This window comes from Haemophilus haemolyticus (assembly GCF_003493605.1).
Classification (GTDB): Bacteria; Pseudomonadota; Gammaproteobacteria; order Enterobacterales; family Pasteurellaceae; genus Haemophilus; species Haemophilus haemolyticus_J.
The window spans coordinates 1-230,686 of record NZ_QQKA01000002.1; the positions used below are offsets into that span (position 1 = coordinate 1).

The 230,686-nt window shown below is 39.0% G+C and carries 229 protein-coding genes, 7 tRNA genes, 1 rRNA gene, 1 other RNA gene, 7 pseudogenes and 2 riboswitches (1 of these 247 cut by a window edge); of the genes and pseudogenes, 85 read left to right on the forward strand and 160 right to left on the reverse strand.

What is annotated here, in order from left to right; translation table 11 throughout:
• Window positions 1–109: ribosomal RNA gene (locus tag DV424_RS01585) — 16S ribosomal RNA — on the reverse strand; the annotation flags it as partial.
• Window positions 110–463: 354 nt separating this feature from the next.
• On the reverse strand, window positions 464–1,372 hold the full coding sequence (gene birA / locus DV424_RS01590) for a bifunctional biotin--[acetyl-CoA-carboxylase] ligase/biotin operon repressor BirA (protein WP_192880621.1): 909 nt from the start codon (window positions 1,370–1,372) through the stop codon (window positions 464–466).
• Between the two features lie 131 nt (window positions 1,373–1,503).
• On the opposite strand from birA, the gene guaB reads away from it, so the two are divergent.
• The 4 genes from guaB (at window position 1,504) to DV424_RS01610 (ending at window position 7,968) form a co-directional block, all read left to right on the forward strand.
• Complete coding sequence (gene guaB / locus DV424_RS01595) at window positions 1,504–2,970, forward strand: IMP dehydrogenase (RefSeq protein WP_118858837.1); 1,467 nt, start codon at window positions 1,504–1,506, stop codon at window positions 2,968–2,970.
• Between the two features lie 68 nt (window positions 2,971–3,038).
• Window positions 3,039–3,368: a hypothetical protein gene (locus DV424_RS01600; protein WP_005635564.1), complete on the forward strand. Its 330-nt coding sequence runs from the start codon at window positions 3,039–3,041 to the stop codon at window positions 3,366–3,368.
• Between the two features lie 13 nt (window positions 3,369–3,381).
• Window positions 3,382–4,953, forward strand: a complete 1,572-nt coding sequence (gene guaA / locus DV424_RS01605; RefSeq protein WP_118858838.1) for a glutamine-hydrolyzing GMP synthase — start codon at window positions 3,382–3,384, stop codon at window positions 4,951–4,953.
• A gap of 219 nt (window positions 4,954–5,172) precedes the next feature.
• Window positions 5,173–7,968 (forward strand): YadA-like family protein, encoded by a 2,796-nt coding sequence (locus tag DV424_RS01610; RefSeq protein ID WP_118858839.1) that lies wholly within the window; start codon window positions 5,173–5,175, stop codon window positions 7,966–7,968.
• 126 nt (window positions 7,969–8,094) lie between these two features.
• Here the strand turns inward: DV424_RS01610 and nhaA are convergent, their stop codons facing one another.
• Window positions 8,095–9,261, reverse strand: coding sequence for a Na+/H+ antiporter NhaA (nhaA, locus tag DV424_RS01615; RefSeq protein WP_192880622.1), 1,167 nt, complete (start codon window positions 9,259–9,261; stop codon window positions 8,095–8,097).
• 225 nt (window positions 9,262–9,486) lie between these two features.
• Here nhaA and brnQ point away from each other — a divergent pair, with 225 nt between their 5' ends.
• Window positions 9,487–10,797 carry a branched-chain amino acid transport system II carrier protein gene (gene brnQ / locus DV424_RS01620; RefSeq protein ID WP_118859042.1) on the forward strand — a complete coding sequence of 437 codons (1,311 nt, stop codon included), beginning with the start codon at window positions 9,487–9,489 and terminating at the stop codon, window positions 10,795–10,797.
• 14 nt (window positions 10,798–10,811) lie between these two features.
• Here brnQ and gss read toward each other — a convergent pair whose 3' ends face one another.
• The gene (gene gss / locus DV424_RS01625; protein WP_118858840.1) at window positions 10,812–12,686 is read right to left on the reverse strand and encodes a bifunctional glutathionylspermidine amidase/synthase; all 1,875 of its coding nucleotides are present in this window, start codon (window positions 12,684–12,686) and stop codon (window positions 10,812–10,814) included.
• A gap of 228 nt (window positions 12,687–12,914) precedes the next feature.
• Here gss and yedE point away from each other — a divergent pair, with 228 nt between their 5' ends.
• Entirely contained in the window at window positions 12,915–13,973 is a 1,059-nt protein-coding gene (yedE, locus tag DV424_RS01630) for a YedE family putative selenium transporter (RefSeq protein WP_118858841.1), read from the forward strand.
• Between the two features lie 147 nt (window positions 13,974–14,120).
• On the opposite strand, the gene DV424_RS08960 is transcribed toward yedE, so the two are convergent.
• Window positions 14,121–15,443: a YadA-like family protein gene (locus DV424_RS08960; protein WP_239993565.1), complete on the reverse strand. Its 1,323-nt coding sequence runs from the start codon at window positions 15,441–15,443 to the stop codon at window positions 14,121–14,123.
• 421 nt (window positions 15,444–15,864) lie between these two features.
• Window positions 15,865–16,146: a virulence factor gene (locus tag DV424_RS01640; RefSeq protein ID WP_118781656.1), complete on the reverse strand. Its 282-nt coding sequence runs from the start codon at window positions 16,144–16,146 to the stop codon at window positions 15,865–15,867.
• A gap of 195 nt (window positions 16,147–16,341) precedes the next feature.
• On the opposite strand from DV424_RS01640, the gene rnr reads away from it, so the two are divergent.
• Window positions 16,342–18,690, forward strand: a complete 2,349-nt coding sequence (gene rnr / locus DV424_RS01645; protein WP_118858842.1) for a ribonuclease R — start codon at window positions 16,342–16,344, stop codon at window positions 18,688–18,690.
• A 55-nt stretch (window positions 18,691–18,745) separates the two neighbouring features.
• The gene (gene rlmB / locus DV424_RS01650) at window positions 18,746–19,486 is read left to right on the forward strand and encodes a 23S rRNA (guanosine(2251)-2'-O)-methyltransferase RlmB (RefSeq protein ID WP_118858843.1); all 741 of its coding nucleotides are present in this window, start codon (window positions 18,746–18,748) and stop codon (window positions 19,484–19,486) included.
• A 160-nt stretch (window positions 19,487–19,646) separates the two neighbouring features.
• Here the strand turns inward: rlmB and DV424_RS01655 are convergent, their stop codons facing one another.
• Window positions 19,647–20,108, reverse strand: a complete 462-nt coding sequence (locus DV424_RS01655) for an Lrp/AsnC family transcriptional regulator (protein WP_005629427.1) — start codon at window positions 20,106–20,108, stop codon at window positions 19,647–19,649.
• A gap of 118 nt (window positions 20,109–20,226) precedes the next feature.
• On the opposite strand from DV424_RS01655, the gene rarD reads away from it, so the two are divergent.
• On the forward strand, window positions 20,227–21,117 hold the full coding sequence (gene rarD / locus DV424_RS01660; protein ID WP_192880623.1) for an EamA family transporter RarD: 891 nt from the start codon (window positions 20,227–20,229) through the stop codon (window positions 21,115–21,117).
• Window positions 21,118–21,147: 30 nt separating this feature from the next.
• Here the strand turns inward: rarD and DV424_RS09050 are convergent.
• The 7 genes and pseudogenes from DV424_RS09050 to DV424_RS01695 form a co-directional block, all read right to left on the reverse strand.
• Window positions 21,148–21,539, reverse strand: a pseudogene (locus DV424_RS09050) (IS3 family transposase); the annotation flags it as partial.
• A gap of 33 nt (window positions 21,540–21,572) precedes the next feature.
• Window positions 21,573–21,857: pseudogene (locus DV424_RS09080) on the reverse strand (IS3 family transposase); the annotation flags it as partial.
• A 110-nt stretch (window positions 21,858–21,967) separates the two neighbouring features.
• Window positions 21,968–22,306 (reverse strand): helix-turn-helix domain-containing protein, encoded by a 339-nt coding sequence (locus DV424_RS01675; protein ID WP_118858847.1) that lies wholly within the window; start codon window positions 22,304–22,306, stop codon window positions 21,968–21,970.
• A gap of 81 nt (window positions 22,307–22,387) precedes the next feature.
• Window positions 22,388–24,958: an ATP-dependent chaperone ClpB gene (gene clpB / locus DV424_RS01680; protein ID WP_118858848.1), complete on the reverse strand. Its 2,571-nt coding sequence runs from the start codon at window positions 24,956–24,958 to the stop codon at window positions 22,388–22,390.
• Between the two features lie 128 nt (window positions 24,959–25,086).
• On the reverse strand, window positions 25,087–25,650 hold the full coding sequence (locus tag DV424_RS01685) for a 5-formyltetrahydrofolate cyclo-ligase (protein ID WP_118858849.1): 564 nt from the start codon (window positions 25,648–25,650) through the stop codon (window positions 25,087–25,089).
• Window positions 25,651–25,667: 17 nt separating this feature from the next.
• A non-coding RNA gene (ssrS, locus tag DV424_RS01690) (6S RNA) lies at window positions 25,668–25,865 on the reverse strand.
• Between the two features lie 246 nt (window positions 25,866–26,111).
• Entirely contained in the window at window positions 26,112–26,414 is a 303-nt protein-coding gene (locus DV424_RS01695) for a cell division protein ZapA (RefSeq protein WP_118858850.1), read from the reverse strand.
• Between the two features lie 148 nt (window positions 26,415–26,562).
• On the opposite strand from DV424_RS01695, the gene polA reads away from it, so the two are divergent.
• The 3 genes from polA to DV424_RS01710 are packed head-to-tail and all read left to right on the forward strand — an operon-like array spanning window position 26,563 to window position 31,019.
• On the forward strand, window positions 26,563–29,370 hold the full coding sequence (gene polA, locus DV424_RS01700; protein ID WP_118858851.1) for a DNA polymerase I: 2,808 nt from the start codon (window positions 26,563–26,565) through the stop codon (window positions 29,368–29,370).
• 11 nt (window positions 29,371–29,381) lie between these two features.
• A complete protein-coding gene (locus DV424_RS01705) occupies window positions 29,382–29,696 on the forward strand; it encodes a cupin domain-containing protein (RefSeq protein ID WP_118858852.1) in 315 nt (104 codons plus the stop codon).
• A gap of 18 nt (window positions 29,697–29,714) precedes the next feature.
• Window positions 29,715–31,019 carry an L-cysteine desulfidase family protein gene (locus DV424_RS01710; RefSeq protein ID WP_118858853.1) on the forward strand — a complete coding sequence of 435 codons (1,305 nt, stop codon included), beginning with the start codon at window positions 29,715–29,717 and terminating at the stop codon, window positions 31,017–31,019.
• Window positions 31,020–31,134: 115 nt separating this feature from the next.
• Here DV424_RS01710 and DV424_RS01715 read toward each other — a convergent pair whose 3' ends face one another.
• The 4 genes from DV424_RS01715 to folA all read right to left on the reverse strand — a co-directional run bounded on the left by DV424_RS01715 (window position 31,135) and on the right by folA (window position 35,677).
• Window positions 31,135–31,896 carry a HugZ family heme oxygenase gene (locus DV424_RS01715; protein ID WP_046950549.1) on the reverse strand — a complete coding sequence of 254 codons (762 nt, stop codon included), beginning with the start codon at window positions 31,894–31,896 and terminating at the stop codon, window positions 31,135–31,137.
• Between the two features lie 399 nt (window positions 31,897–32,295).
• Window positions 32,296–33,828: a DHA2 family efflux MFS transporter permease subunit gene (locus DV424_RS01725; protein ID WP_118781778.1), complete on the reverse strand. Its 1,533-nt coding sequence runs from the start codon at window positions 33,826–33,828 to the stop codon at window positions 32,296–32,298.
• Window positions 33,829–33,837: 9 nt separating this feature from the next.
• Window positions 33,838–35,010, reverse strand: a complete 1,173-nt coding sequence (locus tag DV424_RS01730) for an EmrA/EmrK family multidrug efflux transporter periplasmic adaptor subunit (RefSeq protein WP_118858854.1) — start codon at window positions 35,008–35,010, stop codon at window positions 33,838–33,840.
• 184 nt (window positions 35,011–35,194) lie between these two features.
• The gene (folA, locus tag DV424_RS01735) at window positions 35,195–35,677 is read right to left on the reverse strand and encodes a type 3 dihydrofolate reductase (protein WP_118858855.1); all 483 of its coding nucleotides are present in this window, start codon (window positions 35,675–35,677) and stop codon (window positions 35,195–35,197) included.
• A gap of 101 nt (window positions 35,678–35,778) precedes the next feature.
• Between folA and proB the strand changes: the two genes are divergently transcribed.
• Entirely contained in the window at window positions 35,779–36,882 is a 1,104-nt protein-coding gene (gene proB, locus DV424_RS01740) for a glutamate 5-kinase (RefSeq protein ID WP_118815719.1), read from the forward strand.
• Window positions 36,883–36,995: 113 nt separating this feature from the next.
• Here the strand turns inward: proB and ftsN are convergent, their stop codons facing one another.
• The 10 genes from ftsN to trmB all read right to left on the reverse strand — a co-directional run bounded on the left by ftsN (window position 36,996) and on the right by trmB (window position 45,795).
• Window positions 36,996–37,784 carry a cell division protein FtsN gene (gene ftsN, locus DV424_RS01745; RefSeq protein WP_118858856.1) on the reverse strand — a complete coding sequence of 263 codons (789 nt, stop codon included), beginning with the start codon at window positions 37,782–37,784 and terminating at the stop codon, window positions 36,996–36,998.
• Between the two features lie 175 nt (window positions 37,785–37,959).
• Window positions 37,960–38,562 carry a cytochrome c3 family protein gene (locus tag DV424_RS01750; protein ID WP_118858857.1) on the reverse strand — a complete coding sequence of 201 codons (603 nt, stop codon included), beginning with the start codon at window positions 38,560–38,562 and terminating at the stop codon, window positions 37,960–37,962.
• A 14-nt stretch (window positions 38,563–38,576) separates the two neighbouring features.
• Entirely contained in the window at window positions 38,577–39,020 is a 444-nt protein-coding gene (locus DV424_RS01755) for a nitrate reductase cytochrome c-type subunit (protein WP_044345383.1), read from the reverse strand.
• A gap of 5 nt (window positions 39,021–39,025) precedes the next feature.
• Window positions 39,026–39,889, reverse strand: coding sequence for a quinol dehydrogenase ferredoxin subunit NapH (gene napH, locus DV424_RS01760; RefSeq protein WP_105888627.1), 864 nt, complete (start codon window positions 39,887–39,889; stop codon window positions 39,026–39,028).
• Complete coding sequence (gene napG, locus DV424_RS01765; RefSeq protein WP_105888628.1) at window positions 39,889–40,728, reverse strand: ferredoxin-type protein NapG; 840 nt, start codon at window positions 40,726–40,728, stop codon at window positions 39,889–39,891. Before napG ends, napH begins: the two co-directional genes overlap by 1 nt.
• 54 nt (window positions 40,729–40,782) lie before the next feature.
• Window positions 40,783–43,266: a nitrate reductase catalytic subunit NapA gene (gene napA, locus DV424_RS01770; RefSeq protein ID WP_118858858.1), complete on the reverse strand. Its 2,484-nt coding sequence runs from the start codon at window positions 43,264–43,266 to the stop codon at window positions 40,783–40,785.
• Window positions 43,267–43,421: 155 nt separating this feature from the next.
• Complete coding sequence (locus tag DV424_RS01775; RefSeq protein ID WP_005627031.1) at window positions 43,422–43,703, reverse strand: chaperone NapD; 282 nt, start codon at window positions 43,701–43,703, stop codon at window positions 43,422–43,424.
• Window positions 43,696–44,226 carry a ferredoxin-type protein NapF gene (gene napF, locus DV424_RS01780; protein WP_118858859.1) on the reverse strand — a complete coding sequence of 177 codons (531 nt, stop codon included), beginning with the start codon at window positions 44,224–44,226 and terminating at the stop codon, window positions 43,696–43,698. The genes DV424_RS01775 and napF (DV424_RS01780) overlap by 8 nt, the downstream gene beginning before the upstream one ends.
• 215 nt (window positions 44,227–44,441) lie before the next feature.
• On the reverse strand, window positions 44,442–44,786 hold the full coding sequence (locus DV424_RS01785; protein WP_118858860.1) for a YggL family protein: 345 nt from the start codon (window positions 44,784–44,786) through the stop codon (window positions 44,442–44,444).
• A 268-nt stretch (window positions 44,787–45,054) separates the two neighbouring features.
• On the reverse strand, window positions 45,055–45,795 hold the full coding sequence (gene trmB, locus DV424_RS01790) for a tRNA (guanosine(46)-N7)-methyltransferase TrmB (RefSeq protein WP_118858861.1): 741 nt from the start codon (window positions 45,793–45,795) through the stop codon (window positions 45,055–45,057).
• A gap of 83 nt (window positions 45,796–45,878) precedes the next feature.
• On the opposite strand from trmB, the gene priA reads away from it, so the two are divergent.
• Window positions 45,879–48,071, forward strand: coding sequence for a primosomal protein N' (gene priA, locus DV424_RS01795; protein WP_118858862.1), 2,193 nt, complete (start codon window positions 45,879–45,881; stop codon window positions 48,069–48,071).
• Window positions 48,072–48,110: 39 nt separating this feature from the next.
• Here the strand turns inward: priA and DV424_RS01800 are convergent, their stop codons facing one another.
• The 14 genes and pseudogenes from DV424_RS01800 to epmB form a co-directional block, all read right to left on the reverse strand.
• On the reverse strand, window positions 48,111–49,157 hold the full coding sequence (locus DV424_RS01800; protein ID WP_118858863.1) for an AI-2E family transporter: 1,047 nt from the start codon (window positions 49,155–49,157) through the stop codon (window positions 48,111–48,113).
• Entirely contained in the window at window positions 49,157–49,495 is a 339-nt protein-coding gene (glnB, locus tag DV424_RS01805; RefSeq protein WP_005635169.1) for a nitrogen regulatory protein P-II, read from the reverse strand. The genes DV424_RS01800 and glnB overlap by 1 nt, the downstream gene beginning before the upstream one ends.
• Window position 49,496: 1 nt before the next feature.
• Window positions 49,497–50,090 carry a molybdopterin adenylyltransferase gene (gene mog / locus DV424_RS01810; RefSeq protein ID WP_118858864.1) on the reverse strand — a complete coding sequence of 198 codons (594 nt, stop codon included), beginning with the start codon at window positions 50,088–50,090 and terminating at the stop codon, window positions 49,497–49,499.
• Window positions 50,091–50,172: 82 nt separating this feature from the next.
• Entirely contained in the window at window positions 50,173–50,529 is a 357-nt protein-coding gene (locus tag DV424_RS01815) for a diacylglycerol kinase (RefSeq protein WP_005627042.1), read from the reverse strand.
• 14 nt (window positions 50,530–50,543) lie between these two features.
• Window positions 50,544–52,775, reverse strand: coding sequence for a GTP diphosphokinase (gene relA / locus DV424_RS01820; protein ID WP_118858865.1), 2,232 nt, complete (start codon window positions 52,773–52,775; stop codon window positions 50,544–50,546).
• A 220-nt stretch (window positions 52,776–52,995) separates the two neighbouring features.
• Window positions 52,996–53,577 carry an HNH endonuclease gene (locus DV424_RS01825; protein WP_118858866.1) on the reverse strand — a complete coding sequence of 194 codons (582 nt, stop codon included), beginning with the start codon at window positions 53,575–53,577 and terminating at the stop codon, window positions 52,996–52,998.
• A 5-nt stretch (window positions 53,578–53,582) separates the two neighbouring features.
• On the reverse strand, window positions 53,583–54,200 hold the full coding sequence (locus DV424_RS01830; RefSeq protein ID WP_118858867.1) for a chemotaxis protein: 618 nt from the start codon (window positions 54,198–54,200) through the stop codon (window positions 53,583–53,585).
• A 15-nt stretch (window positions 54,201–54,215) separates the two neighbouring features.
• Window positions 54,216–56,501 (reverse strand): sensor histidine kinase, encoded by a 2,286-nt coding sequence (locus DV424_RS01835; RefSeq protein WP_118858868.1) that lies wholly within the window; start codon window positions 56,499–56,501, stop codon window positions 54,216–54,218.
• 14 nt (window positions 56,502–56,515) lie between these two features.
• Entirely contained in the window at window positions 56,516–57,943 is a 1,428-nt protein-coding gene (locus DV424_RS01840) for an Eco57I restriction-modification methylase domain-containing protein (protein ID WP_118858869.1), read from the reverse strand.
• Between the two features lie 338 nt (window positions 57,944–58,281).
• Window positions 58,282–59,589: pseudogene (gene rlmD / locus DV424_RS01845) on the reverse strand (23S rRNA (uracil(1939)-C(5))-methyltransferase RlmD); the annotation flags it as partial.
• A complete protein-coding gene (recO, locus tag DV424_RS01850) occupies window positions 59,589–60,299 on the reverse strand; it encodes a DNA repair protein RecO (protein ID WP_118858871.1) in 711 nt (236 codons plus the stop codon). The gene recO and the pseudogene rlmD, both read right to left, overlap by 1 nt.
• Before the next feature lie 2 nt (window positions 60,300–60,301).
• The gene (locus tag DV424_RS01855; RefSeq protein ID WP_118858872.1) at window positions 60,302–60,706 is read right to left on the reverse strand and encodes an MliC family protein; all 405 of its coding nucleotides are present in this window, start codon (window positions 60,704–60,706) and stop codon (window positions 60,302–60,304) included.
• 58 nt (window positions 60,707–60,764) lie between these two features.
• Window positions 60,765–62,096: an opacity-associated protein OapA gene (gene oapA, locus DV424_RS01860; protein WP_118858873.1), complete on the reverse strand. Its 1,332-nt coding sequence runs from the start codon at window positions 62,094–62,096 to the stop codon at window positions 60,765–60,767.
• Between the two features lie 98 nt (window positions 62,097–62,194).
• Window positions 62,195–63,211: an EF-P beta-lysylation protein EpmB gene (epmB, locus tag DV424_RS01865; RefSeq protein WP_118858874.1), complete on the reverse strand. Its 1,017-nt coding sequence runs from the start codon at window positions 63,209–63,211 to the stop codon at window positions 62,195–62,197.
• A 37-nt stretch (window positions 63,212–63,248) separates the two neighbouring features.
• Here epmB and efp point away from each other — a divergent pair, with 37 nt between their 5' ends.
• The 10 genes from efp (at window position 63,249) to trhP (ending at window position 72,413) form a co-directional block, all read left to right on the forward strand.
• A complete protein-coding gene (efp, locus tag DV424_RS01870; protein WP_005635150.1) occupies window positions 63,249–63,815 on the forward strand; it encodes an elongation factor P in 567 nt (188 codons plus the stop codon).
• A 213-nt stretch (window positions 63,816–64,028) separates the two neighbouring features.
• A riboswitch (TPP riboswitch) is annotated at window positions 64,029–64,120 on the forward strand.
• 74 nt (window positions 64,121–64,194) lie between these two features.
• Complete coding sequence (locus DV424_RS01875) at window positions 64,195–64,917, forward strand: ABC transporter ATP-binding protein (RefSeq protein WP_118858875.1); 723 nt, start codon at window positions 64,195–64,197, stop codon at window positions 64,915–64,917.
• A gap of 56 nt (window positions 64,918–64,973) precedes the next feature.
• The gene (locus tag DV424_RS01880) at window positions 64,974–65,651 is read left to right on the forward strand and encodes an ABC transporter permease (protein ID WP_239993566.1); all 678 of its coding nucleotides are present in this window, start codon (window positions 64,974–64,976) and stop codon (window positions 65,649–65,651) included.
• Window positions 65,652–65,676: 25 nt separating this feature from the next.
• Entirely contained in the window at window positions 65,677–66,621 is a 945-nt protein-coding gene (locus tag DV424_RS01885; RefSeq protein WP_118858876.1) for an ABC transporter substrate-binding protein, read from the forward strand.
• A gap of 9 nt (window positions 66,622–66,630) precedes the next feature.
• The gene (gene tenA / locus DV424_RS01890) at window positions 66,631–67,278 is read left to right on the forward strand and encodes a thiaminase II (protein ID WP_005666624.1); all 648 of its coding nucleotides are present in this window, start codon (window positions 66,631–66,633) and stop codon (window positions 67,276–67,278) included.
• 14 nt (window positions 67,279–67,292) lie between these two features.
• The gene (gene thiM / locus DV424_RS01895; protein WP_118858877.1) at window positions 67,293–68,084 is read left to right on the forward strand and encodes a hydroxyethylthiazole kinase; all 792 of its coding nucleotides are present in this window, start codon (window positions 67,293–67,295) and stop codon (window positions 68,082–68,084) included.
• Entirely contained in the window at window positions 68,077–68,886 is an 810-nt protein-coding gene (gene thiD / locus DV424_RS01900) for a bifunctional hydroxymethylpyrimidine kinase/phosphomethylpyrimidine kinase (RefSeq protein ID WP_105898246.1), read from the forward strand. The genes thiM and thiD overlap by 8 nt, the downstream gene beginning before the upstream one ends.
• Window positions 68,887–68,896: 10 nt before the next feature.
• On the forward strand, window positions 68,897–69,577 hold the full coding sequence (thiE, locus tag DV424_RS01905; protein ID WP_118858878.1) for a thiamine phosphate synthase: 681 nt from the start codon (window positions 68,897–68,899) through the stop codon (window positions 69,575–69,577).
• The gene (locus DV424_RS01910) at window positions 69,561–70,865 is read left to right on the forward strand and encodes an MFS transporter (protein ID WP_118858879.1); all 1,305 of its coding nucleotides are present in this window, start codon (window positions 69,561–69,563) and stop codon (window positions 70,863–70,865) included. Before thiE ends, DV424_RS01910 begins: the two co-directional genes overlap by 17 nt.
• A gap of 168 nt (window positions 70,866–71,033) precedes the next feature.
• Window positions 71,034–72,413, forward strand: a complete 1,380-nt coding sequence (gene trhP, locus DV424_RS01915; RefSeq protein ID WP_118858880.1) for a prephenate-dependent tRNA uridine(34) hydroxylase TrhP — start codon at window positions 71,034–71,036, stop codon at window positions 72,411–72,413.
• Between the two features lie 143 nt (window positions 72,414–72,556).
• Here the strand turns inward: trhP and ruvX are convergent, their stop codons facing one another.
• From ruvX to fadR, 4 genes are all read right to left on the reverse strand, one after another.
• Complete coding sequence (gene ruvX / locus DV424_RS01920) at window positions 72,557–72,982, reverse strand: Holliday junction resolvase RuvX (RefSeq protein WP_118858881.1); 426 nt, start codon at window positions 72,980–72,982, stop codon at window positions 72,557–72,559.
• Complete coding sequence (locus tag DV424_RS01925; RefSeq protein WP_118858882.1) at window positions 72,982–73,542, reverse strand: YqgE/AlgH family protein; 561 nt, start codon at window positions 73,540–73,542, stop codon at window positions 72,982–72,984. Before DV424_RS01925 ends, ruvX begins: the two co-directional genes overlap by 1 nt.
• Window positions 73,539–74,276: a 16S rRNA (uracil(1498)-N(3))-methyltransferase gene (gene rsmE / locus DV424_RS01930; protein WP_118858883.1), complete on the reverse strand. Its 738-nt coding sequence runs from the start codon at window positions 74,274–74,276 to the stop codon at window positions 73,539–73,541. The genes DV424_RS01925 and rsmE overlap by 4 nt, the downstream gene beginning before the upstream one ends.
• Window positions 74,277–74,337: 61 nt before the next feature.
• Entirely contained in the window at window positions 74,338–75,063 is a 726-nt protein-coding gene (gene fadR / locus DV424_RS01935; protein ID WP_118858884.1) for a fatty acid metabolism transcriptional regulator FadR, read from the reverse strand.
• 125 nt (window positions 75,064–75,188) lie between these two features.
• On the opposite strand from fadR, the gene nhaB reads away from it, so the two are divergent.
• The gene (gene nhaB / locus DV424_RS01940; protein WP_118858885.1) at window positions 75,189–76,733 is read left to right on the forward strand and encodes a Na(+)/H(+) antiporter NhaB; all 1,545 of its coding nucleotides are present in this window, start codon (window positions 75,189–75,191) and stop codon (window positions 76,731–76,733) included.
• A 9-nt stretch (window positions 76,734–76,742) separates the two neighbouring features.
• Window positions 76,743–77,276 carry a disulfide bond formation protein DsbB gene (dsbB, locus tag DV424_RS01945; protein ID WP_005632029.1) on the forward strand — a complete coding sequence of 178 codons (534 nt, stop codon included), beginning with the start codon at window positions 76,743–76,745 and terminating at the stop codon, window positions 77,274–77,276.
• 49 nt (window positions 77,277–77,325) lie between these two features.
• Here the strand turns inward: dsbB and DV424_RS01950 are convergent, their stop codons facing one another.
• The 14 genes and pseudogenes from DV424_RS01950 to proC all read right to left on the reverse strand — a co-directional run bounded on the left by DV424_RS01950 (window position 77,326) and on the right by proC (window position 91,701).
• Complete coding sequence (locus DV424_RS01950; RefSeq protein WP_118858886.1) at window positions 77,326–77,808, reverse strand: surface-adhesin E family protein; 483 nt, start codon at window positions 77,806–77,808, stop codon at window positions 77,326–77,328.
• A 31-nt stretch (window positions 77,809–77,839) separates the two neighbouring features.
• Window positions 77,840–78,580: a pyruvate formate lyase 1-activating protein gene (pflA, locus tag DV424_RS01955; protein ID WP_118858887.1), complete on the reverse strand. Its 741-nt coding sequence runs from the start codon at window positions 78,578–78,580 to the stop codon at window positions 77,840–77,842.
• A 115-nt stretch (window positions 78,581–78,695) separates the two neighbouring features.
• Window positions 78,696–78,986, reverse strand: a pseudogene (locus DV424_RS01960) (putative quinol monooxygenase).
• 82 nt (window positions 78,987–79,068) lie between these two features.
• A complete protein-coding gene (gene pflB / locus DV424_RS01965) occupies window positions 79,069–81,381 on the reverse strand; it encodes a formate C-acetyltransferase (protein WP_179224654.1) in 2,313 nt (770 codons plus the stop codon).
• Between the two features lie 37 nt (window positions 81,382–81,418).
• On the reverse strand, window positions 81,419–82,273 hold the full coding sequence (focA, locus tag DV424_RS01970; protein WP_118858889.1) for a formate transporter FocA: 855 nt from the start codon (window positions 82,271–82,273) through the stop codon (window positions 81,419–81,421).
• 283 nt (window positions 82,274–82,556) lie between these two features.
• On the reverse strand, window positions 82,557–83,738 hold the full coding sequence (locus tag DV424_RS01975) for a glutathionylspermidine synthase family protein (RefSeq protein WP_118858890.1): 1,182 nt from the start codon (window positions 83,736–83,738) through the stop codon (window positions 82,557–82,559).
• A complete protein-coding gene (locus DV424_RS01980; protein ID WP_118795517.1) occupies window positions 83,739–84,320 on the reverse strand; it encodes a DUF1190 domain-containing protein in 582 nt (193 codons plus the stop codon).
• A gap of 12 nt (window positions 84,321–84,332) precedes the next feature.
• Window positions 84,333–84,752: a DUF2251 domain-containing protein gene (locus DV424_RS01985; protein WP_005636440.1), complete on the reverse strand. Its 420-nt coding sequence runs from the start codon at window positions 84,750–84,752 to the stop codon at window positions 84,333–84,335.
• 8 nt (window positions 84,753–84,760) lie between these two features.
• Window positions 84,761–85,399 carry an NUDIX hydrolase N-terminal domain-containing protein gene (locus tag DV424_RS01990; protein WP_118858891.1) on the reverse strand — a complete coding sequence of 213 codons (639 nt, stop codon included), beginning with the start codon at window positions 85,397–85,399 and terminating at the stop codon, window positions 84,761–84,763.
• Window positions 85,400–85,470: 71 nt separating this feature from the next.
• Complete coding sequence (gene eno / locus DV424_RS01995) at window positions 85,471–86,781, reverse strand: phosphopyruvate hydratase (protein ID WP_118775397.1); 1,311 nt, start codon at window positions 86,779–86,781, stop codon at window positions 85,471–85,473.
• 190 nt (window positions 86,782–86,971) lie between these two features.
• Window positions 86,972–88,609 carry a glutamine hydrolyzing CTP synthase gene (gene pyrG / locus DV424_RS02000; RefSeq protein WP_118858892.1) on the reverse strand — a complete coding sequence of 546 codons (1,638 nt, stop codon included), beginning with the start codon at window positions 88,607–88,609 and terminating at the stop codon, window positions 86,972–86,974.
• 186 nt (window positions 88,610–88,795) lie between these two features.
• Entirely contained in the window at window positions 88,796–89,689 is an 894-nt protein-coding gene (xerD, locus tag DV424_RS02005; protein WP_005636429.1) for a site-specific tyrosine recombinase XerD, read from the reverse strand.
• 30 nt (window positions 89,690–89,719) lie between these two features.
• Window positions 89,720–90,886, reverse strand: coding sequence for a 3-phenylpropionate MFS transporter (locus DV424_RS02010; RefSeq protein WP_118858893.1), 1,167 nt, complete (start codon window positions 90,884–90,886; stop codon window positions 89,720–89,722).
• Complete coding sequence (gene proC / locus DV424_RS02015) at window positions 90,886–91,701, reverse strand: pyrroline-5-carboxylate reductase (RefSeq protein ID WP_118858894.1); 816 nt, start codon at window positions 91,699–91,701, stop codon at window positions 90,886–90,888. The genes DV424_RS02010 and proC overlap by 1 nt, the downstream gene beginning before the upstream one ends.
• A gap of 65 nt (window positions 91,702–91,766) precedes the next feature.
• Between proC and rdgC the strand changes: the two genes are divergently transcribed.
• Complete coding sequence (gene rdgC / locus DV424_RS02020; RefSeq protein ID WP_118858895.1) at window positions 91,767–92,675, forward strand: recombination-associated protein RdgC; 909 nt, start codon at window positions 91,767–91,769, stop codon at window positions 92,673–92,675.
• Window positions 92,676–92,805: 130 nt separating this feature from the next.
• Here rdgC and DV424_RS08965 read toward each other — a convergent pair whose 3' ends face one another.
• The gene (locus tag DV424_RS08965) at window positions 92,806–93,939 is read right to left on the reverse strand and encodes a YadA C-terminal domain-containing protein (protein ID WP_239993567.1); all 1,134 of its coding nucleotides are present in this window, start codon (window positions 93,937–93,939) and stop codon (window positions 92,806–92,808) included.
• Window positions 93,940–94,141: 202 nt separating this feature from the next.
• Window positions 94,142–95,461 (reverse strand): ATP-dependent RNA helicase SrmB, encoded by a 1,320-nt coding sequence (srmB, locus tag DV424_RS02035; RefSeq protein WP_118858896.1) that lies wholly within the window; start codon window positions 95,459–95,461, stop codon window positions 94,142–94,144.
• Between the two features lie 80 nt (window positions 95,462–95,541).
• On the opposite strand from srmB, the gene DV424_RS02040 reads away from it, so the two are divergent.
• The gene (locus tag DV424_RS02040; RefSeq protein ID WP_192880625.1) at window positions 95,542–96,240 is read left to right on the forward strand and encodes a tRNA1(Val) (adenine(37)-N6)-methyltransferase; all 699 of its coding nucleotides are present in this window, start codon (window positions 95,542–95,544) and stop codon (window positions 96,238–96,240) included.
• Window positions 96,241–96,271: 31 nt separating this feature from the next.
• Here the strand turns inward: DV424_RS02040 and DV424_RS02045 are convergent, their stop codons facing one another.
• Entirely contained in the window at window positions 96,272–97,327 is a 1,056-nt protein-coding gene (locus tag DV424_RS02045) for a tRNA/rRNA methyltransferase (RefSeq protein WP_118858898.1), read from the reverse strand.
• A gap of 146 nt (window positions 97,328–97,473) precedes the next feature.
• Between DV424_RS02045 and pssA the strand changes: the two genes are divergently transcribed.
• On the forward strand, window positions 97,474–98,841 hold the full coding sequence (gene pssA / locus DV424_RS02050) for a CDP-diacylglycerol--serine O-phosphatidyltransferase (RefSeq protein WP_118858899.1): 1,368 nt from the start codon (window positions 97,474–97,476) through the stop codon (window positions 98,839–98,841).
• A gap of 74 nt (window positions 98,842–98,915) precedes the next feature.
• On the opposite strand, the gene udp is transcribed toward pssA, so the two are convergent.
• Complete coding sequence (gene udp / locus DV424_RS02055; protein WP_053466211.1) at window positions 98,916–99,674, reverse strand: uridine phosphorylase; 759 nt, start codon at window positions 99,672–99,674, stop codon at window positions 98,916–98,918.
• A gap of 237 nt (window positions 99,675–99,911) precedes the next feature.
• Here udp and DV424_RS02060 point away from each other — a divergent pair, with 237 nt between their 5' ends.
• The 3 genes from DV424_RS02060 to DV424_RS02070 are packed head-to-tail and all read left to right on the forward strand — an operon-like array spanning window position 99,912 to window position 101,868.
• Window positions 99,912–100,574, forward strand: a complete 663-nt coding sequence (locus DV424_RS02060) for an MOSC domain-containing protein (RefSeq protein WP_118858900.1) — start codon at window positions 99,912–99,914, stop codon at window positions 100,572–100,574.
• A gap of 2 nt (window positions 100,575–100,576) precedes the next feature.
• A complete protein-coding gene (locus tag DV424_RS02065) occupies window positions 100,577–101,062 on the forward strand; it encodes a YchJ family protein (RefSeq protein ID WP_118858901.1) in 486 nt (161 codons plus the stop codon).
• The gene (locus tag DV424_RS02070) at window positions 101,059–101,868 is read left to right on the forward strand and encodes a virulence factor BrkB family protein (protein WP_105881528.1); all 810 of its coding nucleotides are present in this window, start codon (window positions 101,059–101,061) and stop codon (window positions 101,866–101,868) included. The genes DV424_RS02065 and DV424_RS02070 overlap by 4 nt, the downstream gene beginning before the upstream one ends.
• 17 nt (window positions 101,869–101,885) lie before the next feature.
• Here DV424_RS02070 and lpt6 read toward each other — a convergent pair whose 3' ends face one another.
• The 5 genes from lpt6 to DV424_RS02095 form a co-directional block, all read right to left on the reverse strand.
• Window positions 101,886–103,541 carry a phosphoethanolamine transferase Lpt6 gene (lpt6, locus tag DV424_RS02075; RefSeq protein WP_118858902.1) on the reverse strand — a complete coding sequence of 552 codons (1,656 nt, stop codon included), beginning with the start codon at window positions 103,539–103,541 and terminating at the stop codon, window positions 101,886–101,888.
• Window positions 103,542–103,662: 121 nt separating this feature from the next.
• Window positions 103,663–103,738: transfer RNA gene (locus tag DV424_RS02080), tRNA-Val, on the reverse strand.
• Between the two features lie 52 nt (window positions 103,739–103,790).
• Window positions 103,791–103,866, reverse strand: a tRNA-Val gene (locus tag DV424_RS02085).
• Window positions 103,867–103,924: 58 nt separating this feature from the next.
• Window positions 103,925–104,000 (reverse strand) — tRNA-Val (locus DV424_RS02090).
• A 43-nt stretch (window positions 104,001–104,043) separates the two neighbouring features.
• Window positions 104,044–104,119, reverse strand: a tRNA-Val gene (locus DV424_RS02095).
• A 170-nt stretch (window positions 104,120–104,289) separates the two neighbouring features.
• Here DV424_RS02095 and gltX point away from each other — a divergent pair.
• The 3 genes from gltX (at window position 104,290) to DV424_RS02110 (ending at window position 107,623) form a co-directional block, all read left to right on the forward strand.
• Window positions 104,290–105,732 carry a glutamate--tRNA ligase gene (gene gltX, locus DV424_RS02100; RefSeq protein WP_118858903.1) on the forward strand — a complete coding sequence of 481 codons (1,443 nt, stop codon included), beginning with the start codon at window positions 104,290–104,292 and terminating at the stop codon, window positions 105,730–105,732.
• A gap of 80 nt (window positions 105,733–105,812) precedes the next feature.
• Window positions 105,813–105,888: transfer RNA gene (locus tag DV424_RS02105), tRNA-Ala, on the forward strand.
• A 208-nt stretch (window positions 105,889–106,096) separates the two neighbouring features.
• On the forward strand, window positions 106,097–107,623 hold the full coding sequence (locus DV424_RS02110) for a catalase (protein ID WP_118858904.1): 1,527 nt from the start codon (window positions 106,097–106,099) through the stop codon (window positions 107,621–107,623).
• Window positions 107,624–107,687: 64 nt separating this feature from the next.
• Here DV424_RS02110 and pyrH read toward each other — a convergent pair whose 3' ends face one another.
• The gene (gene pyrH / locus DV424_RS02115; protein ID WP_118858905.1) at window positions 107,688–108,401 is read right to left on the reverse strand and encodes a UMP kinase; all 714 of its coding nucleotides are present in this window, start codon (window positions 108,399–108,401) and stop codon (window positions 107,688–107,690) included.
• A 130-nt stretch (window positions 108,402–108,531) separates the two neighbouring features.
• Between pyrH and DV424_RS02120 the strand changes: the two genes are divergently transcribed.
• The 5 genes from DV424_RS02120 to rnhB all read left to right on the forward strand — a co-directional run bounded on the left by DV424_RS02120 (window position 108,532) and on the right by rnhB (window position 113,251).
• Window positions 108,532–110,091 carry a phosphoethanolamine transferase gene (locus DV424_RS02120; protein ID WP_118858906.1) on the forward strand — a complete coding sequence of 520 codons (1,560 nt, stop codon included), beginning with the start codon at window positions 108,532–108,534 and terminating at the stop codon, window positions 110,089–110,091.
• A 127-nt stretch (window positions 110,092–110,218) separates the two neighbouring features.
• A complete protein-coding gene (gene fabZ / locus DV424_RS02125) occupies window positions 110,219–110,623 on the forward strand; it encodes a 3-hydroxyacyl-ACP dehydratase FabZ (RefSeq protein ID WP_044233196.1) in 405 nt (134 codons plus the stop codon).
• Between the two features lie 14 nt (window positions 110,624–110,637).
• Complete coding sequence (gene lpxA, locus DV424_RS02130; RefSeq protein WP_118858907.1) at window positions 110,638–111,426, forward strand: acyl-ACP--UDP-N-acetylglucosamine O-acyltransferase; 789 nt, start codon at window positions 110,638–110,640, stop codon at window positions 111,424–111,426.
• Window positions 111,427–111,492: 66 nt separating this feature from the next.
• Window positions 111,493–112,665, forward strand: a complete 1,173-nt coding sequence (lpxB, locus tag DV424_RS02135) for a lipid-A-disaccharide synthase (protein WP_118858908.1) — start codon at window positions 111,493–111,495, stop codon at window positions 112,663–112,665.
• Window positions 112,658–113,251, forward strand: coding sequence for a ribonuclease HII (gene rnhB / locus DV424_RS02140; protein WP_118858909.1), 594 nt, complete (start codon window positions 112,658–112,660; stop codon window positions 113,249–113,251). The genes lpxB and rnhB overlap by 8 nt, the downstream gene beginning before the upstream one ends.
• A 117-nt stretch (window positions 113,252–113,368) precedes the next feature.
• On the opposite strand, the gene DV424_RS02145 is transcribed toward rnhB, so the two are convergent.
• Window positions 113,369–113,710: a carboxymuconolactone decarboxylase family protein gene (locus DV424_RS02145; protein ID WP_005627672.1), complete on the reverse strand. Its 342-nt coding sequence runs from the start codon at window positions 113,708–113,710 to the stop codon at window positions 113,369–113,371.
• A gap of 111 nt (window positions 113,711–113,821) precedes the next feature.
• Between DV424_RS02145 and DV424_RS02150 the strand changes: the two genes are divergently transcribed.
• The gene (locus tag DV424_RS02150) at window positions 113,822–114,718 is read left to right on the forward strand and encodes a cupin domain-containing protein (RefSeq protein WP_118858910.1); all 897 of its coding nucleotides are present in this window, start codon (window positions 113,822–113,824) and stop codon (window positions 114,716–114,718) included.
• A 78-nt stretch (window positions 114,719–114,796) separates the two neighbouring features.
• Entirely contained in the window at window positions 114,797–116,641 is a 1,845-nt protein-coding gene (locus DV424_RS02155) for an ABC transporter ATP-binding protein (RefSeq protein ID WP_118858911.1), read from the forward strand.
• A 90-nt stretch (window positions 116,642–116,731) separates the two neighbouring features.
• Here DV424_RS02155 and rdgB read toward each other — a convergent pair whose 3' ends face one another.
• Entirely contained in the window at window positions 116,732–117,319 is a 588-nt protein-coding gene (gene rdgB / locus DV424_RS02160; RefSeq protein WP_053465651.1) for an RdgB/HAM1 family non-canonical purine NTP pyrophosphatase, read from the reverse strand.
• An 11-nt stretch (window positions 117,320–117,330) separates the two neighbouring features.
• Window positions 117,331–118,056, reverse strand: coding sequence for a 3-deoxy-D-manno-octulosonic acid kinase (locus tag DV424_RS02165; protein ID WP_118858912.1), 726 nt, complete (start codon window positions 118,054–118,056; stop codon window positions 117,331–117,333).
• Between the two features lie 76 nt (window positions 118,057–118,132).
• On the opposite strand from DV424_RS02165, the gene DV424_RS02170 reads away from it, so the two are divergent.
• Window positions 118,133–119,176: a glycosyltransferase family 9 protein gene (locus DV424_RS02170; protein WP_118858913.1), complete on the forward strand. Its 1,044-nt coding sequence runs from the start codon at window positions 118,133–118,135 to the stop codon at window positions 119,174–119,176.
• A gap of 31 nt (window positions 119,177–119,207) precedes the next feature.
• Here the strand turns inward: DV424_RS02170 and bamC are convergent, their stop codons facing one another.
• Together bamC and dapA are read right to left on the reverse strand one after the other, a co-directional pair.
• The gene (gene bamC, locus DV424_RS02175; RefSeq protein ID WP_118858914.1) at window positions 119,208–120,212 is read right to left on the reverse strand and encodes an outer membrane protein assembly factor BamC; all 1,005 of its coding nucleotides are present in this window, start codon (window positions 120,210–120,212) and stop codon (window positions 119,208–119,210) included.
• Window positions 120,213–120,310: 98 nt separating this feature from the next.
• Complete coding sequence (gene dapA, locus DV424_RS02180) at window positions 120,311–121,207, reverse strand: 4-hydroxy-tetrahydrodipicolinate synthase (protein ID WP_118858915.1); 897 nt, start codon at window positions 121,205–121,207, stop codon at window positions 120,311–120,313.
• 101 nt (window positions 121,208–121,308) lie between these two features.
• On the opposite strand from dapA, the gene bcp reads away from it, so the two are divergent.
• The 4 genes from bcp to DV424_RS02200 all read left to right on the forward strand — a co-directional run bounded on the left by bcp (window position 121,309) and on the right by DV424_RS02200 (window position 123,627).
• Window positions 121,309–121,776: a thioredoxin-dependent thiol peroxidase gene (bcp, locus tag DV424_RS02185; protein ID WP_118858916.1), complete on the forward strand. Its 468-nt coding sequence runs from the start codon at window positions 121,309–121,311 to the stop codon at window positions 121,774–121,776.
• Between the two features lie 168 nt (window positions 121,777–121,944).
• Window positions 121,945–122,397: a TonB-system energizer ExbB gene (gene exbB, locus DV424_RS02190; protein ID WP_118788727.1), complete on the forward strand. Its 453-nt coding sequence runs from the start codon at window positions 121,945–121,947 to the stop codon at window positions 122,395–122,397.
• Window positions 122,398–122,400: 3 nt separating this feature from the next.
• Entirely contained in the window at window positions 122,401–122,844 is a 444-nt protein-coding gene (gene exbD / locus DV424_RS02195) for a TonB system transport protein ExbD (RefSeq protein WP_114909533.1), read from the forward strand.
• A gap of 9 nt (window positions 122,845–122,853) precedes the next feature.
• The gene (locus DV424_RS02200; RefSeq protein ID WP_114909532.1) at window positions 122,854–123,627 is read left to right on the forward strand and encodes an energy transducer TonB; all 774 of its coding nucleotides are present in this window, start codon (window positions 122,854–122,856) and stop codon (window positions 123,625–123,627) included.
• A 56-nt stretch (window positions 123,628–123,683) separates the two neighbouring features.
• Here the strand turns inward: DV424_RS02200 and DV424_RS02205 are convergent, their stop codons facing one another.
• The 10 genes from DV424_RS02205 to glyQ form a co-directional block, all read right to left on the reverse strand.
• The gene (locus tag DV424_RS02205; RefSeq protein WP_118858917.1) at window positions 123,684–124,508 is read right to left on the reverse strand and encodes a class II glutamine amidotransferase; all 825 of its coding nucleotides are present in this window, start codon (window positions 124,506–124,508) and stop codon (window positions 123,684–123,686) included.
• Between the two features lie 268 nt (window positions 124,509–124,776).
• Window positions 124,777–124,853, reverse strand: a tRNA-Ile gene (locus DV424_RS02210).
• 86 nt (window positions 124,854–124,939) lie between these two features.
• On the reverse strand, window positions 124,940–127,006 hold the full coding sequence (gene glyS / locus DV424_RS02215) for a glycine--tRNA ligase subunit beta (RefSeq protein ID WP_118858918.1): 2,067 nt from the start codon (window positions 127,004–127,006) through the stop codon (window positions 124,940–124,942).
• A gap of 46 nt (window positions 127,007–127,052) precedes the next feature.
• A complete protein-coding gene (locus DV424_RS02220) occupies window positions 127,053–127,523 on the reverse strand; it encodes an OsmC family protein (RefSeq protein WP_005628144.1) in 471 nt (156 codons plus the stop codon).
• A 480-nt stretch (window positions 127,524–128,003) separates the two neighbouring features.
• Window positions 128,004–128,369: an endonuclease domain-containing protein gene (locus tag DV424_RS02225; RefSeq protein WP_118858919.1), complete on the reverse strand. Its 366-nt coding sequence runs from the start codon at window positions 128,367–128,369 to the stop codon at window positions 128,004–128,006.
• A 5-nt stretch (window positions 128,370–128,374) separates the two neighbouring features.
• Complete coding sequence (locus DV424_RS02230) at window positions 128,375–129,640, reverse strand: histidine-type phosphatase (RefSeq protein WP_118858920.1); 1,266 nt, start codon at window positions 129,638–129,640, stop codon at window positions 128,375–128,377.
• 9 nt (window positions 129,641–129,649) lie between these two features.
• Window positions 129,650–130,096: a hypothetical protein gene (locus DV424_RS02235; protein WP_118858921.1), complete on the reverse strand. Its 447-nt coding sequence runs from the start codon at window positions 130,094–130,096 to the stop codon at window positions 129,650–129,652.
• Window positions 130,096–130,476 carry a hypothetical protein gene (locus DV424_RS02240; protein WP_118858922.1) on the reverse strand — a complete coding sequence of 127 codons (381 nt, stop codon included), beginning with the start codon at window positions 130,474–130,476 and terminating at the stop codon, window positions 130,096–130,098. Before DV424_RS02240 ends, DV424_RS02235 begins: the two co-directional genes overlap by 1 nt.
• A gap of 1 nt (window position 130,477) precedes the next feature.
• Window positions 130,478–130,738 (reverse strand): hypothetical protein, encoded by a 261-nt coding sequence (locus tag DV424_RS02245; RefSeq protein ID WP_118858923.1) that lies wholly within the window; start codon window positions 130,736–130,738, stop codon window positions 130,478–130,480.
• 58 nt (window positions 130,739–130,796) lie between these two features.
• Window positions 130,797–131,705, reverse strand: a complete 909-nt coding sequence (gene glyQ / locus DV424_RS02250; RefSeq protein WP_005628151.1) for a glycine--tRNA ligase subunit alpha — start codon at window positions 131,703–131,705, stop codon at window positions 130,797–130,799.
• 198 nt (window positions 131,706–131,903) lie between these two features.
• On the opposite strand from glyQ, the gene DV424_RS02255 reads away from it, so the two are divergent.
• The 4 genes from DV424_RS02255 (at window position 131,904) to DV424_RS02270 (ending at window position 136,454) form a co-directional block, all read left to right on the forward strand.
• Window positions 131,904–133,853, forward strand: a complete 1,950-nt coding sequence (locus tag DV424_RS02255; protein WP_118858924.1) for a TonB-dependent receptor plug domain-containing protein — start codon at window positions 131,904–131,906, stop codon at window positions 133,851–133,853.
• A 73-nt stretch (window positions 133,854–133,926) separates the two neighbouring features.
• On the forward strand, window positions 133,927–134,712 hold the full coding sequence (locus DV424_RS02260; protein ID WP_118858925.1) for a substrate-binding domain-containing protein: 786 nt from the start codon (window positions 133,927–133,929) through the stop codon (window positions 134,710–134,712).
• A 27-nt stretch (window positions 134,713–134,739) separates the two neighbouring features.
• Complete coding sequence (locus DV424_RS02265) at window positions 134,740–135,717, forward strand: FecCD family ABC transporter permease (protein WP_118858926.1); 978 nt, start codon at window positions 134,740–134,742, stop codon at window positions 135,715–135,717.
• Window positions 135,717–136,454, forward strand: a complete 738-nt coding sequence (locus DV424_RS02270; RefSeq protein ID WP_118858927.1) for an ABC transporter ATP-binding protein — start codon at window positions 135,717–135,719, stop codon at window positions 136,452–136,454. Before DV424_RS02265 ends, DV424_RS02270 begins: the two co-directional genes overlap by 1 nt.
• A 47-nt stretch (window positions 136,455–136,501) precedes the next feature.
• On the opposite strand, the gene DV424_RS02275 is transcribed toward DV424_RS02270, so the two are convergent.
• On the reverse strand, window positions 136,502–136,969 hold the full coding sequence (locus DV424_RS02275; RefSeq protein WP_118858928.1) for a hypothetical protein: 468 nt from the start codon (window positions 136,967–136,969) through the stop codon (window positions 136,502–136,504).
• Window positions 136,970–137,160: 191 nt separating this feature from the next.
• Here DV424_RS02275 and DV424_RS02280 point away from each other — a divergent pair, with 191 nt between their 5' ends.
• On the forward strand, window positions 137,161–138,363 hold the full coding sequence (locus DV424_RS02280; protein WP_118858929.1) for an ATP-binding protein: 1,203 nt from the start codon (window positions 137,161–137,163) through the stop codon (window positions 138,361–138,363).
• Window positions 138,364–138,525: 162 nt separating this feature from the next.
• Here the strand turns inward: DV424_RS02280 and DV424_RS02285 are convergent, their stop codons facing one another.
• From DV424_RS02285 to DV424_RS02320, 8 genes are all read right to left on the reverse strand, one after another.
• Window positions 138,526–139,389, reverse strand: a complete 864-nt coding sequence (locus DV424_RS02285; RefSeq protein ID WP_118858930.1) for a hypothetical protein — start codon at window positions 139,387–139,389, stop codon at window positions 138,526–138,528.
• Window positions 139,355–139,864, reverse strand: coding sequence for a hypothetical protein (locus DV424_RS02290; RefSeq protein ID WP_118858931.1), 510 nt, complete (start codon window positions 139,862–139,864; stop codon window positions 139,355–139,357). Before DV424_RS02290 ends, DV424_RS02285 begins: the two co-directional genes overlap by 35 nt.
• Before the next feature lie 71 nt (window positions 139,865–139,935).
• Window positions 139,936–143,625, reverse strand: a complete 3,690-nt coding sequence (gene metH / locus DV424_RS02295) for a methionine synthase (protein WP_192880626.1) — start codon at window positions 143,623–143,625, stop codon at window positions 139,936–139,938.
• A 105-nt stretch (window positions 143,626–143,730) separates the two neighbouring features.
• Complete coding sequence (gene napF, locus DV424_RS02300) at window positions 143,731–144,231, reverse strand: ferredoxin-type protein NapF (protein WP_118858933.1); 501 nt, start codon at window positions 144,229–144,231, stop codon at window positions 143,731–143,733.
• Complete coding sequence (dmsD, locus tag DV424_RS02305; RefSeq protein WP_118858934.1) at window positions 144,231–144,842, reverse strand: Tat proofreading chaperone DmsD; 612 nt, start codon at window positions 144,840–144,842, stop codon at window positions 144,231–144,233. The genes napF (DV424_RS02300) and dmsD overlap by 1 nt, the downstream gene beginning before the upstream one ends.
• A gap of 95 nt (window positions 144,843–144,937) precedes the next feature.
• A complete protein-coding gene (locus DV424_RS02310) occupies window positions 144,938–145,777 on the reverse strand; it encodes a dimethyl sulfoxide reductase anchor subunit family protein (protein WP_118858935.1) in 840 nt (279 codons plus the stop codon).
• Between the two features lies 1 nt (window position 145,778).
• Window positions 145,779–146,396, reverse strand: a complete 618-nt coding sequence (locus DV424_RS02315) for a DMSO/selenate family reductase complex B subunit (protein ID WP_118858936.1) — start codon at window positions 146,394–146,396, stop codon at window positions 145,779–145,781.
• A gap of 10 nt (window positions 146,397–146,406) precedes the next feature.
• Window positions 146,407–148,827 carry a DMSO/selenate family reductase complex A subunit gene (locus tag DV424_RS02320; protein ID WP_118858937.1) on the reverse strand — a complete coding sequence of 807 codons (2,421 nt, stop codon included), beginning with the start codon at window positions 148,825–148,827 and terminating at the stop codon, window positions 146,407–146,409.
• 252 nt (window positions 148,828–149,079) lie between these two features.
• Here DV424_RS02320 and DV424_RS02325 point away from each other — a divergent pair, with 252 nt between their 5' ends.
• From DV424_RS02325 to DV424_RS02335, 3 genes are read left to right on the forward strand one after another with little or no spacing between them, the layout of a single operon-like run.
• Complete coding sequence (locus DV424_RS02325; RefSeq protein ID WP_105899076.1) at window positions 149,080–150,189, forward strand: transglutaminase-like domain-containing protein; 1,110 nt, start codon at window positions 149,080–149,082, stop codon at window positions 150,187–150,189.
• A complete protein-coding gene (locus DV424_RS02330) occupies window positions 150,164–150,526 on the forward strand; it encodes a hypothetical protein (protein ID WP_192880627.1) in 363 nt (120 codons plus the stop codon). The genes DV424_RS02325 and DV424_RS02330 overlap by 26 nt, the downstream gene beginning before the upstream one ends.
• 8 nt (window positions 150,527–150,534) lie before the next feature.
• A complete protein-coding gene (locus DV424_RS02335) occupies window positions 150,535–150,813 on the forward strand; it encodes a heavy-metal-associated domain-containing protein (protein WP_118858938.1) in 279 nt (92 codons plus the stop codon).
• Window positions 150,814–150,879: 66 nt separating this feature from the next.
• On the opposite strand, the gene sodC is transcribed toward DV424_RS02335, so the two are convergent.
• Together sodC and folB are read right to left on the reverse strand one after the other, a co-directional pair.
• Entirely contained in the window at window positions 150,880–151,452 is a 573-nt protein-coding gene (gene sodC / locus DV424_RS02340; RefSeq protein WP_118858939.1) for a superoxide dismutase family protein, read from the reverse strand.
• 87 nt (window positions 151,453–151,539) lie between these two features.
• On the reverse strand, window positions 151,540–151,896 hold the full coding sequence (folB, locus tag DV424_RS02345) for a dihydroneopterin aldolase (protein WP_118858940.1): 357 nt from the start codon (window positions 151,894–151,896) through the stop codon (window positions 151,540–151,542).
• An 82-nt stretch (window positions 151,897–151,978) separates the two neighbouring features.
• On the opposite strand from folB, the gene plsY reads away from it, so the two are divergent.
• The 5 genes from plsY to rpoH all read left to right on the forward strand — a co-directional run bounded on the left by plsY (window position 151,979) and on the right by rpoH (window position 156,744).
• A complete protein-coding gene (gene plsY, locus DV424_RS02350) occupies window positions 151,979–152,578 on the forward strand; it encodes a glycerol-3-phosphate 1-O-acyltransferase PlsY (protein WP_118858941.1) in 600 nt (199 codons plus the stop codon).
• A gap of 41 nt (window positions 152,579–152,619) precedes the next feature.
• Window positions 152,620–154,323, forward strand: coding sequence for a nitrate/nitrite two-component system sensor histidine kinase NarQ (gene narQ, locus DV424_RS02355; RefSeq protein WP_118858942.1), 1,704 nt, complete (start codon window positions 152,620–152,622; stop codon window positions 154,321–154,323).
• Window positions 154,324–154,398: 75 nt separating this feature from the next.
• Window positions 154,399–155,424, forward strand: a complete 1,026-nt coding sequence (murB, locus tag DV424_RS02360) for a UDP-N-acetylmuramate dehydrogenase (protein WP_118858943.1) — start codon at window positions 154,399–154,401, stop codon at window positions 155,422–155,424.
• 25 nt (window positions 155,425–155,449) lie between these two features.
• Window positions 155,450–155,761, forward strand: a complete 312-nt coding sequence (locus DV424_RS02365) for a DUF2322 family protein (protein WP_118858944.1) — start codon at window positions 155,450–155,452, stop codon at window positions 155,759–155,761.
• A 137-nt stretch (window positions 155,762–155,898) separates the two neighbouring features.
• On the forward strand, window positions 155,899–156,744 hold the full coding sequence (gene rpoH, locus DV424_RS02370) for an RNA polymerase sigma factor RpoH (RefSeq protein WP_005626842.1): 846 nt from the start codon (window positions 155,899–155,901) through the stop codon (window positions 156,742–156,744).
• A gap of 39 nt (window positions 156,745–156,783) precedes the next feature.
• Here rpoH and dusC read toward each other — a convergent pair whose 3' ends face one another.
• From dusC to dauA, 5 genes are all read right to left on the reverse strand, one after another.
• Window positions 156,784–157,716 carry a tRNA dihydrouridine(16) synthase DusC gene (gene dusC / locus DV424_RS02375; RefSeq protein WP_118858945.1) on the reverse strand — a complete coding sequence of 311 codons (933 nt, stop codon included), beginning with the start codon at window positions 157,714–157,716 and terminating at the stop codon, window positions 156,784–156,786.
• The gene (djlA, locus tag DV424_RS02380) at window positions 157,716–158,582 is read right to left on the reverse strand and encodes a co-chaperone DjlA (protein WP_118790391.1); all 867 of its coding nucleotides are present in this window, start codon (window positions 158,580–158,582) and stop codon (window positions 157,716–157,718) included. Before djlA ends, dusC begins: the two co-directional genes overlap by 1 nt.
• Window positions 158,583–158,660: 78 nt before the next feature.
• Window positions 158,661–159,302: an orotate phosphoribosyltransferase gene (gene pyrE, locus DV424_RS02385; RefSeq protein WP_118858946.1), complete on the reverse strand. Its 642-nt coding sequence runs from the start codon at window positions 159,300–159,302 to the stop codon at window positions 158,661–158,663.
• Window positions 159,303–159,325: 23 nt separating this feature from the next.
• Window positions 159,326–160,042, reverse strand: coding sequence for a ribonuclease PH (gene rph / locus DV424_RS02390; protein ID WP_118858947.1), 717 nt, complete (start codon window positions 160,040–160,042; stop codon window positions 159,326–159,328).
• A gap of 70 nt (window positions 160,043–160,112) precedes the next feature.
• Window positions 160,113–161,855 carry a C4-dicarboxylic acid transporter DauA gene (dauA, locus tag DV424_RS02395; RefSeq protein ID WP_118858948.1) on the reverse strand — a complete coding sequence of 581 codons (1,743 nt, stop codon included), beginning with the start codon at window positions 161,853–161,855 and terminating at the stop codon, window positions 160,113–160,115.
• Between the two features lie 124 nt (window positions 161,856–161,979).
• Here dauA and DV424_RS02400 point away from each other — a divergent pair.
• Together DV424_RS02400 and DV424_RS02405 are read left to right on the forward strand one after the other, a co-directional pair.
• Window positions 161,980–162,069 (forward strand) — tRNA-Ser (locus DV424_RS02400).
• 168 nt (window positions 162,070–162,237) lie between these two features.
• Complete coding sequence (locus DV424_RS02405) at window positions 162,238–163,461, forward strand: MFS transporter (protein ID WP_118796120.1); 1,224 nt, start codon at window positions 162,238–162,240, stop codon at window positions 163,459–163,461.
• 43 nt (window positions 163,462–163,504) lie between these two features.
• On the opposite strand, the gene rfaC is transcribed toward DV424_RS02405, so the two are convergent.
• From rfaC to DV424_RS02435, 6 genes and pseudogenes are all read right to left on the reverse strand, one after another.
• Window positions 163,505–164,461 (reverse strand): lipopolysaccharide heptosyltransferase RfaC, encoded by a 957-nt coding sequence (gene rfaC / locus DV424_RS02410; RefSeq protein WP_118858949.1) that lies wholly within the window; start codon window positions 164,459–164,461, stop codon window positions 163,505–163,507.
• Window positions 164,458–165,364, reverse strand: a pseudogene (locus DV424_RS02415) (DMT family transporter). The gene rfaC and the pseudogene DV424_RS02415 overlap by 4 nt, the downstream one beginning before the upstream one ends.
• Window positions 165,365–165,392: 28 nt before the next feature.
• A complete protein-coding gene (locus DV424_RS02420; RefSeq protein ID WP_053465840.1) occupies window positions 165,393–165,977 on the reverse strand; it encodes a YcxB family protein in 585 nt (194 codons plus the stop codon).
• 17 nt (window positions 165,978–165,994) lie between these two features.
• Complete coding sequence (gene waaF, locus DV424_RS02425; protein ID WP_053465839.1) at window positions 165,995–167,038, reverse strand: lipopolysaccharide heptosyltransferase II; 1,044 nt, start codon at window positions 167,036–167,038, stop codon at window positions 165,995–165,997.
• A gap of 85 nt (window positions 167,039–167,123) precedes the next feature.
• Entirely contained in the window at window positions 167,124–168,050 is a 927-nt protein-coding gene (gene rfaD, locus DV424_RS02430) for an ADP-glyceromanno-heptose 6-epimerase (protein WP_118858950.1), read from the reverse strand.
• Between the two features lie 52 nt (window positions 168,051–168,102).
• On the reverse strand, window positions 168,103–168,606 hold the full coding sequence (locus DV424_RS02435; RefSeq protein WP_118858951.1) for a protein disulfide oxidoreductase: 504 nt from the start codon (window positions 168,604–168,606) through the stop codon (window positions 168,103–168,105).
• 109 nt (window positions 168,607–168,715) lie between these two features.
• Between DV424_RS02435 and deoC the strand changes: the two genes are divergently transcribed.
• Window positions 168,716–169,387, forward strand: coding sequence for a deoxyribose-phosphate aldolase (gene deoC, locus DV424_RS02440; protein ID WP_118858952.1), 672 nt, complete (start codon window positions 168,716–168,718; stop codon window positions 169,385–169,387).
• Between the two features lie 33 nt (window positions 169,388–169,420).
• Here deoC and DV424_RS02445 read toward each other — a convergent pair whose 3' ends face one another.
• Both DV424_RS02445 and yihA read right to left on the reverse strand, forming a co-directional pair.
• Window positions 169,421–170,950 (reverse strand): YifB family Mg chelatase-like AAA ATPase, encoded by a 1,530-nt coding sequence (locus tag DV424_RS02445; RefSeq protein ID WP_118858953.1) that lies wholly within the window; start codon window positions 170,948–170,950, stop codon window positions 169,421–169,423.
• 114 nt (window positions 170,951–171,064) lie between these two features.
• On the reverse strand, window positions 171,065–171,682 hold the full coding sequence (yihA, locus tag DV424_RS02450) for a ribosome biogenesis GTP-binding protein YihA/YsxC (protein ID WP_118858954.1): 618 nt from the start codon (window positions 171,680–171,682) through the stop codon (window positions 171,065–171,067).
• A 103-nt stretch (window positions 171,683–171,785) separates the two neighbouring features.
• Here yihA and DV424_RS02455 point away from each other — a divergent pair, with 103 nt between their 5' ends.
• Window positions 171,786–172,652, forward strand: coding sequence for a VirK/YbjX family protein (locus tag DV424_RS02455; protein ID WP_192880628.1), 867 nt, complete (start codon window positions 171,786–171,788; stop codon window positions 172,650–172,652).
• Window positions 172,653–172,775: 123 nt separating this feature from the next.
• Complete coding sequence (gene tal, locus DV424_RS02460) at window positions 172,776–173,729, forward strand: transaldolase (protein WP_118858955.1); 954 nt, start codon at window positions 172,776–172,778, stop codon at window positions 173,727–173,729.
• Between the two features lie 87 nt (window positions 173,730–173,816).
• On the opposite strand, the gene aspA is transcribed toward tal, so the two are convergent.
• The gene (gene aspA, locus DV424_RS02465; RefSeq protein WP_118858956.1) at window positions 173,817–175,235 is read right to left on the reverse strand and encodes an aspartate ammonia-lyase; all 1,419 of its coding nucleotides are present in this window, start codon (window positions 175,233–175,235) and stop codon (window positions 173,817–173,819) included.
• Between the two features lie 213 nt (window positions 175,236–175,448).
• Window positions 175,449–175,683, reverse strand: a pseudogene (gene ureA, locus DV424_RS02470) (urease subunit gamma).
• Window positions 175,684–175,851: 168 nt separating this feature from the next.
• Here ureA and DV424_RS02475 point away from each other — a divergent pair.
• From DV424_RS02475 to ispC, 13 genes are all read left to right on the forward strand, one after another.
• Complete coding sequence (locus tag DV424_RS02475) at window positions 175,852–176,142, forward strand: co-chaperone GroES (RefSeq protein WP_005629492.1); 291 nt, start codon at window positions 175,852–175,854, stop codon at window positions 176,140–176,142.
• A 19-nt stretch (window positions 176,143–176,161) separates the two neighbouring features.
• Window positions 176,162–177,805 (forward strand): chaperonin GroEL, encoded by a 1,644-nt coding sequence (gene groL / locus DV424_RS02480; protein WP_005632790.1) that lies wholly within the window; start codon window positions 176,162–176,164, stop codon window positions 177,803–177,805.
• A 109-nt stretch (window positions 177,806–177,914) separates the two neighbouring features.
• Window positions 177,915–178,463, forward strand: a complete 549-nt coding sequence (locus tag DV424_RS02485) for a YecA/YgfB family protein (protein WP_118858957.1) — start codon at window positions 177,915–177,917, stop codon at window positions 178,461–178,463.
• Between the two features lie 11 nt (window positions 178,464–178,474).
• The gene (gene pepP, locus DV424_RS02490; RefSeq protein WP_118858958.1) at window positions 178,475–179,767 is read left to right on the forward strand and encodes a Xaa-Pro aminopeptidase; all 1,293 of its coding nucleotides are present in this window, start codon (window positions 178,475–178,477) and stop codon (window positions 179,765–179,767) included.
• 102 nt (window positions 179,768–179,869) lie between these two features.
• Window positions 179,870–180,295: a universal stress protein UspA gene (gene uspA, locus DV424_RS02495; RefSeq protein ID WP_005629483.1), complete on the forward strand. Its 426-nt coding sequence runs from the start codon at window positions 179,870–179,872 to the stop codon at window positions 180,293–180,295.
• A gap of 187 nt (window positions 180,296–180,482) precedes the next feature.
• Entirely contained in the window at window positions 180,483–183,107 is a 2,625-nt protein-coding gene (gene alaS, locus DV424_RS02500; protein ID WP_118858959.1) for an alanine--tRNA ligase, read from the forward strand.
• 78 nt (window positions 183,108–183,185) lie between these two features.
• On the forward strand, window positions 183,186–183,377 hold the full coding sequence (gene csrA / locus DV424_RS02505) for a carbon storage regulator CsrA (protein WP_005625841.1): 192 nt from the start codon (window positions 183,186–183,188) through the stop codon (window positions 183,375–183,377).
• Window positions 183,378–183,400: 23 nt separating this feature from the next.
• On the forward strand, window positions 183,401–184,288 hold the full coding sequence (gene galU, locus DV424_RS02510) for a UTP--glucose-1-phosphate uridylyltransferase GalU (protein WP_118858960.1): 888 nt from the start codon (window positions 183,401–183,403) through the stop codon (window positions 184,286–184,288).
• 134 nt (window positions 184,289–184,422) lie between these two features.
• The gene (argH, locus tag DV424_RS02515; protein ID WP_118858961.1) at window positions 184,423–185,796 is read left to right on the forward strand and encodes an argininosuccinate lyase; all 1,374 of its coding nucleotides are present in this window, start codon (window positions 184,423–184,425) and stop codon (window positions 185,794–185,796) included.
• Window positions 185,797–185,933: 137 nt separating this feature from the next.
• Window positions 185,934–186,815 (forward strand): Hsp33 family molecular chaperone HslO, encoded by an 882-nt coding sequence (gene hslO / locus DV424_RS02520; protein WP_118858962.1) that lies wholly within the window; start codon window positions 185,934–185,936, stop codon window positions 186,813–186,815.
• 173 nt (window positions 186,816–186,988) lie between these two features.
• Window positions 186,989–188,605, forward strand: coding sequence for a phosphoenolpyruvate carboxykinase (ATP) (gene pckA, locus DV424_RS02525; protein WP_118858963.1), 1,617 nt, complete (start codon window positions 186,989–186,991; stop codon window positions 188,603–188,605).
• A 150-nt stretch (window positions 188,606–188,755) separates the two neighbouring features.
• Window positions 188,756–189,313, forward strand: coding sequence for a ribosome recycling factor (gene frr / locus DV424_RS02530; protein ID WP_005632773.1), 558 nt, complete (start codon window positions 188,756–188,758; stop codon window positions 189,311–189,313).
• Between the two features lie 109 nt (window positions 189,314–189,422).
• Window positions 189,423–190,616 carry a 1-deoxy-D-xylulose-5-phosphate reductoisomerase gene (gene ispC, locus DV424_RS02535; RefSeq protein ID WP_118858964.1) on the forward strand — a complete coding sequence of 398 codons (1,194 nt, stop codon included), beginning with the start codon at window positions 189,423–189,425 and terminating at the stop codon, window positions 190,614–190,616.
• Between the two features lie 31 nt (window positions 190,617–190,647).
• Here the strand turns inward: ispC and DV424_RS02540 are convergent, their stop codons facing one another.
• Window positions 190,648–191,457 (reverse strand): sulfite exporter TauE/SafE family protein, encoded by an 810-nt coding sequence (locus DV424_RS02540; RefSeq protein ID WP_118858965.1) that lies wholly within the window; start codon window positions 191,455–191,457, stop codon window positions 190,648–190,650.
• Between the two features lie 136 nt (window positions 191,458–191,593).
• Between DV424_RS02540 and DV424_RS02545 the strand changes: the two genes are divergently transcribed.
• Complete coding sequence (locus DV424_RS02545) at window positions 191,594–192,673, forward strand: anaerobic sulfatase maturase (RefSeq protein ID WP_118858966.1); 1,080 nt, start codon at window positions 191,594–191,596, stop codon at window positions 192,671–192,673.
• A 121-nt stretch (window positions 192,674–192,794) separates the two neighbouring features.
• Window positions 192,795–193,391 carry a Crp/Fnr family transcriptional regulator gene (locus DV424_RS02550; protein ID WP_046942409.1) on the forward strand — a complete coding sequence of 199 codons (597 nt, stop codon included), beginning with the start codon at window positions 192,795–192,797 and terminating at the stop codon, window positions 193,389–193,391.
• A 120-nt stretch (window positions 193,392–193,511) separates the two neighbouring features.
• Here the strand turns inward: DV424_RS02550 and rplQ are convergent, their stop codons facing one another.
• From rplQ to ftsY, 34 genes are all read right to left on the reverse strand, one after another.
• Entirely contained in the window at window positions 193,512–193,898 is a 387-nt protein-coding gene (gene rplQ, locus DV424_RS02555; protein ID WP_005635737.1) for a 50S ribosomal protein L17, read from the reverse strand.
• A 40-nt stretch (window positions 193,899–193,938) separates the two neighbouring features.
• Window positions 193,939–194,928 carry a DNA-directed RNA polymerase subunit alpha gene (locus DV424_RS02560; RefSeq protein WP_118858967.1) on the reverse strand — a complete coding sequence of 330 codons (990 nt, stop codon included), beginning with the start codon at window positions 194,926–194,928 and terminating at the stop codon, window positions 193,939–193,941.
• A 31-nt stretch (window positions 194,929–194,959) separates the two neighbouring features.
• Window positions 194,960–195,580 (reverse strand): 30S ribosomal protein S4, encoded by a 621-nt coding sequence (gene rpsD, locus DV424_RS02565; protein ID WP_005625866.1) that lies wholly within the window; start codon window positions 195,578–195,580, stop codon window positions 194,960–194,962.
• 29 nt (window positions 195,581–195,609) lie between these two features.
• Window positions 195,610–195,999 carry a 30S ribosomal protein S11 gene (rpsK, locus tag DV424_RS02570; protein ID WP_005543603.1) on the reverse strand — a complete coding sequence of 130 codons (390 nt, stop codon included), beginning with the start codon at window positions 195,997–195,999 and terminating at the stop codon, window positions 195,610–195,612.
• Between the two features lie 16 nt (window positions 196,000–196,015).
• Window positions 196,016–196,372, reverse strand: a complete 357-nt coding sequence (gene rpsM / locus DV424_RS02575) for a 30S ribosomal protein S13 (RefSeq protein WP_005625867.1) — start codon at window positions 196,370–196,372, stop codon at window positions 196,016–196,018.
• 141 nt (window positions 196,373–196,513) lie between these two features.
• Window positions 196,514–196,627, reverse strand: a complete 114-nt coding sequence (gene rpmJ / locus DV424_RS02580) for a 50S ribosomal protein L36 (RefSeq protein ID WP_005625868.1) — start codon at window positions 196,625–196,627, stop codon at window positions 196,514–196,516.
• 29 nt (window positions 196,628–196,656) lie between these two features.
• Complete coding sequence (gene secY / locus DV424_RS02585; protein WP_005625869.1) at window positions 196,657–197,982, reverse strand: preprotein translocase subunit SecY; 1,326 nt, start codon at window positions 197,980–197,982, stop codon at window positions 196,657–196,659.
• A gap of 7 nt (window positions 197,983–197,989) precedes the next feature.
• Complete coding sequence (gene rplO, locus DV424_RS02590; RefSeq protein ID WP_118858968.1) at window positions 197,990–198,424, reverse strand: 50S ribosomal protein L15; 435 nt, start codon at window positions 198,422–198,424, stop codon at window positions 197,990–197,992.
• A gap of 3 nt (window positions 198,425–198,427) precedes the next feature.
• The gene (gene rpmD / locus DV424_RS02595; RefSeq protein WP_005543631.1) at window positions 198,428–198,607 is read right to left on the reverse strand and encodes a 50S ribosomal protein L30; all 180 of its coding nucleotides are present in this window, start codon (window positions 198,605–198,607) and stop codon (window positions 198,428–198,430) included.
• 6 nt (window positions 198,608–198,613) lie between these two features.
• Entirely contained in the window at window positions 198,614–199,114 is a 501-nt protein-coding gene (gene rpsE, locus DV424_RS02600; RefSeq protein ID WP_118858969.1) for a 30S ribosomal protein S5, read from the reverse strand.
• A 14-nt stretch (window positions 199,115–199,128) separates the two neighbouring features.
• On the reverse strand, window positions 199,129–199,482 hold the full coding sequence (gene rplR, locus DV424_RS02605) for a 50S ribosomal protein L18 (protein WP_005625873.1): 354 nt from the start codon (window positions 199,480–199,482) through the stop codon (window positions 199,129–199,131).
• 13 nt (window positions 199,483–199,495) lie between these two features.
• Entirely contained in the window at window positions 199,496–200,029 is a 534-nt protein-coding gene (gene rplF / locus DV424_RS02610) for a 50S ribosomal protein L6 (RefSeq protein WP_005625876.1), read from the reverse strand.
• A gap of 15 nt (window positions 200,030–200,044) precedes the next feature.
• The gene (gene rpsH, locus DV424_RS02615; protein ID WP_005632761.1) at window positions 200,045–200,437 is read right to left on the reverse strand and encodes a 30S ribosomal protein S8; all 393 of its coding nucleotides are present in this window, start codon (window positions 200,435–200,437) and stop codon (window positions 200,045–200,047) included.
• A gap of 36 nt (window positions 200,438–200,473) precedes the next feature.
• Window positions 200,474–200,779, reverse strand: coding sequence for a 30S ribosomal protein S14 (gene rpsN / locus DV424_RS02620; protein ID WP_005625879.1), 306 nt, complete (start codon window positions 200,777–200,779; stop codon window positions 200,474–200,476).
• 11 nt (window positions 200,780–200,790) lie between these two features.
• Window positions 200,791–201,330, reverse strand: coding sequence for a 50S ribosomal protein L5 (rplE, locus tag DV424_RS02625; RefSeq protein ID WP_005625881.1), 540 nt, complete (start codon window positions 201,328–201,330; stop codon window positions 200,791–200,793).
• A 17-nt stretch (window positions 201,331–201,347) separates the two neighbouring features.
• Window positions 201,348–201,659, reverse strand: coding sequence for a 50S ribosomal protein L24 (gene rplX / locus DV424_RS02630; protein WP_005635734.1), 312 nt, complete (start codon window positions 201,657–201,659; stop codon window positions 201,348–201,350).
• Window positions 201,660–201,669: 10 nt separating this feature from the next.
• Complete coding sequence (rplN, locus tag DV424_RS02635; protein WP_005548786.1) at window positions 201,670–202,041, reverse strand: 50S ribosomal protein L14; 372 nt, start codon at window positions 202,039–202,041, stop codon at window positions 201,670–201,672.
• A gap of 280 nt (window positions 202,042–202,321) precedes the next feature.
• The gene (locus DV424_RS02640; protein ID WP_118858970.1) at window positions 202,322–202,915 is read right to left on the reverse strand and encodes a hypothetical protein; all 594 of its coding nucleotides are present in this window, start codon (window positions 202,913–202,915) and stop codon (window positions 202,322–202,324) included.
• Window positions 202,916–203,075: 160 nt separating this feature from the next.
• Complete coding sequence (locus DV424_RS02645) at window positions 203,076–204,254, reverse strand: leucine-rich repeat domain-containing protein (RefSeq protein WP_118858971.1); 1,179 nt, start codon at window positions 204,252–204,254, stop codon at window positions 203,076–203,078.
• Between the two features lie 13 nt (window positions 204,255–204,267).
• Window positions 204,268–204,585 carry a hypothetical protein gene (locus DV424_RS02650; protein WP_118858972.1) on the reverse strand — a complete coding sequence of 106 codons (318 nt, stop codon included), beginning with the start codon at window positions 204,583–204,585 and terminating at the stop codon, window positions 204,268–204,270.
• 213 nt (window positions 204,586–204,798) lie between these two features.
• Window positions 204,799–205,056 carry a 30S ribosomal protein S17 gene (rpsQ, locus tag DV424_RS02655; RefSeq protein ID WP_005625886.1) on the reverse strand — a complete coding sequence of 86 codons (258 nt, stop codon included), beginning with the start codon at window positions 205,054–205,056 and terminating at the stop codon, window positions 204,799–204,801.
• The gene (gene rpmC, locus DV424_RS02660; protein ID WP_005625888.1) at window positions 205,056–205,247 is read right to left on the reverse strand and encodes a 50S ribosomal protein L29; all 192 of its coding nucleotides are present in this window, start codon (window positions 205,245–205,247) and stop codon (window positions 205,056–205,058) included. Before rpmC ends, rpsQ begins: the two co-directional genes overlap by 1 nt.
• Window positions 205,247–205,657: a 50S ribosomal protein L16 gene (gene rplP / locus DV424_RS02665; RefSeq protein ID WP_005625890.1), complete on the reverse strand. Its 411-nt coding sequence runs from the start codon at window positions 205,655–205,657 to the stop codon at window positions 205,247–205,249. Before rplP ends, rpmC begins: the two co-directional genes overlap by 1 nt.
• Before the next feature lie 13 nt (window positions 205,658–205,670).
• Window positions 205,671–206,378, reverse strand: coding sequence for a 30S ribosomal protein S3 (gene rpsC / locus DV424_RS02670; protein WP_005625894.1), 708 nt, complete (start codon window positions 206,376–206,378; stop codon window positions 205,671–205,673).
• A 17-nt stretch (window positions 206,379–206,395) separates the two neighbouring features.
• Window positions 206,396–206,728, reverse strand: coding sequence for a 50S ribosomal protein L22 (rplV, locus tag DV424_RS02675; protein WP_005625897.1), 333 nt, complete (start codon window positions 206,726–206,728; stop codon window positions 206,396–206,398).
• An 11-nt stretch (window positions 206,729–206,739) separates the two neighbouring features.
• On the reverse strand, window positions 206,740–207,015 hold the full coding sequence (gene rpsS / locus DV424_RS02680; protein WP_005539416.1) for a 30S ribosomal protein S19: 276 nt from the start codon (window positions 207,013–207,015) through the stop codon (window positions 206,740–206,742).
• 25 nt (window positions 207,016–207,040) lie between these two features.
• Window positions 207,041–207,862 carry a 50S ribosomal protein L2 gene (gene rplB, locus DV424_RS02685; RefSeq protein WP_005625898.1) on the reverse strand — a complete coding sequence of 274 codons (822 nt, stop codon included), beginning with the start codon at window positions 207,860–207,862 and terminating at the stop codon, window positions 207,041–207,043.
• 17 nt (window positions 207,863–207,879) lie between these two features.
• Complete coding sequence (gene rplW, locus DV424_RS02690) at window positions 207,880–208,179, reverse strand: 50S ribosomal protein L23 (RefSeq protein WP_005625900.1); 300 nt, start codon at window positions 208,177–208,179, stop codon at window positions 207,880–207,882.
• On the reverse strand, window positions 208,176–208,778 hold the full coding sequence (gene rplD, locus DV424_RS02695) for a 50S ribosomal protein L4 (RefSeq protein ID WP_005625901.1): 603 nt from the start codon (window positions 208,776–208,778) through the stop codon (window positions 208,176–208,178). The genes rplW and rplD overlap by 4 nt, the downstream gene beginning before the upstream one ends.
• 15 nt (window positions 208,779–208,793) lie before the next feature.
• The gene (gene rplC, locus DV424_RS02700; RefSeq protein WP_005632753.1) at window positions 208,794–209,420 is read right to left on the reverse strand and encodes a 50S ribosomal protein L3; all 627 of its coding nucleotides are present in this window, start codon (window positions 209,418–209,420) and stop codon (window positions 208,794–208,796) included.
• A 16-nt stretch (window positions 209,421–209,436) separates the two neighbouring features.
• On the reverse strand, window positions 209,437–209,748 hold the full coding sequence (rpsJ, locus tag DV424_RS02705) for a 30S ribosomal protein S10 (RefSeq protein WP_001181005.1): 312 nt from the start codon (window positions 209,746–209,748) through the stop codon (window positions 209,437–209,439).
• 319 nt (window positions 209,749–210,067) lie between these two features.
• Window positions 210,068–211,000 (reverse strand): permease-like cell division protein FtsX, encoded by a 933-nt coding sequence (ftsX, locus tag DV424_RS02710; protein WP_118858973.1) that lies wholly within the window; start codon window positions 210,998–211,000, stop codon window positions 210,068–210,070.
• A gap of 9 nt (window positions 211,001–211,009) precedes the next feature.
• Window positions 211,010–211,666 (reverse strand): cell division ATP-binding protein FtsE, encoded by a 657-nt coding sequence (gene ftsE, locus DV424_RS02715; RefSeq protein ID WP_118858974.1) that lies wholly within the window; start codon window positions 211,664–211,666, stop codon window positions 211,010–211,012.
• An 18-nt stretch (window positions 211,667–211,684) separates the two neighbouring features.
• Window positions 211,685–213,031 (reverse strand): signal recognition particle-docking protein FtsY, encoded by a 1,347-nt coding sequence (gene ftsY, locus DV424_RS02720; RefSeq protein WP_192880629.1) that lies wholly within the window; start codon window positions 213,029–213,031, stop codon window positions 211,685–211,687.
• A gap of 96 nt (window positions 213,032–213,127) precedes the next feature.
• Between ftsY and rsmD the strand changes: the two genes are divergently transcribed.
• Window positions 213,128–213,709, forward strand: coding sequence for a 16S rRNA (guanine(966)-N(2))-methyltransferase RsmD (gene rsmD / locus DV424_RS02725; RefSeq protein WP_118858976.1), 582 nt, complete (start codon window positions 213,128–213,130; stop codon window positions 213,707–213,709).
• Window positions 213,710–213,718: 9 nt separating this feature from the next.
• Window positions 213,719–214,201: a tRNA (uridine(34)/cytosine(34)/5-carboxymethylaminomethyluridine(34)-2'-O)-methyltransferase TrmL gene (trmL, locus tag DV424_RS02730; RefSeq protein WP_118858977.1), complete on the forward strand. Its 483-nt coding sequence runs from the start codon at window positions 213,719–213,721 to the stop codon at window positions 214,199–214,201.
• A gap of 48 nt (window positions 214,202–214,249) precedes the next feature.
• Here the strand turns inward: trmL and DV424_RS02735 are convergent, their stop codons facing one another.
• Complete coding sequence (locus DV424_RS02735) at window positions 214,250–215,080, reverse strand: glycosyltransferase family 25 protein (protein WP_239993569.1); 831 nt, start codon at window positions 215,078–215,080, stop codon at window positions 214,250–214,252.
• A 90-nt stretch (window positions 215,081–215,170) separates the two neighbouring features.
• Window positions 215,171–215,818: a 3,4-dihydroxy-2-butanone-4-phosphate synthase gene (ribB, locus tag DV424_RS02740; RefSeq protein WP_118858979.1), complete on the reverse strand. Its 648-nt coding sequence runs from the start codon at window positions 215,816–215,818 to the stop codon at window positions 215,171–215,173.
• Window positions 215,819–215,906: 88 nt separating this feature from the next.
• Window positions 215,907–216,084, reverse strand: a riboswitch (FMN riboswitch).
• On the opposite strand from ribB, the pseudogene nadR reads away from it, so the two are divergent.
• A pseudogene (gene nadR, locus DV424_RS02745) lies at window positions 216,061–217,302 on the forward strand (multifunctional transcriptional regulator/nicotinamide-nucleotide adenylyltransferase/ribosylnicotinamide kinase NadR); the annotation flags it as partial. (Overlaps the previous riboswitch by 24 nt.)
• Window positions 217,299–217,979, forward strand: coding sequence for a metallophosphoesterase family protein (locus DV424_RS02750; RefSeq protein ID WP_053466453.1), 681 nt, complete (start codon window positions 217,299–217,301; stop codon window positions 217,977–217,979). The pseudogene nadR and the gene DV424_RS02750, both read left to right, overlap by 4 nt.
• Before the next feature lie 60 nt (window positions 217,980–218,039).
• On the opposite strand, the gene DV424_RS02755 is transcribed toward DV424_RS02750, so the two are convergent.
• The 10 genes from DV424_RS02755 to DV424_RS02800 form a co-directional block, all read right to left on the reverse strand.
• Entirely contained in the window at window positions 218,040–219,710 is a 1,671-nt protein-coding gene (locus DV424_RS02755; protein ID WP_118858981.1) for a fructose-specific PTS transporter subunit EIIC, read from the reverse strand.
• A gap of 1 nt (window position 219,711) precedes the next feature.
• Window positions 219,712–220,653 (reverse strand): 1-phosphofructokinase, encoded by a 942-nt coding sequence (gene fruK, locus DV424_RS02760; RefSeq protein ID WP_118858982.1) that lies wholly within the window; start codon window positions 220,651–220,653, stop codon window positions 219,712–219,714.
• A 1-nt stretch (window position 220,654) separates the two neighbouring features.
• Window positions 220,655–222,157 carry a fused PTS fructose transporter subunit IIA/HPr protein gene (gene fruB / locus DV424_RS02765; protein ID WP_118858983.1) on the reverse strand — a complete coding sequence of 501 codons (1,503 nt, stop codon included), beginning with the start codon at window positions 222,155–222,157 and terminating at the stop codon, window positions 220,655–220,657.
• 71 nt (window positions 222,158–222,228) lie between these two features.
• The gene (locus DV424_RS02770) at window positions 222,229–222,759 is read right to left on the reverse strand and encodes a hypothetical protein (RefSeq protein WP_192880630.1); all 531 of its coding nucleotides are present in this window, start codon (window positions 222,757–222,759) and stop codon (window positions 222,229–222,231) included.
• A 95-nt stretch (window positions 222,760–222,854) separates the two neighbouring features.
• Entirely contained in the window at window positions 222,855–223,133 is a 279-nt protein-coding gene (vapD, locus tag DV424_RS02775; RefSeq protein ID WP_118785227.1) for a virulence-associated protein VapD, read from the reverse strand.
• An 8-nt stretch (window positions 223,134–223,141) separates the two neighbouring features.
• Window positions 223,142–223,333 carry a DUF5397 family protein gene (locus tag DV424_RS02780; RefSeq protein WP_012055040.1) on the reverse strand — a complete coding sequence of 64 codons (192 nt, stop codon included), beginning with the start codon at window positions 223,331–223,333 and terminating at the stop codon, window positions 223,142–223,144.
• Between the two features lie 70 nt (window positions 223,334–223,403).
• Window positions 223,404–224,702, reverse strand: a complete 1,299-nt coding sequence (gene paeA, locus DV424_RS02785) for a polyamine export protein PaeA (RefSeq protein ID WP_118858985.1) — start codon at window positions 224,700–224,702, stop codon at window positions 223,404–223,406.
• 50 nt (window positions 224,703–224,752) lie between these two features.
• The gene (locus tag DV424_RS02790) at window positions 224,753–225,277 is read right to left on the reverse strand and encodes a DUF1523 family protein (protein ID WP_118858986.1); all 525 of its coding nucleotides are present in this window, start codon (window positions 225,275–225,277) and stop codon (window positions 224,753–224,755) included.
• 26 nt (window positions 225,278–225,303) lie between these two features.
• On the reverse strand, window positions 225,304–226,086 hold the full coding sequence (locus DV424_RS02795; RefSeq protein ID WP_118858987.1) for a TatD family hydrolase: 783 nt from the start codon (window positions 226,084–226,086) through the stop codon (window positions 225,304–225,306).
• Between the two features lie 53 nt (window positions 226,087–226,139).
• Complete coding sequence (locus DV424_RS02800; protein WP_118858988.1) at window positions 226,140–227,123, reverse strand: DNA polymerase III subunit delta'; 984 nt, start codon at window positions 227,121–227,123, stop codon at window positions 226,140–226,142.
• Window positions 227,124–227,321: 198 nt separating this feature from the next.
• On the opposite strand from DV424_RS02800, the gene DV424_RS09020 reads away from it, so the two are divergent.
• A complete protein-coding gene (locus tag DV424_RS09020; protein ID WP_192880631.1) occupies window positions 227,322–229,616 on the forward strand; it encodes an autotransporter outer membrane beta-barrel domain-containing protein in 2,295 nt (764 codons plus the stop codon).
• Between the two features lie 64 nt (window positions 229,617–229,680).
• Here the strand turns inward: DV424_RS09020 and tmk are convergent, their stop codons facing one another.
• A complete protein-coding gene (gene tmk / locus DV424_RS02815; RefSeq protein WP_118858989.1) occupies window positions 229,681–230,313 on the reverse strand; it encodes a dTMP kinase in 633 nt (210 codons plus the stop codon).
• A gap of 17 nt (window positions 230,314–230,330) precedes the next feature.
• Window positions 230,331–230,686: the final stretch of an endolytic transglycosylase MltG gene (gene mltG / locus DV424_RS02820; protein ID WP_118859046.1), read on the reverse strand. The gene runs 691 nt beyond the window's last position; the window shows 356 of its 1,047 coding nt (coding positions 692–1,047); the start codon falls outside the window, past its right edge — the gene reads right to left on this strand; its stop codon occupies window positions 230,331–230,333.

Genomic DNA, 230,686 nt, shown 5'->3' on the forward strand with positions numbered 1-230,686 from the left:
TCCGCCACTCGTCAGCAAGAAAGCAAGCTTTCTCCTGCTACCGTTCGACTTGCATGTGTTAAGCCTGCCGCCAGCGTTCAATCTGAGCCATGATCAAACTCTTCAATTCAAGTTCAATCGCTCAATATACTGCTTAGCTATAAATAAAAACACTACTTAAAAAAGTAATGATGAATTTTCAGTTAAGCACCTATTAAGACTTCAAAATTAAAAAATATTTTTAAAACAAGTCAATCAACAAGTGCCCACACAGATTGTCTGATACATTGTTAAAGAGCAAAAAACAACGACGCACTTGTAAATTTAAATACTTCACAACAGTGCGTCGTTGTGTGCGGTGCATTATAGGGATTTTCAAAACCCTTGCAAGTACTTTTTGTAAAAATATTTAAAAAAATGATCTTTTGATGGAAATATAAACATTTCATCCAAAAGTGCGGTTAGAATGACCAAATTTTTATCGCTATAATTTCTTACGCAATGAAACTTCACCACCATTAAACATCTGGATTTTATTGCCACATAATACTTTTAAATAACCGTGTTCATCTATGCCTTGTTCAATACCTGAAATAACGCCTTGTTCAGTCAGCACATTTACTTCACTATTTGAAAACGCATTATATGATTTCCACGCCTGTTGAAATTCCGCATTAATACCATTTTTCTCAAAGATATTTAAACGTGTATATAAATGTTGTATAAGTTTGGGTAATAAGGTTTGTCGCTCTACATCAGGATCTATTTCACATACTTCCGCATAGGGCTGACTAATTTCCGTTTGTTTTGGCAACGACACATTAATACCTACGCCAATCACTAAATTGAGCATACCATTTTTATGGTTAGCAATTTCAACTAAAATACCACCTAACTTTCTTCCATCAAACAAAATATCATTTGGCCATTTCACTTGCACATTTAGCACCTCGGCAATCGCCAAACCGATGACTAAACTTAAACCCTCAATTGATTTGCTAGGCTCAAACGTCCAATAAAAACTAAACATGATTTGCCCAGCAAAAGGCGATAGCCATTGACGTCCACGTCGCCCGCGTCCTGCAGTTTGATATTCAGCCACACAAAGATCGCCTTTTTTTAAGGAAGGAATATTTTGTAGTATCCATTCATTTGTAGAGGAAATAATCGGCTGATAATGGATACTATAAGGAAAAAGTGCGGTTGAAATTTGCTGAGGATTTAATAAAGGAAGACTAGGCACTAAGCAATAATTTTGGCCATCAACGACAATATCCAAGCCTAGCTCACGTAATTGTTTAATATCCTCTTCAATATCCAAAGAAAACTTTTCCAATTCAAACCGCACTTTCGGCTGACAATCAGCTAAATATGTCAATAAAGCGAAATTCATCATTTTCCCTTATAACAAACAGAGCAAAAATCATAGCACAAATCCCAAAATTTCGTTTTCAAAATTAAGTAAAATCTGTATAATCCCGCCGCAATATTTTTTAACTTCAACTTATTAGCGAGAATATTGCAATGTCACTACGCATTAAACAAGAAGCCCTTACTTTTGACGATGTTCTACTCGTCCCAGCACATTCAACAGTGCTTCCAAATACAGCCAATCTTTCAACCAAACTCACTAAAGAAATTCGCTTAAATATCCCAATGCTTTCAGCAGCAATGGATACCGTAACTGAAACCAAACTTGCGATCTCTTTAGCGCAAGAAGGTGGCATCGGCTTTATTCATAAAAATATGACCATTGAACGCCAAGCGGACCGTGTTCGTAAAGTGAAAAAATTCGAAAGTGGTATCGTTTCCGAACCAGTAACTGTTTCACCAAATTTAACGCTTGCCGAACTTGCTGAAATGGTGAAGAAAAACGGCTTTGCTGGCTACCCTGTTGTCGATAGTGAAAATAACCTAATTGGTATCATTACTGGACGCGACACCCGTTTCGTAAAAGATTTGAGCAAAACTGTTTCACAAGTAATGACGAAAAAAGAAGACTTGGTAACAGTAAAAGAAGGGACGAGTCGCGAAGAAATTTTGGAATTAATGCATCAACACCGTGTTGAAAAAGTATTAGTGGTTAATGATAGTTTCAAACTTAAAGGTATGATTACCGTTAAAGACTTCCAAAAAGCGGAACAAAAACCAAATGCATGTAAAGATGAATTCGGTCGTTTACGCGTGGGTGCCGCTGTAGGTGCAGGTCCTGGTAACGAAGAACGTATTGATGCATTAGTAAAAGCTGGCGTAGATGTATTGTTAATCGACTCTTCACACGGTCATTCTGAAGGCGTATTACAACGCGTTCGTGAAACTCGAGCAAAATATCCAAACTTACCTATCGTTGCGGGTAACGTAGCAACGGCTGAAGGCGCAATCGCATTGGCAGACGCAGGTGCAAGCGCAGTGAAAGTAGGTATTGGTCCTGGTTCTATTTGTACTACTCGTATCGTAACCGGTGTAGGTGTTCCACAAATCACCGCTATCGCAGATGCTGCTGCGGCATTAAAAGATCGTGGTATTCCTGTTATCGCTGACGGTGGTATCCGTTTCTCTGGCGATATTGCAAAAGCCATCGCTGCAGGCGCAAGCTGTGTAATGGTTGGTTCTATGTTTGCTGGTACTGAAGAAGCACCAGGTGAAATCGAACTTTATCAAGGTCGTGCATTTAAATCTTACCGTGGTATGGGCTCATTAGGTGCCATGGCGAAAGGCTCATCAGACCGTTACTTCCAATCTGATAACGCAGCGGACAAGCTCGTACCAGAAGGTATCGAAGGCCGTATTCCATACAAAGGTTACTTAAAAGAAATCATCCACCAACAAATGGGGGGCTTGCGTTCTTGCATGGGCTTAACTGGCTGCGCAACCATCGAAGAATTACGCACAAAAGCAGAATTCGTCCGCATCAGTGGTGCGGGTATTAAAGAAAGCCACGTTCACGATGTAACGATTACTAAAGAAGCACCAAACTATCGGATGGGCTAACAATGAATAAAAGAGCGGTTAAATTTGCCCGCTCTTTTGAACTGTTTCATGCAATAAAAGGAACTATAATGAAGAAATTTATATTACTGATTCCATTTATTCTATCAGCCTGCACATTACTCGGCCCGACTTATACTGGGGAAACAACCGCAGACGATTTACTAAAATATGATACGGCAAGTAACATAAACCTATTTTTCAGAGCAATCCATAATTGTACGCCTAAACAAATTCACACTCAGATCGATGATGTAAAACTAAACAACAAAACTTCCACTGTAGATTTAGTGAATGAAACTTGGACAGTAAAAGGCTGTGATAAAACTGAAATATTTCACATTAAATATATCAGCGATGGACACGGTGGAACTTACATCAATATGACAAAACAAAATTAACATAAGGCAAAAAATGACAAACATCCACAATCACAAAATCCTGATCCTCGACTTCGGTTCACAATATACTCAACTGATTGCGCGTCGTGTGCGTGAAATCGGTGTGTACTGCGAACTTTGGGCTTGGGATGTAACCGAACAACAAATCCGTGAATTTGCTCCAACGGGTATCATTCTTTCTGGTGGCCCTGAAAGCACAACTGAAGAAAATAGCCCGCGTGCGCCTGAATATGTGTTTAACGCAGGCGTTCCAGTGCTCGGCGTTTGCTATGGAATGCAAACGATGGCAATGCAACTTGGCGGCTTAACCGAAACATCTGATCACAGAGAGTTCGGCTATGCTTCCGTTTCTCTTGAAAATTCAACCGCACTTTTTGCAAATCTTAACGATAATTTAACCGCTTCTGAGCCAAAATTAGACGTTTGGATGAGCCACGGCGATAAGGTAACGCGCTTACCAGAAAACTTCAAAGTAACTGGCACAACGCTAACCTGCCCTATCGCAGCAATGTCAGACGAAAGCCGTCGTTTCTACGGTGTGCAGTTCCACCCTGAAGTAACGCATACTAAAAAAGGCTTGGAATTATTAACCAACTTCGTAGTAAACATCTGTGGTTGCGAAACTAAATGGACAGCAGAAAACATTATCGAAGATGCCGTTGCTCGTATTAAAGAGCAAGTAGGCGATGATGAAGTGATTTTAGGCTTATCTGGTGGTGTGGACTCTTCTGTTGTTGCATTACTTTTACACCGTGCTATCGGCAAAAACTTACACTGCGTATTTGTGGATAACGGTTTGCTTCGCTTACACGAAGGCGATCAAGTCATGGAAATGTTTGGCGATAAATTCGGTTTAAACATCACTCGTGTTGATGCTGAAAGCCGTTTCTTAGGTGAACTTGCAGGCGTATCTGATCCTGAAGCGAAACGTAAAATTATCGGTAAAGTATTTGTTGATATATTTGATGATGAATCGAAAAAACTCACTAATGTGAAATGGTTGGCACAAGGTACGATTTACCCTGATGTGATCGAATCTGCAGCAAGCAAGACAGGCAAAGCCCACGTAATTAAATCACACCACAATGTAGGTGGCTTACCAGACTATATGAAACTCGGCTTAGTGGAACCGCTACGCGAATTATTCAAAGATGAAGTACGTAAAATCGGTTTGGCATTAGGCTTACCGGCTGAAATGATCAACCGCCACCCATTCCCTGGCCCAGGTTTAGGCGTCCGTGTATTAGGCGAAGTGAAAAAAGAATACTGCGATTTATTACGCCGTGCGGATGCAATCTTTATCGAAGAATTACGCAATAGCGGTTGGTATGAAAAAACCAGCCAAGCCTTCAGCGTATTCTTACCAGTGAAATCTGTAGGTGTGATGGGCGATGGCCGTAAATACGATTGGGTTATTTCCCTACGCGCGGTAGAAACCATTGATTTTATGACCGCACATTGGGCTCATTTACCTTATGATTTATTAGGCAAAGTGTCTAACCGCATCATCAATGAAGTGAATGGCATTTCCCGCGTCGTATATGACATTAGCGGGAAACCGCCAGCGACTATTGAGTGGGAATAAACTCGCTTTTTAAATCCTGATCTAGACTAAGGCACGTTTTCCTCACGTGCCTTTATTTATTAATTTCACCGAAAATTGTCGTTTTGATTGTAGATTGTTGTTGAAGAAAAGATTAGAAAGGAAAAATGTTCAGAAAAAGATCAAAAAGTGGTCGTATTTTAAATACATTAGGCGTAAACTAAAAAGACATTTCGATTTCCTTATCAGCAGGATAAAACTATGTCATCACAAACAAACAAACAAACAAACAAACAAACAAACAAACAAACAAACAAACAAACAAGATTATCAAAAACACTTGATTTTAAAATAAATAAAGTTGCAGCTTTATTATCTATTTTATTAGTTACACCATTAGGATATGCCACTGATGTGACGAACAGAGACGTTTTCGATCTAATTAAATTTGGTAACGGTTCAGGAAATGGTGATGGAATGGGCGGCGGTACGCCGGGTCCAATACTCACAAACTCTGGTGGAAGTATTGCTATAGGTTCGCACTCTAAGCTTACAGGATCCGAACATTCCTATGTACTGGGAAGTTATGCGACTCTTACAAATTCTAACTATTCATCTGCTATTGGAATTAATACTGTTTTAAATAAATCAGACTATACATTTATTGGTGGAGCAGGAGCTAATGCAACTAACTCGAATAAGAGCGTTGCTTTAGGACTAAGCGCAACCGCAGAAAACTCAGCAAACAGTTTCATTAGTGGTACATTTTCTAAATCTGTTAATTCTAACGATAGTACAACTATAGGTGCTTATTCTAATATCAATAATTCTAACTTTAGCTTAGCCGCAGGTGCACAGTCTAAAGTAGAAAATTCTGAGAACAGTGTCGCATTGGGTGCATTAGCAACAGCTAAAGAATCAGCAAATAGTTTTGTAGGAGGCATACAGGCTAAAGTAGAAAATTCTAAGAGCAGTGTCGCATTGGGTGCATTAGCAACAGCTAAAGAATCAGCAAATAGTTTTGTAGGAGGCATACAGGCTAAAGTAGAGAAGTCTACTAACAGTGTGGCCTTAGGTTCGTCTGCTACAACTAATAATTCAGGTTGGTCTATCGCTGTAGGTGACAAGTCTAACGTAACTAAATCTGAACAAGGTATAGCTATAGGTTATGCCTCTACCGTTAATGATTCTAAATTTAGCTTAGCTGCAGGAAGTCAATCTAAAATAGAAAACTCAATGAACAGTGTTGCATTGGGTACATTAGCAACAGCTAAAGAATCAGCAAATAGTTTTGTAGGAGGCATACAAGCTAAAGTAGAGAAATCTACTAGCAGTGTTGCTATAGGTTCATCTGCAATAACTAAAGATTCAGGTTGGTCTATAGCTGCAGGTTCTAATTCTAATGTAACTAAATCTGAACAAGGCATAGCGACTGGTTATGCCTCTACAGTTAATAATTCTAAATTTAGCTTAGCCTCTGGTGCACAATCTAAAATAGAAAATTCTGAAAACAGTGTTGCTTTAGGGGTTAAAGCAAGTGCTGAAAATTCAAGTGGTAGTTTTGTTAGCGGGGCATTCTCTAAAGTAAATAATTCTAAAAACAGTGTCGCAGTAGGGACAACAGCTAGTACTGAAAATTCAGAAAATAGTTTTGCTGGAGGGGCATTTACAAAAATAACATCTTCTAATAATTCAGTTACTGTTGGTTCTGGCTCTAAGATAATTAATTCGGAGGAAGGTATAGGTATTGGTCACGACTCAAGCGTTAAGTATTCTAATTATGCTTTAGCTGCTGGAGCAAGATCTGAAATAGAAAATTCCGAAAATAGTGTTGCTTTAGGCTCTAAATCTAATGTTACTGATTCCGATGGAAGTATAGGAATCGGTCTTAAATCAACCATTAATAATTCTATTTATGCTTTATCTATTGGCTCTAACTCTAAAATTGAAAATTCAGTGAATGGCGTTGCGCTAGGTGTAAATACAATCTCTAAAAATTCAAATGGTAGTTTTGTCGGAGGGGAATTTGCTAGCGTTGAAAATTCAAGAGCTGCTATTGTAGTAGGTTCTCAAGCTAAAGCTAAAAATGCTATTGGAGGGATTGCATTGGGTGATTTTGCATCTGTTAGTGTTTCAACTGGCGTAGCATTAGGAAGCAACTCAGTGTCGAATGTTGATAAATTACAAATAGGTTATGGCTTAGAAGCAAATTCAGAAATAAAAAATAAAATAGATACATTTAAAAAAGCTGAACAACAATTGTTGGTTACACTAAATGATGCAGAAGAAGAATATAAAACCAAAGACAAGGCTTATGAACAAGCAAGCGATGAACATCGTGCTACCGCTAAAGCAGAACGTGATGTAGCCAAAGCAAACTATGAAACCAAACAAACCGAACTGAAAGAAAAACGTAAAGAGATTAGTACTTGGCTCTCTACTGCTGCGGCAGTTTCCCTTGGTAATGAAAAAGAAGGCATTACTCGCCAGTTAAACAACCTTGCAGCAGGGACAAAAGACACCGATGCAGTAAACGTAGCTCAATTAAAAGCGATAGAAGATAAAGTAGCATCAGGTGGTGTGGAGACTGCTCGTCAATTCAATGACGTGAATACAAAATTAGAGAAACATACCTCTCAATTAGATTCTCAAAAAGAGCAGCTCCAATCACAAAATAATAGATTAAATACGGTAGAAACCAATGTAAATCGTCATCAAGTAGAAATAAATCAAGTAAACACAAAATTAATGGAGCACCAAACTCAATTTGAAAAAGTCGATAATCAGTTCCGTCAATTAGATAAACGCTTGAATAAAATGACAGCCGAATATCGTAGTGGTATTGCAGGCAGTAATGCAATGGCAGGTGTGCCAACCGTACAAGCTGCAGGCGAGTCAATTTTTGGTTTGGGAGTGGGTTCATTTAAAGGGGAAAGTGCAGTGGCTGCAGGCTATTCTACTGCCTTGAAAAAAGGGAAAGTAGTGGTGAAATTCAATGCCTCCATCAATTCTCGAGGCGATATTGGTACATCAGGTGGCGTGGGCTGGAAGTGGTAATCACGAACAAATAACAGCACATATTTTCTTGTGTGTTCGTTAATTGTGAGAGGTTTATTCAATACCTGCACTGCAATAGAAATGATTCTCTTTGCAGTGCAATTTTTTCGCAAATTTTATGAAGAATTAACTTATTTTGGTCGTTTGTTTTAAGAATAAATATCCAAGCGTTGCTGAAACCGTTGAACCAAGTAAAATACCTAAACGAGAAAGCGTATTAACACTTTCTCCAGCATCCGCATCAAAAGCAAGGCTTGCTAAGAACATTGACATCGTAAAACCGATTCCACATAAAACTGCGACCGCAAAAATTTGTTTAAAATTGATCCCATCTGGTAATTTAGCTAATCCCAACTTAACGGAAATATAACTAAATCCGAAAACACCGACTGGTTTACCTATAATTAAACCGCACGCGATAGCCAATAATAATGGCGACGAAATCATACTTACATCAATACCGTCAAAACTAACGCCCGCATTGGCAAAAGCAAAGAGTGGTAAAATAACGAAGGACGACCAAGGCGCTAGAATGTGCTCAAAATCGTGTAATGGTCGTTCACCTTTTTTACCTTTTAATGGAATGCAAAAACCAATAATCACGCCAGCCAACGTCGCATGAACACCAGATTTTAAAACAGAAGCCCATAAAATTGCTCCAACCACCATATAGGCACAAAGCGCGCTAACTCTAAAGCGGTTTAATAAAACCAAAGTTAAAATAGAAATACCTGAGAAAATTAGAGCCTGTACACTTAATTCATGAGAGAAGAACAGCGCAATTACAACAATTGCGCCTAAGTCATCAATAATAGCGAGTGCGAGTAAAAAAATCTTGAGAGGCAATGGTACTTGCTTACTCAATAATGCCATAATGCCAAGCGCAAAAGCGATATCAGTCGCCATAGGAATAGCCCAGCCGTTTGCAAGGCTAGGATCCTGTTTTGCAATAAACCAATAAACCGATGCGGGCACAATCATTCCACCCACCGCAGCAATAGCAGGGAAAATAGCTTGTTGGTAGGAAGAAAGCGCGCCTTCGAATAATTCTTTTTTAACTTCCATTCCCACTAACACAAAAAACACCGCCATAAAACCATCGTTAATCCAATGGATTAAGGTTTTATTAATAGAGAAACTGCCAATTTGCAAACTGACTGGCAAATTCAAAAAATCATTATATTGATTGCTCAATGGCGAATTAGCCAGCAACATCGCTACTGCAGCAGAAAAAAGCAACAAAATACCACCAGCGGATTCTAATTTTAAAAAGCGTTGAATCAGTTGTACCACGCAAACTCCTTCCAAAAATAAATAACAAAAAATTAACAAAGGCTGAATCCTAGCATATTTTTGCCCTCAAAGGGAAAAGAGCGGTGGATTTTGCAGGGATTTTTATCGAATTGTCGATAAGATTCTTCATATTGTGACGAAATTCACATTTTTAGTTTTACAGAATAGGGATTTTCTACACTTTGTAGTAGAATGCAGGCCTTTTTATTTTTAGAGTCAAAAATTATGTTTTCACGTAAAGATATTATCATTTTAGGAATGATGATCTTCGCCTTATTTTTAGGTGCAGGCAACATCATTTTTCCTCCAATGGAAGGATTCTCAGCTGGACAACATTGGATGAGTGCGTCCTTAGGATTTGTCTTAACTGGTGTTTTAATGCCATTTATCACGCTTGTTGTGGTGGCAATTTTAGGTCGTGGCGAAGAACTTACTAAAGATTTACCAAAATGGGCGGGCACAGGTTTTCTCGTTATACTTTATTTAACCATTGGCTCTACCTTTGCTATGCCACGCATCACAAATGTTGCTTATGAAATGGCGTGGTTGCCATTAGGATTAGCGGAAGATAATGCTAGTGTTCGTTTCCTCTTTTCACTCATTTTCAACTTAATCGCGATGGTCTTTATGATTCGCCCAAATACGATCATTTCAAGCGTGGGTAAATTTATGACACCAGCATTGCTTGTGTTATTAGTGGCTGTAGCCGTCACTGTCTTCATTTCACCTTTATCTGAAATTCAAACACCAAGTAAAGCTTATGAAAATGGCCATTCTTTATTAATCGGCTTAACCAGTGGTTATCAAACCATGGACGTACTCGCAGCTATTGCTTTCGGTGGAATCGTCGCTCGCGCACTTGCAGCAAAAAATGTAACTCAACCCAAAGATATCGTGAAATACACTATCTCAGCTGGATTTGTTTCAGTCATCTTACTTGCGGGTTTATATTTTTCGCTTTTCTATCTAGGCGCGACTAGTGCTGCAGTTGCAGAAGGTGCAACTAATGGCGGACAAATTTTCTCTCGTTATGTAAATGTATTATTTGGTTCTGCTGGCACTTGGATTATGGCAGGTATCATTATATTAGCAAGCTTAACAACACTTGTTGGTGTAACGAGTGCCGCAGCTGATTATTTTTCAAAATTCTCTGTGCGTTTTTCTTACCCATTCTGGGCCGCACTTTTTACCGCAATGACAATCACTGTTTCACAATATGGTTTAACGGATCTACTTCGCATAACGATCCCAGCTTTGTTATTAATTTATCCAGTAGCTATTGTGCTTGTATTATTGCAATTCTTACGCAAAAAACTTCCATCAATAAAATTTACATACAACAGCACATTAATCGTAACTGTTTGTTTTAGTTTATGTGACAGCTTAAATAACGTTAAAATGTTACCAGAAAGCATTAATTCATTATTGGAACACTTCCCTCTTTCATCTGAAGGAATGGCTTGGTTGGTTCCGACTTTAGTGATGTTAGTTGTAAGTATTTTAATTGGAAAGGCATTGCGTAAAACCCATTCTTAATATCACAAAGTGTTTTATTTATCTTTCAACACTCTCAAGGGTTGCATATCACTATTGCCTACAATCACTCGACTCGAATCAGAACGTAGGCAAGTGCCGCCATAATGTCCTCCAACAGTAAAAGTACAAACTTGCAAATATTGATCTTCCACTTGTGGTAAACACCAAAGTTGTTGATAAATGTTTTCTTGTTTGCCAAATTTACCCTCTGTAACACCTAAAGTGGCATTATTTTCGCCAATAAGTTTAACATTATCTCCCCGACGACCTGCAATTGGTTTTTGTGCGTAGCCATTTTGGATTAAGTTTGGTGTGAGATGAAAACTTGCCTCTAACAAATAACGATGATTAGGGAATAAAGACCAAAGCACAGGCAAAATCGCCTTATTGCTTGGAATTGCCGTCCAAAGCGGTTCATAAACCAACACTTCTGGGCGAAGTAGTACATCAATTAACCGCACTTTATCTTCAGGATAACCTGTACGAATAGGCGGAGCCACTTCCATTCCTGTTGCATCTTCACGAAGTTGTTCCAGCATGGTTTCCCATGCCCAGGTTTTCCAAACAGTTTGAACTTGGTTATTTTCATCATCAATCAGACGACCACGATTATCCCAATGTAAACCTTCCGTGCCATGAATAATTTTGGCTTGGAACCCTGCTTGTACCAATGCTTGTTGCATAAACATGGCATGATAATCTTCTTCATCATCATGATCTTGCAGAATATGAACTAATTTTGAGGCTTGACTATGTTGCCAACAATCAGCTAACGCATTACGCAAACCATCAGACGGATTTTCCCCCAATACGCCACCAGCTTGTTTTGCCCAACGATTCATAATATCGCCAGCTTCAGCATGGCAAGAGGCTGAGTCTGCATTATATTCATAAACTTTCAAACCTCGTTCACTCATACAAAAATCTAAACGACCAGTAATCGTTTGATAACGGCGATTTTGCCAAGAAAGTCTTAAGCGTGGCCAAAGGAGCTTCGGAATATTAAAATACTGCAACAGATTATCATCTTTAAGTACTTTGTCTGTCGCATGCAGATACATTAAATGCAGTTCATTAGTAGCGTGAATTAATTCCTGTTGAGCACTTTCAGACATAGCAAAATAGCGATATTGATCAGAATGGCTCACTTTATGCCCGCCCATCGCCTTAATATAAGCCATATCAAATGGTTCATTTTCATTTAACCATTTCCCACTAAATTGACCGTGATTGTCAACATGATGAGCTTGTAATCGAAATGCGGTTGATTTTGGGAAAGGTTGGGGTTCTGAAAATTCAGTATCGTTTGTTTGAATCATCCAACCAAGAATTTTAGTATCATCAAAAGTATCTTGTAGAAAATAACCTTGTTCTGAAACAATCATCGGCAATTCACGCGTCCATTGCTGACCACTTGGCAAGCGGGAATGAATCACATTTTGCTCGGCGATTCGGACGCTATCAGGCAACACCTCGGTGATAATTGCTACATGCCCCGTGTGTTTAAATTCACCCCCTTCTTGCCAAATTAATAGGGAACCTGCTTGAGGTTTTCGTTTGCAACCATTAGCAAATGCCTGCAAGGGTAACAAGGTATCGTTCACCACTTGGCGTAAAAAACGTAAAGAAAAAATCTCGTACGCCATACCGACATCGGCAAACACAACGCCATGATTGAGATATAAATAACGACGTGCAAATTCCACACACTGCCATTTATAGCCCATATATTCTCGCCCTAGATAACTCCGAAATGCGGCATCATTCGGGAACTCTTTATCATCTGCAGTATTGTAATCAGAGGAATAAATTGCCACGCCACCAGGCGCATATCCAAGCAAGCTACCAAAAGGATCGTGGGTAATGATATTGGCTGAACGTTCTGTCATAGTATCTTCCGAGTAAAAAATGAATGCGGTTAGTATAGATCTTTTATTTTTATTACGGAAATCAATAAAATTTTTACCGCACTTTTTTCGTAGCAAATTTTTGATTTATCTCATCTTTTCATCAAATCATTCTTTACCATTTAACTTCTTAGATTAAAATGAACGTGCTTTTCGAGTATTCGAGAGTACACAATTTAGTTTAACTTTAGATATCACAAGGGTTTCATTATGAAAGGATCAAAATGGCCTGTGGTTGCAGGTGCTGCACTTGGTATCATCGCTCCACTACTTACTTATAGCGGAAATCCTGGCAACATGGGATTCTGCGCCGCCTGTTTCTTACGCGATACAGCTGGTTCCATTGGCTTACATCAAGCCGCTCCACTTCAATACATCCGCCCCGAACTCATCGGATTAATATTCGGTGCGTTAGTGAGTGCGTTATTTGCAAAAGAATTCCGTGCTCGTGGTGGTTCATCACCATTCATTCGCTTAATTTTAGGGGTATTTGCCATGATTGGTGCCCTAACATTCTTAGGTTGTCCATGGCGGGCATATTTGCGTTTAGGTGGTGGCGATTTATCTGCGATTGCAGGGATTGTCGGTTTATTTGTCGGTGTACTAGGTGGAATTTTCTTTAGCAATCGAGGATTTTCTCTCGGTAAAGCAAAAGAACAAGCCCCCATCAGTGGATGGATTTCTGTCATTATCGCGGGTTTATTACTTATTGGCGTTATTACACAATTTAGTTTTGGCGAAGGTTTACCGCTTTATTTCTCACAAAAAGGCCCTGGCACACAACATGCATTTTGGGCATTATCTTTAGCAGGCGGGCTAATCATAGGCGTATTAATGCAAAAATCACGTTTCTGCTCAATTGGCGCATTCCGTAATTTTATTCTATTCCGTGATTCTTCGTTATTGAACGGTGTCATCGCTTTAGTGGTATTTGCCGCAATTACCAATGCTTTACTTGGTCAATTCCATTTAGGGTTTGAACAACAACCTGGTGCACATAATCAATATCTTTGGAACTTCCTCGGCATGGCACTTTGCGGATTATGCTTCGCCCTTGGCGGTGGTTGTCCTGGCAAACATTTAGTTCATCTTGGTGAAGGCGATAATGACTCCGCTATTTTTGTGCTTGGTATGCTTTTAGGTGCAGCTGCTGCGCATCGTTTAAGCCTTGCAGCTTCTGGCTCTGGCATTGGTGAATTCACGCCTTATGCTTTAGTTCTTGGATTTATATTCTGCGCCTATATTGGCTTTACCAAAAAATCGGCTTAATTCACTTTCTATCTGCACTTATCACGAGTGCAGATTTTATTCTTCCCCAAAAGGTTAACTATAACCCATTTGAATATCTACAATATTTAAATAAATAGATAAATAAAAAAGGGCGTACATCACGCCCTTAATCACTTAGTTTAAAGATTATTTTCTTAATGCTTTTTTCAATTCAGCCAATTCTTTTTGCATTGCTAACATCTCTTGTCGCAATTGTAAAACTTCCGCAGAATTGACCGCACTTTGTGTTGAAACTGCAGGTTTGGATTTGTTACCGAATTTCCAAGAAACACCTGCACCAAAAGTTTTTTCCGAACCAGAAAAACTACCCGCTACATTAAGCAACACATTTTCAGCAGGCTTAAACACTGCACCCATTGCCATCGCTTGTGCATTTTTATAGCTTCCCACGCCTAAAGACAACGCAAATTTATCATCTTCGCCTAATTGTGCAGGTTTTAATGAAGCCAGCGCAGCAGCACTTGCGCCAACTCGGTTAATACGTAAATCTGTTCGATTTAAACGCGTATTTACGTGAGTAAATTGGCTATCAATTTGACCCAGTTTATTGTCTGTATTATCTAAATGGTTATTGACTTGAGTGAATTTATTATCAACTTGAGCAAATTGATTATTCACTTGACCAATTTTAGTTTCTACCGCATTTAACTGACGAACATTCACTGCATCATAATCTTCTGTACCATCGGCGACATTAGTAATTTGACGATAAAGATTATAATTACCATCGCCTACAGAAACGGTGTTAGGACGGTTAGCAAGTGAATTTGCGCCCAAAGCAACGGAGTTATCAGCGGTTGCTTCGCTTCCATAACCTAAAGCCAAACTTTTTTCTGCTTCTGCCTTGCTGTGCATACCAAAAGCAGAACCACGATAACCAGTTACCTGACTGCCTCCGCCAATTGCAGTACCTTCAATTGCAGCAACCGTAGAAAATGCGCCCAAGGCTGTGCCGAACAAGTTATGCGAAGATGCTTTCAAACCAAAAGCTATTGCCCCATAGGTTTCACCCTGCTTTTCGATTAAAGATTGTTCATTTTCACGTTTAATATTAATTTTGGTTGCTTTACCATTTTCATCCACTTCAATGCTTTTGTTGTCTTGTCCTTGAATAGTATTCTTTTTACCTTTTTCCAGTTTTTCTACACGGCTTCCTGTACCGAAAGCGGTTGCACCGTATCCGTCCTTACTTTTTGCGGCAGAACCGATGGCAAGAGAGTTTTCTCCTTCAGCTTCTGCACTGAAGCCAAGTGCAACCCCGCCTTTGGGTGCTTTGGTTTTTGCACCAATAGCGGTACTGAAATTCCCGCCCTTATCGCCCAAACCTGCTTGTGCCTCATAACCCACCGCTAAAGATCCCAAGTTTTTTGCTTGAGAATTTCCACCGATGGCGGCAGCTCCGTGAGATTTGCCATTTTCAGGATTGAACACTTTACTGTCATCCCCCAAAGCTATTCCCCAAATAACATTACTGGGAGCAGTCCCATACTCAGGTGTCCATTTTGGATCAACGGCAAAAGATGGAATAGAATAAAAAGAAGTGGAAATAAGTAGACTGATTAAAGAAAGGCGGGTTAGACTATTTTGCTTGCTTGCTTGCTTGCTTGCTTGCTTGCTTGCTTGCTTGCTTGCTTGCTTGCTTGCTTGCTTGCTTGCTTGCTTGCTTGCTTAATGATTTTCATTGTTTTGCTCCTTTGTCAAGAAAATAATTGAGAGCAGTCATTCTAACAGAAAATAAAAAGAAAGGTATTATTTTAAAATTAATTGATTTTAGTAGTCATTGTGAACGCATAAATAGCCACTTAATAGCAGGTAAAAGCCTCTAATTCTAATCTATATTAGAATTAGAGGCTATAAAAAATCATCACTATTATAGTGCTGGGGAAAGATCGTTAAGTTCTTCAATTCTTAACATTCTAATATCTGAAACAGAAGGTTTAAACCAAGAATAGGTTTGCGATAATTTTTGTGCGGCTAAAACGCATTTAACAGCTGTCATTTCAGAATTGCCAAAATAAACACTTCCTTGTTGGTGATCAAACCCTAAACTTTCAAGTGTTCTTTTTACATCGCCATAAGCATTTTGCCAACTCTCGGTAGCATATAGTGCTTTAAGTGTTGCGGTATCTAGATCAAAAGCAATAGCATACATAGTAAATAACCTCGTAATAAATCAATCATTGCTTCAATTTTATAGCAAACAAGACTTACAAATCAATTTAATTACTAAAAGATTTATTTGTATTTTAAAATATCCTTAGAATATACAGTGATAATTTTATCCCCATCTTGCATTATCCCCCTTACAGTGTCAAACTCTCTGCACTTTTTAAAACTGTAAAAAATAATGACAAAAAAACGTAAAGACTTAATCAACCAAGATCCAAATTACCAACGAGAATTGGAAAAATACGGTAATCCAATTCCGAGCCGTGAATTTATTTTAAGCGTTATTCGAGACAATAATGCGCCGATGAATCGGGATGAAATTTTGACCGCACTTTCCATTCGAAATGAAGATCAAATAGAAGCGATGCGTCGCCGATTACGCGCGATGGAAAATGACGGACAATTAGTGTTCACCAAACGTAAACGCTATGCCTTACCAGAAAAATTAGATTTATTTAAAGGCACGGTAATTGGTCATCGCGAAGGTTTCGGTTTTTTACAGGTCGATGGCAAAAAAGATGATTTATTCATTCCAAACCATCAAATGCAAAGAGTCATGCATGGAGATTTTGTCTTAGCGCAACCTGCTGGATTAGATCGTCGTGGTCGCCGTGAAGTGCGAATTGTGCGCGTATTAGAAAGCCGTAAAAAACAAATTGTGGGTCGGTTTTTCTTAGAAAACGGTTTTAGCTATGTGGTGCCTGATGACAGCAGAATTGGTCGTGATATTCTCGTGCCAAATGAACATCGTAATGGCGCACGAATGGGGCAAGTTGTGGTTGTCGAATTGCAAGAACGCTCTGCTAGTTTTAACCAGCCAATTGGCGTGATTACTGAAATCCTAGGCGATAATATGGCGAAAGGAATGGAAGTGGAAATCGCCTTGCGTAACCACGATATTCCCCATAAGTTTCCAAGTGCGGTGGAAAAATACGTAAAAAAATTCACTGAAGAAGTCCCAGAAGAAGCCAAAAAAGGTCGTGTGGATTTACGTCATTTACCGCTTGTGACCATTGATGGCGAAGATGCGCGGGATTTTGATGATGCTGTTTATTGTGAAAAACATGGCAAAGGCTGGAAACTTTGGGTAGCGATTGCGGATGTCAGTTATTACGTACGTTTACGTTCTGCTTTGGATATAGAAGCGTATAATCGTGGTAACTCAGTCTATTTCCCGAACCGAGTTGTACCAATGCTACCTGAAATTTTATCCAACGGCTTATGCTCTCTTAATCCTCAAGTAGATCGTTTGTGTATGGTGTGTGAGATGCAAATTTCTGCCAAAGGTAAGCTCACAGATTATCGTTTTTATGAAGCAGTGATGAATTCTCACGCCCGCCTCACTTATACCAAAGTAGCAAAAATGCTTGAAGGCGATGAAGAATTACGTGCTCGTTATCAAGGACTTATTCCACATTTAGAAGAATTGCATCATCTCTATAAAGCATTACTCAATGCCCGAAAACAACGTGGTGCCATCGATTTTGAAACCATTGAAACTAAGTTTATTTTCAATGCAATGGGAAGAATTGAGCGTATTGAACCCGTTGTTCGAAATGATGCTCACAAAATCATTGAGGAATGTATGATTCTTGCGAATATCGCAGCTGCTAATTTTATGGAAAAACATAAAGAGCCTGCGTTATATCGTATTCATGCCACCCCGAGCGAAGAAAAATTAACATCTTTCCGCACTTTCTTAAGTGAGTTTGGTTTAACTTTAGAAGGTGGCTTAAAACCAACTACAAAAGACTATGCTGCGCTCTTAGAAAAAGTTAAAGAACGACCAGATCATGAACTTATTCAAACAATGTTGCTCCGTTCTTTAAGCCAAGCTGTCTATCACGCTGATAATATCGGGCACTTTGGTTTGGCTTTGGAAGAGTATGCACACTTTACTTCGCCAATTCGCCGTTATCCAGACTTAACACTTCATCAAGGCATCAAATATTTACTCGCTAAAGAACAAGGCGCAAAACGTAAAACAACTGATACTGGCGGTTATCATTACTCTTTTGATGAAATAGATTTACTTGGCAATCATTGTTCAATGACCGAACGCCGTGCTGACGACGCAACTCGTGAAGTGGCAGATTGGCTGAAATGCGAATATATGCAAGATCATGTTGGTGGTGAATTTAGCGGTGTTATTTCATCTGTGACTGGATTTGGTTTATTTGTACGCTTAGATGACTTATTCATCGATGGTTTAGTCCATATTTCCACCTTAGAAAACGATTATTACCAATTCGATGCAGCAAAACAACGTTTAATTGGCGAAAATAGCGGAATGCAATATCGCTTAGGCGATAAAGTTCGCATCAAAGTTGAAGCGGTACATTTAGAAAATAAAATGGTCGATTTCTCGCTGATGGGGAGTGAACGTAAACCTCATCGCGCTGGAAAAACCGCAAAAGAAAAAGCCAAGAAAGTCTTTAAAGAGTTACCCTCTAAAGCATCTAAAAAACGAAAAAGTGCGGTAAAAAAGAAAGATGTTTCTAAGAAAACATCTAGAAAACGCAAATAATTCATTCCCTATTGTAAGAATGAATTAAAAATTCAAATAAGAAAAAGAGAAATTTATGTCAGAACAAATCTACGGCATTCATGCTGTTAATAGTATTTTAACTCATTCACCAGAACGTTTAATTGAAGTCTTCGTACTTAAAGGCCGTGAAGATAAACGTTTACAGCCACTCTTAAACGAGCTTTATTCACTAGGAATTGGTGTGCAATTCGTTAATCGACAAACACTCGATAAAAAAGCTGATGGTGAGGTTCATCAAGGTATCATCGCTCGAGTGCAAGCAGCAAAAGAACTTAATGAAAATGATCTTGATGAAATTCTTGCGAATAAACAAAATCCGCTTTTATTAGTTTTGGATGGCGTGACGGATCCACACAACTTGGGAGCATGTTTACGAACAGCTGATGCGGCTGGCGCAGTGGCAGTGATCGTACCAAAAGATAAATCAGCACAATTAACATCTATCGCGCGTAAAGTGGCTTGTGGTGCAGCAGAAACCGTGCCGTTAATTCGTGTAACCAATCTTTCTCGCACTCTGCGTGATTTACAGCAAAATCATAATATTTGGGTGGTTGGTACTGCTGGCGAAGCCACTGAAACCATTTATCAAAGCAAACTGACCGGGCCACTAGCACTTGTTATGGGCGCAGAAGGCGAAGGGATGCGTCGTTTAACGCGTGAACATTGCGATCAACTGATTAGTATTCCAATGGCTGGTTCAGTTTCATCATTAAATGTATCTGTCGCAACAGGGGTATGTTTATTTGAAATTGTGCGTCAGCGTTTAGGTTCATAAAAAAGTGCGGTAAATTTTCTTTGAACTTCAAAATTAGACTATTTACTTAAGGACTGACGACGATATTGTATTGAACTCAGTTTTTTTAATTTCACTTGAATTTATCGGTAATTATTGAGTTCTACTTTGTGGGGGAAGATCAAAATTTACCGCACTTGTTCTATAAGATAATTCCACTATCTGCTTTGGTAAAATTCATTACAAATAAACTTTTATAAGTTCTTACATGAAATTCACCCGTCAATACTCGACGTGTGAATGCGTGATAGCTTTCCATATCTTTTGCATGGAGTAGCAACATAAAATCATAGTCCCCTGAGATTTCGTAACAGCTCACCACTTCGTCTTCTTGACGCATTTTCCGTTCAAATTGCTCTTGATAATAAGAGTGTTGATTATCCATCTCAACCATGACAAATACGCTAATCGTACGCCCAACCGCTTTTGGAGAAACGACTGCAACACGTTTTGTAATAACGCCCGAATCAGTTAATGCTTGTACACGTCGTTGACAGGTTGCAACGGAACTATTCACTTTCTCTGACAGTTCTTTTAACGGAATCATGGCATCTTGTTGTAATACATTCAAAATATGACGATCTAATTTATCCAGTGTTTGCATAAGATAATTTCTCAAAAATATGACTATTGAGAAAAATATTATCACAATAAAAATAAAGTTGAGATTTTTTATTGTCTTGAGATTTTATAATAATCATATTGATGAGATGAGGTCTAATATGAAAGTAGTCACTCAAGGCGTATTATTGTGCATTTTTTCACAATGTTTATTTGGCATATTGTATCTATTTAGTATATGGCTCCAACCACTTAGCGGAACGGATGTTTTTGCGTGGCGTATGTTAACCATGATCTTTGGGTTACTTTTAATTTTATTCCCGACTATTGGTTGCTGCTCTCTTTTGTCTCTTATCACGATAACTTTAAGAAAAAGTTGGACGCGTTGGATTTTATTTTTACTGGGGACATTAGATGCGGGAAGTCAATTCTGGCTCTTTATGTGGGCACCGCTAAATGGCGAAGGGATAAATATTGCGATGGGATATTTTCTTTTTCCGCTGATTATGGCTGTTTTAGGATGGGCTTGGTTAAAAGAACGTTTATCATTTATTCAGAAAATCGCGCTTTTACTGGCTGCCTGCGGTGTTGCACATGAATTATGGCACACTCAAAGTTTTTCATGGACAAGTTTGTGGGTTTGTACGGTTTATCCATTTTATTATCTAAGCCGTAAATGGATGAAAATCCCTGCTCTACAAGGAATTACATTGGATATTATTTTAATTTCGATTCCTTGCTTTATTTATATTCTTTCTCAAAGCGATACACTTTCTTTAGTTACGCAAGAATATCGTTATTGGTTATTGCTACCAGCACTTGGTATTGTGAGTGCGATTTCGCTTTCAGCCAACTTAAAATCTAGCCAACAAATTCCAGTCAGTATTTTTGCGGTATTGAGTTATATCGAACCCATATTGCTTTTTTTAATAGCTGTCTTTGTGCTGGATAACCAAATAACCACAAGCGACTATTTTACTTATGTGCCTATTTGGTTAAGTCTCATTGTGATTGGCACAGAAGGTCTTTTAAACAAAAATAAAGTGCGGTGAAAATTGATCTGACCCCAAAAAGTTAGACTGTTATTTAAAGGATTGTTTTCGATATTGTATCGGACTCAGTCCTTTTAATTTTAATTGAATCCGTCGGTGATTATAGTAATCCAAATAATCCCTGACAGCATCAACTATCTCTTCTTTTGTTTTAAATTCCCGACCATAAAAACATTCCGTTTTTAATCGCCCAAAGAAACTTTCCATCGCGGCATTGTCCAAGCAATTCCCTTTTCTCGACATACTTTGAATGATGCCATGTTCAGCTAAAATTCGACGATAAGCTACCATTTGATATTGCCAGCCTTGGTCTGAATGTAAAATAACACCACAAGCTTTGTTTAATCCTTTGACAGCTTGCATTAATATGTCCTCTACTTGCGCCCAGTTTGGAGAATACTGAGGTTATAGGAGACTATCTCATTGTTAAATAAGTCTAAAATTGGGGATAAATAGACTTTACTCCCATCTTTCGCTTTAAACTCCGTGATATCTGTCACCCACTTTTGATTCGGGCCGGTTGCCGTAAAATCACGCTCAAGACGATTTGGGGCAATAGGTCCCAGCGTACCTCGATAGGTCGTAAATTTCTTGCTTTTTCTTGACCGCACTTGAAGTCCGAGTACCTGCATTAAACGTTGGACTTTTTTATGACTCACGCCTGGCAAGTAGGCATGAACACGTCGGTAGCCATAATCAGGATGATTGGCTTTGATGCGTTGAATGGTCTTTTTCAACAACTCATCCTTATCCGGTTTAATCTGAAGTTTCGCAAAAAACGTACTACGCGCTAACTGTGCAAAGCCTAAAAGCCATTTTAACGGATAGCGTATTCTTAACCTTTGGATAATTACCGTTGCTCGGCTTCGTCCTGAAGTCTGAGCCTTCTCAACTCCTTTAGGTAGGCTACTTCCGCTTCAAGCTGTAAAATTCTCAAACGTAAACAGTCTTCTTCAGTTTTGGGTGGCGATGGCATTTTTGCATATTTGGGTTTCATCGGCGGTCGTCCTGATGGTTTACGGGGAATCAGTCCATTTATGCCACTTTTTTCAAACCATTTCAACCATGTCCCGACTAGGGCGTTGGAAGGAATATTGTAAAAACGAGCAGCTTCTCTAATACTCATTTTCCGATTCAAAATAGGTTGGAGAGCCTGTAATTTAAATTCGATTGTGTAGTGTTTACCCATAAAAAAATCTGCACCTCAATTGTTGGTTTGTTGAGTCCAACTTTTGGGGTGCAGATCAATTTTACCGCACTTTTTTAACACCTATTGTCTCGCTTGAACTTCAGCGTTGGCGTAATCAATGGTAACAACCTTACCTGGTAATAACGCACCAGATAGAATTTGTTGTGCCAAGCTGTTTTCGATCTCTTGTTGAATTGCACGTTTCAATGGACGCGCACCATAAATTGGGTCGTAACCCACTTCACCAATGAAATCTAATAAAGCGTCGGTAAACACTAATTCATAGCCACGAGTTTCCATACGTTTTGCTAAGCGTTCTAATTGGATACTTGCAATCGCACGAATATTCTCTTTACCAAGTGGATGGAATACCACGGTCTCGTCAATACGGTTGATAAATTCCGGACGGAAATGTTGGCCTACTACAGACATCACTAAGGCTTTCATTTCGCTATAGCTTTCGTCTTTATTACCTTGGATTAAATCAGAACCCAAGTTAGAGGTCATAATTACCACGGTATTACGGAAGTCCACGGTACGACCTTGCCCGTCAGTTAAACGACCATCATCTAACACTTGCAACAAGATGTTGAACACATCTATATGGGCTTTTTCCACTTCATCGAGCAAAATCACCGAATATGGACGACGACGTACCGCTTCAGTTAAGTAACCACCTTCTTCATAGCCGACATAACCTGGAGGTGCACCAACTAAACGAGAGACACTGTGTTTTTCCATAAACTCTGACATATCGATACGCACCATCGCATCTTCACTATCAAATAAGAATTTAGCCAAAGTTTTGCAAAGCTCTGTTTTACCTACACCTGTTGGCCCTAGGAACAAGAAAGAACCAATTGGGCGATTAGGATCAGAAAGACCAGCGCGGCTACGACGAATCGCGTTTGCTACCGCATCAACCGCTTCTTCTTGGCCAATCACTCGTTTATGTAGTTCATCTTCCATGCGCAAGAGTTTTTCTTTTTCGCCTTCCATCATTTTTGATACTGGGATGCCTGTAGCTTTAGAAAGCACTTCTGCGATTTCTTCATCTGTGACGCGATAGCGTAAAAGCGTCATTTCTTTTCCCTCGCTGGTTTCAGCTTGCTCGAGTTGCTTTTCAAGAGCAGGGATGCGGCCATATTGCAACTCTGACATTTTAGCTAAATCACCCGCACGGCGAGCTTGTTCTAGTTCGGTTTTTGCAGTATCTAATTCTTGTTTAATATGTTGAGAGCCAGAAAGTGCTGCTTTTTCAGATTTCCACACTTCTTCAAGTTCAGCATATTCACGTTCTTTTTCAGCCAATTCTTTCTCTAACATTTCTAAACGTTTGCGACTTGCTTCGTCTTCTTCTTTTTGTAACGCCTGTTGTTCCAATTTTAGTTGGATAATACGACGTTCAAGACGATCAAGCGGTTCAGGTTTAGAATCTATTTCCATACGAATGCTAGACGCAGCTTCATCGATCAAATCAATCGCTTTATCCGGTAACTGACGATCGGAAATATAACGATGTGAAAGCGTTGCTGCTGCTACGATTGCCGGGTCAGTAATATCCACATGGTGATGGATCTCATAACGTTCTTTCAAACCACGTAAGATCGCAATAGTATCTTCTACACTAGGCTCGTCCACAAAGACTTTTTGGAAACGACGCTCAAGTGCGGCATCTTTTTCGATATATTGACGATATTCATCTAACGTGGTTGCCCCCACACAGTGCAATTCACCGCGCGCTAAACTTGGTTTTAATAAGTTACCCGCATCCATCGCACCATCGGTTTTACCCGCGCCGACCATAGTATGAATTTCATCAATAAAGAGGATAACGCGACCTTCTTCTTTCGACAGTTCATTGAGAACCGCTTTTAAACGCTCTTCAAATTCACCACGATATTTCGCACCAGCAATCAACGCCCCCATATCTAATGAAAGTACGCGTTTATTTTTCAAACCTTCTGGCACTTCACCATTTACAATGCGTTGTGCCAAGCCTTCTACAATCGCCGTTTTGCCCACACCTGGCTCACCGATTAATACTGGATTGTTTTTGGTACGACGTTGTAATACTTGAATGGCTCGACGAATTTCTTCATCACGCCCAATGACAGGATCAAGTTTGCCACTTTCTGCACGAGCAGTTAAATCAATCGTATATTTTTCTAATGCTTGTCTGCTTTCTTCTGCATTTTGATCATTCACGTTTTGTCCCCCTCTAATTTGCTGAATGGCTTGCGAAATTTGCTCTTTTTTCGCACCGCACTTTTTCAAAATATCGCTGAGCGATCCTCGTTCTTCTAAAGCTGCAAGCAAAAACAATTCGCTCGAAATAAATTTATCTTGGTTTTGTTGTGCAAATTTATCGCATAGATTGAGTAAATTAATGAGCTGGCGTGAAAGTTGTACATCACCGCCATTGCCAATAACCTGTGGCAATTTATTTAGTTCAGTCTTTAATTCATTACGCAATAAAGCCACATTTACGCCACTTGTAGTTAAAATTGGCGCAATAGAGCCACCTTGTTGATTTAACAGTGCGGTCAATAAATGCACGGGTTCAATAAATTGATTGTCTTTTCCGATAGCAAGTGATTGTGCTTCACTTAAAGCTTCTTGGAATTTTGTCGTAAATTTTTCAATGTTCATACACTTTCCTCAATTTGGTTTTGGCTTTCGCCGTTTGCCCAAATTAAGTAAGATCGTTTGAAAGGATTTCAAGAGAAAAAATGAAATATTTTTTATTTTATCTATCAATAAAAATTTGATGATAGGTTTCAACCCACAAAAATATCGAATAGTGGCACATCCCAATGCTCAGTGGGAAGATTTTCTACTTGCTGACATTGATGCGCTAAACCAACTGGAATAAAAGACTTATTTTGCCAATTCTGCAACGTGCGATCATAAAATCCACCGCCCATACCAAGGCGATTTCCCTGTTTATCAAAGGCCACTAACGGCGTAAATAAAATATCCAGTTCATTTAATGGCAAAACATTTTGAACATTCAGCTTTGGCTCCCAAATAGCAAACTGATTTAGTTTCATTGGTGTATCAGGTAAATAGCGTAAAAACAATAAATGATATTTAGTAAAAGGATGTAAAACAGGTAAATACACATTTTTATTTTGCATCCACAGGGATTGGATTAAGGCTTTTGTTGAAATTTCGCCATCAAAAGAAAAATATAATGCAATATTTTGGGCTTGTCGTTGCTCGATAAGATTTAACGCCTGTTGAGTAACCGATTGTTCAGCTTGGGACTGTTGAAGTGCGGTTAAATTTGCGCGTATTTTTCGGATTTCAGCGCGGATTTGCTGGCGTTTTTGAATATTCATAGATATGAAAGAAGAAGATAGGACCCAGAGTGCCGCTGCGGGCAGTAGTCCTTGAACCCGACGGTTCAAGGAAATCAGTTGATACCGTTTTCAGGTTTCTTAGCCCAATGAACGAGTCAAAGGTTAAGCCTACACACCAACGATAGGAAACCAATTTATAAGATTTAAAGTATCGGCTCAGGGACATAGCCTACTGACGAACACTCTAGGTAATTCTTATGAGTTTATACTAGCCCAAATTCTCAGTATTGACTAGCATTTATTTGTCAAATTTAACGAGTTGCTTATAAAACAACAAAAGAGTGTGATAACACAAATTAGTTTTGGGTATTTATTGATCTTGGAAAGAAGAATCTAAAGAATATGGCGGTGACTTAAGTGATTTTTAACTGATTGCGCTGAATTAACTACATATTTTAATTTTGAAAAAATCTCAACCGAATTTCACCGCACTTTCCAATTTAATATTGTTCTTTATTTACACGGATATTTTCTAATGAATGATCTAATTGTTGGATACCCGTTCTCAATACCTCTTCAATTTTAGCCGCTTTATTTTTTTCTTGGCTTAATTCAAAACTCAAATTAAGCGCCACAATAGAAAGCACACGATCAAGCTGAATAAGACCGGTCTTTTCTTTCATTTCAGAAACCAATATATCTAAATTACGGGCAGCTTGGCGCAATAATTCTTCTTGTTCAACAGGCACGTTTAAACGTAAGACCTGACCCAAAACTAAAATTTCGACCAATTTTAACGGCATTTGATTTCCTTAAATTAAATATTTGAGTGGCTGATATTATGCCATAGCAAAAAACATTCGTCACAAATTTTACATTGAATCCGCCGTTCGCTCATCACCATAAATTACGCTATAATGCCCGCATTTTTCAGTTTAAAACGAGATTTTTATGGCCCAAATTGCAACAAATCCGCTTGTATTAGTGGATGGTTCTTCTTATTTATATCGTGCATTTCATGCCTTTCCTCCTTTAACCAATGCAGCAGGTGAGCCAACGGGTGCGATGTATGGCGTTTTAAATATGTTAAAAAGCCTCATCTCACAAGTACAACCCACTCATATAGCTGTTGTTTTTGATGCAAAAGGGAAAACATTTCGTGATGAAATGTTTGAACAATATAAATCTCACCGCCCACCAATGCCTGATGATTTACGCAAACAAATTCAGCCTTTGCATGATATGATTCGTGCACTGGGGATTCCGCTTTTAGTGGTGGAAGGTGTTGAGGCGGATGATGTGATCGGCACGCTCGCACTACAAGCATCTCGTTTGGGTAAAAAAGTGCTCATTAGTACTGGTGATAAAGATATGGCACAGCTAGTTGATGACAATATTATGCTCATCAACACCATGAATAATAGCTTATTGGATCGCGAGGGCGTGATTGAAAAATACGGTATTCCACCTGAACTCATCATTGATTATCTAGCACTCATGGGCGATAGTGCAGATAACATTCCGGGTGTTGCTGGCGTTGGCGAAAAAACCGCACTTGGTTTACTACAAGGTATCGGAAGTATGGCTGAAATTTATGCCAATCTTGAAAAAGTAGCAGAATTGCCAATTCGTGGTGCCAAAAAACTAGGTGAAAAATTATTAGCGGAAAAAACTAATGCCGATCTTTCTTATACATTAGCAACCATCAAAACGGATGTTGAACTTAACGTGACAACAGATGAATTGTTACTTGGAGAAAGTCAAAAGGATCAACTCATTGAATATTTTGCTCGCTATGAATTTAAACGCTGGCTTAATGAAGTGATGAATGGTGCTGACTCCATAACCCAAACCACTGAACAGCCAGTGAAAATGAACCAGTATCAAGCGACATCACCAGCTCAAAATTCGGTGGGAAATAGTGCGGTGGAAAATACACCTAAAATTCAAATCGATCGTACAAAATATGAAACCTTACTCACTCAAGCGGATTTAACACGCTGGATTGAAAAACTCAATGCAGCAAAACTGATTGCAGTCGATACTGAAACAGACAGCCTTGATTATATGTCAGCTAATTTAGTGGGAATCTCTTTTGCTCTTGAAAATGGCGAAGCTGCTTATTTACCATTGCAATTGGATTATTTAGATGCACCAAAAACACTCGAAAAATCGACCGCACTTGCCGCTATCAAACCCATTTTAGAAAATCCTGACATTCACAAAATTGGACAAAATATTAAATTTGATGAAAGTATTTTTGCCCGTCATGGCATTGAATTACAAGGTGTTGAATTTGATACGATGTTGCTTTCTTATACGCTAAATAGTACGGGTCGTCATAATATGGACGATTTAGCTAAACGTTATTTAGGGCATGAGACTATCGCATTTGAAAGCATTGCAGGAAAAGGGAAAGGCCAGCTTACGTTTAATCAAATTCCATTAGAACAAGCCACAGAATACGCGGCAGAAGATGCTGATGTGACAATGAAATTACAGCAAGTGCTGTGGTTGAAACTGCAAGAAGAACCAACGCTTGTTGAATTATATAAAACAATGGAATTACCATTACTTCATGTGCTTTCTCGTATGGAACGTACGGGGGTTTTGATTGATAGTGATGCCCTCTTTATCCAATCTGACGAAATTGCAACAAGATTAACCGCACTTGAAGAACAAGCTTACGAATTAGCAGGTCAGCCATTTAATTTGGCCTCCACCAAACAATTACAAGAAATTTTGTTCGATAAACTTGGGCTACCTGTTTTACAAAAAACGCCAAAAGGTGCGCCATCAACGAATGAAGAAGTATTGGAAGAATTAGCCTATAGCCACGAATTACCAAAAATTTTAGTCGAACATCGTGGGTTGAGCAAACTCAAATCCACTTACACGGATAAACTGCCTCAAATGGTCAACTCACAAACAGGCCGAGTACATACCTCTTATCATCAAGCGGTGACGGCGACAGGACGTTTATCATCTAGCGATCCAAACCTACAAAATATTCCGATTCGAAATGAAGAAGGTCGTCGTATTCGACAAGCATTTATCGCGCGAGAAGGTTATTCTATTGTCGCCGCTGACTATTCTCAAATTGAGTTACGCATTATGGCTCATCTTTCCGGCGATCAAGGTTTAATTAACGCCTTCTCTCAAGGCAAGGATATTCACCGATCCACGGCAGCTGAAATCTTCGGTGTATCATTAGATGAAGTCACCAATGAGCAGCGTCGTAATGCTAAAGCGATTAATTTCGGCTTAATTTATGGGATGTCCGCCTTTGGACTTTCACGCCAACTTGGTATTTCCCGTCCTGATGCACAAAAATACATGGATTTATATTTCCAACGTTACCCTGGCGTACAGCAATTTATGACCGATATCCGAGAAAAAGCGAAAGCACAAGGCTATGTGGAAACGCTATTTGGTCGCCGTTTATATTTACCTGATATTAATTCTAGCAATGCAATGCGTCGTAAAGGAGCAGAACGCGTAGCGATCAATGCACCGATGCAAGGCACGGCTGCGGATATTATTAAACGAGCAATGATTAAACTTGATGAAGTCATCCGTCACGATCCAGATATTGAAATGATTATGCAAGTACACGATGAATTAGTGTTTGAAGTGCGGTCAGAAAAAGTAGAATTTTTCCGTGAGCAAATTAAACAACACATGGAAGCCGCTGCTGAATTAGTTGTTCCATTGATTGTGGAAGTGGGTGTTGGACAAAATTGGGATGAAGCGCACTAAGGAATTTAGCCATGAATAAAGTTATTCAAAGTCGCCACTTTACGGCAGAACGTGCCTGGGGAGCCCTTGATATTACCAATATGAATGGTATTTCGGTGCGTCTTCACTGGACAAATAAACCTTACAAATGGCATATCAATGACGGTGAAGAAGTCTTTGCTGTCATGGATGGTACGGTGGAAATGCGCTACAAAGAATATGGTCAAGAGAAAGCCGTATTGCTCCATACGGGTGATATTTTTTATGCGGGTATCGGTACCGAACATGTTGCTCATCCACAAGGTGAAGCGCGTATATTAGTCATAGAGAAAGAAGACAGTATTTAACAAATTAAAAAGAATTTTATGAATCAAGAAAGACTTAACGAAATTGAAAAACCATTACTCCACATTGTTAAACATGATGTTGTGCCAGCCCTAGGCTGTACTGAACCCATTTCTCTTGCGCTCGCATCTGCTACAGCGGCTAAATATTTAGGCAAAACACCTGAACGTATTGAAGCTAAAGTATCACCAAACTTAATGAAAAATGGATTGGGTGTTGCAGTGCCAGGAACAGGTATGGTGGGATTACCTATTGCTGCGGCAATTGGCGCATTGGGCGGTAATCCAGATGGTGGTTTAGAAGTATTAAAACATATTACGCCAGAACAAGTTATTGCCGCTAAATCTATGCTTGAACAAAAATTAGTGAGTGTAGATATTCATCAAACCGAACATATTTTATATTCAGAATCAACATTATTTGCCGATAATGATTACGTGAAAGTAGCCATTCAAGATCAGCATACTAATATTATTTTGATCGAAAAAAATGGCGAAATCCTTTTTCAGAAAGTGGAAGATGAATGTACTAATTGCGATCCCTATGAAGTTTTTAAACAAATTAGTGCACGCGAAATTTTTGAATTTTCCAATGTGGTTGAATTAGAAAAAATTCTTTTTATTCGTCAAGCGGAAGAGCTTAATCGAGCGCTTTCAGATGAAGGTTTGCGAGAAAATTATGGCTTGCATATTGGTCGCACGTTGAGAAAACAAGTGGGTAGCGGTTTAATTTCTGATGATTTGCTAAGCAAAATTATGATTGAAACCACAGCCGCATCAGATGCAAGAATGGGCGGAGCAACTTTGCCAGCGATGAGTAATTCTGGTTCAGGTAATCAAGGGATCGCAGCAACAATGCCTGTTGTCGTTGTTGCAGATTATCTCAAGGTGAGTGAGGAAAAACGAATCCGCGCACTTTTCTTATCCCACTTAATGGCCATTTATATTCATAGTAAATTACCAAAACTCTCCGCACTTTGTGCTGTAACTACGGCATCAATGGGAAGTTGTGCTGGTATTGCTTATTTACTCACAGGTAAATTTGAAACAGCTAGCATGGGCATCTGTAGCATGATTGGCGATATTAGTGGCATCATCTGTGATGGCGCCGCCAATAGCTGTGCCATGAAAGTCTCCACTAGCGTTGCTTCAGGCTATAAATCGGTACTTATGGCAATGGATGAAACCCATGTTACTGGCAATGAAGGTATTGTCGAACATGATCTTGATCGAACCATTGATAATCTCTGCGCTATTGCATCAAAAAGTATGCAACATATCGACAGACAGGTTATTGAAATCATGGTGAGTAAACCTTGTCCTTAACGAAAATAAAGTGCGGTGAAAAATAAAGAAATTTCAATTTCATTGGCATTTATCGTAAACAAAAGGGTTGAGTATAAATTTATACTCAACCCTTTATCTTCATTAAGAGACGATATTATTTATCGCTTTCTTTTTCATGTGGATTGCCTTTGACACCAATATGAGAAATTTCCCCATTAGCATCAATCAAATAAGCTTGGCCAAAACCTCTTACAAAACGACCTGTTCCAAATGTAAGTTCAACTAAATCAAAATCAGTAAATTCACGAATCGTTTTAATTCCGCCCACATCATTCATAGTTTCCGCTAATTTATCTAAAACTTTTTCAACAATTGGATCTTCACGAGGAATAAAACGTGCACTAGCCTTGTAACGTAAACGAGTACGTACAATGATAGATTTCGCTTTGCTTTCATCTTCTAAAAACATCACTTCTACTTGATTAGGATTACGTTTTAAATTGTCATAATGCTCTGCGATGGCACTGATATAAATATAATATTTTCCATCAAGCGAAATAATTGGCGCATAAGACGCCATCGGTAGGCCATCTTTATCTAAAGTGGCAAGCACACAGCTTTTAAACTCTTGACGAAATTCATCAATTTTAGCTTTGATACGATCGTAATTTGCAACTGGTTTATTTTCTACACAAAGATTGATTATTGCTTGCTTAATTGAACCTTCGTCAGCTTGTTGTGGAAATTCCACGCGTAATGTTTTGCCGCCATTATATTTAAAATCTAAACCACCAAAATCTACATTAACTAATGTCACATCCGTAATTTCATTTACGCCACCAAATTTTTTACAAAGAGCAGCCATATCATCTTGGTGATGATCATTCATGTGAGTGATAATTCTATTGAAATCCATTTTTGTTCCTTATATTTACGATTAATCTAATTATTCTACGGATTCTCTTCCGTGAGGAATAATGTTGAGCATTATACTCAAGTAAAATATATTTAACAAAAAAATAACATTTAAATAATAAAAAACAGAGCTATTTTAACGTACGCTGGCTGAAACAGCTGCGTTGTAAGGGTTGCCCTTGGCTTAATGCGTGAGAGTTTCAACACACAGCCGCCCGAAGGCGGCTGCTTCCCATCTGACAAGCAATTTCCTGCGCACCGAATACCCGAGTAAACTCCGCCGCTATTTCACCAACATTGACCGAATGGCTTTGTAAGGTTTGCCAATGTTCGTAATGTCAACAACATTTACATTGATACATTTTGAGGTTAAATCATTCAAATTTTGAATAATATGATACTAATGACGCCCGCCAAAAGGTGGTTTTGCAAACCAAATCACAATAAACAATCCTAAGAATCCCATAGCTGATAGCCAAAATATTTCATTTGCGCCAATAATAAATCCTTGCGATGTTATTTGTTGAGCGAGGTAAGCTGAAGTTTGGGTATCACTTAAACCAAATTGATTCATTTGATGGTAAAAACTTTGGGAAATTGGATTATAAGGATTAATGTGTTCTGTTAATTGAGTATGGTGAACAGCCTCACGGTTATACCACATAAATGTGGTTAAAGATGTCCCAACAGAACCAGCTAGAGTTCTCAAGAAGTTAAATAAGCTAGAGGCGGAAGCCATTCTATGCGCAGGCAAGCCAGACAACGTTATTGTGGTAAGTGGCATAAAGAAACAGGCCACAGCCAAACCTTGCACTAATTGTGGTAAAGCCACATCAGCAAAAGTCATTGATGGCTCGAAAGTCACCGCTCGCCAATAAAATGTTATTGCATATACAATAAAACTTATCGTCACTAAAATTCGCATATCGATCTTATAACCGAAACGTCCAATAATCGGTGAAAGTAAAATAGGGAATAATCCAACTGGGGAAGCCGCAAGCCCTGCCCACGTCGCAGTATAATGGAAGACTTGCTGTAGCAAGAGCGGAATTAATACCACAGAACCTAGATAAATCAAAAAGGCTAAACTAGTACATAAACACCCTACGCTAAAATTACGAGAATGGAAAAGAGAAATATCAACCACAGGATTGTCATCTGTCAATTCCCAAATAACCAAGGCAATCAGACAAACGACAGCCACAACGGCTAATATAATGATTTCATTAGAATTAAACCAATCTTGCTCACGCCCCTGATCAAGCATTAATTGCAAACATCCCACGCCTAAGACAAGTAAAACTAAACCGACTTTATCAATAGGTTGATGAACAATTTCACTTTCTCGGCTACCTAAAATCTTCCAGCTGATTAGCACAACTAATAAACCAATCGGAACATTGATGAAGAAAATCCATCCCCAGTGGATATTATCACTAATCCATCCGCCTAAAATTGGGCCAAAAATAGGCGCTACCACAATGGTCATCGACCAAAAGGCTAAAGCCATTCCTCGTTTTTCGGGTGGATAATTATTTAATAATAAACTTTGCGAAAGAGGGATCACTGGGCCTGCTACAGCACCTTGAATGACGCGAAAAATAATTAATGCCTCAAGACTATCTGCAATCCCACAAAGCCAAGAAGATACAACGAATAAAAAAGTTGAGACTAAAAATAACCGCACTTCGCCAAAACGTTTTGCTAACCAACCTGTTATTGGAATAGAAATCGCATTTGCCACACCAAAAGAAGTAATTACCCACGTACCTTGACTAAAAGATGCGCCAAGATCGCCCGCAATAGTGGGAATCGCCACATTTGCAATGGTAGAATCTAATACCTGCATAAAGGTGGCGAGAGATAAAGCCAGCGTCAATAAAATCAGAGCGCCACCTTGAATAGGTGGGAATTTTTTTGCGGAATTGTCCATAACGCCGCCTTAATGGCTGTTTTGCTGAATGATAGATTCGATCAAATCTTCTACCGCACTTTCATCATATTTAAGTGTATCAGTAGCAAATAAAGTTTTCGGTTCTGATTTTTCTCGTAGCATTGGGCCAGATGAATCTGCAATTCTTACTTTGGCCGTTGCAGAAAGACCAATTCTCAATGGTGTTTCTACAAATTGTTGTGGATCTAATTTAATTCGCACAGGTACACGTTGCACCACTTTAATCCAGTTACCCGTAGCATTTTGTGAAGGTAAAAGTGAAAACGCATTGCCAGTCCCCATTTCAATACCATTTATCACGCCATCAAATTCTTTATTTTTACCGTATAAATCAAAATGAATTTTCACTGGCTGGCCAATGCGCATATTCGTTAATTGGGTTTCTTTGAAGTTAGCTTCTAACCACATTTGCTCATTAGATACCACCGCCATTAACGCGCCGCCCACTGAAACAGCTTGCCCAACTTGAGCATTACGACGCGCCACATAGCCATCAATTGGACTTCTAATTTTTGTACGTTGTAAATTTAACCAAGCCTGCTTGAGTGAACTCATTGCGTTCTGTATTTGCGGTTGTTGACGTAATGGAACGTTACTCAATAAAGCCTGATTAGCAGCTAATTGGTTTCTAGAGGAATTTAAATTTGCTTTGGAAAGCTCGACGGCCTCTTTTGCGTGTTGGAAAGATTCTTTATCAATTGCACCCATTTTTTCAAGTTGAACTCGGCGTGCCAAATTGCCTTGTGCTTGAGCTAAAGAAATTTCATTGGCGTGCACAGCTGATTGTAATTGCTGCACAGTAAAACCTAGCTGTTCTACCTGACGCACAGCATTGGCGAGATTACTTTTGGCCTGTTCGAAACTAAGTTTCGCATTCGTATCATCCAATTCAACTAGAATATCACCTGCATGGACTTTATCCATATTGTCAGCATTAATCTTCGCTACATTACCCGCAACTTGTGATGACACCATCACTTGATTTCCACCCACATAAGCATCTTCTGTTTCTTCAAAATCCTTCAAGAAGAAAAACCAATACAAAGCACAAGCAATACCAATAATAAGCAGGAGAAGAATAAAAATGCTTAAGCCTTTTTTACGGTTCGTTTTATTTGATACAGATTTATTTGATGGGTTTTCAGTTGCAGTTTGCGTCATAATGCCTTCCCTAAGCTGGGATAATGTTTAAAAATGAGATATTTGAGATAACCTTTAAAACTATCAAAAATAAAAAAATGAAGGCTCATTATGAAACTTTAAAAAGGGGAACTCAAGGGAAATCATCATCTCTTTATTTTCTAGATTAATGAATGCTCTAAAGATATGGTCTCATTAATTTGATTTATTTTCGTGTAAGAATCAAAAATCGACAATCATAGCGATTTTGTTCATCCGCCTTACGATATTCGTCAAATTCAATTTTCCACTCATCCCAATTCAATTGAGGAAAAAAAGTATCACCATCTAGTTCTGCCTGAATTTGAGTAAGGTATAACTTATCTGCTTTCGGTAAATATTGTTTGAATAACTCTCCCCCACCAATCAACATAATTTCATCAAAATCTCTGACAAAATCTACCGCACTTTCAAGACCATCTTTCCATACCACACCTTCGTGTTTAAAAGGCTGGCGAGAAAGTACGATATTGGTCCGTTTAGGTAGCGGGCGACCAATACTTTCAAACGTTTTACGCCCCATGATGACAGGTTTGCCCGTCGTGTTCTGACGAAACCATGCCAAATCAGCAGGCAAGTGCCAAGGCATTTGGTTATCTTTACCAATCACGCTATTTAATGTTGTTGCCACAATTAAACTAAATGTCATAAATCCCCCTAAAATTTGCCGTTACTATACCTGATATTAGGTGATTTTTCATTGATTTAGTGATAACGTTAATGCCAATTTTAAGAACTTTGGAAACGACTATGAATAAAAAAACAATCGTAGTGAAATTTGGTACAAGTACCCTAACACAGGGTTCGCCAAAACTGAATTCACCGCATATGATGGAAATCGTTCGTCAAATTGCAAAACTGCATAATGATGGATTTCGTATAGTGATCGTTACTTCAGGCGCTATTGCAGCGGGTCGCCATTATCTGAATCATCCTCAATTACCACCCACTATTGCCTCAAAGCAACTACTTGCAGCGGTTGGTCAAAGCCAATTAATTCAGGCTTGGGAAAAATTATTTGCTATTTATGATATTCATATCGGACAACTTTTATTAACTCGTGCCGATATTGAAGATCGCGAACGTTTTTTAAATGCGCGAGATACTTTACATGCACTTTTAGATAACCACATTATTCCTGTAATTAATGAAAATGATGCGGTGGCGACCGCAGAAATTAAAGTGGGCGATAATGACAATTTATCCGCATTAGTCGCTATTCTTGTTCAGGCAGAACAGCTTTATTTATTAACTGATCAACAAGGTTTATTTGATAGTGATCCGCGTAAAAATCCTGAAGCGAAATTAATTCCAGTTGTAGAACAAATCACTGATCACATTCGCTCAATCGCTGGTGGTAGTGGGACTAATCTTGGCACTGGTGGAATGATGACCAAAATCATTGCTGCCGATGTTGCGACTCGCTCTGGAATTGAAACAATTATTGCACCAGGTAATCGTTCAAATGTAATTGCAGATCTTGCTTATGAACAAAATATTGGTACAAAATTTATTGCACACCAATCTGATCGATTAGAAAGTCGCAAACAATGGCTTTTCGCCGCGCCATCTGCTGGCATTATCACCGTTGACGAGGGGGCTAAAAACGCTATTCTTGAACAAAATAAATCCTTATTACCCGCTGGCATTATTAACGTAGAAGGGCTTTTTTCGCGTGGTGAAGTAGTCAAAATACGCACTCAATCGGGTAAAGACATTGCGCTAGGTATGCCACGCTATAACAGCGATGCCCTACAATTAATTAAGGGCCGAAAATCAGCAGACATTGAGAATGTTTTAGGCTATGAATACGGTGCAGTCGCAATGCATCGTGATGATATGATTATTTTGTAATAACCCTTAATGAAAAAATCCCAACTAATTGCACCGCACTTTTAGTAGGGATTTTTTTATTTCAATGATAGAGATCTAATGTATCAAGATAACTCAACAATGTTAGATTAGCATCACATGCCAATCACAACACAATCTGCCACACTTTTGGCTTTACTTTGCGCTTGCACTGCGGCATCTCGACTAGCAAATCCACCAACACGAACACGGTTCCATTCACCATTCACTTGCACTTGTGCATTTAAACCAGTCATTGATAAGCGTCCTTGCAAATTTTCAGCTTGCGCTCTATTTTTGAAAGCGCCACATTGTAAACCGAATTTTTTACCACCGTTCAAATTATCTGTAGTTTTAGGTTGCTCAACTTTTTTAGCAGTATCAATTTTAGGCTGTTCTTGTTTTTGTGTAGATTCAGGTTGCACTGTTTCTGTTTTTACTACTTCAGACTTTTTCGCTTGCTCTACTTTTTGCGCTACTTGCACTTGTTGAGCTTTTGTCATTTCTTCCACACGTTGTTTCTCCGCTAATTTACGCGCCTCTTCTGCTGCTTGTTGTTCTTTTTCCATTTGCACTAAAACTTGGCGTTGTTCTTCGGTTAAGCGCATATTTTGCTCTACGCTTGTAGGTTTATTATCAACAGGAACAGTTCGAGTTTCTAATGCTTTGATATAACTCCAAACTTCCTCCGGGCGATTAGGTAAGACACTTTTAGGTTGCGTTTTTTCTTGTTGTGTCGCAGCCTGTTGCACTACAGCTTCGCTATTTTTATTTTTCAACAAATAAAGCCCTACGCCAAAAGCCAACACAATGACTAAAGCGAGGATGAGCAGAATGTTCTTATTCTTTTTTGTTTTTTTCTTATTATTTGAACCGCGACGTGCGGCAAAATCTCGGTGAGCCACAATAAATTCCTAAATTTGAAATGATATTTTAATAATTCAACAAAACTTGCTAAGTTTACTGAAAAATAGGCTTTAAATAAAGACTAACATCAATAGATTATCTTGTATAAACACAAAATAAAAATACCGCACTTATTAGCTAAGCGCGGTATTTTTTCACAATATTTTGAGAAAATTATTTCTCGTCTTTGAATCCTGACTCAACGCCACTCATATCAGGTAATTGGTGTGCAATACCTTTGTGACAATCAATACAAGTTTTACCTTCAGTCTTCATTTTTTCATGCATACGTGCAGCCACAGAACGTTGATCGTTGAAGTTCATACGATCTACTTTATGACAGTTACGGCATTCTTTAGAATCGTTAGCTTTCATACGAGCCCATTCGTTTTCAGCCATTTCTAAACGATGCGCATTGAATTTTTCTAATGTATCCACTTTTCCAGTATAGTGCGCATATACTTCTTTCGCCGCAATAATTTTACGTTTCATTTTAGGGCCAAATTCATGCGGCACGTGGCAGTCTGGACAACTTGCGCCCACGCCTGTACGAGTTTGATAATGCACGCTATGTAAATATTCTGGATAAGCATCTTGCATATGGCAGCTTGCACAGAACTGTTCAGTGTTGGTTTTTTCTAAACCATAATTAAAACCAACCCAAGAAAGAATACCGCCAATAGCCGATAAGATAATAATCGTACCTATCGCCATACGGCTTGGTTTTCTAAACCATTGCCAGAAACGTTTTAAGATATTTGGTTTTTTCTCAGACATATAGACCTCTTAAACTAGTTTCCGTAACCTTTCATCGGTTTAAAATCATTTGGAACAATTGGATCTACGTTTGATTGAGAAACGTGACATTGTAAACAGAAATAACGACGCGGAGAGGAGCTTGAACCTACTTTTCCATCACGATCCATAAAGTGAGTTGGGCTGATTCGAGTTGCACCGCTCAAACGAGAATTTTCTGGGCTGTGACAATTTAAACATTGATTTACATTTTTTGTCACTTGATAATTTGCAACACTATGTGGAACCATTGGAGGCTGGTTTACATAGTTCAATGCGGGTAATTCGCTTTGACGCGGTGCATTATGAAATGCTGGAGCAATGTTTTCAGCCGCTTGAGTTAAATCTTTTCCCACTGCTGGTGCATCAGATGCCATCAGTGAACCAGCAAAAAGTGCGGTAAATAATCCCGCTAAAATTTTAGATACCTGTTTAGTCATATTAATCACTCCCCTGAATGATCGAATCTGGTCGAAAATTTAAAAACTTTTTCAGCGCAAACGTCAATACAACGTCCGCAGCTGATGCAATCTTTGGAAAGCACGAGTAGGCTTTCGTCTTTTTTTCCGTGTAAAGGCGAACGTAACACTTGGGCTTCGGGACAAACATTGTAGCAATCCATACAATTATCGCATTTAGCACGATCAATCACTTTAATACGGATTAAACTTTTTGCACCAATCACACCATAAGCAGCACCAATTGGGCAAAGATGTCCACACCAGCCATGTTCGGCAATCAATAAATCAAAAAGAAAAATAACAAGTAATAGCCAGCCTGTTGCACCAAAACCAAATACAAAAGCTCGACCAAGAGCAGCCACTGGATTAACCCACTCCCAAAGCAACATTCCGCTGACACTACTGCCTAGCAAAATAAGCACAAGAATGCCATAACGTAAACTACGCGAAATTTTTGCTGTTTGGCGAATGCCTAACTTACGGCGAAGCCACGCAGCACAGTCAGTCACAACATTTAGTGGGCATACCCAACCACAAAACACTTTACTGCCGAGTACTGCGTAAAATAACACAATAATTGCAGCACCAATTAAGGTTAGAGCATCAGGTAAATGTCTTGCAGCCAAGCTTTCAGCGGTAATTAACGGGTCACTTAATGGAATAGTATCGAGCAATAGGCTTCCACTATAATTACCTTTTAAAATCCATACGCCAAAATAAGGCCCACTTAAAAACATGGCAAGAATGCTAAGCTGGCTTAATCGACGCCAAAACAAAAAGCGGTTTGCACACCACCAGCCCCATTTTTCTCGAGCCTCTTTACCTGCAAATTTTGGTGTATTTGCCATTATGTGCCACTCCCTAAAATAGGCGCAAGCACGGGTTCTGCTGGTTCAGGCATTACTGTAGCTCCCTCTGGCGTTCGAGTTGGCAACGAAATCATATCTTTAGGCGCAAGAGAATGACCAGCTTTCGCTTTTTCTTCCCAGCCTAAACGATAATGTTTACCTAACATACCTTTTGCAAGATCCATTGGTAAAATTTTAATCGCTGCTTCTTCTAACACACAAGCTTGCTCACATTTTCCACATCCGGTACAAGCATCAGAATGTACTGTTGGAATAAATAACGCGTGCTTATCAGAACGTGGATTATGTTGTTTTTCCAATGTAATCGCTTTGTCGATTAATGGACAAACCCGATAACAAACATCGCAACGTAATCCTTGATAATTTAAGCAAGTTTCGTGATCTAACAGTACTGACAGCCCCATTCGCGATTCATTAATATCTGTTGCTTGACGATCTAATGCACCACTAGGACAGGCTTTTGCACAAGGAATATCCGGACACATTTCACAAGGTTTATCACGCGCAATAAAATAAGGTGTTCCCGCTTCTACTGGCGATAATAAAGATGCTAAATGCAGCATGTCATAAGGACAGGCTTGAACACATTGTCCACAACGAATACAAGCGGCAGAAAACGCTTTTGCATCTTGCAAAGCAAAGGGCGGACGTAATGGCACGCCTTCGCGCGCAAGACTTTGATTTTGCTGCAATCCCAACAAGATCCCAACGCCAGCTAAACCACCCGCAGTACGGGTTGCTTCTTTAAGAAATTTTCTACGTTCAGGATTGAGTGCCGGTTTCTTCATTTTCTTTTTAGATTTTAACCGCACTTTCATCTTCCTCTTTTATTGATAGGAGAAAATAAAGTGCGGTTGATTTTTACATGGTTTTTACGCAGCCTTTTCCACTTTTACCGCACATTTTTTGAAGTCGGTTTCTTTTGAAATTGGGTCTGTCGCATCTAGCGTTAAGTTATTTGCAAGCTGACCTGCATCAAAGAAAGTGGTAAATACTAAGCCACGAGGTGGTTTATTACGTCCGCGAGTATCTAAGTAAGAAATCATTTCGCCTCGACGAGATGAAATCTTAATTTTATCGCCGTGACGTAAACCACGTGCTTGTGCATCTAATGGGTGCATCCATACTAAATTATTTGGAAATGCGCGATGCAATTCTGGTACACGGCGTGTCATTGTACCCGTATGCCAATGTTCAAGAACACGACCCGTCGATAACCATAAATCGTATTCATTATCGGGTGACTCAGCTGGTGGTTCATAAGGCACCGCAAGAATAATCGCTTTCTTATCAGGATAACCATAGAAAGCCACACCTTCCCCTTCTTTAACATACGGATCATAGCCTTCACGGTAACGCCACAAGGTTTCTTTACCTTCTACAACTGGCCAACGTAAACCACGCGCTTTATGATACATATCAAATGGAGCTAAATCGTGACCGTGACCGCGACCAAATTCAGCGTATTCTTCAAATAAACCTTTGTGAACGTAATAACCAAAGTATTCTGATTCGTCGTTTAATTGACCTTCAGCAAGTTCGCTCAATGGGAATTTATCTACTTGACCATTTTTGAAAAGCACTTCATATAAAGTTTTACCTCTATATTCAGGCATTTGTGCAAGTAATTCTTCTGTCCACATTTCATCTGTCGTGAAGTATTTTGCAAACTCCATTAATTGCCATAAGTCTGATTTTGCTTCGCCCGGTGCTTTGACTTGCTGACGCCAGAATTGAGTACGACGTTCTGCATTACCGTAAGCCCCCTCTTTTTCTACCCACATTGCCGTTGGAAGAATTAAGTCAGCGGAAAGTGCGGATACAGTTGGGTAAGGATCTGAAACAATCACGAAGTTGCCTTCTTTACGCCAGCCTGGCAAACGCTCTTGATTAATGTTTGGCCCTGCTTGCATATTATTGTTACACATTTGCCATAACACATTCATTTTGCCATCATTCATTGCACGGTCTTGTGCAATTGTGTGTAACCCCACTTTTTCAGAAACCGTCCCCTTTGGTAATTTCCAAATACGTTCGGCAATTTCACGGTGTTTTGGATTAGTTACCACTAAGTCGGCAGGTAAACGATGAGGGAATGAACCTACTTCACGTGCCGTACCACAAGCAGAAGGCTGACCAGTTAATGAAAATGGTCCACAACCCGGGATTGAAATTTTTCCAGTAAGTAAATGAATATTGTAGATTAATTGGTTTACCCACACACCACGTGTATGTTGGTTAAAGCCCATTGTCCAGTAGGAAACCACTTTCTTCGTTGGATCAGCATAAAGTTTCGCTAAAGTTTCTAGCTGAACTTTATCTAGACCTGACATTTGAGATACTTTTTCAACCGTATATTCTGATACAAGTTGCTTTAATTCTTCAAAAGAAGAATCGTGCATTTTCCCAGCTGTTTTACGATTCGTGTCTTTTTCTAATGGATGCTCTGGACGCAAACCATAGCCAATATTCGTTTCTCCGCGTTTAAATTTGGTATGTTTATTAACAAAATCCCAATTAATCGCATTATTTTGAATAAGATAATTGATGATATAGTTCATAATCGCCAAATCAGTTTGCGGTGTAAATATCAAACCGTGATCGGCAAGTTCAAAACTACGATGCTCGTAAGTAGAAAGTACAGTAACACTAACATCAGGATTAGAAATACGACGATCAGTAATACGCGACCACAAAATTGGGTGCATTTCCGCCATATTTGATCCCCAAAGAACAAAAGCATCTGCCTGTTCAATATCGTTATAGCAACCCATAGGTTCATCCATACCAAAAGTACGCATAAATGCAACCGCTGCAGATGCCATACAGTGACGCGCATTCGGGTCTACGTTGTTAGAACGGAAACCAGCTTTCCAAAGTTTGTTTTTCGCATAGCCTTCCCAAATGGTTGATTGTCCAGAAGTGAACATACCCACTGCATTTTGCCCGTTCTTTTTAAAAGCTTCTTTAAATTTTTCAGCCATTGTTTTGAACGCAACATCCCAAGAAACAGGCGTAAAATCGCCGTTCTTATCAAATTTTCCGTTTGTCATACGTAAAAGTGGCTGAGTTACACGGTCTTTACCGTACATAATTTTCGGTAAGAAGTAACCTTTAATACAGTTTAAACCACGGTTTACTTCTGCTTCCGGATCACCCTGAGATGCCACAACACGTCCATCTTTAGTACCCACTAATACTGCACAACCGGTACCACAGAAACGACATACTGCTTTGTCCCATTTAATTTCGGATTCAGCCGCAACCACATTTTTGACTGGGATGGTTAGCCCCGCAGCCGTTGCCGCAGCTACAGCTGCGTTGGCTTTCATAAAGTCTCGACGACTTAAACTCATCGCGTTTCCCCCACGTTAAACACTGATTTATTATTAAATGTAAACTTTTTACACACCTATAAGGCAGTAGCCTTACGATAAAAGACAAAAACTTTTCTTTTATCTTTTAAGCATTTCCCTTGCTTACAAGAGAATAAAGGTATTGTTATAGTAATTTATTTCTTCTGCTCGTCTTGCTCGTGATAGACCAATGACACATTAATAACACCATCAATGTCTTTCACACTTTCCATATTATCTAGCAGAATATGTTGATCATGCGATTGCATCACTACGACCATCTTTCCAAACTTTTCATCAAAAGTTGGAATTTCAGTATGCTCAATCGCTAAAAGTGCGGTTCGAATTGCCGCAAATTTTTCCGGATTACCTTGAACAATTAGCCCAACAACATGCCAATCTTTTGCGCTTTCCGGAGATAAGTTTGTATTACTCATTTTGTTTTAAATAACTAATTTTAATCGCATTCACCGGACAGCCCTGTAAACAAGCCCCACAGCCGTTACAAACATCCGTATTCACTAACGGCTGCGCCACTCCCCCCATTTGCAGACAAAAACTAATTGCTCTCATCGGGCAGCTGTCTTGGCAAGAACGGCACTCAATGCGATGTTGGCTTAAACAAGCCATGCCAATTTTGATTTTGTGTAACCAAGGTTTTTCATCGCGAGAATGAAAAATAGGTTGTTTACACACATCTACGCATTTACCACAAAAAGTACATTCGCCATTATCAAAACGAACTTCAGGAAAACCTCCATCGCCTTTCACCAAAATATTGGTTTCACAGACAGAAAGGCAATCGCCACAGCGAGTACATTGCTCCACAAAAATGGAATTTTCCACAGCCCAAGGTGGGCGAATTCCATCAAAGCCTTGTTTTTGCTCATTTTCTGAATGTAAAGACGTTAAGAATTTACCTCGTAAAAACTGTCTGCGGGGTAAGTTTTCAACGGTCATCGAGCTTGCCTTTTGTGAATAAATAAACAAATGCTTTTTTTAAGGCGTAGAATTATGCGACGCAACAGTTACAATATGAACCACCCAAAATAGGTAGATCGTTAAATTATTGAGCTTTATTTGTGATAGATCAAAAAATCTAAAGTGCGGTGAATTTCGCTAATATTTTTAATAAAACAGCACAGCGATTTATGCCATGCTGTTTTTAAATCAAATTACTCTGCTTTTGCTGAATATTCCCACCAAATATCAAATAATTCGCTTACTTCAATTTGTTGCAAACCATTTGTTTCTAACCATTTTTTCACAGTTTCACGGTGGCTTTCATCACATTTACCAATTTTTTCTAGGCAAACTAAACCTTCCCAATGTAAATACCCGCTACCTTCATAAGCTAGACCATTTGGTTGAATCACTTCGTTAATAAAACAATCAACAATTTCATCTACTGTTTCAATCGCAGTACCTTCTGTAAATTGGAAATTTACAAGAAAACCCAGTTCTTGAAATTCCGCAAGATGAAGTTTTTTGCGTTGGCGTTGATTGTAAGATTTAGACATTGTATTTCTCCTATTAAGGTTATATTTAAACGCGTATTCTATATTAAATTCATAAATTAAGTATTGGATTTAGTTAAAATCCGCTTATTTCTTCATAAAGTATAAATGCTAAATATTGAGCCTAAATTTGTGGTCTTTAGCCTCAAAATTAGGCATTTCTTTTGTTATTTCGTGGGCTTACGCCCACCCTACGAGAAATATTATTATAGTTGTTTATAAAAAATTTGTGGTAGGGTGGGCGTAAGCCCACGCGTTATTTAAAACTAGCTTATTTCTTCACAAAATATAAATCCCAAACGCCATGACCAAGTCTGTGGCCTCTGGCTTCAAATTTAGTTAAAGGTCTAAAATCTGGTCTTGGAATATAATCGCCATTTTTCGAGGTATTCACTAAATCGGTATTCGCGCTTAATACTTCTAGCATTTGCTCTGCATAATTTTCCCAGTCTGTCGCCATATGGATAAAACCATTTCCAGCTAATTTTTGCACAACTTGCGCCACAAAGTGCGGTTGAACAATACGGCGTTTATGATGCTTTGCTTTATGCCAAGGATCGGGGAAAAATAATTGCAAACCGCCAAGCACATCATCAGCAATACTGTCACGTAAAATTTCCGTGGCATCATGACAAATCACGCGTAAATTCGTTACGCCTTTTTCCACTGCATAAGCAATACAAGCACCAACGCCTGGAGTATGAACTTCAATGCCAAGGTAATTTTTGTCTGGATTAGCAAAAGCCATATCCACGAGCGATTTTCCCATTCCAAAGCCAATTTCTAATACAACTAGATTATCATTGCCATAAATCTTCGCAAAATCAAAAGGTTCCGTTTGATAGTCTAAACCAAGTGTTCCCCAGTTATCATTCATCATATTTCTTTGAAATTCGCTCAAACGGCCAGTACGTAACACAAAGCTACGGACTTTGCGTTTATAGCGGCCATCTTCGGTAAATTCTGCGGTTTCAACGGTTTTACGTTTTTGATCAGCAAAGGTTTGTGTCATAAAAATCTTGTTCGTGAAAAAATTGGCGGCGATTATACCAATTTTTCTCGTATAATAGGGCAAATTTTTTCCCAAGGTTGATTATGAAAATTGTCCGAGTGGCACTGGCTGTGCCGCTTACTCGTTTATTTGATTATCTCGTCCCCGATGATGTTTCATTACAAATCGGCACGCGTGTTCTTGTGCCTTTTGGCACCCAAAAACGTGTCGCCATTGTGGCTGATTTCCCAACAAAATCCGATGTACCAGAAAATAAACTCAAAGCCATTCTTCAACCATTAGATTTAGCACCGATCTTTACCCCAATTTATTGGGATTGGTTGCATTGGGCAGCAAATTATTATCAAGCGGGATTAGGCGATGTATTATTTCAAGCCTTGCCTGTGAAATTGCGTAACGGCGAAAGTGCGGTGAAAAATGACCGCACTTTTTGGCGAATTACGGATGAGGGGAAAAATGCCCTTGAACAAGGCGAATTAAAACGCTCGAAAAAGCAAGCTGAAGCCCTACAATGCTTATCTGAAACTGATCTTGAAAAAGGCAATAATGATTTTTCTTCTGCGATTTGGTCAGCTTTAAAAGCCAAAGGGTTTATTGAGGAAATTACTCTCCAAACAAAGCCCCTAAGCTGGCAACAAAGCTTAGGCAATAACCCAATTGTCAATGCTGAAAATCGCTTAACCTTAAATAAGCAACAGGCCTTAGCCTTCAGCCAACTACTCTTTCATTCTGGCTTCAATGTATGGCTGCTCGATGGGGTGACAGGTTCTGGAAAAACGGAAATTTATCTGCAGTATATTGAAGAAATTTTAAAATTGGGTAAACAAGTATTAGTGCTTGTACCCGAAATCGGCCTAACACCACAAACGGTGCAACGTTTTAAAGCACGTTTTAATGTGGAAATTGATGTGCTGCATTCTAATTTAACCGATACGCAACGGCTTTATGTATGGGATCGCGCCCGCTCTGGACAAAGTGCCATTGTGATTGGCACGAGATCGGCATTGTTCACGCAATTTTCTAATCTTGGTGCAATTATTTTGGACGAAGAACATGACGCGTCTTACAAACAGCAAGACAGTTGGCGTTACCATGCGCGAGACTTGGCTATTGTTCTAGCTCAAAAACTAAATATTGCGGTATTAATGGGCTCCGCCACGCCAAGTTTAGAAAGTATTAATAATGTACAAAACGGCAAATACCAACATTTAGTTTTATCAAAAAGAGCGGGAAATTCTACCGCACTTCGTCATTTCGTTATTGATTTGAAAAATCAAAACATACAAAACGGGTTATCAAAACCCTTATTAGAACGGATGAAAGCCCACCTCGAAAAAGGCAATCAAGTATTGCTTTTCTTAAATCGTCGTGGCTTTGCGCCCGTATTGCTTTGCCACGAATGTGGTTGGATCGCACAATGCCCTCATTGTGAAAAACCTTATACCTATCATCAGCATCAAAATGTATTGCGTTGTCACCATTGCGGTGCTCAAAAAACTATTCCTCGACAATGTGGTGATTGCGGCTCGACTCATTTAGTCACTACAGGTCTCGGCACGGAACAATTAGAAGAAACCTTGAAAACGCTATTTCCTCATTATTCTGTAGCGCGAATCGACCGCGATAGCACTGCGCGTAAAGGAAAATTGGAAGGTTATTTAGAAGATATTCAACAAGGCAAAAGCCAAATTTTGATTGGCACACAAATGCTCGCGAAAGGACATCATTTCCCGAATGTTACTCTCGTTGCCTTAGTGAATGTAGATAGTGCATTATTTTCACTGGATTTTCGTGCAGAAGAACGCCTCGCTCAACTTTATATTCAAGTTGCTGGACGTGCTGGACGTGCCGATAAACAAGGCGAAGTGGTGCTACAAACACATTATCCTGATCATCCTTTACTCACTACATTATTAGCGAATGGCTACCAAGCTTTTGCAAAAGAAACCTTACAATTACGCCATTCAATGGGATTGCCGCCCTTCACTTTTCAGGCGTTATTCAAAGCACAGGCTCGCCATTCTGAGCTTGCAGAAAATTGCTTAAGCCAGATTGCAGATTTTTTTCAATCGAAGCAAATTGCGGGATTACAAATGCTTGGCCCAATGCCTGCACCGTTCAGCAAAAAAGCAGGGCAATATCGCTGGCAGTTATTATTGCAACATCCGTCAAGAATGACGTTGCAAAAAGCATTGAGAGAATATCAACACGCCGAACTTGAAAAAAACAGCCAAGTGCGGTTAATTTTGGATGTTGATCCGCAAGACTTATCATAAAAAATGCGGTGAAAATTCACCGCACTTTCTCTATGAAATCTATTTGAAATCTTCGACATCACCCAATAGACAGGCATATTTCGCCGTATTGGGGCTCGACTCCAAGGCAATTTTTAATGCCATCGTCAAAGGAACAGACAGTAACATTCCCACGGTTCCAAGTAACCATCCCCAAAACAATAATGAGAGAAACACCACTAAGGTTGAAAGCCCTAATCGCTCACCCATCATTTTAGGCTCAATAATGTTACCGACAACCATATTGATCGCAATAACACCAACTGCCACGCCAAAGCCAATGCCAAAGCCGTTCAGTAATAAGGCTTGCACAATAATCGGAATAGCCGCAATGATAGAACCAATATTGGGAATATAATTCAACAAGAAACTCAAGGTTGCCCACAAAATCGCATATTGAACCCCACAGGCTTCCAACAAAATAAACACCCCGACACCAGTCAGCAAGCTCGTGATACTTTTAATGCCAAGATAACCAATTACGCCTTGCAAAACGCGGTCAATATGGCGTTCTTCTTTGGCAGCATCATGAGGTGTTGAACTAATCACCATTGCAAATTTATGCTTCATCGTTGGCGCTTCAGCAAGCATAAAAATCACAACCAACACTAAAACAAACACATTACTCACTACACCAGAGAAATTCAGCAATACTCGGCTCACAAAATTCATAATGATGCTTGGGTCAAAATTTTCTTGGATGGTTTCACGCGAAAGCGTGAAAGGCAGATTGAAACGTTGCAACAATTCAGTTAAATCACTCACGCGTTGTGAAAGCAAAACTTTATATTGTGGAATTGATTGGGTGAATTCTCTTGCAGTGCTGTTAATCAGCCCGACGAATAAGAAAAACACCAAAGAAATCAAGACGAAAAGCAAAGTAATGGCCAACCAATGAGGAATTCGGCGTTGCGTCATCGCCTTAATCATCGGTGAACAAATTATCGCGATAAATAGCGATAGCAAGAATGGCACCACAATTTCTGCCGCCAATGCAACGCCAGCTAAGATAATAATCACCGAAGCAATGCCACGCAAAGTGCGGTGTAAATTTAAATTATTTTGCACTAAATCGCCTCCTCGTTTTCTTCGCCCGTGCGAATGCGGATCGCTCGTTCAACGTTATAAACAAAAATTTTGCCGTCACCGATTTTACCTGTTTGTGCCGTTTCAATAATCGCTTCAATACATTGATCCACAAGCTCATCAGGAACCACTACTTCCAATTTCACTTTCGGCAGAAAATCCACCATATATTCCGCACCACGATAAAGTTCTGTATGACCTTTTTGGCGACCAAATCCGCGCACTTCCGTGATTGTCATACCTGAAATACCAATATCTGAAAGACTTTCTCGCACATCATCTAATTTAAACGGTTTAATCATTGCTTCAATTTTTTTCATGCTATTTCTCCAGATTTTCGCGTCTTGCGGATTTAGGGCGGAAACTTTCAATGATTTCAGGCTTGGTATCAATATATAAGCCGTTAGTCAGTTGCAAACAATAAGGCACCGCGCTAAAAATGCCTTTTACAAGCACATTTCCTTCTTTATCTTTCACACCTTCTAAGGTTTCTTTAATCGCTTTAGGCTGACCCGGAAGATTTAAAATCAGGCTTTCCTTACGAATCACACCTACTTGGCGGGATAAAATTGCGGTGGGCACAAAATGCAAACTCACTTGACGCATTTGTTCGCCAAAACCAGGCATTTCTCGATCCGCTACCGCAAGGGTTGCATCAGGCGTTACATCGCGTTTTGCTGGCCCTGTTCCACCGGTTGTCAGGACTAAATGGCAACCTTGTTCATCCACTAGCTCTTTTAATGTTTGTTCAATAACTGGCTGCTCATCGGGGATTAATCTTGTTTCCAAATGGAAAGGATCGACAAGTGCTTGTTCTAACCAAGCCTGTAATTCTGGGATACCTTGATCTTGATATACGCCTGCTGATGCGCGGTCAGAAACAGACACCAGACCAATTTTTAAAAGTGCGGTCATATTTTTCCTTATTTTTATAAATGATTTTGACGTGATTGGATAAATCAAAAATGCGGTAAAAACTTACCGCACTTTGGAAGGGCTAGAAGAATAAAATTCCGCCCCAAACGATACCGACAATACAAAGAGCAATAAATACCGATGCAGAGCCTTGATCTTTCGCACGCCCTGAAAGCTCGTGGCGTTCTGTACCAATGCGATCAACTACAGCTTCCACCGCACTGTTTAAAAGTTCTAACGCCATCACAAGCAAAACAGAAGAAATCATCAAGATAATTTCAATTTTTGTTTCGCCTAAAAAGAAAGCAAGAGGAATTAAAATGCAGGCTAAAAAACATTCGTGGCGAAAAGCCGTTTCATTTTTAAACGCACTTTTTAAGCCTTGTAATGAATATTTAGTGGAGTTGATTAAATGGGTTAGCCCCGTCGTTTTATACATAAATTTTCCTATTTTTATAAACGTTTCGCTTCGATAACATCATCTAATTTTGCTAATCGAGCCAATATTTTACTTAAACTTTCAACATTATGGAGTTCAATTTCCATATCAATCGTAGCAAGCTGTTTTTTGGTATCAGCACGGCTTGACACTCCTAATACGCTAATTTTTTCATTTGCCAGAACCGTCGTAATATCACGCAATAAGCCATTGCGATCGCCTGCCACAATACGGATATTAATATGGAAACCACTTGCGTAATTTTCGCCCCAAATTGATTCCACTACGCGTTCTGGATGAGCCGCTTGCAAATCTAAGAATTGTTCACAATCCGCTCGGTGAATAGAAATTCCACGCCCCATTGTGATATAACCAACAATCGCATCGCCAGGAATAGGTTGGCAGCAACGTGCAATATGATGCATAAGATTGCCCACACCTTCCACAATCACATAGCCATTTTTTTTCTCAGATTTCTGCTGAGAATTCACCGCACTTTTGTTAGCAACATGGCGTAAAATTTCTTGATCAGCCTCTTCAGCGGTCACTTTAATCAATTTACTTTGCAAGAAATTGATTAAGTTATTTAAACGAATATCGCCACTGCCAATGCCCGCATAAAGATCGTCCAAATTTTTCAAGTTATAGCGTGGTAACGCATAAGGTTCCACTTGCTTAATACTTAAATTTAAACGCGCTAATTCATTATCGAGTAATTCTTTACCCGCTGGAATATTTTTATCGCGATCTTGTTTTTTAAACCACGCTTGAATTTTGGCTCGAGATTTTGCAGTGTGAGTAAATCCTAAATTTGGGTTTAGCCAGTCACGGCTCGGGTTCGGATTTTTCTGGGTAATAATATCGATTTGATCACCCATTTGTAGCTGGTAGGTAAATGGCACAATACGCCCCGCCACTTTTGCCCCGATACAGCGATGACCAATTTCACTATGAATGGCGTAAGCAAAATCTAATGGTGTAGATCCCGTTGGCAAATCCACCACTTCGCCTTTTGGCGTAAACACATATACACGGTCATCAAACACTTGACTGCGCAACTCAGCCATCACTTCGCCTGAATCCGTAATATCATCTTGCCAAGCTAACAATTTACGCAACCACGAAATTTTTTCTTCATAGGCAGACATACTGCCTGTATTGCCCTCTTTATATTTCCAGTGAGCAGCCACGCCCAACTCTGCATCATCATGCATTTGTTGAGTTCGAATTTGCACTTCAATTGGCTTGCCACCTTTACCTAAAACAACAGTATGAATAGATTGATAACCATTCGGTTTCGGGTTAGCGACATAATCGTCAAATTCTTTGGGTAAGTGTTTAAATTGAGTATGAACAATCCCAAGTGCGGTATAACAATCTTGCAATTTTTGCACAATAATTCTGACCGCTCTTACATCATATAAACCACTAAACTCAAGATGCTTTTTCTGCATTTTGCGCCAAATGCTATAAATATGTTTCGGACGACCGTACACTTCCACTTGTTCAAGATTTTCGCGTAAATAACCGCTCAACTCACTAACGAAATCAGCAATGTAATGTTCTCGATCGAGACGACGTTCCTGCAATAATTTAGCAATAGCGCGATATTGTTCAGGATGGAGATAACGGAAGCAGTAATCCTCTAACTCCCATTTCAACTGACCAATCCCAAGACGATTGGCAAGAGGGGCGTAAATATTAGAACATTCTTTGGCGGCAAGAACTTTGCCTTCCTCTGCACAACGATGCTCTGCATCACGCAAGAAAGTAATACGTTCGGCAAGTTTAATAATCACGCAGCGGAAATCATCCACCATCGCCAACAACATACGGCGAACATTATCCACTTGTAAGGCATTAGCGGAATGGCTGGCATTGAGTTGACGGATGTTATCCATTTCCAACACGCCTTTGAGCAATTTAGTGATTTTCGCACCAAATTTTTCTTTTAGGCTTTCCCAGTCTGTTAATTTATTTGCAACGATAGGAAACAGCATTGCAGTAAGCAGGGTTTCCGCATCCATATTAAGTTCGTGCAAAATTTCTACCATTTCCACGCCAGACTGGAGCATCAAGGTAGCATTCTTCATTTCATTGGGATGAGTGCTCATTAAGTCACGTGCGTAATACCACGCATCGATCAAACTTTTTTCTGTTTGTTCTGCCAGTTTTAAGCCAGCGCACCATTGTTCAATCACAAAATCCTGCGGATTTAACAAATGAGAACCACGAACAGCAACCATAACATCCCCTTATTGATGAAGAGCAAGCAACTTCCTGTTGCTTCTATTTTGGGCGGACATTGTACCGAATAATCGAGTTATTTTGTAGTGAATAAGGTTATCGATTCCACATATCGTATATACACTAATATATCAACATTTGTTTTTATATAAATTTATATCATGATACATCATCAATTTCATAGCTTTAATGGCTAGTCAAAACTGCAATCATATCTGATTACTCTTTTTTTTCGAATAATATTTTCTTCAACTCCTCTATAGCCTTATCTAATTCTAAATATTTTATCAATTCCTCTGATGTGAGCTTATCCTTGATTTTAAGTAAATTTTCCTTTGCATTAATCAATTGACTAATTTTCCATATTTCCTTCATCGGCCGTATATCAAACCTAAACGCATTCTTATACATATATTCTCCAACATTTGTATAGAATTCAATATTACCATCTTTATCTCTGCCTAAATGTAAGTCATACTCTTTTAATGTCGGATCTACAAATCCAACATTTCCATCATTGGGTTTATCTTTATTTTTTGTTGGCCATTTGCCAAGTTTCTTTCTATTGCATGTGAAACAAGAATATACTAAATTTGAATAATCAAGTTTTCTACTTGAATCTATTCTATCTGGAACGAAATGATCTGGTTCAAAACCTTTTGTTGCAACCTCTTCAGGTTTACCACAATAACCGCATATATGTTTAAAGTCTTCTCTCAACTGAGGAACATATTTTTTATAGTCATTTTCTTGATTTACACCAATGCTTCTACTAATTTCATTTTCTCCATGTATTCGCATAACTTTTACCTGTTTTCGACTTTCTCTACCAAAATATTTACTCTTCCAAGTATTTCATCAATTTTCTGATTAACTTCGCTACTTAAAAGCTGAATTGGCAAGTCATCTACTTCACCATATGCGCGTAATAATTTATACAGATCTATAAATTGTTCCTCTTCTATTGCTGATATAGAACCATTTTTCTTTGCTTTGAGCAGTTCCTCATAGTCGATATGATATTTACGTAACCTATTTTCAAAAACATCAACAGCCTGTTTGATTTTTTTTACAAATTCTTCTATATCATCTGCAGATAAAACATTTCTATCTTCAATCAAATTTATAATTACTAAATTCTCACGTATTGATTCTTCAGGGTAATTAGTTAATATTAAGCACGGTAAATCAGGGACTTTCGCATTTATGTAAGCAATTAATTCAGTTCCCAAAAACTTAAATTTATTGTTAAGTTTATAGTCTATAATAAAACATTTAATACCATTAGATAAAAGCCACTCTATCATTTCTGGCATTTCAGTAATGCCATTTGGATATAGTAATTCAATATCTTTTCTTGCTAAACGTACTCGATAATCCTCATATGAATCTTGATCATCATCAATAAATCCTATTCTATACATGTCAGTCCTCCACTTCTATTTCTTTATTAATTTTATAGTGGCATAGAATCCAGAAGTATATTTCGAATTATCGGATAAATCTATACTTCCATTATAGTCAGCAACAGTTCTATTTATAATCCACATCCCCATACCAGTGCCAATAGTTTCTCCCATTTCATTTCTTCTATCACTTTCCATAGGTTCTAATATTTTCCTTGGATTATTTTTATAGGCAAGAGATAACCCTCGTCCAGAATCGCTGTATTTGATAATAATTTCTTTTTCTAAGTCAGATACTACAATTTTTATACTCTTATTGTCTGAAAAATAGGATTCAAAAGAACTAACACTATTAGCAATCAGATTACTAAAAATGCTTTCAATATCATAAGGAAAACATTTTAATTGTATTTCTGATCCTTGAAATTCTAAATCTATTGAAACGTTTTTAAGTGTTTCTTTCCATAACTTTACAGTCTGTGATATCAGAAGATTTAAATCTGTTTTTTTCATAGTTCTTTTATCACGTGTTACAGAACCTATTGTTACCTTGAACCATGAATTTAATGATTCTCTCATTACATTAGCTTCAGTTACATATTTTAACCCAGCTTGCAAGTCACTATCTAATTCCAAAGCTTCTTTAGCCATAACAATCTTTCTGCTTAGCTTATGAGTTATATCTTTAATTTCGTGGACATAAGTGTTAGTGACTATACCCGTTGTAGCTAATGTTCTTAGCAATCTATTCTCATCTTCTAAGTTTCTAATAACTGTATCTTTATGATCTAAAACAATTTTAGCCTCTTCTGGATTTATTGAGATTTTAGATAATTGTAGCTCTTGATTAAAATCCTTGCTATCACTTAAAAATTTCTTCTCTTCTCTTGCTGCTTTTGCTTCTTCTGCCTTCTTATTAATTTCATCTTGTATCCTTGCAGCTTCCATTATTTTATCATAGCGAGCATCTAACTTACGAAAAACATATTGTCTGTCTTTTTCAAATTCCTGAATCACATTAATTAAAAATTCTTTTAACAATATGAATTCCTTTGTTTCTACAATACCTTCTCTGTTGGATTGATCTGGTAATGTAATATTCATACGAGAAATAAAAATTGATCCAATTATTTGATCAGTATTAACACGCCATGCGCCTGTTTGGTGGGAAGGTGCAGCAGGGGATTTGTTTTTTCTACCCGCTATCAGTAGCCAATCATAATCAGATGTTTTAGGTTCTCCATAAGGCCTCACCCTAAAACCATCTCTATATATTTTAATTCCTCCAAAAATATCGCTTTTAATATTACGATTATTAGATGTTTTGTAGAAATATCTTTCTGCATCTGTTTTGGAATAAGTCACCTTTTCAAAATACAAAACTCCAGAAAATTCTCCTATCGTATTTTTCAACTGCTCCCCACGTTTTGGTAACATCTGCGCAAAGTTTGTTTCTATACAAATACATTTTTCTTTAAAATACTGTTCATCTTCTGAGGTGAATTCAGCTTGTGTAATTATTTCATCAAATCTATCTCCAAAGTCAAATTCATTTCTATGTATCTCAATATGAGTGTCTCCATCACTTAGAACATTAAATCTGATTTTATAATCATAAGAAAAAGCATTTGTAATATTTAATACCTCCGCATCTTCGGCAGAACTTTTTTCATCAAAAAAATATACTCGAAATTCATTTTTCATTTCATATGGTATTAATGTTGTTAAATCGTCCTTGATTTTTTTTATAACATTATCATTCCATGAGTCTCTTAAAGAAGTTAACCTAAAAATAGTTCCCGTGTTTTTTAAGTTATTTAATATTATATTTTTTACTTCGTAATTTATAACTTCATCAAGAAACCCATCTATTGATAAAGTTGGTTCATATAAATCTGCTGTTACATCTGTAATATTATCACTCTTTGAAAAATCCTCCCAATCAACCTTCCAAATTAACTTTCCTTCCGCAGAAACAGTAAACATTTCACATGTATCAGATATCCTATCTAAAGCAAACCTTCCAATTCCTTTTGCTCCAGTTTGTACTCGACCTGATTTACTAATAAATTGTTTCTTTTTTGTCGATCTTCCAATAGTCATCCAATGTTTTATAATGACATCCTTTGTCATACCGCAGCCATTGTCTGCGATATATAACGAATTAGTTGTTTTTTCATAATACAAGACACAAATCGTAGCATCTGCATCATATGTGTTTTTAACTAATTCAATTATGGCACCGTTTAATTTTGATACATTTTCTCGTCCTATTAAACGAGCTGTATAAGCATCTACATTGAATGATATCTTCGCCATGGTTATTTCCCTTCCTAATCCAAAGTATATTCAAAATTCATAACATCTCTTGCTGTAATCCTCATTGTTGTTCCACTAGCATTAATCCCTATATCATAAACATAATTTAAAAAATCATCACTTTTCAAAATCTTTTCTGCAATTTCTAATGACAAATCTCCTTTTTGATATATACATATCCCAGAATATGGAACTTGATTTCGAGAAATGTGATGTATTTTAACTTCTTCTGTTATCAAAGTAGATAACAATAACTTTTCTTGATTAAGACGACTTAATGCCTGTGATCTTCCAAACTCAAACCATTTTGCATTTTCATCTTTATCACGCTTATTTAATTTTTCAATAAAAAATTTTAAATAGCTGTATGCTCCTGGAAATTCTTGTATAAACCCTAATTCCTCATAACGCAATATATTATTATCTCTATAAGAATATGGAAAAATCAAAAATTCTTTTCGGCCATACTGTAATGATCGTGGGCTAACAGCCTCTCTTAATATCGTTTTTTCAATTTTATATCCATTAACCAATATATATTCATCACACTCTTCATATTTTTTTAGTATAAATACTTCATTTAATAACGTGGCAATAGGACACATCGCATTAAAATCATCACCAAATTTTCTTTTCTTGTTTTCTTTAGCAACTTCTTTTTTTCTGAAAATCCACTTATGCGTTAAATTATTTTTATGCATTTTTATTTCTCGCTTTTTCACCTTATCTACATATCGGATATCGTTATTGTGCTGTGTACCATTACAAATAATAATAGCAGACGAAGTTAATTTATTTTCAAATAGTTTTTCTGTTGTATAATCAACTATTACTGATAAATAAGGTAACATAAAAACGCGCAATCTATCTGCAAATCTATTCTTAAAAATGTTATTAGGAATCAGATAAGCCAATTTACCATCATCTGCTAATGCTTTAATAGATCTTTCAATAAAAGCATAATAATAGTCTGGTTTCCCTTCTGAACAAACTGTAAAATTTTTTTTAATAAAAGATCTTGTAGTTTTATTCAGATCTGAATATGTTATATACGGCGGATTTCCAATAATAAAGTCAAATTTTTCACTAATAAAGCTTTTCAAAAAATCATTCTGAACAATATTCCATTTAACATAATCAATGTTATATTTTTGTGCTACCTTATTTAAATTATCTATACAATTTGTTTTGTGTTTTTCATCTATTTCATTTCCATATATATCATTTTCCAATCCATAGATTATCTTATTTTTAGTAAAATTTTGTTTTAAGCAATCTACTATATATCTATCAACAATTTCAACGAGAAAAGCTCCATCACCACAAGAATTTTCTAGGACCTTTTTCCCATATAGCTTTTCTATATATCCAGCTTGATTTAATATCTCAATGACAATATTGCGAGGAGTAAATACCTGACATTCAACATTAATACTTTCCATACATTCACTCTCCTTTACCATATAATTTTTAACTTGAATTAGTATCTTTTCTATTAGATCATCTTAAAATGCCTTAAAGCATCCATGATAGCTTCCTCTTTTTCCGGTGTGCATTGTGGAATAACTTGTTTCTCTTTTTTTGATTTATTATAATGCTCCCTTAATTCAATACCACATTTCTTTTTAATCTGTGCAATATAGAGTGTCGAAACCTTTAAATTGAATTTTTCCAATATATATTCTTTGATTTGTGCATAAGTATCCTTGCTTTCAGCACTTGTCAAATCAAGCTCATCCAGCTTAATTTCAACATCTATATGCTTATCGACATCGAGTTTGGACAATAGTACTACCGTCTCCAAATGCCCCGTATGAGGGAACATATCTATCACCGCACTTTTTTCAATCTTGTAGCCAAAATCACGTAAAATCTCCGCATCGCGCACTAATGTTGCGGGATTACAAGACACATATAAAATTTTCTCTGCTTTTAACTCGCACAAAGCATTTAACGCGAAAGCTGCGCCACTGCGTGGAGGATCAAGCAAAATTTTATTAAACGACTGACGCGCCCAAGGTTGTTCAACAAAGGATTGGTCAAGATCCGCTTGGAAAAATGAAATATTCTTGATTTGGTTTCTTACGGCATTTTGCTCCGCTTTTTGTACCATTTCAAAAACACCTTCAATTCCTACCGCACTTTTTACGCGTTTGGCAAGAGGAAGCGTAAAATTTCCCATGCCGCAAAATAAATCCAATACACAATCCTGTTGGCTCAATTCAAGCCAATCCAACGCAGTATTGACCATACGTTCATTTAATACACGATTTATTTGAATAAAATCACGAATATCAAAATGTAATTTTATGCCATCAGAAAATTGATAATAAGGTGCATCGCCATAGATTTGTTCAATGCCTTCATCGCTTTGTAAAAACAGCATTAACTTTTCTTGTTCAGCAAATTTGAGCAATAAAGTGCGGTCAATTTCTGCAAGATTTTTCGTATAACGTAACAACATTGCAACGCCATTATCGGCCGCCACAAGTTCAATATGCCCAAGCTGTTTCGGCGCAGAGAATTGTTCTAAAAGTGCGGTTAATTTAGGTAGTAAATAATTAATTGCAGGTTCTGCCACTTCGCAAGATTGAACGGTAATTAAATCATTGGTATTTTTCTGACGAAAGCCCATTTCGACTTGTTTTGTGTTTGGATTAAACCATAAACTCAAACGCACACGACGACGATATGCCCAAGCGTCGCCACAAATCATAGGTTGAAATGAAATCGGCTCTGACTGTAACTTACTTAATCGCTTAAACAATGCGGATTCTTTCGCTTTCCTCTGCATTTCAATCGGAATATGCTGCCCTTGGCAACCACCACAACGCATAAAGTGAGCACATTTTGGTGCTAAACGTTCAGGGCTTTTTATTAGCCATTTTTTTGCCATAGCATGCCCATATTGGCGTTTATCTTCCAGAATACGACATTCCACTTTTTCGTGCGGAAGTGCATTTTCAATAAACCAAGTTTTACCATTAATTTTCGCCACGCCTAAGCCTTGATAATCTAAATCGAGAATATCAGCCGTAATGGTTTGAACATTTTTTGTTTTTTGCTTTGGGGTATAAAGAAGAATCATTATTTTAAAAGTAAAATATTTTGAGTGAATAACTCTCGGCTTTTTAATGGTTTATCGCCAAGATAAGGTTTCAGTGCAATACGAGTAAAACGTTTTGCTGCTTGACGTACCGCATCATCAGAAAAATCAAGGGCTTCAAAGGCTAACAAATCTCTGCCGTAAAAAGTGAGATTATCTTTCACTAAAGACGCGATGAAACCTTTTTCCTCACGATAACGATATGTCATTGAGAAATCCACTGGCTCGCCAGACCCCGCACAATGCAGAAAATCCACGCCGTAACCGAGGATTTGTAAAAGTTGAAATTCAAAAAGACGCAACGTTGGCTCAACGTTAGTTTCCGTTGCCAAGCCCGTTAAGCATTTTAAATAATGTTGAAATAGCGCAGGATTTGGCGTTTCAGACTCAATAACACGAGTGAGTAATTCATTTACATAAAAGCCACTATAAAGGGCGATTTGTTGTAAAGGCAATGTAATTGCGGCGGATTCAGCTTTGGTAAGGGTTTTTAATGCGTTTTTTCCCGTCCAACGCAACAATAAAGGTGTGAAAGGTTGCAAGACCGACTTCCAAGATGAACGCTTTGCACGAGCCCCTTTTGCAATGACTGTTAAACGTCCACTTTCTTCAGTGAATAAATCCACCAATAAACTCGTTTCACTGTAAGGGCGGCGATGCAAAACAAAACCACGTTGAAGTTCGCTTTGCACGATTATTGTCCAGATAAGCGTTCACTTGTTTGTGACACACATTGCACCGCTAAAATTTCGCCAAGATTTGTTTTTAGCGTACTAAAATCGTCACGCTCTTGCCACATCCAACGAATATTGGCGTAATTTTTACCACGTTCAGAAATCATTAAGGTTAGTTTTTCTGATACGCCTTGAAAAGTGACAGTGACATAATGCAAATTTTTTTTGTATTTTTTATGCGTAGCGTGTACAACACGAACAACTTTATCATCTTGACATAAATATCGGTCAGCTTCGCCTTTTTGTAAGGCTTTATCCACTTTTTCTACTTGCATTTTTTGCGTTTGGGTGGGTGTCACACTCGCATTTTGTGTACAGCCAGACAGCAAAAGTGCGGTAAAAATAAGAGGTATTTTTTTCAACATAAATCCTACCTTGAGAAAAGAACTTAAAAAGAAAAAAGGCGATTACTCGCCCAAAAAATTATTTTTTATATTGATAAGAACCATCAGATTGACGAACAAAACGCGCGCCATTGGATAAACGCATTTCATTTACTCGCCCTTGATTATTCACAGATACCGTTACTTTATCGCCAGATTTAAAGCTACTTAAAACGTTTCCCGCCCCTGCCGCTTTGCTCATTGCGTTTACATCGGAAATATTAAGTTGATTATCACGGAAGACTTGCATCAGTGAAACACCTTTCGGCACAGTTAATGTTTTTGCAGCAAGGCGAGAAGCTGTAGATTTACTCACAGGTTTTGCATCAACGATTTGAACTTTCTTTTCTTTTTTAACTTGAACAGGTTTGGCTTCAACAATCGGTGCTTTTCCTGCGGTTTTAGCGACGCTTTGTTCCGTTGCTTTTGATGGAGCCTGTGCTTTCTCCGCCATTTTCACTTCTTTTTTCGCGGTATCTTTATGCACAACTTGTGGCTCTACCGCTTTTTTCATCGGCTGAACAGGCACAGTTGGTTTTGGCTGTTCTGTTTGCGTTTGTGCAGGTTGCATTTGAGGTTGTTCCGCTTGAGCTGCTTGCATAGGCATAACAGATGCCGCAGCTATTTCATTTGGCATTTGAATTGGAGCTTGAACAACATTTTGTTGCATTGGCGTATTTTCTACTAATGGGTTTTGAGCAGTCGTATTATTCGCCGATTCCTCTGCTTTTGGTGCATTTTCAGGTTGGTTAGCTTGCTCTGCTGCCATCTGATTTTGTGCAAGAGGATTATCTAAAATCGTGGTTTCCACTGGCTGACTTTGATCTAACGATTGGAACTGCACAGGAATTTCATTACTGTTAGATTGAGTGAAAGACTCAACGGTGTCAGAACTTGGTTTTAATGCGAAGAAAATAATCAATAAAATAACCAACACAAAAATAGCCATAAACAAACGACGATGTTTTGCTGGCAATACTTGTAATACTTTCCATTTTTCTGGTTGGGCTAAAGTGGGTTTTTCAGCCTTTTCGACGATTTCATCAGCGTTATTTTCAGCACTGATTTCTTCATCAACAACAGAAATATTTTCTTCTGTGGAAGAAGTTTGAAGAACTGGCTCTTGTTCCGTTCTCAATGTTTCGCTAGAAATAAAAGGTGTGCTTTCTTGAGCAGGAGTATGCCCAAAAGTGGGTTCTTTACGTTGCTGAAAGTTAGTTTGCACGTGATTTTTTTTGGCAAATAACCCTTTTGCTTTACCTAAAATTGACGAACTTGGCTGAATTGTTTTCTTTGGTGTAATTGGCTCTTGATTAAGCCCTAAATCTAATTCATTTTGAGATGATTGTTCATTTTTATCCATAGAATTCACTGGATTGCCCCTGATGCTTGTTCTTATTCATATTAATTAGCCACAAAATTGAGAAGCCCAAAAGTGCGGCGAGAAAATTAGGCGTATTTTATCGGATCTTATTCTGCGTATAAAGTCTTATTTGGCTCGCCCGCAATTTCTCGTGCAAGTTTAGGAACAAGATAGCCAGAAGTCAGAGATTGCAAGGTTTTATAAATTTGCATAGCCTCGATATCGCTAATCAGAAAATGGCTCGCCCCTTGCACTTTATCTAGCAAATGCAAGTAATAAGGCAAAATGCCTGTTTGAAAAAGTTTATCGCTCAATATTTTTAGAATTTGCGCATCATCATTCACGCCTTTTAGCAAAACGGATTGATTCAAAAGCGTGACATTCTCGGCTTTTAATTTTTGCATCGCATGAGCAAAAACTTGGTCAATTTCATTTGGGTGATTAATGTGTGTCACCATAACAGTTTGCAAACGACTTTCTGCTAATAAGGTACAAAATTCATCAGTAATCCGTTGCGGAATCACAACAGGCAAACGAGTGTGAATACGCAAACGTTGTAAGTGCGGTATGTTTTCCAAATGTTTTATTAACCACGCTAACTCATGATCTTTCGCCATTAAAGGATCGCCACCTGAAAAAATCACTTCTTCAATTTCAGGATGCACGGCAATGTAATCTAATGCCAGTTGCCAGCTTTTTTTATTTCCCGGGTTTTCATCGTAAGGAAAATGTCGGCGGAAGCAATAACGACAATTCACCGCACAACCACCCTTCGCCATAAAGAGCAAGCGGTTTTGATATTTATGAAGAATATTCGGCACCGCATTGGCATTTTTTTCTTCTAAGGGATCCGTACTAAATCCTTCGGCTTGCACAAACTCTAGATCAGAACACATCACTTGCAAGAAAAGAGGATCTTGCGGATTGCCTTTTTCTATTTTATCAATGAAAGGTTGTGGTACACGGAGTGAAAAAAGTTTCCGCGCAGCAATGGATTGCTCAAAATCATCTTCTGGTAAATTTAAGGCTTTTAGCAATAATTTAGGATCTGAAATCGCATTTTTTAGAATTATGAGCCAATTTTGTTCTTCTCTAATGATGGGTTCTTGGGTTAAAATACGCACTTTTCAAACCATCTCTAATTTTTAGGATATTAAAAATATGGCTACATATACTACCAGTGATTTCAAACCAGGTCTAAAATTTATGCAAGACGGTGAACCTTGCGTAATCGTTGAAAATGAATTTGTAAAACCAGGTAAAGGTCAAGCTTTCACCCGCACTCGTATTCGTAAATTAATTTCAGGCAAAGTATTAGACGTAAACTTCAAATCTGGTACTTCGGTTGAAGCTGCTGATGTTATGGATCTTAACTTAACTTATTCATACAAAGACGATGCATTCTGGTATTTCATGCACCCAGAAACATTTGAACAATACTCTGCTGATGCAAAAGCTGTAGGTGATGCAGAAAAATGGTTATTAGACCAAGCAGATTGTATCGTGACTTTATGGAATGGTGCGCCAATTACTGTTACTCCACCAAACTTTGTTGAATTAGAAATCGTCGATACAGACCCTGGCCTTAAAGGCGATACAGCAGGTACTGGCGGTAAACCAGCAACATTAAGCACTGGCGCAGTAGTAAAAGTGCCTCTTTTCGTTCAAATCGGTGAGGTAATCAAAGTAGATACTCGTTCTGGCGAATATGTCTCCCGCGTAAAATAATCATTTAAATGAAAAAGTGCGGTTAATTTCTGCGGTATTATTTAGAAATAGTGTAAATATCTAATGGATAAAACCGCATTCAATTTCAATGCCTTTCCGAAGTATAAAATCGGAAAGGCATTTTTTATAAATTTAGTTTTTCTAAAAAATCATAAACCAAAGCCAATAAAATTCAGCCTTGTTTTATTTTTCATTGCAGTATAGAATTTTTCCTACTTTTAGTCGGGGTGCCACAAGGTGGCTGAGATGATACCCGTGAACCTGAAACAGTTAGCACTGACGTAGGAAACTAATATGCCAAAATACTTTCTCATTCTTCATACCTATTTTCATTCCTTTTCTGTCGTTACCTTTAGCCATTAATCCTTAGGTTAATGCGATGGTGCATATTCAGGATCTTAGTCTTGCTTTTGGTAAGCAGGTACTATTTAAACACCTTGACTTAACGCTTTTGCCTAATGAATGGGTGAGTTTACTTGGCTGCTCTGGTGTAGGTAAATCAACGCTTTTAAGATTAATTGCAGGGCTTGATACACAAGGGAAAATCCAAGGTAATATCATCTTTCATCCTAATATTCGAGTGGCATGGCTACCACAAAAAGATACCCTTTATCCCTGGCTTTCAATTGTTGATAACGTCCAATTAGAAAACGTACTATTTGGGAATAAATCTGCAAAAACAACTCTTCAAGCAAAAGCACTACTTGAACAAGTGGGTATGTCAGAGCATCTGCATAAAAACTGTGCTCAATTATCTGGAGGACAAAAACAAAGAGTGGCGCTCGCTCGAGTATTAATGCAAAACGCTGATTTAGTTTTACTTGATGAACCATTCTCTGCTCTTGACGCGATTAGTCGTTACCAATTACAAAACTTGACCCATGAACTACTAAAAAATAAATCTGTATTATTAGTTACCCATGATCCTCAAGAAGCATTGCGCTTAAGCCAACGTATTTTTGTATTACGTTCACCACAGCCTAATCAATCAGCATTATCGGCGGTAATTTTGCCCGAAGGTAACGCCCCGCGTGAGTTGCATCAAGCCAATTTATGGGCGTTGCAGCAACAATTATTGCAGGAATTAGGGGGCGAACAATGAAAATTCGCCTACTTAAACCGCTTTTAATTGTTGGCGTGTTGTTGATGATCTGACAAATGGTTGCAACCTTGGGCAGCTTTCCACACTACATTTTTCCCTCACCGCAAGCTGTAGGGCAGCAGTTGTTCACACACGCTGAACTGCTTTGGCAGCATACGCAAGTTACGTTGTTAGAAATCTGCTTAGGGCTGTTGCTAGGCTTTCTATTTGGGTTGATTTCGGCGTTGTTGCTCTCATTTTCTCGTCAAATTTCCGCTGTGTTATTGCCGATTTTGGTCATTTCGCAAGCGATTCCTGTGTTTGCTATTGCACCGTTGTTGGTGTTGTGGTTTGGCTATGGAATGGCATCCAAAATTGTGATGTCGGTGCTGATTATCTACTTCCCTGTCACGGCAGCTTGTTATGATGGACTACGCAACACCCCACAAGCGTGGCTCGATTTGGCGAGAACCTTTAACATTTCCCCTTTGCGTTTATTACTCAAAGTGCGATTACCTGCTGCATTGCCTGCATTTGTATCGGGCTTTCGTATTGCCGTTTCAGTCGCACCAATTGGTGCTGTAGTTGGAGAATGGGTGGGTTCATCAGAAGGGCTTGGCTATTTGATGATCCACGCCAATGCTCGTATGCAGGTAGATTTAATGTTCGCTGCGTTGCTGATCTTAGTGGCAATTTCGCTTTGTTTATATTTCAGCATCGATTGGCTACTACGCCGTTTTATTTGGCACGTTTAACACTTCATGACAAAAGGAGACAAAAATGAAGAAAATCATCCGTTATTTCAGTCTTTTAATGGGACTCACCGCCAGTTTTACCAGTTTAGCAAGAGAGAAAATTAGCTTAATGCTTGATTGGTATGTAAACCCTGACCACGCAGCAATCATCGTTGCTCAACAAAAAGGCTTTTTTGAAAAAAATAACTTAGACGTCGATATTATCGAACCCGCTGATCCATCGCTACCGCCTAAATTGGTTGCCGCAGGAAAAGTAGACTTAGCTATTAATTATCAACCTCAACTTTATCAACAAGTTGCAGAAGGATTACCTTTAGTGCGTGTCGGCTCTCTGATTTCCAGCCCATTAAATAGCGTAGTGGTGCTCAAAAATAGTAAGATCAAAACGCTTGCCGATCTGAAAGGGAAAAAAGTAGGCTATTCAGTTAGTGGCTTTGAAGATGTGTTGCTCGATACCATGCTCCATTCCATCGGACTCAGCAACCAAGACGTAAAATTGGTGAACGTGAATTGGTCGCTTTCGCCCTCTCTTTTAACTGGACAAGTGGATGCGGTGATTGGTGCATTTCGTAATTTTGAACTCAATCAGCTTGCTTTAGAAAAGCAAGAAGGTATCGCATTCTTCCCTGAACAATATGGCGTGCCTGCTTATGATGAATTGATTCTAGTTGCTAATAAAAACAGCGTAACAGATAAAAAAACATCTGCCTTTTTGACCGCACTTGAACAAGCCACAAGCTATCTGCAAGCTCACCCCAATGAAGCGTGGCAAGCTTTTGTAAGCTATAAACCGAACGAACTCAACACGCCATTAAACCAACTAGCGTGGAAAGACACGCTCCCCTTCTTAGCCAATAAACCTCGCCAATTAGACGTTAAACGTTATCAACAAATGGCAGAATTTATGCAACAAAAAGGCTTAATTCCAAAAGCCTTAGCGTTGAAAGAATATGCGGTAGAAATTAAATAAGGAAAAAAGATGATTGAACAACTCATTCAACAAGCTCAGCCTTATTGGCAACAATATATTGAACACGAATTTGTGCAACAGCTCGCAAAAGGTACGCTGCCAAAAGCTTGTTTTCAGCATTATTTGAAGCAGGATTACCTCTATCTGTTCCACTATAGTCGAGCCTTTGCTTTGGGTGTATATAAAGCAAAAAATTTTGCGGAAATGGAAATTCCTCGCAAAACGTTAGAGATACTCTGCCAAGAAATTCAATTGCATTTAAATTATTGCCGCCAATGGGGCATTAGCGAACAAGAGATTTTTGCTACTCAAGAAAGTGCCGCTTGTATTGCTTATACCCGCTATTTGCTTGATTGCGGCATGACGGGCGGTTTAGCTGAGCTTTATGCAGCCGTGACCCCTTGTGCTTTGGGTTACGCTCAAGTTGCCCGTTACATTACTCAACATTATCCTCGCTTACCGAACAACCCTTATCAAACGTGGATTGACACCTATACGAGCGAGGAATTTCAACAATCCGCCCAAGAAACCGTTGATTTTCTTACCGCACTTTGCAAACCGCTAAACCCAAGCCAACTTGCCGAGATTCAACAGATTTTCACCACCGCAACCAGAATGGAAATTGCGTTTTGGCAAATGGGGTTAGATTTGGCATAACAACAGGAGACAAAATGAAATCCATCTATCTATCCAAAATCCGTGAGCAGAATCCGCTCATTCATAACATCACCAACATTGTGGCAGCGAATTTTAGTGCCAATGGCTTGTTGGCATTGGGAGCTTCGCCATTGATGTCGGCAAATATCGAAGAAATGCAGGAAGTGCCGAAAATCAGTCAAGCGTTAGTCATTAATATCGGTACGCTGATTGGCAAGGAGCGGGAGGCGATGTTGCAGGCAGGAAAAACGGCAAATGAGGTCGGAATTCCTGTAGTGTTAGATCCTGTGGGTGTAGGGGCAACAAGCTATCGCCGTGAGACCGTTCGAGAGCTGTTAGCCGAGGTAAAATTTGCCCTGATTCGTGGCAATGCGGGCGAACTGGCTGCGATTGCAGGTGAGGAATGGCAGGCAAAAGGTGTGGATGCAGGGCAAGGCGAAGTGGATTTAAAAGCCGTTGCCGAGAAAGTGACTCAACGCTATGACTGTACGGTGTTGATTAGTGGGGCGGTGGATATTGTCAGCGATGGCACACAAACCGCGACCATTCACAACGGCACGCCATTGTTCCCGAAAGTCACGGCTTCGGGCTGTTTATTGAGTGCGGTGTGTGCTGCATTTTTAGCGGTAAGTGAAGGAAATTATTTTTCTGCGACATTAGAAGCCTGTGTAGCATACACCATTGCTGGCGAGCGTGCGGCACAAAGCTTAACCACACAAGTGGGACAATTCCAAATCCGTTTGTTGGACGAACTTGCTGCCCTTTCCCCTGAAATCATTAGACAAAGAGGGCGTATTAATGAGTAACGTGAAACAAGTTTTAACTATCGCAGGGTCAGACAGTGGCGGTGGGGCAGGCATTCAGGCGGATCTTAAAACCTTCCAAATGCAAGGCGTATTTGGTACTTCAGTAATCACGGCAGTTACGGCACAAAATACCCTTGGCGTGTTTGATATTCATACTATTCCGCTCAACACCATTACTGCCCAGCTGCAAGCGGTCAAAAATGACTTCCAAATTGCAAGTTGCAAAATCGGCATGTTGGGCAATGCAGAAATTATTGAATGCGTGGCAGATTTCCTTGTTGATAAACCATTCGGCACGCTGGTGCTAGACCCAGTGATGATCGCCAAAGGTGGTGCACCGTTATTGCAACATCAAGCGGTGAGTGCGTTAAGCCAAAAATTGCTGCCATTGGCAGACGTGATTACACCAAATATTCCCGAAGCAGAGGCTTTAACAGGCATTGCAATTGTAGACGATACTAGTATTCAACAAGCCGCAAAAGCGTTGCAAAAACAGGGGGCGAAGAATGTGATTATTAAGGGCGGACATTCGCTCAATTCACAAAACCAACAATGCCAAGATTGGATCCTTTTACAAAACGGCGAATATTTCGCTTTGCAAAGTCCACGTTTTGATACGCCTCATACGCACGGCACAGGCTGTACCTTTTCTGCCTGTTTAACCGCAGAGTTGGCGAAAGGCGAACCGTTGCAAAGTGCGGTAAAAACAGCGAAAGATTTTATTACCGCTGCGATTTCTTACCCGTTGAATATCGGGCATGGACACGGGCCTACAAATCATTGGGCTTACAGTCGCCTTTAAGGATTGAAAGATGCAAAATATTCAAAAAATCTTACCGCTTTACTTTGTGGCAGGCACGCAAGATTGCCGTCATTTGGGCGAGAACTTGTCAGAAAATTTATTATTCGTGCTTAAACAAGCGTTAGAAGGCGGAATTACCTGCTTTCAATTTCGGGATAAAGGCAAATTTTCGTTAGAACATACGCCCTCAGCACAGAAGGCATTGGCGATGAGTTGTCGTGATTTGTGCCGTGAATATGGCGTACCGTTTATTGTGGACGACAACGTTGATTTGGCGTTGGAAATCGAGGCGGATGGTATTCACGTTGGGCAAAGCGATATGCCTGTGCAAGAGATTCGAGCTAAAACAGATAAACCGCTGATTATTGGTTGGTCGGTGAATCGTTTAGATGAGGCGAATATTGGAGAAAATTTAGCGGAAATTGATTATTTTGGAATTGGACCGATTTTCCCAACGCAATCGAAAGAGAATCCGAAGCCAACGCTAGGAATGGCGTTTATTCAAACTCTTCGAAATGCGGGCATAACGAAACCGCTTGTGGCAATTGGTGGAGTGAAGTTAGCTCACGTTAAAACCTTACGAGAATTTGGGGCAGACGGTGTGGCAGTAATTACAGCCATCAGTCACGCAAAAAATGTTAAAGCAGCAACAAAAGCATTACGGGAGGCAAGCGATGAATACGCAAAATAGTCTAAAACAGGTTGCGACGGCAACAATGGTCGGCACCGCAATTGAGTATTTCGATAACTACATTTACGCAATGGCTGCGGTATTGGTATTTAACCATCAATTCTTCCATGCCGTAGATCCACTTTCAGGGCAGATTGCCGCCCTTTCCACTTTAGCACTCACTTTTATTGCTCGTCCTTTGGGAGCAATATTGTTCGGGCATTTCGGTGACCGTTTCGGGCGGAAAAATACTTTTGTGATGAGCTTGCTGTTGATGGGCGTTTCCACTGTGGTTATCGGTTTGTTGCCAACCTATGACAGCATCGGTATTTGGGCAACAATTTTGCTCTGTTTATGCCGTATTGGGCAAGGTATCGGTTTAGGCGGAGAGTGGGGCGGTGCAGCGTTAGTTGCGGTCGAAAATGCTCCCGAAGGTAAACGTGGTTGGTATGGCACTTTCCCACAACTGGGGGCCCCGCTTGGCTTGTTGTTAGCAAATGGCGTGTTCTTGGGCATTACGGCAATTTTCGGGCAAGAAGCTATGGCTGAATGGGCGTGGCGGATACCGTTTTTATCTTCCGTTATCTTAGTGGCAATTGGCTTATATGTTCGCCTAAAACTGACTGAAGCCCCGATTTTCCTCGCGGCACTTAACAAGCCAAAACCTAAACGCTTACCAATGTGGGAAGTTCTCACAACCCATTTCAAGCCGTTTTTCTTGGGGATGTTAATTTGTATTGCAGGCTATGTGCTGTTCTACATTATGATTGCCTTTAGCCAAATTTACGCCAAATCTGCCCCAACGGTTTCAGAGGCAGGATACGCAATGGGATTAGGATTTTCCCCGCAAATTTTTACCGCTTTATTGATGGCAAGCGCGGTTTCTTTGGCAATAATGATTGCCGCTTCGGGCAAATATATCGATAAAGTTGGTCGTCGTATTTGGCTCATTTGGACAACTGTTGGTGTTGCGATTTTTGGTTTATCCTTGCCGTTATTTCTCGAAAACGGTACAACTACCAGTCTGTTTTGGTTTTTATTCATCGGTATGGGGTTAATTGGAATGGGCTATGGGCCATTAGCGAGTTTTTTACCTGAACTCTTCCCTACTCACGCCCGCTATTCAGGTGCTTCTTTAACCTATAATATTGCAGGCTTATTCGGGGCAAGTGTTGCGGCAATCATTGCCTTACCGCTGAATGCTCACTACGGCTTAAAAGGTGTGGGGATTTATTTAACCCTAAACGCTGCGTTGAGCTTGATTGGATTATGGTTTATTTCAGAAACGAAAGATAAATTACTATCCTAAGATTTGAGGAATTAAATACAACCTATTAAGCGGTTAAATTTTACATAAAATTCTACTAAGAATTTAACCGCACTTTCCTTTACAAGCCAAATATTTTCTCTACAATACCCGACCTAACGATTTGCCTAGCGCAAATCCCTGACCTGAAATCAGACAAAAGAGAATATTATGACAACCCAATTCAAACCAGAATTACTTTCCCCTGCTGGCTCCCTTAAAAATATGCGCTATGCGTTTGCTTATGGTGCAGACGCCGTTTATGCAGGACAACCTCGTTATAGCTTACGTGTACGCAATAATGAATTTAATCACACCAATTTGAAAATCGGGATCGATGAAGCCCATGCGCTTGGCAAAAAATTCTATGTAGTGGTGAACATTGCACCGCATAATTCCAAACTCAAAACCTTTATCAAAGATTTACAACCTGTGATCGACATGGGCCCTGATGCCTTAATTATGTCTGACCCAGGCTTAATTATGTTGGTGCGTGACAACTTCCCAGATATTGATATTCACCTTTCTGTACAAGCAAATGCCGTAAACTGGGCAACGGTAAAATTCTGGAAACAAATGGGGTTAACTCGTGTGATTTTATCGCGTGAATTGTCCATTGAAGAGATCGCAGAAATTCGCCAACACGTACCCGATATCGAACTCGAAATCTTCGTACATGGTGCGTTATGTATGGCATATTCTGGCCGTTGCTTACTTTCTGGCTATATCAACAAACGCGACCCAAACCAAGGTACTTGCACCAATGCTTGCCGTTGGGAATACAAAATGGAAGAAGGTACCACGGATGAAGTGGGTAACATCGTGCCTAAAATCGATCCCGCTCAACAAATTGAAGTGAAAAATGTAGCGCCAACCTTGGGCGAAGGTGCAGTAACGGATAAAGTTTTCCTTTACACCGAATCACAAAAACCAGATGAGCAAATGACCGCTTTTGAAGATGAGCATGGTACTTACTTTATGAACTCGAAAGATCTGCGTGCCGTACAACACGTAGAAAAATTGACCGCACTTGGTGTGCATTCTTTAAAAATCGAAGGCCGTACTAAATCCTTCTATTACTGCGCAAGAACCGCTCAAGTTTACCGCAAAGCCATTGATGATTCAGTAGCGGGTAAACCATTTGATGAAAGTTTAATGGATACGTTGGAATCCCTTGCTCATCGTGGTTATACCGAAGGTTTCTTACGTCGTCATACGCACGATGAATACCAAAATTACGAATATGGCTACTCTATTTCTGATCGTCAACAGTTTGTCGGTGAATTTACTGGTAAACGTAACGAACAAGGTATGGCTGAAGTGGCGGTGAAGAACAAATTCCTACTTGGTGATGATGTAGAAATGATGACCCCTCAGGGTAATATCAATTTCAAAATTGAAAAAATGCTAAATCGTAAAAATGAAGCGGTTGATGCAGCACTAGGTGATGGGCATTTTGTGTTCTTAGACGTACCACAAGATATCAACTTAGACTACGCCTTATTAATGCGTAATTTAGTCAATAGCAATACAAGAAATCCACATAATTAAATAACAAAAAATTATTTGTTAAAAAAATGTTGCATTTTTGTATTTTATTATTATAATACGCTGCATACCTGATTTGTTAATTCAACAACTCATAGTATGACTCCAAATATTTTTGCCCTTTCAGCTTTTGAAAGGGCTTTTTTTTATTCAGAATATTCTGTGACCTCAAACCAACTTTCTAGAATCAAACAAGCAGAGATCCCATCTACTTTGCCTTTTTTTAAGGCACGAAAACCGCCTCTATCAAAAATTTCACTGCGTGCCTCTGTTGTTGTTAGACGTTCATCTTGCAACTGAACATTAACGCCAAAACGCCCTTGTAAACGATTTGCAAATTTACGAGCACGCAAAGTGAGATCTTGTTCTGTTCCGTCCATATTTAAAGGCAAACCAACAACGACAATATCTGGTTTCCATTCTTTCAAGCATTTTTCGATCGTATCCCAGTTTGGAATACCATCTTGTGCCTTAAAAGCAGGCAAGGCTTGTGCTGTGCCAGTAATACTTTGTCCTACAGCACAGCCAATACTTTTGGTACCAAAATCAAAAGCAAGTGCAGTAATTCCCATTAGCTATGCCCCACTTGTGCAAACACAAAATTATGTGGGTGAATACCAAGTAATTGATTCGCCGCAACATATCGCTCATCATAAGGCATATCAAATAAAATCTGATCATTCGCAGTCGCGACTAACCAAGCATTATCAGTGATTTCTTTTTCTAATTGCCCAGACTCCCAGCTAGAGCATCCAAGCGCGATAAGATATTTTTCTGGTGCAAGTTCAGAACCTAGCGTCTCTATCACATCAGCAGAGGTTGTCATTGAAAGATCATCCGTAATTTTATAAGTATGCTGAAATTCATTAGGTGTATTCTTATGTAGAATAAAACCTCTTTCGCTATGCATAGGGCCACCTGCAACTACCATTTCATTGCTAAAAGTGCGGTCATTTTTCATCATAAAATTGAGTTTTGAATAAAGTTCCGCAATGCTTAAATCTGTGGGCTGATTAATCACTAACCCCATCGAGCCTTGCTCATTATGCTCGCACATAAACACCACTGTACGATTAAAATAATCATCTAAGTGTGGCATCGCGATCAAAAATTTCCCTTGTAACTCCATCATTCACCTAAATCTCCAAAACAAATTTGTAGTGCACTGATCGCCGCAAGCGATGCAGTTTCAGTACGCAAAACACGCTTTCCTAATAAAATTTCAGTAAATCCTTGCTGTTCAGTTTGTGCAATTTCTTGTGCAGATAATCCACCTTCTGAGCCAATTAATAAGCGAACGCCTTCAACGGGAATATTCGGTAACGTTTTAATAGAATATTGCGCACGTGGATGCAAATTCAATTTTAGCGCGCCGTCATTTTCTGCACACCAATCTTGCAATTTCATCAGTGGACGAATCTCTGGCACAATATTACGGCCACACTGTTCACAAGCAGCAATCGCAATTTTTTGCCATTGTTGGATTTTTTTATCCATGCGTTCGCCATCAAGCTTTACGCCACAGCGTTCTGACCATAATGGCGTAATCACATTCACACCCAATTCTACCGATTTTTGAATGGTAAATTCCATTCGCTCTCCGCGAGAAATCACTTGTCCCAAATGAATTTTTAAATTGGATTCTTTATCCGCAAACTCACACCCCAAAATCGCTACCTTTACCGCTTTTTTATTTGACTCAATAATTTTGGCTGGATAAATATGATTAGAACCATCAAAAAGCTCGATTTGTTCGCCTTTTGTCATTCTTAACACGCGTCCTACATGGTTTGCTGCGTCTTCTGAAAGCTGACATTGAGTTTGATTTTTAAGGGATTCAGGATGATAAATTCTTGGTATGCGCATAATGTTTATCTATATTAATGAAAAAGTGCGGTTAAAATTCACCGCACTTTTGATGTTGAAATTAATCCGAAAAGTTCTGCGGCAATCGGTCTAAAATAGCTTTCCAATAAGTTGAAGAACGTAAATTGTGTTTACGAATACAGTCCACCACCGCATCAGCATTTCCCGCAAGGCAAATTTGTTGCATTTCTAAATAGAATGTTTTTGTAAGTTCTCGATGTTTTTCTTCTTTAAAAAATAAAAAACCAATTCGCTGGTAAACACCTTTCAAACTATTAAAAATTAAACGATAAAAGGGTTTATTAGCCACTACGGTAAATTGACGAAATAATTTGTAATCAAATTCTGTGTAATCTTGCGCCGTATTTTGTAATTGATCTAATTCATCAAAAAGTGCGGCAGATTGTTGAGGAGAATTTTTTACTGCCTCATAAATATAAGATTCAGACATTTTACTTCGCAAAGATAACATATTGTCAATAATCAAAGGTGCTGACTGCATATCTAAGCCGATTAGCGTTTCAATAATATTCGGCCCTGCCGTGTCCCAAATATTATTTACTTTTGTGGGCTTACCGTGCTGAATAGTCAGCCAACCATCACGCGCTAAACGTTGTAAAACTTCACGCAAAGTGGTGCGAGTCACTCCGATCTTATCGGCTAAATCACGTTCTGATGGTAAATTACTGCCCGCGGGAAAAACATCTTGCCAAATGCTTTTGACAATATATTCTTCTGCTAAGGCTGCTGGACTTTGGGCTTTTAAAATATCGTTATCGTTTTGCATTACAATTAAAAATCAGATAAAAATCAAAAAAAAATGCAATTTTATAAAAAAATTACTCAGTTTTTATTATCCTTTAAAGGGGGATATATTACAATGTTCACGTGATAAAAATAATGGAGTTTTCTATGACAAACACACAAGCTTTTATGAAAAACTTTCTTGGGGCAAGTCCAGAATGGTATAAGCTCGCCATTGTGGTTTTTCTTATTATTAATCCTATTATTTTCTTTTTAGTCAGCCCTTTTATTGCGGGTTGGTTACTCGTTGCAGAATTTATTTTTACGCTAGCAATGGCATTAAAATGCTATCCTTTACAACCAGGCGGCTTACTAGCAATTGAAGCCATTATTATAGGGATGACTAACGTAGAACACGTAAAAACAGAAATTATGGCAAACTTTGAAGTAATCCTGTTACTGATGTTTATGGTGGCAGGTATTTTCTTTATGAAACAATTATTACTTTATGTATTCACCAAATTACTTGTAAAAATTCGTTCTAAAATCGCACTTTCTTTAGCTTTCTGTTTTAGCGCAGCCTTCCTATCAGCCTTCCTTGATGCATTAACGGTTGTTGCCGTAATTATCAGCGTAGCAATGGGATTCTATGGTGTTTACCACAAAGTCGCATCAGGTAATAATTTAATTGATGCCGTTGATATTGCCGATGATAGAAAAATCGCGACACAACACCATGAAACCTTAGAAAAATTCCGTTCATTCTTACGTAGCTTGATGATGCATGCTGGCGTCGGAACCGCACTTGGTGGTGTAATGACAATGGTGGGTGAACCACAAAACTTAATCATTGCCGAACAAGCCAAATGGAACTTCATCGAATTTTTCTTCCGCATGGCACCAGTTACGGTTCCAGTATTTATCTGCGGATTGCTCACTTGCTTCTTAGTCGAAAAATTCAAATTATTCGGTTATGGTGAAAAATTACCTGAAGACGTATGGAAAATCTTGTCAGATTTAGACCGCACTAATTCAGAGAAAATGTCTAAACAAGACAAAATTAAATTAGGTGTGCAAGCATTAATCGCAATTTGGTTAATTCTTGGATTAGCCTTCCATCTTGCAGCAGTAGGCTTGATTGGTTTAAGTATCATTATTTTTGCAACTGCATTCACGGGTGTGACTGATGAACATACTATCGGTAAAGCATTCCAAGAATCCTTACCTTTCACTGCATTGCTCGTGGTATTCTTTTCAGTGGTTGCCGTAATTATTGATCAAAAACTTTTTGCGCCAATCATTCACTTCGTTCTTTCTTCAGAAGAAAATACACAGCTTGCCTTATTCTATGTATTTAACGGCTTGCTTTCTTCTATCTCTGATAACGTATTCGTTGCAACGGTTTACATCAATGAAGCCAAAGCAGCGTTAACGAATGGCGTAATTGCTCCGCACCAATTTGAATTGCTCTCTGTTGCAATTAATACAGGGACAAACTTGCCGTCAGTAGCAACACCAAATGGACAAGCCGCATTCTTGTTCTTATTGACTTCATCGCTAGCGCCATTAATTCGTCTTTCTTACGGAAGAATGGTTTATATGGCTTTACCTTACACGATTGTACTTTCGATCATTGGGTTACTGGCTATTGAATTTATCTTACCAGCTGCTACTATTTGGCTAGCAAACTTAGGTTTAATTTTTCCAATTTAAGGAGAAAAAATGCTCGCACTTTTAAAACAATTTTCTGAAAAACGTTCTGCATGGTTTCTGCTGGCATTCTCAAGTTTAGCACTAGAATCTACCGCACTTTACTTCCAATATGGAATGGGATTACAACCTTGTGTACTTTGCGTGTATGAACGTTTAGCAATAATTGGGTTATTTATTGCGGGCATTATAGGTTTACTTCAACCTCGCGCTTTAATCATTCGATTAATCGCTTTGGCATTGGGCTTATTCAGTGGCATTAAGGGATTATTGGTTTCATTCCGTCATCTTGATTTACAAATGAATCCAGCCCCTTGGAAACAATGTGAATTTATTCCAAACTTTCCTGAAACTTTACCGTTTCACCAATGGTTTCCATTTATGTTTAGCCCGACTGGCTCTTGTAATGAAAGTCAATGGTCATTATTTGGTGTGACGATGGTGCAATGGTTGGTATTTATTTTTGCAGTATATGTGATAATTCTTGCTTTATTATTAATAGTGCAAGTAGTCAAAACACGAAAACAAAGAAGAATATTTAATTAAAAGAAAATACGGTGAAATTTCACCGTATTTTTTTATTCGCTATATTTTGTTATTTTTTATCTGAAGGTTGTGCTCTGCCATAATTAGCACAAATAATCTGAGCAGCATTATAAAGCGTTGTATCAGGTGTTAAACTTAACGTATGTTTCTTTTGCTTTTTAGGCGCGGCACGCAAACCCTGTCCCCAAAACTCATCATAGAAATCAGTTCGCACTTGAGTTAAATGATAATTTGCACAATTCAAAATCTTGTACTGACGAACAGAACGAGCATAACGTTTAGGCTCAGGATAAACATACAATCCCTTATCTAAATTCACCACTGCATCAAAATGTACAATTTGTGGCTCTTGATTATCTACCCAGATCGATTCACTATCGATGTAATAATTTACATTCTTCACCAAACGTACATATCCGCTTCGCACATCAGTCGGCGGTGTCAGCTTCACATCGTTTTGTTCAGCCTTTTGGATTTGAGCAGAACAGGCGGTAAGTAACCCAAGTGATAATATTAAAATCAGTTTTTTCATTATTTACTCCTTATGTTAGCTGACATTTATTCTAGAATTTTACAGTGTGCCCATAACCTTCTAGGATTGTTTTAATATGCTCTAACGATTCTTTGGTTGGCGATAATACATCTTCAAGCTCATAATCTAACCCAAGGGTTTTCCATTTATGCGCACCTAATCGATGATAAGGAAGAAGTTCAACTTTTTCAATATTGGTCATACCTTCAATAAACTGACCTAATAAATGCACATCGTGATCGCTATCGGTATAACCAGGAACAACAACATAACGAATCCATGTACGTTGATTGCGTTTTTGCAAATATTTTGCAAATTCAAGGGTACGTTTATTTGGTACCCCAATAAGATTTTGATGAACTTGATCATTAAGCTCTTTTAAATCAAGTAAAACAAGATCGGTTACATCTAATAATTCATCAATAATATGATCATAATGACGTACAAAACCATTTGTATCCAAGCAAGTATTAATCCCTTCCGCTTTACAAGCACGGAACCAATCGCGTACAAACTCTGCTTGTAACACAGCCTCACCGCCAGATGCCGTAACACCACCGCCAGTCGCATTCATAAAATGGCGATAAGTCACGACTTCTTTCATTAAATCTTCGACACTGATTTCTTTGCCCCCTTCAAGATCCCAAGTATCACGATTGTGACAATATTTGCAACGCATCAAGCAACCTTGCATAAATAAAATAAAACGAATACCTGGCCCATCTACAGTGCCACATGATTCAAAAGAGTGAATTCGTCCAAGAACTGACATACATAAATTTCCTAAAACTAGATATAGCTAAATTTTACCAAATATTTAGTCTATAAAAAATGAGCCTGATTTAAATCAGGCTCATAATTAAAATATATTTATCAAAGTGCGGTCATTATTCGCTGACTTTTTGGAAGGTTTGAACCACTGACGCTTGTTCACAACACTCGACCAATACAGGTACAATTGAGGTAAAGTGTGGCGTTGCAAAATGTTGTTCCAAATCGGCTTTGCTTTTCCATTGCTCAATAAAAACATAATGATTAGCCTACTCGCTATTTTGTTGTAATTCATAAGATACGCATCCTGTTTCTTGACGAGTATGCTTAATTAATTCTTGGCATTGAGTTAGAAAATCATTAATTTTGTCCGCTTTTACTGAAAATTGGGCAATAACTGTTAGCATAATTTGCTCTCCTATATATAAAAATAAACCACTCACAAAACTAGTATGTGAGTGGTTTATATTAAAACACAATATTATTTACTTAGAAAGACTCAGTAAATGTACGGGTTACGACGTCTTGTTGTTGCTCTTTAGTTAAAGAGTTGAAACGTACTGCGTAACCAGATACACGGATAGTCAATTGTGGATATTTATCCGGATTTTCCATTGCATCTAACAACATTTCACGGTTTAACACGTTAACATTTAAGTGTTGGCCACCTTCAACAGTTGCTTCGTGGTGGAAATAACCATCCATTAAGCCTGCAAGATTACGGCGTTGTGCTTCTGCATCTTTACCTAACGCATTTGGTACGATTGAGAAGGTATAAGAAATACCATCTTTCGCGTAAGCAAATGGTAGTTTAGCTACAGAAGTTAATGATGCTACCGCACCTTTTTGGTCACGGCCGTGCATTGGGTTCGCACCTGGTCCGAATGGCGCACCAGCACGACGACCATCTGGGGTATTACCAGTTTTCTTACCATAAACTACGTTAGAAGTAATGGTTAATACAGATTGTGTAGGCACAGCGTTGCGGTAAGTTTTAAGTTTTTGAATTTTCTTCATGAAGCGTTCAACTAAGTCACAAGCGATGTCATCAACACGGTTATCGTTGTTACCATATTGTGGATATTCACCTTCGATTTCAAAGTCGATTGCTACGTTGCTTGCTACAACATTGCCATCTTTATCTTTGATATCGCCACGAACTGGTTTAACTTTCGCATATTTAATTGCTGAAAGTGAGTCTGCTGCAACAGAAAGACCTGCGATACCACAAGCCATAGTACGGTATACATCACGATCATGTAATGCCATTAATGCTGCTTCGTATGAATATTTATCGTGCATATAGTGGATTACGTTTAAGGCAGTCACATATTGTTTAGCCAACCAATCCATAAAGCTGTCCATACGAGTCATTACTGTATCGAAATCTAATACTTCATCAGTAATTGGTGCAGTTTTCGGACCTACTTGCATACCTAATTTTTCATCGATACCGCCGTTAATTGCGTATAACAATGTTTTCGCTAAGTTTGCACGTGCACCGAAGAATTGCATTTGTTTACCCACAACCATTGGTGATACACAACATGCGATTGCGTAGTCATCATTATTGAAGTCTGGACGCATTAAATCATCGTTTTCGTATTGAACTGATGAGGTATCAATCGATACTTTCGCACAGAAACGTTTGAAGTTTTCAGGTAATTGTTCAGACCAAAGAATGGTTAAGTTTGGTTCTGGAGAAGTACCCATGTTGTAAAGAGTGTGTAAAATACGGAATGTATTTTTGGTTACTAATGTACGACCGTCTAACCCCATACCTGCGATGGTTTCAGTTGCCCACATTGGGTCACCAGAGAATAATTGATCGTATTCAGGTGTACGTAAGAAACGAACCATACGGAGTTTCATAACTAAGTGGTCAACTAATTCTTGCGCTTCAGTTTCAGTAATTTTTCCTGCTTTTAAATCACGTTCGATATACACATCAATAAAGGTTGCAGTACGACCGAATGACATTGCAGCACCATTTTGTGATTTGATTGCAGCAAGATAAGCAAAGTACATCCATTGAATTGCTTCTTGAGCATTAGTTGCCGGGTTAGAAATATCATAACCATAGCTTGCTGCCATTTGTTTTAATTGACCTAATGCACGGTGTTGTTCTGCGATTTCTTCACGTAAACGAATTGTGGCTTCAAGATTTACGCCATCTTCTAAATCTTTTTGTAAAGAAGAGAATTGTGCGTATTTATCTTTCATTAAGAAGTCAACGCCATACAGCGCTACACGACGGTAGTCACCGATGATACGGCCACGGCCATAAGCATCTGGAAGACCAGTTAATACACCAGATTTACGGCAACGTAAAATATCTGGCGTATAAACATCGAATACACCTTGGTTGTGGGTTTTACGGTATTCAGTGAATATTTTTTTCACTTCAGGATCTAATTCTCGACCATAAATTTTGCATGACCCTTCCACCATTTTGATACCACCGAATGGCATAATGGCACGTTTTAAAGGTTCATCAGTTTGAAGACCAACGATTTTTTCTAAATCTTTGTTAATGTAACCTGGTGCGTGAGAGATAATGGTAGATGGAGTATGTTCATCAAAATCTAATGGCGCGTGAGTACGGTTTTCAATTTTGATTCCTTCCATTACAGATTCCCAAAGCTTAGTTGTTGCTTCAGTTGGACCGGCTAAGAAAGAGTCATCGCCTTCATAAGGGGTATAGTTTTTTTGGATAAAGTCACGTACATTGACATTTTCTTGCCAATCGCCACCAGTAAAACCAGCCCACGCCAATTTTTGCGCATCATTAAGTTCTGACATAGTCATTTCCTTTGTTAATTAATAAATAAGTAAATCTTTAATGTGTCTTGGTTAAATAACGTTGGAATACACCAATACAAATTGCCCCGCCGACAATATTTCCCAACGTTACAGGGATTAAATTCTTCACAATGAAATGATACAAATCTAAATCTGCGTATTTCATCGGATCAACATCGATTTGTTGCCAAAATTCAGGTGTACTAAAATGTGCGGTAATAATTCCCATCGGAATCATAAACATATTAGCCACCGAGTGTTCAAATCCTGACGCAACAAACAAACTAATCGGCATAATCATAATAAATGCTTTGTCTGTAACAGTCTTACCAGAATAAGACATCCAAACCGCCACACACACCATAATGTTACATAAAATACCTAGATTAAAAGCTTCAAACCAAGTGTGATGAATTTTATGTTGGGCAGTTGCAAGAATTGTTAAACCCCATTGGCCGTTTGCTGCCATTGTTTGTCCACCAAACCAAATAACAGCCGCAATAAATAAACCACCAACGAAGTTGCCCAAATATACTACGATCCAGTTTCGAATCATTTGGGTTGTTGTTATTTTTCCGCCTACGCGGGCAACTAAGGTTAAAGTAGAAGAGGTGAATAATTCAGATCCTAAAATCACCACCATAATTACGCCCAAGGAGAAGACTAATCCACCTACTAACTTGGTTAATCCCCAAGGTGCGCCTGCACTAGCAGTTTGTGTTGTCGTGTAAAATACAAAGGCTAAGGCAATACAAGCTCCAGCACTAATGCCAGACATAAACGATAAAAATGGACGTTTATTTGCTTTATAAGTCGCTGTATTTTCTGCATAATCCGTTGCTTCAACAGGTGTGAGCGCAACAGAAGATAGTTTTTGATTTTCTGATGCCATAATCAAACTCCAAATATTGAAAAAGTGAATGAAAATTTAATACTTCTAATAAGTTTACAACTTCAAATACTTCTACAACCGTCACCATTTTACTCTCCTCCCCTAGTATTGCAAAGAAAACTACTATTTATTTCAACAAAATTTGATATTTTGCAAGATTTTTTCAGATAAAATAACCATAACTCTTTAGTAATAGTTTTAGGTAAAAAAATAACCGCACTTTTATCAAAAAAGACAAAAGTGCGGTTAGTTTTCTAGTTATTTTAGCAATACTCAGGACTCATTAAGGTACAAAATAATGCGGCACAAAATGACTGTCATTGCCAGTGACGGCAGTAAAATCTTCGCGTAATCCCATACCGCAAGCCACATCCCCCACAACCCAAGAGCCGATAATTGGATACATTCCATCAAAACTTGGTAATTCAAATTTTTGTTGATAAACATAACCTGAATTACCATAAAACGTAGAATGTTCGCTTCCTTTCGCTGCAAATTCTACACCATTGTTTTTCTCATAATAGAAGACATTGGCACCTTCTCGACCTAACAATGGTTTTTTCACCCACATCGATAAATCTTTTGGTAATTCGAAAGGCGTAAAATAAGCAGGCAATAAATTCGGGTGATTAGGATAACGCGCCCAAAGTTTTGCCAATAGTGCTTTATTACTTAACAACATTTTCCACGCTGGTTCAATAAATCGTGTTTCAGCCGTTGTAATATGGCGAGCAAACTCAGCATGGCTTAGCCATTCCAGCGGATACAATTTAAATAACATTTCAATAGGCTGATCATTTAAATCTACAAATTTTTTTGTTTCGCTGTTATAGCCAATATCTTCCACCGATAATTGATGAATATTCCAACCTGCGTTATAAGCCACATCAGCTAAATAATCCACATTGCCCCAATCTTCACGGCCAGCATCCTGCATGGCACTCAAATGGAAATCTGTTTTACCACTTTGTTGTTTCAAAAATTGGAAATGTTTAATTAATTCTTCATGAATCCAGTTAAATTGATCACGATGTTTCAATCCCTCAATTTGCTCCAACCACTGCCATTGAACAACTGCAGCCTCCAACAAAGATGTTGGCGTATCGGCGTTATATTCAAACATTTTTAGGTTGTCGCCATCATAGCCAAAATCAAAGCGTCCATATAAATAAGGATCTTGATTACGCCAAGAGGTTTCAATAAGCTGTTTTTGCAACTCCGTAAAACGGTAATTTTCATAATCGCCTTTTTTAATTTCATCCTCCGCAAAATCTAAACACATTGAATGTAATTCATTCGTTGTATCCTCAATACGATCAATTTCCGCTAAGGTAAATTCATAGGCGACATTATCAGACCAATAATGAGATCCATCACTGGAAGGCAAATTATAGTAATCAAATCCAACATTAAGTAGCTGTTGCACCATATCTGGTCGAGTAGGAAACCCAGTTACACGTTTCATTTAGCCCCCACTGCTACGATTAGTATTACTTGGGCTACTAAAACCACCACGAGATACAGGTTTGCTATTCATGCTTCCTGCATTTCCTTTCACGAGCATTGGTTTTCCAACGGAACGATTTGTTTGCGGTTGCACCACTTGCCCTGTTGGTGTGGTGACAGCTCGATTTCCTGGATGATAGCTTGGGCCAAGGAAACTACTAATTGCACGAGCCGCCATATACCCCATAACGCCACCGGCAATCGCAGCCCCTAAAGAAGGATCGGAACTTTCAGCTTTTGCAGTTGATTCAGCATTGTTATCGCTTTGATTAGCTTGTACATCATTTTCAGCTGGATTTTTTACCGCACTTTCTTCATTACCATTATCACGAATATTTAAACCAAGCCCCTGCTGTGGTGTGGTTTCAGTTTTCTGAGTACTCTCGGTATTTTTATCTGCCTCACAAAGCTCAATTTTTTTCCAATCCGCTAAACAATCGTCTAAAGACTGATATACATCGCGTTGTACTTGTTCTTCTGAACAGCCTCCTAATAAGGCCACAATAGATAAACTAACTAAAATCTGATTTTTCTTTTTCATTGTTCTCAATTTTTATCGAATGGTTTTCACGCCTAGCCATTGCTCGGCCTGTTTATTAGTAATTTCTTCACGAGTCCACATGCTCATTAAATCTGGTTGTGGATATTTATTGCTGTTATAGCCGACTAAACGGGCAAAATCAAATACGGCATGAGGATAGCCATTAATAAGCAATAATGCTAAATAACCACTCTCATCCCAACAAATTTCAAGTTTGCGTGCTTCATGATGATTAGAGGTTGAATCAACATTATACACGTGCAACATATCCACTATCGGTTGAGCATTTTGACGCATATCAAGTGCATAAAAATAGCCCGTTTCACCGTCATCTTCAAACATTACAGCAAAATGCTCAAATACCGTAGAATGCGTTCCCACTTGCTTTGGCGTTCCTAAAAAGAGTTCATCCTCTAAAGTTAAATGTAACATAATCTTTCCTAATCAAATTGTGTAATCCAATGGCAACTATTATATGCTTGAAAACAAAGCTCTACTTGAGCTTTCGTATTTTTTGCATCATTCATTGGTGGAAGTTTATCCAAGGAAAAATAAGCAGAGTCCAACGTTTCACTGTTTGCCTTAAATTCACCTGACAATCTTTCACACATAATAAAAGCCTTCTGTACACGATGAGCCAAAGGCGGATAGTTATGCTTATGCTGGTCGTGGATTGCAATAATAAAAGTTGGCTTCACATTTAGCCCTGCTTCCTCATACACCTCTTTTACTGTATTACTATGAAGCGTCTCCAATACATCAACCCATCCTCCAGGCAATGACCAAAGTCCATCATTTTCTAGCACTAACAAAATTTTATCATCTTGAAAAATCGCTGCCCGAGTATCTATTTTTGGAGTTTGGTAGCCATCCTCATTACAAAAAAGATTTTTAACCGTTTCTTTTGGTATTGCCATTTTATGGCTAATCATTTCAGCTGCTAAATCTCGAAGACGCTCATAGCGTTCTATATCATAAATATTTTTACAATAAGCCAAGCCACTTTGTGCAATACTTTGAATTTCAATCGCCCAAGATAACCAAGGTTCAGTAAGCAATGAATTAGATTGAGTATTCATAAAAACTCCCTAAAAAAACACCGCACTTTTATACAAAGTGCGGTGAGATTTTACAGTAAATTCAGCGTGAATTACGCTTGACCTTTAACCGCTTTTAAGCCAGGGAATGCCGCTGGAGTACCCGCACGTTCTAATGCTTCTTCGATACGGATTAATTGGTTGTATTTAGCAATACGGTCAGAACGGCTCATAGAACCAGTTTTGATTTGACCTGCTGCTGTACCAACCGCTAAATCAGCGATAGTCGCATCTTCAGTTTCGCCAGAACGGTGAGAGATAACCGCGGTATAACCAGCATCTTTAGCCATTTTGATTGCTGCTAAAGTTTCAGTTAAAGAACCGATTTGGTTGAATTTGATTAAGATAGAGTTTGCGATACCTTTTTCGATACCTTCTTTTAAGATTTTGGTGTTAGTTACGAATAAGTCGTCGCCCACTAATTGAACGCGGTCGCCTAACACTTTAGTTTGGTATGCAAAACCTTCCCAGTCAGATTCATCTTGACCATCTTCGATAGACACGATTGGGTATTGTTTAGTTAATTCTTCAAGATAGTGTGTGAACTCTTGAGAAGTGAATGAACGGCCTTCACCTTTCATTTCATATTTGCCAGTTTCTTTGTTGTAGAACTCAGAAGATGCGCAGTCCATCGCTAAAGTGACGTCTTTACCTAATACATAACCTGCTTTTTCTACTGCTTCTTTGATACATGCTAAAGCGTCAGCGTTAGATGCTAGGTTAGGTGCGAAACCACCTTCGTCACCAACAGCAGTGCTCATGCCTTTAGCTTTTAATACTTTAGCAAGGTTGTGGAATACTTCAGCACCGATACGAAGTGCTTCACGTAATGTTTTCGCACCCACTGGTTGAATCATGAATTCTTGGATATCAACGTTATTATCTGCGTGCTCACCACCGTTGATGATGTTCATCATTGGTAATGGCATAGAGTAAACGCCTGGAGTGCCATTAAGTTCTGCAATGTAAGCGTAAAGTGGTAAACCTTTAGATGCTGCAGCTGCTTTTGCGTTTGCTAAAGATACCGCTAAGATTGCGTTTGCACCAAAGTTAGATTTGTTTTCGGTTCCGTCTAAATCGATCATGATTTGGTCGATTTCAGCTTGGTTAGACGCATCTTTACCAAGAATTGCTTCTGCAATTGGGCCGTTTACTGCTGCTACAGCTTTTAATACGCCTTTACCCAAGAAACGAGATTTGTCACCATCACGCAATTCTAATGCTTCGCGAGAACCAGTTGATGCACCAGATGGAGCCGCAGCTAAACCAACAAAACCACCTTCTAAGTGAACTTCAGCTTCAACAGTTGGATTACCGCGTGAGTCGATGATTTCGCGACCAATCACTTTAACGATTTTTGCCATTTTTATTTTCCTCAATTAAGTTAATTAAAACGGGTTAGGCGAGCCTAAAACAGGCGATATGATAAAGCTATTTTGAGATTTTGTCTTGTAAAAAATGCGTATGCTTTGATCTTTATCTATTTTTACAAAATAAAAGAGCGGTGAAAAAATTCGTCGTTTCTCACTGCTCTTTTTACCCTAATTTAATCCATTACTTCATAGATTGTTTGTGATTTTCATAGGCTGCTTTCACAAAGCCTGCAAACAACGGATGGCCATCACGAGGCGTAGAAGTAAATTCTGGATGGAATTGGCAAGCGACAAACCAAGGATGATTTGGCACTTCGATAATTTCTACCAATTTTTTATCTGCAGATAAGCCCGTTACTTTCAATCCTGCTTTTTCAATTTGAGGAAGCAAGGTATTGTTCACTTCATAGCGATGACGATGACGCTCTTCAATGGTTTCTTTGCCATAAAGCTCGCGTGCACGGCTACCTGATACCAAATGACATTGTTGTGCACCTAAACGCATTGTTCCGCCAAGATCAGATTCATCGGTACGTACTTCTGTATTACCATCCGCATCTTGCCATTCCGTGATTAATGCAACCACGGGTTGCTCACAATCTTTATCAAATTCAGACGAATTGGCTTTAGTTAAACCCGCTACATTACGTGCATATTCAATCAATGCGATCTGCATACCTAAGCAAATGCCCAAGTAAGGAATTTTGTTTTCACGTGCATATTGTGCGGTACGAATTTTACCTTCCACACCACGATAACCAAATCCACCAGGAACAAGAATGCCATCAATGCCTTTTAATACTTCAACACCTTTGGTTTCAACATCTTGGGAATCAATATATTTAATGTTAACGCTTAAACGATTAGTTAAACCTGCATGTTTCAATGCTTCATTTACAGATTTATAGGCATCGGGTAACTCAGTATATTTACCCACCATACCAATGGTCACTTCACCCACTGGATTCGCTTGTTTGTAAAGTACTTGCTCCCATTCAGAAAGATCCGCTTCAGGGCAAGTTAAACGGAAACGTTCACAGACAAAATCATCTAAACCTTGAGATTTTAATAATGCTGGGATTTGATAAATCGAATTTACATCTTTTAATGAAATGACTGCGCGTTCTGAAACGTTACAGAATAAAGCAATTTTCGCACGCTCATTTGGCGGAATCATGCGATCGGAACGACAAATCAACACATCAGGTTGAATACCAATAGAAAGCAATTCTTTTACAGAATGTTGAGTTGGTTTAGTTTTAACTTCACCAGCCGTTGGAATATAAGGCACTAAAGTTAAGTGCATAAATAATGTATGTTCACGACCAACTTGAACGGCTAATTGACGCAATGCTTCTAAGAATGGAAGTGATTCAATATCCCCAACGGTACCGCCTACTTCAACAATCACAACGTCATGACCTTGAGCGCCAGCAATCACGCGATCTTTAATTTCATTGGTGATATGTGGAATCACCTGAATTGTTGCGCCAAGATAATCGCCACGACGCTCTTTACGTAATACTTCAGAATAAATTTTACCTGTGGTGAAGTTATTACGTTTAGTCATTTTCGTGCGAACAAAACGCTCATAGTGACCTAAGTCTAAATCTGTTTCTGCACCATCTTGTGTAACGAAAACTTCCCCATGTTGGGTTGGGCTCATCGTACCTGGATCCACGTTAATATATGGATCTAATTTCATAATAGTTACGTTTAAACCGCGAGCTTCTAAAATTGCCGCCAATGATGCTGCCGCAATGCCTTTACCTAACGATGAAACCACACCGCCAGTGACGAAAATATAATTTGTAGCCATAGGGAACCTAATCTGTATTGGGATATAAATGATTATAGCTAATCATCTTACAGACAAAATCAACCAAAAGTGCGGTCAAAAATCGAAGATAACTAGCTATCAAAGACGGGACGGTAGTTTACCTGATTTGGTCAATGAACTCAATTAGAAAACCACAATTAGCATGTAAAGTATTGTTAGACTTATCTATCCTCTAGGATGAAATCTTTCATGCAATCGTTTCAATCTCTCTTTTGCCACGTGAGTATAAATCTGTGTTGTGGATAAATCTGTGTGCCCTAGCAACATTTGCACCACGCGTAAATCCGCACCGTGATTCACTAAATGGGTGGCAAAAGCATGGCGAAGAACGTGAGGGGAAAGTGCATCAGCATCAATATCCGCGAGAATGGCATAATGTTTTACACGATGCCAGAAAGTTTGACGAGTCATTTGCTGTGCACGTTGACTTGGAAACACAACATCAGAACTCTGCCCATTTAAGAGAACAGGACGACCATAAAGCATAAATTGACGAACCCAATAGGCTGCTTCTTCCCCCATTGGCACAATACGCTCTTTGTTCCCTTTACCAATCACTCGCACCACGCCTTGTTGCACGCTCATGTTTTCAATCGTAAGCGAAACTAACTCCGTTACACGAAGCCCCGTCGCATAAAGCAACTCTAACATTGCTTTATCACGCAATTCCAAAGGAACTTCCACATCTGGCGTATTGAGCAAATCAGACACTTGTTGCTCAGTTAAATATTTTGGCAGGCGACTAGGTAATTTAGGCGAACTTAGCACCGCACTTGGATCATCTACTCGGTATTTTTCCCGATATAAATATTGGAAAAGTTTACGCATTGCACTTAACATTCGCGCGGTGCTCGTGGCTTTGTAACCTTTCTCTAGACGTTCACCCAGAAAACCTTGCAAATCAACAGCATCTAAAGTTTCCAAAGACAAGTCATTTTTATCCAACCAATCACAAAGTGCGGTTAAATCCAAACGATAAGATTGAACGGTATTTTCTGAAAGCCCTTTTTCAATCCAATATTCGTTAAGAAACAAATCGATGAGCGCAAGATTTTTCATATTACTTTTCTACAAGGAAAGCGATGCGTCCTATTTATGCTGAACAATCAGAAAGGCATTTAACTTGCGTGGAATCACAAAAAATGCTGCCGCCGCGATGATACTCATAAATACAAATGTCATCGCTGGCGACGTTGGATAAATCATACCTGCAATCGCAGTGAAAATAGCAATGAGCACACCATTCGATAAACCATTATACAAACCTTGTAACTTCGCAATATGGCTTTGCGGCTGGGTGGTGATATAGCGAACAATCGCATAATGGCACACGGCATAAGTTAAACTGTGCATAAGTTGCAATAAGAATATCAACCAAAAATCTTCAATATATCCCATTACAGCCCAGCGTCCAATGCACGCAAGCGCAGAAATATAAAGCAGCACACTGATAGAAATATTTTGAAATAAGCGACGAGAAAAGAAAAATAATACAATTTCCGCTAATACGCCAATGCCCCAAAGTAAGCTAGTTTGAGAAACGGAGATCCCAATGCTTGTCCAATAAATCGTGCTATAAACATAATAAGCCGCATGAGAGCCTTGAATCAGCCCTACTGCAATCATGACTCGCAATGTAATAGGATTTTTCAGTAACGCAATAAAACCAATATTATTTTGATCGCCACTTTCAGGTATTTCATCTTTTGGAGGAATCGTCGGTTTTAAAAGCTGAATGATGGTATAGAAGGATAAAAGTACGGTTAAAATCCACACGATATTTTGCTCACCTACCCAGCTAATCATGCCACCAAACACCACTACGCCAAGAATAAAGGCAGCAGAGCCAATTAAGCGTACCTTCCCGTAATCCAAGCCGATTTGGCGTTGCCAAGTGGATGCCAACGAATCCCCAATTGGCATTCCCGCTGAATTCACAGAGGCGTATAAACCGATAGCAATAAACAACAACCAAAAATTATGTGCAACTAAACTCATTGCCGCCATAATAATTGCCGATACTAACGCCAATAGACGTAAGGAACTAATAATATGATTGGCTTTTTTAATCAGCGATGAAAAAAATAATCCGCCTGCAAATCGGAAAATATAAGCACTCCCGATCACCAAACCAATCATTTCTTCACCATATTGTTGCGATTTCAACCATGCAGGGAAAAACGGCAAAAATACGCCATAAGCGCAGTAGTAACCAAGAAAGCTCAGTGCGAGCCAATAAAAAGGACGAACTTGCATCAGAATAAAGTTTCCATTTCTTGTGAACGAGACAAACAAGCCTGCATAGCTTGCTCTATTGTTTGATTAAAATGTTGTGCGTCAAATACTGCTAACGCTGCCGCAGTGGTGCCACCTTTCGAGGTAACATTTTCACGCAAAGTTGAAAGTGCAATTTGCGGATTATCTATCACCATTTTTGCTGCACCAAGCATAGATTGCTGCACTAATTCACGCGCAGTTTTCTCATCAATATTCATTTTGATTAAGGCCTGTTGCATTACTTCCAGCATTAAAAAGAAATAAGCGGGGCTACTTCCTGAAGCAGCGGTTACTGCGTGCATTTGAGTTTCATCATCCACCCAAACCGTTCTTCCCACAGCGCCCAATAAATCTTGTGCAAAAGTGCGGTGATTTTCACTCGTATTTTTCGGTGCAAATAAACCCGCCATACCTTCCCCTACCAATGCGGGCGTATTTGGCATGACGCGCACTATCGATTTTATACTTGGAATTAATGCATTCAAGCGTTCAGTTGAAATGCCCGCAGCAATGGAAATTAATAATTTATTGGAAAAATCCACCGCACTTAGTGGCGAACAAACATCAGCCATCATTTGAGGTTTTACCGCAAGCAACACAACCTCAGCTTTGGTTGCACTTTCGACATTATTTTCTGAAGTTGCCACGCCAAGATTGGCAAAGAATGCTCTTTTTTCCTGATTCGGATCGTTCACAATAATTTGCTCTGCAGGATAACCTTGTTTCAACAAGCCAAGAATAATAGCCTGCGCCATATTGCCGCCGCCAATAAAGGCAATCAATTTGTGTTGCATCGTTTTTCCTACTTTTATGGGCTATAATGTCGTACATTCTACCCTATATTGAAGGAAGTGTTACGATGTGGTTCAAAAATTTAATGACTTATAGGCTGACTAAACCGCTAGATTGGGATCTTGCACAGCTACAAACTCAACTAGAAGATTGTCAATTTCATCCTTGCGGTGCTCAAGATCAAAGTAAATTTGGTTGGTCTGCGCCATTAAGAGGTTCTGATCTACTCTATTTTTCTGTAGGAAAACAAATTCTATTAATCGCCAAAAAAGAAGAAAAAATCTTGCCGGCAAACGTGGTCAAACGTGAACTTGATGAACGCATTGAAAGCCTTGAACAAAAAGAAAACCGCAAACTTAAAAAGGTAGAAAAACAAACATTAAAAGATGATGTTGTTATGAATTTATTACCTCGTGCGTTTAGTAAAAATCAGCATACGGCACTGTGGATTGATACGGAAAATAATCTTGTTCATGTTGATGCCGCATCAAGTAAACGCGCGGAAGATACGCTCGCATTACTGCGTAAATCCTTAGGTTCGCTCCCTGTCGTGCCTTTAGCCTTTGCCAATGAACCCTGCACGATTTTAACCAATTGGATCCTTCAAGATACTTTACCGCATTGGTTGATTGCATTGGAAGAAGCCGAGCTTCGTGGCAGTCAGGAAGACAGCGTTATCCGTTGCAAAAAACAACCTTTAGAAAATGAAGAAATTCTCGCCCTTCTGCAAGATGGCAAAAAAGTAGTAAGTAAATTATCCTTAGAATGGGAAGATACCTTAACTTTCGTTTTTAACGAGGATTGCACCCTCAAACGTTTAAAATTTGCAGATAGTGTACGCGAAAAAAATGATGATATTCTGAAAGAAGATTTTGCACAGCGTTTCGATGCAGATTTTGTACTGATGACAGGTATTTTAGCCAAACTCACCGAAAATTTATTAGATGAATTTGGTGGCGAAAAAACTAGACTATAAAATCATATTGCAAATTTACCGCACTCTTTTCAGTTTATATCTAAAAATTCTTTGCACATAAAAAATACCTGTTTCTGATATTACTCAAAAACAGGTATTTATTTTCTGTTATGGAAAATTAGTTATCTAATTACCATTCAAAGTTTACACCAACATTATAAGTTGCGCTGCCACCACGAGTGAAAGCAACACCTGCTTTAGTCGCGATATTTTCGTTATAACGATAACCAGTACCTACAGCAACTGCAGTTTGAGATTTATAACCACCTACAGCAGCGGTAAGATTTAATTTACCTACGTTATACGGTTGGAATAAACCATTTAATGCAGCTTGAGCAGCAAGACCACGTTTAAGATCTTTATTAAGGTTATTTACTCTGTTATCTAAATTATCAAGACGTTGAGTGTGAGTTGCGATTGCCGCTGTGTGAGTTGCGATTGCCGCTGTGTGAGTTGCGATTGCCGCTGTGTGAGTTGCGATTGCCGCTGTGTGAGTTGCGATTGCACCTTCATTCACACCAATTCTGTCACTATGATTACGTAAACGCTCAATTTGAAGAAGTTGTTTATTACGAATATCTGTAATACGTGAGGCGTTTTTCGCTACACCGCGTTCTGCTCCAGTGACTAAGTTTCTTACTTTATCTAAATCACGGTAATCATTACGATTTTGCAGATCAGCAATAGCATCAGTATGTGAATCAACTGTATTAAGTAACCCGTCATTGCCAAAAACAGTTTCGTTTAAATCAGCAACATCTTGATCTACATTTTGAATATATTCTCCCAAATTGCTAACTGCAGTATTTGTACTCTCACCTAATGTGGTTAAATTCGTTTTTAAATCCTCGATATCAACTTCATTATCAGCCACTCTATTTTTCAGACTATTAATATTACTTCCTGTAATCTCGCCTAAGAACTCAAGAGTATCTGCATTTGCTTTAATACCAGCTTGGTTTTCTAAAACAGAGTTCACAACCCCTTTGCCTTTCAATGGATCTGAGTTTACATCATCTTCAGTTGCATTTCTTTCTTCTAAATTACCACTATTATTAACAGCAAGAATTTTTTCGTCTTTTTTAAAGCCATTTAAAATTTGCGAATTTCCTTGAATAGCAGCAACAAGTGAATTTCGAACACCCTTAGTAAAAGCTGCACCACTATTATCTCCTGTATTAATCTCTTGAGCAAAAGCCGAAGCTGATAACGCACCACCTACTAATACAGCGATTACAGACTGTTTTAATGAATTTTTTTTCATAAGGAATCCTTAATTATTTAGGGTTATTAAATTGAACTAGAACAAAGTAAAACTATACTATACAAGCATAAGCATAAGCATAATTGAGTATATACTTCTACTATGTTGAGTCAAAATTCTATTATAAAAAAAACGTTAAAGCAATATCAAAAAATTTCCCACACAAAAAATGTGCCTCAAGCAGAATTTAAATCACACCTAATTAAATATGACTGTTACTTGGCTTACGTCGTTTGCCGATATTTTTCGTATCCTTATGACGCAATTTTACTTTTTTCTTTGCCTCTGTTTTTTTCTTTTCTTCACGTTTTTCTTTAATACGTGCCTTTTGTTTTTTACTTACAGATTTCACTTCACCGTCTTTTGGTGGCTTAGTGCGAGGTTCTAAGCCTTCTAAAACGCGCGCCTTTAAAATTTCCTCGGTATAGCGTTTGATTTTACCTAGCAACTTGTAATCATGCGCTTCGACAAAAGAGACTGCCGTGCCTTTTTTGCCTGCTCGCGCGGTACGTCCAATTCGATGTAAATAAGTATCCGCACTATAGGGCAAATCAAAATTCATCACATGGCTTACATCGTCAATATCAATACCGCGCGCCGCCACATCCGTTGCAACCAATACCGTCACAATACCTGATTTCAATTTATCAATCGCATTGTTACGTTGAGTTTGTGCCATTTCGCCTTCTAAATATGCGGAACGAATGCCTCGTTTACGCAATGTTTCAGAAAGTTCACGCGCATCTTCACGACGACGAACAAACACAATTCCACGCGTCACTTCTTCAGTTTCAATAAAACGCGCAAGCAATTTGATTTTGTGTTCATTGCTGTCTGCGTGATAATACCATTGGTTGATTTTTTTTCTTTCGCGGCGACTTGGTTCCGCATCTACTTTCACAGGATCATTCAATAAACGCTCCGCAAAATCGACCAATAGCTCACCTTCTAAGGTTGCAGAAAACAACAGGGTTTGTTTTCGCCAACGGGTTTCAGCCGCAATTTTTTCCGCATCTTGTCCAAATCCCATTTGTAACATTCTATCGGCTTCGTCAAAAATCAGCATTTCAACGGAACGGCAATCAAAATTTTCTTCTTTAATGTATTGCAATAAACGACCGGGCGTTGCCACCACTAAATCTTGATTGGTATTGAACACATCACCGTGATTTTGATACGCCACGCCACCTGTAATTGTCGCAATATTTAAATGGGTGAACTGAGCTAATTCCTCCGCTTGTTCTGCCACTTGCATTGCCAGTTCACGGGTTGGCGTTAATACCAAAATACGCGGCGGACCTGGTTTACGACGCGGATAATCCAATAAATGTTGTAGCGCAGGTAATAAAAAAGCAGCAGTTTTCCCAGTTCCCGTTGGTGCAGAGCCTAATACATCACGCTCTTCCATTGCGGCTGGAATGGCTTCCATTTGAATAGCTGTTGGGCGGGGATAACCTTTTTTCTCAAGCGCCTTTAAAAGCTCAGGAGAAAGATCAAATTGTTCAAATTGGGATAAATTCATTATTGTGCGGTTCTTTGTTAAAATTGGCGCGAATTATACCCGAAAAGCACCTAAAAGTGCGGTCAATTTACGAAAAATTTATGAGCGGATTTACCTTTAAACAATTCCATATCAATCAAGATTCTTGTGCCATGAAAGTCGGCACTGATGGCATTTTGTTAGGTGCTTGGGCAGATGTAAAACATTGTAAAAATATTTTAGATATGGGCAGTGGCACTGGATTGTTGGCTTTAATGTTGGCGCAACGAACAAAAGAAAACTGCCAAATTCAAGCGGTTGAGTTGGATTCTATTGCCGCAAAACAAGCACAAGACAACATCAACAATTCAGTATGGAAAAATCGCATTCAACTTATTCAAACGGATATACAACATTTTTTACAAACCACTGAACAAACCTTTGATTTAATTGTGGCAAATCCACCTTATTTTGAACAAGGTATTGCTTGTAAAAATGAGGAACGAGAATTGGCTCGTTATACCAAGCAAAGCCACTTAAATTGGTTAGAATGGGCTGCCACGCGTTTATCGGAAAATGGAACAATAAGTTTTGTGTTGCCTTATGAGGCAGGCAAAACGCTCACAAAATCCACCGCACTTTTTTGCATAAAACAGACAAATGTCATTACTAAAGTGGGAAAAACGCCCCAAAGAATGCTACTTACCTTTGCCAAACAGCCAGAAGTTTTAATGCAAGATCAATTGGTGATTTATGATGAGGATAATCAATATACTGAAGCGTTTATTGAATTGACTAAAGACTTTTATTTGAAATTTTAAAGGGAAAATCATTTTCCCCTTTAATCATACACTATCTAAAATACCACTTCGCTAACAACACACCCGCATTCACCGCAATGTTTAGGCCTGATTTAATTGGGCTTGCGAGCGTTAAACGCACTTGCGTGTCTTCTGGTGTCGCTAAACTTTCCGTAGAACTTTCACTTAGCACAAAAACCACTTTATTTTTTAACCGCACTTTATCCAACGGCTCGCCTTGTTTATTGTGCGATACGTGAATAATTTGATAGCCTGACTTACGTAATTGCATTAAAGCTGAATCAATATAATCCGTTTCTAACACACGAATATATTCCGCACCACCCTCTGCTACGCGCATTGAGGCTGCCGAATACAGATTTTCCACATTATCAGCGACAATATTTTTCACGCCAAAATAAGCGCAAGTACGCAATACGCCACCAATATTTTGCGCATTATTCACGTTGTCTAATAGCACTAAACAATCCTCGTTACGAGGAATATCCAAATATCCTTGCAACGTGAAAGCACGCGGTTTCTTCACTAATAAACAAATGCCGCCATGATGTTCTGTTCCGCTCACTCGAGCTAATTCTTCGCTATCTACAATATGATAAGCCTTTTTGTTTTCGGCTAAATAACTCAATACTTCGCCAATTTTGTGTGACATTTGTACGGTTGCCCACAATCGAACAATACTTTCAGGGCGTTCTGCAAATAAAGCTAAACAGGCATTTTCACCGTAAACTTTCATTTCTTCCGCACGGTTTTTCTTAATTTTTTCAGGCGCACGAGGAGAAAGCGCACCCGTTTTCTTTTCTTTTGTTTTATAAACCGTACCCGTACTTTTTATCGTCACTTGAACCTTAGGTTGTTCTGCATTTTTATTTGATGGCGCACGAGATAAAGAAAGTTGCGTAATTTTAGTTTCTTTCACTTCTTGTTTATCACGAGAAAAACGAGATTTTTCGTTTCTATTTCCATTAAATTTATCATTAGAGTGCGGTCGATTTTGAGTTGGTTTTTCTCGATACTTTTCCCCCACAGAGCGTTCTTGAAAGGTTCTGCCGGCGGATTGAAAAGACGGTTTGCGTTTGTCGTTCATAGGATTTTCCTGAATTAAAATGGCTATTATTTAGTCAAAAAATGCTAAAATTTGTGAGCATTATAACGAAAAAAAGCCTTTTTTCTATTAATAAGCACGTGAAATATTGTAAACTAACGCACTAGTCTTTAATCACGAGATGGATTATGTTAATCAATAAAACCAAACGAGCTGAACAAAATTTAAATAATTTGCCATTCCTTGCTTTGCAAGCTGAGCAAATTGAATTTTTGGGTAGCCCGACTGAATTTAAAACTCAAATTATTGAATTAATCAGAAACGCAAAAAAACGCATTTATGTCACCGCACTTTATTGGCAAAAAGATGAAGCGGGGCAGGAAATTCTCGATGAAATTTATCGCGTGAAGCAAGAAAATCCACACTTGGATGTAAAAATTCTCATAGATTGGCATCGCGCACAACGCAATTTATTAGGTGCAGAAAAATCGGCCACCAATGCAGATTGGTATTGCGAGCAACGCCAAACTTATCAGTTACCTGACGATCCAAATATGTTCTTTGGCGTGCCAATTAACACGCGAGAAGTTTTTGGTGTATTGCACGTTAAAGGCTTTGTATTTGATGATACGGTGCTGTATAGCGGTGCAAGCATTAATAATGTCTATCTTCATCAATTTGAAAAATATCGTTACGACCGCTATCAAAAAATTGCTAATGCAGAATTGGCTGATTCGATGGTAAATTTCATCAATGATTACTTGTTAGATTTCAGTGCAGTTTATCCACTTGATGTTACCAACCGCCCTCGCACCAAAGAGATCCGCGGCAATATTCGTGCTTATCGCAAAGACCTTGCTCAAAATGGAGAATATTCATTAAAAAGTGCGGTGAAATTACCGAATGTTTTAAGCATATCGCCACTGTTTGGCTTAGGCGCATCAGGCAATGAATTAAATCAAGTAATTGAAGATTTATTCTTGCAAGTGCAAGAAAAATTGGTGATTTGTACGCCATACTTTAATTTCCCACGCACATTGCAACATAAAATAGCGATGTTGTTGGAAAACGGTAAACAAGTAGAAATTATTGTTGGCGATAAAGTCGCAAACGATTTTTATATTCCACCAGAACAACCATTCAAAATGGCGGGGGCGTTACCTTATCTTTATGAAAGTAATCTTCGTCGTTTCTGTGAAAAATTTGAGACTCAAATTGAAAATGGTCAGCTTGTGGTGCGTTTATGGCGTGATGGCGACAATACTTACCACTTAAAAGGTGTGTGGGTAGATAACTGTTATATTTTACTCACGGGTAATAATCTTAACCCTCGAGCATGGCGTTTGGATGCAGAAAATGGCTTATTAATTTACGATCCGCAACAACAGCTTTTAGCCCAAGTGGAAAAAGAACAAAACCAAATTCGCCAACATACAAAAGTATTAAAACATTACACTGAATTAGAAGAATTGAATCAATACCCAGAACCAGTGCAAAAACTTCTGAAAAAATTTGCACGGATTAAAGCGGATAAATTGGTGAAAATGATTTTGTAATACTAAATAATATGTTTGAAACCTAATAAAAAAGCCTTGTGAAAACAAGGCTTTATTCTTTCAATTAAAAGACATTAACTTAACAACGCCTGAGCGGCTGCGATAACAACAGACACCGCTTTTTCTTCTGTTTGCTTCATTGTTGCTTCATTTGGAATTTCTTGTTGAGTACGGTTTACAATCACGCCTGCAACCATTCCTGCACGTAAACCCAATGCACTACACATAGTGAATAATGTTGAGGATTCCATTTCGTAGTTCATTACATTCAAATCTTGCCATTGTTTAAGTAGCCCTTGGTAATCACGATATACTTTACCGCTATAGGTATCATAACGTTCTTGACCTGGATAGAATGTATCAGATGATGCAGTTACACCTACATAAGGCTCGATACCTTTTGCTTTCGCTGCATTATAAAGTGCGGTTGTACATTCAAAGTTTGCCACAGCGGGATATTCTAACGGTGCGAAATGACGGCTTGCGCCATCTAAGCGAACAGAAGCGGTTGTGATAAGAACATCGCCAACATTAATATGTGGTTGAATTGCACCCGTCGTGCCAATACGTAAGAAAGTGCGAACACCAAGTTGAGCAAGTTCTTCTACACAAATTGATGTTGATGGCCCACCAATACCTGTAGAACATACCACAACAGGTTGTCCATTAAGATAACCTAACCATGAAGTAAATTCACGCGTGCTAGCAAGAAACTCTGGGTTATCAAGTTGTTTCGCAATACGCTCACTGCGCGCAGGATCGCCAGGAACAATAGCGAGTGTTGCGCCTTTAAGTTGTGCTTTAGTGAGGTTTAAGTGAAATACGTCTGACATAATAAATCTCCTTATTATCATTGAACGTGATGATTTCGCCCTTAGGAAAAATCTTATTGTAAAGAAAAGAAATAGAACATTTTTAGAAAATTTTGTTTTCTCTTTCAAACATTTTCATTATTTCCTTTTCATTTTTCTGATAACGAATAATAAGTAAAAAAAGAAGTGCGGTCAAAAAGTTAAACGTTTTCGGTTATAATTCCACGTAAATTTTTTCTAGAACAAGCGAAAAATAAAATGAATGCAAAAATTTTAGTTATAAAAGTGGGACAAGTTGAAACCCTAACCTTTTCCGATGGAAGTCAGTATGAAAGCGCGATTCGTAAAAAAGTTGTGCCATCGGTAAAAATTCATTCTCTTGGTGCGGAAGGAAACGATGTTGGTTTAAAAAAACATCACGGTGGTGTAGATAAAGCTCTCTTTTTTATGTCGGCAGATTCTTTTAATAAATTAAATACTTTATTAAATAAAGATTTTTCTTATATGGATACTGCGACATACGGAGAAAATTTTGTCGTATCAGGCTTGAATGAAGACAATGTCTGCATTGGCGATCGTTATCAAATCGGTTCAACCATTTTAGAAGTGTCCCAGCCACGCAAACCTTGCGAACGTTTATCAAAAAATACAGAAAACGAAAATACACGTGATATTATTTATCAAACGGGGCTTAGTGGATGGTATGTTCGTATTATTGAAACAGGCATAATTAAGCAAAACGATGAACTAAAATTACTCTCCCGTCCTTATCCGCAAATAACAATTCGCCATTTAAATCGCTTGTTATCCGCACCCGAAAATGAAGCTGAATTAGATGTAGCATTAGAGATTGAAGTATTAGCCGAAGCCTTTAAACGCTCAATTCGATCGCAAGTATCGAAATTCAAACAACAGAGATAAATATGTCAGAAATTTCAACCGCACTTTCTTTAGAAAATTGTCCGTGTCAATCTGGTCATCATTATGCAGATTGTTGTGGAAAATTTCATTTAAAACAAGCATTTCCCGAAACGGCAGAGCAACTTATGCGTTCACGTTATACGGCTTACGTTTTAAAAAATATACCTTATATTGTTGCAACAACTGTACCAAGCCAACAAACTTTATTAGAAACTAGTTTATTGCAAGAATGGGCGGATAATACCGTGTGGCTAGGATTAGAAATTCTAAAAACGGAACGCCTTACAAAAACTCAAAGTGCGGTGGAATTTAAAGCGATTTTTCAAGGTGAAGAGCGTGAGCAAGTCCATCAAGAACGGTCAATTTTTGTGAAAATTGAAGAGCGTTGGTATTTTGTGGATCCAACGGTATCATTACCGACAATGAAACAACCTTGTGTCTGTGGTTCGGGTAAAAAATTTAAACATTGTTGTGGGAGATTTCTATGATTTCATTAAAAAATTTTGGATTATTATTTTGGAAACGTTTTTCAGAAAATAAACTTAATCAAGTCGCTGGTGCATTGACTTATAGCACAATGTTAGCAATGGTTCCTTTAGTTATGGTTATTTTTTCTATTTTCTCTGCTTTTCCTGTATTCAATGAAGTGACAGGAGAATTGAAAGAAATGATTTTCACTAATTTTGCACCATCAGCGAGTGATATGGTGGGCGAATATATCGATCAATTTGTATCAAACTCAAAGAAAATGAGTGCGGTGGGAATTGTGAGTTTAATTGCCGTTGCCTTGATGCTAATTAATAACATCGACCGAACACTAAATAGTATTTGGCACAATAGTCAATCTCGCCCTCCGCTTTCTTCTTTTGCCATTTATTGGATGATTTTGACACTTGGCCCACTTATTATTGGCGTGAGTATTGGGATCAGTTCGTATATTAAAATAATGTTTGAACAATCGGAACATTTATCATTAGGTTTAAAATTGCTCAGTTTTGTGCCTTTTTTATTTACTTGGTTTATTTTTACGCTTATTTATACGGTTGTACCGAATAAAAAAGTGAAAATTAAGCATTCAGCTTATGGTGCATTTCTTGCTGCAATTTTTTTCACTCTTGGTAAACAAGCATTTACTTGGTATATCGTCACTTTTCCCTCTTATCAATTAATTTATGGTGCAATGGCAACTTTACCAATTATGTTATTGTGGATTCAAATAAGTTGGCTTGTGGTGCTAGTTGGTGCGCAATTAGCTTCAACCTTGGATGAAATTAGAGAGCAGATCGAGCAATAATGCTCGATCTAAGAAAATTATCGGGCAATTGCCAATGTTTGGTATAAATAATGGCGATAATCATTGAGTAGCTGAATATCAGAAGAATCTTCTAATTTGCCATTACTCAATTTGCACATTGCCATATTCGCTTTCATAAATTCATCATCTGCTGATAATCCAGCTACATTCATCAAGACACCTCCAGCAAAAGCAAGATCTAAAAACTTTTGTTCTTGCTTAAATTGACGACTACAATTACTTCTTACAACAAACTGTGTCACATAATCAGGTTGTGCATAATCCCCTTTCTTTGGAGGGATAACATTATCAAATGCTACTTGATGATCGCCAAAATAGCCTAGCACAAAAGGTTTTTTACGTTCATGTAAATAGTTATTCATTTCTTCAATCGCCTCATTCAAGGCGACAATTCGTTGAGTATAGTCATTCAATGCAGAAATACTTTTAGCCCCTAAATTAGGCATTTGAAGATTAAATGTATTTTCCATGCCCAATTCATATGGACCATGTTCACGCATAGTCAATACATAAACAAACATTGGCTGCTCCACATTTTCTAATGCTGGATGTTGTTTTTCCAAAATCATTCGGGTGTACTTCATCATTTCTTCACTGCTAATATCCCAAAGATTTTTACTGATAGGCGCAGGATAACCAAGATCTTGAGGCTGTAACATCAAATCAAAACCGAAATGATCATAAGCGGATTTCGCATTGTAATTACCTTTTGTAAAAGGCGACAAGGCAACACAAAAATATCCTTGTGCTTTTAGATTTTTCACTAAACCTGATTGCAAGTGCGGTACAACAGAATAAAAAACGCCACTTGCTAACGCGCCAAAATCGGTCGAAGGCACACCGGCTAAAAAAGCAAATTCTGATTTCCACGTTGCGCCAGCAAAAGTATGCACACGCAACGGCGAAGCAAATACTGTATCATTTTGGGGTTCAAACATGGAAAGTGGTGGAATAGATTGCTGACTAAAAGCAAATTGATGAGGGTTCAGCGTGGATTCCATTAATGTTACAACAATATCGGGTTTTGTTTCAGATAGGTTGTTTGTATCAGATGAAAGTGCGGTCATTTTTTCAATAAAATTTTGGCTATTACCATCAAAATTTGGCACCTTGAAAAAAATACCTCGGCAAGACATTGGTAAATTTAAAAACACATCTCGACCATCATCAGGCAAAGAATCTAACCAAACTTGCACCGCACTTGGCTTTTTAGAATAATGCCACATCAAGCTAAAGCTAAGGATAAACAATAACGCTCCAATGCTGTTACCTAATAGCCCTAAAGACTCGACATCATTAAAACCAAAAATCGCATAACCTAATAACGCAAGTAGCCCAATAACGCCAAACAATGCACCTTTATAATGAATTAAGGTTTCCCAATTTCGCCAATCCACCACAAGAAAGAAATCTGAAATTAACAAAGGTTGTTTGTAATAATGAATTTTTAAACGATGAAATAACATCAGTACCACAAAAAGCACAGATGAAAAATTTAAAGCACGTTGCCATTGGCTGGAAACCATAAGCATGCCGCCAAATAAAAAAGTAAAAAGCGTAATAGCAAAGAAATAAGTCCAACGATAATGAGAGTTTATGATAAAAATCACTGCCGCAATTGTGAATAAAGCTAAGAAAATATAAGCAATCATGAATTTTCCCTATGATGCATAACAGACTAAAATGAGACATGACAATGTCTGCGCACTTTATCACGTAAACGTAATAGATTGAACGAGAAAAGAAAATTATTTGGATAATTTGAAAATAAAGTGGTGGGCGATACCGGTCTCGAACCAGTGACCCCCTCCTTGTAAGGGAGATGCTCTCCCAACTGAGCTAATCGCCCGATAATATTAAGGTAAAACCCTAAATTTTCGGTTTATTTAAACACTTTTAAGTGGTGGGCGATACCGGTCTCGAACCAGTGACCCCCTCCTTGTAAGGGAGGTGCTCTCCCAACTGAGCTAATCGCCCACTAGAAAGCGTTTAAATATAAAGGGAAAGTTTGAGCGGAAAGGACACTTTAGAAAAGTGGTGGGCGATACCGGTCTCGAACCAGTGACCCCCTCCTTGTAAGGGAGGTGCTCTCCCAACTGAGCTAATCGCCCGCTAGGTCAAACTTAGCAACATCAAGAACACTTTTTAGAGAAGTGGTGGGCGATACCGGTCTCGAACCAGTGACCCCCTCCTTGTAAGGGAGGTGCTCTCCCAACTGAGCTAATCGCCCTTAATGTTGTGGGTTGGCATTATAGGGAGAATGCATTTTCAGTCAATACCTTTTTATTAAATTTTGTTTAATTGTTGTAAAAATAAGCATAAAATCCGCTTTTTTATTTAGAAGTCAAACAAGTCGTAGTAGAATAACGACTAATATTTTATTGAAGATAGGTTATAAAAATGAAACTAGATGCTCCTTTTAATTTAGATCCAAATGTAAAAGTGCGTACTCGTTTTGCGCCTAGTCCTACAGGTTATTTACATGTAGGTGGCGCACGTACCGCACTTTATTCTTGGTTATACGCAAAACATAATAACGGCGAATTTGTATTACGAATTGAAGACACTGATTTAGAGCGTTCAACACCAGAAGCAACGGCTGCCATTATTGAAGGCATGGAATGGTTAAATCTTCCGTGGGAACATGGCCCTTACTACCAAACTAAACGCTTTGATCGTTACAACCAAGTGATCGATGAAATGATTGAACAAGGCTTAGCATATCGTTGCTATTGTACTAAAGATCGCTTAGAAGAACTTCGTCATACTCAAGAACAAAATAAAGAAAAACCACGTTATGATCGTCACTGCTTACACGATCACAGCCATTCACCTGATGAACCCCACGTTGTACGTTTTAAAAATCCAACTGAAGGCTCGGTAGTATTTGATGATGCCGTACGTGGCCGTATTGAAATCAGCAACAGTGAGCTTGATGATCTTATTATTCGTCGTACAGACGGTTCACCAACTTATAACTTCTGCGTAGTTGTAGATGACTGGGACATGGGCATCACTCATGTGGTACGTGGCGAAGATCATATCAATAACACGCCTCGCCAAATCAATATTTTAAAAGCAATTGGTGCACCAATTCCAACCTATGCGCACGTTTCCATGATTAATGGAGATGATGGTCAAAAATTATCTAAACGACATGGCGCAGTGAGCGTCATGCAATATCGTGATGATGGTTACTTACCAGAAGCTTTAATCAACTATCTCGTACGTTTAGGCTGGGGACATGGCGACCAAGAAATTTTCAGTCGCGAAGAAATGATCAACTATTTCGAATTAGATCACGTTAGCAAATCAGCTAGCGCATTTAATACCGAAAAATTACAATGGTTGAATCAACATTATATCCGTGAATTACCACCAGAATACGTGGCTAAACACCTTGAATGGCATTACAAAGATCAAGGTATTGATACAAGCAATGGTCCTGCATTAACTGAAATAGTCACCATGCTTGCGGAACGTTGCAAAACCTTAAAAGAAATGGCTAGTTCAAGCCGCTACTTCTTTGAAGAGTTTGAAACCTTTGATGAAGCCGCAGCGAAAAAACATTTCAAAGGCAATGCTGCCGAAGCGCTTGCAAAAGTGAAAGAAAAATTAACCGCACTTTCTAGCTGGGATTTGCATTCTACTCACGAAGCGATTGAGCAAACGGCTGCTGAACTAGAAGTGGGCATGGGTAAAGTTGGTATGCCATTACGTGTCGCTGTGACAGGTTCTGGTCAATCGCCATCAATGGATGTTACCCTAGTCGGTATCGGCAGAGATCGCGTACTTGCGCGTATTCAGCGTGCTATTGATTTTATTCATGCACAAAACGCTTAATATTTAATCGGATAACAAACGCATAATAAAATCGTATTGACAGCCACATAGTCAAATTTTATCATGTTGCTGTCTTTTATGGGGATATAGCTCAGTTGGGAGAGCGCTTGAATGGCATTCAAGAGGTCGTCGGTTCGATCCCGATTATCTCCACCAGTTTATGAGAAAGCCTTGGAATTTTAAATTTCAAGGCTTTTTTGTTGCATAATAAAACCAATAAAAATACATCTAATCTCAAAATTCTTGTCACCTTGCATAGTTTTTTTTGATTGATTTGATAGATTTCAATCGTTAAAACCTTTTTGTATGATGTTTACGAAATTTATTTCAACCCTACTTATTTCATACATACAAGGAGTTAATAATGAGTTCTCAATGCCCTTTTTCGCATTTATCGTCTACTAACCTAACTATGGGAAATGGCGCCCCTGTTGCAGACAATCAAAACAGCTTAACAGCTGGTCCACGTGGTCCATTACTTGCACAAGATTTATGGCTTAACGAAAAATTAGCTGATTTCGTACGTGAAGTAATCCCTGAGCGTCGTATGCACGCTAAAGGTTCTGGTGCATTTGGTACTTTTACTGTGACACACGACATTACTAAATATACTCGTGCAAAAATTTTCAGTGAAGTGGGCAAAAAAACAGAAATGTTTGCACGTTTTACTACCGTGGCAGGCGAACGTGGTGCAGCAGATGCTGAGCGTGATATTCGTGGTTTTGCATTAAAATTCTATACTGAAGAAGGTAACTGGGATTTAGTAGGTAACAATACGCCAGTATTCTTCTTACGTGATCCACGTAAATTCCCAGATTTAAACAAAGCGGTAAAACGCGATCCACGTACTAATATGCGTTCAGCAACTAACAACTGGGATTTCTGGACATTATTACCAGAAGCATTACACCAAGTCACTGTTGTAATGAGTGATCGTGGTATTCCTGCAAGCTATCGCCATATGCACGGTTTCGGTTCTCACACTTATAGTTTCTGGAACGAAGCGGGCGAGCGTTTTTGGGTAAAATTCCACTTCCGTACTCAACAAGGTATTAAAAATTTAACAGATGCTGAAGCTGCAGAAATTATTGCAAATGACCGTGAAAGCCATCAACGTGATTTATATGAAGCAATTGAACGTGGTGATTTCCCTAAATGGACATTATTTGTACAAATTATGCCAGAAGCAGATGCGGAAAAAGTGCCTTATCATCCATTCGACTTAACCAAAGTATGGCCGAAAAAAGACTACCCATTAATTGAAGTTGGTGAATTTGAATTAAACCGTAACCCAGAAAACTTCTTCGCTGATGTAGAACAATCTGCATTTGCACCAAGTAACTTGGTTCCGGGTATCGGTGCAAGTCCTGACAGAATGTTACAAGCTCGTTTATTTAACTATGCGGATGCACAACGTTACCGTCTAGGTGTGAACTATCGCCAAATTCCAGTAAACCGTCCACGTTGCCCTGTTCATAGCAACCAACGTGATGGTCAAGGTCGTGTAGATGGTAACTACGGTAGCTTGCCACACTACGAGCCAAACAGCTTCAGCCAATGGCAACAACAACCAGATTTTGCTGAGCCACCACTTCGTATCAATGGCGATGCGGCACACTGGGATTATCGCAACGATGATAACGACTACTTCAGCCAACCGCGTGCATTATTTAACTTAATGAATCCAGAGCAAAAACAAGCATTGTTCAACAATACTGCAGCTGCAATGGGTGATGCACCTGATTTCATCAAATACCGTCATATCCGTAACTGTCACTGGTGTGATCCTGCATATGGTGAAGGCGTTGCAAAAGCATTGGGCTTAACAGTTGAAGATGCATTAAAAGCACGTGAAACTGACCCAGCATTAGGTCAAGGCGGATTGTTATAATCTCTAGGCTAGAGCCAAACAAAAACGGTAGGAATTTTCCTACCGTTTTACTTTTCAACATTCACTAACAAATAGTGGTTCCTTCTTCGGTACCAGTCACTACTTGACGTAATGCACCAGGTTTACCCATATTGAATACTCGGATCGGCATGCCATGATCACGAGCTAAAGTAAACGCAGCTAAGTCCATCACTTGTAATTCTTTATCGATCACTTCTGCATAACTTAAATTTTTATAAAGTTTTGCATCAGAATTTTTCGCAGGATCACAATCATATACGCCATCAACTTTAGTCGCTTTCAACACAACATCAGCTTCAATTTCAATACCACGCAAACAAGCAGCAGAATCAGTGGTAAAGAATGGACTTCCTGTTCCCGCAGAGAAAATGACTACGCGTTTCTCGCGTAACATTTTGATTGCTTCAGACCAGTTATAAGTATCGCAAATACCATTTAATTGGAAAGCGGACATTAATTTAGCATTCACATCAGCACGGAATAAAGAATCACGCATTGCCAAACCATTCATCACCGTAGCAAGCATTCCCATATGGTCGCCCACCACGCGATTCATCCCCGCTTTTGCTAGTTTTGCGCCACGGAATAAGTTGCCACCACCAAGAACAACACCGACTTCCACGCCCATTTCCACTAATTCTTTAATTTCAACAGCCATACGATCGAGAATCGCAGGATCGATACCAAAACCATCTTCTCCTTGTAATGCTTCACCACTTAATTTCAATAAAATACGTTTATAAATTGGTTGGCTCATTGTTTTTTCCTTCTGGCTTAAAAAATTGGCTTATTCTATAAAATAACCGCTCAAGAGTGAAGAAGTTAAATATGGAAATTCTGAGTGAAAGGTGGATAATAGCGACATTTTCTTTTCAGGGAAGACAATTATGAACACGAAAAAAACAAGCCAAATTTTGCCCGCACTTTTTGCGGTGATTTGTGCCGCATTAGCGGGTTATTTTATTTTAATCGGTTCTGGAATGTTTACAGAACCAAGTGTGGCTCTCATTCTGCTTGCGACAATAACTATTCTCTTATTAAGCAGCAGTAAAAAATCCTTCTATTTTATTTTGCTACCGCTTGCATTACTGCATGCTTTTTATACGCCTACGGGGCTAAATTTTGGTCCGCCAAGCTATCAATATATCGCCTCGCTTTTCGCGACAGATATGTTAGAAACGAAGGAATTTCTATTGCAAATCCCAGTGAGTAGTTACTTAATTGCTTTCGCTATTCCTATTTTTATTTTTCTTCAGTACAAAAGTGCGGTGAAATTTGGCATAAAATTTTATCGTAATAAAACATTTATAGCCTTGGCGACATTGCTTTTTGCTTACAACATGCCGCTTGCTGAACCGATCAAAGAAACAGTAAGTTCCACATTAAAAATTGTAGATGAAGTGCAAAAACTCAAACAAATGTCCCAATCTGATAACTGGGGAAAATCAACATTAGAAAATTCACGCTATGATGATTATGTGATTGTTCTTGGTGAGAGTGCGCGGAAAGATTATCACCATGCCTACGGCTATCCGATTGAAAACACGCCCTTTATGTCTAGCGCTAAAGGCACATTGATTGATGGTTTCCGTTCAGCGGGAACAAATACTGTTGCCTCACTTCGACTTATGTTAACCCTTCCTAACAAAGAAAAATGGGAACCCAATTACAGTTTGAGTTTAGTCGATCTCATCAAATCTGCAGGCGTGAAAACTTATTGGCTTTCTAATCAAGGTATGCTCGGTGAATTTGATACGCCAGTTTCATCCCTTGCATCAAAATCTGATGAAACCTTTTTCTTGAAAAAAGGCGGGAGCTTTAATTCTACTAACTTTAGTGATTTTGATTTATTACCAAAATTCGCCCAAGTATTAGAAGATCCTGTTCAAGGAAAACGTTTTGTTGTGTTGCATATTTATGGCTCACACCCAATGGCTTGCGATCGTGTCGAAGATTATCCAAAAATCTTTGATGATAAAGATCTTAATCCGAGATATGGTTACTTAAATTGCTATGTGTCGTCTATTAAGAAAACTGATGAATTTTTAAAACGTGTATATGATCAGCTTGCAGAAAACGCGAAGAAAAATCACCGCACTTTCTCAATGATTTATTTCTCAGATCACGGCTTGTGCCACCAACAAGATGAAAAAAACAATATACTTTTGTTCAATCAAAACTGTTTCAGCCGAGAACATCATAATATTCCGCTATTCAAAATTTCGTCAGATGACACCGAACGCAAAGAATATAAGGTGTTTAAATCAGGTTTAAACTTCTTAGAAGGGATCGCAAATTGGATAGGTATTAAAAATCCTCAATTAATGCAAACAGAAGATTTATTTTCTAACGAATCGGATAAAAATGACTTTGGATTGCAAAAACGAATTGATGAAAAATATCGTAAAGATGACGATCCTGCCATTGATATTCGTCCTAAACACTAGGCTATATTGAGTGCGTTTTATTTTTAGCTATAAATATCGTATAATCCGAGAGATTTTATTTGTTTATTTTTTGTAAGGTATCAACGTGTCAGAACAACAACCAAGAGTGATCGAATCAAAAGAAATTATGACTTTATTACCACATCGCTATCCATTTTTATTAGTGGATCGCGTATTGGATTTTAAAGAAGGCGAATGGTTAAAAGCGATTAAAAATATTAGCGTCAATGAGCCTTGTTTCACAGGTCACTTCCCTGGCGAACCTATTTTACCGGGCGTTTTAATTTTAGAAGCTTTGGCACAAGCAATGGGTATTTTAGCCTTTAAAACTCACGAATTAAAAGGCGGTGAATTATTCTATTTCGCAGGGATTGATGAAGCGCGCTTTAAACGCCCAGTGTTACCTGGAGATCAAATGGAATTAAACGTTCAAGTGATTAAAGAACGCCGTGGCATCACTGCATTTACTGGTGTTGCAACCGTAAACGGCGAAATTGCTTGTGAAGCAAAACTAATGTGCGCTCGTCGTTAATTAAGGGGGTAAATATGATCCACCCAAATGCAAAAATCCATCCAACTGCCCTCGTTGAAGAAGGTGCGGTAATTGGCGAAGATGTTTTTATTGGGCCTTTCTGTATTGTTGAAGGCACTGTTGAAATTAAAGCTCGCACTGTATTGAAATCTCACGTTGTTGTACGTGGTGATACAGTTATTGGCGAAGATAACGAAATCTATCAATTCGCTAGCATTGGTGAAGTGAACCAAGATTTAAAATATAACGGCGAAGCAACCAAAACGATTATTGGTAATGGCAACCGAATCCGTGAACACGTGACAATCCATCGTGGCACGATTCAAGGCGGTGGCGTAACCTCTATTGGCAATAACAATTTATTAATGGTGAATGTTCACGTTGCACATGATTGTCAAATTAAAAACAACTGTATTTTAGCAAACAATGCAACGCTTGCTGGTCACGTAGAATTAGATGATTTCGTGATTGTTGGTGGCATGTCAGCAATTCACCAATTTGTAATCGTTGGTGCACACGTCATGTTAGGCGGTGGCTCTATGGTAAGCCAAGATGTACCACCTTACGTTATGGCACAAGGCAACCACGCCCGTCCATTTGGCGTAAACTTAGAAGGTTTAAAACGTCGTGGTTTTGATAAACCAACTATGCACGCAATCCGTAACGTTTATAAAATGCTCTATCGTAGCGGTAAAACACTTGAAGAAGTGTTACCAGAAATTGAGCAAATTGCAGAAACCGATTCAGCGATCAGTTTCTTTGTTGAATTTTTCAAACGTTCAACTCGCGGTATTATTCGTTAATAAAGTATCTTTGTTTTCAACCGCACTTTGCACGCCAAAGTGCGGTTATTTTTTAGGATAAATTTGATGAACAAAACAAATCCAACCATTGCTCTTGTTGCTGGAGAAGTATCTGGTGATATTCTCGGTGCTAGTTTAATTCGCCAGCTCAAAGCTCATTATCCTAATGCTCGCTTTATTGGCATTGCTGGCCCAAGAATGTTGGCTGAAGGCTGTGAGACGCTTGTCGATATGGAAGAGCTTTCAGTCATGGGTTTGGCTGAAATTTTGAAACATCTTCCTCGTCTGTTGAAAATTCGCAAAAATGTCATTCAAGCCATGTTGCAAGAAAAACCTGATGTCTATATCGGCATTGATGCGCCTGATTTTAATTTGGATGTAGAACTTAAACTAAAAGCCAACGGAATTAAAACTATTCATTACGTTAGCCCCTCTGTATGGGCATGGCGTCAAAATCGCATCCATAAAATTGCCAAAGCAACTCATCAAGTTCTTGCCTTTTTGCCTTTTGAGAAAGCTTTTTACGATAAATTTAACGTACCTTGCCGTTTTATTGGACACACAATGGCAGACGCTATTCCGCTCAAACCAAACCGTGCCGAAGCCTGCCAAATGCTACAGATTGATCCCGCACAGCGCTATTTAGCAATCTTAGTTGGAAGCCGTGGTTCAGAAGTGGAGTTTCTGGCTGAGCCTTTCTTGAAAACGGCTTTATTGTTAAAAGAACAATTCCCTGATTTACAATTCCTCGTTCCTTTAGTGAACGAAAAACGACGAATTCAATTTAAAGCCATTAAAGCTAAAATTGCGCCAAATCTAGACCTGCATTTAATTGATGGTAATGCACGACAAGCAATGATCGCAGCTGATGCAACATTGCTTGCTTCAGGAACAGCTGCGCTTGAAGCAATGCTTTGTAAATCACCCATGGTGGTTGGCTATCGAATGAAACCACTGACCTATTTCTTAGCAAAAAGTTTAGTGAAAACCGATTATATTTCTTTACCAAACTTGCTTGCGAATGAAATGCTCGTGCCTGAAATGATTCAAGAAGAATGCACGCCAGAATTGCTTGCTGAAAAACTATCTGCTTATCTTTCAGATGATGAAAGTGCGGTAAAAAATCGCCATGTTTTAATTCAGCACTTCACGGATTTACACCAAAAAATTCAATGCAATGCCGATAAGCAAGCGGCTCAAGCGGTCATTGATTTATTAGAAGGAAAAGAAAATGTTTGAATATCCACAAGGCTATGAATTGATCGCTGGCGTTGATGAAGTTGGGCGAGGCCCTCTAGTTGGGGCCGTTGTAACGGCTGCCGTCATTTTAGATCCGAATAAGCCAATTGAAGGCCTAGCTGATTCTAAAAAACTTTCAGAGAAAAAACGTTTAGCCCTTGCTGAAGAAATCAAAGAAAAAGCCCTTGCTTGGGCATTAGGACGAGCAGAAGCTAACGAAATTGACGAGATAAATATCCTGCAAGCCTCCTTGCTGGCAATGACTCGGGCAGTAAAATCTTTAAAAATTCAACCGCACTTTGTGTTGGTTGATGGCAATAAGATCCCAAAAGATTTAGATATTCCAGCGCAAGCCGTCGTAAAAGGTGATAGCCTTGTAGCGGAAATCAGTGCAGCCTCTATTTTGGCGAAAGTGGCACGAGACCAAGAAATGGAAGAATTAGACAAGCAATATCCAGAATATGCTTTTGCCCAGCATAAAGGCTACCCGACCAAATTACATTTGGAAAAATTAGCTGAACTAGGCGCGTTACCGCAACATCGTCGTAGCTTTGCCCCAGTGAAAAAAGCACTAGAAAATCGTTAGAATTTTAATCGCAAAATGCTTTTATTTTATTAGGCAGTAAAATGTTGATAAAACAAAGGGAGTATTAAAAATACTCCCTTTCCTTTAATCAACTTAACTCTATGGAATGACGGGTAATTAACCTTTCTGTACGTTATATGCTTCCAATGCACGTAAAGAATAAGTATAAGCAGCGCCTGCATTTAATGCGATAGACATTGCTAATGCTGCAGCCACTTCAGCTTCGCTTGCACCAGCTTTTACAGCTTCTTCTGCGTGTACGCTAATGCAGCTTTCACAACGAGTTGTTACAGCAACGGCTAATGCGATAAGTTCACGAGTTTTAGCGTCAAGCACATTGCCTTCTGCCGCTGCTGCGCCTAATGCTTGGTAAGCTTGTAACATTTTTGGATATTGTTTACCTAACGCACCAAATGATTTTTTAACGTGTGATGTTTCTTCTTTCCAATCTGCAAACATAATGTTCTCCTAAATATATTGAATTAATAACGAACTGGTGTGGCAAATTATAGGCGGATTGGATTATGATACTTGCTTATTTATCTCAATTTTTATCGCTAACATCTCATTATGGATTATTTAGATAAACTCACCCATTTAGCACAAGTGCGTGGGGAAATTAATATTCGCTGTGAATTTCAAGGTGAATGGCAAATCGCCCATCAAGAAAAAGATGCAGGAAAAGGCGTATTCCATCTTATTGAACAAGGCGAATGCTGGCTTACACTCGGACAAAAGCAATTTCATTTAAAGGAAGGTGATATCTTTTTCCTTCCACAAAATCAACCGCACTTTATGCGTCATTCGTCTGATAAAACAAAGGACGCGTCATTGAAAAAAAGCTGGCAAGGTGCATTTGAATTGTATCAAGTAGGGCAAGGCACACCAGATTTAAAAATGTTCTGCGGGGCGTTTTATTATCAGCAAGATGCTCTCCTCACCGCTTCTATGCCTGAATACTTGCATCTCAATTTATGCGATACACCGATTCATCCTTTGGTTCAGCTTTTTCTACAAGAAGCACAAAAAAACGATGCAGGCACGAAATCAGTCGTCGATGCACTCTCGAATGTACTTTTAATTTATATTTTACGCCATGCGATTCAAGAGAACTTAATTACAGGCGGTGTGCTACTCGCGTTGCAAGATAAGCGATTAAATGCGGTGCTAGGTGCGATATTACAACGTCCTCAAGAAGATTGGCGAATTGAACAATTAGCCGATCTTTCTGCAATGTCTCGTGCAAACTTTATTCGTGTTTTTCAACAACAACTTGGTATGTCGCCAGGGCGTTTTATTACTCAAGTGCGGTTACAATCGGCAGCGTTTTTATTAAAGCAATCCCAACAATCCGTTCTTGCTATTGCTTTAGAGGTGGGGTATCAATCGGAGGCGCATTTTAGTAAAGCCTTTAAGAATTACTACCAACTTTCTCCAAGCCAATACAGAAAATCTGCCAGCCTATAAATTGGAGAATTTTTACGCTATAATCGCCAAGTTTTTTGAAAGGCAACATCTGTTGCCTTTTCTTTTTAAGGAAAAGATATGTTTAACAAAATTTTTTCGTGGTTTGAAAACCGTTTAAATCCTTATCCAGAAGGTAATCCAACAACACCTAAAAAAGGCTTATTGCGCTTTATTTGGTCTAGCATTGAAGGAATGAAAGGCTGGATTCTCTTACTGACAGTGCTAACGGTTGGTACTGGTGTAATGGAAGCCGTATTGTTCCAATTTATGGGAACACTTGTAGATTGGTTAGGGACATTCACGCCTGAGACATTATGGCAAGAAAAAGGCCATTTATTAATTGGCATGGCTGCTCTATTACTTATTAGCATCGTGTGGGGATTTTTAGCTTCTACCGTACGTTTACAAACCTTACAAGGCGTATTTCCAATGCGATTACGTTGGAATTTTCATCGTTTAATGCTTGGACAAAGTTTGAGTTTTTATCAAGATGAATTTGCTGGCAGAGTGTCTGCCAAAGTCATGCAAACCGCACTTGCTGTTCGTGATACGGTACTCACACTTGCGGATATGTTTGTATATGTCATCGTATATTTTATTACATCGGGCTTGGTTCTCGCGGCATTAGATTCTTGGTTCTTACTGCCATTTATTGCTTGGATTACGATTTTTGTTTTTATCCTACGAACCCTCATTCCTAAATTATCAAAAACGGCCCAACGACAGGCGGACGCACGTTCATTAATGACAGGACGTATTACAGATGCTTATTCCAATATTGCCACGGTAAAATTATTCTCTCATGGTTCGCGAGAGGCCGCTTATGCCAAGCGTTCTATGGAAGATTTTATGGTGACAGTGCACGCCCAAATGCGCTTAGCCACATCGCTGGACACGCTCACCTATGCAGCTAATATTTTACTTACACTGAGCACAGCCGTACTCGGCATTATTTTATGGAAAAATGGTCAAGTTGGCGTGGGTGCAATAGCAACGGCAACGGCAATGGCATTACGAGTCAATGGGCTATCTCGTTGGATTATGTGGGAATCTGCCCGTTTGTTTGAGAATATCGGCACCGTAAACGACGGAATGAATACCTTAACCAAACCTCACACTATTGTGGATAAACCACAAGCATCACCGTTACAAGTGACACAAGGGGAAATTAAGTTTAACGACATTACCTTTGCTTATGATCCGACAAAACCATTGCTCAATCATTTCAATCTCACCATCAAACCAGGTGAAAAAGTCGGACTGATCGGCCGTTCTGGCGCAGGAAAATCGACAATTGTGAACTTGTTGCTTCGTTTCTATGAAGCACAACAAGGCGCGATTACCATTGACGGGCAAAATGTACTAGATGTGCAACAAGAAAGCCTACGCCGCCAAATCGGTTTAGTGACTCAAGACACTTCGCTACTACATCGATCTGTGCGTGACAATATTGTTTATGGACGCCCGAATGCCACAGATGAAGAAATGATTTTAGCGGCTGAACGGGCGGAAGCCGCTGATTTCATTCCATTTCTTACTGATGCTCAAGGCAGAAAAGGGTATGATGCCCATGTGGGTGAACGAGGTGTAAAACTTTCAGGTGGTCAGCGTCAGCGTATTGCTATTGCTCGTGTCATGTTAAAAGATGCGCCAATTCTATTGTTAGATGAAGCCACAAGTGCGCTGGATTCAGAAGTGGAAGTGGCGATACAAGAAAGTCTCGATAAGATGATGGAAAATAAAACTGTGATTGCCATTGCCCATCGTTTATCCACCATCGCAGCGATGGATCGCCTGATTGTGCTTGATAAAGGACAAATTGTTGAACAAGGTACCCATGCTGAATTACTGGAGCGCAATGGTCTGTACGCTAAACTATGGAATCATCAAAGTGGCGGATTTTTAAGTGAACATGCTGAATAATATTACTTTTCCGCTATAGATAAAATCCATATAAAAAGGCACGCATATAAAAAATATGCGTGCCTTTTATCATCATACGTTCAACTAAGCTTATAACTTACTTTTTAATACCTTAAGCGCTCTTGCTCGATGAGAAATTTTTTTCTTCTCAACTGTTTCTAATTCAGCAAATGTGCAACCTTGTTCTGGGCTAAAGAATAAACTGTCATAACCAAAACCATTTTCGCCTTTTTCTTCAAAACCAATCACACCGTGACACTCACCTTCGGCAATAATTGGCGATGGATCCGTTGGATGCTGTAAAAACACGATACAACTCACAAATTTGGCTTGGCGTTTATCTTGTGTAACATGAGCAAGCTCTGCCAATAATTTCTCACGGTTTTTAGCATCATTGCCCTCTTCTCCAGCATAACGTGCAGAATACAGACCTGGCGCGCCATTAAGTGCGGAAACCACTAAGCCAGAATCATCTGCAATAGCAGGTAAACCTGATTTTTCTGAGGCATAGCGCGCTTTTAATAACGCATTCTCAACGAAAGTTAATCCTGTTTCTTCTGGGCTTTCAATACCTAAATCTGTTTGTGCAATCACTTCAAAACCAAAATCAGATAAAACATCAGCCATTTCTTTCACTTTGCCTTTATTGCCTGTAGCAAGTACGATTTTTTGTTTCATAATCAATCCTTTTATTGATGATAAGCTGCCGTTAAATCAGCCCAGTTTTGCTCGGTAAATTGAATATTCATTCGTCCAACTTCTTTTTCAAAGGAACGTTTTAAACGATTCAGATTTTGCACTTTCCAAAAATCTCCAGATTTTTCACCGCACTTATCAAAGTCAATCAACCAACATTTTTGCCCTTGTTCAGTCTGTTGAAGCAAAATATTATGTGCATTCAAGTCTGTATGGCAAATCTGTAAATCATGTAATTTTCGAATCAAACGACCAATTTGCATCCAAGTTTCTTTTGGCAATGTTTGTGTTTGTAAAAGTGCGGTTAAATCCTGCGAGTTTTCGATTTTCTCGGTCAAAATATCGGCTTGATAGCAAATACCTAACTTGCCTTTTTGAATACGTGCGGCAATCGGTTTAGGCACAGGTAAATCCGCTTCATACAAACGTTGCAACAAATGAAACTCTGCAAAACTACGGGTAGTTTCAAGAGCAGAAAAACGATAACGATCTCTGTTCAGTTTACCCCAAAGCCCACCGCGATAATAATGACGCAACGCACAATTTACGCCAAACCAATCTTCCGTTTGCAAGAAATAAGTGGTGCCTCGACCTTTTGCACTCCCTATTACTCGTTCTTGTTTTTGCCAAAATTCCGCTTGGAAAAACTCAGTTGCTTGCTCAAAAGTGCGGTCAAAATTAAAGATAAAATATTGGTTATCTTGTTGGAATTGATGCATTGGAATGTTGTTATGAATAGAAAATGGACTCATTCTACTTTAAAATAGGCGCAAGTTAAATGAGAAAGGAATGTCAATGCCACTTTTTACCGAAGCTCCAAAATCCCTTTGTATTCTCCGATTGTCAGCTGTAGGCGATGTTTGCCACGCCTTAGCGGTGGTTCAGCACATTCAGGCATATTATCCCCAAACAGAAGTGACTTGGATTGTAGGCAAAACCGAAATGGGTTTGCTTTCAGGTATTCCTAATGTCTCGCTCATTCCTTACGATAAAAAAGCGGGATGGAAAGGTGTATTGTCTTTGTGGAAACAACTGAAAAATAAACAATTTGATGCGCTATTAAATATGCAAACAGCATTTCGTGCATCAATCCTTTCTTTAGGAATTAAAGCAAAATTCAAAATTGGATTTGGAAAAAAACGTTCTCGCGAAGGACAATGGCTATTTGTAAATCGTCGTATCACCGATCCCTCATCGCCCCATGTATTAGATGGATTTATGGCTTTCGCTGAATATATTGGCGTACCGAAATCAGAACCGAAATGGGAATTAGCTATCTCAGAAGATGATTATAAATTTGCCGATCAATTTATTGATTTCTCTCGTAAAAATTTATTAATTTCCCCTTGTTCTAGCAAAGCCGAAAAAGATTGGCTGATCGAACGTTATGCAGAGGTTGCCAATATTGCTCATCAGCATAATATCAATGTAATTTTCTGCAGTTCACCAGCCAAACGTGAATTAGAAATAGTCGAAAAAATTACCGCACTTTGTCATTTCACGCCAACCAATATTGCAGGAAAAACAAACCTAAAACAGCTTACCGCTTTAATTTCTAAGGTTGATTTGGTGCTTTCGCCAGATTCTGGCCCTACCCATATTGCGACAACACAAGGTACACCCGTTATTGGCTTGTATGCCTATCACAATCCTTTGCGTACTGCACCTTATAATAATTTAGATAACGTGGTATCAGTATATGAAGAAAATGCCCAAAAAGAATTTGGCAAACCGTCATCTGAACTACCTTGGGCAACTAAACTAAAAGGGAAAAATTTGATGACAGAGATTCAAGTCGAACCCGTCATTGAACAAATGAAAAAATTAGGATTATTCTAAAGAAAAAGCTCAGCTAATGCTGAGCTTTTATTTATCTTGCAATCAAGTTACTAATTGCTTGGTAAATTCTCGCGGCTGAATCACCAGACAATGCCTTGCCTTTTTCATCCGAAATGACAACGGAGCTTTGTCTACCATGATCAGAAATTTGCATTTGGTAAGTACCGTTTTCGAGTTCTGGAAGTTCAGTTCCCATGCGCAACCAATCTTCTTTGTTTAATGCTGAATATTTTAATTCACGATAACCTTTACCCGCAGTTTCAGATTTGATCGCGAAACCTACTTTAGGTAAAGCTCCACCTAATTTTTCCCATGCTTGACCAAAATTAACATTCATCGCTAATGCAGTTTGACCATTCAAATCCTGAATAATTTGCGAAGCTACCGCTCCCACAGAAGCACTAGATAAATCTTGTTGCTGTTTGTTGTAAGCAGAAGTTAATGCAGACACAATGCGGTTTAAGCGTTCAGACGTATAACGTTGCTTATCGGATACACTTGGAGTGAAAATCACGCCATCACGACGCATTTGTAAAACAGATACTGCTAGTGCACTCGCATCTTGAGCCATAACTTGTTCTACTTGATATTTAATCTCAGTGCCCGATTTATCACCACTTCTTCCTGTTGGCGCCCAGTCCGTCGTTAAAATCGCACCATTCGTCGTTGATGAAATACCGTCTTCTTTTAATAAGCGTTCAACTTGTTGTAGGTTATAGACACTTGCTTGCTGTTCTGGATACACGATTAATGCTCGTTCACCATCGAATTGTGTTAATGAATTTTCAATAATCGCTAACGGTGTTGATGGAGGACGAATATCAATATTTTCTCCCTTTTTCACTGCAACATTAGGTAATGCATAGGTATCGTCTGCTTTTGGTAGCATTACTCCACCTGTTGCTAAAGGTAAAAATCCTGGGATAGATACATCAGATTTCTGGAAAGAATCGTTAGCAGTTTTTAACACTTCAGGATCAGAATAACAACCAGACAATACGATAACCGCCGCTAAACTCAACATTATTTTTTTCATATTTGAACCTTAACTAAATTGAAAACTTTATGAATTTTGACCGCACTTCGACAGCCTATAATGCAAAAAGTTTAGGGGTAATGACTTACCCATGATTTTTATAATAATCCTGCGATTTTCAGTGCTTCTTCTACTTTTGGTTGAACATCTTCGCTTAACACCGTCAATGGCAAACGTAAATGTGCTGACTTAATTAAACCTAAACGATAAGCCGCCCATTTCACAGGAATTGGGTTTGATTCAATAAAGAGATCATGATGTAAACGCATTAAGCGAGTATTAATTTCTTCGGCTTTAGCAAAATCTCCCGCAAGGGCATAGCGACACATATCAGCCATATCTTTTGGTGCCAAATTATTCGTTACAGAAATCACGCCTTCTGCACCAAGTTTCATCGCATCCAAACTCGTTGCATCATCACCACTTAAAACGATGAAATCCTTGCCTGCTAGCTCTTTAATTTTGGTGACACGACTGATATCTCCAGTTGCTTCTTTAATACCAACAATGTTGTTAATTTTCGATAAACGAGCAACCGTTTCTGGTTTCATATCGCTACCGGTACGACCTGGTACGTTATAAAGAATTTGCGGTAAATCTGTACATTCAGCAATGGCTTTAAAATGCTGGAAGATTCCTTCTTGGGTTGGTTTATTGTAGTAAGGTACAACGGATAGACAACCCGCAACGCCGCTATCGCGTAATAATTTTGTCATTGTAATTGCTTCGCTCGTCGCATTTGCGCCTGCGCCAGCAATCACAGGAATACGACCTTTGGCAAATTCAACCGTCTTCTCAATAACCTTTACATTTTCTTCAATACTTAATGTTGCTGATTCACCTGTTGTTCCCACAGAAACAAGCGCATTAGAGCCTGCCTTAATGTGATATTCCACCAATTTTTCTAAACAAGCGAAATCTACTTCGCCGTAATTATTCATTGGTGTAACAAGTGCAACAATACTGCCTGAAAATAAAGGATTTTGTGCTGACATAGAACCTCCGTTGGTTTTTTAATTTTATTATTTGGTATAGCTCGTTATAGTCGCTAAAATGACTTGAATTTGCAAATATTTTTTCATCAAAGGAGTTTTTTATGAATCCATTATCCGTTGGTAGCCAAGCACCCATTTTTACGTTATTAAATCAGCAAGAACAACCCGTTTCTTTAAATGATTTTCGCGGTAAAAAAGTGTTAGTCTATTTTTACCCGAAAGCACTCACGCCTGGCTGTACAACGCAAGCATGCGGATTGCGTGATAGTAAATCAGAATTAGATGAATTAGGTTTAGTTGTACTTGGCATTAGCCCTGACACACCGAAAAAATTAGCTCAATTTATTGAGAAAAAAGCCCTTAATTTCACACTACTTTCCGATCCTGATCACAGAATTGCAGAAAAATTTGGTGTATGGGGTGAGAAAAAATTCATGGGTAAAACTTACGATGGTATTCACCGAATTAGTTTTTTAATTGATGAAAACGGAAAAATTATTCACGTATTTGATAAATTCAAAACAACAGAACATCATCAAGTTATCGTTGATTATCTTCGTTCCCTATAACCCTTCAAAAATTACCGCACTTTTCTATATAAAGTGCGGTAAAAATTCATTATTTTTTTCAGTTCAATATTTACGCGTTATTCCGCCTTTGCTAGAATTTATCCTTGATTGAAATTCATTCTCAATTATATTCCCAAGATATTTCTCAAATAATAAGGACAGAAAAAAATGATGCAGCTTTTTGATTTTTTACAACAGTACAGTGACTACTTTATCATCGGTTTATTATTACTGATGAGCATTATTATGCTAGCCATGGTAATTGAACGTTATCTTTTCTTAAGAAAGGTAAACGTCGCACACTATTCCACCATTCACGCATTAGATATTGATTTAAATCGCAATATGACCATTATTTCTACCATTGGCGCAAATGCACCATATGTTGGTTTGCTTGGTACAGTTATCGGGATTTTATTAACGTTCTATCAAATCGGTCATGGCGGTGGCGAAATTGACACTGGCGTCATTATGATGCACTTATCTTTAGCATTAAAAGCGACAGCATTAGGTATTCTTGTGGCTATTCCATCGATGGTGTTTTATAACGGTTTAGGTCGTAAAGTTGAAGTTAATCGTTTGAAATGGAAAGTGTTAAACGAACAAAAAGATAAGGAATAGTCCGTGAAAAAATTCGATGAAATCAACATTATCCCTTTCATTGATATTATGTTGGTGTTACTTGCTGTAGTACTTATCACTGCGTCTTTTATCTCTCAAGGTAAAATTCAAGTTAACGTACCTAAAGCCAGTACAGCCGTTGCATTTAAAGCTGATGAGCTTGCTAAATTATTGACTGTGACAGCGGATAAACAACTCTATTTCAATGATAGACCTATTACGCAAGAAGCCCTAGAAGCAGAAATTGCCCAATGGAACAAAGATCAAAAAGTCACATTAAAAATTGATGCTGAAGCCTCTTTCCAAGATTTTGTGACCATTACAGATATGCTCTCTAAAAATGAGATCAAAAATGTAGCTATTGTTTCTATGAAAGATAAGGGTAAAAGTGCGGGTAAAAATCCTCAAGAATCTGCACCCACTCAATCTGTGCCAACGACGCCTTAAGGAATAATTATGCAGCAAACAAAACGTTCGCTATTAGGTTTGCTTATTTCTTTGATCGTGCACAGCATTGTTGTAGGGTTAATCTTATGGAGTTGGAATAAGCCAAGTGATAGCGCCAATAGCGCACCAGGCGAAATATCCACAAGTATTTCCATGGAAATGGTGCAAGGCATGGTGATGGAAGAACCTGCTCCTGAGCCAGAAAATGTACAAAAAGAGCCAGAACCAGAAAAACAAGAGGTTGTGGAAGATCCAACAGTGAAACCTGAACCACAAAAAATCAAAGAACCAGAAAAAGAAAAGCCAAAACCAAAAGAAAAACCTAAAGAAAAGCCAAAGGATAAACCGAAAAAAGACGTTAAACCACAAGAAAAACCAATCAATAAAGATCTACCAAAAGGTGATAAAAATATTGATTCAAGTGCAAACGTGAATGCTAAAGCGACTACAACTGGCGCCACCAATAGCAATGCACAAGTAGCAGGTAGTGGAACCGACACGAGCGAAATGGCAGCCTATCGCTCCGCAATTCGTCGTGAAATTGAACGTCATAAACGTTACCCTACTCGCGCAAAAATGATGCGTAAGCAAGGTAAAGTCAGCGTATCCTTCAATGTAGGCCCTGATGGCTCACTAAGTGGTGCTCGCGTTACTCAATCATCAGGTGATGAAAGCCTAGATAATGCAGCATTAGAAGCAGTTAACAGCGCAAGACCGGTCGGTGCAAGACCTTCAGGATTCCCTTCTGGGTTAAATGTGCCAATTAGTTTTACGCTTCAATAAAAAAGTGCGGTTAATTCTCTTTGAGTTTAACCGCACTTTTCTTTGGCTAGATTTAATTAAGCTACTCGATTACCTAAGGTACCATCATCAATCGCTTCTTTCGGAGTACCTACCACTTCAGCAATTTTGTCCCCGTTCTTGAAAAATACAAATCCACCATTTTCCATTTTTGTCCAATTTTCATCTTTGGTTAATGGAAAGGTTGTAATGATATTCACTTTATCGCCTTCCTTTGCATAATCACTAAAATCAATAACACCATCATCATCAATTCTGTGTGCTTTACCAAAAGGCGCTTGTCGCATGACATAATGTAAATTCGTTGAACAATGGGCTATCATCCACTCACCATTAGAAAGAATAAAATTAAATGTGCCGTGTTGAGCAAGCTCTTTTGTTACTTTTTGAATAGCCTCAAAAATTTCTATTTCACTCGGTTTTTTACGAAAAGTATTTTTAAGATATTCTGCCATATAACAAAAAGCAGCTTCAGAATCTGTAGAACCTATTGGCTGCAAAAAATGTTCTGTCATATCTGGTAGGTTTTTCAAATTACCATTATGCGCAAAAACCCAGTTCTGCCCCCAAATTTCACGAATAAATGGGTGAGTATTTTCAATATTCACTTCACCCTGAGTCGCCTTACGAATATGTGCAATGACATTCAGAGACTTGATTTTATATTGCTTCACACAATCAGCGATGGGGGAAAGGCTAGCAGCTTGATTGTCGCGAAAAATACGCACTCCACGCCCTTCAAAAAAAGCGATTCCAAAGCCATCTGAATGACAATCAGTTAAACCAGCACGACGACGAAAACCTTCAAAAGAAAAGACAATATCCGTCGGCGTATTACAATTCATTCCGAGTAATTGACACATAATTTAAATAAGATATAACCTCACAATATATGAGTGATTTAACACCATTATGAAAGGAATATCAATAGAGATTCTATGGATTTTTCATGTCATGTTAGTATTAGGTCCCTTATAAATGATGTTTTTAGTTAACACAGTATTTTCCAGAAATTATTACCGATTATTTCTAATGAGAGTTATTCAAAGAAATAGGATTTGAAAATTAAAGTAATAAATATTAATAAAATAAATTAATCCAAGGAAATTTAAAGGGTATAGAAAGGGAAAATGGTCCCCCCTACCGGACTTGAACCAGTGACCAAGCGATTATGAGTCGCCTGCTCTAACCGACTGAGCTAAGGGGGGAAAATCGCGGTGATTATAGAGAAATAATCACTTGAAGTCTATAAAAGAAGAGATGATTGATGAAAAATCAATCATCCCTTTTATCATTATTGAAGCACTGAAATATCCGCCACTTGTAAGAACAAGCCTTGTAACGTATTTAAAATTGCTAAGCGGTTTTGGCGTAATGCTGGATCTTCAGCATTTACCATTACGTTATCAAAGAAGCTATCTACTGGTGCTCGTAAGTTCGCTAATTTATCTAATACTGCGGTGTAATCGCCTTGTGCGATAAGCGGTTGTACTTCAGTGCGTAATGCAAGTACTGATTCAGCAAGAGCTTTTTCTGCTGGCTCTACACAAGCGGTCAAATTGATCTCACCGATTGCAGCATCTGCTTTTGCTAAGATGTTACTTACACGTTTATTTGCTGCCGCTAACGCTTCCGCTGAATCTAAAGTACGGAAGTGTGATACCGCACGCACACGTGCATCAAAATCAGCAGGGCGAGTTGGACGACGAGCTAATACCGATTGAATTACATCCACCGCAATGCCTTCATCTTGATACCACGCACGGAAACGACCGAGCATGAAGTCCACCACATCAGCAACCACATTTTGATTCGTGAGTTTATCACCGAAAAGTGCGGCTGATTTTTTCACTAAATCTTCTAAATCCAATGGTAAGTTTTTCTCAACGATAATACGCAATGCACCTAATGCCGCACGACGCAATGCAAATGGGTCTGCGCTGCCTTTCGGTGCTTGGCCGATGCCGAAAATACCCGTTAAGGTGTCAAATTTATCCGCTAAAGCAACCGCACTTGCCACTAAAGATTTTGGTAATTCATCACCCGCAAAGCGTGGCATATATTGCTCATTTAATGCGACTGCAACTTCTTCATCTTCACCATCATGACGAGCATAATGCATACCCATTACGCCTTGGGTGTCAGTGAATTCAAATACCATGTTGGTCATCAAGTCACATTTTGACAGTAAACCCGCACGTTTTGCTTTTGCTTCGTCTGCACCGATTTGTTTTGCAATTTCGCCTGCTAGTTGCTCAATACGGTCAGTTTTGTCTTTCAATGTACCCAATTGTTGTTGGAACAACACGGTTTCTAAACGCGGTAAACGATCAACCAGTTTTTGTTTTAAGTCGGTTTTGAAGAAGAATTCCGCATCGGTTAAACGTGGGCGAACCACTTTTTCGTTCCCTTCGATAATCGCGGTTGGATCTTCTGGGTTGATGTTTGAGACAAAAATAAAGTGCGGTAATAATTTGCCGTCTTTGTCATAAATTGGGAAATATTTTTGGTCGCCTTTCATGGTGTAGACCAAGGCTTCCGCAGGTACTGCTAAGAAACGTTCTTCAAATTTTGCCGCTAAAACATTTGGATATTCCACCAATGAAGTCACTTCTTCAAGCAAGCTTTCTTCAATATCAGCCACACCGCCAAGTGCGGTTGCTTTTGCTTGAGATTTTGCAAGAATTTCTGCTTTACGCTCGTTGAAATCTGCTACTACAGAACCTTTTTCACGTAATAATTGCGGATATTGGTCTGCGTGTTGAATTTCAAATTCTTTCTCGCCCAAGAAACGGTGGCCGCGAATAGTGCGAGCACTTGCCACACCTAAAATTTCGCCTTCAATTAACTCATCACCTAACAACATAGTCACGGTGTGAACTGGACGAATAAACTGCACGGTTTTGTCAGCCCAACGCATTGGTTTTGGAATTGGCAATTTTTCCAATGCATTTGCCACAATATCGTTCAGCAAGTTTTTGGTCGGCTGACCCTCAATTTTTGCACGATGAACGAGCCATTCGCCTTTATCAGTCGCAATGCGTTCTGCTTGCTCAACGGTAATACCACAACCGCGCGCCCAACCTTCTGCCGCTTTAGTTGGTTTACCTTCTGCATCAAAGGCTGCAGATACTGCTGGCCCGCGTTTTTCGATTTCTTTACTCGGTTGCTGTGTGGTTAAGTTCAACACTTTCACCGCTAAACGACGTGGTGCCGCAAACCATTCGATTTTGTCGAAGGTTAAACCTGCTTGGTTCAATTCCGCCTCAACGTTATCCGCAAAAGAGGTCGCTAATGTTTTGAGAGCTTTTGGTGGCAGCTCTTCTGTGCCGATTTCTACTAGGAAGTTTTGGGTTGTCATTTTGTTTTCTCTGGTAAGGTGCGCCTTGGCACCATTTTATTTTAATTTAATCTTTTTCAATAATAGCTTCACATTTCACCGGAAAATTAAGTGAATTTGCAATAAAACACGCGTGATGCGCATTTTCATGTAATGCCAATGCCTTAACGGCATCCGACTCGCTTGAAATTCTCACACGAGGTTTTAATGTTGCCGAAATAAAGCGTCCTGCATGCTCAGAACTGCCTTCATCCATAATCGCTATTGCTTCATCACGGTATTCTTGCACAATAATGTTATTAACTGCACAAAAATGTAAATACCATAATTTATGACAGGCAGAAATAGATGCCAGTAGCATATCTTCAGGATTCCAACGAGTTTTATCGCCACGAAAAGCAGGATCAGCAGAACCTAAAATATTAGGTTTATTCAATGCCGAAGCAATAAAATCCCGTTCGTATGCGATATAAGATGAAGTACCAGCTCCTAAATTTCCAACCCACTCTACCGTAGTTTGATAAGTATGTTGCTTCATTATATTTTCCGTTATCTCTTATAGCGCATGTAAATTAAGAAATTCATGTCCTATTTGATTATTTTCTTCGTTATCACTTCTGCCAAATCTCCCCTACCCCTCTTTGCTAAAGAGGGGATTGGATCTTTGGAGAATTAAATATTTATGTTCTACTTTAACGTTTTTTGAAAGCAGATAATTTAATCTCTATTGAAATTAAAATGTAAATGAGTCAGTTACTATCAATTTACTCAAGAAATCCCCCTCTTTAGCAAAGAGGGGTAGGGGAGATTTACTCGCTTCGCTCGCACTTCGTACCGTTGCTAAAGCAACATTCAAACCCTTACGTTTGTGGCAGAGTTTAACCCAACCTAATGCTCAATAATCCCCCATATGCTAAAGTATAAATAGCCCGCTACTGTCAATTTACTCAAGAACTTCCCCCCTCTTTAGCAAAGAGGGGTTAGGGGAGATTTGGCACAAGTTAATCCAACCTCATACTCAATCAGCCCTCACATTCTCCAAAAACAAATAAATCTGCTCGACTACCGCTTCAATTTCACGTATGACTTCATCATTGCTAAATCGCATCACTGTAAAACCAAGTGAATTTAATTCTGCATCTCGCAATGCGTCTTTTTCCTGATAATCAGGTTCATAATGCTGGCTACCGTCTAATTCAATAATCAGCTTTGCCTTTGCACAATAAAAATCAACGATATAACTTAAAAGTGGCTTTTGTCGATTAAATCGAAATCCTAATAATTGATCTCGATTGAGGCATTGCCATAGTTTTCTTTCCGCATCCGTTTGATCCGCTCGCAGTTTCTGCGAATTCTCTTTTAAGTATTTTTCATAGGGTTGCATGAAAGCTACTTCTTGCCGTTTTCAATACCCTCACTCAACACCTGTTGAAAACGCTCGTAATCACAAAAGCCATGCTCATCTTTTTCACAGCCTTTGAGGGTTAATGCTGTTTGGTTTGGTGGTGTCGCTAAACTTAGTGGTGTGATGTTAATCAGCTGTTCAGTGGTTTGATACACATAATCCAACTTAAATTTGAGCTTGCCACTTGGTTTGTGCTTCCACACTTCAAATAGCAACTTGCCACCGATTGGAATATTTTCCAATGAATCATTCAATTCGTAAGGCTCTACACCTAGTGCTGCAAGCAGAGCGACGATATTAGAATCGTGTCCAACCAATAAGTTAATTTTGTTTTCACTATTTAGCTGTTGCTGAATAAATGCTAACAACGGATATGAGGCATTTTGTGCCAACGCTTCGTTGTTTTTAAATAACGTGCGGTAATATTCGTTTTTAATTTCGTTAATCGCACGCCATTTTTCTTGGCTATCCACGCGGCCGTTTGCGATTTCTGAATCAGGCTTACCCACATAATGCGCAAGCAATAATGCACTGACAATTTTCTTTCCTGTACTAATAGAGCCAGTAATTTTGACCGACTTGCCGTCTTTAATACTGTATTCACCGAGTTTTCCACCTAAATCGCACTCGCCTTTTTGCAAGCAGTTTGGTGAATTTTTATAATCGATGATTTCACTTAATAACGCATAATTTGGTGCAAGTTTTTGCTGTAAAGCGGTTAAATCAACGTTATTTTTTGCAGATTCAATCAAGGCTTTACTTGGATTATGCGCCTGCGTGTTAAAAATCGGATCTTTTTCTGAACCAATTTTACCGTGATGTTGCAATTGAACATTACAGCCCGCAAATGCACCAGAAACAATCGCTTGCCCTGTTGCAATGGTGCGTTGCACACCATTCGCATAAGCGAAAATGCCTTCGCCCGATGCACAACGTTCTGTTGTTAGTAACCCTTTATCTGCAAGCCATTGACCTAAATACTGTCCGAAATAGGTTTCTAGCACCGTCCCTTTTGCAGTGAGATAGCCAGATGGTACATTCCATTTTGCCCATTCATAAGGGGAATATTTCGCCATTTCTTGCGGATCTTTTTCCACGGGTGAACGCAATCCGTGTCGGCTGAAAATCAATACTTTCTCTAATTCATAATCAGAACTTGAGGAAGTTTGACCATTTTCTGTTGCAAACGCACTACTTGCTAAAGCTGAGCCAAGCAAAAGTGCGGTGAATTTTAGGGTTATTTTTTTCATATTCGAGACCTAATCATTTAATGTTGAAATTGAGCTATAAAAATTCAAGGCATATTTGGTGCCGTAAACTAACACCATAAATACTGCAACAATATTGACTACCGCAAAAAAGATTAGTTGTTTACTGTTGCTCTCCACCCAGAGCATTTTAAATAATGCGAGCGTACCAATATTTTCATCAAGTTCACTCTCTCCGCTTAATGCTCTTAAGGTTTTCAGCATCTTGCGTACAAAAGCGACAGTATTGATTGCCATGACGCTGAGTGCAATAAATCCAGAAGCGAGGCATAAAAACAGCACTGGTACATCACTCCACCCCCAATGTACCCAATCCATCTCAGAAAACATAAATAATGCCAGTGATAAAAACAACACAGCGGGTGTTAAATTTCGCAAAAACATTAAATAGTCATCGCCAATTTTAAATAAAAATTGCAAAAAACTGACCTTCTTCATTACTTACGAATCTTCCAACTTGTCTTGGTTTTCATTAAACTCACTTTACCATCTTTTGAGATATAGCCGTCTTTTACCACATCTAGAACCGTATTTTCTGGCAAATCAGACGCAAACACTTCAACCTGTTGTTTATCTTCCGAAAGAATGCCGTAAACCGCTTGGGTTTTATTGGCTGGGTCATCTAGCTTAATATCCGCTACATCAAACACTTGTACACAGGCTTTTCTCAAATAAGAATAAGACTGCCCCGCACTTGGTAAGCAACTATGAGCATCGGTTTGACCGCCCACAGTTGGCATTTCAGCTTGTGGTTGAGCATTGCTACAAGCGGTCAAAATCATCGCTGAAGTTGCAAAAGCTAACGCTTTTTTCATCATTTTAGAAAATCTCTTTTAATTTGGATTCATCTAAAATAACACGATCATCATCTAACAATAATGCTGGAAAGCCCGCATAGCCTTGTGCTTTTGCATCATCAAATGCGGCGTGACGATCACGCAAGCGTAACCATTGTTTCAAATTCGGGATGGAAGATAGTACTTCCACTGACTCATAATCCACGCCCAAGCGTTTTAACTCTGCCACAAATGGCGCTGTATCCGGGCAATCTGTCGCATAATAAAGAATGGGTTTGCTCATTTTGCTCTCCTAGAGTGCGGTCAAATTTCACCGCACTTTTTTGAATTACCTTCAAGCGTTATTTTTTACAACCAGGGAAACCTAAGGCTTCACGGCTTGCATAATAGGCTTCCGCCACACCTTTGGTTAAGGCACGAATGCGTAAAATATAGCGTTGACGTTCGGTGACCGAAATTGCTTTACGCGCATCTAACAAGTTGAAGCTGTGTGCTGCTTTCAAGATACGCTCGTAAGCCGGCAATGGTAATGGTTTTTCTAAGGCTAATAACTCTTGTGCTTCTTTTTCGTATTGATCGAAGCAGTAGAATAAGAAATCTGTGTTTGCGTGTTCAAAGTTATAGGTTGATTGCTCAACTTCGTTTTGATGGAACACATCACCGTAAGTAGTTTTGCCTAATGGGCCGTCAGACCAAACTAAGTCATATACAGAATCTACGCCTTGAATGTACATGGCTAAACGCTCTAAACCGTAAGTTACCTCGCCAGTTACTGGTTTACATTCTAAGCCGCCCACTTGTTGGAAATAGGTAAATTGGGTCACTTCCATACCGTTTAGCCATACTTCCCAGCCCAAGCCCCATGCACCTAAGGTTGGGTTTTCCCAGTTATCTTCCACAAAACGAATATCGTTTTTGGTCGGGTCGAAACCGAGCATTTCAAGCGAGCCTAAATAAAGTTCTTGAATATTATCTGGAGAAGGTTTGATCACTACTTGGAATTGGTAGTAGTGTTGTAAACGGTTTGGGTTTTCGCCGTAGCGACCGTCCGTCGGACGACGTGAAGGTTGCACATAAGCAAATGCCATCGGCTCTGGGCCTAAGGCACGTAATGCAGTCATTGGGTGAGAGGTACCTGCGCCCACTTCCATATCAAAAGGTTGCACAATGGTGCAGCCTTGGTTTGCCCAATATTCTTGCAGGGCTAAAATCATACCTTGGAATGTTTTTACGTTAAATTTTGTGCTCATAATCTTTGATCTAATGTGATTAAAAATGTCCGCATTATACTTGAAAGCGCAAGGCGGATAAAGGCGAAAAAGTGCGGTCAAAAAACGAATTTTTTTACAAAATGAACAGAATTTGTAAAGGAAATGAAAATTCTCAACTAGGAAATGAATTTCTATTGTGCCAAAATAGCGCACTTTTTAAAAAGAGGAACCAACATAATGAAAACCAACTTAATTACTACCGCACTTTTATTGAGTGCGTCAGCTTTTGTACAAGCTGAAACCAAAACTGAGCTTGAACCAATCAATGTGTATTCAGCTTACGCAACGCCTGTAAACCAAGATCAAACTGCATCATCAGTCACCGTATTAACAGAAAAAGATTTTGCAGAACGTAATGCGACTTATGTGAGTGATGTGTTGAAGACTGTGCCAGGTGTGGCGATGGGAGCTAATGGGGGGCGTGGTGCGTTAACCAGTCTTTTCTTGCGTGGCGCAAATTCAAACCAAACAGCAGTTATTATTGATGGTGTAAAAATGAAACCAGCTAATAACTTGGGTTATGATTTTGGTGGTTTAACACTTAGCAATATTGAACGTATTGAAGTATTGCGTGGGGAACAATCTGCTCTTTGGGGAAGCGATGCAATGGGTGGGGTAATCTATATCACAACCAAAAGTGGTTTATACAAAGATAAACCATTTAATGTAGATTTTGATTTTGGAACTGGTTCAAATCGTACGCGTGATGGTTCTGTAACTGTTTCAGGCTATAATAACGGCTTCTATTATGCTCTTCACGGGGATAGTCATCGTACAAGTGGTATTTCTGCATTAAGCTCAAATAAGTTTTATTACACATCACCAACAAGAACCTCATTTGCAACAGGTGGACATACTGAAAAAGATAAATTTCATCGCGATAATGTATCTCTACGTTTAGGATACGATGACAGCAACAGAGGTGTAGAATTTTTAACATCCCATTCTTCAAAAACGGTGCATTATGACAATGACTCTCGTCAATTTGAGCAAGAAACAGCATATGATGATCGAGCTCACACACGAGAAACACTATTAAAATTAAGTAGCTATGTCGGAAATGATGAAGAACTGTTCAAACATAAAATAAGTATTAGCCATATCAAAACAGATAATGATACGTTTGATTTGTACCCATACTCAAATCCATACTCTGCGTATGATGCTAAAAAACAGAGTGCAAACTACCAATTAGATATTAATTTCGATCGTGAAAGTAATATCAAACAAGGTGTAAGTATTCTGGCAGAATACCAACGAGCAACTTATGATTCCACAACATTTACGCCGAGAGATGAGAAAAAACTAACAGAAAAAAGTATTGCAACCGAATATCGCCTATTTACAGAAGAAGATCACAATATCTCTGTAAGTGGTCGCTTTACTGAAAATTCACAATTTGAAAATGCATTTACGGGACGTATTGCAGGTGCTTATCGCTTATCTCCAAATTTCCGTACCCATGCAACTTTTGGATCATCAATTCAAAATCCAAGTTTAGTTGAATATTACGGTTATTCGGGAACATATCCTGCCAATCCAAATTTGAAACCATCAAAAAGTTTAGGTGGTGAGCTTGGACTATTAATGGAAACTACAAATAAAAATCACAGCCTTGATGTAACTTACTTTACTCGTAATGTAAAAAACTTTATCGCAAACAACCAAACTTGGACAGGTGTTATCAATCTTGAAGGAAAGACTAAAGTAAAAGGTATTGAATTAGTTTACACAGGAAAATTAACCAAAGATTTAAATGCTTATGCTAATTACACTTATACTCAGACTAAAGATAGTAAAGGTATTGAATTGATCCGCCGCCCAAAACACACTGTTAACGTAGGTTTAGCATACCAAGTTACCGAAAAACTAGGTACAAATGCAAATATCAGTTATGTTGGGAAACGGACTGATGATTACTATGGTCCAGCACCAAGCTATACTCAATATAAAGGAATAAAACTGCCATCCTATACGTTAGTGAATATCGGAGCGAACTATCAATTGACTAACAATGTTAATATTTATCTTAATCTAAACAATATATTTGATAAAAAATACGAAAGTATCACAAGATACGGCCAAGACGGTCGCAACGTTTACGTTGGGTTAAAAGGATCGTTCTAATTATTATCCACATATAAGGGCGTGCTTAGCACGCCTTTTTACATTATTAACGGCGTAGCGTATTATTATCTATATGCAAAAAACTCGTTTAATTTTAACTGCACTTTTCTTACCTCTGGCTTCGCATGCGTCGGAGCAATTTGTCTCACTCACGCTTTGTAGTGATCGTCTTTTGTCAGAAATTGCGCGTCCTGAGCAAATTGCCGCACAGTCTCCTTATTCTAAAAATCCCTTGATGATGTTGGATAAACTCAATGTGGATAAACCAACCCTTGAGCCACAACTCACCGCATTATTGCCCTATCTCAATAAAACGTTTCTTATCAATGAAACCTTTTATCCACAACTTGTAGCAGATTTAAAAAAACTTGGGGCAAAAATTGAGCCAATTAATGACACACCACAAACGGCAGAAGAATTATTTGGGCTAATATTGCACTTGGGCAAACTCACGGGTAACGAAATGCATGCGAAATCTTTAATCGATAAACTTAAATTACAAAATTCTCGCCTCAATCTATCACTCACTGATACATTAATACTTTCAGATACAGGCATTGTAGAAACTTATACGCCACAGTATCCCACTTTACTTAACTTGCTAGGATTAACCCCGCTAAAAACACTACTTACGGCACAAAATTTTTCTCTTGAAAAAGTGTTACGAGCTGAACCAAATGTGTTGATTGAAATCAGTGACCAACAAAGTTATAACGAACAAGCGGAATTGCTTAAACATCCGCTTTTGCAAAATCTTTTTAAAAATCGACCGCACTTTCGCATTCCAATGAAATATACTTATTGCTTTGATCACGGCGTGTGGCAAGGGGCGGAGAAGATTTATCAACAATTAAAATGATATTTGGATTACATAGGAAATTATTCATTGACCAAAACACTAAAATTAAATACCGCACTTTTCTTAGCGCTACTATTGATTATCGGGTTTGCGATTTATCATCAACTCGGCGATTTTGCCCATCTCAAAAATGCCGATGGTGTGCTCACGGATATGCGCTCGCTTGTATTGCTTGATATTCGCCTGCCGCGCATCGGATTGGCCATTTTAACTGGCGCAAGCCTTGCTTTAGCGGGCAATGCAATGCAGGGGATATTTCAAAATCCACTAGCAAGCCCGGGGTTATTGGGCAGTAGTGCCGGTGCAACCACCACCAGTGTCTTTTTGCTCTATTATTTTTCCGTGCCGTTAAGTCTGTTGCTTATTGGCGGCGTGGCTGGTGCGTTATCTAGTTTTTTATTGGTTTATTTAATCGCTAAAAACCACGGTACAACAGCGATGATTTTAAGTGGTTTAGCCGTCAATATGTTGCTCTCGGCTGCCGTCGCATTGCTACTTTCTAACGCAGAAAGCCCGTGGGCATTAGCTGAACTCTACCGCTGGCTACAAGGATCTCTTGTGTGGGCAAAACTTGATACGCTACTCATTTCATTTCCAATCGTATTATTGGGATTATTCTGTTTATATCGTGAACGCCGCTATATTGACTTGCTCACCTTCGGTGAAGAAACCGCGAGCACAATGGGCGTGAATCCTAAACGTAGCTTTTTCATCACGACCTTTGGCGTGGCATTATTAGTTGGTGCAACGATTCCGCAAACAGGCACTATCGGTTTTGTTGGCTTAATCGCACCACACTTTGCTCGCCTATTGCTAAAAAAACGCCCTTCGCAACTTTACATCACCAGTGCATTACTTGGCGCATTATTGCTACTTATTGCGGATCTTTGCGTGCAATATATTCCAATCTTCTCACATATTTATATTGGCACGCTCATCGCAATCATTGGCGCACCTTGCTTAATTTGGATTTTAATTACGGAGCAACGCAAGTTGGCAAGATAATGATTAGAATCGAAAACCTTTCTCAGCCTTATGGCTTAAACAACATCAGCTGCACGCTTCCTAAAGGAAAACTTATCGGCATTATGGGCGCAAACGGTGCGGGCAAATCGACTTTGCTCAAAACGATTGCAGGAATTTTACCTATTGCAAAGGGTGAAATTTATTTTGGAAACAGCCCATTAAGCAAAATGAGTACAGCTGAAAAAAGCCTGCAACTCGCTTATCTGGCGCAAGATACCAATATCCATTGGGATTTATCGGTTTATGATGTCATTGCTCTCGGCTTAAATTCACCATTATCCTCAGTAAAAGAGAGGTCAAAAATCACGGAGGTTTCACAAAAATTTTCGATAGAACATTTGCTTAATAAATCCTTTCAGAAACTGTCCGGCGGAGAAAAAGCACGAGTGCAACTCGCTCGTTGTTGCATCAAAAATGCGCCACTATTGCTTGCTGATGAACCTATCGCACCACTCGATCCCTATTACCAAATAGACATGATGGAACAATTAAAATCGCTGACACCACAGCGTACTTGCGTTGTAGCGATCCATCATTTATCCCTTGCGTATAAATACTGTGATGAAGTGATTTTGCTCGACAAAGGCAAAATCATTGCGACTGGCAAAACACAAGCGGTGCTAAATTCAGAGAATCTTGCTCAAGCCTTTGATATAAGCGTGAAATTTGATGCCGAAAGAAGAGAGATTTATGGGATAGAGAAATTGGAAACCTAATTCCAATTTCTCATTTTGCTGAAAGTAAAAGTTATTTTTGAGAAAAATCAACCGCCCTTACAAATCAACCAAGGAACTTGCTTGCCTTGTTGATTCTTGTAGTAAATTGAACTTTGAGATCGCGCGATTAAATCCACATAACTTCCTTGAATCGGATCATACGAACGATAAACCACTTCAAATTTTGTACCGCGCGCATTCAGTGTCAGCGTGTATGAATGATCAAAAGGCACGGACTTGCCATTATCTAACTGGAAATAAAACCCGAAGTTATCTTTCATACGGCTTTCACGCGACAGAGGGAAATAAGTCGTCAAATGAGAAATCCCACCAGTTTCTTTATTATTACAACGATAATGATATGGCTTGTAATTAATAGAATTATTTAACTCAGCTTGGCTAATATTATTCTTTAAAAATCGAGATTTAACCGTCTTCTTCGGCTGATGTGTTGTAGTACAAGCAAATAAACTCACAAGAGCCCCCACAAACAATACCATCTTTAATTTATTCATAAATACAAAATTCCGAGAAATAAGAAAACGCGTATGATAACGGAAATTGGGGATTGTGCAAGGGATGGGAATGAGACTAAAAAACCGCAATAAAAACTGGAAATGTAATTCCAAATACACGCAAAAAAATAAAATATGGAAATTGACTTCCAATTTTTGTACACTTTTTAAAAATATGAAATTAACTTCCAATGAGTAAAACTATGATCTCTCGTGAAAATTATTTACAGCAACTGATTCAATTTAAAGATACCGATTTTATCAAAGTGATCTCTGGTGTTCGTCGTTCCGGTAAATCAGTGCTACTCATGCAATACCGTGATTACCTTCAACAACAAGGCATTGCTTCCGAAAATATTCTTTATCTCAATTTTGAATCTTTTGAATATCAATGGGTGAAAGACGCCCAGGATTTTCAACAGCTTATTCAAGAAAAAATGCCGTCTTCTCAAGAGAAAATCTACTTTCTGATTGATGAAATTCAGTTTGTAGAAGGTTGGCAAAAAATCGTCAATGCGCTTCGCGTAAGTTTTAACACCGACATTGTGATTACAGGTTCCAATGCCAACTTGCTTTCCGGCGAGCTTGCGACGCTGTTAAGCGGTCGATATGTGGAAATCAAAATTTACCCGCTTTCTTTTAAAGAATTTTTACGTTCCAAAAATGTGGATAGTCAGTCAAGATTGGTGGATAAACTCTATTCGGAATACGAAAAATACGGTGGTTTCCCCAGTGTTGCCATTGCTGGTGAACCTTTAAAAGAAACGATTTTATCAGGCATTTTTGATTCCATTGTGCTGAATGACATTGCTCATAGAGCTGGCGTGAAAGACACGCATATTCTTAAAAGCGTAATTCTCTTTTTAGCGGATAACGTAGGACAGTTGGTGAATCCAAGCAAAATTAGCAACACGCTCACGTCCGAACGAGTTCCAACCTCAAACCACACGATCAGCAAATATCTTGATCTGTTAGAAAATGCGTTTCTTTTTTATAAAGCAAAACAATATGATATTCGTGGAAAAGGCTATTTAAAAACCAATGCGAAATATTTTATTGTGGATAACGGTTTAAGACGACATGCCATCGGCAAAAAAGGTGCGAATTATGCCAATCGCTTAGAAAATATCGTTTTTATTGAATTGCTAAGACGAGGTTATACTGTAGATGTGGGCAAACTCGACAGCAAAGAAATTGATTTTATCGCTCGAAAAGCCGATGAGATTTTATATGTACAAGTTGCCTTTGAAATCCCTGAAAATACTCACGAAACCGATAATCTTTTGCATATTAAAGATAATTATAAAAAGATCTTAATTACGGGGAAATATTACGAACAAACAGAGATTGATGGGATTGAAGTGATTTATGTGGTGGATTGGTTGCTGCAGTAAATCTAAAAACGCTGAAAATTTTCACCGCACTTTTTTGTGTTTAACGTTTATGACAGTGCGCGTTTCCTAACGCGTGCCTTGGAAATTAAAGTGCGATCAGTTTTTAAAGTGTTTTTTAGTGAAATTAGGCACACGCTGGGAAGCGTGCGCCATCTTTTTAAATTATGAGTATTTTTTCTGATAAAGATAATTAGATATTTTTAATCCAATACTTAAGTGGGTATCCAATTTATTTTTTATATCTTGATTGTATGGAATTATTTGCATATGAGGAATTAAGCAACCATTTTTTCTCTGACAACACATTAGATATGATAGTCCAGAACCACAAGGACAAAGACTGTCAGGAGATTCAGTAATGAATTTCTTTGGAATAAATTCTTTTGTGTAATTTATATCCCAATATTGAAATGGTGTATTTAATGTATTTAGTATCATATTTAGCCCTGAAAAATTCTTATTTTTTCCTTCAGGATCTATGACATTGCTTTTCATTACCGGATTTTTAACAATAGCGATGCCAATAAGCTCAAGCTCTTCAACAGTACAGTAGCATATTTCTCCGGAGTATAATTCTCCAATAATATGTTTGCAATTTCCTCTTGGAGAAATTATTTCATTGCAAATACTACATCTAACTTTTTTATGTATAAATTCGGGGCTTGTAAAGAGTTTATACGGATATATAGCCTGCCATCTTTTTACCTGAAATTTTAAAAAATGGAAATAATAGTTATCCTTTATCTTTTCACTAGCATGTCGGTCTAACTCATTAATCTTTAGTTCGCATTTTTCTAAAGTACACCAAGCATAATAGTATTGTTTTTTATATAATGATTCTATAAATATTAAATAGAAGTTTTGAGCTAGAAAGATAGTCTTTATTTCCCACATTTCATTTGTTAGATGTTCATTGTTTTTATTTGCTTTTATTTTATTGTTAATGTCATTAATTATATTTATCTCTATTTTTTTGTTATATTTTCTATTTTTAAATTTGGTTAGTTGCTTTATGATCTCCATCATTTTTCACATCTTCTTTTTTTAAGTTAAACTGATCTTTTAATTTAATGAAATTATCAATGTTTCCTTTGTAATCTAGTTGATAGTTGCCATTTTCTTTTTCAACTATTATAGATATAGAAACTTCATCATCTACAGAAGTCTTCAGATTATCTGAAAAATAGTTAATTACGAGTCCAACTAGAACTGGTAATACAAACTCTTTAACTAAAATAGTACCTAATCTAAATTCTCTAGAGTTTAATGAAACCCGATTATAATCGCCATTATTTATACAAATATCTACAGATACTTTATTTTGTTTTTTTACATATTTAAAAAAATCTTCAGCAGTTGTAAAAAAAATATAATTTATATCTTTATATTTTTTAATAGGTAAAAATAGAATATCACTATTCTTGACCCCTTCAACTAAGGAAGACTCTAGAGAAACTTCTTTTATCCAAGATTCTCTACTCTCATTTGTATGGGTAAACATTTATTTCTCCTATCTCATTTATGCATAAAAAATTATGCAATTAGATTGTTGTAATAAGAATCTTATACGTGTTACTTCATCGCCACACCCAACCATTTCATCATCTCTCTTTCATCCCAACCTTTACGTTTGGCATAATCTTGAGCTTGGTCTTCATCAATGCGACCAAGTGTGAAATAGTTACTTGCAGGGTGGGTGAAGTACCAACCGCAGACGGAAGCTGCCGGCCACATGGCGTAGCTTTCGGTGAGTTTCATACCGATGCGCTGTTCCACTTCCAATAAATCCCAAATCAAGGCTTTTTCGGTATGCTCTGGGCAGCTTGGATAACCCGGTGCAGGGCGGATGCCGACATAGTTTTCATTGATTAAACCTTGATTGTCGAATTCCTCTTGCGTGTAGCCCCAAATGCGGGTGCGCAACTCAAAGTGCAAGTATTCTGCCATGGCTTCGGCGAGACGGTCGCCTACGGCTTGTAGCAAGATGGCGTTGTAGTCATCGCCTGCGGCTTTGTAGCCTTCCACTAAATCCATTTCTTCAACGCCGGCACACACGGCGAACATGCCGAACCAGTCTTTTTTACCGCTTTCGCGATCAGCAATAAAGTCGCTTAAGGCAAAGTTAAATGGGCTTTTGCTGTTTTTACCACGTTCCGTTTGTTGGCGTAAGCCATAAGCAGTGCCAATGGTTTGTGTGCGTTCTTCATCAGAGAATAGAACCACATCATCGCCCACACGTTCGGCTGGGAAAATGCCTAAAATGCCGCTTGGGTTGAGCTTGTGGTTTTGTTCTAATTCATCCAATACCACTTGTGCATCGTTCCACACTCTGCGTGCTTCTTCGCCGCCTTCTGGATAATCAAAGGCATCAGGATAACCACCCATCAAGCCCCAAATGCGGAAGAATGGCGACCAGTCGATAAATTTGCGAAGTTCAGCAATTGGTACGTTTTTGAATTCCACAATGCCCGTTTGTTTTGGTGTTGGTGGCACATAATCTACCCATTCGCCACTAAAGCCATCGAAACGGTTGGCGCGTGCTTCTTCAATGCTGAGCTGTTTACGCAACGGTTTTCGATTGGCAAAAGATTGTTGGATTTTTTCGTAATCTTTCTTGAATTGTTCCCATAATGCCGCACGGCCTTCCGGGTTCATCAAAGTTGCGCAAACCGTTACCGCTCTTGATGCATTAGAGGTATAGAACACACCATGTTGCTTGTATTTTGGATAAAGTTTAATCGCAGTATGTTCTTTAGATGTGGTTGCACCGCCGATCAACACCGGCAAGTTCAACCCTAAACGCGTCATTTCGCCAAGGAAGTATTCCATTTCGTCTAAAGATGGCGTAATCAAACCGCTTAAGCCGATAATGTCGGCTTTTTCATCAATAGCGGTTTGAATGATTTTGTCCGCAGGCACCATCACACCTAAATCAATCACTTCAAAGTTATTACATTGCAACACTACGCTCACGATGTTTTTACCAATATCGTGCACGTCACCTTTCACGGTGGCGATCACCACTTTACCGTTGCTGGAGCCTTTTTGTTTGATGGCGTTGATAAACGGCTCTAAGTACGCCACGGATTGTTTCATTACGCGTGCCGATTTAACCACTTGTGGGAGGAACATTTTGCCGTCGCCGAATAAATCACCCACTACGTCCATGCCAGCCATAAGCGGACCTTCGATCACCTCTAATGGCGTTGGCAATTTTTGGCGGGCTTCTTCGGTGTCTTCGATAATATGCGTAGTAATCCCTTTCACGAGGGCGTGTTTCAATCGTTCTTCCACCGGCCAAGTGCGCCATTCAGCCACAAAATCCACCGCACTTTCATCGTTGCCTTGGTTGCGATATTTTTCTGCAATATCCAGTAAACGCTCTGTGCCATCCGGCGTGCGGTTTAAGACGGCGTCTTCAATCACATTGCGTAATTCAGGATCCAGATCATCGTAAATCGCGAGCTGACCTGCGTTCACGATCCCCATGTCCATGCCTTGTTTGATGGCATGATAGAGGAATACCGCGTGAATAGCCTCACGCATGACGTTATTTCCACGGAAAGAGAAGGACACGTTTGACACACCACCGGAAATTTTTGCGTGTGGAAGGCTACGTTTAATACGACCTGTAGCGTTGATGAAATCCACACCGTAGTTGTTGTGTTCTTCAATCCCCGTACCAATGGCGAAAATATTCGGGTCAAAAATAATATCTTCTGGTGGGAAACCAACTTGGTTCACTAAAATGTCATAAGCTCGGCTACAAATTTCCACTTTTCGCTCTTCGGTATCAGCTTGCCCTACTTCATCAAATGCCATGACCACAACTGCCGCGCCGTATTTACGCACCAATTTAGCCTGATGGATAAATTTTTCCTCGCCTTCTTTTAAGGAAATAGAGTTCACAATCGGTTTACCTTGCATCGATTGTAAACCTGCCTCAATTACTTCCCATTTAGATGAGTCAATCATCACTGGCACTTTGGCCGCATCGGGTTCCGTCGCCATAATGTTGAGGAAACGGGTCATGCATTTTTTGCCGTCGAGCAAGGCTTCGTCCATATTGACGTCAATGACTTGCGCGCCGTTTTCTACTTGGTCGATGGCAATTTCAATGGCTTCGGCAAATTTGTCTTCTTTAATTAAACGTTTGAATTTGGTCGAACCTGTCACGTTATTACGTTCACCCACGTTCACGAATAGGCTTTCATCATCAATATTGAGCGGCTCTAAGCCGGATAAACGCATCGCGGTTTTGATTTGTGGTAATTTGCGTGGTGGGATGTTTTCTACTGCTTCAGCAAAGGCTTTAATGTGTTCCGGTGTGGTGCCGCAACAACCGCCGATAATGTTCACAAAACCACTTTCTGCCCATTCTTTCAGGTGTGCGGCCATCTCTTCTGCCCCTAAATCATAACCACCAAAAGCATTCGGCAAGCCCGCATTCGGATGCACAGAAACATAGGTTTCACTGATTTTTGAAAGCTGTTCTACATATTGGCGTAATTCTTTTGGACCTAACGCGCAGTTCAAACCGAAAGTGAGCGGTTTTGCGTGACGCAGGGAGTTATAGAAAGCCTCGGTGGTCTGCCCAGAAAGAGTTCGCCCTGAAGCATCGGTAATGGTGCCGGAAATCATGATTGGCAATTTCACGCCTAATTCTTCGAATACACTTTCAATGGCGAAAACAGCCGCTTTAGCGTTAAGTGTGTCAAAAATGGTTTCGATCATAATTAAATCCGCACCACCTTCGATTAAGCCTTTTGTTGCTTGGGCATAAGCATCCACCAACTCCATAAAAGTCACATTACGGAAACCAGGATCATTTACATCGGGTGAAATGGACGCTGTACGGTTTGTTGGCCCTAACACTCCCGCGACAAAGCGAGGTTTTTCTGGCGTGCTATATTTATCTGCAGCCAAACGAGCTAATTTTGCACCAACAAAATTGAGTTCATAAGCGATAGATTGCAAGTCGTAATCCGCTTGAGCAATCGTAGTTGAACTAAAAGTATTGGTTTCAATAATATCTGCACCCGCTGCCAAATATTTCTCATGAATAGCGGAAATTAGCAGTGGCTGAGTCAATGTCAGTAAATCATTATTACCGCGTAAATCGACCGCACTTTCCTTAAACTTCTCACCTCTAAAATCGGCTTCTGTCAGTTTATATTTTTGGATCATCGTCCCCATCGCACCGTCTAAAATGAGAATACGATTTTCTAGAGCTTGTTTAAGTTGAGCGGTTTTATTCACCATAATTATTTTGTTCCGTAAATCTTAATAAATAACTAAGGAATAATAGGTGTAAGGGCTAGGGGTGTCAAATGTTAGAAGGAAAGTGCGGTGGAAAATTAAGTTTTTTTATTTAAGTGTAATGGCTGCGACAAAACAGGTAATTTTACATTCTCCGCACCCATTGCAACGTTCATTATCAATCTCTAAAGTGCTGGAGATTGCTTGTTGTGGGCAAGCGGTTTGGCAGTCTGGACAGGTTTGATTTTGTAGGATTAAACAGGCTGAGGAAAATTGTGGACGAAGTAATGTATCTGCTGGAAAATTAGGATGTAGTGCATTTGTCGGACAAACTTCTGAGCATTTACCACACAAATCACAAGGTGCGTAGTCAATTTCAAGGGTGGCTTGTTGCTGTTTTAGTTGAATTAAACCATTAGGGCAAGCTGAAGCGCATTCCCCACAACCATTGCAGACGGCGGAAAATAAATCTTCTCGTGCTGAAAAGGGAGGACGAGACTGCGTTTTTTCTATTGTTGATTTTGTAGCTAGAAATACATGACGCAATAGTCCTCTACGAGAAATGTGATGGTGGCTTAAATAAGCCTGATAATAGGCTTCGTTTTTCATTATCGATAGAATCTAACGTTTGGCACATCAATATGCAAATCAGCTTGCCACTGCTGCAAGGTTTGTGCGGTGAGTAAGGCAAGCCCTTGATAGAACGGCGCATTTTCAGCGTTCGCTAACTGCGTTAAAAAATGGCTTGCCCAAGTAAGGAAGTGCTCATGCAGAAATTCTACCACTAAGTGCGGTCGATTTTCGGCAAGATAAGCGGCCAGCATTAGCATTAATCCGATATGATCTTCCGGTTCATCTTGTTCGGCTTGAAAAGAAATTTGATGATGACGGAGAAAATCACGCAATGCCAGTAAAGAATTACCAAAAATCACACATTCAGGATCTAAATAAACAGAACCCCAAGGCGGTGCAGGCAATTCGTTTGGGCCGATAAATAGGCGTTGGTATTGATCGTTCAGATCTTGATTTAAGCCTTGCGCAATAAGTGCGGTTGTTTTTTCACGAGTTTTTTCATCCCATTCAATTTCCCATTCTTGCGCCCAAGTGGATTGCCGAAAAAAATCTAAAATACCAGCAAGACGTGAATCGCTCGGTTCATAATAAAAAGCCGCGCCGAGCAAGCGCCCGTAAAGGGAAATATGTTGAAAGGTGTTTTGCATAAAATCTCCGAAAAAAATGACCGCACTTTGGTATTCATTAATTTAGTGGATTGGTTGCAGCGTATGGGCGTATCGCATACGCCCATACATATAATTTACCCTGCAATGGCCATTCCATAAGTCATATGTAATCCATAAAACAACACACGACCAATGCCTTCTGCGGCTAAGGTTAAAATGACTGCGCAAGCTAATAATCCTGCATTTTTCGCACGGAATAAAAGGAAGGCAGCAATGGCTAATAAGCATAGACGAACAGCTGTCATCATAGCGTAACCTGGCACAAGTGCGGCGGCATTTTGGATGGAACTATGAATGCCTTGCAAGCTAAAGCCTTGATATACCGCAACCACGGCTGCGAATAATACAGCAAGGGCAAAGATGCTTGGCACGAGATTAAGTTGATAATCGCGTTGTTTGTTCGGTATTAATAATGCATAAGATAACGCCAAACCGCCTAATGCAACAGTGAGATAGAACGCCCAAGATGTTAATGGAGTGTTCCATGTTGGTACGCTAGCGATATGATAAACCTGATTCATCACATACATAAATACCACGCCCACAAGTGCGGTTAAAATTCGCCATAAATTACCAAGCGCCGACGGCATTTTCCCTGTGATAGCAATCAGCCAATAGAAACCGGCAAGCGCAAAGAAAATGGCACCTACGGCAATTTCGTTACTCATCATGGATTCGCCTACACGATTTAATGAATTAAACGCACGAGCCGGCGTACCAAGGTGCATAATTGAGGCGATAAAACCTAAACCTAAACACGCTAACACCACAAACATGGCTTTGTGGATGTAAGCGCAGCTTTTCTCATTTTTTTCGCCAAGTAGCACAAAAGTAAAAACAAGCCAAGCACCGACCGCACTTTGTGCCAAAACTGTAAAAAATACTAATGGCAGTTCATATAATCCTGTATTCATCTTACACCTCTCTTGGGTTTCCTAAGAACCCACTTGTATCGCCACTTAAACGAGCGTGTTTATTGGGTTTTACCACTAAATTTGGTTGAGTGATATCAGCTGGTGGTAGTGGTGCGATGGAGGCTTGTGTGCCATATTTTGTTCGAAGTTCATCAATAGGAGCGAAATCCAATGCTCGTAGTGGGCAGGCATCAACACAAATCGGTTTTTGACCTAATTTTACGCGAGAATAACATCCATCACATTTTGTCATATGACCTTTTTGTGCATCATATTGTGGGGCATCATAAGGACACGCCATATGACAATAACGACAACCGATACAAATTTCTTCATTGACGATCACGAAACCATCTGCATTTTTGTGCATTGCACCAGTTGGGCAAACTTTTGTACAAGCAGGATCTACACAATGATTACAAGAAATAGACATATAATAAGCAAATATATTTTGATGCCAGCATCCATCTGCTTGTTGATTCCACTGACCACCTGTATATTCATAAATACGACGAAAATTGACTTCTGTGCCAAGATCTTTGTAATCCTTACAGGCTAATTCACAAGTTTTACAGCCTGTGCAGCGTTCAGAATCAAAATAAAAACCATATTGTTCCATAATTATCCCCCTACAAACGTTCCACTTGAACTAAATTAGAATGTTGCGGATTACCTTTCGCAAGCGGTGATGGGCGTTGTGTTGTAAGTACATTAATGCAACCTGAATGATCGATACGATCTTTATCTGGTGCATACCAAGCCCCCTCGCTTAATGCCACAACCCCCGGAATAATACGGGGTGTAATTTTTACATTAATCCGTACTTCGCCTCGATCATTAAAGATACGAATCATATCGCCATTTTTAATATTACGAGGTTCTGCATCAAGAGGATTCATCCAAACTTCTTGTGGATTAGCTGCTTTTAATACATCCACATTGCCATAAGTTGAATGGGTTCTCGCTTTATAGTGAAAACCACTTAGTTGTAACGGATATTTTTCCATTAATGGATCACCGTAATGCTCAAAACTTTGGGCGTGAATAGGTAAGGGATGAATTACTTCATCTTCTGCTAATTTCCAAGCTTTTGCTATTTCAGCTAGACGAGAAGAATAAATTTCAATTTTGCCAGATGGCGTTTTAAGTGGATGGGCTTCTGGATTATCACGAAAATCTTTGTATGCAACTTTAAAGCCATTAGGATCAACTTTTTTAAAAATACCTTGTTGTCTAAATTCTTCAAAAGTAGGTAATTCAGGTAATTTTTCTCGAGATTGCTCATAAATATGGCGTAACCATTCTTCTTGTGTTCTTCCTTCAGTAAATTTTTCTTTTACGCCCATTTTCTCAGCTAAATCACTCAACATATCGTAAATAGGTCTGCATTCAAAAGATGGTTTGATCACTTGATCTGCAAAAATGACATATGCCATATTGGATACAAAGGCATCTAAAGCGAAATCCATTTGTTCTGAAGCTGTACAATCTGGTAATAAAATATCACTGTATTTGGCAGTAGATGTCATATGATTATCAATAGTAATGATCATTTCACATTGCGTATCATCTTGTAAAATATCGTGAGTACGATTGATTTGTGCGTGTTGATTAATCAAACAGTTACTTGCGTAATTCCAAATTACTTTAATTGGGGACGATAATTTATCAACACCGCGAATACCATCTGTAAGTGCGGTCATTTCTGTGCCACGAATAATTGCATCTGTCCATAAAAACATTGGAATGCTTGCTTTCACAGGATTTTTCAGCGTTGGCATCCGCACAAATGGAATGCTGTACGCACTTTCACGTGCACCAGTGTTACCACCGTGAATTCCAACATTACCTGTTAAGATTGGCAACATCGCAATGGCACGAGAGATTAATTCTCCATTACTACGACGTTGAGGCCCCCAACCTTGGGAAATAAAGGCAGGTTTTGTACTACCAATTTCACGTGCGAGTTTAATAATTCTCTCCGCTGGAATACCCGTGATTTTAGCAGCCCATTCAGGGGTTTTAGCGATACCATCATCACTATAACCTAAAATATAGGCTTTATAATGACCATTTTTAGGGGCATCCGCAGGTAATGTTTTTTCATCATAACCAACACAATATTTATCTAGGAAAGCTTGATCAACAAGGTTTTCTTGAATCATTACATAAGCAAGGGCAGCAACAAGGGCTGCATCAGTACCTGGACGAATTGGAATCCACTCATCTTCACGCCCTGCACCAGTATCATTATAACGAGGATCGATAATAATCATTTTGGCATTAGAACGAGCTTTGGCTTGTTCAATACAATAAGTTAAACCACCTCCACTCATACGAGTTTCTGCAGGATTATTACCGAATAACACTATTAATTTGGTGTTTTCAATATCAGCCATTCCATTTCCCAATGCCCAACCACCACCATAGGTATAATCTAAACCGACTGCAATTTGTGCGGTGCTGTAATCACCATAATGGTTTAAATATCCACCAATACAATTCATAAAACGAGCTATCATAGTGGATGCAGGTGGCCAAGATTTCGCCATTGTTCCACCTAACGTACCCGTACCATAGTTTAAATAAATTGATTCATTACCATATTTTTCGATATTGCGTTTCAATGCGTCTGCAATTTCAGTTAAAGCCTCATCCCAACTGATTCGTTTGAATTTGCCTTCTCCGCGTTTACCTATACGTTTCATTGGATATTTTAAACGGTCTGGGTTATACACTCGACGACGCATAGAACGTCCACGTAGACAAGCACGAACCTGATGATCAAGATTATATGTTTCTGTCCCCGTATTATCGGTTTCCACATAAGTGATTCGGTTATCTTTTACGTGCATTCGTAATGGACAACGGCTACCACAGTTTACTGTACAAGCACTCCAAACAATACGTTCCTGACTATTTTCATTGAGGTATTGTGTCTCTTTAGCCATTACATTGAAAGGTAAAGTAAGATTTGAAACTGCCAGTGCAGCTCCCGCAGATGACGCCTTAACAAAATCTCGGCGACTTATTTGATTAAAGTTACTCATAATATCGTCCCCCACAGTAAGATCGAGTAATAACTAAAACGAGTTAATTATAATCTTTGTATAGAAGTTTTACTTGAGCCAAATCAATTAATCATTAATAGGTATATTATTTATAGGGTATTTTAGTAGGTTGGTGTTTTAATAAATTTTGGAATAACAAATTGACTATTGATTTAAAAATCCGTTAGCATAGTGGCGTATTAGTTTATCTAATATGTTAAGTTTAACTATTATTAACTAGAGGATTTCTTCATGAAGAAACTTATCGCAGTTGCGGTGCTTTCTGCGTGTGGCTCGTTAGCTCATGCAAACACCAATATTCCAAACTACAATACAGACACCCATCTTTACGAATTCACGCAAACCTACGATTTAGTTGTGCCAAAAGGCTCGCAAGGACAAACCAATTTATGGGTTCCATTGCCATTTAATGGGGAATACCAACAAGTGAAATCGATTCACTTTGAAGGTAATTACATGAATGCCTATGTAACAGAAAACAATAAATACGGTGCGAAAACCTTATTTGCCACTTGGGATAAAGATGCACAAAAGCGTGATTTAACAGTCACGATGGTCATTGAAACAAAAGACCGTGAGCCAATGGTGAAAGGTGCTTTAGAAAATTATACTCCGCCAAAAGATATTCAGTATTCTGTGGATGTACAAGAGTACTTAAAAGCTACTCCACATATTAAAACTGATGGCATAGTGAAAGAATTTGCTGACAAAATCGTAGGTAAAGAAACTAATCCATTTAAGAAAGCTGAACTTATTCACCAGTGGATCGTAAAAAATATGGAACGTGATAATTCTGTATTAGGTTGTGGCGACGGCGATGTAGAAAAAATTCTTACCACTGGCGTATTAAAAGGTAAATGTACCGATATTAATTCTGTATTTGTGGCACTTGCTCGTGCGGCAGGCATCCCAGCCCGTGAAATTTTTGGTATTCGCTTAGGTGCGGCAGAGAAAATGGGTAAATATTCCAAAGGTGCTTTCGGTAGTGCGAATGAACAAGGCATCGCAAACGTTAGTGGCGGTCAGCACTGCCGCGCTGAATTCTACCTTGCAGGGTTTGGTTGGGTACCAGTTGATTCCGCAGACGTTGCCAAAATGCGTTTAGCTGAGAAAAAATCTGTTGAAGATAAAGATACACAGGCCGTAGCAAAATATTTGTTTGGTAACTGGGAAGCAAACTGGGTGGGATTTAATCATGCCCGTGATTTCGATTTATATCCACAACCAGAACTTGCTCCAATCAATAACTTCGGCTATCCGTATGCTGAAGTGGGTGGCGATCCGTTAAATTCCTTTGATCCAAAAGAATTTAAATATGACTACATCTCTAAAAAACTCTAATAAATCCTTTTGGGTTGCTATAGCCACCGCACTTAGTGCCGCGGTGGCATCAACGTTGTGCTGTATTGCGCCTTTAATCTATTTAGTATTTGGCGTGTCATCCACATGGTTGATTGGCTTGGGCGAATATGATTATTTGCGTATTCCTATGCTTATCGTTTCATTATGCGCCTTCGCCTATGGATTTTGGCTGTTGATATTTTCCAAAAAAATTATTTGTAGCAAATATATTTCCCGTAAAAAACTCATCGTTTTATATTGGATTGTATTTATCGTGATGATTTTTTTCTTAACCTATCCAACAATTTTACCTTGGATTTTAGAATTAGCTAATTAGGAATAAAAATGAAGAAATTATGTACCGCACTTTTGCTTTCGTTGTTTGCCATTTCTTTCGCTCATGCGAATGAAACCAAACAAATTGTGCTAAAAGTAAAAGAAATGAATTGCCAACTTTGCGCTTATTTAGTGAATAAAGAGTTACGAAATATTGATGGCGTGATTTCAACAAAAGCATCTATTAAAAATGGGTTAGTGACGGTTGTGGAAGATCCAAAAGTCACAAACCAACAATTATTCGATGCGATTCACAAGCTGAAATATACTGCTGAAGTCGTGAATTAAACGCTAAATATCTAGCAAAAAAAGTGCGGTGAAAATTCACCGCACTTTTCGTTTCGAACAATCGAATTATTTAATCACGCCACATGCCATACGTAGGCCGCCACCGCCAAGTGGAGCTGGATGATCGGAGTGATTATCACCACCAGCGTGGATCATAATAGAGTGACCGCGAACATCATCTAAATGTTTAAGACGTGGTGCTAAAACAGGGTTTGTTGCTGTGCCATCATGTAATACAGTTAATGCCGGTAAATCACCTAAGTGTGCGTCATCTTGCCATGGGTAACCATGTTGTTTTGCACCTTTAGGATCCCAGTGACCACCAGCGCCTAAACCAGCTGTCAATTTACCCTCTTTTTCTTTTGGCTCACAGCTTGGGTTTTCATGGATGTGGAAACCATGTAAGCCTTCGCTTAATCCTTGTAAATTAGGGGTAAACACAAGACCATAGTTAGATTCAGTAATCGTAACAGTACCCACATCTTTGTTACCGTTTACTGGATCAAGTTGTTGCACTTTCACTTCAATAGAAGCACCTTTTGGTGCCATATTGTGATCATGATTATGCTCATGTGCTTGCGCAACACCAACTGAACATACCGCACTAACCGCTAGTGCTAATAAGGTTTTCATACTCATTGCAATCTCCTTTATTGCAGTAAAAACTCATGACTATTTTAGTCAATTTCGTTTAAAAAGCCGACAAGTTTTTACGAAAATTTCACATTATTTTAAACATCCACGTACAATCAATACGCCAACATTTCGAGCTTGCGCGACAGCTTTCGGTTTACTCAGTTTAATTTTTAATCCTTGAAGTTGATAACGTGATTCAAGCAAATCTGCCACTTCATAAGCCACTCGTTCAATCAGCAAGAAAGGTTTGCTTTCCACATAATCAATAATCACTTGGCTCACTTCAGCATAATTCAAACAATATGCAACATCATCCGTTTCCCCCGCTTGTTTACAATCCCAAGCCATTTCCAAATCAAACACAAGTTTTTGCTTAATTTGCTGTTCCCAATCATATACGCCAATTTGAGCAAAAACAGTCAATTCTTCAATAAAAACACGATCCATAAGATTTCCTCTAAAATTATTGTAGGCGTATGCTATCAACTTTGGGTAGAATAACGAATAATTTTTCTTGCTGGAGTACAAAATGAGCCTTTTTGCCCTTTTTTATATGCTTTGTGCCTATCTTTTAGGCTCTATTTCCAGTGCTATTCTAATTTGTCGCATTGCTGGCTTACCGGATCCTCGTCAAAATGGATCAAACAATCCAGGGGCAACAAATGTACTTCGTATCGGAGGCCGTTGGTCTGCTCTTACCGTACTGATTATTGATATTTTAAAAGGCATGACGCCAGTATGGGTTGGTTACTATTTAGGACTCACACAGTTTGAATTAGGCATGGTCGCACTTGGTGCTTGCTTGGGACACATTTTCCCCATTTTCTTCCAATTCAAAGGCGGCAAAGGCGTCGCAACCGCTTTCGGTGCGATTGCACCAATTTCTTGGGCTGTAGCCGGTTCTACATTAGGCACCTGGGTCTTCGTTTTTCTTATCAGCGGTTATTCTTCATTAAGTGCGGTTATTTCTGCTTTACTCGTGCCTTTTTATGTATGGTGGTTTAAACCTGAATTTACTTTTCCCGTTGCACTGGTGTGTTGCCTATTAATTTATCGTCATCACGATAATGTTCAACGTTTATGGCGCGGTCAAGAAGATAAAGTTTGGGCTAAATTTAAAAAGAAATAAAAAATTCACCGCACTTTTCTAAATTTCCACTGGAGTTTCCTGTGCATACTAAACGTTCAGTTTCCACTCGTATTGCTAAATATTTATTCATCATTCTCATCGTTGCTGGCGTGATTAGCTCACTAAGTTTGGCCATTATGAGCAGTAATAAATACGACGCAGAAGCCATTAATATTTCAGGTTCTTTGCGGATGCAAAGTTATCGCCTGCTCTATGAAATGCAAGAACAACCAGAAAGCTTGGAAACGAACTTACGTCGTTATCATATAAGCCTTCATTCATCTGCTTTATTGGAAGTTCAAAATCAATTTTTCACACCGAATGTATTAAAACATTCCTATCAAAACATTTTGCAACGTTGGACGAACATGGAAAAATATGCCCGCCAACACGATGTAAAAAACTATAGTAATCAGCTCACTGACTATGTAGCAGATGTTGATTATTTTGTGTTTGAGCTACAACGTTTCAGTGAACAAAAATGGATTCTGGGTGTATCGGTGCTCTTTTTCGCGATGTTGTTAATTTTAGTCATGGTGTCTTATGTGATTTGGTACACACAGCGGGAAGTCGTAAAACCACTGCACTTAATGACGAAAGCCAGTATGCAAGTGCAAATGCGTCAATTCAATCACATTCCTCTTGATACAACGAAACAAAATGAGCTCGGTACATTGGCGCGTATCTTCACACAAATGTCCACGGAGCTTGGGCAGCTTTATTCACGTTTGGAAGAAACAGTAAACGAAAAAACACAAAAGTTACGCCAAACCAACCGCTCTTTGACGACACTTTATCAAAGTTCTCAAATTCTTAATGCCAACACGCTCAACGATAAAGTATTAAGCCAAGTGCTCGATCACATTCTAGTCAGTGAGAATTTGAAATATATCAAAGTTGAAGTTATGGGTGCAGAGCATTGGGATATTGCTTTTGGTACTCAAGATTTAGACTGCTCGTTGCAAACTGAGACACTTTCTGTCGATAACGAAGAATTCGGTGCACTCTCTTGGCAAGCAGGATTACCTTGTCCCGATCCGAGAATGATGCAAAACCTTGCTCAAATGCTTGCACGAGCCCTTTATTTCCAAAAAAGTTTACGCCAACAAGAACAGCTCTTATTGATGGAAGAGCGGTCAATTATCGCACGAGAATTGCATGACTCATTGGCTCAAGTGCTATCGTTTTTACAGATCCAACTTACATTACTTAAACATAACTTAAAAAGAGAAGGCGATTCATCCAAAGAACAAAGTTTGGTCATTATTCGTGATTTTGAACAGGCTCTTTCGAGTGGATATGCACAATTACGCGAGCTTTTAGCCACTTTCCGTTTAACTATACAAGAAGCTAATTTACAGCTTGCGCTAGAACAAGTGATTGACTCATTGCGTTCACAAACAACGATGCAAATGAACGTTAATTGCCAATTGCCATCACAAAGTTTGAATCCACAACAACTGGTTCATGTGCTACAAATTGTACGTGAAGCCACCACCAATGCGATCAAACATTCTCAAGGCACAGTAATTGAAATTAGCGCCAAAATTAATACAGAAGGCGAATACGAAATTTTAGTTGAAGATAATGGTATCGGTATTCAAGACCTTGAAGAGCCTGAAGGTCATTATGGATTAAATATTATGACTGAACGTAGTCGTCAACTTAATGCAGAATTTAACATTATTCGTCGCGAACAAGGCGGTACACAGGTGAAAATCACGCTTCCACACGCTTTATGTTAATTACGGTGGATATAATTATTCATAGCAACTGGTATAAAAGATAAATTTTTTATGCACCCTACAATGGTATTTTAAATGCAAAATTTACAACCTTTTCACACTTTCCATATTCATGCTAATGCTCGTGAAATTATCCAAGCGCATAGCATTGAACAACTACAACAAGCATGGGTTCATTCAAAAGCGGAAAATTTACCCGCACTTTTTCTAGGTCAAGGCAGTAATATGCTATTTCTAGATGATTTTAATGGTGTGGTGATTTTAAATCGTTTAATGGGCATTACCCACCAACAGGATTCTGATTTTCACTACCTGCATGTGAATGGCGGTGAAAATTGGCATGAATTGGTGGAGTGGTCTATTAACAATGGTATTTATGGATTAGAAAATTTGGCTATGATTCCTGGCTGTGCAGGCTCTGCACCAATTCAAAATATCGGTGCTTATGGCGTTGAATTTAAAGATGTGTGCGATTATGTGGATGTACTTAATTTAAACACGAATGAAACCTTCCGACTCGATACAGAACAATGTGAATTTGGTTATCGTGAAAGTATTTTCAAACATCGTTATCAACAAGGTTATGTGATTACTGCGGTTGGATTAAAGCTCACAAAAAATTGGCAGCCTATTCTAAAATATGGCTCGCTTGTAGACTTCGATCCAAAAACTGTCACCGCTAAACAAATTTTTGATGAAGTCTGTCATATCCGTCAAAGCAAATTACCTAATCCCAATGAATTTGGTAACGCGGGCAGTTTTTTTAAAAATCCCGTTGTCAGTTTGGAACATTTTGAAGAAATTAAAAAACATCACGAAAATCTACCGCACTTTCCGCAAGCAGATGGCTCAGTGAAATTAGCGGCAGGCTGGCTGATTGATCAATGCAATCTTAAAGGTTTTCAAATGGGCGGTGCAGCCGTTCATGAAAAACAAGCATTAGTATTAATTAACAAAAGCGGGGCAACAGGACAAGACGTAGTCAAACTCGCCCATCACGTTCGCCAAACTGTTGCAGAAAAATTTGGTGTATATTTACAACCTGAAGTCCGCTTTATTGGTGCAACTGGCGAAGTAAATAGCGAGCAAACTATCGCATAATTTTTATAAACTAAGGAAATAAATCATGAGCTTTAAAGAAATTTTAGAAACCTTACCCACAATCGATCATTTAACCGGTTTAAATGTGATAGATGGCGAAACTATTATCCACAACATTCCAGCTATACCAGGTAAATTAGGTTCGCTTCGCCTTTATAATGCATTGGCTGAAAAATTTAACGGAAAATTAAACCGCACTTCCGCACAACAAGGCGTTGAATGGTTTGCAGAACACATCGAAGATGCAAAAGAGAATCCAGGCAAGCATCCGAACATTGATTTACTATTTAAAGTCATCGATGAAAATCTTAATTTAACCCTGATTCCACTTTGCTAATTAATCAGAATTATTTAGAATAATTGAACTTTTGATTGATAAAACCTGTCTTATTAACAAATTGGTTCAATAAGATAGCTTATTGTGCTATAACTAGGCTCATTGATTGGCAAAAGCCAAAATAAAGAAGGGAAACGATGGATAAAGAAACACAAATGATGTTAGTTCCTCAAGGCAGTATCGAAGGTTATATTCGTGCGGCAAATGAATATCCGATGCTGACCGCAGAGGAAGAAAAGGAATTGGCAGAACGCTTGTATTATCACGAGGATTTAGATGCAGCAAAAAAACTCATTTTGTCGCATCTTCGTTTCGTGATCCATGTTGCACGTGGCTATTCTGGCTATGGTTTGCCTCAAGCTGATTTAATCCAAGAAGGCAATATCGGCTTAATGAAAGCTGTTAAACGTTTTAACCCTGAAGTTGGTGTACGCTTGGTGTCATTCGCTGTGCATTGGATTAAAGCTGAGATCCACGAATATGTTCTTCGTAACTGGCGTATCGTAAAAGTCGCGACCACGAAAGCTCAACGTAAATTATTTTTCAACCTACGCAAAACTAAACAACGTTTAGGCTGGTTTAATGAAAATGAAGTTGATATCGTAGCAAACGAACTAGGTGTTTCCAAAGAAGATGTGATCGAAATGGAATCGCGTATGAGCGGTGCAGATGTAGGTTTTGATTTACCCACTGATGATGCAGAAACAGAGACCTATTCTCCCGCCCTTTATTTGGAAGATAAAAGTTCTAATTTCGCTGCAGAGCTGGAAAATGAAAACTTTGAAAGCCAAGCAACCGAGCAATTAGGTGCTGCGCTACAAAGTCTAGATGCGCGTAGTCAGGATATTATCAAAGCTCGTTGGCTAGATGATAACAAAGCCACATTACACGACTTAGCGGCAAAATATAATGTATCTGCGGAACGTATTCGTCAATTAGAAACTAATGCACTGAAAAAATTAAAAAGTGCGGTGAGTTTTTAAATAATTTGGAAAAAGAAAACCTGCTGATTAGCAGGTTTTTTATTTATCATTTAAACGTAATTTCAAATCTTCAGCAGTTTGGCAAGTCTTAATCTTATCAAACACTTGGTTCGCTTCATCATATTCCTTATTCAAATAACGTAACCATTGTTTAATTCGTGCCACATGGTAAAAACCACTGTCATATTCATTTTCGACATTAACATATTTTTGCAAGATTTTTTGAATCTCGCACCAAGGCATTTTTTCTGCATTTGATTTCAGAACATGGCTTAAGTTCGGAATATTCAATGCACCTCGTCCCACCATTAAATCCTGACAACCTGTTTGAGATAAGCAATCTTGACCATCTTGCCAATGCCAAATTTCTCCGTTAGCAATAACAGGAATGGATAAACGCTCTCGGACTTTACCAATTTTTTTCCAATTAATTCGATCAGCTCGATAACCATCAGATTTTGTGCGTCCATGAACTGTAATTTCGGTTGCGCCGCCTTGCTCCACCGCATCAGCGATTTCAAAAGCTTGAGAAATATCATCCCAGCCTAACCGCACTTTTACACTAACGGGGAATTCACTTGGCACGGCTCTGCGTAAGGCTTGAGTGGCACGATAAATCAATTCAGGCTGTTTCAATAATGCCGCACCGCCATTGCTGCCATTCACCGTTTTAGAGGGGCAACCACAATTTAAATCAATACCATGAGAACCAAGTTCTATCGCACGAATAGCATTTTCAGCAAGGCATTCTGGATGCTGGCCTAGCAACTGCACTCGCACAAGCGTGCCAGAAGAAGTAAAGCCCTGATTTTTTAATTCAGGGCATAAACGATAAAATACTTTTTCAGGAAGAAGTTGATCAACTACGCGGACAAATTCTGTTATACATAAATCGTAGTCATTCACTTCCGTGAGAAGTTGACGCACAAAGGGATCTAGAACCCCTTGCATAGGCGCAAGAATAACACGCACTATTTCCAGCCTTTTGCTTTACAAATTAAATCGTAAGCAGCTTGAATCTGTTGAGTTTTTTCTTTTGCCATTTCCATCATTTCTGGCGGTAAACCTTTCGCCACGAGTTTATCTGGATGGTGTTCATTCATTAAACGACGATAAGCGCGCTTAACCGTGTTTTGCTCATCTGACTCTGTCACACCCAATACTTTATAGGCATCATTTAAAGTTGGGCCAGAAGCATGTTGGTAACCACCACTATTTTGTTGCTGATATTGGTAGCCACCTTGATATGCACCTTGTTGATATTGGTGATAAAAACCGCCTTGAGTAAAAGCTCTAGCAGCCATTTCCATTGCAATCATTTGTTCAAATTGCATACGAGAAAGACCAAGTTCTTCAGCAATTACATAAAGCACTTCTTTCTCATTTTCGTGAAGTTCTGAATCGGCAAAAGCCGCTTGAACTTGCACTTGTAAGAACATTCGCAATAAATCAGCACGTTGCCCACAACCAATGCGAAATTCACGGATAACCTGGCGAATTGGGAAATCAGATTCTTTACCACGACGAAACGCATCTTGCGCTAATTTACGCCCCGCATCATCCAGTTTAAGCTGAATCATTAATTGATTAGCTAATTGGATATCTTCTTCTGTTACACGCCCTTTCGATTTACTTAAATGCCCTAACACCGCAAAGGTAGTTTGCATAAACAAGTCTTGACGCGTTGTTTTCTTTTTAAAGAAACTGGAACTTACCGAGCCAAGCTCATACAATTTTTTATCTGCAATGGAACCTAAAATGAGCCCAGCAATCGCACCAAAAAATCCACCAACTTTCCAACCTAAAAATACGCCTATAATTTTTCCAATAAATCCCATTCTTTCCCCTGTTAAGTCAAAGTGCGGTTATTTTTATAATGTTATTTATAATGATGACAAAAATTTATTTCTCAAGTTTTATACGCCAAATTCGGCACGATAAGCACGCATTTCTGGCAAATGGCTACTGTATCGAGGATCTTGTTCGATAAATTGCATCAAATCATCTAAATCAATGATTGATAGCACTTGGCATTGATAATCACGTTCTACTTCTTGAATTGCTGAAAGCTCACCTTTTCCTCGTTCTTTACGGTTTAGAGCGATCAATACCGCCGCAAGCTCTGCCTTATTTGCACTGATTAATTCCATAGATTCACGGATCGCAGTGCCAGCCGTAATTACGTCATCCACAAGCAAAATTTTTCCTTGCAATGGGCTACCAATTAAATTGCCGCCCTCTCCGTGATCTTTCACCTCTTTGCGATTAAAACACACGGATTTATCAATACCATAACGATTAAATAGCGCCACCGAAACTGAAGTGCCAATTGGAATACCTTTGTAAGCTGGGCCAAAAACCACATCAAAATCTACCGCACTTGCCTGAATTGCCGCAGCATAAAACTCGCCTAAACGCGCTAAATCTGCTCCCGTATTAAACAAACCCGCATTGAAGAAATACGGGCTTTTACGCCCTGATTTCAAAGTAAACTCTCCGAATTTCAATACATTTCGGCTTAAAGCAAATTCGATAAAATCGCGTTTATATTGTTCCATTTTTTAACCCCTATAAACTGTGTTTATAAGCCTAGCGCTTCGCGTTGAGCGATGAAAATTTGATTACAGCCTTGTTTCGCTAAATCTAATAATGTTAATAATTCTTCATGGCTAAATGGCTCACCTTCTGCGGTGCCTTGCACCTCAATCATGCGACCATCTTCTATCATCACAACATTCATATCAGTTTCCGCTGCAGAATCTTCCACATATTCCAAATCACAAACAGCTTGACCATCAACAATCCCCACAGAAATCGCCGAAACTAGACCTTTAATTGGGTTAGTTTTTAACGTGCCATTCTCAATTAAACCGTTGATCGCATCACATAATGCGACAGCAGCACCGGTGATAGAAGCGGTTCGAGTACCACCATCTGCTTGAATAACATCGCAATCTAAAGTAATCGCACGTTCGCCCAGTGCTTTAAGATCCACCATTGCACGCAAAGAGCGGGCAATTAAACGTTGAATTTCCATTGTGCGTCCGCCTTGTTTACCTTTAGCCGCCTCACGTTGCATACGACTATGTGTTGAACGTGGCAACATTCCGTATTCAGCCGTGACCCAGCCTTGCCCTTGTCCTTTTAAGAAACGTGGAACAGCATCTTCCACGGTTGCAGTACAAAGCACTTTAGTATCACCAAATTCAACAAGCACAGAACCTTCAGCATGCTTAGTGTAGTTACGGGTAATTTTAATTTGGCGGGGTTGATTATTTTCTCGATTATTTGGACGCATAATTATTCCTTGATATGGTTTCGAACGATGTAATAAAAAAGCGCACTATTCTAGCACGCTTTAGTTTTCATTATTGGGTAGTTTTTTCAAAGTCACGAATTTTATGAAAAGTTTCGTTTAAATCTGCCGCAAAATTAATTTTTTGAATATCTGGCGAAGAATTAGATTTAACTAACATTCTCAACGGCTGGAATTGCATATTGCACAAGTAAAGTTGTTGATGCGGCAACATATGTTGAACAAATCGGGTAAGCGCATGAATTCCACCAGCATCAAGCACTGTTACTGCATCACATTGCAGCACAATATGTCGGATTTCGTGATCGGTATGAACCGTTCTATCATGCAAATCCGCAAATAATTTATCCGCAGCAGCAAAGAAAAGTGGACCGCTAATTCGGTAAACCAAAACGTCATCTAAATCTTCAGGCGCATTGTGTTCAATGGCTTTTGTCATCTCAGCAATCGTCCGAATAAACAAGAGACTCGCAAGCAACACTCCGACACTAATCGCAATCACCATATCAAACAATACGGTCAAAATAAGACAAGTCAGCAACACCGCCATTTCATTTTTGCCTGAACGGCGAGCAAGATGAATAATATCGTGCACACTTGCCATATTCCACGCCACCACCAACAACAAAGCAGCCATAGATGACAAAGGCAAATAAGAAAGGGCTTGCGAAAACAAAAGTAAAGCGAATAAAACAAGTATTGCGTGCACGACACTCGATATTGGCGATACCGCCCCTGATTTCACATTAGCCGCAGAACGAGCAATCGCAGCTGTTGCCGTAATCCCACCAAAAAACGGAGAAATGATATTCCCCAAGCCTTGTGCTAATAACTCGTTATTAGAATGATGTTTAGTATCTGTCATATTATCTAAAATCACTGCACAAAGAAGTGATTCGATTGCGCCCAATACCGCCATTGAAAAAGCAGCAGGTAATAACGCTTGTAAGCTATTAAAATCCCAATGAATTAATTGACCTTGCGCATCAGAAATATTCCACGGTAGAGAAAAATCTGGCAATACATTAGGTATTCCATGACCAATCGAACCATCAGGCAAAGTATATTGGAATGCAGATCCAATCGTCGCCACCTCAAAACCAAAATGCTGTAATGTTAGAGCTAAAATCATCCCAATAATCACAGCAGGTAGGTGCCCTGGCACTGCCAAACGCAATTTATGCCATTGAGTCAGGACTAATAGTGTTACTACACCAACCGCTGCATTAGCCCAATTTATCGTAGGAAGTGCGGTAAAAATTGTTTGGATTTTTTCAAGATAATGCGCAGGCATTTTTTCTATGGAAAGCCCCAAAAAATCCTTAATCTGCAAAGTACCAATAGTAATGCCAATCCCACAAGTAAAACCTAAGGTGACGGGCAAAGGAATATATTCAATTAAACGCCCTAGGCGAAATAACGCCATCAACACCAAAATCATCCCAGAAAGCAACGTTGCCATCAAAAGACCACTGAGCCCAAATTGTTGAGTAACAGGGTACAGAATCACAACAAAAGCGGCTGTAGGCCCAGATATATTAAAGCGAGAACCACCAGTCAGCGCGATAACGATACCCGCAATAATTGCCGTATAAAGACCATGTTGTGGCGGTACACCACTCGCAATCGCCAAAGCCATGGAAAGCGGAATCGCAATCACCCCCACGGTCAAGCCTGAAATAATGTCGCGAATCAGCGATTTTTTCGAATAACCAAAACGAAAGGAATCTTTCAGCGCGCTAAAGGGTTTTACGGCTAAAAAAACATTTTTATAAAATAACGCTTTAATATGCATAAAAAAACTACAAACGATAAATAAAGTGCGGTTATTCTAGCGAAACTTTTAAAAGTTTTTTATGTTCTAACGCAAAAAACTTGACTAAACTAGAGCAAATCTTTATAGTTTGCGCACCTTTTACGGTGAGATGTCCGAGTGGTTGAAGGAGCACGCCTGGAAAGCGTGTATGTGGGAAACTGCATCAAGGGTTCGAATCCCTTTCTCACCGCCATCCTAATTTTATTCCCTTATTTTCCTTCTTATTCAAAATCAATTTTTTATTCTTCTTTTCGTATTCTGTTCATTGAATTTTTTCATCAATGCAGTAAACTAGCCACCGATTTTTAATCACATTTCTTTTCACTTTAAATGTTACCCGCGAGTAACAAAAGGACACATCATGACAAACAAAGTAAACAGTTATGGCTGGAAAGCCTTAATTGGCTCTGCCGTCGGCTATGCAATGGACGGTTTCGATCTTCTCATTTTAGGTTTCATGCTTAGCGCAATTTCCGCAGACTTAAATCTAACGCCAGCCCAAGGTGGCTCTCTCGTGACATGGACGCTTATTGGTGCCGTATTTGGCGGTATTTTATTTGGCGCATTAAGCGATAAATACGGTCGTGTACGCGTACTGACTTGGACCATTCTTCTTTTTGCGGTATTTACTGGGTTATGTGCGCTTGCACAAGGTTATTGGGACTTACTGATTTATCGCACGATTGCTGGCATTGGCTTAGGCGGTGAATTTGGAATTGGAATGGCTCTAGCAGCAGAAGCATGGCCTGCACGCCACAGAGCTAAAGCTGCATCTTATGTTGCATTAGGTTGGCAAGCTGGTGTGTTAGGTGCAGCATTACTTACCCCATTATTGCTCCCGCATATTGGCTGGCGTGGAATGTTCTTAGTGGGTATATTCCCTGCATTTGTCGCTTGGTTCTTACGTTCTCATCTGCACGAACCTGAAATTTTCACTCAAAAACAAACCGCACTTTCAACTCAATCCAGTTTTACTGATAAATTACGTTCATTCCAGCTTCTGATTAAAGACAAAGCCACGAGCAAAATTAGCTTGGGTATCGTCGTACTCACCTCCGTACAAAACTTCGGTTATTACGGCATTATGATTTGGCTACCTAATTTCTTATCAAAACAACTTGGTTTCAGCTTAACTAAATCTGGACTTTGGACAGCCGTTACCGTCTGCGGCATGATGGCTGGCATTTGGATTTTCGGACAACTTGCCGACCGAATCGGACGCAAACCAAGTTTCTTACTTTTCCAATTAGGCGCTGTGATAAGTATCGTGGTTTACTCACAACTTACCGATCCTGACATCATGCTTCTTGCAGGGGCATTTTTAGGTATGTTTGTGAACGGAATGATGGGCGGTTACGGTGCATTAATGGCAGAAGCCTATCCAACAGAAGCTCGAGCAACCGCACAAAACGTACTTTTCAATATTGGTCGTGCCGTAGGGGGATTTGGACCTGTGGTTGTGGGCGCAGTTGTACTCGCTTACTCTTTCCAAACTGCCATCGCCCTACTTGCGATTATCTACGTAATTGATATGTTAGCGACAATTTTCTTAATCCCAGAATTAAAAGGTAAAGCCTTAGACTAAGAAAATATAAAAGATAAAAATGCTCGCCAAGTGCGAGCATTTTTTATGAAATAAAAGGGAGCAATTGTGATAACACTTGTTCAGCTAAAATTTCTTTCATTGAACTTGCCGATAAGTAATACTGATTTTTACCATAACAGCCAATCAATTTAGGATCCGTTGCGCCATAAAGCGTAATATTGGGCTTATCCAAAGCGGCTGTTAAATGCGCCAAGCCTGTATCTACCGATACGACAGCCTTTGCATTTGCAAGCTGTTTTGCAAGCTCAGTTAAAGTTAACTTCGGCAACACGATCACATTAGAATGAGCTTGAGTCAAACGCTCTGCTCGCGCTTTTTCTTGTTCATTTCCCCAAGGCAAGCGAATTTCGTAATCAGAAAGTGCGGTAATTTTTTCAATCAATTTTTGCCATTCTGATTCTTCCCAATGCTTATCTGCCCGAGTTGTAGAATGAATGAATACCACATAGTTTTGTTCTGAAGTTTGATGAAGAAAATGGCGAGCAATACCATAATCGCCCTGAACTTGAGGTAATTCATAACCTAAACTCTGGGCAAAAAGCTGACGAATTCTTTCCACCGCATGCTGTTGATAAGAAATGGCATATTTTTTATCGTAGAAAAAAGACGCTAACGGCTCTCGAATACTTTGACGATCATAGCCATGTTTCACACCTTGAGCAAAACGAGTTGCAAATAAAGCACTTTTAATGAGCCCTTGTGCATCAATTACCGCATCATAGTTTTCAGGCTGCAACAAAGTGCGGTAATTTTTCCACTCATTTCTTGTTTGAATGGAAAAAGGCGATTTACGCCAACGGCGCAAAGCAATAGGAATCACTCGATTTACGGCGGAATGCCAACGTGGAATTTCTGCAAAGTTTTCTTCCACCACCCAATCAATAGAGAGATTAGGAATAGCACGCTGTGCATCATTCAAGCTGGGCAAAGTGTGGATAACATCCCCCATAGAGGAAGTCTTAATCACACATACTTTCATTTAATTAACCTTCTTCCCCAATGCATAATTCCAAGCCCAGATACGGCTAAAATGCCTCCAATAATTAAGGAGAAATCCACTTGTTCATTCAACCAAACGGCTGAAAATAAAATGCCTAAAATCGGCACAAGAATAATATAGGCCGAGGCATTGCCCGCCCCTAAGTGTTTCACGCCATCAAAATACCATGCATAAGCCAATACCGTTGCACCAAATGCAAGACCAAGTAAACTAAACCATTGCGATCCATTTAATTGAAATACGGTTGCCCAATCTTCTGCACTTTCCGTCCATAATGCTGCCAACGTCAGCATGAAAAAACCAAAAGTAGAAGAAATCGTGGTAGCGGTGAGAGAATCAATTCCGATTAATACTTTACGAGCCAATAAAGTATAAGCAACCCAGCAAACTAAAGCACAAAGCAATAATATTTGACCGAATCCAAAATTTTGTAAGAGGTTAGTTGGATTCCCTTTTGTCATGGCTAATAAAGAACCGCTAATGGCAATAATCATCCCTAATACAACCCAGCGATTCCATTTTTCTTTAAATAATAAAATAGCAAAAAACATCGTAAAGACGGGATTAGAGGCAACGACCATCGTTCCTTGCCCTGCTGGAACATATTTCAAACCCCAAATAAAGAAAGTCGAATAACCAAAGATCCCAAGCAAAGCCGTTAACAATAACCCCACCCATTGATTAGGTCGCAGTTGTTTAGCATATTTGAAACGATTCGCCGCATATAGCCAAATAATGAGTGGAATAATGGCGAAAAAAAAAGCGCATGCTTGAGGCAATAAATGTCGGCATAGCTTGGGCAACCACTCGTCCCCAAGGCCAAGAGGCTCCCCATAAAATCACCATTCCAATTAATTGTAAATGTATGCGTAGAGGGTTCATATCATTAACATATCCTGTTAGGCCTTTTCTATTTACTTAAAGGCTCTGCTTGGTAAGCTTTTATTTTTTCTCGTAAAGCGGCTTCAAATGCTTCTCGATGAGCATCATCTTGAAAAGCTGAATGAGGAATTAAGAAAAACAAGCCCGTATCAACTCGAATCATTAAGTAACCATAATGATTTTCAATATGATGAATGTACCGATAATTATATAAAGTTTGGCAGAGAGCTATTTCATAATATAAACCATCTTCTTGAATTCGTATGGTTCTTTTTTTCTTATTAACTTCCCCATATACTTGGCTTTGAAAAGCTTTGGTATTTAAATAAGGTCGTAGCAAAACTGCATAGAAAAAACAACATACTGAGATGAGCAATAATATATGTCCTGCATAATTGGCTAAGATATTTTCATAGCAATCATACAAATACTCTCCCCAATCCATCAGTTCAAAAGCAAGAAAAATACTTGGCAGCAAGAAGAATAAATATAATAAGAAATCGCCAATACTCATCATCTTGCGAAATTTATTATGTTTATAAATATCACGACTAATTTTACGGGCTGCTTTAGCTTCATTTTTATCTAATACGGGTTGATAGGTTATTTCCATTTTATATTCTCTCTTTCTTAAACATCTAAAAGTGCGGTCAGTTTTTCTGCCACTTTTTCAGGTTTAATATCAATCAAACTTTGATGATACCCTTCCGAGCTATCTGTACTTTTACGCATCTTAATTAAATCGCCTTCAATTAAACGAATAATCACGGCTTTATCTGATAATGGTGGCGTATAAGTTGGGCTCGTTGGACCATAAAGTGCAACCAATGGACGATCTGTCGCAGCGGCAATATGCATTAAGCCGCTGTCATTGCTTACCACTGCTGTGCAATTAGCGATTAAATCCACGGCTTGATTCAAATTAGTTTGTCCGGCCAAATTCAAACAGAATGGTTGCTGTTCTGCTGGCAACGCATTGCGAATTTGCTCTCCTGCTTCCACATCTTTTGGTGAACCAAATAATTCTATCGCATAGCCTTTTTCAATGAGCATTTCTGCCAATTTAGCATAATGATAATGCGGCCAACGTTTTGCTGGGCCAAATTCTGCACCAGGACAAAAACCAATAATTGGACGTTCGCCTAAAAGTGCGGTTTGTTTTTCAAATTTTTTTAAGGTTTCAGCTTGTTGTGCTGGCTCAACCGTCAAATAGGGTTTCAAGACAGGAATATCATCAGCTTTTGGTACAGCATCTTTTTCAAAAGCCAATGCAACATAACGCTGCACCATCATTGGATAATCTTTTTTATTGGCTCGTAAATCATTCAATAAAATATAACGGCTTTCGCCTTTCCAACCACGACGATGAACAATTTTTGCAAAGAAAGGAATAAACGCAGATTTCAATGAATTAGGCAAAACAATCGCCATATCATATTGTTCACGCAAAGACTTTCCTAAACGATAACGAGTTCCCAATTCAAAGGCCCCGTGCCCTAATGGCATTTCAATCGCCTTACGCACCTCTGGCATACGCGCAAGCAAAGGCTTACACCAATTCGGTGCCATCACATCAATATTGCAGTTTGGATATTGAATTTTCAGTTGCTGGTACAAGCTATGCGACATCATCATATCGCCAACCCAAGAAGGGCCAATAATTAGAATATTCATTTTCTGTCTTTCAGATAAAAGTGCGGTCAAAAATACCGAGATTTTTAACCGCACTTTGTTGATGGGAAGTAGGCAAACCTACGGTTTATTTTCTATTCAACCACGCCATATATTCAGCCACGCCTTCCGCGACTGTTTTGAATGGTTTATCGTAGCCTGTTGAGCGAAGTTTAGTCAAATCTGCTTGAGTATATTCTTGATAACGAGATTTCAAATGCTCTGGGAATGGAATGGTTTCAATCTCGCCTTTACCGTGGAATTTCACTACCGCATCAGCCACCGCACGGAAACTTTCTGCATTTCCTGTACCAAGGTTATAAATACCCGAAATACCATTTTGCCAACACCAAATATTCACTGCAGCCACATCGCCTACATAAACAAAATCACGGCGGAAGTGTTCGCTGCCTGCAAATAATTTTGGATTTTCGCCTTTTAAGATTTGGTTATTCAAGTGGAATGCTACACTCGCCATAGAACCTTTATGATTTTCACGCGGCCCGTAAACATTAAAATAACGGAAACCACATACTGGCGATTTTGCTTCAGGCAAAATGTTGCGCACATATTGGTCGAACAAGAATTTAGAATAGCCATAAACATTTAACGGGCCTTCAAATTCACGTTCTTCACGGAATACTTTGGTATCACCATAAGTTGCCGCACTTGAGGCATAGAAGAAAGGAATTTCGCGGTCAAGGCAATAATGCAACAACTCTTTAGAATATTCGTAGTTGTTGTGCATAATGTATTTGCCATCCCATTCCGTAGTCGCAGAACATGCCCCCTCGTGGAATACTGCATCAATATCGCCAAATTCGTCGCCCGCGATAATAGAAGCAATGAAATCTTCTTTATCGCAATAATCTGCAATATCTAAATCAACTAAATTTGCGAATTTCGTGCCATCTTTTAAGTTATCTACCACTAAAATATCTTTGCACCCTAAATCATTTAATGCTTTGACAATATTGCTGCCAATAAAACCTGCGCCACCTGTTACGATAATCATAATTCTGCCCTCTTTAAAATAAGTCTGCGTATTGTAATAGATTTTCTACCGCTTAGCCAAAAAACTCTGTGAAAAACAACCGCACTTTTAATCCCCAATAACTCGTGAGGCCTGTCGTAACAAGATCCATTTTGCCTTTACTCAACAGCACAATTGTGGGCGTCACATTAATTTGCCATCGTTCTGCAAACTCACCTTTCGGATCATTCACTGTAGTGAAGTGGTAGTCATTTTTACTTAAATAATCATTTACGTCCGTCTCATTGCCTGAGCGTAACGCCACCGATACAACTTGATAACCTTCTTTTGCTAAAGAATTAATTGCCGGCGAAGTATAGCGACAATAACCACACCAAGTTCCCCAAAAATAAAGCAGCGTCGCTTTATTTTGATCAAGACTTTCAAGAGAGAACGTATTCCCTTGAAGATCTTGTAACGTGATTTTATTTATTTCCTCTGGTACAACAGGGCGACGAACAAAATCCAGTATGCTACTCATCACAATAAAAGTTAAAAAGAGGGATAATCCATTCTTAAGTAGTTTTTTAATCTTCATTTTCTTTATTCCTTATCGAATTGAGATGATTGTAATCAAGCATAAAAGCACAGTCAAAAACAAGGGATTTTTGCTACAATAGGTAAAACATAAATAAAGGAGGAAAATCATGACACCGAATCAACTTGCTCAATATATCGATCACACCGCACTTACCGCAGAAAAAAATGAACAAGATATTTTGACACTCTGTAATGAAGCGATTGAACACGGATTTTATTCTGTATGTATCAATTCTGGTTATATTCCACTCGCTAAAGGAAAACTTTCTGGATCAAATGTAAAAATTTGTACCGTAGTCGGCTTCCCTTTGGGTGCCAATTTAACCTCTGTAAAAGCATTTGAAACGCAAGAATCTATTAAAGCGGGGGCAAATGAGATTGATATGGTGATTAATGTAGGTTGGATAAAATCGCAAAAATGGGATGCCGTAAAACAAGATATTCAAGCGGTGTTTAATGCTTGTAATGGCACGCTATTAAAAGTGATTTTAGAAACTTGTTTGCTCACTAAAGATGAAATAGTGAAAGCCTGCGAAATTTGTAAAGAAATCGGCGTGGCTTTTGTTAAAACATCAACAGGCTTCAATAAAGGCGGGGCGACTGTAGAAGATGTTGCATTGATGAAACAAACGGTCGGCAATATTGGTGTTAAAGCATCAGGCGGCGTGCGTGATACTGAAACAGCACTTGCAATGATTAAAGCAGGTGCAACACGCATTGGTGCAAGTGCGGGCATTGCAATTATTAGCGGTACGCAAGATACCCAAAGCACTTACTAATCCTTTCACGCGTGGTATTCTCACCACGAGTTTTTACATATTCGACAATTTCTGCAACAAACGATCCATTGCTCGATAGCCCAAGGCCTCCGCCAAGTGCGGTTGAGAAATTTGTTGTTCTCCTTGCAGATCGGCAATGGTTCGAGATACTTTTAAAATACGATGGTAAGCTCGTACAGAAAGCCCTAGTTTATTCAGTGCTTTTTCAAGGAAAAAGGCATTTTTATCACTTAATTTGCAATCACGCTCAATCTCTTTACTGTTCAAATAAGCGTTAATTTTCCCCGCTCTTTCCATTTGAATCTCTCGCACTTTTAATACTTTTTCACGAACTTGTGCGCTGGTCTCGCCACGATCGCCCGTATTTTGTAAGCTGCCTTGTGGCAGTAAAGGCACTTCAATAGATAAATCAAAACGATCTAAAAAGGGCCCTGAAAGTCGATTCAAATAACGCATAATTTGTTGCGGCGAAGTGCGGTTATGTGTTCCAGTATAATGACCTGTCGGGCTTGGATTCATCGCTGCCACTAATTGAAAACGAGCTGGGAATTGAATTTTTGCATTGGCACGAGAAATAATAATCTCGCCACTTTCTAAAGGCTGACGTAGTGCATCTAATACTTTTCGTTCAAACTCTGGAAGTTCATCAAGAAAAAGTACGCCATTTGTTGCTAAGGATATTTCACCAGGTTTTGGGATCGTTCCGCCTCCAACTAAAGCCGGCATTGATGCACTATGGTGCGGGGCTCGAAAAGGACGTTGTTTCCAATTATGAAAATTTAGCTCGTTTTGAACTAAACTCGTTACAGATGCGGTTTCTATCGCTTCTAAATCTGTCATTTCAGGTAAAAGCCCTGTCAATCGGCTAGCTAACATCGTTTTTCCTGTGCCCGGTGGGCCAAGAAAGAGCAAATTATGCTGCCCCGCTGCGGCAATGGTCAATGCTCGTTTGGCGTGCTGTTGTCCAATAATATCTGTTAAATCTAATGTATTTTTACCCAAAAAACTTACCGCACTTTCTTTCACAATTTCAGTGGCGAGTGGTAATTTTTCCTGACCATTGAGAAATTGCACCACATCTAAAAGCGTTTGCGCAAAATAAGTATTTTGATCAGACACGAGTGAGGCTTCATTGGCATTTTGTTTCGCGATAATTAACTCTCGCTTTGACTTTTGTGCTGCAAGAATAGCGGGGATCACACCATGTACGCCACGCAATTGCCCCGTCAGCGCAAGCTCAGCCACAAATTCAAATTGCTTTAAGCGGCTCGCATCAAGCTGATCCGATGCGGCTAAAATCCCTATGGCAATAGGCAAATCAAATCTTCCGCCTTCTTTCGGTAAATCCGCAGGTGCGAGATTTACAGTGATACGTTTGGCTGGGTATTTAAATTGTGCATTCATTAACGCGCTACGCACTCGATCTTGTGCCTCTTTCACCGTTTTTTCAGGTAAACCAACAAGTGTAAATCCTGGTTTTCCGTTGCTTAAATGCACCTCAATGGTGACAAGAGGAGCTTGTACGCCCATAGAAGCACGACTGTAAACAATAGCAAGGGACATGATAATCCTTAAAGTGCGGTAAAAATGAAGATAGTTTTTGCACTATAAAAAAAGCACATAATGAAATCATTCATCATGTGCTTTTCTTGGGATCTAGATCGCAAAATTTACATTTTATTCCGAAAAAAGTGGCGAAAACCAAAAATCTAATTTTGCTGCAAGTTTATCAATACCAATTTTATTTTGTGCAGAAAAGGCTTCTACTTGAATATCACCTTGGAATGGAAGAATCGCTTCGCGCACCATTTTCACTTGTTTACTACGTGCGCTTTGGCTCAATTTATCGGCTTTAGTAAGCAATAAAAGTACTGGTAAATCAGCTGAAATCGCCCATTCAATCATTTGTTGATCAAGATCCTTAAGCGGATGGCGAATATCCATCAATACAACCAATCCAGCTAAACATTCGCGTTTTTGCAAATATTCACCTAACGATTTTTGCCATTGGATTTTCATTTGCTCTGGTACGGCAGCATAACCATAACCTGGTAAGTCCACCAATTTACAATTTGGTTCTACTTCAAATAAGTTAATAAGTTGCGTGCGCCCCGGTGTTTTTGAGGTGCGAGCTAAACTTTTTTGATTGGTTAATGCATTAAGTGCGGTCGATTTTCCCGCATTTGAACGACCCGCAAACGCAATTTCAATGCCAGTATCTTCAGGAATAGAACGAATATTCGGCGCACTCGTTAAAAAGTGAGTTTTATGATAATTAAGTTTAATTTCAGACATAAGGATTCCTTTTAAAATTGCGCTTAGAATAGCATAAATGGAAAATTTCCTGAAATTATGTCAAAATTTGCACCAAAATTATAACCAATTAATGGCAATCCAGATGACAACAAAAACAACTTACCAATGGCCTCAATCTAAGGATATTTATCCATATCGACCTGGGCGTTTTGATGCACCAAAACATTGGCGTTATAACTTACGTAGCTTTTTAAATCGTGGTTCAATTCGTCGCTTTGAACAATTTATCAATCAACATCCTTTTCTCGTCAATATTTTTAATACGCACTTGGATTATAGTTATCCCGTTGCTTGTCGTTTTCTGGATAAACGCTTCAACGCATCACAACGTTTTAATGCTGTTTGTGATAACCTTTTATTTTTACCCAAAAAACTTACCGCACTTTCTACGCCGTTATGGGAAAAACCATTAAGTTTTGGCGAAGTCATCCCTGATTTTGAAATGACATTAAGCATGACAACTCATCAACCGATGGAGGGGTATTGGGTATTGGAGCTATGGCATAAACCAAGAAATGAATTAGTCTATTTGCTTACCTTTGCCAAATTAGGCGATGCTCTACTCATTGCGGTTGTACAAGGTCCAAATTTTGAAGGTTCAAAGGAAATGGTGAAACAACTCACCAAATCATGCCACGGTTTGCGCCCAGCCTATTTAATGGTTGAAACCATGAAATCGCTCACAAAAATTCTAGGCTACGATAAATTGCTTGGTATTCCGCAAAAATACCAAAATAAATCTCGCTTCATTCAAAGTAAACAATACACAGTGGACTATGATGCAATTTTTGGTGAATCTGGCGGAGAATTAAAAGATTACTGGGAATTGCCTTTAGAAATGGATAGAAATCTAGATGATATTCCAAGTAAAAAACGTTCCATGTATCGTAAACGCTATGCCATGTTAGATGAAATAACTCTCACCATAAAAGACACCCTCAAGCTTTAAAACAATGGCGCAGATCAACGCCTGCGCCTATTTTTTCTATCGAAAAATTTTTCCTTTTAAGATTAAATTTATGCTATCGTAGCCGACATTATTCATTCCATTTCACTCGAATAGGAGATACAAATGACAACTCAATTAGATTCACTTCGTCAAATGACCGTTGTGGTCGCAGACACTGGCGATATCGACGCGATTAAAAAATATCAACCACAAGATGCGACTACTAACCCATCATTAATTCTAAGCGCATCTGCACTTCCACAATATGCGCCATTAATTGATGAAGCTGTAGCTTATGCAAAAGCTCAAAGCAATAATAAAGCACAGCAACTTATTGATGCAGAAGATAAATTAGCAGTAAACATTGGTTTAGAAATTTTAAAAATCGTTCCAGGACGTATTTCTACTGAAGTGGATGCGCGTCTTTCTTACAACACACAAGCAACGGTTGAAAAAGCGCGTAAATTAATCGCACTTTATAATGCAGCTGGCATTTCAAATGATCGTATTTTGATTAAAATTGCTTCAACATGGCAAGGTATCCGTGCTGCAGAAATCCTTGAAAAAGAAGGCATTAACTGTAATTTAACCTTATTATTCTCTGAAGCACAAGCTCGTGCTTGTGCAGAAGCCGGCGTTTACTTAATTTCTCCATTTGTAGGTCGTATTTTAGACTGGTACAAAGCAAACTCAGACAAAAAAGAATATGCGCCAGCAGAAGATCCAGGCGTTATTTCTGTTACCAAAATCTATAATTACTACAAAGAATATGGCTACAACACCGTTGTGATGGGCGCAAGCTTCCGTAATGTAGGCGAGATTACTGAACTTGCAGGTTGCGATCGTTTAACCATTGCACCAGCATTACTGAAAGAATTGCAAGAAAATTCAACCGCACTTGTACGCAAACTAGAATACAAAGGCGAAGTAAAAGCGAAACCACAACCATTAACAGAAGCTGAGTTCTACTGGCAACATAACAGCGATGCAATGGCCGTTGAAAAATTAGCAGAGGGTATTCGTAAATTTGCTATTGACCAAGAAAAATTGGAAACCATGCTTTCAGCAAGACTTTAATCCATAATTCAATATAAAAAATAACCGCACTTTTGAGTAATCAAAGTGCGGTTATTTCTATTCGAGGACTGAATAAATCATTCAGACTTATTTATTTAATTTCGCTTTGTAAGTTGGGTTCATTAAGTTTTCTACAGAAAGAATGTCATCTAACTGTTCTTCTGTTAATAAACCTTTTTCTAACACAACTTCACGTACACCTTTGCCTGTTTGCGCACAGATTTTACCCACTAAGTCGCCATTGTGGTGACCAATAAATGGATTTAAGTAAGTCACAATACCAATTGAATTAAACACGTAGTTTTCACAAATTTCTTTGTTTACAGTGATGCCATCCACACATTTATCGCGTAAGTTCACACAAGCATTCGTTAAGATATCGATAGATTCGAACATTGCTTGACCAATCACGGGTTCCATTACGTTTAATTGTAATTGACCTGCTTCAGATGCAAAGGTCACAGTGGTATCGTTACCAATTACTTTAAAGCATACTTGGTTCACCACTTCTGGAACAACTGGGTTTACTTTTGCAGGCATGATAGAAGAGCCCGCTTGTAATTCAGGTAAGTTAATTTCTTTAATGCCAGCACGTGGGCCAGAAGAAAGTAAACGTAAGTCATTACATACTTTAGAAAGTTTCACAGCAGTACGTTTTAATGCACCGTGAACCATGACATAAGCACCACAGTCAGATGTTGCTTCAATCAAGTTTTCCGCCGGTACGCAAGCTAATCCAGTTACTTCAGCAAGGTGTTTTACGACTAATTCTGTATAGCCTTGTGGAGTATTTAAACCCGTACCGATTGCAGTCGCACCAAGGTTTACTTCAAGGAGTAAACCAGCAGTACGTTTTAAGTTACGTACTTCTTCTTCAAGCAATACCGCGAAAGCTTTGAATTCTTGACCAACAGTCATTGGCACCGCATCTTGTAATTGGGTACGACCCATTTTTAAGATGTTCGCAAACTCTTTTGCTTTATTATCAAAACCATCGTGTAAATATTGAATTTTATCGATTAATTTTAAGATGCTGTTGTATACCGCAATACGGAAACCGGTAGGATACGCATCGTTAGTTGATTGGCTTGCATTAACGTGGTCCATTGGGTTAATCACGTTATATTCGCCTTTTTTATGGCCAATTTTTTCAAGCGCAAGGTTAGCAACCACTTCATTGGTATTCATATTGACAGAAGTACCTGCACCACCTTGATATACATCTGATGGGAATTGATCTAAGCATTTTCCCGTGGTAAGGATTTCATCACAAGCTGCTACAATCGCTTTTGCAATATCAGCAGGAATTGCACCTAATTCACCATTGGCTAAAGCCGTTGCTTTTTTCACCATCACCATGCCACGTACAAACTCAGGCACATCAGAAATGGTTACGTTAGAAATATTGAAATTTTCTACCGCTCTTAATGTATGAATCCCCCAGTACGCATCTGCTGGTACATCACGTTCACCGAGTAAATCTACTTCTTTTCTAAATTGAGTCATTTTAATCACCTTTTCTGGTTAGTTAATTTGACGCCATTATAGAAATTTTAAGGAGAAAAAACTTGACCGAGATCACATTTTCAAGAAATGCTCTCAAGACATATTTTCATTTTTCGGATTAGTTTTTTTAGGGGAAAATAAGTTTTCTATCAATCTTACGCAGCTTTTAACTGCTCACCAATTTTCTCAAACAGTTTCTGAATTTGCTCTGCTCTATGCCCTAACACTCACACGGTACAACCTGATTACATCATCAACGGTTAAAAGTGTTGAGCCATATTGCATCACTTCAGCCACGCTCATTCCGTCTCTTGCTGCCTCTTGTAAATGGCTCGCAATATAAGCAATGGTTTCTGGATAATTTAATTCCTCTCGCTTTACGTTTTGCAGCCAATTCACCGGCCAAAAAGAGCATTAGCTTTTCTTGTTCTCTTGATGTTAAGTGTATATCTTCATTCCTTCATTTATTTATCGCACAAAGAGCGGCGAATTTTACGTAAAAAATCCAAATAGGGAAAACATTTTGTCAGAATTTTTTTATTCATAGCCCTTGAAAGCGAAAAAATGTTCCTTATATAAAAACCGCACTTACAAATTCTTAAGAAGGAAATTAATCATGAATATTCGTCCTTTACACGATCGTGTAATTATTAAACGTGAAGAAGTCGAAACCCGTTCAGCTGGCGGTATCGTATTAACAGGCTCAGCGGCGACCAAATCAACCCGCGCGAAAGTATTAGCAGTGGGTAAAGGTCGTATTTTAGAAAATGGAACCGTTCAACCATTAGATGTGAAAGTTGGCGATACCGTCATTTTCAACGACGGTTACGGCGTGAAAAGCGAAAAAATCGATGGTGAAGAAGTATTAATCATTTCTGAAAATGACATCTTAGCAATTGTAGAATAATTAAATAAGGGAAAAGAAAATGGCAGCAAAAGACGTAAAATTTGGTAACGACGCACGCGTAAAAATGCTTAAAGGCGTGAATGTATTAGCCGATGCAGTAAAAGTAACCCTTGGCCCGAAAGGTCGTAATGTAATTCTAGATAAATCGTTTGGCGCACCAACTATCACTAAAGACGGTGTGTCTGTTGCTCGTGAAATCGAATTAGAAGATAAATTCGAGAACATGGGTGCACAAATGGTGAAAGAGGTTGCCTCTAAAGCCAATGATGCTGCAGGTGACGGTACAACCACTGCAACTGTACTTGCGCAAGCTATCGTAAATGAAGGCTTAAAAGCAGTAGCGGCAGGTATGAATCCAATGGATTTAAAACGTGGTATTGATAAAGCAGTAAGTGCGGTTGTTTCTGAGCTTAAAAATTTATCTAAACCTTGTGAAACAGCAAAAGAAATTGAACAAGTAGGGACTATTTCTGCAAACTCTGACAGCATTGTGGGTCAATTAATCTCTCAAGCGATGGAAAAAGTGGGCAAAGAAGGGGTGATTACTGTTGAAGATGGTACGGGCCTTGAAGATGAATTAGATGTGGTTGAAGGTATGCAATTCGATCGTGGTTACCTTTCTCCATATTTCATCAACAAACCAGAAACTGCAACGGTTGAATTAGATAATCCATATCTTCTTCTTGTAGATAAAAAAATCTCTAACATTCGTGAATTACTTCCTGTGTTAGAAGGCGTTGCGAAAGCAGGTAAACCGTTATTAATCATTGCTGAAGATGTGGAAGGCGAAGCCCTTGCAACCTTAGTGGTGAACACGATGCGCGGTATCGTGAAAGTTGCAGCAGTGAAAGCGCCAGGTTTTGGTGATCGTCGTAAAGCAATGTTACAAGATATTGCGATCTTAACTGCTGGTACCGTGATTTCTGAAGAAATCGGTATGGAGCTTGAAAAAGCGACATTAGAAGATTTAGGTCAAGCGAAACGTGTTGTTATCAATAAAGATAACACAACCATTATTGATGGTATTGGTGATGAAGCACAAATCAAAGGTCGCGTGGCTCAAATTCGTCAACAAATTGAAGAATCAACTTCTGACTACGACAAAGAAAAACTTCAAGAACGCGTGGCTAAATTAGCTGGCGGTGTGGCTGTAATCAAAGTAGGCGCAGCAACTGAAGTTGAAATGAAAGAGAAAAAAGACCGTGTAGATGATGCATTACATGCAACTCGTGCAGCGGTTGAAGAAGGTATCGTTGCGGGTGGTGGCGTTGCATTAGTTCGCGCAGCAGCGAAAGTTGCAGCTAGCCTAAAAGGTGACAATGAAGAACAAAATGTGGGTATCAAACTTGCATTACGTGCGATGGAAGCACCTTTACGTCAAATCGTCACTAACGCGGGTGAAGAAGCATCTGTTGTGGCAAGTGCGGTTAAAAATGGCGAAGGAAACTTTGGTTATAACGCAGGTACAGAACAATACGGCGATATGATCGAAATGGGTATCTTAGATCCAACTAAAGTAACTCGTTCTGCGTTACAATTCGCAGCATCTGTAGCAGGCTTAATGATTACCACTGAATGTATGGTAACCGAGCTTCCAAAAGATGAAAAAGCTGACCTAGGCGCAGGCATGGGCGGTATGGGTGGAATGGGCGGAATGATGTAATTCGCTCATCATCAAATAAAAAGTGCGGTCGTTTTTCCACAAGGAAAAGCGATCGCTTTTTTATTTACAAAGGTTTACACTAATTTCAAATTTACTCAGGACATCTATTATGCTCATTTCTCATTCTGACCTTAACCAACAACTTAAATCTGCTGGAATCGGCTTTAATGCAACAGAACTACACGGCTTTTTAAGCGGTTTACTTTGTGGTGGCTTAAAAGATCAAAGTTGGCTACCGCTCTTATATCAATTCAGCAATGATAATCATGCTTACCCAACAGCATTAGTTCAACCCGTTACAGAACTTTATGAACAAATTAGACAAACCTTATCAGATGTTGAAGGATTTACCTTTGAGCTTGGTTTAACCGAAGATGAAAATGTCTTTGCCCAATCGGATAGCTTATCTGACTGGGCAAACCAATTCTTACTTGGTCTTGGCTTAGCACAACCTGAATTAGCAAAAGAAAAAGGCGAAATTGGCGAAGCCGTAGATGATTTACAAGATATTTGCCAACTCGGTTATGATGAAGACGATAACGAAGAAGAACTTGCGGAAGCGCTAGAAGAAATCATTGAATATGTTCGCACCATTGCTATGTTGTTCTATTCTCATTTCAACGAAGGAGAAATTGAGAGCAAACCTGTATTACATTAAGGAGATCTCGAATGGAATTGGCTTATATGGCTGAGTTGCCTAAAGAAGAGTTTTGGGAACGCCGCACACGAGTATTCGCTCAAATGCAACCTAATTCGGCATTATTACTTTTTTCTGAAATCGAAAAACGCCGTAATAATGATTGTACCTATCCTTTCCGTCAAGACAGCTATTTTTGGTATTTAACGGGCTTTAACGAACCGAATGCGGCACTGTTATTACTGAAAACAGAACAAGCAGAAAAAGCTATTATTTTTCTCCGTCCACGCAATCCGTTACTTGAAACTTGGAATGGTCGCCGATTAGGTGTTGAGCGTGCACCACAACAACTTAATGTAAATGAAGCCTATTCTATTGAAGAGTTTGCTACCGTACTGCCAAAAATACTAAAAAACCTGACCGCACTTTACCATGTGCCAGAAATTCATACTTGGGGTGATAAATTAGTGACAGAAAGTGCGGTGAGTTTTAGTGAGACTTTAGATTGGCGACCAATGCTCAACGAGATGCGCCTTATAAAATCGCCTAATGAAATCAGATTAATGCAGCAAGCGGGACAAATTACGGCTCTAGGGCATATTAAAGCGATGCAAACGACACGCCCAAATCGCTTTGAATATGAAATTGAAAGCGATATTTTGCATGAATTTAATCGCCATTGCGCAAGATTTCCTTCTTACAATTCCATTGTTGCAGGAGGAAATAACGCCTGTATTTTGCACTACACAGAAAATGATCGCCCATTAAATGATGGGGATTTAGTACTCATTGACGCTGGCTGTGAATTTGACATGTATGCAGGCGATATTACCCGCACTTTTCCTGTAAATGGAAAATTTAACCAGCCTCAACGTGAAATTTACGAGTTAGTTTTAAAAGCACAAAAACGTGCGATTGAATTACTTGTACCAGGCAATTCCATTAAGCAAGCCAATGATGAAGTTATTCGTATTAAAACTCAAGGATTAGTGGATTTAGGTATCTTAAAAGGTGATGTCGATACACTCATTGAACAACAAGCTTATCGCCAATTTTATATGCATGGATTAGGCCACTGGCTAGGGTTAGATGTGCATGATGTAGGTAGCTATGGCCAAGATAAACAACGGATACTCGAAATCGGTATGGTGATTACCGTTGAACCCGGAATTTATATTTCAGAAGATGCTGATGTGCCAGAGCAATACAAAGGCATTGGCGTGCGCATTGAGGACAATTTACTCATGACTGAATATGGTAATAAAATCCTAACCGCAGCGGCTCCCAAAGAAATTGCAGACATTGAAAATTTAATGAATTTTTAATAAAAATGTTTAAATTGTGATCTAGTACACAGTTTTTTATTACTCAAAATGTTAGCATTGGAGCCAGTTAAAAAGCCGAACCAATCAGTTAAGGAGTCGATTATGTACAAACACGTTTTAGTGGCAGTAGATCTTTCTGAAGAGAGTCCAGTTTTACTTAAAAAAGCGGTTGGGGTTGCAAAACGCCATGAAGCAAAACTTTCTATCATCCACGTTGATGTGAACTTCTCGGATCTTTACACTGGATTGATTGATGTGAATATGTCTTCAATGCAAGACAGAATTTCCACGGAAACACAAAAAGCCCTATTAGATTTAGCTGAAAGTGCAGATTATCCAATTTCAGAAAAATTGAGTGGCAGTGGTGATTTAGGACAAGTTCTAAGTGATGCCATCGAACAATATGATGTAGATTTATTAGTGACGGGACATCACCAAGATTTTTGGAGTAAGTTAATGTCTTCAACACGTCAAGTGATGAATACGATTAAAATTGATATGTTGGTTGTTCCGCTTAGAGATGAATAATTAACAAGAAATTGTTTTTTGAATAATCTGAAATAACTTAAATTTTAACCGCACTTCTCAAATAGCGTCGTGAAGTGCGGTTTTATTTTGGGGTTTTGGCAAAAAGCCTTTTTATAAATTTCAAAAATATGCAAAAATAGTACGGTTTAGTTTTTATTTTTATTATGGGTAACAAGGATTCTTTTTAATGAAAACAACAGCAGAAATAAGACAATCATTCCTTGATTTTTTCCATAGCAAAGGCCACCAAGTAGTTGAAAGTAGCTCACTTGTGCCGGAAAATGATCCGACTTTGCTTTTCACGAACGCTGGGATGAACCAATTTAAGGATGTATTCCTTGGAATGGATAAACGCCCTTATTCTAGAGCCACCACTGCGCAACGCTGCGTACGCGCAGGCGGTAAACATAACGATTTAGAAAACGTGGGTTATACCGCACGTCACCATACATTCTTTGAAATGTTAGGAAACTTCAGCTTCGGTGATTATTTCAAACACGATGCGATTAATTTTGCTTGGGAATATTTAACTTCGCCACAATGGCTTAGTTTACCTAAAGAAAAACTATGGGTAACCGTGTATGAAACCGATGACGAAGCCTACAATATCTGGAATAAAGAAGTCGGTGTCCCTGCTGAACGCATTATTCGCATTGGTGACAATAAAGGCGCCCCTTACGCATCAGACAACTTCTGGGCAATGGGCGATACGGGTCCTTGCGGTCCTTGTACTGAAATTTTCTACGATCACGGTGATCATATTTGGGGCGGACCTCCAGGCTCACCAGAAGAAGATGGCGACCGCTATATCGAAATCTGGAACGTTGTGTTTATGCAGTTCAACCGTTTAGCAGATGGCACAATGGAAAAATTACCACGACCATCGGTTGATACCGGGATGGGGTTAGAGCGTATTTCTGCTGTATTGCAACATGTGAACTCAAACTACGAGATTGATATTTTCAAAACATTAATCGCAAAAACAGCTGAAGTTGTAGGTACAACAGATTTAAGTAATAAATCATTACGTGTTATTGCTGACCATATTCGTTCTTGTGCATATTTAATCGCAGATGGCGTTATTCCATCAAACGAAGGCCGTGGTTATGTATTACGTCGAATTATTCGCCGCGCAGTTCGTCACGGTCACTTATTAGGTGCCAAAGAAGCCTTTTTCTATAAACTCGTGCCAACTCTAATTGAAGTAATGGCAGAAGCAGGCAAAGACGTAAAAGCAAAACAAGTAAATGTTGAAAAACTATTACGTTTAGAAGAAGAACAATTTGCTCGCACTCTTGAACGTGGCTTGAGCTTATTAGATGAAGCCCTTGCTCAAGTGAAAGATGGCGTTCTTTCAGGTGAAGTTGCATTCAAACTTTATGATACCTATGGTTTCCCATTGGATTTAACGGCTGATGTATGTCGTGAGCGCAATATCACCATTGATGAACAAGCGTTTGACCGTGAAATGGAAGCGCAACGTACTCGAGCTCAAGCCGCGAGTCAGTTTGGTGTGGACTACAACAGCGTTATTCGTGTAGATGGCGAAACTAAGTTTGAAGGCTATACTGAAGTCGAATCTCAAGCAAAAATCACCGCACTTTTCCATGATGGTAAATCAGTGGAAAGTATCGAAGCGGGTCAAAGTGCGGTCGTTATTTTAGAAAATACGCCGTTTTATGCAGAATCAGGTGGCCAAATTGGCGATAGCGGATATTTAAGCGCACAAGGCGTGACCTTTAATGTTAAAGATACCCAAAAATATGGGCAAGTATTTGGACACATTGGAGAATTAACGCAAGGAAGTTTGAAAGTTGGGCAATCAGTGAATGCTATTGTGGATGCAGAACGCCGCCATCACACATCACTTAATCACTCAGCAACACACTTATTGCACGCGGCCTTACGTCAAATTTTAGGTCAACATGTTGTGCAAAAAGGCTCACTTGTTTCAGATAAAGCCTTACGTTTTGACTTTGCACAACCTGAAGCAATTACAAAAGAACAACTAACTCAAATTGAAACATTAGTAAACCAAAAAATCCGTGCTAACTTCGCAGTTCAAACGGATATTATGGACATTGATTCAGCAAAAGCTAAAGGGGCAATGGCGCTCTTTGGCGAGAAATATGGTGATAAGGTTCGCGTATTAACCATGGGCGATTTCTCAATTGAGCTTTGTGGTGGTATTCACGCAAAACGCACTGGGGACATTGGTCTATTTAAAATTATTACTGAAAGCGCAGTGGCGGCAGGTGTTCGTCGTATTGAAGCTGTAACAGGTCAAAATGCCATTGACTGGTTACATAATCAACAACGTATTCTGATCCAAAGCGCAGACTTATTAAAATCAGACGTAAATACCTTAGCGGAAAAAATCCAGCAACTTCAAGACAAAGCGAAGAAAGTGGAAAAAGAATTGCAAGGTCTAAAAGAAAAAGCCGCAATGCAGGCTGGTTCTGATTTTATAAAAAGTGCGGTGAAAATCAATGGTGTTTCTGTTATCGCACAACAATTAGACGGCATAGAAACAAAGTCATTACGTGTGATGGTCGATGATTTAAAAAATCAACTAGGCTCAGGCGTAATCGCATTCGCATCGATCTTAGATGAAAAAGTCAACCTTGTCGTTGGTGTAACAAACGATTTAACTACCAAAGTAAAAGCTGGAGAGCTCGTTAATTTAATGGCTCAACAGGTCGGGGGTAAAGGCGGTGGTCGTCCGGATATGGCAATGGCAGGAGGCTCCCAACCAGAAAATGTGGCACAAGCAGTTAAAGTGGCGCAAGACTGGTTAAACAAAAATCTGTAGTACAAGCCGGTTGGTGGGATGCCAACCCTTCCTTGATTGATAGGGATATCTAATAAATGCAAACTAAGGAGATAAAAGATGTTAATCTTGACTCGTAAAGTTGGCGAAAGTGTACTTATTGGAAATGATATTTCTATCACGATTTTGAGTGTACGTGGAAACCAAGTTAAACTCGGTGTAGAAGCGCCTAAAGAAGTATCCGTTCACCGAGAAGAAATTTACCAACGAATTAAACAGATGAAAGATGAACAATTAGACAGTTCATCATAATCATAAATAATGGATTTTATATTATGAAAGCAATTATTCCTGTAGCCGGTCTAGGTACACGTATGTTGCCTGCCACGAAGGCAATTCCGAAGGAAATGCTTACTTTGGTTGATAAACCATTGATTCAATACGTGGTAAATGAATGTGTTGCAGCTGGCATAAAAGAAATTGTGCTTGTCACGCATTCATCAAAAAATGCTATCGAAAACCATTTTGATACCTCTTTTGAACTAGAAACTATGCTAGAAAAACGTGTTAAGCGTCAACTTCTAGAAGAAGTGCGTTCTATCTGTCCAAAAGATGTAACTATCATGCATGTTCGCCAAGGTAATGCAAAAGGACTTGGACACGCTGTATTGTGCGGTCGCCCACTTGTAGGCAATGAGTCATTTGCCGTTGTGTTACCTGACGTATTGTTAGCAGATTTCAGTGCAGATCAGAAAAAAGAAAATCTTTCTGCAATGATTAAACGCTTTAATGAAACTGGCGCAAGCCAAATTATGGTAACGCCTGTTCCACAAGAAAATGTGAGTAGCTATGGTGTTGCAGACTGTGGTGGCATAGTTCTTAATGGTGGTGAAAGTGCAAAAATTAATAGCATTGTTGAAAAACCAGCCGTTGAAGATGCGCCATCAAACCTTGCTGTAGTGGGTCGTTACGTTTTCTCAGCAGCAATTTGGGACTTGTTGGAAAAGACGCCAATCGGTGTTGGCGATGAAATCCAATTAACCGATGCTATTGATATGCTCATTGAAAAAGAAACTGTTGAAGCATTCCATATGACAGGTGAAACATTCGACTGTGGTGATAAAATTGGCTATATGGAAGCTTTCGTAGAATACGGTATTCGTCACGAAAAATTAGGTAAAGAATTTAAATCCTTTATCAAAAATTTGGCAAAAACGCTATAAATAGCACTAATACAGATAAAATGGACAAAATGAAAGATTTTGTCCATTTTTATTTTATTATTAATATAGAATATTGCTTTATGAATAAATATGCACAATAATAGAATAATTAATTAAAATAAAAAGGAAAGATTATGGCACTTTGGGGTGGGCGTTTTACGCAGGCCGCGGATAAACGTTTTAAAGATTTTAATGACTCATTACGTTTTGATTATCGTTTGGCAGAACAGGATATTCAAGGCTCGATTGGTTGGTCCAAAGCCTTAGTGAAAGTCAATGTATTAACTATCGAAGAACAGCATCAACTTGAACAAGCACTAAATGAATTACTTGTTGAAGTGCGGTCAAATCCGCAAGCAATTTTACAAGATGATGCTGAAGATATTCATAGTTGGGTTGAAAGTAAGCTAATTGATAAAGTAGGCAACCTTGGTAAAAAATTACATACCGGCCGTAGTCGTAACGATCAAGTGGCTGTAGATATAAAACTATGGTGCAAACAACGTGTGGTTGAATTACAAGAATCAGTACGTAATTTGCAACGCCATTTAGTTCAAACCGCAGAAAACACACAACAAGCAGTAATGCCTGGCTATACCCATTTACAACGAGCGCAACCAATCACTTTTGCGCATTGGTGTATGGCATATATGGAAATGTTCGACCGCGACTATTCACGTTTAACAGATGCGTATAATCGAATGAATACCTGCCCACTTGGTAGTGGTGCGCTGGCTGGTACAGCTTATGCCGTAGATCGTGATTCACTTGCGCATGATCTTGGTTTTGCTTTCGCGACTAGAAATAGCTTAGATAGCGTATCTGATCGCGATCATATCGTCGAGTTGCTTTCCATCGCATCCCTCAGTATGGCACATCTTTCCCGCTTTGCTGAAGATATGATTATCTTTAACAGCGGAGAGGCAAATTTCGTGGAATTATCCGACCGCGTGACTTCTGGCTCATCATTAATGCCACAAAAGAAAAATCCTGATGCATGTGAGTTAATTCGAGGCAAAGCCGGCAGAGTGATCGGCTCATTAACAGGCATGCTAGTCACCTTAAAAGGTTTGCCACTTGCGTATAATAAAGATATGCAAGAAGACAAAGAGGGCATTTTTGATGCCTTAGATACTTGGCAAAACTGTGTGGACATGGCAACGTTCGTATTAGATGAATTGAAAGTAAATGTTGAACGTACTCGTGAAGCCGCGTTAAAAGGCTATTCAAACGCAACTGAATTAGCGGATTATTTAGTCTCTAAGGGCGTACCTTTCCGAGATTCCCATCATATCGTAGGTGAAACGGTTGTTTATGCCATCGAGAAAGGCAAAGGATTAGAAGATCTTACTATCCCTGAATTCCGCCAATTTAGTGAAGTAGTGGGAGATGATGTTTACGAGATTCTTTCCCTCCAGTCTTGCTTAGACAAGCGTTGTGCAAAAGGTGGTGTATCGCCATTGCGTGTTGCCGAAGCTATTGCAGAAGCCAAAACAAGGTTTGCTTAATCATATTTTAACGCGTATATCACAATTGGATTTCACAAGACTCCCTTGCAATCCTCTGAATAGCCCCAATTATGAGTAGCAACACTTAAAAGTGCGGGAAAAACTACCGCACTTTTTATTTCAATTAGGAATGATCAATGACCAATCAACAAGACTATACTCAAGACAATGACAAGCTTTACCGTTATCTTTTCCAAAATCGTGCGGTTCGTGGAGAATGGGTTCGTTTAAATAAAACATTTACTGATACATTAAATACCCATCAGTATCCTAAAGCAGTACAGGATTTATTGGGTGAAATGATGGTGGCGACTAATTTGCTTACTGCCACACTAAAATTTGACGGCAATATCACCGTACAAATTCAAGGCGATGGTCCATTACGCTTAGCATTAGTAAATGGCAATGATCAACAACAAATCCGCGCCCTTGCTCGAGTGGATGGGAACATCACTGAAAATATGAGTCTGCATAATATGATTGGTAAAGGCGTATTGGTCATTACTATTGCACCAAAAGAAGGTGAACGCTATCAAGGTGTAATTAGTCTGGATAAACCGACGATCACAGAATGCTTAGAAGATTATTTTGTACGCTCAGAACAGCTTCAAACTCAATTAATTATTCGTACTGGAGAATATGAAGGAAAGCCAGTGGCAGCAGGTATGCTATTACAGATTATGCCTGATGGTTCTGGTACACCAGAAGATTTTGAGCATTTAACTACGCTCGCAGCAACAGTAAAAGACGAAGAATTATTTGGTCTCCCTGCAGAAGAGTTACTCTATCGTTTATATCACGAAGAAACCGTCAATCTTTATCCTGCACAAGATGTACAATTTTTCTGTGGCTGCTCTGCAGAGCGTTCTGGTTCTGCATTATTGCTCATCTCCGATGAAGAAATTGACGAAATATTAGCCGAGCATAAAGGCAGTATTGATATGCAATGTGAATGTTGTGGCACTCACTACTTCTTTAATAAAGAAGCGATTGAAAAATTAAAATCAACAAAACTTTAAAAACAATCCCGACGCCATGTCGGGATTTTTGATCTACATCATTAATACACCTAAAAATAGGTAATGGAGAGCTATAATTTTTTAAAAATGAGATCTAGTTAACATTTTTTTGCATTGACATTCTTTAGAATAGGCGACAGTTAAATTTTAATCTTAAATATTAGAGGTGACTTATGACAGACTTAAACAAGGTAGTAAAAGAACTTGAAGCGCTAGGCATTTATGACGTAAAAGAAGTTGTCTACAATCCAAGCTACGAGCAATTGTTCGAAGAAGAAACTAAACCGGGTTTAGAAGGCTTTGAAAAAGGTACTTTAACTACGACGGGTGCAGTAGCTGTAGATACTGGAATCTTCACTGGCCGTTCACCAAAAGATAAATATATCGTATTAGATGAAAAAACCAAAGATACTGTTTGGTGGACATCTGAAGCAGCGAAAAATGACAACAAACCAATGAACCAAGCTACATGGCAAAGCTTAAAAGACTTGGTAACTAACCAACTTTCTCGTAAACGCTTGTTTGTCGTTGATGGTTTCTGTGGTGCGAGCGAACACGACCGTATTGCAGTACGTATTGTAACTGAAGTTGCATGGCAAGCACACTTTGTGAAAAACATGTTTATTCGCCCAACTGAAGAACAACTCAAAAATTTTGAACCAGATTTCGTTGTAATGAACGGTTCTAAAGTAACCAATCCAAACTGGAAAGAACAAGGTTTAAATTCAGAAAACTTCGTTGCCTTCAACTTAACTGAGCGCATTCAATTAATCGGTGGTACTTGGTACGGCGGTGAAATGAAAAAAGGTATGTTCTCAATGATGAACTACTTCCTACCACTTAAAGGTGTTGGCGCAATGCACTGCTCAGCTAACGTAGGTAAAGATGGTGATGTAGCAATCTTCTTCGGCTTATCTGGCACAGGTAAAACAACACTTTCAACCGATCCAAAACGTGAATTAATCGGTGATGATGAGCACGGTTGGGATGATGTGGGTATCTTTAACTTTGAAGGTGGTTGCTATGCGAAAACCATTCACCTTTCAGAAGAAAATGAACCGGATATTTACCGCGCTATCCGTCGTGATGCATTATTAGAAAATGTGGTTGTTCGTGCAGATGGTTCTGTTGATTTCGATGATGGTTCAAAAACAGAAAATACTCGCGTGTCTTACCCAATTTACCACATCGATAACATTGTAAAACCAGTTTCTCGTGCTGGTCACGCAACGAAAGTGATTTTCTTAACTGCAGATGCATTTGGAGTATTACCACCAGTATCTAAATTAACACCAGAACAAACTAAATACTACTTCTTATCTGGTTTCACTGCAAAATTAGCAGGTACTGAACGTGGTATTACCGAACCAACTCCAACTTTCTCAGCATGTTTCGGCGCAGCGTTCTTAACCCTTCACCCAACTCAATATGCAGAAGTGTTAGTAAAACGTATGCAAGCAGCTGGTGCTGAAGCTTACTTAGTGAATACTGGTTGGAATGGTACAGGAAAACGTATCTCAATCAAAGATACTCGCGGAATCATTGATGCAATCTTAGATGGCTCAATTGAAAAAGCAGAAATGGGCGAATTGCCAATCTTCAACTTAGCAATTCCTAAAACATTACCAGGTGTAGATTCTGCAATCTTGGATCCTCGTGATACTTACGCAGATAAAGCACAATGGCAATCAAAAGCTGAAGACTTAGCCGGTCGCTTTGTGAAAAACTTTGTTAAATATGCAACTAACGAAGAAGGCAAAGCTTTAATTGCAGCTGGTCCTAAAGCTTAATTAAAAATACTAAAAATATTAACCGCACTTTGGGTAACTGAAGTGCGGTCATTTTTTATCTGTTTTCAAGCTGATAAATGTATTCAAAAATTGACAAAAATCCAGTAGAATCACCACGTTTTAACTTTCGTCAATTAAAAGGACAATGTAATGCTTAACCAAATTAAAAAAGATGCTCAAGATCGTATGGAAAAAAGCCTTGAAGCATTAAAAGGTCATATTTCAAAAATCCGTACAGGTCGCGCACAACCGAGTTTACTTGATGCAATTCAAGTTGAATATTATGGTGCGGCGACCCCACTTCGCCAATTAGCAAACGTAGTGGCAGAAGATGCGCGTACTTTAGCCGTAACTGTTTTTGATCGTTCTTTAATCTCTGCGGTAGAAAAAGCAATTTTAACCTCAGATTTAGGTTTAAACCCATCTTCAGCGGGTACCACAATCCGTGTTCCGCTTCCTCCATTAACAGAAGAACGCCGTCGCGATTTAATCAAAATCGTAAAAGGCGAAGGTGAACAAGGTAAAGTTGCGGTTCGTAATGTGCGTCGTGATGCGAATGATAAAATCAAAGCATTATTAAAAGACAAAGAAATCAGCGAAAATGAACAACATAAAGCGGAAGAAGAAATCCAAAAAATCACAGATATTTACATTAAAAAAGTAGATGAAGTATTAGCGGATAAAGAAAAAGAATTAATGGATTTCTAATCATAAAAAATGCGAAAGGCAGACAGTTTTGTCTGCCTTTATTTTATTAGGTATGCGAATTTAGACGTACCAATGAAAATATAATCAACAAAAGTGCGGTAAAGATTCTATGCAAAAACAAAACATTGTCATTCTTGGTTCAACGGGATCAATCGGTAAGAGTACCCTTTCTGTTATCGAAAATAATCCTCAGAAATATCATGCATTTGCGCTCGTCGGCGGAAAAAATGTAGAAGCAATGTTTGAACAATGCATAAAATTCCGACCGCACTTTGCGGCTCTTGATGATGTAAATGCTGCTAAAATTTTACGTGAGAAATTAATTGCGCATCATATTTCAACGGAAGTATTAGCAGGACAACAAGCTATTTGTGAACTCGCAGCACACCCAGATGCCGATCAGATAATGGCATCGATTGTTGGTGCAGCAGGATTGTTACCGACGCTTTCAGCGGTTAAAGCAGGTAAACGGGTATTACTAGCAAATAAAGAATCATTGGTAACCTGCGGACAGCTTTTTATTGATGCCGTAAAAAACTATGGCGCGAAGCTTTTACCAGTAGACAGTGAACATAATGCGATCTTTCAATCGTTACCCCCAGAAGCACAAGAAAAAATTGGCTTTTGCCCACTTTCTGAATTAGGTGTAAGTAAAATTATACTCACCGGTTCTGGCGGGCCATTTCGTTACACACCACTAGAACAGTTCGCTAGTATCACACCAGAACAAGCAGTTGCACACCCTAATTGGTCTATGGGAAAAAAAATCTCTGTCGATTCAGCTACAATGATGAATAAAGGCTTGGAATACATTGAGGCTCGCTGGCTTTTCAACGCAAGTGCGGAAGAAATGGAAGTCATTATTCATCCACAATCGATTATTCATTCTATGGTACGGTATGTTGATGGCTCAGTTATTGCTCAAATGGGAAATCCAGATATGCGTACCCCAATTGCAGAAACTATGGCATATCCTCACCGCACTTTTGCTGGAGTAGAACCACTCGATTTCTTTAAAATCAAAGAACTGACATTTATTGAACCTGATTTTAATCGCTATCCGAATTTAAAACTGGCTATTGATGCCTTCGCTGCGGGTCAATATGCGACAACAGCAATGAATGCAGCTAATGAAATTGCTGTACAAGCATTTTTAGATCGTCAAATTAGCTTTATGAATATTGCAAAAATTAATGCAAAAACAATTGAGAAAATTTCGCCTTATACCATTCAAAATATTGATGATGTACTTGAAATTGATACGCAAGCAAGAGAGATTGCGAAAACGCTAATTGGGGAATAGGCCTAGAATAACTAGGTCTAGTTTATTCGATTTAATGGAATACAAACTCCAAAATGCACATATAGGCTGCAATACAAAATAAAATAATTGCCAATAATTTTCTTATTAAAGCTGGATTCATTAATCCACGCAATTTCATTGAGAAGAAACTCATTCCAAATGAACCCAAGGTAACAACACCAACTACAAGAAAATTTACATATCCTAATTGGCCACTTAGACTGACATCATAAGGGAAGACTCTTGTGAGATAGCCATATAAATTACCAATACCACCAATAATCATCATGTAGTTCGTATAAACGGCAATTTGCTGTGTTTTTACCCCTTTTAATTGGCCAACAAGCGGAGCAAGGATAGAGCCGCCTCCAATACCTGTAATACCCGCAATTAAGCCTCCTCCGCAGCAACTAATACTACCTTTAGCTCGTTCTATAGGAGACATCTTAAGTACTTCTATTTGTATTCTCGATCTGTTTAAAAATGTTTTAATCGCTAGTGCACTTAAACTAACCGTAAAAATTAAACTAATTATCGCTGTAGAAAAATAAAAACTTAATTCAAAACCAATTTGCACGCCAATCACCATAGCAATAGACCATAAAATCATATTGATATAATCAATTTTAATTTTTTGCTTATGGAAAAATAATAAGTTAATCAATGCGGTACACATCACAATGGTGAGTGATGTAGCTGAAATAACTTGAATCGGCAATTCGGGAAATAATGTACGTAAAATTGGCACCATCAATACCCCACCGCCAATACCAAAAATAGCAGAAACCATATTGGTACAAATACCGCAAATCAGTAAGATAAAAATTGTACTAATTGCCATTGCTACTCCTATCAAGAAAATCAGCTTAATAATATATTCTAATTGTGGCGTAAGGGGATTAGCATATCTTATGATCAGCATCATATACACTTAAAAATATTCTGTTATGATGAAAAAAATAGAAAGGATATGATGTATGAACGCATTTCAATTAATGGCAAAACCTACTGGCTCAATTTGTAATTTAGATTGCCAATATTGCTTTTACTTGGAAAAACCTCATTTAAATCAACGAGCCATGAGTGATAAGGTATTAGAAACCTATATCAAAGCTTACATAGAAACTGCCCCTCAACAACAAGTAACTTTCCTCTGGCAAGGCGGTGAGCCAACTATGGCAGGCCTTGATTTCTATAAAAGAGCGGTCGATTTTCAGCATAAATATGCTAATGGAAAACAAATTGAAAATTCGCTACAAACCAATAGTGTATTACTTAATGCCGATTGGTGCCGTTTTCTACATGATCATAATTTTCTTGTGGGGCTTTCTATAGATGGTCCAGAACACTTACATGATGCCTATCGTTTAACTAAAAATGGCAAAGGTACATTTCAACAAGTAATAGATGCACTAGATTTACTACATAACTATCAAGTATCTTTTAATACTCTCACAGTAGTGCATAATCTAAATGTCCTACATGGCAAAGAAATCTATCATTTTCTAAAACGAATTGAATCGCCATATATGCAATTTATTCCACTAATGGGAGATTATAAGCAACAAGCCTCTGCAAAGGATTATGGGCAGTTTCTAATTAATATTTTTGATGAATGGTACTCTAATGATGTAGGAAAAATTGGGATTCAGTTTATTGAACAATGGTTTATGGCCTATCTTGGATTACAACCTGATTTATGTATTTTTCGTGAAACCTGCGGTGATCAATTAGTTATTGAACAAAATGGAGATATTTATAGTTGCGATCATTATGTTTACCCTGAGTACAAGTTAGGAAACCTAATAGAAACACCACTAGTAACATTAGTTGATAACATAAAACAAAAACATTTCGGTTCAGCGAAATCCTTTCTTTCCGAACGATGCAAAAGCTGTAAATTTCGTTTTGCCTGTCATGGAGGTTGCCCAAAACATCGAACTGTTCAAGGATTTGGAAAACCACATAATCAACTATGTGAAGCCTATTATACAGCGCTCTCTCACATGGAACCCTATTTGAAAGAATTTGCAAAATGCTTTGGTAAAGCAAAATAACATTATTCATTTAAAATAAAAATTTTGTTACCAAGTTAACACTTTTAAAACTTGCTTATAGCAGATAAAAACAGAAATTTGTATAGTAACCTAAAGTTGTTTATGTATTAAAAGGATATTTATGTCAAGCTCATCACCTTACTTACCTCAAAACTTACACCAATGCATTATTTCTGAAAGTAAAACACTAGGGAAAAACAGTTTAATTTATACTCAAGGTGAAAAACCTAAAGAATTTTATTTTTTAAGACGGGGGCTGGTTGGACTTTATCATAGCTTAGAAAATGGTAAAGAAACCTTGATTCGACTTTATCATGCTAACGAGTATTTTGGGTTTAGAACAATCTTTAGTGAAACAACTTATCATTGTAGTGCAAAGGTGTTACTAGAAGCAGATATTATTCGTATATTTCCTGGAAATCACACTACTTTTATCGCAAATAATCCTGATTTTTCCTGCTATCTTATGAAACAACTTTCGAATGAATTATATGACGCAGAACACCGAGTAAGTAATACAGCCTATAAACGAAGCTACGAACGTATAATTGATGCAATTGAAAATTTAACTGAAAGTTATCCCGATTATCCTTGGACCTACCGAGAAGTAGCTGAATTTTGTGGATGCGAAACAGAAACTGCTATTCGTATTAGTCAAGAATTAAAGAAACAAGGAATTCTAGACAAAAATACAAGGCATTTAAGAATCTGCTCTTAAATTCAAGATTATGGTTTTGGGCTATCTATCCAAATAATATTTCAGTAAATAAAGCTCTTTTTACTTACATATAAAATAAAAAAGCTCACTATAAAGTGAGCTTTTCCTTTGAATTGATTTTTATTCCTCAGTAGCTGCTTCAGCAACTTCAGGGCGATCAACTAACTCAATGTATGCCATTGGTGCATTATCGCCTGCACGGAAACCACATTTCAAAATGCGAGTGTAACCACCTGCACGTTGAGCAAAACGTGGACCTAATTCATTAAATAATTTTGCAACAGTTTCAACGTTGCGAGTACGAGCGAATGCTAAACGACGGTTTGCAACGCTATCTACTTTTGCTAATGTAATTAACGGTTCAACTACACGGCGTAATTCTTTAGCTTTAGGCAAAGTAGTCTTAATGATTTCATGACTAACTAAAGCACTTGCTAAGTTACGAAACATCGCTTGGCGATGGCTGCTATTACGGTTTAGTTGACGACCACTCTTACGATGGCGCATGATCTTATCCTTCTCAGAAAAATCTTAACCTATGACCAAACTAGTCTTCAGCAATACTTGCTGGTGGCCAATTTTCAAGGCGCATACCAAGTGACAAGCCACGTGAAGCGAGCACATCCTTAATTTCAGTAAGAGATTTCTTACCAAGATTAGGTGTTTTTAATAATTCAACTTCTGTACGTTGTACTAAATCACCGATATAATGAATTGTTTCTGCTTTCAAACAGTTAGCAGAACGAACTGTCAACTCTAAATCATCTACAGGACGTAGTAAAATCGGATCAAATTCCGGTTTTTCTTCCTTAACTTCAGGTTGACGAACATCACGCAAATCAACGAATGCATCGAGTTGTTCTGCTAAAATTGTTGCTGCACGACGAATTGCTTCTTCAGGCTCAAGCGTACCATTAGTTTCTAACTCAATAACAAGCTTATCTAAGTCCGTACGTTGTTCTACACGCGCTGCTTCTACATTGTATGCAATGCGATCTACAGGGCTATAACAAGCATCCACTAATAAACGACCGATTGGACGCTCCTCAGTTTGGCTATGTGTACGAGCTGAAGCTGGAACATATCCTCTACCACGTTGAACACGAATACGCATACTAATTGATGCATTTTCGTCAGTTAAGTGACAGATTACATGATTCGGATTCACAATTTCAACATCACCATCATGGGTGATATCCGCTGCAACAACAGGGCCAATTCCAGATTTATTTAGTGTCAGAATAACATCATCTTTATTCTGTACTTTAACCGCTAGACCTTTAAGGTTTAAAAGAACTTCAAGAATATCTTCTTGAACACCTTCCTTACTACTATATTCGTGCAATACGCCATCAATTTCCACTTCAGTTACAGCACAACCTGGCATTGAAGACAGAAGGATACGACGTAATGCATTACCTAGAGTATGGCCAAAACCACGCTCTAACGGCTCTAAGATCACTTTAGCATGAGTTGAACTAATTTGTTCAATATCTACTAAACGTGGTTTTAAAAATTCTGTAACAGAACCCTGCATTTTATCCTCTCTTTGCTTTTAAGCTTAACTATTATTTGGAGTAAAGCTCAACGATCAGATGTTCGTTAATATCTGCTGATAAATCAGAACGTTCAGGAACACGTTTGAACACACCTTCCATTTTTGCAGAATCAACTTCTAACCATGTTGGTTTTTCTCTTTGTTCTGCTAATTCTAATGACGCTTTAATACGTGCTTGTTTTTTAGATTTCTCACGAACAGCAACAACATCATTTACTGAAACTTGGAAAGATGGAATGTTAACAACACGACCATTTACAACAATCGCTTTATGGCTCACTAATTGGCGAGCTTCTGCACGAGTTGCAGCAAATCCCATGCGATAAACAACGTTATCCAATCTACCTTCTAATAACACTAATAAATTTTCACCAGTGTTACCTTTTAAACGGTTTGCTTCTTTATAGTAGTTACGGAATTGACGTTCTAAAATACCATAGATACGACGAACTTTTTGTTTTTCACGTAATTGACTACCATAGTCAGACAAACGCGGTTTACGAGCACCATGTTGACCAGGTGCTGTATCAATTTTACATTTTGAATCAATCGCGCGCACGCCTGATTTAAGAAATAAATCAGTACCTTCACGACGGCTGAGCTTGAGTTTTGGACCCAAATATCTTGCCATTTTCTTTCTCCAACTATCCTATATACGTCTTAAACACGACGTTTTTTCGGTGGACGACAACCGTTATGAGGAATCGGAGTCACATCAGTAATATTCGTGATACGGAAACCCGCTGCGTTTAACGCGCGAATTGTAGATTCACGACCTGGACCCGGACCTTTAACCATAACTTCCAAGTTCTTTAAGCCGAATTCTTTAACAATTTCAGCACAACGTTCAGCAGCAACTTGCGCAGCGAACGGGGTAGATTTACGAGAACCACGGAAACCTGAACCACCTGCAGTCGCCCATGCTAGAGCGTTACCTTGACGGTCAGTAATAGTAACGATTGTATTATTGAAAGATGCGTGAATATGTGCTACGCCATCTACGACTTGTTTTTTTACACGTTTACGTGCACGAACTGGTGTTTTAGCCATTCTTTATTTACCCCGACTATTTTTTGATCGGCTTACGTGGACCCTTACGGGTACGCGCATTAGTTTTAGTACGTTGACCACGTACCGGTAAACTACGACGGTGACGTAAACCACGATAACAACCTAAGTCTAAAAGACGTTTGATGTTTAGTGTTACTTCACGACGTAAATCACCTTCAACGGTAAATTTACCAACTTCGTCACGCAGTTTGTCAATCTGCTCTTCAGACAATTCTCTGATCTTAACATCTTCAGCAATACCCGCTGCAGCACAAATAGCTTTTGAACGAGTCTTACCAATACCGTAAATTGCAGTTAAAGCGATTACAGCGTGTTTGTGATCAGGAATGTTAATGCCTGCAATACGGGCCACTATGCACTCCTATTATTTTAACTAATTTGGTATTCTGATCTTGAAAAGCCCGTTTTCAGGATACTCAAACAGAATACCAAGGACATAAATGAGTTGAGCAGTATAACTGCTCAACTGGTTCTTTGCAAGAAAAAATATGAATTAACCTTGACGTTGTTTATGTTTAGGATCGCTGCACAATACACGTACAACACCTTCACGTTTAACAATTTTACAGTTACGACACATTTTCTTTACCGAAGCACGAACTTTCATTGCTTATCCTTTATCTACTAAATGAACAATTATTGTCCAAAACCTTTAAGGTTTGCTTTTTTCAACGCAGACTCATATTGAGACGACATTAAGTGACTCTGAACCTGCACGATGAAATCCATAATTACAACGACTACAATTAAAAGAGATGTTCCACCGAAGTAAAATTTAACATCCCAAGCCGATGTCATAATATAAGGAACTAAACACACAAACGTTACATAAAGACCGCCAATTAGTGTAAGACGAGTCATAACTTTATCAATATAACGAGATGTCTGTTCCCCTGGCCTAATTCCTGGAATAAATGCACCAGATTTTTTTAGATTATCTGCTGTATCTCGCGGATTATACTGCATTGCAGTGTAAAAGAAGCTAAAGAAAATAATTGCTACAGCATAAACAAGCAAATAAAGAGGTTGACCCGGATTCAACAGCATAGATAAGTTATTTAACCACTCAAACTTATCATTTTGTCCAAACCATTGAGTTAAGGTAGCAGGAAATAAAATAATACTTGAGGCAAAAATTGCCGGCATTACGTTTGCCATATTTACTTTCAATGGTAAATGTGTCGAATGACCACCTAAAATTTGACGACCTTGTTGACGCTTTGCATATTCAACGCGAATTCTACGCTGTCCTCTTTCAACAAAAACAACGAAATAAGTTACTGCAAATACAATAGCTGCGATAAGAAGAAGCACTAATGGATGCATCTGTCCTTGACGAGCCTGCTCAATAGTTTGAAGTATAGCCGATGGTAAACCAGCTACGATACCGCCAAAAACAAGAATTGAAATACCGTTACCAATACCTCTTTCAGTAATTTGTTCACCTAACCACATGAGGAACATAGTTCCAGTTACTAAGCTAACAACTGAAGTGAAGTAAAAACCAAATCCAACGTTTGGCACTAAGCCAGGTAACATATTTGGTAAACCTGTTGAAATAGCTACTGCCTGAATGGTTGCAAAAACAACTGTCGCATACCGAGTATACTTAGAAATTTTACGTTGACCAGCAGCACCTTCTTTCTTTAATTCTGCTAAAGCAGGAGAAACCGTTGCAAGCAACTGAATTACAATAGATGCCGAGATATACGGCATAATACCTAATGCTAAGATAGATGCACGGCTTAATGCACCACCAGAGAACATGTTAAACATGTCAATGATGGTGCCTTTTTGTTGTTCAACTAATTGAGCTAGCACAGCCGCATCAATACCAGGAACCGGAATGAAAGAACCAATTCGGTAAACGATAAGCGCACCTAAAACGAAAAGTAATCGGCTTTTTAATTCACCTTTACCGCTATTAGTACTTCTTGCTTGATAACCTGGTTGTTTAGCCATTTGCTAATTATTCCTCAACTGAACCGCCAGCAGCTTCAATTGCTGCTTTTGCACCCTTAGTTACACGCAAACCACGAACTGTTACTGCAGATTTCACTTCACCCGCTAAAACTACTTTAGCGAATTTGATATCTTTAGTTAAGATATTTGCTGCTTTTAATGTTTCTAAGGTTACTACATTACCTTCAACTTTGGTTAATTCATTCAAACGAACTTCTGCAGTTACTGCAGCTTTCATTGAAGTAAAACCAAATTTTGGTAAACGACGGTATAACGGCATTTGACCACCTTCGAAACCGCGACGAACACCGCCACCAGTACGAGATTTTTGACCTTTATGACCACGGCCACCAGTCTTGCCTAAACCTGAACCAATACCACGACCGAGGCGTTTAGCGCTATGCTTTGCACCTTCAGCCGGAGATAGAGTATTTAAACGCATCTCTTACTCCTCCACTTTAACCATGTATGAAACTTGGTTAATCATACCACGTACTGCAGGCGTATCAATTAACTCAACAGTGTGGTGCATATGGCGAAGACCAAGACCACGCAAGGTAGCTTTATGCTTCGGTAAACGAGCAATTGAGCTACGAACTTGTGTTACTTTAATAGTTTTAGCCATTATTCATTACCCCAAGATTTCATCAACAGTTTTACCGCGTTTTGCAGCAACCATTTCTGGTGATTTCATGTTTGCTAATGCATCAATAGTTGCATGAACAACGTTAATTGGATTGGTAGAACCATACGCTTTAGAAAGAACGTTGCGTACACCTGCAACTTCCAATACTGCACGCATTGCACCACCAGCGATGATACCTGTACCTTCACTTGCAGGTTGCATAAATACACGTGAACCAGTATGAACACCTTTAACTGGATGCTGTAATGTACCTTCATTCAAAGCAACGTTAATCATATTACGACGTGCTTTTTCCATTGCTTTTTGGATCGCTGCTGGAACTTCGCGTGCTTTACCATAACCAAAACCTACTCGGCCATTACCATCGCCCACCACAGTTAATGCAGTGAAACTCATAATACGACCACCTTTTACAGTTTTTGATACACGGTTTACTGCGATTAGCTTCTCTTGCAGTTCACCAACTTGTTTTTCGATGTTTGACATCTCAATTTACCTCATTAGAACTGTAGACCAGCTTCACGTGCAGCGTCCGCTAAAGTTTGGACACGACCATGATATTTAAAACCGGAACGATCAAAAGCAACAGCTTGAACGCCTTTTGCTAATGCGCGTTCTGCAACAGCTTTACCTACTGCAGCAGCAGCATCTTTATTACCGGTGTATTTTACTTGCTCACGAATTGCTTTCTCAACAGTTGAAGCAGCGGCAAGCACTTCTGAACCGTTTGGTGCAATAACTTGTGCATAAATATGACGTGGAGTGCGGTGAATAACTAAACGAGTTACACCTTGCTCTCTCATCATATGACGTGCACGAGCTGCACGACGGATACGAGCTGATTTCTTATCCATAGTGTTACCTTAATTATTTCTTCTTAGCCTCTTTGATACGTACCACTTCATCAGCGTAACGTACCCCTTTACCTTTATAAGGCTCAGGACGGCGATAAGCACGAATATCTGCTGCAACTTGACCGATCAACTGTTTGTCTGCACCTTTCAACACGATTTCGGTTTGAGATGGACATTCTGCAGTAATACCTGCCGGCAAAGTGTGCTCTACTGGGTGAGAATAGCCTAAACTTAATGCAATTGCATTACCTTTAAGTTGAGCTCTGTAACCTACACCCACCAATACTAATTTTTTAGTGAAACCTTCAGTAACACCGATAACCATTGCATTAACTAATGCACGTGCAGTACCCGATTGAGCATTTGCTTCAACAAAACCTTCACGTGGAGTGAACGTAAATTGTCCGTTATCTTGTTTTACTTCAACTGATTCATGAATTTTGCGAGATAACTCGCCATTTTTACCTTTTACTGTTAATAGCTGACCGTCGAGTTTAACTTCAACTCCGGCAGGAATATTAACAGGTGCCTTTGCAACACGAGACATTTTCCTACCTCTCTATTAAGCTACGTAACAGATGATCTCACCGCCTAAACCTGCTTGACGAGCAGCGCGGTCAGTCATAACACCTTTAGATGTAGAAACAACTGCAACACCTAAACCGCCCATAACTTTTGGTAATTCATCTTTACGTTTGTAAATACGAAGACCTGGGCGACTTACACGTTGGATGCTTTCTACAACTGGTTTGCCTTGGAAATATTTTAAAGTAATTTCCAATTCAGGTTTAGCACCTTCTAAAACTTTTACGCTTTCGATATAACCTTCAGCAGCTAATACGTTGGCAATTGCCACTTTTAGCTTGGAAGAAGGCATATTGATTGCAACTTTGTTCGCAGCTTGACCGTTACGAATACGGGTCAGCATATCTGCGATTGGATCTTGCATACTCATTGTACTTTTTCTCCGATTCCAAAATAAAGTGGTATATTACCAGCTCGCTTTTTTAAGGCCTGGGATTTCACCGCGCATTGCAGCTTCACGAACCTTAATTCGGCTTAAACCAAACTTACGTAAAACGCCATGAGGACGTCCAGTTTGGCGGCAACGGTTACGTTGACGAGATGGGCTAGAATCACGTGGTAAAGTTTGTAACTTTAACACTGCATCCCAACGATCTTCATCAGAGGCATTGACATCAGAAATGATTTTCTTTAATTCAACACGTTTTGCGTAGAATTTTTCAGCCAATTTAACGCGTTTTACATCGCGTGCTTTCATTGATTGTTTAGCCATTATAACCTGCCTTATTTACGGAATGGGAAATTAAAGGCAGCAAGTAGTGCTTGACCTTCTTCATCATTCTTAGCAGTAGTTGTGATAGTGATATCTAAACCACGTACACGATCTACTTTATCGTAATCGATTTCAGGGAAGATGATTTGTTCACGCACACCCATGCTATAGTTGCCACGACCATCGAATGATTTCGCGCTTAAACCGCGGAAGTCACGAATACGTGGAACAGCAATTGTAATTAAACGTTCAAAGAACTCCCACATACGCTCACCGCGTAGTGTTACTTTACAACCGATTGGATATCCCTGACGGATTTTAAAGCCAGCAACAGATTTACGAGCTTTAGTTACTAAAGGTTTTTGACCGCTGATTGCTGCTAAGTCCGCTACTGCGTTGTCTAGCAATTTTTTGTCGGTCAATGCTTCACCCACACCCATATTCAGGGTAATCTTTTCGATTCGTGGGACTTGCATGACAGATTTGTAGCCGAATTTATTTTTTAATTCGCTTACTACTTGATCTCTGTAGTAATCATGCAGTTTCGCCATCGCATTACTCCAGTTTATTAGATAATTTCATTGTTAGATTTGAAGAAACGTACTTTTTTGCCGTCTTCGAATCTAAAACCTACACGGTCAGCTTTATTCGTTTTAGGATTGAAAATCGCAACATTTGAAGCGTCAATTGCAGCTTCTTTTTTCACTAAACCACCAGCTTTTCCTAATGCAGGAACTGGTTTTTCATGTTTAGTAATAATGTTGATACCTTCAACAAACACTTTACCGTTTGGTAACACTTTAGTTACCTTACCACGTTTGCCCTTATCTTTACCAGTAAGAACAATTACTTCATCATTTTGACGGATTTTAGCAGCCATTACATTCCCCTTACAGTACTTCTGGAGCTAAAGAAATGATCTTCATGAATTTCTCAGAACGAAGTTCACGAGTCACTGGTCCAAAAATACGAGTACCGATTGGTTGCTCAGTGTTATTATTTAAAATTACACAAGCGTTACCATCGAAACGAATAACTGAGCCATCTGGGCGACGAACACCCTTCTTGGTGCGCACAACAACTGCTTTTAATACATCACCTTTTTTTACTTTACCGCGTGGAATTGCTTCTTTTACAGTAATTTTGATGATGTCACCAATCGCAGCATAACGACGGTGCGATCCACCTAGAACCTTGATACACATTACGCTGCGAGCGCCTGAATTATCAGCAACATCCAGCATAGTCTGTTCTTGGATCATATTAGTGCTCCGTTAAGATTAAAAAAACACCCTTTCGGGACGAACCCATCCACACTATTCAGATAGAATGGCGGATAGGTGGCGGATTTTATCAAAAGAAAAAGAGAAAGGCAATGATAATTTACCTTCCTCTTATTGATCTATTTGCTAAATAATCCAGTTAAAATTTACCGCACTTTTAGAATTATAAAAATATCCTCATCCTCTCAAAAATTTATCGAATGAAAAATAAACTGCAGCAAAAATGAAATGCTCTCTTCTCTTACCTTAGATAAATTCATCAGTTTTTAGATTTTGGGAAAATTTCCTTGCCTAAAAGCCAAAGATACCGATCGAGTTCTTTTAAACTAAATCTTTCTAATTTATAAAATCTTTGAAAATCTATCAAAACCTCTTTAAATTTTCTGTAATTTTTTAAATCTTTCCTTTTAAACGCTGAAAATTTATCTACTTTATTAAAATGGAGGAGAACTTGCTCCACATAGCTATCATAAATTGGGAAATCAATTGGATTATGATGACTACAATATTTAGTCGCAAAAGAATAAAAATACCTCTTGTTATCACCAATCTTTACGTTTCCTAATTCACGAACTAATTTGATATCACCAGCCTTTAAACGTTTATCTAGATCTTTAACACTTAAAATACGTTTTGCCACAGGATAAATAGCAAATATTCTTGTGCTATAAAAATCATTTAAACATGATGCCTTTAATAAAATATCAGCTATTTCAGAATTTCCAGGTAATAATTCTAGAAAAAGTTTATTTAATGCCTCTTCTTGTGAAGTATAACCTTCAAGATTTTTCCATTCATTTAGATATTTATTAACTTCTAAAAAACAGGGTTTAGGAGGTAAAGACTTTTCCACATTTTCTCCAATACTTGAAATTTATTTAAATATGGGAACAGCAAAACGAATAGGTAATATTTCTTTCTATATACTTGCTATTCCACATTAAAAATAATAAACACCGCATGTATTACACACGGTGTTATTTATAAAGTCAGTCAATCATAAATCTAACTTATTATATGCTATACCGAATTTTACAATTTGGTAATGCACTTTGAAGTTGATTACACTCATCACTATCAGGTTCTATGCTGTAGTAGTCAAAATTCTTAGTATCTTCTAAATAAAGGGTGCTTAAATTAGGCAAAGATGCTAATTTAGCTAATAATTGAATATCTACTTTATTACCAGAAAGGTCTAATTCTTTAATACTAGAGAATGAAATTATCAAATCTATTATATCTTCTTTTACAGACTCATCCCAATCTCTGAATGAAAGTGATGATACATTGAGGTTTTTTAATGCAGCAAGATTACTAATATCCTCATAAGTACCAACATGTAGATTAATTACACAATTTGGTAATTTATCACCTAATGCGGCTAAAATACTACACTCATCAGCACTCCAATCCCCCGAATATGGTAAAGAAAGAGTTCTTAAATTAGTCAACGAGGATAATTTTTCTAGAGCATCTCCAGAAACACTATTAGTAGTAAGATCAAGTTCTTTCAGTTGAGGAATTTGAGTAAGCAAATCAATTTCCTCCGAACCAAAACCGCCCCCCCAACCATGGAACGATAATGAAGATAATTGCTTAATATGTGACAATTTAGGCAACTCTCTAATATTATACACATTATCCGGAATGACAAATTTATGAGTTATTCCAGGTTCAAAATTACCATCTGAGAAATGCACACCTACAATATAATCTTTCAAATAGAAAGCGATTGCACCATTTCTGTCATAAAGATCTAGTTCTGTAGAAATTTCCTGACTTAAATCATCATATTCAGGAGTTAGGCCATGGTCTTCATCAAGAAATTCATCTTTAATATTCCATAACACAATATATTTTAGTGTATCTGATAATCCACACCACCATTCCCAATCCTCATCAGAAATATACTCTGTAGTATCAGTATCTGAGATAAGTTCTTCTGGGAATTTATCCTCTGAGAGTTTTGTAGTTTCTCTACGGGTATCAACGCCGTTGATAAAATTAATCAATCGATGGCCAAAATAACGAGTATTCCACTCATCAGAATATTCAAAACCAAGATCTTCAGAAATTTCTCTTAACATGCTTCGTGTTTTTCTGTCACGACATCTGATAGTAACAGTATAATCTTCAGCAGATTCAATAATTAAATCTTTATAAATTGCACAACTTCTAATTTGTTTAGACATAACTAGCTCCAGATTACCAAAGTTTTAAAACAACTTGACCAAATGCAACTAGGATAGCGTTACCATTTAGTTCATAGGTATTATTAGATGATGCGCTAACTTTAGGCTTAATTTTATCTCCATCTACAACCCAGATATCACCAGGGCGAACAACATATTTTGGCTTTAATTCTCGCCCATCCCATACCCAGACATCTTTAGAAGTACCAATATATTTAGGTTTAATTTCTTTACCACTTAAAACCCAAACATCACTAGAACTACCACCCGATTTAGGTTTTAGCTCACGTCCATCACAAGACCATTTACTCGATAATGAAATTTTTGGCATAATCTTCTCCGCTACCATTATTAAAAATATTTTTATCAGTGTTTGTTTAGGTGTTATGTCAATAACACCTAAAAGAAGTATACTTCTTTGCGAAATTGACTTACTGAAAGAAAAAGTGCGGTTAAAATTCCTTGAATTTTAACCGCACTTTAAAAACAAAAAAGCCAATAGATTTACACTATTGGCTTTTATTTTATTACTCTTTGTTATTAATTAAGCAATAACTGCTTTCTCAACAACACGAACTAAAGTCCAAGATTTGGTTTTTGATAGAGGGCGACATTCGCGAATCTCTACGGTATCACCAACTTTGGCTTCATTGTTCTCATCGTGTACGTGTAATTTAGTTGTACGACGGATAAATTTACCATATAAAGGGTGTTTTACCTTACGCTCAATAGCAACAACGAAAGATTTTTCCATTTTGTCGCTAACAACTTTACCTTGTACGCTACGAATTTTATCAGTCATTACTCACCCGCCTTTTCGGTTAATACAGTTTTTACACGTGCAATATCACGACGCACTTGTTTAGCCTGATGGGTTTGTTGAAGCTGACCGGTGGCTGTCTGCATACGCAACTTGAATTGTTCACCTAAAAGGTTTACTAATTCAGCATTCAGCTCTTCAACACTTTTTGTACGTAAATCTTGAGCTTTCATTACATCACCGTCTTAGTTACGAAAGTGGTCTTAACTGGCAATTTAGCAGCTGCTAATGCAAATGCGTTTCTTGCTACTTCTTCAGACACACCATCCATTTCATAAAGCACTTTACCCGGTTGGATTAAGGCTACCCAGTACTCAACGTTACCTTTACCTTTACCCATACGGACTTCTAATGGTTTTTCAGTAATTGGTTTATCTGGGAATACACGAATCCAGATTTTACCTTGACGTTTTACTGCACGTGACATTGCACGACGTGCCGCTTCGATTTGACGAGCGGTTAAACGACAACGACCAACTGCTTTTAAACCGTAAGTACCGAAACTAACTTCAGTACCGCCCGCGATACCACGGTTGCGGCCTTTGTGAACTTTACGGAATTTTGTACGTTTTGGTTGCAACATTTAGCGTTTCTCCTTACTTACGACCTTTACCGCGAGGAGCCTTTTTAGGCTTGTCGGCAGGTTGTTGTTCTGATTGCGCAACGGCAGCCATTCCACCAAGAATTTCACCTTTGAAGATCCACACTTTAACGCCGATTACGCCGTAAGTTGTATGAGCTTCTGCAGTGTTATAATCGATGTCCGCACGAAGAGTATGTAGAGGTACGCGACCTTCACGATACCATTCTGAACGTGCGATTTCTGCACCACCTAAACGACCGCTAACCTCAACTTTGATACCTTTAGCACCTAAACGCATTGCGCTTTGTACCGCACGTTTCATTGCACGACGGAACATTACACGACGTTCTAATTGAGAAGCGATGCTATCTGCAACTAATTTCGCATCTAATTCAGGTTTTTTCACTTCAGCAATGTTGATTTGAGCAGGAACGCCAGCGATTTTAGACACTGCGTTACGTAATTTTTCAACATCTTCGCCTTTTTTACCAATTACGATACCAGGACGAGCTGTGTGAATAGTTACACGAATACTTTTAGCTGGACGCTCAATAGTAATACGTGAAACTGAAGCATTTGCTAATTCTTTATTTAAGAATTTGCGTACTTTGAAATCGCCTTCAAGATTGTCAGCGAAGTCTTGTGTATTCGCGAACCAAGTAGAGCTCCAAGGTTTAACAATACCTAGGCGAATACCATGTGGATGTACTTTTTGACCCATTGCTATTCCTCTACTTATTAACGATCTGACACAACCACAGTAATGTGGCTAGTACGTTTTAAAATACGATCTGCACGACCTTTAGCACGTGGCATAACACGTTTCATGCTAGGACCTTCATCAACGAAGATTTTAGCAACTTTAAGATCATCGATATCTGCACCGTCATTGTGCTCTGCGTTTGCAATAGCTGATTCTAAAACTTTCTTCACTAAAGCCGCAGCTTTTTTGTTAGTGAAAGTTAAAATTTCTAATGCTTGCGCAACTTTTTTACCACGAATTAAATCGGCAACTAAGCGAGCTTTTTGGGCAGAAGTGCGAGCGTAACGATGTTTTGCGATAGTTTCCATCTATTTACCTCTTATTTCTTAGCTTTCTTATCTGCCGCGTGACCGCGGTATGTACGAGTCGGTGCAAATTCACCAAGCTTATGACCGATCATTTCATCAGATACATAAACAGGAACGTGCTGACGACCATTATGGACTGCGATGGTCAATCCGATCATTGATGGAATGATCATTGAACGACGGGACCAAGTTTTGATTGGTTTTTTATCCCCGCTTTCCACCGCCTTCTCTACCTTCTTCAACAAGTGTAGGTCAAGGAAAGGACCCTTCTTGAGAGAACGTGGCATGGCTAATCCTCTTTAATTTAATCTATTATTTGCCACGACGACGTACGATATATTTATCAGTACGTTTGTTGTGACGAGTTTTCTTACCTTTGGTTTGAACGCCCCAAGGAGTTACTGGGTGTTTACCAAAGTTACGACCTTCACCACCACCGTGCGGGTGATCTACTGGGTTCATTGCAGTACCACGAACTGTAGGGCGAATACCTCTCCAGCGGTTAGCACCAGCTTTACCCAATACGCGAAGCATATGTTCTGAGTTACCAACTTCACCGATTGTAGCAACACATTCAGCTAATACTTTACGCATTTCGCCTGAACGCAAACGTAAAGTTACATAGTTGCCTTCACGTGCGATGATTTGTACATAAGCACCAGCAGAACGAGCGATTTGACCGCCTTTACCTGGTTTTAATTCAACGTTATGTACTGTTGAACCAACTGGAATATTACGCATTGGTAATGAGTTACCCACTTTAATTGGTGAGTTTACGCCAGCTTGGATTTGATCGCCTACTGACAGACCTTTAGGTGCTAAGATATAACGGCGTTCACCATCTTTATAAAGCACTAAAGCAATGTTAGCAGAACGGTTTGGATCATATTCTAAACGCTCAACAACCGCTGGGATGTCTAACTTGTTACGTTTGAAATCGATTAAACGGTAGTGTTGTTTGTGACCGCCACCAATGTGACGAGTAGTAATACGACCATAGTTGTTACGACCACCAGTTTTAGATTTAGTATCTAGAAGAGGTGCGTAAGGTTTACCCTTGTGTAATTCAGGGTTCACGATTTTAACAACGTGACGACGACCAGCGGAGGTCGGCTTACATTTAACGATAGCCATTCTCTAATTTCCTCCGATTACTCTGCACTGTCCACGAAGTCCAAGTTTTGGCCTTCGGCTAAAGTTACATAAGCTTTTTTCCAGTCGCTGCGACGACCCATTTTGCTACCACGGCGTTTAGTTTTACCTTTAACAACCACGGTACGAACAGAGTCAACTTTTACTTCAAATAATTGAGCAACAGCAGCAGCAATTTCAGCTTTGTTCGCATCTAAAGCAACTTTAAGTACAACAGTGTTAGATTTTTCAGCATTGTTAGTTGCTTTTTCAGAGATGTGCGGTGCACGTAGCACGCTTAGCAAACGTTCTTGACTCATGCTAGGATCTCCTCAATTTGTTTCACAGCGTCAACAGTAACAATCACTTTATCGAAAGCGATTAAGCTAACTGGATCGATACCTTGAACATCACGTACATCAACTTTGTATAAGTTACGCGCTGCTAAGAATAGATTTTCATCTAAACTTGCTGTGATAATTAATGCATCTTCAACTGCTAAATCTTTTAATTTTTGTACTAAAACTTTAGTTTTTGGTGCATCTAATTCGAATTTTTCAACAACAACCAAACGGTCTTGACGAACTAATTCAGAAAGAATGCTTTTGATAGCACCACGGTACATTTTCTTGTTCACTTTTTGGCTGTGATCTTGTGGTTTAGCCGCGAAGGTTATACCACCAGAACGCCAGATTGGTGATTTGATATCACCAGCACGAGCACGACCTGTACCTTTTTGACGCCAAGGTTTTTTACCTGAACCAGACACTTCAGCACGAGTTTTTTGCGCACGAGTACCTTGACGCGCACCTGCTGCATAAGCAACAACAACTTGGTGGATCAACGCTTCGTTAAACTCACGTCCGAAGGTAGTTTCAGAAACAGTTAGTGCGTTTGCACCTACAACTTGTAATTCCATCTCTATCTCCTAGACTTATGCTTTAACTGCTGGCTTAACGATAACATCGCCATTGATAGCACCAGGTACAGAACCTTTTACTAATAGCAATTTACGCTCAGCATCTACACGAACAACTTCAAGTGATTGAACGGTTACACGCTCAGCACCTAAATGTCCTGCCATTTTTTTACCTTTAAACACACGACCTGGAGTTTGGTTTTGACCAATAGAACCAAGTACACGATGTGATAAAGAGTTACCATGAGTCGCATCTTGAGTACGGAAGTTCCAACGTTTAACACCACCTTGGAAACCTTTACCTTTAGAAGTACCAGTAACATCTACTTTTTTAACATCTGCAAAGATGTCAACATTGATTTCTTGACCTAAAGTGAATTCTTCACCTTCAGTACGAAATTCCCATAAACCGCGACCAGCTTCAACACCTGCTTTCACGAAATGACCTGCTTCAGGTTTAGTTACACGATTCGCTTTTTTAGAACCAGTAGTAACTTGAACTGCAGTATAGCCATCGTTTTCAAGAGTTTTAACTTGAGTTACGCGGTTGGCTTCAATTTCGATAACGGTAACTGGTACTGACACGCCGTCTTCATTGAAGATACGGGTCATACCAACTTTACGACCGACTAAACCAATCATTGTAATAACCTCTTAATTAACCTAGGCTGATCTGCACGTCCACGCCGGCAGCCAAATCTAAACGCATTAATGCATCAACAGTTTTTTCTGTTGGCTCTACGATATCTACTAAACGTTTGTGAGTACGAATTTCGTATTGGTCACGTGCGTCTTTGTTTACGTGTGGAGAAATCAACACGGTGAAACGCTCTTTACGAGTTGGTAAAGGAATTGGACCACGAACTTGTGCACCAGTACGTTTAGCTGTTTCTACGATCTCCGCAGTAGATTGATCGATCAAACGGTGATCGAAAGCTTTTAAGCGGATACGGATTCTTTGGTTCTGCATTAGACCAGAGCTCCAATAAAATTTAGCTAATAAAAAACTAACACCAATCACAATTCTAACTTCAAAATAGAAAAGGAGGTGCAAGTTACCTGTTATATAGTCTCCAAATCGGAAACATTGTTTAGCGTGACATATCGTCATGCTCGTTTAATAAATGATTACATTAAACGGCTTTCACATTGAGAGCTCGCAGATACTACACAAAAGTTAAACAAATTGCAAGGGATTTATTCAAAGCAAATAAAAAGTGCGGTCATTTATCGCCGTATTTTCTCATCGAAAAACACTGAGAAAAATCACCGCACTTAGCATATTAAAATTATTGATGGTTATCTAATAGCGTAATATGTCGTTTTGCTACAATCCACGCACCAACATATCCCATAATTAAACAGCACACTAATAAGAATACAAATTCGCCAACGACTAATCCATTCAAACTGAATTGGACGGCAAAAATATCCGTTACATATTTCACTGCAGAAGTAAAATAGCTGATAATAAAGCTACTAAAAATTGCTGCAACTAACCCACCCAACAGGGCATAAATCATCCCTGTATAAAGATAAGGACGAAGGATAAATTGATCTGTTGCACCAAGCAATTTCATCACATCAATACTTGATCGGCTACTATACACATCAGAGCGAATACTGTTACCAATAACTAAAAATACCGCTATCGTCATTAATACCGTACAGAAAATTGCCACATGGGCGATTAACCAAGAAAGTGCGGTTAATTTTTCCATCCAATCGTTATCCAAGCGAACTTCTTGCACGCCTTTAATTTTATTTAAATTGGTACGTAACTCATCACGTTTTTCTGAAACATTAAATTCGCTTGTCGGTTTTACCATGACGACTGCAGGTAATGGATTATCATCCAGAATTTCTAATTCTTCACCAAAACCAGACCAGCTTTTAAATTCCTTTAAACTTTCTTGGCGAGAGACATAATTCAGTGATTCCACTCCCTCTTGTTGACGGATTTTCTCTACCACTAAATTCGCGTCTTCCTCACTTAAATTTTTATGAAGATAAATCGTCAATTCACTTTCAGGATAAAATTGAGTGGTCGCTAAATGTAAATTTTTCCACATTAAATAGCTCACGGTTGGGATCGTCAGAGATACAGCAATCACCAAAATCGTAAGCAGCGTGCCAAATTTACGTTGCCATAAATCCGCCCATACTGCACGCAAAGTATAGGCTGTTTGAACAAAAAAGGATGCATCCGTTGATCGGCTCATGATTATTCCTTAATAACGTAAATAACCTTGTTCAAGCACAAGACAAGGTTTTGGTTTTTGTTGAATTAAATTAATGTCGTGAGTAGCAATTAACACAGTCATTCCTAGACGATTAAATTCTTCAAACAAATTAAAAATCCCTACGGAAAGTTCATCGTCTAAATTACCCGTTGGTTCATCTGCTAGTAAGAGCTGAGGTTTATGCACAATCGCACGCGCAATATCAACGCGTTGCTGCTCACCGCCAGAAATTTGTGGTGGCAAATAGTGCGCTTTATTACGTAATCCTACACGATCTAAAGATACCATCGCACGTGTATGCGCATCTTTTGGATGCATACCTGCAATAATCAATGGCAATGCCACATTTTCTACTACAGTACGATCTGTTAATAAACGATAATCTTGGTGAACCATACCAATTTGGCGACGCAGAAATGGAATTTCATATTTCGACAAGCGAGTAATATCGTGTCCGTTAAACCAAATTTGACCCGCATTGGCTTTTTCCATCCCCATAATAAGCTTGAGTAATGTACTTTTCCCTGCGCCTGAATGCCCAACCAAGTAAGTCATACTTCCCACAGGAAGATGAAAATTCAAGCCCTGTAACGCGGGCTGCGTTGCACCATGATAGGCTTTAGAAACATTTGAGAACTTAATCACAATTTTTCCTTATTCTTTTTATTCTTCTTCATGAACGAATAATGCCTCAATAAATTCTTTAGCATTAAACTCACGTAAATCTTCAATTTTCTCGCCTACACCGATATAGCGAATAGGCAACTTAAACTGATCGGCTATGGCAAAAATCACGCCACCTTTTGCCGTGCCATCTAATTTTGTTAGAGAGATTCCTGTTAAACCCACAGCCTCATTAAATAACTTCGCTTGGCTAATGGCATTTTGTCCCGTGCCAGCATCCAGCGTAAGCATAATTTCATGTGGCGCAGTTTCGTCATATTTTTTCAGAACACGAACAATTTTTTTCAGTTCGTCCATTAAGTTATTTTTATTTTGCAGACGACCCGCCGTATCCGCAATAAGAATATCAATATTGCGTGCAGCCGCTGATTGCATCGCATCAAAAATCACCGACGCAGAATCAGACCCCGTGCTTTGCGCAACAACTGGAATACGATTGCGCTCGCCCCAAACTTGAAGCTGCTCAACAGCCGCCGCGCGGAAAGTATCGCCCGCTGCAAGCATCACTGATTTTCCTTCAGCCTGAAATTTACGTGCAAGTTTACCAATTGTCGTCGTTTTACCCACGCCATTTACGCCCACCATTAAAATCACATAAGGTTTTTTCGTGCTATCAATCTCTAACGGTTGTGCTACTGGCTCAAGAATATCCGCCATTTCTACTTTTAATTGTTGATATAAAAGCTCTGCATCTTGTAATTCTTTGCGGCTTGCATGTTCAGTCAAATTTTTGATGATTTTACTTGTTGTCGGCACGCCAATATCTGCAATCAAAAGTTGTTCTTCTAATTCTTCAAACAGCTCATCATCAATTTTCTTTCCTAAGAAAAAACTACGAAAACCTGCGCCAATATTTTGTTTAGTTTTCAGTAATCCCTTAACTAAACGACTAAAAAAGCCCCCTTCACTTGGTTTTTCGCGAGTTTCAATTTCAACAACAGGCTGAAGCTCATTTTTAATATCTTCAACAATTTCAGATTCAACCACTGTTTCTGTAATCGGAAAGTCATCTTCTAAATTTTTCGCTTCGATGATTTCTTCAATCGGCTCAAGTGCGGTTGAAATTTCCTGTATTTTTTCTTCTTCAACGATTTCATTCGTTTCAATGCTTTCTACTAAAAACGGCTCAGATTCCACCGCACTTTCTACTGACTCTAATTCAGACGGTTCTTCAACTAAATCATGAGTTTCAAGTTTTTCAATAGACGGCTCGATATCTTTTATCTTTTCTTCTTCAATTATTGGCTCAATTTTAAGTTCATCTTGCTTTTTATTACGTCCAAATAACGATGCCCAAAATCCGCCTTTTTTATTTTCTTCAGCCATAAAATGCTCTCTTAACTGTAATCCGATAAAAATGTCGTTTATTCTAGCAAAAAATCGTCTAAACTAAGCACAATTTTCAATAAAAATCGAATCTTTATGAAAAAAATACAAACGCCAAATGCAAAGGGCGAGGTTCGCATTATTGCTGGACTGTGGCGAGGGCGAAAACTTCCCGTATTAAATTCAGAAGGCTTACGCCCAACTGGCGATAGAGTGAAAGAAACGCTTTTTAATTGGTTAATGCCTTATATCCACCAAGCTGAATGTTTAGATGGCTTTGCGGGGAGTGGCTCATTAGGTTTTGAGGCACTTTCTCGCCAAGCGAAAAAAGTGACTTTTTTAGAACTAGATAAAACTATCGCTGATCAATTAAAAAAGAATTTACAAACACTCAAATGCTCATCAGAACAGGCTGAAGTGATTAATCAAAGTAGTTTGGATTTTCTAAAACAGCCACAAAATCAACCGCACTTTGACGTGGTGTTTTTAGATCCACCCTTTCATTTTAATTTGGCAGAACAAGCAATTAACTTGCTTTGTGAAAATAATTGGCTAAAACCCAATGCGTTAATTTACGTAGAAACAGAGAAAGATAAACCGCTCATCACACCTGAAAACTGGACGTTATTGAAAGAAAAAACGACAGGAATGGTGAGTTATCGTTTATATCAGAATTAGAGAAAAATTATGTTAGATATCGTTTTATATGAACCAGAAATCCCACAAAATACCGGTAACATTATTCGCCTTTGTGCCAATACAGGGTTTCGCTTACACTTAATTGAACCGCTAGGGTTTACTTGGGATGATAAACGCTTACGCCGCTCAGGTTTAGATTACCACGAATTTGCGGAAATCAAACGCCACAAGACTTTTGAAGCCTTTTTAGAAAGCGAAAAACCCAAACGTCTCTTTGCACTCACAACAAAAGGCAGTCCAGCTCATAGCCAGGTGAAGTTTGAACTCGGTGATTATTTAATGTTTGGGCCCGAAACTCGCGGCATTCCTATGTCAATTTTAAATGAAATGCCGATGGAACAAAAAATTCGCATTCCAATGACAGCCAATAGCCGCAGTATGAACTTATCTAATTCTGTTGCAGTGACGGTCTATGAAGCGTGGCGACAATTAGGTTATGAAGGTGCAATAAATTTACCAGAAGTAGAATAAACAAAAAAGTGCGGTTAAAATTTAATAAGATTTTTAACCGCTCTTTTGTTATTTAAATGGCACTTGTTTTCCGAATATCCGTTTTTTTATTCTAATTAGTTCATTTTTTATTTTAGCTAAAGGTTTAGCGGGAATTTGGTTTTTATGCACTCTTTCCCTACCATTATGCAAACTACTCTCAAAATAATTTTCATCATGCAGAATAAAACTTTGAGCGCATATTGCAGGGGAAAGTTGCATAACTTTATAATCTTTTTGTCCTAATAATTCATCAAAAATTAGAGTATCAATAGCAAGATAAAGTTGTTTATTTCTTATGTTATTCAATAAATATCTAGCCCCCTTAGCTGTGATTGAATAGCCAGCCATTCCAGTATGTTTGAATTTCAATCGGGAAATATTTCTATTACATTTTATTTGCTCACGCTTTCCATAAATTATTTTTCCATGAGCTTCTAACTTCAATATATCAGTATCTTCAGGTATATAATCAATATTCAACAATTCTTTTGCATTTTCTCCCAAATAAATATCGTCTTCAAAAATATTAATATAATCTAAATTATTTTCTAAAACGAAATTCCATAAAACGATATGGCTTAATGCACAGGCTATCTCAGCATCACACAAAGTTGCTTTTGATGAACGGTCAAAGATGATATTAAATTTTTTAGCGGTTTCTTCAATAAGATCAGGCGTGATAGCATCAAAGAATGCAAAAGGAATATTCTGCTTACCGAATTCTTCGGTAATATGTTTACGGCGTTTTTGCTCAGTCGTTAAACTAATGACATAATTGTGCTGTGCTGTGCTGTGCTGTGCTGTGCTGTGCTGTGCTGTGCTGTGCTGTGCTGTGCTGTGCTGTGCTGTGCTGTGCATAAAAGTTACCAAAATAAATAAAAAGATGGAACAGTATAATATAAAAAGTGCGGTGAAAAATCATAGAAATTTTCACCGCACTTCTTCATGCTAAATATTATGCGTTAAACGATATTCAACCAAATCTTCAATGGTTAGCACCGAATAACCAAATTTTTTTGCAAATTCTACAATCTCAGGGGCGCGAGCCATTGTGCCGTCGTCATTCGTGATTTCACAAATAACGCCTGCTTCTTTAAACCCTGCTAGACGCGCTAAATCAACGGAAGCTTCAGTATGTCCTCGGCGGGTAAGTACACCCCCATTTGCTGCACGAAGTGGAAAGACATGACCAGGACGATGTAAATCTGTTGGAAGTGCATTATCTGCAATCGCCGTTTGAATAGTGGTTACTCGGTCTGCGGCAGATACGCCTGTAGAAACACCTTTTGCAGCTTCTATTGTCACCGTAAAAGCCGTTTTGTTTACACTATTATTGCGTTCTACCATTGGCGGTAAATCGAGTTGTTTACAACGTTCATCAGTAATGCATAAACAAACTATACCACTGCCATAACGAATTAATTTTGCCATTTGTTCTGACGTGATTGTTTCTGCCGGGAAAATTAAATCGCCTTCATTTTCACGATCTTCATCATCTAAAACTAATACACCATTTCCATTTTTGAAGGCATTAATTGCATTAAGTACGCGTTCTTCAGCGGTATTGCCGAATGGAGATAAAATTGACTGATTCATAGTAATTTCCTAATTTGAGATTTCAATTAAATACCAGAATCAGGGCTGAGAAATGCAAATAAAATGAACGATTTGGGAAGCCAACTCGTTTTATTCTCTTTCATCCAGACTTTACTGTCGGCTTTGGAATTTCACCAAATCTGCTGACTTTAAAAGTGAAAATCAGGACAATTTAGCAGGGAAAATTTGCTAAAAATTGACCGCACTTTTAAACGCTCGTGGGCTTTACCACCGGTAGGGAATTTCACCCTGCCCTGAGAATGCGCACTAAGTATAGCGCAAAATACCTAGGCACTAAATCAGAACGTGAAAAATATTTTCATTTAGCCTACAATAAACGCACTCAATTCTTACGCTATCAAGAGCGGATTATGTCAAAAGCAAAAGAGAAAAAAGTCGGTGTGATTTTCGGGAAATTTTATCCTGTACACACAGGCCATATAAATATGATTTATGAAGCGTTCAGTAAAGTCGATGAGCTACACGTTATCGTATGTAGTGATACGGAGCGCGATTTGAAATTATTTTACGATAGTAAAATGAAACGTATGCCAACCGTGCAAGATCGTTTGCGTTGGATGCAACAAATTTTCAAATATCAAAAAAATCAGATTTTTATTCATCATTTGGTTGAAGACGGTATTCCGAGTTATCCAAACGGCTGGCAATCTTGGAGTGAAGCAGTTAAAACCCTATTTCATGAAAAACATTTTGAGCCTTCAATTGTATTTAGTAGCGAACCTCAAGATAAAGCACCTTACGAGAAATACCTAGGTTTAGAGGTTTCGTTAGTCGATCCTGACCGCACTTTCTTTAATGTGTCCGCCACAAAAATTCGTACCACACCATTCCAATATTGGAAATTTATTCCGAAAGAAGTTCGCCCTTTCTTTGCCAAAACGGTGGCGATTTTAGGTGGAGAAAGCAGTGGTAAAAGCGTGCTAGTTAATAAGTTAGCCGCCGTATTTAATACCACTTCTGCATGGGAATACGGGCGTGAATTTGTATTTGAAAAGCTAGGCGGCGACGAGCAAGCGATGCAATATTCTGACTATCCGCAAATGGCTCTTGGTCATCAACGATACATTGATTATGCCGTGCGCCATGCTCATAAAATTGCATTTATTGATACGGATTTCATCACCACGCAAGCGTTCTGCATTCAATATGAAGGAAAAGCCCATCCATTTTTAGACTCGATGATTAAAGAGTATCCCTTCGACGTCACCATTTTGCTTAAAAACAATACTGAATGGGTGGATGATGGTTTACGCAGCTTAGGCTCACAAAAACAACGCCAACAATTTCAACAACTACTCAAAAAACTGTTAGATAAATATAAAGTTCCTTATATAGAGATTGAATCGCCAAGTTATCTTGATCGCTATAACCAAGTGAAAGCAGTCATTGAGAAAGTGCTAAATGAAGAAGAAATCAGTGAATTGCAAAATAGTCCATTTATTATAAAAGGAAAACATCAATGATCTTATTTGCCGGTGATCCACACGGAAGCTACGATCATATTTACCCTTTTGTGAGCGAACAGGAGAATGTCGCCCTCATAATTTTAGGCGATTTACAGCTCACCACAACGGATGAGTTGGATAAGCTTGCTCAACATTGTGATATTTGGTTTATTCATGGAAATCATGATAGCAAAACAATTAGTGCTTTTGATGCGATTTGGGGCTCTGAATGGCAATCACGGAATTTACACAATCGCGTAGTTGATATTCAAGGTACTCGCATTGCTGGGTTAGGCGGTGTATTCCGCGGGCAAATCTGGATGCCACCAAATCGCCCCATGTTTTTTGATCCTATTCATTATTGCCAATATAGCCCACAAGAAAAAATCTGGCGAGGCGGTGTGCCTTTGCGTCATCGCACGTCAATTTTCCCATCAGACATTGAAATCTTAGAAAACCAACAGGCTGATGTGTTGATTTGTCACGAAGCCCCTAAACCACATCCGATGGGTTTCCAAGTAATCAATGATTTGGCAATGAAGATGGGGGTTAAGCAAGTATTCCACGGACATCATCACGAAAACTTTACTTATCGAACGAAGTATCCCTACAAAATCACGAATGTAGGTTTCCGTAGTCTTGCTGACGCAGAAGGAAATTATTTGCTACAAACGATCGACGATCGTGAAAAATAAATCTCTTCCAAAACAAAAGCCGATTCACTTGAATCGGCTTTTTACATTCAAAGTGCGGTATTATTCCGCATTGTTTTTCGATTTAATAATGGCGTAAACGACACCTGTTGATAAAGCACCAATCGCGATTGCACCAAGATATTTTAATGGCTCAGATACAAATGGAATGACAAATAATCCGCCGTGTGGAGCTTGTAATGTAATATTTAATCCCATTGAAATCGCACCCGCCACCGCACCACCAATCACTGAGCTAATAATGACTCGAATTGGATCTGCTGCCACAAATGGTAATGCACCTTCGGAAATAAAACATAAACCAAGAACGAATGATGCTTTCCCCGCATCGCGTTGGCTAACGGTGAATTTATTGCGAGCAATCCAAGTCGCCACTGTCATACCAATTGGTGGAACCATACCAGCGGCCATTGCCGCAGCCATTGGCGTATAAACTTGGGATGCAATCAATCCAACAGAAAAGGTGTATGCTGCTTTATTTACCGGCCCGCCCATATCGATACACATCATTGCACCGATAATTGCGCCTAACACAATCGCATTCACTTCTCCCATTGAAGTAAGCCAATTACTTAGCTCTTTCATAATTTCAGCCACTGGTGGATTGATCAGGTAAATCATCGTCAAACCAACAATCATCGAACCCAAGAGAGGTAAAATTAAAATCGGTTTTAATGAAGTCAGGCTTGCTGGTAATCGAATAATCACATTTAGCCCTTTCACCACATAGCCCGCTAAGAAACCAGCAATAATACCGCCAAGAATCCCTGCACCCGCCTCACTTGCCAGCATCCCCGCAATCAAACCAACTGCAAGCCCTGGACGATCAGCGATAGAAAATGCAACATAGCCAGCAAATACGGCGATCATTAATTTAAACGCCACACCTCCGCCAATATTCATTAGTACATCAGGAAGATCTTGTAAGATTCCTGTATTTTCAATCACATTAAAACTGAACATAAAGGAAATCGCGATCAACAACCCACCCGCAACAACTAACGGTAACATATGAGAAACGCCAGTCATTAAGTGTTTATACACACCTTTTTTCTCACGGCTTTCTTCTTTCACTCCCGCATTATTTCCACCATCAAAAATTTTGGCTTCTTTAAATGCTTTATCAAATTCTTGCTCGGTTTTCTTCAGGGCTAATCCTGTTGAAGTGCGATACATTGGCTTACCTTTAAATTTATCTAAAGGCACATCAATATCTGCTGCAACAAATACCAAATCAGCCGCGGCAACTTCTTCTGCCGTAATTTCATTGCCAGCCCCAACTTGACCACGGGTTTCAACTTTTACATTCCAACCTTGTTTTTTAGCATAGGTTTCGATCGCTTCGGCTGACATAAACGTATGTGCAACGCCAGTTGGACAAGCAGTTACCGCAACAATATTTTTTACACCAGAAACACCCGTAAAACTTACCGCACTTTTCGGTGCAACATAATCTGCCCCATTGGCTAAGGCATTTGCCAGCGTGACTTCAGGGGAAATCATAGCGATAGCTTCGCCGATAATAAAGACTTTTTTACCAACTAATGCAGGGTTATTTGGTAATACAGAACCAAATACGAGAACAAGATCTGCTTCGGTTGGTGTTTCTACAATAGAGACATTCGCTTTTTGTGCAGCTGCTCGAAAAACTTCATGTAATAAATAGGCTTTCGCATCACCTACATTAGCTGATTGGGTTAAAAATAACTTCATACTATCCTTCAATCATCGTTATTTGTACTTTTTCTAAAATGGGGTCAAGTAAACTCAAATCACTTACACCGACATTACTTTGAGACACCGCAAAAGCAGACACAGCCGTAGCAAAAGCTAAGGTTTCTGCTTTCGATAAACCTTTTTCAAAACCATAGATTAAACCCGCTACCATGGAATCGCCCGCCCCAACAGTACTCACTACATTTTCACATTTTGGTGGTTCGGCTTTGAGCACGCCTTCATTATTAATCCATAAAGAACCTTTTGCGCCCATTGAAATAATCACGTTTTCAATGTCTTCCGCTTTGAGTTGCTGTGCAGCGGAAATAATTTCTTCAAGACTATTTAATGAATGACCAACCCAAGCCTCAAGTTCTCGATGATTGGGTTTTACTAGCCAAGGTTTCGCTTTTAATCCAGCGGTGAGCGCAGCATTGCTACTATCAAGCACAACTTTTACGCCAGCTTGGTGAAGCTGACTCAACCAATCAGCAAATAATTCTGGAGATACACCTCGAGGTAAACTGCCACAAACTGCGACAATGTCATAATCTAAACAATAAGCCAAAGAATCCGTCACAAATTGTTGCCAAACTTGTGGGCTTATTTGATATCCCAAGAAATTTAAATCTGTCACATCCGCTTCGGTCTCGGTAATTTTTACATTGATACGCGTTTTGCCATCCACACGGTGGAATTTATCTTCCAAATCGTGCTTATTAAACATTTGCTCGAAATCAGCTGAATTATCCTCGCCCAAGAAACCGCCTACTGCAACATCAATGCCTAAATCTTTTAGTACTTTTGCGACATTAATGCCTTTCCCTGCAGGAAATAAGCCAAGAGTTTCTACGGTATTTACTTCACCAAGTTGGATACGATTTAAACGCCCGACTAAATCATAGGCGGCATTTAAGGTAATGGTTACGACTCTTGCCATACTATTCCCCTAAACCCGATTCAATCACAGCACCGATTCCGTCAATAGCTTGTTGCGCTTCATCGCCCGTCGCAACAAAACGTAAACGAGTCCCTTTCACTACGCCTAATGCCACAATTTTCATCAAGCTTTTCGCGCTCACTAATTGGGAATTACGATCAAGATTTTGAACTGCCACAGAGGCATTATATTTTTTCACTTCGTTTACCAACACTGCACTTGGGCGGGCGTGCAAACCGTGTTCATTCTTAATCACAAACACGGCTTCAATGGCATTTGCTGGCAAGTTATGATCTTCGCTTACCACTGCTGGTGCGTGAATTTGTTCCCCCATAATCTCAATGGTGTCTGGTTCAGATGGCGGCACCGCAGAAACATTCTCACCCAAGCCATCAGCAATCACTTTGCCCAATGCTTCAATAGCTTGTTTTGCATCTTCCCCGTCCGCCACAAAACGTAAACGATGTCCTTGCATTACACCAAGCGCAACAATCTTCATCAAGCTTTTTGCGCTAACAACTTCACTTTCACGAGCAAGATTTTGCACGGTAATTTTCGAAGTGAATTTTTTCACTTCATTAACCAAATTTGCACTTGGACGCGCATGTAAACCGTGTTCATTACGAATCGTAAAGGTTCCTACAACGGCACCTTCTACTGATTGAGTTTCAACATCACTCGATGAACCCAAAAGTGCGGTCAAAATTTCTGTTGAATTACCATTGAGCAAGGTTGTTTGAACGTCATCATCTAATAAACGCGCCAAAGTTGGATTAATTTGATCACTGACGGCTGCAACAGTTATCACGCCTTTTACCGCTTTGCCATTGTGGCTAAAAATCGTTTTGGCACGACTAAATGCCAAGGCATTTTTCACATTTCCTACAACAGAATCCGTTACCCATAACCCTTTGCCAAGCGGTAATGCCGCATTATTAATCACCTCAGAAATAAAGCGATTTTCCACCGCACTTTGCACCTGCAATTGCCCTGCATTAATCGCGACTAAAGTTAATAAACTTTGGGTATCTACATCTAAACTGATATTGGCAGCAGGAATTTCAAACGGTTCGATAGTTTCACCCATTAAAATCGCGCGAAATTCAGCAATATCAGTGATTTTTGCTAATCTCGCTGCGGTATCTTCATCGCTCAACACATGAGTAAGCTGGCGCAACAAAGACAAATGCTCATCAGAGCGCGCTGCAATACCAATCACGACATAAGCAATATTTCCTTCGCCCCATTCTATGCCTTGAGGAAATTGAAACACTTGCACTCCCGTTTTCTTTACCATCGAACGAGTATCCAAGGTGCCATGAGGAATAGCGATGCCATTGCCTAAAAAGGTTGAGGTTTGCTGTTCGCGCACTAGCATTCCTTGTAAGTAACCATTTTCCACATTGTCTGCTTGAACCAATGCGGACGCTACCATTTCAATCGCTTGTTGTTTATCAGCTGCGTTAGCATTTAAATGAATGTTGCTTTCCGAAAGTTCTAACATTCTTGCTCCTTAATAATTTAAAAATAAAGCTGCTGGTGAAATAAATCGACCAGCAGCTTGTTGAAAAACAATTATTTAGATGTGCAGGCTTTCAGCAGTGCTTCGCTACCTTGCGCAATATATTCATCATTTTCACCGCGATCTTTGCCTTTTTGCAAATCACGCATTGCATCATAAATACCTTGAGTCATGCTTTGCGAATCCACTTTTTCCCAACAATTTGCACTCAAACGTTTAAGGTTCGCTTGCAATGCTTCTGCATGTAACACGCCGCTATAATAAGCATATACATCAGAATCATGGCCGCCAGTGTAAAGTTTATCCTGAATTTGTTTCACAGGAACTAAAATACGGCCTAAATACCAATCATTGGCACCACTTGCAAAATTATCTACAAAGAAATTTTCATTCACGCGACCTTTATATGTCGCCACAGTCGCTTCATAAGCTGCTGCATAGGATTTCTGATCGATTTTATCTTTATCTAAATCAATCACTTTTTTATCGTTCCCCATAAATGGAATATAGTTGGTAACCGATGACCAAGAAGAACAACCTGCCAACATTAACGTAAAAAATAAAACAGAGATTTTTTTAAACATAGTCATACCTGATTGAGAATCAATAAAAACGCAGCCATTATACTGGCTGCGTGGGATTAAGCAAGGAAGCCTATAAGCTCCATTTAAACAAATGCTTAATTTCGTATAAAGTCAGTGAAGTCAGACCATTGCTCAATACGAAAAGCGCGAATATCTCGTACAGACTGAGAAATCCATGCCAACTGTTTTAGTGCATTCATTGCCTGAAAAAGATTCGCCATATCTTCATTCGTATTGGTATATAAACTTCCTTGTGTTCTAACAAAACCAAATTTTGCTAAGGTTGCGCCAATGTCTGTATAAGCCTGTTGAACGCCCTTTGGATGATAATCTTGAGTGTCTTTTACAACTAAATCAAAAGCAATCGCGTACATAGTTTTCCTTATTCAGCTTCAGGATCTTCAAGTAGGTGAGATAAGCGATAAATGTCTTTTTCTCCAGATTGTAACAATGTGATATTCACCAACGCATCGCCATCCGGCAAAAATTCCGCAACCTCGCCAACCACATAAGGCACGCCAAATTGCCCGAATTGCTTAATACAGCCTGTTGGAATTTGTTGTCTTAGTTCCATATTTAACCTCATATTTTTATGGTTTTATAACATAATTTTGTAGAGAAATGGATAAAAATTTACCGCACTTCTACTCCTGCTCTTTTACTAAAGACACCAAAATCTGATCGATTTTAAAGTTTTCTGTATCAATCACTTCAAACTTGTATTTTCCGTAAACCACAGAATCGGTTTTTTTCGGGATTTTACGTAACATATACATCATAAAGCCACTGATGGTTTCGTAATTTTCTTCATCTGGGAAAGATTCAATATCTAATACTCGCGTCACATCTTCTAATGGCGTTGCGCCATCAATAAGCCATGAATTTTCATCACGACTCACAATATATTCTTCTTCGTTAGAAACCAATTCCCCCATGACAATACTCATGACATCATTTAGCGTAACGATACCCACTACAAGGGCATATTCATTCACAATAATCGCAAAATCTTCTCCGGTAGATTTAAACAATTCTAATACTTCGTAAAGAGAAAGCGTATCCGGCACAAATAATGCTTTACGGAGTAGTTTAGGATCTGTGAGCACCACATTTTCATTCTGCAAATACATAGTGAGCAACGTATGGGATTCTACATAACCTAAGATTTTGTCTAGGCTATTGTCACAAATCACAATTTTAGAATGAGAATCACGAGAAAGCGTATCCATGACTTCTTGGCGAGAAAAAGTGCGGTCTAAATACACGATATTTTCACGCGTAGTCATGGTGGAAGTCACTGTACGGGATTGCATATCGAAAATATTTTCGATCAAATAATGCTCTTGAGTTTTCAACACACCAGCTTCCGCGCCTGCTTCAACTACGGCGAAAATATCTTCAGAGGTCATGCCATCTTCACGCACAGTAGAAATGCGAAATAGACGGAAAAAGACATTAGCAAGCGTATCAAATAACCACACAAGCGGTTTAAACAGATACATACTAAAATTCATAATACCCACAACACGCAACGCCACCATTTCAGGATAAGTAATGGCAATACGTTTTGGAATAAGATCAGCAAATAAAATAAACAAACAAGTCACTAATATAAAAGCGATTGTAGAGGCGGTTGGCTCAATCCAACTTCCTTCAAAAGAACGATTTAAAATATCTGCAATGTAAGGACTTAACGCACTTTCGCCAATTCCCCCACCCAAAATCGCCACCATATTCAACAAAATTTGAACCACCGTAATAAAACGACCAGGATGCTCTTGCAATTTAAGCACTTGAAGCGCACGCACGTCGCCTTCGTTCGCAAGAGATTGTAATTTTAATTTGCGAGAACTCGCCAGAGAAATTTCAGCAGAAGAAACAACTGCACTACTTAAAATTAAAGCCACAATCGCTAAAATAGTATGAAATAATTCCATAATCATTACTCAAAAATATAAAAGAAAACGACCGCACTTTGCGGCCGTTTGGGAGATTACTTGTCGCTGTCAAACCAGCCGCGAATAAATTGGATAAACAAAAATAATGTCGCCAGCAAGAATACATATAAAATCCACGAAACAATCGGATTGCTTGGTGTATCATCAACAGTAATTTCTTTAATTGAGGTTGCATTACGGTATTCATCCATCATCGTAATACGCCAACCATAGTATTTAATTTGCACAAGTTTGTTGTCATTACCCAAAGCCTGCGCTTCAGCCTGTAAATTGGCTGATCCAAATTTGAAGTAGAACGGGAAACCCCAACGTGTATCTTCATTGCGATACACCATAATTTTGCCATCATCATTTTGCGTATTGATGTAATACACATCACGTGTTGGGCCATCAGCTGGATTCGATTTTGTGATTGGGCCATCTTTATCAACACGTTTAACTTCTACGCCAGTAACACGTGTCACATCGTAATGAGGAAATACATAATTCACCACAGAAAACATAAAACCGTGGAATAAAAAAACAACAATAAATAAGAAATATTTAAAAAACTTTCGCATACTTTTCCCTTGTCAGAACTGTGCATTTATTCTACACGAATTTTAAATAAACGCTCGAAATTTTGTGTAGTGATTTGAGCAAACACCTCGGCAGAAACGCCCTTTAAGGTTGCCACGTATTCACATACTTCTCTCGTATACGCTGGTTGATTTTCTTTTCCTCTGTAAGGCACTGGCGCAAGATAAGGCGAATCTGTTTCCACCAATAAGCGATCCATTGGCACATAACGAATAACCTCACGAATCGCTTCAGCATTTTTAAAGGTGACAATGCCAGAACAAGAAATGTAAAAACCTAAATCCAACGCTTTTTTCGCAAATTCCATGGTTTCCGTAAAACAATGAATAACGCCACCGCACTTTTCAGCATGATGTTGGCGTAACATTGCAATGGTGTCATCGCCTGCAGAACGTGTATGAATAATCACAGGCTTATCTAATTGGTTTGCAATATCGATTTGGCTGCCAAACACCGCTTGTTGCGCCGCTTTATTGTCCGCACTGTAATAATAATCTAAGCCAATTTCGCCAATAGCAATCACTTTCGGATCTTGCGCTAAACGCAATAAGCGTTCTGCGTCATAAGGTTCCTCTTCAAAATCAAGGGGATGGACACCGCAAGCAAGCGAGACATTATTAAATCCCCGTAAAGAGTCATAAGCCTGCTCAAAACGGCTTAAGGTTACACCAATCGCGAGCAAATGTTTCACATCACGCGCATGCGCTTTTTCCACCATATCTGCGATATTTTTATGTAAATTTTCATAATCCAACGCATCTAAATGGCAGTGGGAATCTACAATGAACATAATTATTTTCCTTATGCCTAAGGCTTGAACGCCATAGACGATATATCTTTAATTTATTGCGTTTCAAATACTTCTGTGACTAATCGCGTCAAGCCATCTAATAGCATTAACTCAACATTCACGCCATTAATCGTCAGCAAATCTGACCGCACTTTTTGCATAATTTTGATTGCTTGTAATAAACCAAGAGCGGTTTGCTCATCGCTGAATTGTTCGATACCACGCCCGAGATCAGCCACTTGTCGATGACTATCAATTTCAAGTTTATGCTTTAAACAATCAGAAAGAAAAGCCAAAATCCAATCCACTTGCTGAACATAGCGTTCTTTATCAAACAACGGAAGCAATTCCAATGGCGAACGTCGGCGATAGAACACCCAAAATTGACGCAAGAAGTTTTTACGCTGTTCAATAAATCCTTCTTGTAACGTTTCTAATGCTAAAAGCGGACGCCCAAGATTCATCGCAAGTGCGGTCAAAATTTCCTGATTTTCTACCGCACTTTTTGATTTCAACCAATCAAGAGCCATTTGTTCATTAGGCACAGACAGATTCCACACTTGACATCGACTGTAAATAGTTGCTAACAAACTTGCCGAACTATCCGCTTGAAGTAAAAAATAAGTATTTGGACGAGGCTCTTCTAATGTTTTCAATAATGCATTAGCAGCCGCTTCCGTTAAACGTTCTGCACCTTGTACATACACCACTTTATTGCCGTTTTGTTGTGCGTGCTGAGCAACCATTTCATTAATATCGCGTACTTGATCAACGCCAATATCCTTACCGTCAATGGGGCTTAATTCATGATAATCTGGATGGCTATGGGCTTGCATTAAATGACAAGAATGGCATTGACCACAAGGTTTATCGCCTTGAGCTACACACATTATTTTCTGTGCAAGTGCATTAAATAAACTCTCTACGCCTAAACCAGAATCAGCTTTAATCAGCACAGCATGATGCCCCAACCCTTCGTCAAAGGTTTGAGCAATTTGATGATAAATTGGCATTAGCCAAGGATAAAGTGCGGTCATTTTTCCAGAAATTTTGTGAATAACGAGGGTAATTATACACATTTTCAAACTGGCTTGACAAAATAGCAAAAAGCAAACGTTTACTTTTAATAAATAAGAAATAAATAGAAAAAATTTGAACCAAATGGTATTTTTTTGTTCAGTTTTATACTAGAATCCACGCCCCATTTATTTTTACTTGACAAAGGAAAATTTATTATGAAACTCGAAGCAAGCAAGCAAGCAAGCAAGCAAGCAAGCAAGCAAGCAAGCAAGCAAGCAAGCAAGCAGAAGTTTAAAAAATCATTTATTGTAAGTCTATTTTTTTCTATTCTTTATACCTCTCCGCTTTTGGCTGTTGATTACGTTTACGACAAAACCAAGCTCACTGATGATGAAATTACCCGCTTAAAAAAACTCCGCGATAGAAATAGTGAATATTGGAAAGATGATCTATTCAGGCTTGATTTGCCAAAAGATCTAGGAAATGATTTTGATGGAAAACCTATTCTCAGTCATGACATTGAGGGGGCGGCAACAGGAAATTTCGTGTATCCAATTTTGTATGACAAGAGTTTTAGTAGCTTAGATAATATTAATCCTGACAAAAAGCTCTCTTTTTTCGACAGCCCTTATACCCCCGGCTACACGGCTGCTTTCGTGCAGGGATTTGGCGTTAAAGAAAGAAATGGCAATACGGAAGAAGAAGCTAAACAATATATTAATAAACTCAGAGCAATCTTAAAAAAAGAGGATACTACCTATTGGAAATATATTTTTTACCCAAAAAATGGAAAAGTAGGTGACGTCACACATCTAGAATATGGTAATGGTATTTTCAAGTCTTATGGAACAGTAAAACATAGCAATATTAACAGTGAAATTCTTGCTGTTGGTAATGTTGCTGACTTGTATTATAAACAGTACATAAGACGTTCACATGTATATCTGGATGGATCTATGCTCGCTCTCCCTTTTCCTGGATTAAAAGTTTCCGAAAATTCTCACGTCATTGGACAAGTTATTCATCTCTACGAATTAAAACTAGAAAATTCTCTTTGGGAACCCCGTTGGGATTCTGATGTCAGTTATTTGCATTTATACAATAGTCATATTCGTTTTAACACAAAAAATGAAAGCCTTGTTGTAGGCGAAAGTCGCATTAGACCAACCTCCGATAATACCCCATCAGTCGAAAAATATTTTCAAAGTGCATATGGCAAAGATATAGGTTATCATAGTAACTCAGAATACATTTATCAGAATAGCTCGGAAGACCATTATGCGGATTATTCGAGTATTCACTTTGCTTATGATTTAAGCGAAAGAGAGGCTGACAAGCCCGTATTAACGTTAAAAAGCAAAGTAACAGGGAAAACGGCTATTGTTTTTGAAGAAAAAGCCTTAAACAATTTAAAAAACCTGACTTACCGACAACTCATCAAAACAGAAACCGATGTTGAACCGAATGCGTTTTATCTTTTAGAAGAATATAAAAAAGGCAGATATCGTTTATTTTTACGACAATGTCCAAACGGTTTTTGTATCGGTGTAGAAAAACTCGCCATTCCAATTCCAACTCATCTTGTCGCCTCCTATGCACAACAGGCTCAAGCTGCCAATACTTTATTCAACCTACGTTTGAACGACAAAAACAGCGATATTTTCGACCGCACTTTACCACGCAAAGGCTTGTGGTTGCGTGTGATTGACGGACATTCCAACCAATGGGTGCAAGGTAAAACAGCACCTGTAGAAAGCAATCGTAAAGGTGTGCAACTCGGCGGCGAAGTATTCACGTGGCAAAACAAAAGTAATCAACTTTCTATTGGCTTAATGGGCGGACAAGCAGAACAACGCAGCACTTTCCGCAATCCAGATACAGACAATCTTACAACGGGAAATGTGAAAGGCTTTGGTGCAGGCGTTTACGCCACTTGGCACCAACTTCAGGACAAACAGACAGGTGCGTATGTTGATAGCTGGGTACAATATCAACGCTTCCGCCACCACATTAACACTGAAGATGGCACAGAACGTTTTACTTCAAAAGGTATTACCGCCTCAATTGAAGCGGGTTACAATGCGTTATTGGCGGAACACTTCACTGAAAAAGGCAACCGTGTTCGTGTTTACCTACAACCACAGGCACAATTGACTTATTTGGGGGTAAACGGAAAATTCAGCGATAGCGAAAATGCCCACGTGAATTTACTTGGCTCTCGCCAATTACAAAGCCGAGTGGGCGTTCAAGCTAAAGCACAATTTGCTTTCACTAATGGCGTCATTTTCCAACCATTTGTTGCTGTCAATTCAATTTACCAACAAAAACCTTTCGGGGTAGAAATGGACGGAGAGCGTCGAGTGATGAACAATAAGACGGCAATTGAGAGCCAATTAGGTGTAGCAGTGAAAATCAAATCTCACTTAACTTTACAAGCCACATTCAATCGCCAAACAGGCAAACATCACCACGCTAAACAAGGTGCGCTGAATTTACAGTGGACGTTTTAAGTTTAGTAGTAACAAAAAAATCGGCAGGAAAATTTTCTGCCGATTTTTTATTTTAAAAGTGCGGTCATTTTTCGTTTGATTTCCACCAATTTTTAACCGCTCTTTCGATATCAGCTTGAACAAGTTCAATACTCTGCTCTGCATTAATCATTACTGCTTTTGGATTATCTTTTACTAACGCTAAATAGCGTGCTCGAGTGCGATGGAAAAAATCTAAATCCATTTGCTCAATACGATCTAACTCGCCACGTCCACGAGCTCGCGCTAAACCAACGCTCGGATCTATATCCAAATAAATCGTGAGATCTGGCTCAAAATCACCTAATACGGTTTCTTTCAAGGTGAGCATAAAATGCGGGTCTAATTGACGTCCCCCCCCTTGATATGCCTGAGATGACATATCATGGCGATCACCTACCACCCATTTTCCTTGCATTAAGGCAGGTTTAATCACATTTTCCACCAACTGAACACGAGCTGCATAAAGCATTAATAACTCTGCTTTCGCTGTCACAGGTTCTTCAGTTTCATGTTTAATTAGATGACGTAATTTCTCTGCCAACGGGGTTCCACCAGGCTCGCGTGTAAATACGACGTCTTGAATACCAAGTTCATGCAAAACTCGCACAACAGACTGATGAGCAGAGCTTTTCCCCGCACCTTCCAAACCTTCAATGACAATAAATTTTCCTTTCATATTTTCTTCCGCACTTTTTATTTGGCATTTTTCTGGCTGCGATACCAACGTAAATATTCTTGCACGGCTTTATTATGCTCGTTCAGATTACGAGTAAATTTATGGCCGCCATTTCCATCGGCAACAAAATAATAAAAGTCTGTTTTTGCTGGATGAGCCACAGCTTGTAAAGCACTCTCACTCACCATCGCAATTGGTGTTGGTGGTAGCCCCTCAATCATATAGGTATTGTAAGGGGTTATCGTTTCCAAATCTTTCTTACGAATATTACCGGTATAACTCTCACCCATTCCATAAATCACGGTTGGGTCAGTTTGTAGTTTCATATTGGCTCTTAAGCGATTAATAAATACGGAAGCCACTTGTGGGCGCT

Excerpts from the sequence above, each read along its gene's own strand:
- dapA (WP_118858915.1), bottom strand. The coding sequence starts at position 121,207 with ATGTCAGCACAAAATCCTTTATTTTCAGGCAGTATTGTTGCACTTGTT.
- DV424_RS02800 (WP_118858988.1), bottom strand. The coding sequence starts at position 227,123 with ATGACCGCACTTTATCCTTGGCTAATGCCAATTTATCATCAAATTGCT.
- dsbB (WP_005632029.1), top strand. The coding sequence starts at position 76,743 with ATGCTCGCACTTTTAAAACAATTTTCTGAAAAACGTTCTGCATGGTTT.
- srmB (WP_118858896.1), bottom strand. The coding sequence starts at position 95,461 with ATGAATTTATCCCAATTTGAACAATTTGATCTTTCTCCTGAGCTTTTA.
- rsmD (WP_118858976.1), top strand. The coding sequence starts at position 213,128 with ATGAAAAAAATACAAACGCCAAATGCAAAGGGCGAGGTTCGCATTATT.
- pyrE (WP_118858946.1), bottom strand. The coding sequence starts at position 159,302 with ATGGAACAATATAAACGCGATTTTATCGAATTTGCTTTAAGCCGAAAT.
- nhaB (WP_118858885.1), top strand. The coding sequence starts at position 75,189 with ATGACAAACACACAAGCTTTTATGAAAAACTTTCTTGGGGCAAGTCCA.
- DV424_RS02445 (WP_118858953.1), bottom strand. The coding sequence starts at position 170,950 with ATGTCCCTTGCTATTGTTTACAGTCGTGCTTCTATGGGCGTACAAGCT.
- DV424_RS01980 (WP_118795517.1), bottom strand. The coding sequence starts at position 84,320 with ATGAAAAAGAAAAATCAGATTTTAGTTAGTTTATCTATTGTGGCCTTA.
- rsmE (WP_118858883.1), bottom strand. The coding sequence starts at position 74,276 with ATGCGCATACCAAGAATTTATCATCCTGAATCCCTTAAAAATCAAACT.
- DV424_RS02645 (WP_118858971.1), bottom strand. The coding sequence starts at position 204,254 with ATGTCTAAACAAATTAGAAGTTGTGCAATTTATAAAGATTTAATTATT.
- guaB (WP_118858837.1), top strand. The coding sequence starts at position 1,504 with ATGTCACTACGCATTAAACAAGAAGCCCTTACTTTTGACGATGTTCTA.
- DV424_RS02750 (WP_053466453.1), top strand. The coding sequence starts at position 217,299 with ATGATCTTATTTGCCGGTGATCCACACGGAAGCTACGATCATATTTAC.
- DV424_RS01655 (WP_005629427.1), bottom strand. The coding sequence starts at position 20,108 with ATGCAAACACTGGATAAATTAGATCGTCATATTTTGAATGTATTACAA.
- DV424_RS02235 (WP_118858921.1), bottom strand. The coding sequence starts at position 130,096 with ATGAAGAAGGTCAGTTTTTTGCAATTTTTATTTAAAATTGGCGATGAC.
- fabZ (WP_044233196.1), top strand. The coding sequence starts at position 110,219 with ATGACTTTATTACCACATCGCTATCCATTTTTATTAGTGGATCGCGTA.
- DV424_RS01840 (WP_118858869.1), bottom strand. The coding sequence starts at position 57,943 with ATGGAAAGTATTAATGTTGAATGTCAGGTATTTACTCCTCGCAATATT.
- ftsY (WP_192880629.1), bottom strand. The coding sequence starts at position 213,031 with ATGGCTGAAGAAAATAAAAAAGGCGGATTTTGGGCATCGTTATTTGGA.
- trhP (WP_118858880.1), top strand. The coding sequence starts at position 71,034 with ATGACAACCCAATTCAAACCAGAATTACTTTCCCCTGCTGGCTCCCTT.
- murB (WP_118858943.1), top strand. The coding sequence starts at position 154,399 with ATGCAAAATTTACAACCTTTTCACACTTTCCATATTCATGCTAATGCT.
- DV424_RS01715 (WP_046950549.1), bottom strand. The coding sequence starts at position 31,896 with ATGGATTTCAATAGAATTATCACTCACATGAATGATCATCACCAAGAT.
- dmsD (WP_118858934.1), bottom strand. The coding sequence starts at position 144,842 with ATGCAAAACACCTTTCAACATATTTCCCTTTACGGGCGCTTGCTCGGC.
- rplF (WP_005625876.1), bottom strand. The coding sequence starts at position 200,029 with ATGTCTCGTGTTGCAAAGGCACCTGTTAATATTCCTGCCGGAGTTGAA.
- frr (WP_005632773.1), top strand. The coding sequence starts at position 188,756 with ATGCTTAACCAAATTAAAAAAGATGCTCAAGATCGTATGGAAAAAAGC.
- DV424_RS01910 (WP_118858879.1), top strand. The coding sequence starts at position 69,561 with ATGAATACGCAAAATAGTCTAAAACAGGTTGCGACGGCAACAATGGTC.
- DV424_RS02755 (WP_118858981.1), bottom strand. The coding sequence starts at position 219,710 with ATGAAGTTATTTTTAACCCAATCAGCTAATGTAGGTGATGCGAAAGCC.
- rpsD (WP_005625866.1), bottom strand. The coding sequence starts at position 195,580 with ATGGCAAGATATTTGGGTCCAAAACTCAAGCTCAGCCGTCGTGAAGGT.
- deoC (WP_118858952.1), top strand. The coding sequence starts at position 168,716 with ATGACACCGAATCAACTTGCTCAATATATCGATCACACCGCACTTACC.
- groL (WP_005632790.1), top strand. The coding sequence starts at position 176,162 with ATGGCAGCAAAAGACGTAAAATTTGGTAACGACGCACGCGTAAAAATG.
- DV424_RS02540 (WP_118858965.1), bottom strand. The coding sequence starts at position 191,457 with ATGGCAATTAGTACAATTTTTATCTTACTGATTTGCGGTATTTGTACC.
- vapD (WP_118785227.1), bottom strand. The coding sequence starts at position 223,133 with ATGTACGCGATTGCTTTTGATTTAGTTGTAAAAGACACTCAAGATTAT.
- argH (WP_118858961.1), top strand. The coding sequence starts at position 184,423 with ATGGCACTTTGGGGTGGGCGTTTTACGCAGGCCGCGGATAAACGTTTT.
- DV424_RS01825 (WP_118858866.1), bottom strand. The coding sequence starts at position 53,577 with ATGCGAATACATGGAGAAAATGAAATTAGTAGAAGCATTGGTGTAAAT.
- pepP (WP_118858958.1), top strand. The coding sequence starts at position 178,475 with ATGGAATTGGCTTATATGGCTGAGTTGCCTAAAGAAGAGTTTTGGGAA.
- DV424_RS01775 (WP_005627031.1), bottom strand. The coding sequence starts at position 43,703 with ATGAGTAATACAAACTTATCTCCGGAAAGCGCAAAAGATTGGCATGTT.
- DV424_RS02230 (WP_118858920.1), bottom strand. The coding sequence starts at position 129,640 with ATGAAAAAAATAACCCTAAAATTCACCGCACTTTTGCTTGGCTCAGCT.
- napG (WP_105888628.1), bottom strand. The coding sequence starts at position 40,728 with ATGAAAGTGCGGTTAAAATCTAAAAAGAAAATGAAGAAACCGGCACTC.
- folB (WP_118858940.1), bottom strand. The coding sequence starts at position 151,896 with ATGGATCGTGTTTTTATTGAAGAATTGACTGTTTTTGCTCAAATTGGC.
- DV424_RS01640 (WP_118781656.1), bottom strand. The coding sequence starts at position 16,146 with ATGTATGCTATTGCTTTTGATCTAGATACCGCAACACTTAAAGCACTA.
- pckA (WP_118858963.1), top strand. The coding sequence starts at position 186,989 with ATGACAGACTTAAACAAGGTAGTAAAAGAACTTGAAGCGCTAGGCATT.
- DV424_RS02045 (WP_118858898.1), bottom strand. The coding sequence starts at position 97,327 with ATGAACGACAAACGCAAACCGTCTTTTCAATCCGCCGGCAGAACCTTT.
- dauA (WP_118858948.1), bottom strand. The coding sequence starts at position 161,855 with ATGCATATTAAAGCGTTATTTTATAAAAATGTTTTTTTAGCCGTAAAA.
- ftsX (WP_118858973.1), bottom strand. The coding sequence starts at position 211,000 with ATGAGCCGATCAACGGATGCATCCTTTTTTGTTCAAACAGCCTATACT.
- rpsK (WP_005543603.1), bottom strand. The coding sequence starts at position 195,999 with ATGGCTAAAACACCAGTTCGTGCACGTAAACGTGTAAAAAAACAAGTC.
- DV424_RS01610 (WP_118858839.1), top strand. The coding sequence starts at position 5,173 with ATGTCATCACAAACAAACAAACAAACAAACAAACAAACAAACAAACAA.
- glnB (WP_005635169.1), bottom strand. The coding sequence starts at position 49,495 with ATGAAAAAAATTGAAGCAATGATTAAACCGTTTAAATTAGATGATGTG.
- DV424_RS01705 (WP_118858852.1), top strand. The coding sequence starts at position 29,382 with ATGAATAAAGTTATTCAAAGTCGCCACTTTACGGCAGAACGTGCCTGG.
- rarD (WP_192880623.1), top strand. The coding sequence starts at position 20,227 with ATGAAAGTAGTCACTCAAGGCGTATTATTGTGCATTTTTTCACAATGT.
- lpxB (WP_118858908.1), top strand. The coding sequence starts at position 111,493 with ATGAACAAAACAAATCCAACCATTGCTCTTGTTGCTGGAGAAGTATCT.
- rdgC (WP_118858895.1), top strand. The coding sequence starts at position 91,767 with ATGTGGTTCAAAAATTTAATGACTTATAGGCTGACTAAACCGCTAGAT.
- DV424_RS02310 (WP_118858935.1), bottom strand. The coding sequence starts at position 145,777 with ATGAATACAGGATTATATGAACTGCCATTAGTATTTTTTACAGTTTTG.
- DV424_RS01725 (WP_118781778.1), bottom strand. The coding sequence starts at position 33,828 with ATGGACAATTCCGCAAAAAAATTCCCACCTATTCAAGGTGGCGCTCTG.
- yedE (WP_118858841.1), top strand. The coding sequence starts at position 12,915 with ATGAAAGGATCAAAATGGCCTGTGGTTGCAGGTGCTGCACTTGGTATC.
- bcp (WP_118858916.1), top strand. The coding sequence starts at position 121,309 with ATGAATCCATTATCCGTTGGTAGCCAAGCACCCATTTTTACGTTATTA.
- birA (WP_192880621.1), bottom strand. The coding sequence starts at position 1,372 with ATGAATTTCGCTTTATTGACATATTTAGCTGATTGTCAGCCGAAAGTG.
- DV424_RS01600 (WP_005635564.1), top strand. The coding sequence starts at position 3,039 with ATGAAGAAATTTATATTACTGATTCCATTTATTCTATCAGCCTGCACA.
- thiM (WP_118858877.1), top strand. The coding sequence starts at position 67,293 with ATGAAATCCATCTATCTATCCAAAATCCGTGAGCAGAATCCGCTCATT.
- djlA (WP_118790391.1), bottom strand. The coding sequence starts at position 158,582 with ATGGGATTTATTGGAAAAATTATAGGCGTATTTTTAGGTTGGAAAGTT.
- csrA (WP_005625841.1), top strand. The coding sequence starts at position 183,186 with ATGTTAATCTTGACTCGTAAAGTTGGCGAAAGTGTACTTATTGGAAAT.
- tal (WP_118858955.1), top strand. The coding sequence starts at position 172,776 with ATGACAACTCAATTAGATTCACTTCGTCAAATGACCGTTGTGGTCGCA.
- DV424_RS02040 (WP_192880625.1), top strand. The coding sequence starts at position 95,542 with ATGAGCGGATTTACCTTTAAACAATTCCATATCAATCAAGATTCTTGT.
- tenA (WP_005666624.1), top strand. The coding sequence starts at position 66,631 with ATGATTGAACAACTCATTCAACAAGCTCAGCCTTATTGGCAACAATAT.
- xerD (WP_005636429.1), bottom strand. The coding sequence starts at position 89,689 with ATGAAAAATCTTGCGCTCATCGATTTGTTTCTTAACGAATATTGGATT.
- DV424_RS02275 (WP_118858928.1), bottom strand. The coding sequence starts at position 136,969 with ATGAATAAATTAAAGATGGTATTGTTTGTGGGGGCTCTTGTGAGTTTA.
- DV424_RS08965 (WP_239993567.1), bottom strand. The coding sequence starts at position 93,939 with ATGAAAAAAAATTCATTAAAACAGTCTGTAATCGCTGTATTAGTAGGT.
- DV424_RS01990 (WP_118858891.1), bottom strand. The coding sequence starts at position 85,399 with ATGAATACTCAATCTAATTCATTGCTTACTGAACCTTGGTTATCTTGG.
- glyQ (WP_005628151.1), bottom strand. The coding sequence starts at position 131,705 with ATGAGCACAAAATTTAACGTAAAAACATTCCAAGGTATGATTTTAGCC.
- rpmJ (WP_005625868.1), bottom strand. The coding sequence starts at position 196,627 with ATGAAAGTTCGTGCTTCGGTAAAGAAAATGTGTCGTAACTGTAAAATT.
- DV424_RS02240 (WP_118858922.1), bottom strand. The coding sequence starts at position 130,476 with ATGATGAAAAAAGCGTTAGCTTTTGCAACTTCAGCGATGATTTTGACC.
- trmB (WP_118858861.1), bottom strand. The coding sequence starts at position 45,795 with ATGACACAAACCTTTGCTGATCAAAAACGTAAAACCGTTGAAACCGCA.
- priA (WP_118858862.1), top strand. The coding sequence starts at position 45,879 with ATGAAAATTGTCCGAGTGGCACTGGCTGTGCCGCTTACTCGTTTATTT.
- rplQ (WP_005635737.1), bottom strand. The coding sequence starts at position 193,898 with ATGCGCCATCGTAAGAGTGGTCGTCAACTAAACCGTAATAGCAGCCAT.
- DV424_RS02475 (WP_005629492.1), top strand. The coding sequence starts at position 175,852 with ATGAATATTCGTCCTTTACACGATCGTGTAATTATTAAACGTGAAGAA.
- DV424_RS01750 (WP_118858857.1), bottom strand. The coding sequence starts at position 38,562 with ATGTCTGAGAAAAAACCAAATATCTTAAAACGTTTCTGGCAATGGTTT.
- DV424_RS02335 (WP_118858938.1), top strand. The coding sequence starts at position 150,535 with ATGAAGAAATTATGTACCGCACTTTTGCTTTCGTTGTTTGCCATTTCT.
- DV424_RS02110 (WP_118858904.1), top strand. The coding sequence starts at position 106,097 with ATGAGTTCTCAATGCCCTTTTTCGCATTTATCGTCTACTAACCTAACT.
- aspA (WP_118858956.1), bottom strand. The coding sequence starts at position 175,235 with ATGACTCAATTTAGAAAAGAAGTAGATTTACTCGGTGAACGTGATGTA.
- trmL (WP_118858977.1), top strand. The coding sequence starts at position 213,719 with ATGTTAGATATCGTTTTATATGAACCAGAAATCCCACAAAATACCGGT.
- rlmB (WP_118858843.1), top strand. The coding sequence starts at position 18,746 with ATGTCAGAACAAATCTACGGCATTCATGCTGTTAATAGTATTTTAACT.
- waaF (WP_053465839.1), bottom strand. The coding sequence starts at position 167,038 with ATGAATATTCTAATTATTGGCCCTTCTTGGGTTGGCGATATGATGATG.
- exbB (WP_118788727.1), top strand. The coding sequence starts at position 121,945 with ATGATGCAGCTTTTTGATTTTTTACAACAGTACAGTGACTACTTTATC.
- rpsE (WP_118858969.1), bottom strand. The coding sequence starts at position 199,114 with ATGTCAAACATCGAAAAACAAGTTGGTGAACTGCAAGAGAAGCTAATC.
- DV424_RS02255 (WP_118858924.1), top strand. The coding sequence starts at position 131,904 with ATGAAAACCAACTTAATTACTACCGCACTTTTATTGAGTGCGTCAGCT.
- eno (WP_118775397.1), bottom strand. The coding sequence starts at position 86,781 with ATGGCAAAAATCGTTAAAGTGATTGGTCGCGAAATCATCGACTCACGC.
- DV424_RS02545 (WP_118858966.1), top strand. The coding sequence starts at position 191,594 with ATGAACGCATTTCAATTAATGGCAAAACCTACTGGCTCAATTTGTAAT.
- rfaC (WP_118858949.1), bottom strand. The coding sequence starts at position 164,461 with ATGAAAGTATGTGTGATTAAGACTTCCTCTATGGGGGATGTTATCCAC.
- DV424_RS02455 (WP_192880628.1), top strand. The coding sequence starts at position 171,786 with ATGACAACAAAAACAACTTACCAATGGCCTCAATCTAAGGATATTTAT.
- DV424_RS02330 (WP_192880627.1), top strand. The coding sequence starts at position 150,164 with ATGACTACATCTCTAAAAAACTCTAATAAATCCTTTTGGGTTGCTATA.
- lpxA (WP_118858907.1), top strand. The coding sequence starts at position 110,638 with ATGATCCACCCAAATGCAAAAATCCATCCAACTGCCCTCGTTGAAGAA.
- DV424_RS01985 (WP_005636440.1), bottom strand. The coding sequence starts at position 84,752 with ATGTTACATTTAACTTTAGAGGATGAACTCTTTTTAGGAACGCCAAAG.
- DV424_RS01675 (WP_118858847.1), bottom strand. The coding sequence starts at position 22,306 with ATGGGTAAACACTACACAATCGAATTTAAATTACAGGCTCTCCAACCT.
- DV424_RS01885 (WP_118858876.1), top strand. The coding sequence starts at position 65,677 with ATGAAGAAAATCATCCGTTATTTCAGTCTTTTAATGGGACTCACCGCC.
- rpsC (WP_005625894.1), bottom strand. The coding sequence starts at position 206,378 with ATGGGTCAAAAAGTACATCCACATGGTATTCGCCTAGGTATTGTTAAA.
- metH (WP_192880626.1), bottom strand. The coding sequence starts at position 143,625 with ATGGTGAATAAAACCGCTCAACTTAAACAAGCTCTAGAAAATCGTATT.
- rpsS (WP_005539416.1), bottom strand. The coding sequence starts at position 207,015 with ATGCCACGTTCTCTCAAGAAGGGTCCTTTCCTTGACCTACACTTGTTG.
- napA (WP_118858858.1), bottom strand. The coding sequence starts at position 43,266 with ATGAGTTTAAGTCGTCGAGACTTTATGAAAGCCAACGCAGCTGTAGCT.
- pyrH (WP_118858905.1), bottom strand. The coding sequence starts at position 108,401 with ATGAGCCAACCAATTTATAAACGTATTTTATTGAAATTAAGTGGTGAA.
- DV424_RS01755 (WP_044345383.1), bottom strand. The coding sequence starts at position 39,020 with ATGACTAAACAGGTATCTAAAATTTTAGCGGGATTATTTACCGCACTT.
- yihA (WP_118858954.1), bottom strand. The coding sequence starts at position 171,682 with ATGTCTGAAATTAAACTTAATTATCATAAAACTCACTTTTTAACGAGT.
- rplC (WP_005632753.1), bottom strand. The coding sequence starts at position 209,420 with ATGATTGGTTTAGTCGGTCGTAAAGTTGGTATGACCCGTATCTTCAAT.
- DV424_RS02245 (WP_118858923.1), bottom strand. The coding sequence starts at position 130,738 with ATGAGCAAACCCATTCTTTATTATGCGACAGATTGCCCGGATACAGCG.
- gltX (WP_118858903.1), top strand. The coding sequence starts at position 104,290 with ATGAAACTAGATGCTCCTTTTAATTTAGATCCAAATGTAAAAGTGCGT.
- DV424_RS02320 (WP_118858937.1), bottom strand. The coding sequence starts at position 148,827 with ATGAGTAACTTTAATCAAATAAGTCGCCGAGATTTTGTTAAGGCGTCA.
- rpsH (WP_005632761.1), bottom strand. The coding sequence starts at position 200,437 with ATGAGTATGCAAGATCCAATCGCAGATATGCTGACCCGTATTCGTAAC.
- thiD (WP_105898246.1), top strand. The coding sequence starts at position 68,077 with ATGAGTAACGTGAAACAAGTTTTAACTATCGCAGGGTCAGACAGTGGC.
- DV424_RS02795 (WP_118858987.1), bottom strand. The coding sequence starts at position 226,086 with ATGTTCATTGTAGATTCCCACTGCCATTTAGATGCGTTGGATTATGAA.
- galU (WP_118858960.1), top strand. The coding sequence starts at position 183,401 with ATGAAAGCAATTATTCCTGTAGCCGGTCTAGGTACACGTATGTTGCCT.
- rdgB (WP_053465651.1), bottom strand. The coding sequence starts at position 117,319 with ATGAAACAAAAAATCGTACTTGCTACAGGCAATAAAGGCAAAGTGAAA.
- DV424_RS02155 (WP_118858911.1), top strand. The coding sequence starts at position 114,797 with ATGTTTAACAAAATTTTTTCGTGGTTTGAAAACCGTTTAAATCCTTAT.
- rpsN (WP_005625879.1), bottom strand. The coding sequence starts at position 200,779 with ATGGCTAAACAATCAATGAAAGCACGCGATGTAAAACGCGTTAAATTG.
- folA (WP_118858855.1), bottom strand. The coding sequence starts at position 35,677 with ATGACATTTAGTTTAATTGTGGCAACAACATTAAATAGCGTGATTGGT.
- pflA (WP_118858887.1), bottom strand. The coding sequence starts at position 78,580 with ATGTCAGTTCTTGGACGAATTCACTCTTTTGAATCATGTGGCACTGTA.
- DV424_RS02200 (WP_114909532.1), top strand. The coding sequence starts at position 122,854 with ATGCAGCAAACAAAACGTTCGCTATTAGGTTTGCTTATTTCTTTGATC.
- guaA (WP_118858838.1), top strand. The coding sequence starts at position 3,382 with ATGACAAACATCCACAATCACAAAATCCTGATCCTCGACTTCGGTTCA.
- DV424_RS02225 (WP_118858919.1), bottom strand. The coding sequence starts at position 128,369 with ATGCAACCCTATGAAAAATACTTAAAAGAGAATTCGCAGAAACTGCGA.
- rpsQ (WP_005625886.1), bottom strand. The coding sequence starts at position 205,056 with ATGACTGATAAAATTCGTAGCGTACAAGGTAAAGTTGTTAGCGACAAA.
- DV424_RS02560 (WP_118858967.1), bottom strand. The coding sequence starts at position 194,928 with ATGCAGGGTTCTGTTACAGAATTTTTAAAACCACGTTTAGTAGATATT.
- pssA (WP_118858899.1), top strand. The coding sequence starts at position 97,474 with ATGTTAATCAATAAAACCAAACGAGCTGAACAAAATTTAAATAATTTG.
- DV424_RS02290 (WP_118858931.1), bottom strand. The coding sequence starts at position 139,864 with ATGTTTACCCATACAAATGAGAGTAGAGAATCTTGGATAAAAGAAGTT.
- DV424_RS01925 (WP_118858882.1), bottom strand. The coding sequence starts at position 73,542 with ATGATGGAGTTACAAGGGAAATTTTTGATCGCGATGCCACACTTAGAT.
- sodC (WP_118858939.1), bottom strand. The coding sequence starts at position 151,452 with ATGAGTATGAAAACCTTATTAGCACTAGCGGTTAGTGCGGTATGTTCA.
- DV424_RS01875 (WP_118858875.1), top strand. The coding sequence starts at position 64,195 with ATGGTGCATATTCAGGATCTTAGTCTTGCTTTTGGTAAGCAGGTACTA.
- DV424_RS02650 (WP_118858972.1), bottom strand. The coding sequence starts at position 204,585 with ATGCCAAAAATTTCATTATCGAGTAAATGGTCTTGTGATGGACGTGAG.
- DV424_RS01785 (WP_118858860.1), bottom strand. The coding sequence starts at position 44,786 with ATGTCTAAATCTTACAATCAACGCCAACGCAAAAAACTTCATCTTGCG.
- DV424_RS02010 (WP_118858893.1), bottom strand. The coding sequence starts at position 90,886 with ATGCAAGTTCGTCCTTTTTATTGGCTCGCACTGAGCTTTCTTGGTTAC.
- DV424_RS09020 (WP_192880631.1), top strand. The coding sequence starts at position 227,322 with ATGAAACTCGAAGCAAGCAAGCAAGCAAGCAAGCAAGCAAGCAAGCAA.
- DV424_RS02735 (WP_239993569.1), bottom strand. The coding sequence starts at position 215,080 with ATGCACAGCACAGCACAGCACAGCACAGCACAGCACAGCACAGCACAG.
- rplX (WP_005635734.1), bottom strand. The coding sequence starts at position 201,659 with ATGGCTGCTAAAATCCGTCAAAATGATGAAGTAATTGTTCTTACTGGT.
- efp (WP_005635150.1), top strand. The coding sequence starts at position 63,249 with ATGGCTACATATACTACCAGTGATTTCAAACCAGGTCTAAAATTTATG.
- pflB (WP_179224654.1), bottom strand. The coding sequence starts at position 81,381 with ATGTCAGAACTTAATGATGCGCAAAAATTGGCGTGGGCTGGTTTTACT.
- brnQ (WP_118859042.1), top strand. The coding sequence starts at position 9,487 with ATGTTTTCACGTAAAGATATTATCATTTTAGGAATGATGATCTTCGCC.
- DV424_RS02325 (WP_105899076.1), top strand. The coding sequence starts at position 149,080 with ATGAAGAAACTTATCGCAGTTGCGGTGCTTTCTGCGTGTGGCTCGTTA.
- hslO (WP_118858962.1), top strand. The coding sequence starts at position 185,934 with ATGACCAATCAACAAGACTATACTCAAGACAATGACAAGCTTTACCGT.
- lpt6 (WP_118858902.1), bottom strand. The coding sequence starts at position 103,541 with ATGATTGCTTATATTTTCTTAGCTTTATTCACAATTGCGGCAGTGATT.
- DV424_RS02070 (WP_105881528.1), top strand. The coding sequence starts at position 101,059 with ATGATTTCATTAAAAAATTTTGGATTATTATTTTGGAAACGTTTTTCA.
- tmk (WP_118858989.1), bottom strand. The coding sequence starts at position 230,313 with ATGAAAGGAAAATTTATTGTCATTGAAGGTTTGGAAGGTGCGGGGAAA.
- rnr (WP_118858842.1), top strand. The coding sequence starts at position 16,342 with ATGACAAAAAAACGTAAAGACTTAATCAACCAAGATCCAAATTACCAA.
- DV424_RS02060 (WP_118858900.1), top strand. The coding sequence starts at position 99,912 with ATGAATGCAAAAATTTTAGTTATAAAAGTGGGACAAGTTGAAACCCTA.
- bamC (WP_118858914.1), bottom strand. The coding sequence starts at position 120,212 with ATGAAAAAAATAATGTTGAGTTTAGCGGCGGTTATCGTATTGTCTGGT.
- DV424_RS01685 (WP_118858849.1), bottom strand. The coding sequence starts at position 25,650 with ATGAATATTCAAAAACGCCAGCAAATCCGCGCTGAAATCCGAAAAATA.
- ribB (WP_118858979.1), bottom strand. The coding sequence starts at position 215,818 with ATGAATCAGTCAATTTTATCTCCATTCGGCAATACCGCTGAAGAACGC.
- DV424_RS01830 (WP_118858867.1), bottom strand. The coding sequence starts at position 54,200 with ATGTATAGAATAGGATTTATTGATGATGATCAAGATTCATATGAGGAT.
- fruK (WP_118858982.1), bottom strand. The coding sequence starts at position 220,653 with ATGGCAAGAGTCGTAACCATTACCTTAAATGCCGCCTATGATTTAGTC.
- DV424_RS01710 (WP_118858853.1), top strand. The coding sequence starts at position 29,715 with ATGAATCAAGAAAGACTTAACGAAATTGAAAAACCATTACTCCACATT.
- mog (WP_118858864.1), bottom strand. The coding sequence starts at position 50,090 with ATGACCGCACTTTTAAAAATTGGTCTGGTGTCTGTTTCTGACCGCGCA.
- rplR (WP_005625873.1), bottom strand. The coding sequence starts at position 199,482 with ATGGATAAGAAATCAGCTCGTATCCGTCGTGCAGCTCGTGCACGTCAT.
- DV424_RS02065 (WP_118858901.1), top strand. The coding sequence starts at position 100,577 with ATGTCAGAAATTTCAACCGCACTTTCTTTAGAAAATTGTCCGTGTCAA.
- DV424_RS02790 (WP_118858986.1), bottom strand. The coding sequence starts at position 225,277 with ATGCGAAAGTTTTTTAAATATTTCTTATTTATTGTTGTTTTTTTATTC.
- DV424_RS02145 (WP_005627672.1), bottom strand. The coding sequence starts at position 113,710 with ATGTTTGCAGATTGGAAAGAAGAAACATCACACGTTAAAAAATCATTT.
- rpoH (WP_005626842.1), top strand. The coding sequence starts at position 155,899 with ATGGATAAAGAAACACAAATGATGTTAGTTCCTCAAGGCAGTATCGAA.
- rnhB (WP_118858909.1), top strand. The coding sequence starts at position 112,658 with ATGTTTGAATATCCACAAGGCTATGAATTGATCGCTGGCGTTGATGAA.
- napF (WP_118858933.1), bottom strand. The coding sequence starts at position 144,231 with ATGAAAAACGAAGCCTATTATCAGGCTTATTTAAGCCACCATCACATT.
- udp (WP_053466211.1), bottom strand. The coding sequence starts at position 99,674 with ATGTCAGACGTATTTCACTTAAACCTCACTAAAGCACAACTTAAAGGC.
- DV424_RS02420 (WP_053465840.1), bottom strand. The coding sequence starts at position 165,977 with ATGGAAATAACCTATCAACCCGTATTAGATAAAAATGAAGCTAAAGCA.
- DV424_RS02315 (WP_118858936.1), bottom strand. The coding sequence starts at position 146,396 with ATGGAACAATATGGTTTTTATTTTGATTCTGAACGCTGCACAGGCTGT.
- uspA (WP_005629483.1), top strand. The coding sequence starts at position 179,870 with ATGTACAAACACGTTTTAGTGGCAGTAGATCTTTCTGAAGAGAGTCCA.
- DV424_RS02220 (WP_005628144.1), bottom strand. The coding sequence starts at position 127,523 with ATGAAGCAACATACTTATCAAACTACGGTAGAGTGGGTTGGAAATTTA.
- rpmD (WP_005543631.1), bottom strand. The coding sequence starts at position 198,607 with ATGGCTAAAACTATTAAAGTAACACAAGTTCGTAGCTCAATTGCTCGT.
- thiE (WP_118858878.1), top strand. The coding sequence starts at position 68,897 with ATGCAAAATATTCAAAAAATCTTACCGCTTTACTTTGTGGCAGGCACG.
- rpmC (WP_005625888.1), bottom strand. The coding sequence starts at position 205,247 with ATGAAAGCTCAAGATTTACGTACAAAAAGTGTTGAAGAGCTGAATGCT.
- rplW (WP_005625900.1), bottom strand. The coding sequence starts at position 208,179 with ATGAGTCAAGAACGTTTGCTAAGCGTGCTACGTGCACCGCACATCTCT.
- DV424_RS01695 (WP_118858850.1), bottom strand. The coding sequence starts at position 26,414 with ATGCCGTTAAAATTGGTCGAAATTTTAGTTTTGGGTCAGGTCTTACGT.
- rph (WP_118858947.1), bottom strand. The coding sequence starts at position 160,042 with ATGCGTCCAAATAATCGAGAAAATAATCAACCCCGCCAAATTAAAATT.
- rfaD (WP_118858950.1), bottom strand. The coding sequence starts at position 168,050 with ATGATTATCGTAACAGGTGGCGCAGGTTTTATTGGCAGCAATATTGTC.
- ispC (WP_118858964.1), top strand. The coding sequence starts at position 189,423 with ATGCAAAAACAAAACATTGTCATTCTTGGTTCAACGGGATCAATCGGT.
- napH (WP_105888627.1), bottom strand. The coding sequence starts at position 39,889 with ATGGCAAATACACCAAAATTTGCAGGTAAAGAGGCTCGAGAAAAATGG.
- clpB (WP_118858848.1), bottom strand. The coding sequence starts at position 24,958 with ATGAACATTGAAAAATTTACGACAAAATTCCAAGAAGCTTTAAGTGAA.
- DV424_RS02280 (WP_118858929.1), top strand. The coding sequence starts at position 137,161 with ATGAGTAAAACTATGATCTCTCGTGAAAATTATTTACAGCAACTGATT.
- DV424_RS02770 (WP_192880630.1), bottom strand. The coding sequence starts at position 222,759 with ATGTTTAAAAAAATCTCTGTTTTATTTTTTACGTTAATGTTGGCAGGT.
- ruvX (WP_118858881.1), bottom strand. The coding sequence starts at position 72,982 with ATGGGAATTACTGCACTTGCTTTTGATTTTGGTACCAAAAGTATTGGC.
- DV424_RS02365 (WP_118858944.1), top strand. The coding sequence starts at position 155,450 with ATGAGCTTTAAAGAAATTTTAGAAACCTTACCCACAATCGATCATTTA.
- proC (WP_118858894.1), bottom strand. The coding sequence starts at position 91,701 with ATGCAACACAAATTGATTGCCTTTATTGGCGGCGGCAATATGGCGCAG.
- pyrG (WP_118858892.1), bottom strand. The coding sequence starts at position 88,609 with ATGGCTACAAATTATATTTTCGTCACTGGCGGTGTGGTTTCATCGTTA.
- glyS (WP_118858918.1), bottom strand. The coding sequence starts at position 127,006 with ATGACAACCCAAAACTTCCTAGTAGAAATCGGCACAGAAGAGCTGCCA.
- polA (WP_118858851.1), top strand. The coding sequence starts at position 26,563 with ATGGCCCAAATTGCAACAAATCCGCTTGTATTAGTGGATGGTTCTTCT.
- DV424_RS01950 (WP_118858886.1), bottom strand. The coding sequence starts at position 77,808 with ATGAAAAAACTGATTTTAATATTATCACTTGGGTTACTTACCGCCTGT.
- DV424_RS02150 (WP_118858910.1), top strand. The coding sequence starts at position 113,822 with ATGGATTATTTAGATAAACTCACCCATTTAGCACAAGTGCGTGGGGAA.
- DV424_RS02550 (WP_046942409.1), top strand. The coding sequence starts at position 192,795 with ATGTCAAGCTCATCACCTTACTTACCTCAAAACTTACACCAATGCATT.
- rplV (WP_005625897.1), bottom strand. The coding sequence starts at position 206,728 with ATGGAAACTATCGCAAAACATCGTTACGCTCGCACTTCTGCCCAAAAA.
- DV424_RS02165 (WP_118858912.1), bottom strand. The coding sequence starts at position 118,056 with ATGCATCAATTCCAACAAGATAACCAATATTTTATCTTTAATTTTGAC.
- DV424_RS02205 (WP_118858917.1), bottom strand. The coding sequence starts at position 124,508 with ATGTGTCAATTACTCGGAATGAATTGTAATACGCCGACGGATATTGTC.
- DV424_RS02270 (WP_118858927.1), top strand. The coding sequence starts at position 135,717 with ATGATTAGAATCGAAAACCTTTCTCAGCCTTATGGCTTAAACAACATC.
- napF (WP_118858859.1), bottom strand. The coding sequence starts at position 44,226 with ATGACCGTTGAAAACTTACCCCGCAGACAGTTTTTACGAGGTAAATTC.
- DV424_RS02435 (WP_118858951.1), bottom strand. The coding sequence starts at position 168,606 with ATGAAGATTAAAAAACTACTTAAGAATGGATTATCCCTCTTTTTAACT.
- alaS (WP_118858959.1), top strand. The coding sequence starts at position 180,483 with ATGAAAACAACAGCAGAAATAAGACAATCATTCCTTGATTTTTTCCAT.
- DV424_RS02285 (WP_118858930.1), bottom strand. The coding sequence starts at position 139,389 with ATGATGGAGATCATAAAGCAACTAACCAAATTTAAAAATAGAAAATAT.
- paeA (WP_118858985.1), bottom strand. The coding sequence starts at position 224,702 with ATGATTATGGAATTATTTCATACTATTTTAGCGATTGTGGCTTTAATT.
- DV424_RS01855 (WP_118858872.1), bottom strand. The coding sequence starts at position 60,706 with ATGTTGAAAAAAATACCTCTTATTTTTACCGCACTTTTGCTGTCTGGC.
- DV424_RS02120 (WP_118858906.1), top strand. The coding sequence starts at position 108,532 with ATGAACACGAAAAAAACAAGCCAAATTTTGCCCGCACTTTTTGCGGTG.
- DV424_RS02405 (WP_118796120.1), top strand. The coding sequence starts at position 162,238 with ATGACAAACAAAGTAAACAGTTATGGCTGGAAAGCCTTAATTGGCTCT.
- DV424_RS02485 (WP_118858957.1), top strand. The coding sequence starts at position 177,915 with ATGCTCATTTCTCATTCTGACCTTAACCAACAACTTAAATCTGCTGGA.
- rplE (WP_005625881.1), bottom strand. The coding sequence starts at position 201,330 with ATGGCGAAACTGCATGATTACTACAGAGATCAAGTAGTAAGCGAATTA.
- relA (WP_118858865.1), bottom strand. The coding sequence starts at position 52,775 with ATGGTTGCTGTTCGTGGTTCTCATTTGTTAAATCCGCAGGATTTTGTG.
- rplD (WP_005625901.1), bottom strand. The coding sequence starts at position 208,778 with ATGGAATTACAAGTTGTAGGTGCAAACGCACTAACTGTTTCTGAAACT.
- DV424_RS01835 (WP_118858868.1), bottom strand. The coding sequence starts at position 56,501 with ATGGCGAAGATATCATTCAATGTAGATGCTTATACAGCTCGTTTAATA.
- fruB (WP_118858983.1), bottom strand. The coding sequence starts at position 222,157 with ATGTTAGAACTTTCGGAAAGCAACATTCATTTAAATGCTAACGCAGCT.
- gss (WP_118858840.1), bottom strand. The coding sequence starts at position 12,686 with ATGACAGAACGTTCAGCCAATATCATTACCCACGATCCTTTTGGTAGC.
- DV424_RS02260 (WP_118858925.1), top strand. The coding sequence starts at position 133,927 with ATGCAAAAAACTCGTTTAATTTTAACTGCACTTTTCTTACCTCTGGCT.
- focA (WP_118858889.1), bottom strand. The coding sequence starts at position 82,273 with ATGGCATCAGAAAATCAAAAACTATCTTCTGTTGCGCTCACACCTGTT.
- DV424_RS02170 (WP_118858913.1), top strand. The coding sequence starts at position 118,133 with ATGCCACTTTTTACCGAAGCTCCAAAATCCCTTTGTATTCTCCGATTG.
- rplP (WP_005625890.1), bottom strand. The coding sequence starts at position 205,657 with ATGTTGCAACCAAAACGTACAAAATTCCGTAAAGTTCACAAAGGCCGC.
- fadR (WP_118858884.1), bottom strand. The coding sequence starts at position 75,063 with ATGCAAAACGATAACGATATTTTAAAAGCCCAAAGTCCAGCAGCCTTA.
- DV424_RS02780 (WP_012055040.1), bottom strand. The coding sequence starts at position 223,333 with ATGGAACTAAGACAACAAATTCCAACAGGCTGTATTAAGCAATTCGGG.
- rplN (WP_005548786.1), bottom strand. The coding sequence starts at position 202,041 with ATGATCCAAGAACAGACTATGCTGGATGTTGCTGATAATTCAGGCGCT.
- DV424_RS01730 (WP_118858854.1), bottom strand. The coding sequence starts at position 35,010 with ATGACGCAAACTGCAACTGAAAACCCATCAAATAAATCTGTATCAAAT.
- DV424_RS01815 (WP_005627042.1), bottom strand. The coding sequence starts at position 50,529 with ATGTATAAAACGACGGGGCTAACCCATTTAATCAACTCCACTAAATAT.
- rpsJ (WP_001181005.1), bottom strand. The coding sequence starts at position 209,748 with ATGCAGAACCAAAGAATCCGTATCCGCTTAAAAGCTTTCGATCACCGT.
- secY (WP_005625869.1), bottom strand. The coding sequence starts at position 197,982 with ATGGCTAAACAACCAGGTTATCAAGCAAGAAGTACTAATAGCGGTAAA.
- proB (WP_118815719.1), top strand. The coding sequence starts at position 35,779 with ATGAATAAAAAAACAATCGTAGTGAAATTTGGTACAAGTACCCTAACA.
- rplB (WP_005625898.1), bottom strand. The coding sequence starts at position 207,862 with ATGGCTATCGTTAAATGTAAGCCGACCTCCGCTGGTCGTCGTCACGTT.
- DV424_RS01880 (WP_239993566.1), top strand. The coding sequence starts at position 64,974 with ATGGTTGCAACCTTGGGCAGCTTTCCACACTACATTTTTCCCTCACCG.
- DV424_RS01975 (WP_118858890.1), bottom strand. The coding sequence starts at position 83,738 with ATGAAACGTGTAACTGGGTTTCCTACTCGACCAGATATGGTGCAACAG.
- rplO (WP_118858968.1), bottom strand. The coding sequence starts at position 198,424 with ATGCGTTTAAATACTCTATCTCCGGCTGAAGGTGCAAAGCATAGCGCT.
- plsY (WP_118858941.1), top strand. The coding sequence starts at position 151,979 with ATGAGCCTTTTTGCCCTTTTTTATATGCTTTGTGCCTATCTTTTAGGC.